Annotated in this window: 200 protein-coding genes, 1 tRNA gene and 1 riboswitch (1 of these 202 running past the window's edge); of the genes, 99 read left to right on the top strand and 102 right to left on the bottom strand. The window is 57.1% G+C overall.

Annotation, left to right across the window (positions count from 1 at the left end; genetic code table 11):
- The first annotated feature begins 215 nt into the window (after window positions 1-215).
- The 10 genes from ACXJGX_RS13310 to ACXJGX_RS13265 all read left to right on the top strand — a co-directional run bounded on the left by ACXJGX_RS13310 (window position 216) and on the right by ACXJGX_RS13265 (window position 8,454).
- The gene (locus ACXJGX_RS13310) at window positions 216-1,583 is read left to right on the top strand and encodes a hypothetical protein (protein ID WP_474782467.1); all 1,368 of its coding nucleotides are present in this window, start codon (window positions 216-218) and stop codon (window positions 1,581-1,583) included.
- A 117-nt stretch (window positions 1,584-1,700) separates the two neighbouring features.
- Entirely contained in the window at window positions 1,701-1,874 is a 174-nt protein-coding gene (locus tag ACXJGX_RS13305; protein WP_474782465.1) for a hypothetical protein, read from the top strand.
- Window positions 1,875-2,221: 347 nt separating this feature from the next.
- Window positions 2,222-3,271: a quinolinate synthase NadA gene (gene nadA, locus ACXJGX_RS13300; RefSeq protein ID WP_474782463.1), complete on the top strand. Its 1,050-nt coding sequence runs from the start codon at window positions 2,222-2,224 to the stop codon at window positions 3,269-3,271.
- A 5-nt stretch (window positions 3,272-3,276) separates the two neighbouring features.
- Window positions 3,277-4,842 (top strand): L-aspartate oxidase, encoded by a 1,566-nt coding sequence (locus tag ACXJGX_RS13295; RefSeq protein WP_474782461.1) that lies wholly within the window; start codon window positions 3,277-3,279, stop codon window positions 4,840-4,842.
- Window positions 4,839-5,687: a carboxylating nicotinate-nucleotide diphosphorylase gene (gene nadC / locus ACXJGX_RS13290; protein ID WP_474782459.1), complete on the top strand. Its 849-nt coding sequence runs from the start codon at window positions 4,839-4,841 to the stop codon at window positions 5,685-5,687. Before ACXJGX_RS13295 ends, nadC begins: the two co-directional genes overlap by 4 nt.
- An 8-nt stretch (window positions 5,688-5,695) precedes the next feature.
- Entirely contained in the window at window positions 5,696-5,857 is a 162-nt protein-coding gene (locus ACXJGX_RS13285; RefSeq protein WP_474782457.1) for a hypothetical protein, read from the top strand.
- Between the two features lie 73 nt (window positions 5,858-5,930).
- Window positions 5,931-6,635, top strand: a complete 705-nt coding sequence (locus tag ACXJGX_RS13280) for an energy-coupling factor ABC transporter ATP-binding protein (protein ID WP_474782455.1) — start codon at window positions 5,931-5,933, stop codon at window positions 6,633-6,635.
- Window positions 6,610-7,206: an energy-coupling factor transporter transmembrane component T family protein gene (locus ACXJGX_RS13275; RefSeq protein ID WP_474782453.1), complete on the top strand. Its 597-nt coding sequence runs from the start codon at window positions 6,610-6,612 to the stop codon at window positions 7,204-7,206. Before ACXJGX_RS13280 ends, ACXJGX_RS13275 begins: the two co-directional genes overlap by 26 nt.
- Before the next feature lie 22 nt (window positions 7,207-7,228).
- Window positions 7,229-7,774 (top strand): biotin transporter BioY, encoded by a 546-nt coding sequence (locus ACXJGX_RS13270; protein ID WP_474782451.1) that lies wholly within the window; start codon window positions 7,229-7,231, stop codon window positions 7,772-7,774.
- Window positions 7,771-8,454 carry a nitroreductase gene (locus ACXJGX_RS13265; RefSeq protein ID WP_474782449.1) on the top strand — a complete coding sequence of 228 codons (684 nt, stop codon included), beginning with the start codon at window positions 7,771-7,773 and terminating at the stop codon, window positions 8,452-8,454. Before ACXJGX_RS13270 ends, ACXJGX_RS13265 begins: the two co-directional genes overlap by 4 nt.
- On the opposite strand, the gene ACXJGX_RS13260 is transcribed toward ACXJGX_RS13265, so the two are convergent.
- Together ACXJGX_RS13260 and ACXJGX_RS13255 are read right to left on the bottom strand one after the other, a co-directional pair.
- The gene (locus ACXJGX_RS13260) at window positions 8,451-9,557 is read right to left on the bottom strand and encodes a thiolase family protein (protein WP_474782447.1); all 1,107 of its coding nucleotides are present in this window, start codon (window positions 9,555-9,557) and stop codon (window positions 8,451-8,453) included. The two genes, ACXJGX_RS13265 and ACXJGX_RS13260, sit on opposite strands and share 4 nt — an antisense overlap.
- Window positions 9,554-10,801, bottom strand: a complete 1,248-nt coding sequence (locus ACXJGX_RS13255) for an AMP-binding protein (RefSeq protein WP_474782445.1) — start codon at window positions 10,799-10,801, stop codon at window positions 9,554-9,556. The genes ACXJGX_RS13260 and ACXJGX_RS13255 overlap by 4 nt, the downstream gene beginning before the upstream one ends.
- 396 nt (window positions 10,802-11,197) lie before the next feature.
- Here ACXJGX_RS13255 and ACXJGX_RS13250 point away from each other — a divergent pair, with 396 nt between their 5' ends.
- On the top strand, window positions 11,198-11,374 hold the full coding sequence (locus ACXJGX_RS13250) for a hypothetical protein (protein WP_474782443.1): 177 nt from the start codon (window positions 11,198-11,200) through the stop codon (window positions 11,372-11,374).
- A gap of 49 nt (window positions 11,375-11,423) precedes the next feature.
- Here ACXJGX_RS13250 and ACXJGX_RS13245 read toward each other — a convergent pair whose 3' ends face one another.
- From ACXJGX_RS13245 to ACXJGX_RS13235, 3 genes are all read right to left on the bottom strand, one after another.
- Window positions 11,424-12,191 (bottom strand): anti-sigma factor family protein, encoded by a 768-nt coding sequence (locus ACXJGX_RS13245; protein WP_474782441.1) that lies wholly within the window; start codon window positions 12,189-12,191, stop codon window positions 11,424-11,426.
- Window positions 12,192-12,198: 7 nt separating this feature from the next.
- The gene (locus ACXJGX_RS13240; protein WP_474782439.1) at window positions 12,199-12,693 is read right to left on the bottom strand and encodes an RNA polymerase sigma factor; all 495 of its coding nucleotides are present in this window, start codon (window positions 12,691-12,693) and stop codon (window positions 12,199-12,201) included.
- A gap of 132 nt (window positions 12,694-12,825) precedes the next feature.
- On the bottom strand, window positions 12,826-13,881 hold the full coding sequence (locus ACXJGX_RS13235) for a glycosyltransferase family 2 protein (protein WP_474782437.1): 1,056 nt from the start codon (window positions 13,879-13,881) through the stop codon (window positions 12,826-12,828).
- A gap of 169 nt (window positions 13,882-14,050) precedes the next feature.
- On the opposite strand from ACXJGX_RS13235, the gene ACXJGX_RS13230 reads away from it, so the two are divergent.
- Window positions 14,051-14,911: a hypothetical protein gene (locus tag ACXJGX_RS13230; RefSeq protein WP_474782435.1), complete on the top strand. Its 861-nt coding sequence runs from the start codon at window positions 14,051-14,053 to the stop codon at window positions 14,909-14,911.
- 67 nt (window positions 14,912-14,978) lie between these two features.
- Here the strand turns inward: ACXJGX_RS13230 and ACXJGX_RS13225 are convergent, their stop codons facing one another.
- The gene (locus ACXJGX_RS13225) at window positions 14,979-15,851 is read right to left on the bottom strand and encodes a MurR/RpiR family transcriptional regulator (RefSeq protein ID WP_474782433.1); all 873 of its coding nucleotides are present in this window, start codon (window positions 15,849-15,851) and stop codon (window positions 14,979-14,981) included.
- 99 nt (window positions 15,852-15,950) lie between these two features.
- Between ACXJGX_RS13225 and ACXJGX_RS13220 the strand changes: the two genes are divergently transcribed.
- From ACXJGX_RS13220 to ACXJGX_RS13170, 11 genes are all read left to right on the top strand, one after another.
- Window positions 15,951-16,736, top strand: a complete 786-nt coding sequence (locus ACXJGX_RS13220; RefSeq protein ID WP_474782431.1) for an N-formylglutamate amidohydrolase — start codon at window positions 15,951-15,953, stop codon at window positions 16,734-16,736.
- Window positions 16,724-17,293, top strand: coding sequence for a TRAP transporter small permease subunit (locus ACXJGX_RS13215; RefSeq protein ID WP_474782429.1), 570 nt, complete (start codon window positions 16,724-16,726; stop codon window positions 17,291-17,293). The genes ACXJGX_RS13220 and ACXJGX_RS13215 overlap by 13 nt, the downstream gene beginning before the upstream one ends.
- Window positions 17,293-18,618, top strand: coding sequence for a TRAP transporter large permease (locus ACXJGX_RS13210; protein ID WP_474782427.1), 1,326 nt, complete (start codon window positions 17,293-17,295; stop codon window positions 18,616-18,618). Before ACXJGX_RS13215 ends, ACXJGX_RS13210 begins: the two co-directional genes overlap by 1 nt.
- 51 nt (window positions 18,619-18,669) lie before the next feature.
- Entirely contained in the window at window positions 18,670-19,707 is a 1,038-nt protein-coding gene (locus ACXJGX_RS13205; RefSeq protein WP_474782425.1) for a TRAP transporter substrate-binding protein, read from the top strand.
- A 64-nt stretch (window positions 19,708-19,771) separates the two neighbouring features.
- A complete protein-coding gene (locus ACXJGX_RS13200; protein ID WP_474782423.1) occupies window positions 19,772-21,136 on the top strand; it encodes a glutamine synthetase family protein in 1,365 nt (454 codons plus the stop codon).
- Between the two features lie 3 nt (window positions 21,137-21,139).
- Entirely contained in the window at window positions 21,140-22,519 is a 1,380-nt protein-coding gene (locus ACXJGX_RS13195; RefSeq protein ID WP_474782421.1) for an aldehyde dehydrogenase family protein, read from the top strand.
- Window positions 22,519-23,664 (top strand): iron-containing alcohol dehydrogenase, encoded by a 1,146-nt coding sequence (locus ACXJGX_RS13190; protein ID WP_474782419.1) that lies wholly within the window; start codon window positions 22,519-22,521, stop codon window positions 23,662-23,664. The genes ACXJGX_RS13195 and ACXJGX_RS13190 overlap by 1 nt, the downstream gene beginning before the upstream one ends.
- Window positions 23,665-23,978: 314 nt before the next feature.
- On the top strand, window positions 23,979-25,391 hold the full coding sequence (locus tag ACXJGX_RS13185) for a circularly permuted type 2 ATP-grasp protein (protein ID WP_474782417.1): 1,413 nt from the start codon (window positions 23,979-23,981) through the stop codon (window positions 25,389-25,391).
- A 3-nt stretch (window positions 25,392-25,394) separates the two neighbouring features.
- On the top strand, window positions 25,395-26,336 hold the full coding sequence (locus tag ACXJGX_RS13180) for an alpha-E domain-containing protein (RefSeq protein ID WP_474782415.1): 942 nt from the start codon (window positions 25,395-25,397) through the stop codon (window positions 26,334-26,336).
- A gap of 4 nt (window positions 26,337-26,340) precedes the next feature.
- The gene (locus tag ACXJGX_RS13175; protein ID WP_474782413.1) at window positions 26,341-27,138 is read left to right on the top strand and encodes a transglutaminase family protein; all 798 of its coding nucleotides are present in this window, start codon (window positions 26,341-26,343) and stop codon (window positions 27,136-27,138) included.
- A gap of 9 nt (window positions 27,139-27,147) precedes the next feature.
- A complete protein-coding gene (locus ACXJGX_RS13170) occupies window positions 27,148-27,885 on the top strand; it encodes a proteasome-type protease (RefSeq protein WP_474782411.1) in 738 nt (245 codons plus the stop codon).
- A 109-nt stretch (window positions 27,886-27,994) separates the two neighbouring features.
- Here the strand turns inward: ACXJGX_RS13170 and ACXJGX_RS13165 are convergent, their stop codons facing one another.
- The 3 genes from ACXJGX_RS13165 to xylF form a co-directional block, all read right to left on the bottom strand.
- Window positions 27,995-28,747: an ATP-binding cassette domain-containing protein gene (locus ACXJGX_RS13165; RefSeq protein ID WP_474782409.1), complete on the bottom strand. Its 753-nt coding sequence runs from the start codon at window positions 28,745-28,747 to the stop codon at window positions 27,995-27,997.
- Complete coding sequence (locus ACXJGX_RS13160) at window positions 28,747-30,051, bottom strand: sugar ABC transporter permease (RefSeq protein ID WP_474782407.1); 1,305 nt, start codon at window positions 30,049-30,051, stop codon at window positions 28,747-28,749. The genes ACXJGX_RS13165 and ACXJGX_RS13160 overlap by 1 nt, the downstream gene beginning before the upstream one ends.
- A 98-nt stretch (window positions 30,052-30,149) precedes the next feature.
- Entirely contained in the window at window positions 30,150-31,184 is a 1,035-nt protein-coding gene (xylF, locus tag ACXJGX_RS13155) for a D-xylose ABC transporter substrate-binding protein (RefSeq protein WP_474782405.1), read from the bottom strand.
- A gap of 185 nt (window positions 31,185-31,369) precedes the next feature.
- On the opposite strand from xylF, the gene ACXJGX_RS13150 reads away from it, so the two are divergent.
- Window positions 31,370-32,938, top strand: a complete 1,569-nt coding sequence (locus tag ACXJGX_RS13150; RefSeq protein WP_474782403.1) for a CRTAC1 family protein — start codon at window positions 31,370-31,372, stop codon at window positions 32,936-32,938.
- On the opposite strand, the gene ACXJGX_RS13145 is transcribed toward ACXJGX_RS13150, so the two are convergent.
- Window positions 32,935-34,080 carry an alpha-D-ribose 1-methylphosphonate 5-triphosphate diphosphatase gene (locus ACXJGX_RS13145; protein ID WP_474782401.1) on the bottom strand — a complete coding sequence of 382 codons (1,146 nt, stop codon included), beginning with the start codon at window positions 34,078-34,080 and terminating at the stop codon, window positions 32,935-32,937. The two genes, ACXJGX_RS13150 and ACXJGX_RS13145, sit on opposite strands and share 4 nt — an antisense overlap.
- Here ACXJGX_RS13145 and ACXJGX_RS13140 point away from each other — a divergent pair.
- Window positions 34,079-34,792 carry a DUF1045 domain-containing protein gene (locus tag ACXJGX_RS13140; protein ID WP_474782399.1) on the top strand — a complete coding sequence of 238 codons (714 nt, stop codon included), beginning with the start codon at window positions 34,079-34,081 and terminating at the stop codon, window positions 34,790-34,792. The two genes, ACXJGX_RS13145 and ACXJGX_RS13140, sit on opposite strands and share 2 nt — an antisense overlap.
- On the opposite strand, the gene phnN is transcribed toward ACXJGX_RS13140, so the two are convergent.
- The 7 genes from phnN to phnG form a co-directional block, all read right to left on the bottom strand.
- Window positions 34,768-35,316 (bottom strand): phosphonate metabolism protein/1,5-bisphosphokinase (PRPP-forming) PhnN, encoded by a 549-nt coding sequence (gene phnN / locus ACXJGX_RS13135; RefSeq protein ID WP_474782397.1) that lies wholly within the window; start codon window positions 35,314-35,316, stop codon window positions 34,768-34,770. The two genes, ACXJGX_RS13140 and phnN, sit on opposite strands and share 25 nt — an antisense overlap.
- A complete protein-coding gene (gene phnL / locus ACXJGX_RS13130) occupies window positions 35,313-35,996 on the bottom strand; it encodes a phosphonate C-P lyase system protein PhnL (RefSeq protein WP_474782395.1) in 684 nt (227 codons plus the stop codon). Before phnL ends, phnN begins: the two co-directional genes overlap by 4 nt.
- A 35-nt stretch (window positions 35,997-36,031) precedes the next feature.
- Window positions 36,032-36,802 carry a phosphonate C-P lyase system protein PhnK gene (gene phnK / locus ACXJGX_RS13125; protein ID WP_474782393.1) on the bottom strand — a complete coding sequence of 257 codons (771 nt, stop codon included), beginning with the start codon at window positions 36,800-36,802 and terminating at the stop codon, window positions 36,032-36,034.
- Window positions 36,799-37,668, bottom strand: a complete 870-nt coding sequence (locus tag ACXJGX_RS13120) for an alpha-D-ribose 1-methylphosphonate 5-phosphate C-P-lyase PhnJ (RefSeq protein WP_474782391.1) — start codon at window positions 37,666-37,668, stop codon at window positions 36,799-36,801. The genes phnK and ACXJGX_RS13120 overlap by 4 nt, the downstream gene beginning before the upstream one ends.
- 72 nt (window positions 37,669-37,740) lie before the next feature.
- Complete coding sequence (locus ACXJGX_RS13115) at window positions 37,741-38,823, bottom strand: carbon-phosphorus lyase complex subunit (RefSeq protein WP_474782389.1); 1,083 nt, start codon at window positions 38,821-38,823, stop codon at window positions 37,741-37,743.
- Window positions 38,823-39,383 (bottom strand): phosphonate C-P lyase system protein PhnH, encoded by a 561-nt coding sequence (phnH, locus tag ACXJGX_RS13110; RefSeq protein ID WP_474782387.1) that lies wholly within the window; start codon window positions 39,381-39,383, stop codon window positions 38,823-38,825. The genes ACXJGX_RS13115 and phnH overlap by 1 nt, the downstream gene beginning before the upstream one ends.
- Window positions 39,383-39,838 carry a phosphonate C-P lyase system protein PhnG gene (phnG, locus tag ACXJGX_RS13105; RefSeq protein ID WP_474782385.1) on the bottom strand — a complete coding sequence of 152 codons (456 nt, stop codon included), beginning with the start codon at window positions 39,836-39,838 and terminating at the stop codon, window positions 39,383-39,385. The genes phnH and phnG overlap by 1 nt, the downstream gene beginning before the upstream one ends.
- Window positions 39,839-39,943: 105 nt before the next feature.
- Between phnG and phnF the strand changes: the two genes are divergently transcribed.
- The 5 genes from phnF to ACXJGX_RS13080 all read left to right on the top strand — a co-directional run bounded on the left by phnF (window position 39,944) and on the right by ACXJGX_RS13080 (window position 45,419).
- Window positions 39,944-40,654 (top strand): phosphonate metabolism transcriptional regulator PhnF, encoded by a 711-nt coding sequence (gene phnF, locus ACXJGX_RS13100; RefSeq protein WP_474782383.1) that lies wholly within the window; start codon window positions 39,944-39,946, stop codon window positions 40,652-40,654.
- Between the two features lie 70 nt (window positions 40,655-40,724).
- Window positions 40,725-41,915: an alpha-D-ribose 1-methylphosphonate 5-triphosphate diphosphatase gene (locus ACXJGX_RS13095; protein WP_474782381.1), complete on the top strand. Its 1,191-nt coding sequence runs from the start codon at window positions 40,725-40,727 to the stop codon at window positions 41,913-41,915.
- A 230-nt stretch (window positions 41,916-42,145) separates the two neighbouring features.
- Window positions 42,146-43,681, top strand: coding sequence for a cryptochrome/photolyase family protein (locus ACXJGX_RS13090; protein WP_474782379.1), 1,536 nt, complete (start codon window positions 42,146-42,148; stop codon window positions 43,679-43,681).
- Window positions 43,605-43,838: a DUF2256 domain-containing protein gene (locus ACXJGX_RS13085; protein WP_474782377.1), complete on the top strand. Its 234-nt coding sequence runs from the start codon at window positions 43,605-43,607 to the stop codon at window positions 43,836-43,838. The genes ACXJGX_RS13090 and ACXJGX_RS13085 overlap by 77 nt, the downstream gene beginning before the upstream one ends.
- A gap of 45 nt (window positions 43,839-43,883) precedes the next feature.
- Entirely contained in the window at window positions 43,884-45,419 is a 1,536-nt protein-coding gene (locus tag ACXJGX_RS13080) for an FAD-binding domain-containing protein (protein WP_474782375.1), read from the top strand.
- A gap of 193 nt (window positions 45,420-45,612) precedes the next feature.
- Here the strand turns inward: ACXJGX_RS13080 and ACXJGX_RS13075 are convergent, their stop codons facing one another.
- The 9 genes from ACXJGX_RS13075 to ACXJGX_RS13035 all read right to left on the bottom strand — a co-directional run bounded on the left by ACXJGX_RS13075 (window position 45,613) and on the right by ACXJGX_RS13035 (window position 54,703).
- Window positions 45,613-46,227, bottom strand: a complete 615-nt coding sequence (locus tag ACXJGX_RS13075) for an LbetaH domain-containing protein (protein ID WP_474782373.1) — start codon at window positions 46,225-46,227, stop codon at window positions 45,613-45,615.
- Window positions 46,227-47,531, bottom strand: coding sequence for a phosphonate ABC transporter, permease protein PhnE (gene phnE / locus ACXJGX_RS13070; RefSeq protein ID WP_474782371.1), 1,305 nt, complete (start codon window positions 47,529-47,531; stop codon window positions 46,227-46,229). The genes ACXJGX_RS13075 and phnE (ACXJGX_RS13070) overlap by 1 nt, the downstream gene beginning before the upstream one ends.
- Window positions 47,528-48,397 carry a phosphonate ABC transporter, permease protein PhnE gene (gene phnE, locus ACXJGX_RS13065; RefSeq protein ID WP_474782369.1) on the bottom strand — a complete coding sequence of 290 codons (870 nt, stop codon included), beginning with the start codon at window positions 48,395-48,397 and terminating at the stop codon, window positions 47,528-47,530. The genes phnE (ACXJGX_RS13070) and phnE (ACXJGX_RS13065) overlap by 4 nt, the downstream gene beginning before the upstream one ends.
- A gap of 70 nt (window positions 48,398-48,467) precedes the next feature.
- Window positions 48,468-49,376, bottom strand: coding sequence for a phosphonate ABC transporter substrate-binding protein (gene phnD / locus ACXJGX_RS13060; RefSeq protein WP_474782367.1), 909 nt, complete (start codon window positions 49,374-49,376; stop codon window positions 48,468-48,470).
- Between the two features lie 57 nt (window positions 49,377-49,433).
- Window positions 49,434-50,255, bottom strand: coding sequence for a phosphonate ABC transporter ATP-binding protein (gene phnC / locus ACXJGX_RS13055; RefSeq protein ID WP_474782365.1), 822 nt, complete (start codon window positions 50,253-50,255; stop codon window positions 49,434-49,436).
- 141 nt (window positions 50,256-50,396) lie between these two features.
- Window positions 50,397-51,806, bottom strand: a complete 1,410-nt coding sequence (locus tag ACXJGX_RS13050; protein ID WP_474782363.1) for a uracil-xanthine permease family protein — start codon at window positions 51,804-51,806, stop codon at window positions 50,397-50,399.
- A 45-nt stretch (window positions 51,807-51,851) separates the two neighbouring features.
- Complete coding sequence (locus ACXJGX_RS13045) at window positions 51,852-52,325, bottom strand: ureidoglycolate lyase (RefSeq protein WP_474782361.1); 474 nt, start codon at window positions 52,323-52,325, stop codon at window positions 51,852-51,854.
- The gene (puuE, locus tag ACXJGX_RS13040) at window positions 52,322-53,722 is read right to left on the bottom strand and encodes an allantoinase PuuE (protein WP_474782359.1); all 1,401 of its coding nucleotides are present in this window, start codon (window positions 53,720-53,722) and stop codon (window positions 52,322-52,324) included. The genes ACXJGX_RS13045 and puuE overlap by 4 nt, the downstream gene beginning before the upstream one ends.
- A gap of 51 nt (window positions 53,723-53,773) precedes the next feature.
- Complete coding sequence (locus ACXJGX_RS13035) at window positions 53,774-54,703, bottom strand: LysR family transcriptional regulator (protein WP_474782357.1); 930 nt, start codon at window positions 54,701-54,703, stop codon at window positions 53,774-53,776.
- Window positions 54,704-54,792: 89 nt separating this feature from the next.
- Here ACXJGX_RS13035 and ACXJGX_RS13030 point away from each other — a divergent pair, with 89 nt between their 5' ends.
- Window positions 54,793-56,013 (top strand): urate hydroxylase PuuD, encoded by a 1,221-nt coding sequence (locus ACXJGX_RS13030; protein ID WP_474782355.1) that lies wholly within the window; start codon window positions 54,793-54,795, stop codon window positions 56,011-56,013.
- A 3-nt stretch (window positions 56,014-56,016) separates the two neighbouring features.
- Here ACXJGX_RS13030 and ACXJGX_RS13025 read toward each other — a convergent pair whose 3' ends face one another.
- The 3 genes from ACXJGX_RS13025 to rpe form a co-directional block, all read right to left on the bottom strand.
- A complete protein-coding gene (locus ACXJGX_RS13025) occupies window positions 56,017-56,943 on the bottom strand; it encodes an ATP-binding protein (protein WP_474782353.1) in 927 nt (308 codons plus the stop codon).
- A complete protein-coding gene (locus ACXJGX_RS13020; RefSeq protein ID WP_474782351.1) occupies window positions 56,928-57,608 on the bottom strand; it encodes a response regulator transcription factor in 681 nt (226 codons plus the stop codon). Before ACXJGX_RS13020 ends, ACXJGX_RS13025 begins: the two co-directional genes overlap by 16 nt.
- Before the next feature lie 241 nt (window positions 57,609-57,849).
- Complete coding sequence (gene rpe / locus ACXJGX_RS13015) at window positions 57,850-58,533, bottom strand: ribulose-phosphate 3-epimerase (protein WP_474782349.1); 684 nt, start codon at window positions 58,531-58,533, stop codon at window positions 57,850-57,852.
- 114 nt (window positions 58,534-58,647) lie between these two features.
- Here rpe and ACXJGX_RS13010 point away from each other — a divergent pair, with 114 nt between their 5' ends.
- The 3 genes from ACXJGX_RS13010 to ACXJGX_RS13000 all read left to right on the top strand — a co-directional run bounded on the left by ACXJGX_RS13010 (window position 58,648) and on the right by ACXJGX_RS13000 (window position 62,951).
- Complete coding sequence (locus ACXJGX_RS13010; protein WP_474782347.1) at window positions 58,648-59,478, top strand: helix-turn-helix transcriptional regulator; 831 nt, start codon at window positions 58,648-58,650, stop codon at window positions 59,476-59,478.
- Between the two features lie 105 nt (window positions 59,479-59,583).
- A complete protein-coding gene (gene deoC, locus ACXJGX_RS13005) occupies window positions 59,584-60,588 on the top strand; it encodes a deoxyribose-phosphate aldolase (protein WP_474782345.1) in 1,005 nt (334 codons plus the stop codon).
- Between the two features lie 47 nt (window positions 60,589-60,635).
- Window positions 60,636-62,951 carry an aldehyde dehydrogenase family protein gene (locus ACXJGX_RS13000; RefSeq protein WP_474782343.1) on the top strand — a complete coding sequence of 772 codons (2,316 nt, stop codon included), beginning with the start codon at window positions 60,636-60,638 and terminating at the stop codon, window positions 62,949-62,951.
- 77 nt (window positions 62,952-63,028) lie between these two features.
- Here ACXJGX_RS13000 and ACXJGX_RS12995 read toward each other — a convergent pair whose 3' ends face one another.
- The 10 genes from ACXJGX_RS12995 to ACXJGX_RS12950 form a co-directional block, all read right to left on the bottom strand.
- The gene (locus ACXJGX_RS12995) at window positions 63,029-63,709 is read right to left on the bottom strand and encodes a DUF1523 family protein (protein WP_474782341.1); all 681 of its coding nucleotides are present in this window, start codon (window positions 63,707-63,709) and stop codon (window positions 63,029-63,031) included.
- A 10-nt stretch (window positions 63,710-63,719) separates the two neighbouring features.
- The gene (locus ACXJGX_RS12990; protein ID WP_474782339.1) at window positions 63,720-63,995 is read right to left on the bottom strand and encodes a hypothetical protein; all 276 of its coding nucleotides are present in this window, start codon (window positions 63,993-63,995) and stop codon (window positions 63,720-63,722) included.
- Entirely contained in the window at window positions 63,995-65,347 is a 1,353-nt protein-coding gene (locus tag ACXJGX_RS12985; RefSeq protein WP_474782337.1) for a DUF6638 family protein, read from the bottom strand. Before ACXJGX_RS12985 ends, ACXJGX_RS12990 begins: the two co-directional genes overlap by 1 nt.
- A gap of 58 nt (window positions 65,348-65,405) precedes the next feature.
- Window positions 65,406-65,750 (bottom strand): hypothetical protein, encoded by a 345-nt coding sequence (locus tag ACXJGX_RS12980; protein WP_474782335.1) that lies wholly within the window; start codon window positions 65,748-65,750, stop codon window positions 65,406-65,408.
- 21 nt (window positions 65,751-65,771) lie between these two features.
- Complete coding sequence (locus ACXJGX_RS12975) at window positions 65,772-67,712, bottom strand: AAA family ATPase (RefSeq protein WP_474782333.1); 1,941 nt, start codon at window positions 67,710-67,712, stop codon at window positions 65,772-65,774.
- Between the two features lie 55 nt (window positions 67,713-67,767).
- Complete coding sequence (locus tag ACXJGX_RS12970; protein WP_474782331.1) at window positions 67,768-68,916, bottom strand: hypothetical protein; 1,149 nt, start codon at window positions 68,914-68,916, stop codon at window positions 67,768-67,770.
- Window positions 68,917-69,085: 169 nt separating this feature from the next.
- A complete protein-coding gene (locus ACXJGX_RS12965) occupies window positions 69,086-70,165 on the bottom strand; it encodes a hypothetical protein (protein ID WP_474782329.1) in 1,080 nt (359 codons plus the stop codon).
- A gap of 129 nt (window positions 70,166-70,294) precedes the next feature.
- Window positions 70,295-71,086 carry a L,D-transpeptidase gene (locus ACXJGX_RS12960; RefSeq protein ID WP_474782327.1) on the bottom strand — a complete coding sequence of 264 codons (792 nt, stop codon included), beginning with the start codon at window positions 71,084-71,086 and terminating at the stop codon, window positions 70,295-70,297.
- A gap of 154 nt (window positions 71,087-71,240) precedes the next feature.
- Window positions 71,241-73,343 (bottom strand): Hint domain-containing protein, encoded by a 2,103-nt coding sequence (locus ACXJGX_RS12955; RefSeq protein ID WP_474782325.1) that lies wholly within the window; start codon window positions 73,341-73,343, stop codon window positions 71,241-71,243.
- 178 nt (window positions 73,344-73,521) lie between these two features.
- Window positions 73,522-74,727 (bottom strand): aminopeptidase P family protein, encoded by a 1,206-nt coding sequence (locus tag ACXJGX_RS12950; RefSeq protein ID WP_474782323.1) that lies wholly within the window; start codon window positions 74,725-74,727, stop codon window positions 73,522-73,524.
- Between the two features lie 307 nt (window positions 74,728-75,034).
- On the opposite strand from ACXJGX_RS12950, the gene ACXJGX_RS12945 reads away from it, so the two are divergent.
- On the top strand, window positions 75,035-76,234 hold the full coding sequence (locus ACXJGX_RS12945; RefSeq protein ID WP_474782321.1) for a C4-dicarboxylate TRAP transporter substrate-binding protein: 1,200 nt from the start codon (window positions 75,035-75,037) through the stop codon (window positions 76,232-76,234).
- Window positions 76,235-76,429: 195 nt separating this feature from the next.
- On the opposite strand, the gene ACXJGX_RS12940 is transcribed toward ACXJGX_RS12945, so the two are convergent.
- From ACXJGX_RS12940 to ACXJGX_RS12905, 8 genes are all read right to left on the bottom strand, one after another.
- Window positions 76,430-76,795, bottom strand: coding sequence for a hypothetical protein (locus ACXJGX_RS12940; protein WP_474782319.1), 366 nt, complete (start codon window positions 76,793-76,795; stop codon window positions 76,430-76,432).
- Between the two features lie 50 nt (window positions 76,796-76,845).
- Window positions 76,846-77,619, bottom strand: a complete 774-nt coding sequence (gene cobM / locus ACXJGX_RS12935; RefSeq protein WP_474782317.1) for a precorrin-4 C(11)-methyltransferase — start codon at window positions 77,617-77,619, stop codon at window positions 76,846-76,848.
- 39 nt (window positions 77,620-77,658) lie between these two features.
- Window positions 77,659-79,479, bottom strand: coding sequence for a precorrin-3B C(17)-methyltransferase (gene cobJ, locus ACXJGX_RS12930; protein WP_474782315.1), 1,821 nt, complete (start codon window positions 79,477-79,479; stop codon window positions 77,659-77,661).
- Complete coding sequence (gene cobI, locus ACXJGX_RS12925) at window positions 79,470-80,171, bottom strand: precorrin-2 C(20)-methyltransferase (RefSeq protein ID WP_474782313.1); 702 nt, start codon at window positions 80,169-80,171, stop codon at window positions 79,470-79,472. The genes cobJ and cobI overlap by 10 nt, the downstream gene beginning before the upstream one ends.
- Before the next feature lie 46 nt (window positions 80,172-80,217).
- On the bottom strand, window positions 80,218-81,420 hold the full coding sequence (gene cbiE, locus ACXJGX_RS12920; protein WP_474782311.1) for a precorrin-6y C5,15-methyltransferase (decarboxylating) subunit CbiE: 1,203 nt from the start codon (window positions 81,418-81,420) through the stop codon (window positions 80,218-80,220).
- Window positions 81,413-82,048 carry a precorrin-8X methylmutase gene (locus tag ACXJGX_RS12915; RefSeq protein ID WP_474782309.1) on the bottom strand — a complete coding sequence of 212 codons (636 nt, stop codon included), beginning with the start codon at window positions 82,046-82,048 and terminating at the stop codon, window positions 81,413-81,415. The genes cbiE and ACXJGX_RS12915 overlap by 8 nt, the downstream gene beginning before the upstream one ends.
- Before the next feature lie 68 nt (window positions 82,049-82,116).
- Window positions 82,117-83,349: a sirohydrochlorin chelatase gene (locus ACXJGX_RS12910; protein WP_474782307.1), complete on the bottom strand. Its 1,233-nt coding sequence runs from the start codon at window positions 83,347-83,349 to the stop codon at window positions 82,117-82,119.
- Window positions 83,346-83,558 (bottom strand): DUF6732 family protein, encoded by a 213-nt coding sequence (locus ACXJGX_RS12905; protein ID WP_474782305.1) that lies wholly within the window; start codon window positions 83,556-83,558, stop codon window positions 83,346-83,348. The genes ACXJGX_RS12910 and ACXJGX_RS12905 overlap by 4 nt, the downstream gene beginning before the upstream one ends.
- Window positions 83,559-84,054: 496 nt before the next feature.
- Between ACXJGX_RS12905 and ACXJGX_RS12900 the strand changes: the two genes are divergently transcribed.
- Window positions 84,055-85,029 carry a glutathione S-transferase family protein gene (locus tag ACXJGX_RS12900; protein WP_474782303.1) on the top strand — a complete coding sequence of 325 codons (975 nt, stop codon included), beginning with the start codon at window positions 84,055-84,057 and terminating at the stop codon, window positions 85,027-85,029.
- Here ACXJGX_RS12900 and ACXJGX_RS12895 read toward each other — a convergent pair.
- Window positions 85,004-85,384, bottom strand: a complete 381-nt coding sequence (locus tag ACXJGX_RS12895) for a hypothetical protein (protein WP_474782302.1) — start codon at window positions 85,382-85,384, stop codon at window positions 85,004-85,006. The two genes, ACXJGX_RS12900 and ACXJGX_RS12895, sit on opposite strands and share 26 nt — an antisense overlap.
- Window positions 85,385-85,587: 203 nt before the next feature.
- Here ACXJGX_RS12895 and ACXJGX_RS12890 point away from each other — a divergent pair, with 203 nt between their 5' ends.
- The 7 genes from ACXJGX_RS12890 to ACXJGX_RS12860 all read left to right on the top strand — a co-directional run bounded on the left by ACXJGX_RS12890 (window position 85,588) and on the right by ACXJGX_RS12860 (window position 91,229).
- Complete coding sequence (locus tag ACXJGX_RS12890; RefSeq protein ID WP_474782300.1) at window positions 85,588-85,962, top strand: DUF1636 family protein; 375 nt, start codon at window positions 85,588-85,590, stop codon at window positions 85,960-85,962.
- On the top strand, window positions 85,959-86,894 hold the full coding sequence (locus ACXJGX_RS12885; RefSeq protein WP_474782298.1) for an aminotransferase class I/II-fold pyridoxal phosphate-dependent enzyme: 936 nt from the start codon (window positions 85,959-85,961) through the stop codon (window positions 86,892-86,894). The genes ACXJGX_RS12890 and ACXJGX_RS12885 overlap by 4 nt, the downstream gene beginning before the upstream one ends.
- A 14-nt stretch (window positions 86,895-86,908) precedes the next feature.
- On the top strand, window positions 86,909-87,796 hold the full coding sequence (cbiB, locus tag ACXJGX_RS12880; protein WP_474782296.1) for an adenosylcobinamide-phosphate synthase CbiB: 888 nt from the start codon (window positions 86,909-86,911) through the stop codon (window positions 87,794-87,796).
- A 92-nt stretch (window positions 87,797-87,888) separates the two neighbouring features.
- Window positions 87,889-88,254, top strand: a complete 366-nt coding sequence (locus ACXJGX_RS12875) for a hypothetical protein (RefSeq protein ID WP_474782294.1) — start codon at window positions 87,889-87,891, stop codon at window positions 88,252-88,254.
- Entirely contained in the window at window positions 88,247-88,834 is a 588-nt protein-coding gene (locus tag ACXJGX_RS12870; protein WP_474782292.1) for a DedA family protein, read from the top strand. Before ACXJGX_RS12875 ends, ACXJGX_RS12870 begins: the two co-directional genes overlap by 8 nt.
- A gap of 58 nt (window positions 88,835-88,892) precedes the next feature.
- The gene (locus ACXJGX_RS12865) at window positions 88,893-90,056 is read left to right on the top strand and encodes a lytic murein transglycosylase (protein WP_474782290.1); all 1,164 of its coding nucleotides are present in this window, start codon (window positions 88,893-88,895) and stop codon (window positions 90,054-90,056) included.
- 9 nt (window positions 90,057-90,065) lie between these two features.
- A complete protein-coding gene (locus tag ACXJGX_RS12860; RefSeq protein WP_474782288.1) occupies window positions 90,066-91,229 on the top strand; it encodes a dipeptidase in 1,164 nt (387 codons plus the stop codon).
- Between the two features lie 91 nt (window positions 91,230-91,320).
- On the opposite strand, the gene smc is transcribed toward ACXJGX_RS12860, so the two are convergent.
- The gene (gene smc / locus ACXJGX_RS12855) at window positions 91,321-94,776 is read right to left on the bottom strand and encodes a chromosome segregation protein SMC (RefSeq protein WP_474782286.1); all 3,456 of its coding nucleotides are present in this window, start codon (window positions 94,774-94,776) and stop codon (window positions 91,321-91,323) included.
- Between the two features lie 257 nt (window positions 94,777-95,033).
- A riboswitch (cobalamin riboswitch) is annotated at window positions 95,034-95,250 on the top strand.
- Window positions 95,251-95,283: 33 nt separating this feature from the next.
- Here smc and ACXJGX_RS12850 point away from each other — a divergent pair.
- From ACXJGX_RS12850 to ACXJGX_RS12840, 3 genes are read left to right on the top strand one after another with little or no spacing between them, the layout of a single operon-like run.
- Entirely contained in the window at window positions 95,284-95,448 is a 165-nt protein-coding gene (locus tag ACXJGX_RS12850) for a CbtB domain-containing protein (protein ID WP_474782284.1), read from the top strand.
- 3 nt (window positions 95,449-95,451) lie between these two features.
- The gene (locus ACXJGX_RS12845; protein ID WP_474782282.1) at window positions 95,452-96,138 is read left to right on the top strand and encodes a CbtA family protein; all 687 of its coding nucleotides are present in this window, start codon (window positions 95,452-95,454) and stop codon (window positions 96,136-96,138) included.
- Between the two features lies 1 nt (window position 96,139).
- Window positions 96,140-96,589: a hypothetical protein gene (locus ACXJGX_RS12840; RefSeq protein WP_474782280.1), complete on the top strand. Its 450-nt coding sequence runs from the start codon at window positions 96,140-96,142 to the stop codon at window positions 96,587-96,589.
- A gap of 4 nt (window positions 96,590-96,593) precedes the next feature.
- On the opposite strand, the gene ACXJGX_RS12835 is transcribed toward ACXJGX_RS12840, so the two are convergent.
- Complete coding sequence (locus ACXJGX_RS12835; protein WP_474782278.1) at window positions 96,594-96,905, bottom strand: DUF1636 family protein; 312 nt, start codon at window positions 96,903-96,905, stop codon at window positions 96,594-96,596.
- A gap of 41 nt (window positions 96,906-96,946) precedes the next feature.
- Between ACXJGX_RS12835 and cobW the strand changes: the two genes are divergently transcribed.
- Window positions 96,947-98,011 carry a cobalamin biosynthesis protein CobW gene (cobW, locus tag ACXJGX_RS12830; protein WP_474782276.1) on the top strand — a complete coding sequence of 355 codons (1,065 nt, stop codon included), beginning with the start codon at window positions 96,947-96,949 and terminating at the stop codon, window positions 98,009-98,011.
- A complete protein-coding gene (locus ACXJGX_RS12825; RefSeq protein WP_474782274.1) occupies window positions 98,008-98,457 on the top strand; it encodes a GNAT family N-acetyltransferase in 450 nt (149 codons plus the stop codon). The genes cobW and ACXJGX_RS12825 overlap by 4 nt, the downstream gene beginning before the upstream one ends.
- Before the next feature lie 2 nt (window positions 98,458-98,459).
- Here ACXJGX_RS12825 and ACXJGX_RS12820 read toward each other — a convergent pair whose 3' ends face one another.
- Complete coding sequence (locus ACXJGX_RS12820) at window positions 98,460-98,624, bottom strand: hypothetical protein (protein ID WP_474782272.1); 165 nt, start codon at window positions 98,622-98,624, stop codon at window positions 98,460-98,462.
- A 47-nt stretch (window positions 98,625-98,671) separates the two neighbouring features.
- Here ACXJGX_RS12820 and cobN point away from each other — a divergent pair, with 47 nt between their 5' ends.
- From cobN to ACXJGX_RS12805, 3 genes are all read left to right on the top strand, one after another.
- The gene (cobN, locus tag ACXJGX_RS12815; RefSeq protein ID WP_474782270.1) at window positions 98,672-102,373 is read left to right on the top strand and encodes a cobaltochelatase subunit CobN; all 3,702 of its coding nucleotides are present in this window, start codon (window positions 98,672-98,674) and stop codon (window positions 102,371-102,373) included.
- A gap of 179 nt (window positions 102,374-102,552) precedes the next feature.
- Entirely contained in the window at window positions 102,553-103,038 is a 486-nt protein-coding gene (locus ACXJGX_RS12810) for a GNAT family N-acetyltransferase (protein WP_474782268.1), read from the top strand.
- A gap of 142 nt (window positions 103,039-103,180) precedes the next feature.
- Window positions 103,181-103,717, top strand: a complete 537-nt coding sequence (locus ACXJGX_RS12805) for a hypothetical protein (RefSeq protein ID WP_474782266.1) — start codon at window positions 103,181-103,183, stop codon at window positions 103,715-103,717.
- Here ACXJGX_RS12805 and ACXJGX_RS12800 read toward each other — a convergent pair.
- On the bottom strand, window positions 103,698-104,018 hold the full coding sequence (locus tag ACXJGX_RS12800) for a hypothetical protein (RefSeq protein WP_474782264.1): 321 nt from the start codon (window positions 104,016-104,018) through the stop codon (window positions 103,698-103,700). The two genes, ACXJGX_RS12805 and ACXJGX_RS12800, sit on opposite strands and share 20 nt — an antisense overlap.
- Before the next feature lie 112 nt (window positions 104,019-104,130).
- On the opposite strand from ACXJGX_RS12800, the gene cobO reads away from it, so the two are divergent.
- The 6 genes from cobO (at window position 104,131) to ACXJGX_RS12770 (ending at window position 107,449) form a co-directional block, all read left to right on the top strand.
- A complete protein-coding gene (gene cobO, locus ACXJGX_RS12795) occupies window positions 104,131-104,748 on the top strand; it encodes a cob(I)yrinic acid a,c-diamide adenosyltransferase (RefSeq protein WP_474782262.1) in 618 nt (205 codons plus the stop codon).
- Between the two features lie 86 nt (window positions 104,749-104,834).
- Window positions 104,835-105,503, top strand: a complete 669-nt coding sequence (locus tag ACXJGX_RS12790; protein WP_474782260.1) for a YrbL family protein — start codon at window positions 104,835-104,837, stop codon at window positions 105,501-105,503.
- 51 nt (window positions 105,504-105,554) lie between these two features.
- Complete coding sequence (locus ACXJGX_RS12785; RefSeq protein ID WP_474782258.1) at window positions 105,555-105,800, top strand: Lin0512 family protein; 246 nt, start codon at window positions 105,555-105,557, stop codon at window positions 105,798-105,800.
- Window positions 105,801-106,424 carry a 5,6-dimethylbenzimidazole synthase gene (gene bluB / locus ACXJGX_RS12780; protein ID WP_474782256.1) on the top strand — a complete coding sequence of 208 codons (624 nt, stop codon included), beginning with the start codon at window positions 105,801-105,803 and terminating at the stop codon, window positions 106,422-106,424.
- Window positions 106,425-106,462: 38 nt separating this feature from the next.
- Window positions 106,463-106,999 carry an NADPH-dependent FMN reductase gene (locus ACXJGX_RS12775; RefSeq protein ID WP_474782254.1) on the top strand — a complete coding sequence of 179 codons (537 nt, stop codon included), beginning with the start codon at window positions 106,463-106,465 and terminating at the stop codon, window positions 106,997-106,999.
- A gap of 54 nt (window positions 107,000-107,053) precedes the next feature.
- A complete protein-coding gene (locus tag ACXJGX_RS12770) occupies window positions 107,054-107,449 on the top strand; it encodes a hypothetical protein (RefSeq protein WP_474782252.1) in 396 nt (131 codons plus the stop codon).
- 14 nt (window positions 107,450-107,463) lie between these two features.
- Here the strand turns inward: ACXJGX_RS12770 and ACXJGX_RS12765 are convergent, their stop codons facing one another.
- Both ACXJGX_RS12765 and ACXJGX_RS12760 read right to left on the bottom strand, forming a co-directional pair.
- Window positions 107,464-109,038 (bottom strand): gamma-glutamyltransferase family protein, encoded by a 1,575-nt coding sequence (locus tag ACXJGX_RS12765; RefSeq protein ID WP_474782250.1) that lies wholly within the window; start codon window positions 109,036-109,038, stop codon window positions 107,464-107,466.
- 66 nt (window positions 109,039-109,104) lie between these two features.
- Complete coding sequence (locus ACXJGX_RS12760; RefSeq protein WP_474782248.1) at window positions 109,105-109,401, bottom strand: SH3 domain-containing protein; 297 nt, start codon at window positions 109,399-109,401, stop codon at window positions 109,105-109,107.
- A 253-nt stretch (window positions 109,402-109,654) separates the two neighbouring features.
- Between ACXJGX_RS12760 and ACXJGX_RS12755 the strand changes: the two genes are divergently transcribed.
- The 6 genes from ACXJGX_RS12755 to ACXJGX_RS12730 all read left to right on the top strand — a co-directional run bounded on the left by ACXJGX_RS12755 (window position 109,655) and on the right by ACXJGX_RS12730 (window position 113,777).
- Complete coding sequence (locus ACXJGX_RS12755) at window positions 109,655-110,347, top strand: phosphatidylserine decarboxylase (protein ID WP_474782246.1); 693 nt, start codon at window positions 109,655-109,657, stop codon at window positions 110,345-110,347.
- 3 nt (window positions 110,348-110,350) lie between these two features.
- Window positions 110,351-111,106 carry a CDP-diacylglycerol--serine O-phosphatidyltransferase gene (gene pssA / locus ACXJGX_RS12750; RefSeq protein WP_474782244.1) on the top strand — a complete coding sequence of 252 codons (756 nt, stop codon included), beginning with the start codon at window positions 110,351-110,353 and terminating at the stop codon, window positions 111,104-111,106.
- A 4-nt stretch (window positions 111,107-111,110) separates the two neighbouring features.
- Window positions 111,111-111,734, top strand: coding sequence for a class I SAM-dependent methyltransferase (locus ACXJGX_RS12745; RefSeq protein ID WP_474782242.1), 624 nt, complete (start codon window positions 111,111-111,113; stop codon window positions 111,732-111,734).
- A 24-nt stretch (window positions 111,735-111,758) separates the two neighbouring features.
- Window positions 111,759-112,211, top strand: coding sequence for a GAF domain-containing protein (locus tag ACXJGX_RS12740; RefSeq protein ID WP_474782240.1), 453 nt, complete (start codon window positions 111,759-111,761; stop codon window positions 112,209-112,211).
- Between the two features lie 86 nt (window positions 112,212-112,297).
- Window positions 112,298-112,864, top strand: a complete 567-nt coding sequence (locus ACXJGX_RS12735; RefSeq protein WP_474782238.1) for a helix-turn-helix domain-containing protein — start codon at window positions 112,298-112,300, stop codon at window positions 112,862-112,864.
- A 28-nt stretch (window positions 112,865-112,892) separates the two neighbouring features.
- Complete coding sequence (locus ACXJGX_RS12730) at window positions 112,893-113,777, top strand: homocysteine S-methyltransferase family protein (protein ID WP_474782236.1); 885 nt, start codon at window positions 112,893-112,895, stop codon at window positions 113,775-113,777.
- A 168-nt stretch (window positions 113,778-113,945) separates the two neighbouring features.
- Here ACXJGX_RS12730 and ACXJGX_RS12725 read toward each other — a convergent pair whose 3' ends face one another.
- The 8 genes from ACXJGX_RS12725 to ACXJGX_RS12690 all read right to left on the bottom strand — a co-directional run bounded on the left by ACXJGX_RS12725 (window position 113,946) and on the right by ACXJGX_RS12690 (window position 122,358).
- Entirely contained in the window at window positions 113,946-115,148 is a 1,203-nt protein-coding gene (locus ACXJGX_RS12725) for an aminotransferase-like domain-containing protein (protein WP_474782234.1), read from the bottom strand.
- 114 nt (window positions 115,149-115,262) lie between these two features.
- Complete coding sequence (locus ACXJGX_RS12720) at window positions 115,263-116,612, bottom strand: S41 family peptidase (protein WP_474782232.1); 1,350 nt, start codon at window positions 116,610-116,612, stop codon at window positions 115,263-115,265.
- Between the two features lie 14 nt (window positions 116,613-116,626).
- Window positions 116,627-117,703: a murein hydrolase activator EnvC family protein gene (locus ACXJGX_RS12715; protein WP_474782230.1), complete on the bottom strand. Its 1,077-nt coding sequence runs from the start codon at window positions 117,701-117,703 to the stop codon at window positions 116,627-116,629.
- Window positions 117,700-119,214 carry a 2,3-bisphosphoglycerate-independent phosphoglycerate mutase gene (gpmI, locus tag ACXJGX_RS12710; RefSeq protein WP_474782228.1) on the bottom strand — a complete coding sequence of 505 codons (1,515 nt, stop codon included), beginning with the start codon at window positions 119,212-119,214 and terminating at the stop codon, window positions 117,700-117,702. Before gpmI ends, ACXJGX_RS12715 begins: the two co-directional genes overlap by 4 nt.
- A gap of 106 nt (window positions 119,215-119,320) precedes the next feature.
- Window positions 119,321-119,791, bottom strand: coding sequence for a 23S rRNA (pseudouridine(1915)-N(3))-methyltransferase RlmH (gene rlmH, locus ACXJGX_RS12705; protein ID WP_474782226.1), 471 nt, complete (start codon window positions 119,789-119,791; stop codon window positions 119,321-119,323).
- Between the two features lie 7 nt (window positions 119,792-119,798).
- The gene (gene rsfS / locus ACXJGX_RS12700; RefSeq protein WP_474782224.1) at window positions 119,799-120,146 is read right to left on the bottom strand and encodes a ribosome silencing factor; all 348 of its coding nucleotides are present in this window, start codon (window positions 120,144-120,146) and stop codon (window positions 119,799-119,801) included.
- 253 nt (window positions 120,147-120,399) lie between these two features.
- The gene (locus ACXJGX_RS12695) at window positions 120,400-121,188 is read right to left on the bottom strand and encodes an exodeoxyribonuclease III (RefSeq protein WP_474782223.1); all 789 of its coding nucleotides are present in this window, start codon (window positions 121,186-121,188) and stop codon (window positions 120,400-120,402) included.
- A gap of 180 nt (window positions 121,189-121,368) precedes the next feature.
- Window positions 121,369-122,358, bottom strand: coding sequence for an asparaginase (locus ACXJGX_RS12690; RefSeq protein ID WP_474782221.1), 990 nt, complete (start codon window positions 122,356-122,358; stop codon window positions 121,369-121,371).
- A gap of 197 nt (window positions 122,359-122,555) precedes the next feature.
- Here ACXJGX_RS12690 and ACXJGX_RS12685 point away from each other — a divergent pair, with 197 nt between their 5' ends.
- The 3 genes from ACXJGX_RS12685 (at window position 122,556) to ACXJGX_RS12675 (ending at window position 124,851) form a co-directional block, all read left to right on the top strand.
- On the top strand, window positions 122,556-123,086 hold the full coding sequence (locus ACXJGX_RS12685) for an invasion associated locus B family protein (protein WP_474782219.1): 531 nt from the start codon (window positions 122,556-122,558) through the stop codon (window positions 123,084-123,086).
- 351 nt (window positions 123,087-123,437) lie between these two features.
- Window positions 123,438-124,616 carry a dual-specificity RNA methyltransferase RlmN gene (gene rlmN, locus ACXJGX_RS12680; RefSeq protein ID WP_474782217.1) on the top strand — a complete coding sequence of 393 codons (1,179 nt, stop codon included), beginning with the start codon at window positions 123,438-123,440 and terminating at the stop codon, window positions 124,614-124,616.
- Between the two features lie 34 nt (window positions 124,617-124,650).
- The gene (locus tag ACXJGX_RS12675) at window positions 124,651-124,851 is read left to right on the top strand and encodes a hypothetical protein (RefSeq protein WP_474782215.1); all 201 of its coding nucleotides are present in this window, start codon (window positions 124,651-124,653) and stop codon (window positions 124,849-124,851) included.
- A 50-nt stretch (window positions 124,852-124,901) separates the two neighbouring features.
- Here the strand turns inward: ACXJGX_RS12675 and ACXJGX_RS12670 are convergent, their stop codons facing one another.
- The 7 genes from ACXJGX_RS12670 to ACXJGX_RS12640 form a co-directional block, all read right to left on the bottom strand.
- Window positions 124,902-126,020 (bottom strand): Gfo/Idh/MocA family protein, encoded by a 1,119-nt coding sequence (locus ACXJGX_RS12670; protein ID WP_474782213.1) that lies wholly within the window; start codon window positions 126,018-126,020, stop codon window positions 124,902-124,904.
- A gap of 10 nt (window positions 126,021-126,030) precedes the next feature.
- Complete coding sequence (locus ACXJGX_RS12665; RefSeq protein WP_474782211.1) at window positions 126,031-126,777, bottom strand: sugar phosphate isomerase/epimerase family protein; 747 nt, start codon at window positions 126,775-126,777, stop codon at window positions 126,031-126,033.
- A gap of 11 nt (window positions 126,778-126,788) precedes the next feature.
- Window positions 126,789-129,161, bottom strand: coding sequence for a beta-mannosidase (locus tag ACXJGX_RS12660; protein WP_474782209.1), 2,373 nt, complete (start codon window positions 129,159-129,161; stop codon window positions 126,789-126,791).
- Window positions 129,158-130,237 carry an ABC transporter ATP-binding protein gene (locus ACXJGX_RS12655; RefSeq protein WP_474782207.1) on the bottom strand — a complete coding sequence of 360 codons (1,080 nt, stop codon included), beginning with the start codon at window positions 130,235-130,237 and terminating at the stop codon, window positions 129,158-129,160. Before ACXJGX_RS12655 ends, ACXJGX_RS12660 begins: the two co-directional genes overlap by 4 nt.
- A gap of 5 nt (window positions 130,238-130,242) precedes the next feature.
- Entirely contained in the window at window positions 130,243-131,148 is a 906-nt protein-coding gene (locus ACXJGX_RS12650; RefSeq protein ID WP_474782472.1) for a carbohydrate ABC transporter permease, read from the bottom strand.
- A gap of 10 nt (window positions 131,149-131,158) precedes the next feature.
- Window positions 131,159-132,097: a carbohydrate ABC transporter permease gene (locus ACXJGX_RS12645; protein WP_474782205.1), complete on the bottom strand. Its 939-nt coding sequence runs from the start codon at window positions 132,095-132,097 to the stop codon at window positions 131,159-131,161.
- Between the two features lie 83 nt (window positions 132,098-132,180).
- Window positions 132,181-133,410, bottom strand: coding sequence for an ABC transporter substrate-binding protein (locus ACXJGX_RS12640; RefSeq protein WP_474782203.1), 1,230 nt, complete (start codon window positions 133,408-133,410; stop codon window positions 132,181-132,183).
- A gap of 204 nt (window positions 133,411-133,614) precedes the next feature.
- On the opposite strand from ACXJGX_RS12640, the gene ACXJGX_RS12635 reads away from it, so the two are divergent.
- Window positions 133,615-134,658 carry a LacI family transcriptional regulator gene (locus tag ACXJGX_RS12635; protein WP_474782201.1) on the top strand — a complete coding sequence of 348 codons (1,044 nt, stop codon included), beginning with the start codon at window positions 133,615-133,617 and terminating at the stop codon, window positions 134,656-134,658.
- On the opposite strand, the gene ACXJGX_RS12630 is transcribed toward ACXJGX_RS12635, so the two are convergent.
- Together ACXJGX_RS12630 and ACXJGX_RS12625 are read right to left on the bottom strand one after the other, a co-directional pair.
- Window positions 134,641-135,126, bottom strand: a complete 486-nt coding sequence (locus ACXJGX_RS12630) for a gluconokinase (protein ID WP_474782199.1) — start codon at window positions 135,124-135,126, stop codon at window positions 134,641-134,643. The genes ACXJGX_RS12635 and ACXJGX_RS12630 overlap by 18 nt on opposite strands.
- A gap of 2 nt (window positions 135,127-135,128) precedes the next feature.
- Window positions 135,129-135,974 carry an LOG family protein gene (locus ACXJGX_RS12625; protein ID WP_474782197.1) on the bottom strand — a complete coding sequence of 282 codons (846 nt, stop codon included), beginning with the start codon at window positions 135,972-135,974 and terminating at the stop codon, window positions 135,129-135,131.
- An 84-nt stretch (window positions 135,975-136,058) separates the two neighbouring features.
- Here ACXJGX_RS12625 and dapD point away from each other — a divergent pair, with 84 nt between their 5' ends.
- From dapD to ACXJGX_RS12610, 3 genes are read left to right on the top strand one after another with little or no spacing between them, the layout of a single operon-like run.
- Window positions 136,059-136,886 (top strand): 2,3,4,5-tetrahydropyridine-2,6-dicarboxylate N-succinyltransferase, encoded by an 828-nt coding sequence (gene dapD / locus ACXJGX_RS12620; protein ID WP_474782195.1) that lies wholly within the window; start codon window positions 136,059-136,061, stop codon window positions 136,884-136,886.
- Entirely contained in the window at window positions 136,887-137,168 is a 282-nt protein-coding gene (locus ACXJGX_RS12615; RefSeq protein WP_474782193.1) for a hypothetical protein, read from the top strand.
- The gene (locus ACXJGX_RS12610) at window positions 137,165-137,509 is read left to right on the top strand and encodes a hypothetical protein (protein WP_474782191.1); all 345 of its coding nucleotides are present in this window, start codon (window positions 137,165-137,167) and stop codon (window positions 137,507-137,509) included. Before ACXJGX_RS12615 ends, ACXJGX_RS12610 begins: the two co-directional genes overlap by 4 nt.
- Here the strand turns inward: ACXJGX_RS12610 and ACXJGX_RS12605 are convergent.
- The 3 genes from ACXJGX_RS12605 to ACXJGX_RS12595 form a co-directional block, all read right to left on the bottom strand.
- Window positions 137,506-138,558 carry a transporter substrate-binding domain-containing protein gene (locus ACXJGX_RS12605; RefSeq protein ID WP_474782189.1) on the bottom strand — a complete coding sequence of 351 codons (1,053 nt, stop codon included), beginning with the start codon at window positions 138,556-138,558 and terminating at the stop codon, window positions 137,506-137,508. The genes ACXJGX_RS12610 and ACXJGX_RS12605 overlap by 4 nt on opposite strands.
- 144 nt (window positions 138,559-138,702) lie before the next feature.
- Entirely contained in the window at window positions 138,703-139,167 is a 465-nt protein-coding gene (locus ACXJGX_RS12600; protein WP_474782187.1) for an SRPBCC family protein, read from the bottom strand.
- Window positions 139,157-139,504 (bottom strand): ArsR/SmtB family transcription factor, encoded by a 348-nt coding sequence (locus ACXJGX_RS12595; protein ID WP_474782185.1) that lies wholly within the window; start codon window positions 139,502-139,504, stop codon window positions 139,157-139,159. Before ACXJGX_RS12595 ends, ACXJGX_RS12600 begins: the two co-directional genes overlap by 11 nt.
- Before the next feature lie 127 nt (window positions 139,505-139,631).
- Between ACXJGX_RS12595 and dapE the strand changes: the two genes are divergently transcribed.
- Window positions 139,632-140,774 (top strand): succinyl-diaminopimelate desuccinylase, encoded by a 1,143-nt coding sequence (dapE, locus tag ACXJGX_RS12590; protein WP_474782183.1) that lies wholly within the window; start codon window positions 139,632-139,634, stop codon window positions 140,772-140,774.
- Window positions 140,771-141,184, top strand: a complete 414-nt coding sequence (locus ACXJGX_RS12585) for a GNAT family N-acetyltransferase (RefSeq protein ID WP_474782181.1) — start codon at window positions 140,771-140,773, stop codon at window positions 141,182-141,184. The genes dapE and ACXJGX_RS12585 overlap by 4 nt, the downstream gene beginning before the upstream one ends.
- A gap of 40 nt (window positions 141,185-141,224) precedes the next feature.
- On the opposite strand, the gene ACXJGX_RS12580 is transcribed toward ACXJGX_RS12585, so the two are convergent.
- Window positions 141,225-141,809, bottom strand: coding sequence for a hypothetical protein (locus ACXJGX_RS12580; protein ID WP_474782179.1), 585 nt, complete (start codon window positions 141,807-141,809; stop codon window positions 141,225-141,227).
- A 192-nt stretch (window positions 141,810-142,001) separates the two neighbouring features.
- Between ACXJGX_RS12580 and rnr the strand changes: the two genes are divergently transcribed.
- Both rnr and ACXJGX_RS12570 read left to right on the top strand, forming a co-directional pair.
- On the top strand, window positions 142,002-144,257 hold the full coding sequence (gene rnr, locus ACXJGX_RS12575; protein ID WP_474782177.1) for a ribonuclease R: 2,256 nt from the start codon (window positions 142,002-142,004) through the stop codon (window positions 144,255-144,257).
- Between the two features lie 292 nt (window positions 144,258-144,549).
- Entirely contained in the window at window positions 144,550-145,737 is a 1,188-nt protein-coding gene (locus ACXJGX_RS12570; protein ID WP_474782175.1) for a lytic murein transglycosylase, read from the top strand.
- Here the strand turns inward: ACXJGX_RS12570 and ACXJGX_RS12565 are convergent.
- From ACXJGX_RS12565 to ribA, 4 genes are all read right to left on the bottom strand, one after another.
- Complete coding sequence (locus ACXJGX_RS12565; protein WP_474782173.1) at window positions 145,717-146,202, bottom strand: hypothetical protein; 486 nt, start codon at window positions 146,200-146,202, stop codon at window positions 145,717-145,719. The genes ACXJGX_RS12570 and ACXJGX_RS12565 overlap by 21 nt on opposite strands.
- Before the next feature lie 77 nt (window positions 146,203-146,279).
- Entirely contained in the window at window positions 146,280-146,762 is a 483-nt protein-coding gene (locus ACXJGX_RS12560) for an RNA pyrophosphohydrolase (RefSeq protein ID WP_474782470.1), read from the bottom strand.
- 62 nt (window positions 146,763-146,824) lie between these two features.
- Window positions 146,825-147,319 (bottom strand): L,D-transpeptidase family protein, encoded by a 495-nt coding sequence (locus ACXJGX_RS12555; RefSeq protein WP_474782171.1) that lies wholly within the window; start codon window positions 147,317-147,319, stop codon window positions 146,825-146,827.
- Between the two features lie 118 nt (window positions 147,320-147,437).
- Entirely contained in the window at window positions 147,438-148,514 is a 1,077-nt protein-coding gene (gene ribA / locus ACXJGX_RS12550) for a GTP cyclohydrolase II (protein ID WP_474782169.1), read from the bottom strand.
- A gap of 156 nt (window positions 148,515-148,670) precedes the next feature.
- Between ribA and ACXJGX_RS12545 the strand changes: the two genes are divergently transcribed.
- The gene (locus tag ACXJGX_RS12545; protein ID WP_474782167.1) at window positions 148,671-149,357 is read left to right on the top strand and encodes a response regulator transcription factor; all 687 of its coding nucleotides are present in this window, start codon (window positions 148,671-148,673) and stop codon (window positions 149,355-149,357) included.
- A gap of 410 nt (window positions 149,358-149,767) precedes the next feature.
- On the opposite strand, the gene ACXJGX_RS12540 is transcribed toward ACXJGX_RS12545, so the two are convergent.
- The gene (locus tag ACXJGX_RS12540; protein WP_474782165.1) at window positions 149,768-150,889 is read right to left on the bottom strand and encodes a trans-sulfuration enzyme family protein; all 1,122 of its coding nucleotides are present in this window, start codon (window positions 150,887-150,889) and stop codon (window positions 149,768-149,770) included.
- Between the two features lie 151 nt (window positions 150,890-151,040).
- Window positions 151,041-151,916: a phosphoserine phosphatase SerB gene (gene serB, locus ACXJGX_RS12535; protein WP_474782163.1), complete on the bottom strand. Its 876-nt coding sequence runs from the start codon at window positions 151,914-151,916 to the stop codon at window positions 151,041-151,043.
- 154 nt (window positions 151,917-152,070) lie between these two features.
- On the opposite strand from serB, the gene ACXJGX_RS12530 reads away from it, so the two are divergent.
- The 4 genes from ACXJGX_RS12530 (at window position 152,071) to mnmH (ending at window position 156,882) form a co-directional block, all read left to right on the top strand.
- Window positions 152,071-153,213 carry a phosphoserine transaminase gene (locus ACXJGX_RS12530; protein WP_474782161.1) on the top strand — a complete coding sequence of 381 codons (1,143 nt, stop codon included), beginning with the start codon at window positions 152,071-152,073 and terminating at the stop codon, window positions 153,211-153,213.
- 92 nt (window positions 153,214-153,305) lie between these two features.
- Window positions 153,306-154,898, top strand: coding sequence for a phosphoglycerate dehydrogenase (gene serA / locus ACXJGX_RS12525; RefSeq protein WP_474782159.1), 1,593 nt, complete (start codon window positions 153,306-153,308; stop codon window positions 154,896-154,898).
- A gap of 52 nt (window positions 154,899-154,950) precedes the next feature.
- On the top strand, window positions 154,951-155,739 hold the full coding sequence (locus tag ACXJGX_RS12520) for a metallophosphoesterase family protein (RefSeq protein ID WP_474782157.1): 789 nt from the start codon (window positions 154,951-154,953) through the stop codon (window positions 155,737-155,739).
- 90 nt (window positions 155,740-155,829) lie between these two features.
- A complete protein-coding gene (gene mnmH / locus ACXJGX_RS12515; RefSeq protein ID WP_474782468.1) occupies window positions 155,830-156,882 on the top strand; it encodes a tRNA 2-selenouridine(34) synthase MnmH in 1,053 nt (350 codons plus the stop codon).
- Here the strand turns inward: mnmH and selD are convergent.
- From selD to ACXJGX_RS12485, 6 genes are read right to left on the bottom strand one after another with little or no spacing between them, the layout of a single operon-like run.
- Window positions 156,869-158,965, bottom strand: a complete 2,097-nt coding sequence (gene selD / locus ACXJGX_RS12510; RefSeq protein ID WP_474782155.1) for a selenide, water dikinase SelD — start codon at window positions 158,963-158,965, stop codon at window positions 156,869-156,871. The two genes, mnmH and selD, sit on opposite strands and share 14 nt — an antisense overlap.
- Entirely contained in the window at window positions 158,962-159,519 is a 558-nt protein-coding gene (locus ACXJGX_RS12505) for a pyridoxamine 5'-phosphate oxidase family protein (RefSeq protein ID WP_474782153.1), read from the bottom strand. Before ACXJGX_RS12505 ends, selD begins: the two co-directional genes overlap by 4 nt.
- On the bottom strand, window positions 159,512-160,537 hold the full coding sequence (locus ACXJGX_RS12500) for a lipocalin-like domain-containing protein (RefSeq protein ID WP_474782150.1): 1,026 nt from the start codon (window positions 160,535-160,537) through the stop codon (window positions 159,512-159,514). Before ACXJGX_RS12500 ends, ACXJGX_RS12505 begins: the two co-directional genes overlap by 8 nt.
- On the bottom strand, window positions 160,527-162,911 hold the full coding sequence (locus ACXJGX_RS12495; RefSeq protein ID WP_474782149.1) for an FtsX-like permease family protein: 2,385 nt from the start codon (window positions 162,909-162,911) through the stop codon (window positions 160,527-160,529). The genes ACXJGX_RS12500 and ACXJGX_RS12495 overlap by 11 nt, the downstream gene beginning before the upstream one ends.
- The gene (locus ACXJGX_RS12490) at window positions 162,908-163,564 is read right to left on the bottom strand and encodes an ABC transporter ATP-binding protein (protein WP_474782147.1); all 657 of its coding nucleotides are present in this window, start codon (window positions 163,562-163,564) and stop codon (window positions 162,908-162,910) included. The genes ACXJGX_RS12495 and ACXJGX_RS12490 overlap by 4 nt, the downstream gene beginning before the upstream one ends.
- Before the next feature lie 54 nt (window positions 163,565-163,618).
- Window positions 163,619-163,984 (bottom strand): VOC family protein, encoded by a 366-nt coding sequence (locus ACXJGX_RS12485; protein WP_474782145.1) that lies wholly within the window; start codon window positions 163,982-163,984, stop codon window positions 163,619-163,621.
- A gap of 136 nt (window positions 163,985-164,120) precedes the next feature.
- On the opposite strand from ACXJGX_RS12485, the gene ACXJGX_RS12480 reads away from it, so the two are divergent.
- On the top strand, window positions 164,121-165,296 hold the full coding sequence (locus ACXJGX_RS12480) for an acetyl-CoA C-acyltransferase family protein (RefSeq protein WP_474782143.1): 1,176 nt from the start codon (window positions 164,121-164,123) through the stop codon (window positions 165,294-165,296).
- Window positions 165,297-165,327: 31 nt separating this feature from the next.
- On the opposite strand, the gene yaaA is transcribed toward ACXJGX_RS12480, so the two are convergent.
- Together yaaA and hspQ are read right to left on the bottom strand one after the other, a co-directional pair.
- Window positions 165,328-166,101, bottom strand: a complete 774-nt coding sequence (yaaA, locus tag ACXJGX_RS12475; RefSeq protein ID WP_474782141.1) for a peroxide stress protein YaaA — start codon at window positions 166,099-166,101, stop codon at window positions 165,328-165,330.
- Window positions 166,102-166,158: 57 nt separating this feature from the next.
- A complete protein-coding gene (hspQ, locus tag ACXJGX_RS12470; protein ID WP_474782139.1) occupies window positions 166,159-166,485 on the bottom strand; it encodes a heat shock protein HspQ in 327 nt (108 codons plus the stop codon).
- A gap of 80 nt (window positions 166,486-166,565) precedes the next feature.
- On the opposite strand from hspQ, the gene ACXJGX_RS12465 reads away from it, so the two are divergent.
- Window positions 166,566-167,447, top strand: coding sequence for an AEC family transporter (locus ACXJGX_RS12465; protein WP_474782137.1), 882 nt, complete (start codon window positions 166,566-166,568; stop codon window positions 167,445-167,447).
- A 75-nt stretch (window positions 167,448-167,522) separates the two neighbouring features.
- A complete protein-coding gene (locus ACXJGX_RS12460; protein WP_474782133.1) occupies window positions 167,523-168,110 on the top strand; it encodes a transglycosylase SLT domain-containing protein in 588 nt (195 codons plus the stop codon).
- A gap of 46 nt (window positions 168,111-168,156) precedes the next feature.
- On the opposite strand, the gene ACXJGX_RS12455 is transcribed toward ACXJGX_RS12460, so the two are convergent.
- The 4 genes from ACXJGX_RS12455 to ACXJGX_RS12440 all read right to left on the bottom strand — a co-directional run bounded on the left by ACXJGX_RS12455 (window position 168,157) and on the right by ACXJGX_RS12440 (window position 172,261).
- Window positions 168,157-168,762, bottom strand: a complete 606-nt coding sequence (locus ACXJGX_RS12455) for a LolA family protein (protein ID WP_474782131.1) — start codon at window positions 168,760-168,762, stop codon at window positions 168,157-168,159.
- A gap of 172 nt (window positions 168,763-168,934) precedes the next feature.
- Window positions 168,935-170,539: a PstS family phosphate ABC transporter substrate-binding protein gene (locus ACXJGX_RS12450; protein WP_474782129.1), complete on the bottom strand. Its 1,605-nt coding sequence runs from the start codon at window positions 170,537-170,539 to the stop codon at window positions 168,935-168,937.
- Window positions 170,540-170,900: 361 nt separating this feature from the next.
- Window positions 170,901-171,740 (bottom strand): tRNA 2-thiocytidine(32) synthetase TtcA, encoded by an 840-nt coding sequence (gene ttcA / locus ACXJGX_RS12445; protein ID WP_474782127.1) that lies wholly within the window; start codon window positions 171,738-171,740, stop codon window positions 170,901-170,903.
- 125 nt (window positions 171,741-171,865) lie between these two features.
- Complete coding sequence (locus ACXJGX_RS12440; RefSeq protein ID WP_474782125.1) at window positions 171,866-172,261, bottom strand: MAPEG family protein; 396 nt, start codon at window positions 172,259-172,261, stop codon at window positions 171,866-171,868.
- Between the two features lie 103 nt (window positions 172,262-172,364).
- Between ACXJGX_RS12440 and ACXJGX_RS12435 the strand changes: the two genes are divergently transcribed.
- Complete coding sequence (locus tag ACXJGX_RS12435; RefSeq protein ID WP_474782123.1) at window positions 172,365-172,736, top strand: winged helix-turn-helix transcriptional regulator; 372 nt, start codon at window positions 172,365-172,367, stop codon at window positions 172,734-172,736.
- Here ACXJGX_RS12435 and yidD read toward each other — a convergent pair.
- The 4 genes from yidD to ACXJGX_RS12415 form a co-directional block, all read right to left on the bottom strand.
- Window positions 172,733-172,954 (bottom strand): membrane protein insertion efficiency factor YidD, encoded by a 222-nt coding sequence (gene yidD, locus ACXJGX_RS12430; protein ID WP_474782121.1) that lies wholly within the window; start codon window positions 172,952-172,954, stop codon window positions 172,733-172,735. The genes ACXJGX_RS12435 and yidD overlap by 4 nt on opposite strands.
- Entirely contained in the window at window positions 172,951-173,283 is a 333-nt protein-coding gene (rnpA, locus tag ACXJGX_RS12425) for a ribonuclease P protein component (RefSeq protein ID WP_474782119.1), read from the bottom strand. Before rnpA ends, yidD begins: the two co-directional genes overlap by 4 nt.
- Window positions 173,284-173,357: 74 nt before the next feature.
- Window positions 173,358-173,492, bottom strand: a complete 135-nt coding sequence (gene rpmH, locus ACXJGX_RS12420; RefSeq protein WP_296431992.1) for a 50S ribosomal protein L34 — start codon at window positions 173,490-173,492, stop codon at window positions 173,358-173,360.
- A gap of 69 nt (window positions 173,493-173,561) precedes the next feature.
- Entirely contained in the window at window positions 173,562-173,693 is a 132-nt protein-coding gene (locus ACXJGX_RS12415) for a hypothetical protein (RefSeq protein ID WP_474782117.1), read from the bottom strand.
- A gap of 81 nt (window positions 173,694-173,774) precedes the next feature.
- Here ACXJGX_RS12415 and ACXJGX_RS12410 point away from each other — a divergent pair, with 81 nt between their 5' ends.
- The 7 genes from ACXJGX_RS12410 to ACXJGX_RS12380 all read left to right on the top strand — a co-directional run bounded on the left by ACXJGX_RS12410 (window position 173,775) and on the right by ACXJGX_RS12380 (window position 181,585).
- Complete coding sequence (locus tag ACXJGX_RS12410) at window positions 173,775-174,497, top strand: TVP38/TMEM64 family protein (protein ID WP_474782115.1); 723 nt, start codon at window positions 173,775-173,777, stop codon at window positions 174,495-174,497.
- A gap of 3 nt (window positions 174,498-174,500) precedes the next feature.
- On the top strand, window positions 174,501-175,919 hold the full coding sequence (locus ACXJGX_RS12405) for a dihydrolipoyl dehydrogenase family protein (protein WP_474782113.1): 1,419 nt from the start codon (window positions 174,501-174,503) through the stop codon (window positions 175,917-175,919).
- A 9-nt stretch (window positions 175,920-175,928) separates the two neighbouring features.
- Complete coding sequence (locus ACXJGX_RS12400; RefSeq protein WP_474782111.1) at window positions 175,929-177,329, top strand: sensor histidine kinase; 1,401 nt, start codon at window positions 175,929-175,931, stop codon at window positions 177,327-177,329.
- A 59-nt stretch (window positions 177,330-177,388) separates the two neighbouring features.
- Window positions 177,389-177,465: transfer RNA gene (locus ACXJGX_RS12395), tRNA-Arg, on the top strand.
- A gap of 349 nt (window positions 177,466-177,814) precedes the next feature.
- Complete coding sequence (locus ACXJGX_RS12390) at window positions 177,815-179,332, top strand: catalase (protein ID WP_474782109.1); 1,518 nt, start codon at window positions 177,815-177,817, stop codon at window positions 179,330-179,332.
- Window positions 179,333-179,532: 200 nt separating this feature from the next.
- The gene (locus ACXJGX_RS12385; protein ID WP_474782107.1) at window positions 179,533-179,847 is read left to right on the top strand and encodes an antifreeze protein; all 315 of its coding nucleotides are present in this window, start codon (window positions 179,533-179,535) and stop codon (window positions 179,845-179,847) included.
- Window positions 179,848-179,905: 58 nt separating this feature from the next.
- Complete coding sequence (locus tag ACXJGX_RS12380; protein WP_474782105.1) at window positions 179,906-181,585, top strand: FAD/NAD(P)-binding protein; 1,680 nt, start codon at window positions 179,906-179,908, stop codon at window positions 181,583-181,585.
- Window positions 181,586-181,924: 339 nt separating this feature from the next.
- Here the strand turns inward: ACXJGX_RS12380 and ACXJGX_RS12375 are convergent, their stop codons facing one another.
- Entirely contained in the window at window positions 181,925-182,683 is a 759-nt protein-coding gene (locus ACXJGX_RS12375; protein ID WP_474782102.1) for an ABC transporter permease, read from the bottom strand.
- A gap of 103 nt (window positions 182,684-182,786) precedes the next feature.
- On the opposite strand from ACXJGX_RS12375, the gene ACXJGX_RS12370 reads away from it, so the two are divergent.
- Both ACXJGX_RS12370 and ACXJGX_RS12365 read left to right on the top strand, forming a co-directional pair.
- Window positions 182,787-184,889 carry a 4Fe-4S binding protein gene (locus tag ACXJGX_RS12370; RefSeq protein ID WP_474782100.1) on the top strand — a complete coding sequence of 701 codons (2,103 nt, stop codon included), beginning with the start codon at window positions 182,787-182,789 and terminating at the stop codon, window positions 184,887-184,889.
- On the top strand, window positions 184,886-185,761 hold the full coding sequence (locus ACXJGX_RS12365; RefSeq protein WP_474782098.1) for an FAD:protein FMN transferase: 876 nt from the start codon (window positions 184,886-184,888) through the stop codon (window positions 185,759-185,761). The genes ACXJGX_RS12370 and ACXJGX_RS12365 overlap by 4 nt, the downstream gene beginning before the upstream one ends.
- Before the next feature lie 495 nt (window positions 185,762-186,256).
- Here ACXJGX_RS12365 and ACXJGX_RS12360 read toward each other — a convergent pair whose 3' ends face one another.
- A complete protein-coding gene (locus ACXJGX_RS12360) occupies window positions 186,257-187,150 on the bottom strand; it encodes a substrate-binding periplasmic protein (protein ID WP_474782096.1) in 894 nt (297 codons plus the stop codon).
- Window positions 187,151-187,162: 12 nt separating this feature from the next.
- Window positions 187,163-187,864 (bottom strand): cytochrome c-550 PedF, encoded by a 702-nt coding sequence (pedF, locus tag ACXJGX_RS12355; protein WP_474782094.1) that lies wholly within the window; start codon window positions 187,862-187,864, stop codon window positions 187,163-187,165.
- A 147-nt stretch (window positions 187,865-188,011) separates the two neighbouring features.
- Between pedF and ACXJGX_RS12350 the strand changes: the two genes are divergently transcribed.
- The 6 genes from ACXJGX_RS12350 to ACXJGX_RS12325 are packed head-to-tail and all read left to right on the top strand — an operon-like array spanning window position 188,012 to window position 192,670.
- A complete protein-coding gene (locus ACXJGX_RS12350) occupies window positions 188,012-189,178 on the top strand; it encodes an ABC transporter substrate-binding protein (RefSeq protein ID WP_474782092.1) in 1,167 nt (388 codons plus the stop codon).
- Window positions 189,175-190,131 carry a YVTN family beta-propeller repeat protein gene (locus tag ACXJGX_RS12345; protein WP_474782090.1) on the top strand — a complete coding sequence of 319 codons (957 nt, stop codon included), beginning with the start codon at window positions 189,175-189,177 and terminating at the stop codon, window positions 190,129-190,131. The genes ACXJGX_RS12350 and ACXJGX_RS12345 overlap by 4 nt, the downstream gene beginning before the upstream one ends.
- A 13-nt stretch (window positions 190,132-190,144) precedes the next feature.
- On the top strand, window positions 190,145-190,573 hold the full coding sequence (locus tag ACXJGX_RS12340; RefSeq protein ID WP_474782088.1) for a hypothetical protein: 429 nt from the start codon (window positions 190,145-190,147) through the stop codon (window positions 190,571-190,573).
- Entirely contained in the window at window positions 190,570-191,286 is a 717-nt protein-coding gene (locus tag ACXJGX_RS12335; protein WP_474782086.1) for an ABC transporter ATP-binding protein, read from the top strand. Before ACXJGX_RS12340 ends, ACXJGX_RS12335 begins: the two co-directional genes overlap by 4 nt.
- On the top strand, window positions 191,283-192,074 hold the full coding sequence (locus ACXJGX_RS12330; RefSeq protein WP_474782084.1) for an ABC transporter permease: 792 nt from the start codon (window positions 191,283-191,285) through the stop codon (window positions 192,072-192,074). Before ACXJGX_RS12335 ends, ACXJGX_RS12330 begins: the two co-directional genes overlap by 4 nt.
- A 59-nt stretch (window positions 192,075-192,133) precedes the next feature.
- On the top strand, window positions 192,134-192,670 hold the full coding sequence (locus tag ACXJGX_RS12325; protein ID WP_474782082.1) for a tetratricopeptide repeat protein: 537 nt from the start codon (window positions 192,134-192,136) through the stop codon (window positions 192,668-192,670).
- On the opposite strand, the gene ACXJGX_RS12320 is transcribed toward ACXJGX_RS12325, so the two are convergent.
- Entirely contained in the window at window positions 192,667-193,320 is a 654-nt protein-coding gene (locus ACXJGX_RS12320; protein ID WP_474782080.1) for an ABC transporter ATP-binding protein, read from the bottom strand. The genes ACXJGX_RS12325 and ACXJGX_RS12320 overlap by 4 nt on opposite strands.
- A 4-nt stretch (window positions 193,321-193,324) precedes the next feature.
- On the bottom strand, window positions 193,325-194,296 hold the full coding sequence (locus ACXJGX_RS12315; protein ID WP_474782078.1) for an ABC transporter substrate-binding protein: 972 nt from the start codon (window positions 194,294-194,296) through the stop codon (window positions 193,325-193,327).
- 237 nt (window positions 194,297-194,533) lie between these two features.
- On the opposite strand from ACXJGX_RS12315, the gene ACXJGX_RS12310 reads away from it, so the two are divergent.
- Window positions 194,534-195,591 carry the 5' portion of a PQQ-dependent methanol/ethanol family dehydrogenase gene (locus tag ACXJGX_RS12310; protein ID WP_474782076.1) on the top strand. The gene runs 706 nt beyond the window's last position, so 1,058 of the gene's 1,764 nt are visible here — the first part of the coding sequence; it begins with the start codon at window positions 194,534-194,536; the stop codon falls past the right edge of the window.

Genomic DNA, 195,591 nt, shown 5'->3' with positions numbered 1-195,591 from the left:
AAATGTTCTATAACCCGAAACGCAAACATGCCAGAAACGGTATGCTGTCGCCCGTCGACTTTGAAAATAGACAGCATAATGCGAACCAAGAAGGTGTCTAGGAAACTAGGGGCTATTCAGACAGTCTATATGGACCATACCAGCGATCCAATTGGCTGCTAACCTCCGTACGCACCTGCCATATCCATCATTGCGTTCTGAGTGAGATCGACAGCTTGGTACATTCGAATGACTGTGAAGACACCCATTCGAGGTTTCGGGTCCATTTCGCTGGCAAGAACCAACTTACGACGGAAACCATTCGTCACGACGACCTTGTGCTTGAAAATTATCTATTCGGCCGAATTCGCGGTGGCGAAGGTCCAGATTGGTTGAATTCGCTTCAATTTCATGTCGCAGCACAGCTCTGCGAAAACTTCGGGCTTCTTCTGATCAAAGGTGCCGATGCAGTTCGACACGAGACGACTCCGAAAGAGTGGGTTGTGGCGGGCGCAGCCGGTTTTCGGGTGCTTCGCGCAGGCAAGGATGCACTGACCAGAAAGCTGAAACAGATCCAGAATAGGAATCCGATCGAGTACCAGCTCTATCGCAGCAAGTATCGCGTGTTCTACCAATGGCTTCGCGATCGTGATGACGGGCCCGAATTCGACGAAATTCGCGATCACGTCCGCCAGTTCGTATTTGACAATTTCCCCGTCAAACCAGGCGCTCTTGTGCTTGGCGTGCCCTGTTCCGAACAGAAGTTACACACGATTTGCACTGCAAGTCGGCGATATGGAATTTCAAACAAGATGCTCGGAAGATGCCTCGTCGATCGCGGGCTGGCCAGACAGGTGCCAGGATCGCAAACTCCAAGGATCGGCGCTTACATCCCAAATGCTGTGATTGAGGAGATCGTCTTCGAAACGGTCGGCACCATGGATATTGGGCAAGCCGCGCGATACCTCGACATGGACCGAAACATTGTCTCACGTTTGGTCGGACAGGGATGGATCTCTCATCTGGTTAAACCCGGCACCGATTGGCCACGCTTTTCTGAGATTCATCTTAAGCGCTTCGTTTCGAGCTTGTGCGGCAAGCGCGTCGATAGATTGCCGCTCGAAAAACTGATCGACATTCCCACTGCGGCACACAGAACTCGCAGCAGTATCGAGCATATTGTCGAGATGGTTCTAACAGGACGCCTCGCTTCAGGAAAACGCTGCGGCGTCCACGTTGGGTTCAAATGCGCTGGCATCGATTTATGCAGCCTGCGCAAGTTGCTTGATCCACCGCGTGATCTCGGCTTGTCGATCGGCAACGCCGCCATGGCGCTAAACGTTTCAACAAACACAGTCACGAAACTAATTGATGCCGATGTACTGAAGGTCGAAAAGATCAGTTGGCCCGTCAAAGACCGAGAGATCGCAATTGTAACAGCGCAGTCTGTTGCGGAATTTCGTTCGCAGTACGTCTCACTTGCGGAGTTGGCCGCGACACAAAAGCGAACACCGGGTCCCCTCGCACAGCATTTGGCGGCAAGGAACGTTTTACCAACGCCCGTCGTAAATGGCGGCAGCCGAATATATTTCCGAGAAGTATGAACACCCTCTAAAACACTGAAGATGACATAAGGGGTCAGCGGTTGCTGGCCCTTTTTGCTGTTCACTGTCAAATTCTCGGTTCCCGAGTCAATCTATGTGGCAAAAAGGGTCACTTAGATGCTTCGTTTGCAGTTCGACCTACCAAAAATCAATGGCTTAGCTGCCGCTCAAGGATCAAATCACGTGGCTCGCTACACCGCATTGTTAAACACCCATAATCGATCCTTTATGGCGGTATCGTTTTCTTTTTTTGTAGGGAAATCGGCGGCTTCGAAAAATCCAGTTATTTGAGTAGCTTATGTTGGCGACCTGCATACTGTGACAGAAGCGGACACTGTGGGAATTATCGGAAGCCGGACGACTTAACGGAAAGGATGCGGTGTGAGGCAGCCTTTCGACGCTAATGATCAGCAGCGGATAAGAAATCACGGCAGTTCAACGCTGCCCGGTACGATCTATCGCGACCCCCATGACAACAATATGCGCGATGTTTGAATTCAAATTTTATGCGTGCTGCGTGCGCAGCGGCCGTTAGCGCAGCGCGGATCCGCGTCGAAAATATAAACCCTGACCAGCAGATGTTGGCCTGCCGTTATTTAGCATGTATTAGATACCAAAATTAGTTGGAAAGATGCGACATGCTAGACTTGCCACACGTTCGTTCCGTTCTGTCAGACCACTATGATCTGACCCCTTCATCCGACGTCGCGGAGGCGATGGCAGACACGTATGCCCGCATGGCGCGCGTTGTGACACCGCCGGACTGGGCAATTTATGCACCTTACGTGAAAGCGATTAACGCGCTGAAAAAAGAACGCAATGCCGTTATTTTAGGGCACAACTACATGACGCCCGAGATTTTTCATGGCGTATCGGATTACGTGGGCGACAGTTTGCAGATCGCGATGAAGGCACAAGAGGTCGACGCCGCGGTGATCGTTCAGGCCGGTGTGCATTTCATGGCCGAGACCACCAAGATTTTATGCCCGGAAAAGACCGTGTTGATGCCTGATATGGAAGCCGGGTGTTCGCTCGCAGAAAGCATTACTGCGGAAGGCATCGCGGAAATGCGCGCCAAATATCCTGGCGCGCCGGTTGTGACCTATGTGAACACAACCGCTGAGGTAAAGGCGGCGTCCGACATTTGCTGTACGTCCTCAAATGCGCTGCAGATCGTCAATGCGATGAATAGCGACACGGTCATCATGACACCGGATAGGTATCTGGCACAGAACGTGGCCAACAAAAGCCATAAGAACGTGGTCTATTGGCCCGGCTCCTGCATCGTGCACGAACAATACACCGCCAAAGATTTGCGTGACTTCCGCGCGTGGAACCCCGGCACGCGATTGATCGCGCACCCCGAATGTCCGCCAGACGTCGTGGCAGAAGCAGACTTTTCAGGTTCGACCAGCGGGATCATCAAATATGTTACCGACGAAAAACCCGAAAAGGCGATGCTGATTACTGAATGTTCCATGGCATCCAATATTTCTGATCAGTTGCCAGAGGTAGATTTTGTCGGTCCCTGCAACATGTGCCCTTACATGAAAAAAATCTCACTCGAAAAGATCCTATGGGTGCTTCACACTGGCGAAAACGAAGTTTTCGTCGATCCGCTCGTTGGCGAAAAGGCCCGCGCATCGGTGCAGGCGATGATCGATATGTCGCGCAAGCTGGGTCTATAAACCACATGAAAACCATTCAAACTGACCGGATCGTCATTGTCGGCGCAGGCCTTGGGGCCCTTTACACTGCGCTCCGGCTCGCACCGCGACCGGTTGTGATGATCTCGCCTGAAAGTCTGGGCGCCGGGGCAAGCTCGGCTTGGGCACAAGGCGGGGTCGCGGCTGCAATGGACGCGGCCGATAGCGCGCAAAGCCATGCGGCAGACACTGTCGAAGCGGGTGATGGAACGGTTGATGTGGAGGTTGCCACCCTTGTCACACAAGAAGCACGCGCGCACATCCTTCATTTGACCGCGCTCGGAACACCCTTTGATCGCACGGAGAACGGCGATTACGTCATGTCGCGCGAAGCCGCCCATAGCTTTGCACGGGTGGTGCGCGTCAAGGGCGACCAAGCGGGTGCTGAAATCATGGCCGCCCTGATCGAACGTGTGCGCGACACACCATCCATCCAGGTCCTGGAAGGTACGATGGCGCTCGAACTTGAGGTTTCAGACGGACGCGTCACTGGCGTTGCCGTTCAATCGTCCGATGACCATTGCTCTGCACCTGTGATGCTGCGCGGCAGCGCTGTTTTGCTGGCCGGGGGTGGCTCTGGTGGGCTTTTTGCATTGACGACAAATCCACCGCGTATCCGTGGTCAAGTCATCGGATTGGCGGCGCGTGCCGGTGCGATCATTGCAGATGCTGAATTTGTGCAGTTTCATCCAACCGCCATCGACGTTGGTGAAGACCCTGCGCCTCTCGCCACAGAGGCCCTAAGGGGCGAAGGCGCAATCCTGACCAATAATCGCGGCGAACGGTTCATGCAGGCTTTGCATCCTGATGCGGAACTGGCGCCACGTGACATCGTGGCCCGTGCGATCTTTGCGCAAACAAAAGCCGGGCTGCGTCCTGTTCTTGATACGCGTGACGTGCTGGGCGAGGCGATCAAGACAAAATATCCGGCTGTGGCAGACGCCTGCGCGCGCAACGGGATCGACCCCGCAATCGACCCTATTCCCGTGGCAGCGGCTGCGCACTATCACATGGGCGGGATCGCAACCGACACCGAAGGGCGCGCGTCCTTGGGCAATCTTTGGGTTTGTGGCGAAGCATCGTCAACCGGTCTTCATGGCGCCAATCGGCTGGCGTCAAACGGGCTTCTTGAAGCGTTGGTTTTTGCCCGCATCTGCGCTGATGGCATCGCGGCAGCGGTACCTGAAACAACGGCCCCACCGATTGCTATCGCCTTCGAACAAGGCGGAACGCCGCCAGATCCAGCCTCGGTGGCCGAGCTGCGCCATACAATGACCGACCATGTCGGCGTCGTGCGCAATGCAGACGGCCTAAAGTCCGCCCTGCGCAAGATCGCGGCGCTCGAAGGGGCGAACAACACCAGTGTGTCGTTTCTGAATATGACCGCGACAGCCACGCTGATCACGGTATCTGCATTGCGCCGCGAAGAAAGCCGCGGGGCACATTCCCGGTCCGACTTTCCCGAAAGCCTGCCCGGCGCTGGCCAACGGTCGCGGCTTACGCTGAAAGACGCATTGGCGATACGATCCAAAATTTGCGAGGAAGCATCATGAGCTTTTCAAACGTTCCTGACTTGATCCTAGAGCCGATGATCCGCAATGCGTTGATGGAAGATCTGGGCAGCTATGGTGATGTGACGACGCGCGCTGTCATCCCAGCCGACACCAGATATGCGGCATGCCTGAACGCCCGTGCTGATGCCATTGTGTCAGGCATGCAAGTGGCGCGGATCGCGTTCCACCTTGTGGATGCGACGCTGGAAATCAAGACACATATCGCTGACGGTCAACCCTGCAACGCGGGTGACACTCTCATGACGATCGAAGGCAGTGCCGCGTCGATCTTGTCAGCAGAGCGGGTCGCACTGAATTTCGCAGGGCGTTTGACAGGCATCGCGACCAAGACGGCCTCATTCGTTGCCGAGGCCGCTGGCACCAAGGCGCGCGTGACATGTACCCGCAAAACCACGCCGGGCCTGCGGTTAGTCGAAAAGCTGGCCGTGCTGCATGGTGGCGGATTTAACCATCGATATTCTTTGTCCGATGCGATCTTGATCAAGGATAACCACATCGCGGCGGCCGGTGGCGTGCGGCAGGTTCTTGAAGCCTCGATGGCCTATGCGAGCCATATGATGGCCGTTGAAATAGAAGTAGACCGGCTGGATCAGCTGGCTGAAGTCCTGGAGGTCGGCGGGGCGTCGGTTGTGCTGCTGGACAATATGAGCAACGATATGCTGCGCGCGGCAGTCACCCTTGTAAACGGGAGGTTGAAAACCGAAGCCAGCGGCAACGTCACCAAAAATCGCATTGCGTCGATCGCGGCAACTGGCGTCGATTACATCTCGTCCGGTGCATTGACGCATTCCGCGCCTACCGTCGATCTTGGTTTAGATTTTTGACGCCAGTGTTGTCAGGATCCGCAACTGGCGGAAAGCTGTCGTTGCTGCGCACCGCATCACACATCGACGATGGCGGCAGGCCAAAACTGTCCGACGCGGCGACGCGCACGACGGTCGGCGTTGCGTTTTCTTTTGTCGACGGGTATGTGTCGCGTGCATCAGCCTGCTGACGTTCAAAGCGAGACAAATATGAACGGGAACCCGTTGATTTCAGAGTCCGATGGCCTTTCAGCAACATTTGAAATGACGCGTGTTTCCCTATCGCGAGATGGAAACACGCTGTTGCACGGTGTTGGGTTGTCCGTTTTCGAAAAACGGATCGGCATCGTTGGCCGGAATGGGTCTGGAAAGACCACTTTTGCGCGGGTCCTGTCCGGCCTTGTCGCGCCGGATCAGGGTGAAGTTCGCGTCTGCGGTATCGATGTTGCCAATGACCGCAAAGCCGCGCTTCGGACGGTTGGTATTTTGTTTCAGAATCCGGATCATCAAATCATCTTTCCAACCGTCGAAGAAGAGCTTGGTTTTGGGCTGCTTCAGATGGGCCTTTCAAAAGCCGATACAGAGCATGAGGTTTCCGTTGTTCTTAGCGCGTTCGACAAGCGGCACTGGGCGAAGGCCGCAACCCATCAACTGTCACAAGGCCAAAAGCAACTGGTTTGCTTGATGGCGATCATCGCGATGCAGCCCAAAGTCGTCATTCTCGATGAACCTTTCTCGGGCTTGGATATGCCAACGCGTTTGCAGCTGACGCGTTATTTTGATCGTATTGATGCCGCGTTGGTCCACATTTCGCATAGCCCAGAGAGCCTGCAGGACTACGATCGGGTCATTTGGCTGGACAATGGGAAAATCAAGCAAGATGGCGCTGCAACCGCAACGCTGTCTGCTTTCACGAAACACATGAATGACCTCGGAGGCCAGGATGATATCTCTCACCTCGCCGGTTGAAACATGGGCGCATCGCTGGCCTGCGGGACTGAAACTTGGTTCATTGTGCCTTGCGACGGTTGTCCTGTTCTCGCAAGAATCGCTTAGCTTTCATGCGCTGGTATTTGCGGCATGTCTCGTGCTGTATTGTTTGCCCGGGGCACGGTTCTTTACGTCCGGAATGAAACGGCTTGTCGCGCTGTGGCCTTTCGTTGGTCTGGTCTTGATTTGGCACGTTGTGATCGGCGCACAGGTTGAAGGCCTGATTGTGACACTTAGGCTTTTGTCGGCCGTGGCGATGGCAAATCTGGTCACAATGACCACAAAGCTATCGCAGATGATTGACGTGATACGGTGGCTGTCGGCGCCGCTGCGGGCGTTCGGGCTGAACACCCGCGCGCTGGAAATAGGTATTGCGCTGGTTGTCAGGTTCACGCCTGCGCTGATCGACAAAGGCGGACAGCTTGCGCAGTCATGGTCCGCCAGATCACACAAGAAACCCAGTTGGCGAATAGTCATGCCGTTCACGGTATTAGCAATTGATGATGCAGAACATGTGGCCGACGCGTTAAAGGCGCGCGGCGGCCTCTAGACCCCCAAAAAGGAAAACGAACATGGAACGAAACTTAGCCCTTATTGCCCTTTTTGCTGCTCTTATTGCCGCATTAGGGTTGATCCCCAAATTCACTTTGGCGTTTGGCATTCCCATCACAGCGCAAAGTCTTGGTGTTATGCTTTGCGGCACCGTTTTAGGATCTAAACGTGGTGCTTTGGCGGTGCTTCTGTTTCTACTTCTCGTCGCATTGGGCCTTCCGTTGCTGGCCGGCGGACGGGGCGGGCTTGGCCTTTTCGTGTCGCCAACAGCGGGCTTCTTGATCGGATTTCCCGTGGCCGCATTTGTGACAGGTCTGATCGTCGAGAAATGGCGCACGGCACCTTTGCCACTTGTCGCCGGGGTCGCTTCGGTCGTTGGCGGGATCATCGTACTTTACGTTTTCGGCATCATCGGCTTCGCGATCGTGATGGAAAAATCCATCGTCGAATCCACGCTTGTCATGGGGGCCTTTTTGCCTGGTGATGGTATCAAAGCGGTTCTCGCGGGCTTCATAACCGCAGCGCTTGCCAAAGCCCGACCCAAGAGCGTTCTATCGCGCGCATGATGACGTCTGACGTTGAACATCTGCTGAAAAAACGGCGGTCCGTTCGAAAATTCAAAGCGACATCTTTGTTACAAGAAGATGTCGCGCAAATACTGACACTTGCACGCCTCGCACCGAGCGGCGCAAACCTGCAACCGGGCAAATTTCATGTGTTGTCAGGCAATGCGCTTGATAACCTGAAATCGGTGTTGCGAGAGGCAGTGACCGCAGGGCGACCGCCCGTGTCACAATATTCATACTTCCCAGACCCGATGCCAGCCGACCTGAAAGCCAAACAGCGCGCGGCTGGGTATGCTCTCTATTCTGCGCTTGGCATCGATCGTCGGGACATCACCGGCCGCAAAGATCAGTTTCATCAGAACTACAGGTTTTTTGATGCGCCTGTCGGTATCGTCGTCACGATCCACAAAGACATGGGCAAGGGCTGCTTTATGGACCTTGGCATGGCGTTGATGGCGCTTTTCTTGTCGGCCGAGGCAAAGGGCTATGCCACAAGTGGCATCGGCGCATTGGCAAATTATGGCGATCTGGTGCATACCACGTTAGGTTTGCCGGATGACGAAATTGTCGTCTGCGGGATCGCATTGGGTATCGCGGACGAATCTGAACCGGTCAACCAGTTCCGGACAGATCGCGATGCGCTAGACAGCTTTTCAAGTTTCGCAGGCTTCGACGATTAAGCACGCAACAGCAGTGCGGTCCCCAAGCCTCCGGCAGAGGCAATTGCGGCGATGCCATTCCCGCCAGCGCGGATCAATTCGTGATAAAGACGTACCGCGTTGATTGCACCAGAAGCCCCAATGGGGTGACCGCGTGCAAGCGACCCACCGCCGAGGTTGGTGCGATCTATGTCCAGACCCGCTTGAGAAACGCATGCAATGGCTTGGGCGGCGTATGCTTCCATTATCTCGCTTACATTAATATCGCGCGGCAAAAGATTTCCGTCGCTTAGCACCTTTTGGATTGCCGCAACCGGGGCGATGCCCGGACGATCCGGCTGGCCACCAATGGTCCGCCCCGATACGATTTCGACGCCGCGCCCTTGCAACGACCGCGCAACATCTTGGCAGACCACGATACAGAAAGCCGCCGCATCCGCCGCGACACTGGAATTTGCTGGTGTGATACTGCCCACGATCGGTGTCGCGCGCGCGCATGTCTTTTTAGACAAGTTTCGGGTGAATGCGTCATTTGCGATGTTTTTGATTGCGACGATTTCTGCCGTCAGCCTGTCGTGCGCAGACACTGCCTTTTGATGACTGGCAACGGCCCATGCGTCCTGTTCTTCGCGTGAAATACCAAAATCTATTGCTAGCTGATCTGCTGCAGACGCCATATCCGGGTCGCGATCTGGCCAAGGCGTAAATGGCGGCCGATCGTAGGCGACAGGCGGGCGGGCATCGGGAAAAGTCTGCGCCCGCAACGGGCGGCGGGAATAGCTTTCAACGCCCCCCGCGATTACGACACGCGCCTGCCCCGATCTAATCATTACATCGGCCAAAGCGATGGCATCCAGTCCGCTGCAGCATTGCCGATCAATCGTCAGGCCCGCGATTTGCTCTTTAAACCCTGCGGCAAGTGAAATCAGTCGTGCCGGGTTGCCGCCTGCCCCAAGCGCATTTCCAACGATAATTTCACCAATACTTTCAGCATCCACTCCGCTTCTGTTCAGACATTCCAGAATAACTGGTTTGGCCAAGTCCTGAATGGACAAGTCTGCAAAACCACCCCCGCGTGGCACGACTGCGCTTCTGACTGCCGATAGGATGAATGATTTGGTCACAGCTGGTCTTCGATCCAAGAACTAATCTGGGCATAGTCAGGTTTCCCTGATGCCAGTTGCGGAAGGGATTTTGCAAAGAATATGTACTTTGGTGTGCGATGCACCCCCAGAGTTTTGCGGCAAAGCTCTATGACGCCCTCAAGCTCCGCCCTGCCCGCCTGATCGGTCGCCACGACGGCCAACCTGTGACCGCGTTTGTCGTCGGGCACGGGCACAACGGCAAGCGGGCCTGTTTTGTAGTGCGCGGATAGGAACTGCTCGATCTCATCGGGGAAAACGTTCTGATCTGAAACCGTCACCATCCGGCTTTTCCGTCCTTTGATGAAAAGGTTCCCGCGCTGGTCCAAAAAGCCATATTCCCCGACAGTCACAAATCCATCCTGATGCCGCGTATCACTTGCAACGGGTTCGGCATAGCTGGTGAACAGATAAGGGCTGCGCACCCATATTTCGCCAATCCCGTTTGTGAATTGCCCTGTTTCCGCGCGAATTGATATGTCGACCCCGGGATATGCGGTGCCAACGGACCCTTCCGGGCTTTCGGCGGTAGCCATCGCAATAAAGCTTGTTTCAGACGCCCCGTAGAACGGGCTCAAATTGGCGTGGGGGAAAATAACGCGGCACTTTTCAGCCAATGCCGGGCTGAAGGCACCCCCGCCAATAAAAATTTGCCTCATCCGCGTTAACTGACGATCGACGCCAGCCAACGCCACTAGGTTGTCAAGTTGCGTCGGTGTTGCATATAGCGTCGTGACGCAATTTTTCTCTAGCATAATCAGCTGCTTATCAGCGCGAAGACCAGCCAGCATAGACAGATTAGCACCAATATGAACGGCTTCCAAACACCCATAAAGCGATAATGAATGCTCCAGCGACCCAAGGACAGCATAGGTGTCACCGGGCGCCAAACCAAAAAGCCCCGCGTTCACTTCAAAACTGGCAATCCAAGAACGATGCGACCTGCGTATTATTTTGGGCGCGCCGCTGCTTCCCGATGTCGCGCATTCAAGGATGCCACCACATGCTGCGTCGTCGGACGCGATTGCCTTCGGGCCGTCGGGCTGCATCCGAAAAGATGATCCGCCTTGCACCAACGCACGAATTTCTTCCAGCATCTTTAAACTGCGGAGGTGGTTGGTATTTGATGACGACAGACGCGCAGATTTCAATCGATCCCCGGCGTTTTCGCCCGGTTCGATGTTTGAATGGTTCGACCAGATGAAACGGTCAGTTTGCTTGGTCATAGATTTTCTGCGCTTGCACCGTCGAACGCGGTGACAGGGTAAGATGATACTGTTTGGAAAGATTGGTACGCATGTAAGCAGTGTTGGGCAACGGGACATCTCCGTTTGATGGGTTTTCTCAGAGCTAACGAGATTTCTTAGGAAATCCCACCTCTACAAATAAAAAACAGTCACGGCCTTACGAAAATAAGTCCCCAATCAAAGTAGCGCAAATCTGGTGGTGACTGGCCGGACAAATATACCAAAGATCAGCGCGCGTGTCAGACCACGCGTGTAATTGTACATTTCATATCACTTTCGGCAGCCCCGAAACGGCGCGTGCTCGGTTCGCGAATGCAAGGGTGCGCGCCAGATGGGACGTGACAAGCAGGCGCGCATGCGGGTAGGTGTGTATTTATGAAACATGTTCCAAAAGAGACCACCGATGATGCACTTATTCAGGAGTTTTTGAATAAAGGCGGCAAAATCAGTGTCGGCAAAACCAAACCACTGCCAAGCGAATTAGGCCTGAGCAATAATGCGTGGAACAACAAGCTGACAAAAGAAGAAAAAGCCGCCCGTGATAAGAAATGACGGCGCTGGTCGCGCACGGGCCGGCCATTTCCACAGTATAAGCTGGTGATCAGATATCCACTGCGGCCTGTGCTGCGATTGCGGTTAGGTCGGGTCGGCCTTCGGGGCCGATGACCACGTAGTCTGCGCCATCTGCGCTCCACGACACAAAATCGAATCCGTCGATCATCCGTTCATCGAACGTCGGGGCGCCATCTATCAGACCGGTGTTGCGTTGCAGGCAAAGCGCGATCACTGCGCCGTCTGGCGTTCGATACATCAGTTGCGCGACAGGTTTGCCGTTCGCCACCAACAGGCGCGCCCCCTCGAACGTAAGGTCAAAACCCGACAGGTCCGGGATCGAAAAACGGGTTCCCACCGTGGTGCCAAGCCAAGTTTCTATGTGGTCAGATTCGTCCGCGCTGACCTCGACCAAATGGCGTCCCTGACCCGCATAAACAGCATGATATTCTGCGATGGCGTCCAACCACCCCGCGGTTTGGACGGGTATGGCTTGCCCCTTAACCAGATAACCACCAAGGCCACCCAAAGCAAAAATCACCAAACCTGCGGCCAGTGTGCCCCAGATCGGGCGGGCGGCGATTACAGGACGTTCAGGCGGCTGGGTCGCCGTAATTTTTTGGGCCAAGGCAAACCACACCGGGTCCGCCAATTGCGCGTCAAACTGGGTTTGGGCACTTTGATCCGCCTCCAATAACGCATCCATCTCGGCGCGGGCGGCCGGGTCTGTTTCTAGACGTGCTTCGACAAGCGCGGCTTCGCCGCTATCCAGCTCGCCATCCAGATAGGCGCTTAGTTTTTGCGAAAAGTCGATCATGGCGTCACTAACTCCCCTCCGAAAGGCTCGACATAAGCAACTTGCGCGCACGGTGAATGCGGCTCATCACAGTGCCAATCGGGATACTCAGCAAATCTGACACTTCACGGTAACTATAGCCTTCCGCGCAAACCAGCAGCAATGGCTGTGATAAGTCAGGATCAAGGTCGGTCACCTTGCACCGCACTTGCTGTGCGATCATCGCGTCTTCGGTGCTGCCGGGCGCATGCAACCCTGACGCAGATTCAGCATCAACCTGTCCTTCGCCTTGGCGCACCTTGCGTTTGCGGATTTCACTGACCCAAAGATTGCGGACAACTCTGAACATCCAGCGATCCAGCGGGTACGACGGATCATATTGTTCCCACTTTTGCAGTGCAGTAGCGCATGCCTCTTGCAAAAGATCGTCAGCATCCGGGCGCGAGCGGGTCAGGCTGATCGCAAACCGCTGCAAACGCGGCAGCAGGCTAATCATCTCGGTTTTGAACTGATCGAAAGTCATGGTCCGGGGCTATAAATCTTTGTAATGGCGCGACTTAATCCGCCGGATCATCCGCTACTTTTGATGCAGTTTCAACGCGCCAATCGCAAAACCGGGTAATCATGCCGATTCACATCAGGATATGCGTTTTGATCATGCGTCCGGTGCGCCTGCAGCCTTACGTGCAGGTTTTCCGGCGCGTCCCGGATGGTCGTAAACCATCCCAATGAAGGCATCCCAATCGCCCCGCGCCTTGATGTCTGCGATTTTTGCACGGTGCCAGTCGACCGCAGCGGCATGCAGATCCATCAGCACCTTGTCAGTCCGCAGCTTCGCCAACGCATCCAGCATCCCCGGCACGTGATTCAGAATGGTATAGTCGCGCTCGTAGTTGGTGTTCATCGCGTCAAAATATTCTTGGCCCTGATCCATATTGATATGGTTCGTCCGCCCACGGTCGCGTTTCACCAAAAAGCTATCGGAGCTGCGAATTGCATAGTGGTGCAACCGCGCAAAGTCGTGCTGAAACCCGCTCCATGTGCGCCATGTCACGCTGCTGGCATCAACCGCATTCCCGCCAGCATCACGCCAGCTGATCCCCGAATAATCAGGCCGCTTTTCCGGATCGCTCGATTTGTGATTTTTGATATAGGGGCGATGAACCCCCATGCGTTCAAAGGTTCCGTTGTTCCGGAACAACGTCTTTAGGCCCGCACCGCGGAAATTCGTAAACCGATCCTCGGGGGCGCAGCCAAAAAACTGTTCTGTAATGGGCATGTCTTCATAGTGGCGCCGGCTGCCATTCCCGAACAGCTTCCAACATAATGAAATCGCATCCGACGGCCCGCTTTTTGCGACCAAATCGGTCAGCGACATGCCGCAACGGATATTCAGAAACTCGTCCGCGTCCGCGCAGATTACCCAATCGGCAGCAGCATAGTGTTCGGTTTTGGGGGCCAGACGCAATGCAGCGCGCTGTGGTGACATTTCGCGGCCTTTATGGCCAATGTTACGGTCGTTGTTGTCCACATGCGTTGCGATACCCAAGTCTTGTAACCGGGTCGCGATGGCGTCGGTGCCATCCGCGCAATCATTGGTGTAAATCAAAAAATCGTCGAATCCGATCGCAAGGTTAAATGCGATCCATTCGAGCATAAACGGCCCCTCGTTCTTCATTGTCGTCACAATGAGAAAGCGTTCTTTAGTCACCAGTCACCTACCAATCTTTGCGGTTGCACGGTTTTCCCACACTACCCCCTGCTGTATCAAGCCACATTCGCCCTGTCTTTAAGAGCAGAGCAGGCAAACATTGTTGCGGCAAAAACAACTATACGGTAGAGGTGCCTCCCAATGAAAACCTCCCTGATAAGGCAGAGCTATGGCTGATCTTCCCCCTGTTGGCGCACTTTGGATCGGCGGATCGCTTACTTGGCTTGAACAGCTTTGCCTGAAATCTTTTGTTGATCAGGGGCATCATACAATCCTTTATACTTACGGCGAAGTCCTTGGCATTCCAGACGGGGTTGAAGTGCGTGACGGGAATACCGTCCTATCAACTGACAACTTCATCACCCACGGTCGCAGCGGCAGCGTGGCGCTCTTCTCTGATTTGTTCCGGTTCCATATGCTTCTTAAGGATCCGGACATCATCTATGTCGACACAGATGTCTATTCAGTGCGCCCGTTTCCAGGGGATGAAAGCCATGTCTTTGGATATGAGTTTTTCTCCGAGAAATTCAATTGGGGACAAATCAACGGTGCAGTGCTGCGGCTCCCTCAGGATTCACCCGCACTGCATGGCCTGCTGGAGTTCACAAAAGAAGAATATCCCATTCCGACATGGTTGCCACCCCGGCTATTGAACCCAATCCTTGAACGCGCAGAGCAAGGAAAGCCCATGCATGTTTCAGAGATGAAGTGGGGGATATGGGGCCCACTTGGCGTCACCGCGTATTTAAACCAATCTGGCGAAAAGAAATATGCCCGAACCACGGATGTTTACTATCCGTTGAAGTTCGAAGATCGGCGTAAAATGCTGCGCCACACCAAGCGTGTGAATGAATATCTGACGGACGATACCGTCGCGATCCATCTTTGGGCTCCGATCAAGCGCTACTGTGCAAAGCGGTTTAATGGGTTACCAAAGGAACGCAGTTTCCTTGCTGCTCGGTTGGCACATCACAAAATTGACCCGCATGATTTCCCGGTGCCTTTAGCACAGTACAGTGACGCAGACTAAGGCCGGGTTTTCTTTTGCCCGCTATGCGACACCTACAAATTGAACCATAGACTTTTGCTTGGCTGTTTTAGGTAAACTTGCGAAACAGCTTGGTCTGATCGAACATGTCTTCCAGACGCTCCATCCGTTTTTTGGTGCCGTCCCAACCGATGTTCTGGACTGCCGCGATCATTGTCTCGACCAATAGCATCAGTGTTGCGACCGAATCCCATGCAGATGGCACCACGATGCGCCCACTGAAACTAATCTGGGCGAATTGATGAATGGGTGACCGCCACTGATCGGTGAACAGGATAATTTTGGCGCCCTGCGCATGAGCCATCTCGGCCAGCTTAAGCGTATTGTTTTCATAGCGGCGCAGGTCAAACACCACAAAAACATCACCTTCTTTTACATCCAGCAAATAATGCGGCCACGCGTTCGACGTGGATTGAATATGCGTCACAGCAGGCCGCACCACTTGCATGTGCAAGAACATGTATTCCGCCAACGTATGCGTAATGCGCCCGCCCACAATATAAAGCGGCCGCGATGTGTCAGCGACCATTGCACAGGCTTGGTCAAATTCGTCGGGCGCAATCTGCCCCAATGTGTGGCGGATATTATCGATCACAGCATCGGTAAAGCGGTTCAGCACATGGCCCGATGGCGCGCTTTCGGACCATGTGTCATGCTTGGCGATCGGGTTTTTGACCTTGGCCCGTAGTTCTTCGCGCAATTCTGCCTGAAATTCGGGGTATCCGTTGAACCCTAGCTTTTGCACCATCCGCGCCACGGTCGGTACCGACACGTTGGCATCCTTTGCCAAGGCGGACAGCGGTCCCAGCCCCGACGCAGGGTAGTTTTCCAAAATTGAATGGGCCAACTGCCGTTCGGCACGGGTCAGATCGTCCAGTTTGCGCTGGATTCGATCCGCAATTGTAAAATCCCCGTCTGACATGGCCGCCTCATTTGATTAAATAAATAACAAAGCACATCGCCCTGTTATAAATATATCAGAATTGTGTTGACATAATGCGTCGCTGGCAAGCAGTTTATCATGAACGGAGCCGTTATGACCCAAAGCCTGCCCATCAGCCCGGTCGAAATCACCAACCCCGCAGGGGGGTCTGCCGCTGTGCTTGTCTGCGAACACGCGTCACACTTTATTCCCGCTGACTTGCACCACTTGGGGCTGACAATCGACGCGCGTCAAAGCCACGCGGCTTGGGACCCGGGCGCGCTGGCTGTGGCGCAACGCCTTTCACTGCGGCTTGACGCGCCACTGGTGGCAAGCACTGTGTCGCGGCTTGTCTATGACTGCAACCGTCCGCCCAGCGCAGATGATGCGATGCCGATACGCAGCGAAGTCATCGACATTCCGGGCAATCGCGACCTTAGCGATGTTGATCGCGCCGCCCGGGCTGCCAACTATTACACCCCGTTCCGGCAGGCCCTTGCGGCCCAAATAGCGGTCCATCCTGCGCCGGTTCTGATCACCATCCATAGCTTTACGCCCGTCTATTTTGGCGAACCGCGCGCGGTTGAAATCGGGGTTCTGCACGATAGCGACGGTCGGTTGGCCGACGCGATGCTGGCGACTGCGGCACAGCACACTGATGCGCTGGTTCTGCGCAACGCGCCATATGGCCCCGAACATGGCGTGACCCATACATTGCGCGAACACGCTTTGCCGGGCGGGCATCTGAATGTGATGCTCGAAATTCGTAACGATCTGATTCAAACGCAAGACCAGCAAACGGCGATGGGCGACATGATTGCCGCATGGCTGGCCGATGCCGCTGATCGCACCACCGCAAAAGGGGCTATTCAATGCGTGGCATGATGTATGGCTATATCCGCAGCGTGGACGCGGTGAATTACCGGCTGGGCCGGGTGATGATGTACGGCATCTTTGCGCTGATGGGTGTTTTGCTGTGGTCGACGATCAGCAAGGCATTCTTTCTGCCATCTGCATGGACGCTGGAAATGGCCCAATTTGTGATGGTCGGCTATTATATTTTGGGCGGACCCTATTCGATCCAGCTTGGATCGAATGTGCGCATGGATTTGCTTTATGGTGACTGGTCGCCCCGCAAAAAAGCATGGTGGGATTTGTTCACCGTGTTGTTCCTGATCTTTTATCTTGGTGTGCTGATCTACGGCGCGGTCAGTTCGACCGCCTATTCACTAGGCTATTGGGGTACAGAGCCATTTTCGTTTTTTGCGGGTCTGGCGACAGGGTCGGAACAGGTGGGCCACCTTGAACAATCCTCGAGCCCGTGGCGCCCCTATCTTTGGCCGATCAAAGTGGTGATGATCGTCGGCCTGTTTTTGATGCTGCTGCAATGCGTGTCTGAATTGTTGAAAGACGTGCTGCGGCTGCAAGGGGAAGAAATCTGATGTCCTATGAAATGATCGCCACGTTGATGTTTTCATCAATGATGCTGATGTTGCTGACCGGGCAACGGGTGTTTGGCGCGATCGGTTTTGTCGCCGTCGTCGCATCCTTGCTGCTGTGGGGCGACAAGGGCGGGTTTGACATCGGGTTTTCCGCCGCAATGAAGCTGATGAAATGGTATCCGCTGCTCACCCTGCCGATGTTCATTTTCATGGGCTATGTATTGTCGGAAAGCAAAATCGCCGACGACCTGTATAAGATGTTCCATGTTTGGATGGGCGGCCTGCGGGGCGGGCTGGCGATTGGGACCATCGGGTTGATGGTGCTGATTTCCGCGATGAACGGGTTGTCGGTTGCGGGCATGGCCATCGGGTCCACCATTGCGCTGCCGGAACTTCTCAAGCGTGGATATGACAAACGCATGGTGACGGGGGTCATCCAAGCCGGGTCAAGTTTGGGCATTCTTGTGCCGCCGTCCGTCGTGCTGGTGCTGTATGCCATGATCGCGCGGCAACCGGTGGGACAATTGTGGCTGGCGGGGATTTTTCCGGGCTTGATGATGGCCGGACTTTTCGTCGCCTATATCGTGATCCGCTGCCATCTACACCCGTCGCTTGGTCCTGTCCTACCCGCCGAAGACCGCGACATGCCGCGCGCCGAAAAGATGCGATTGCTGCGGGCGGGGCTTTTGCCGCTGATCATCTTTGCGGTCATGATGGTCCCGTTTGTGCGCGGCTGGACATCACTTGTCGAAAGCTCGGCCATTGGTGCGATTGCTGCCTTTATGGCCGCGGTGCTGAAGGGGCGGATGACACGCCAGGTATTCGAGAATTCGGTCCGCAACACGCTTGCCATCACTTGCATGTTTATGTGGATCATTCTGGCGGCTTTGGCCTTTGGCGCGGTGTTTGACGGATTAGGCGCGGTGAAGGCCATTGAAAACCTGTTCACCGACAAACTCGGCCTCAGCCCTTGGGTCATCCTGATCCTGATGCAGTTGTCTTTCATCTTGATGGGGACGTTTTTGGACGACACCGCGATGCTTGTAATTGTCGCGCCGCTATATGTGCCGCTTGTCGGGGCGCTTGGTTTTGATCTGGTGTGGTACGGTATCCTTTATACGATCACCTGCCAAATCGCTTATATGACACCGCCGTTTGGCTATAACCTGTTCTTGATGCGCGCCATGGCCCCGCCAGAAATCAGCATCCAAGATATCTACCGCTCCATTGTGCCTTTTGTGATGGTGATGGTGCTAGCGCTGGTTGTCGTGATGGTCTTTCCACAGATCGCCTTGTGGCTGCCGAACTACGTCTACGGAAATTAAATCTAAGAACGCCGAAAACGGCGCATCAACCCACCAACAAGGAGTAACGACATGACAACGAGACGCAAATTTATCCGCACGGCGGCGCTTGGCGGCGCTGCCAGCCTTGCGGCACCGTCGATTGCACGCGCCCAAGAGGCGATCAAATGGCGGTTTCAAACCTATGCGGGTGCCGCATTGGGTGAACATGTGACAAAGCCCGTCATCGACTACATCAACACGGCCGCCAACGGCGAGCTGGAGATCGAACTGTTCTACGCCGACCAGATCGTCCCAACAGGCGAGCTGTTCCAAGCGCTTCAGCGCGGCACCATTGACGCCGTGCATTCCGACGACGACAGCATGGCGTCCCCGACCCCATTGCAGCAGTTTGGCGGCTACTTCCCGCTGGCAACCAAACACGCGCTGGACGTGCCCGTCCTGTTCAACCAATACGGCCTTGCTGATATCTGGCGCGAAGAATACGCCAAGGTCGGCGTCACATGGTTGTCCGCTGCGGGCCAAGACCCCTGTAACTTTAACACCAAAAAAGAGGTCACATCGCTGGCCGACCTTGAGGGGCTCAAGCTTTACACCTTCCCGACGGCGGGTCGTTTCCTGTCGCAGTTTGGCGTTGTGCCAATTTCCATCCCATACGAAGACGCCGAAGTTGCTGTGCAAACTGGCGAACTTGACGGTATGGCGTGGTCGGGGATCACCGAAGACTACACCGTAGGCTGGGCCAATGTGACCGACTACTTCCTGACCAACAACATCTCGGGTGCGTGGATCGGGTCGTTCTTTGTCAACGAAGGCCGCTGGGCTGATCTGCCAGAACACCTCAAGGCCATCGTGATGGCGGGCATCGAAGCAGGCCACACCTATCGCAACCAATGGTATTGGGGCGGCGAAGCATCGCTGCGCGCAAAAGGCGACAAGCTGCAACTACGCTCCATTCCGCAAGAAGAATGGGTCGTCGTCGAAGACGCTGCCAAAGTATTCTGGGAAGAAATCGCACAAGAAGGCGAAGTGAATGCCAAGATCGTGCAAATTTTCCGCGACTACAACGACGTGATTGGCAAAGCTGGTCCGCCCTATACTTTCGGCTAAGCTGACACAAACGGGCTGTCCCTAACCCGGGGGCAGCCGCATCGACATTTCATCGGAGACACCCATGCCAGCCCCGCTAACATTCGACGCACTCACACAACAGGTCTTAGCCGGGACCATCGACACCGTGCTGGTATGTTTTGTTGATATGCAGGGCCGCTTGATGGGCAAGCGGTTTCATGCGGTGAACTTTGTCGAAACATCTTACAACGAAACCCATTGCTGCAACTATTTGCTGGCGACCGATCTGGAAATGGCGACGCCCAGCGGCTATGCGTCAACCAGTTGGGAAAAGGGTTATGGCGATTACGTCATGCGCCCGGACCTGACAACGCTGCGCCCTGTTCCGTGGCTTGAAGGGACTGCGATGGTGCTTTGCGATGTGCTGGATCACCACACGCACCAAGAGGTCCCCCATTCCCCGCGCGCTATGCTGAAAAAGCAAGTGAACCGGCTTAAGGCGCTCGGCTTTGACGCGATGATGGCGACCGAGTTAGAGTTTTTTCTATTCGCCAAAAGCTATGACGAGATTCGCAAGTCGGGCTTTCGTGATCTGGACCCGGTCAGCGGCTATAACGAAGACTATCACATCCTACAAACCACGAAGGAAGAAGGCGTGATGCGCCCAATCCGCAATCATCTCTATGCGGCGGGCCTGCCGATCGAGAATACAAAAGGCGAAGCCGAAAGCGGTCAAGAAGAGCTGAACATCCGCTACGCCGCGGCGCTGGATTGCGCCGACCACCACACGATTGCGAAACACGCGATCAAGGAAATCGCTTGGCAAAAAGGGCACGCCGCCAGCTTCCTTCCGAAGTGGCACCACACCCGCGTCGGATCCTCGTCGCATGTGCATCAGTCGCTATGGGTTGACGGCGAACCTGCGTTTTATGACGCGGATTCACCGCTGGGGATGTCCAAATTGATGGAACATTACATGGCCGGGCTGATCGCCTACGCGCCAGACTACACCTATTTTCTTGCGCCCTATGTGAATAGCTACAAGCGGTTTTCCAAAGGCACCTTTGCACCCACAAAAACGGTCTGGTCGGTCGACAACCGCACCGCCGGATTCCGCCTTTGTGGCGATGGAACCAAAGGTGTGCGCGTCGAATGTCGCATAGGCGGGTCGGACCTGAACCCCTACCTTGCGCAGGCCGCAATGCTCGCAGCCGGGATCAAAGGGATCGAAGACAAAATGACCCTTGCGCCCGCTACCACAGGTGATGTCTATGAAGATGCCAAAGCGGGCGACATTCCCCAGACTTTGCGCAAAGCAACCGAGACACTCCGCAATTCGAAATTCCTGCGTGCGGTGATGGGCGACGATGTGATCGACCACTACACCCGCGCAGCCGAATGGGAACAAGAAGAATTTGACCGCGTTGTCACCGATTGGGAAATCGCACGTGGTTTTGAAAGGGCTTAAACCATGACTATCAAATGTATCTCTCCGATTGACGGGTCGGTTTATGCCGAACGCCCCACACTGACCCGTGCCGAGGCAGACGCAGCCGTCGCACGCGCGAAGGTCGCGCAAACCGCATGGGCCGCGCGCCCGCTGGATGAACGCATCGCGTTGGTGCTGGCAGGCGTCGCCAAGGTCGGCGAAATGAACGACCAGATCGTGCCGGAACTGGCGTGGCAAATGGGGCGCCCCGTGCGCTACGGCGGCGAATTTGGTGGTTTTAACGAGCGGTCGCAATATATGGCGTCCATCGCCCACGAAGCACTGGCCCCGATGGTCGTGGAAGAAAGCGACACGTTCCGCCGCATGATCAAATACGTGCCACACGGTGTCGTGCTGGTCGTCGCCCCGTGGAACTATCCGTTCATGACCGCGATCAACACCATCGCGCCCGCACTGATTGCCGGGAACGTCGTCGTTTTGAAACACGCGTCGCAAACCCCGGTTGTCGGTGAACGGATGGCCGAGGCGTTCCATGCCGCAGGCATCCCTGCGGACGTGTTCCAAAACGTATTCCTTGACCACGCCACCACATCGGACCTGATCGCAGCACGCGCTTTTGGCTTTGTGAACTTTACCGGGTCTGTTGCAGGTGGTGCCGCGATGGAAAAAGCGGCGGCAGGCACATTCATCGGTGTCGGTCTTGAACTGGGCGGCAAAGATCCGGGCTACGTCATGGAAAATGCCGATCTGGATGCCGCTGTTGACACACTGATGGACGGCGCCATGTTCAACTCGGGCCAGTGCTGCTGCGGGATTGAACGGATTTACGTCCATGAAAGCCTGTTTGACGCGTTTGTTGAAAAAGCGGTCGCGCTGGTCAGCACGTATAAACTGGGCAACCCGCTTGATCCTGAAACGACCATCGGGCCAATGGCACAGGTGCGTTTTGCGGATGGCGTGCGCGCCCAAATCGCCGAAGCTGTGGCAGCGGGCGCAAAAACCCACATCGACCCTGCGCTGTTCCCCCAAGATGGCGGTGCCTACCTGATGCCGCAGATCCTGACCAATGTGACCCACGATATGCGTGTCATGCGCGAAGAAAGCTTTGGTCCGGTTGTGGGTATTATGCCCGTCAAATCCGATGCTGAAGCCATCGCGCTGATGAACGACTGTGACTATGGCCTGACCGCATCGCTTTGGACGACAGACACCGACCGCGCCGAAGCCATCGCTGACCAGCTTGAAACTGGCACCGTGTTCATGAACCGCGCCGATTATCTGGACCCGGCGCTGTGCTGGACCGGCTGCAAAGACACAGGTCGCGGCGGCGGCCTGTCCATCATCGGCTTCCATAACCTGACCCGCCCGAAATCCTACCACATGAAGAAAGTCACAAAGTAATGTCGATCAAAGCCAACTGGTCCTATCCCACCGCTATCCGGTTTGGCGCAGGACGTATTGCAGAAATCGCAGAGGCCTGCGCAGCTGCGGGCATCAAAAAGCCCCTGCTGGTCACAGACCGCGGTCTTGCCGATATGGCAATCACGCAAAAGACGCTTGATCTGCTGGAATCGGCGGGTCTGGGCCGCGCAATCTTTGCTGATGTGGACCCAAACCCAAACGAAAAAAACGCCGAAGCCGGGGTCATGGCCTACCGCGATGGTGGCCACGATGGCGTTGTGGCGTTTGGGGGCGGTTCGGGTCTTGATCTGGGGAAACTGGTCGCATTCTACGCGGGTCAAAGCCGTCCCCTGTGGGACTTTGAGGATATCGGTGACTGGTGGACCCGCGCGGACGCAAGTGCGATTGCGCCGATCGTCGCCGTGCCCACCACCGCAGGCACCGGGTCCGAAGTGGGTCGCGCGTCCGTGATCACCAATTCGGTCAGTGCCGAGAAAAAGATCATCTTCCACCCTAAAATGCTGCCCGCCGTGGTGATTTGCGATCCGGAACTGACGGTAGGGATGCCAAAATTCATCACAGCAGGTACCGGGCTAGATGCCTTTGCCCACTGCGTCGAGGCATTTTGTTCACCGCACTATCACCCGATGTCTCAGGGGATTGCGCTGGAAGGGATGCGGTTGGTCAAAGATTACCTGCCACGCGCTTACGCCGACGGCAGCGATATCGAAGCACGGGCAAACATGATGTCTGCTGCCGCGATGGGTGCGACGGCCTTTCAAAAGGGTTTGGGCGCAATCCATGCGTTGTCGCACCCCATCGGCGCAATCTATCACACCCACCACGGTACCACGAACGCCGTGTGCATGCCTGCGGTGCTTCAGTTTAACAAACCCGCAATTGCGGACCGGATGACGATGGCCGCGAATTACCTTGGCATAGCTGGCGGATTTGACGGGTTTTGCGCCTATGTCGATGATCTGAATGCATCGATGAATATTCCCAAAACGCTGTCGGCGATGGGGATCGAAAACCCCGATATCGACAGGATTGTTGCAGGGGCCATGATCGACCCGAGCACGGGCGGCAACCCTGTTGCGATGACTGCGGAAAACACGCGCGCCCTGTTGCTGCAAATCGTCTAAATCCCACATAACAGGCCGGACAGTGTCCGGCCTGTATTGCCGGGGCACTTTGAAAGCTGGACGATCATCTGGTGCCCTATCCAGCCAAAACCCATCAGGCAACTCGCGTTCGCAGCCAGCGTTGAACAGGCGTACGGGTCTTTGCACAAAGCGGCGCGTCGCGATACTTTTCCATGCCTAGTTTTTATACTTACCGCAAAATAATTACGCGGACCCTTTGTCACTCGTGCTAGGAAGGGTCAACAATCGAATGGGGCATGGCGTGTCTTGAATAATCTCCGATACTTGGAGATGTCGTATACTGAGGCAAAAATATGCATTTTGATGAGATGTGGGGCGCAGACGAACAATTGCGCGGACCTTACGAAAACTACCAGAACTGGTTTGAAGGCGAAGATCCGGCACGATTAAGGGCAAAACAACGCGAGGCAGAAGACGTGTTTCGCCTGATGGGCATCACGTTCAACGTCTATGGCCGCGCCGAAGCCGAAGAGAGGCTGATCCCGTTCGACATCATCCCGCGCATCATTTCCGGTCGTGAATGGCAGAAACTATCCCGCGGGATCGAACAGCGCGTCCGCGCCATCAATGCGTTTCTGCACGATATCTATAACCGCCAGGAAATTATCAAAGCCGGGCGCATCCCGATCGAGATGATCGCGAAAAACGCGGCCTTTCTGCCGCAGATGATTGGTATGACCCCACCCGGTGGTGTTTACACACATATCGTCGGGATTGACTTGGTCCGCACAGGGCCAGACCAGTTTTATGTGCTCGAAGACAATGCGCGCACCCCAAGCGGCGTCAGCTACATGCTTGAAAACCGCGAAACGATGTTGCAAATGTTCCCGGAACTGTTTGCGAAAAATCGCGTCCAGCCGGTACAGAACTATCCCACCAACTTGCGCCGTTCCTTGGCCGCATGCGCACCGCCCGCCTGCGATGGCGACCCAACTGTCGCGGTGTTGACGCCCGGTATCTTTAACTCTGCATATTACGAACACACGTTCCTTGCCGACCAGATGGGTGTTGAACTGGTGGAAGGTCACGATCTGCGCGTGAAAGACGGGCGCGTGATGATGCGCACCACACGTGGGTACCAGCCAATTGACGTGTTGTACCGTCGGGTGGATGACGATTTCCTTGACCCGCTTAATTTTAACCCGGAAAGCGCGCTGGGTATCCCCGGCATTATGGATGTTTACCGCGCAGGCGGTATCACCATTGCAAACGCGCCGGGCACTGGCATCGCCGATGACAAGGCCATCTATAGCTACATGCCGGACATCGTCGAATTCTACACCGGCGAAAAGGCCATCCTTGAAAATGTGCCGACGTGGCGCTGTTCGGAACCTGACAGCCTGGGCTACGTGCTGGATAACCTCGAAGAATTGGTGGTCAAAGAGGTCCACGGATCGGGCGGCTATGGCATGCTGATCGGGCCAACCGCATCGAAAAAGGAAATCGCCAGTTTCCGCACCAAACTGAAGGCGCGGCCAGACAACTATATCGCGCAGCCGACGCTGGCGCTGTCCACCGTACCCATTTTCACCAAATCCGGGCTTGCGCCACGTCACGTCGACTTGCGGCCATATGTTCTTTTCTCGCCCAATGGGGTCGAGATAACGCCCGGCGGTTTGACCCGTGTGGCGTTGAAAAAAGGATCGCTTGTGGTGAATTCGTCCCAAGGTGGCGGCACCAAGGACACTTGGGTGCTAGAGGACTAGAATATGCTGGGAAAAACCGCAAACGGACTATTTTGGATGTATCGCTCGCTTGAGCGCGCTGAAAACACATCACGCCTGATCGAGACCGGGCAACGCATCGGTCTGACACGTCTGGGCACATCCGAAGACGAATGGCGTTCTGTGATGCAAACAGCCGGCGTTCTAAATGGCTACCTGGAACAAGAAGAGACGGTGAACAAAGACGCCGCCATCGATTGGATGCTGCGTGCCAAGGAAAACACATCATCTGTGATGTCCACGCTGCATACAGCACGAGAAAACGCACGAATGGTGCGCACAGCGTTAACCACAGAAGTCTGGGAGGCGGTCAACGGCTGCTATATGGCGGCGCGCAAAGATCTGGCGCGCAAGGTGAGCGAACGCGATTTGACCGCAGTGCAGGGTATGATCCGGCAGCGCACAGCGCTCGTTCGTGGTGCAACCCATGGCACCATGCTGCGCAACGATATCTACGACTTTGCGCGCATCGGGACATTCCTTGAACGTGCCGATGCGACCGCGCGGATTTTGGATGTCAAATACTATGTCCTTCTCCCGTCAACGTTTTCGGTTGGGTCGTCGATGGACAACGTCCAGTGGGAAACCATCCTTCGGTCGGTATCGGCACGCGGCGGATTTCGTATGGCCTACGGCAATCAGATCAACGCGCGCGACATCGCCCAGTTCCTGATCATGGACAAACGCATGCCCCGGTCGTTGAACTTCTGCGTCAGCAAAATCCGCGATAACCTTGCATATCTTGCTGCTGACTACGACACAAAGTCGCAAGCACTGGATATGGCGCAGGCCCTTGTTGACCGGTTTGCCGAACACGATATCGACAAGGTCTTTGACTACGGTCTGCATCAATATATTCAATCGGTCCTTGGCGCTCTTGCGTCGCTTGGGCGACAAATTGAACAAGATTATAGGTTTTACGCGTGACATCATGCTTTTGAACATCGTCCACACCACGCGGTATAACTTCGACACGCCGGTCAGTTATGGGCTGCAACAAATCCGCCAGACACCGCAATCTGGGCATGGGCAAACCGTGCTTAACTGGAAAACGATGATCACCGGGGGTCATAAAGAACTGCAATACAGCGACCACTTCGACAACCTCGTTGAGTTGATCCAATTCGAGGGCAACGTTGAAGCACTGGAAATCCAAAGCAAAGGCACCGTTGAGGTAACGCAAAAGAACGGCGTCATCGGCGCCCATACAGGCCGCACGCCACTTTGGTACTTTAAAACAGCAACAGCCCTGACAAAGCCGGGCGGCGGGATCAAGGCACTGGTACAAAAAAGCAAAGGCGACAGCCAGCTTGGGCAATTGCACAAATTATCCGACTTGATCGGGGATGCCGTGGCCTATGAAACAGGGTCATCGACATCAGAATCAACCGCCGAGACCGCAATCCGCGAAGGAAAAGGCGTCTGTCAGGACCACGCCCATATCTTTGTCGCCGCCGCGCGCGAATTGGGTCATCCCGCACGCTATGTGTCGGGCTACCTGATGATGGACGACCGCATCGACCAGGACGCAACCCACGCGTGGGCAGAAGCCCATGTTGACGGGCTTGGCTGGGTTGGGTTCGACGTTTCTAACGCGATATGCCCCGACGAACGTTACGTGCGTGTTGCAACAGGTCTGGACTATACTGGTGCCGCCCCTGTAACTGGCACGACATTCGGCGGAAGCGGTGAGTCCCTTTCAGTCGATATAGCGGTATCGCAACAGTAGGATTTTGAAATGACGTATTGTGTGGGTTTGATGCTGGATGCCGGCATCATGTTTATGTCTGACACACGCACAAATGCTGGGCTTGATAACATCTCGTCTTTTGGCAAAACCGCGATCTGGGATGAACCCCGCGACCGCTGCCTGACCCTGATGGCCGCAGGCAACCTTGCCACCACGCAAGCTGTGGTCAGCCTGATAAACGAACGCAGCAAATCGCATGATGACCGCAAGCCCGAGATTTTCAAAGTACCGTCAATGTTTCAGGCCGCCACGCTTATTGCGGATACGTTGCGCGAAGTGATCGCCAATCAACGTGGTTCGGGTCAATCAGGATCTGACAGCGCATTTCGCGCGACGCTGATCCTGGGCGGTCAGATCGCGGGCGGCCCACCGCGTATGTTTATGATCTACCCCGAAGGTAATTTTATCGAAGCCGGCGCAGACACGCCGTATTTCCAAATCGGCGAGACAAAATATGGCCGTCCCATTCTGGTGCGTGCCTATGACCGCACAATGGGTTTCGAAGAAGCCATGAAGCTTCTGTTGGTCAGCTTTGACTCGACGCTTAAGGCCAATCTTTCGGTTGGGATGCCGCTCGACTACCACTTTTACGAAACCGATAGCCTTTCCAAAGGCCGGGTTGGACGCATCGAAGCAGACAACGCGTACTTTGATACCATATCGACCGGTTGGGGTGACGCGCTTAAGACTGCGCTGGATTCCCTGCCCGCGTACAAAGACGCCTGATCCGCGCAGTTTCCCAAAGCGGATTTGCAAAGACACCGCGACAATCGACTTTTGATAAAAAAAGGGGGCGGCAAATATGCCACCCCCTTTTTTGATGTGTTTACCGCTGTTAAGCTGCGTCTCGCTTTGGGTTTTTGCCCATGATGATCATCGACAAAATATCGTCTTCCGTCACGTCTTCGACACGTTCGGTACCGATCATCTGACCGTTTTTCATGACGGACACCCGATCACACAGTTCCATCATTTCGCGGGTATCGTGGCTGATCAGGAAGATACCCAAACCTTGGGCCTTGAGTTCCTTGATCAGGTCCGCAACCATTGCCGTCTCGTGGACACCCAACGCCGCCGTTGGTTCGTCCATGATCAGGATACGCGCGTTGAAATACACCGCCCGCGCAATCGCAACCGACTGGCGCTGCCCGCCCGAAAGCGACCGGACCGGTTCGGAAAACCGTTTAAAGTTCGGGTTTAGCCGCGCCATGATCTTGCGCGATTCCGATTCCATTTTGGCGTCATCAACCAAACCCAAAGGCGTGGTCAATTCACGGCCCAAAAACAGGTTTGACGCCGCATCAAGGTTATCGGCCAACGCAAGCGTCTGATAGATCGTCTCGATGTTGTATTTGCGTGCATCACGGGGGTTGTTGATTTCAACCTTTTTGCCTTCGACAAAAATCTCGCCCTCGTCAGCCTTGTAAGCACCGGCAAGGATTTTGATCAATGTCGATTTACCCGCACCGTTGTGGCCCAACAGGCCCACAACTTCGCCCGGCATCAGGCTGATCGATACATTATCAACGGCCTTGATCCCGCCAAAGTGGATCGAGATGTTTTTCATTTCAAGAAGTGGCGTAGCCATTACACGTCTCCCGTTTTACGACGATACACGATGTCGACCCAAACGGCGAACACCAGCACAGCACCGACGACGATGTTTTGCAGCGGGCTGTCAACGCCCACCATGCCCATACCCGATGTCAGCGACTGCATGATCATCGCGCCAAGGATCGCACCATAGATCGTACCCGCACCACCGGCGAGCGCAGTACCACCGATAACGGCAGCCGCGATCACGCGCAGTTCGTCCAGCGTCCCGATGTCGGTCGTGTGGGCCTGCAGGCGCGCCTGCGCGATGATAGCCGATAGACCACACAAGAAACCCATGATCGCGAACACCTTCACGGTCAGCATACGGGTGTTGATCCCTGACAATTCCGCCGCATCAGGGTTGCCGCCCGTTGCAAAGATATAGCGCCCCAAACGGGTTTTGCGCGCAACAATCGACATCACAATTGCCACAGCGATCAAGACCAGAACTGAAATCGGCAAACCATGGCCTTCGGTGTATCCGGCAGGCAGCACCTCGCCGCGCGCCTCGAACATGCGGCGCAGTTTCCCCTTGGGGATGTCGTAAGCATTTAGCGTGGCGACAAAGCCCATAATCGCCGCGACATAGGCACCACCCGTGGCAAGTTCGGCCCACAGCGGTTTCGTCGGAAAGTCGTGCGAAATGCGGTTCCGGCGCGCGTTGTAAACCGTCCAAATCGCACCCAATGACGCGACAATACCGACGACCCAGCTCCAGAATTCACCCAGCGTTCCCTCGGCACCACCCAGCAAAATGAAGGTGCCATCCAACGGCGCGATTGTCTGGCCTTCGGTCAGGAACCAACCGGCATAACGCCAAATCAGGAAGCCACCCAAGGTCACGATAAAGGCGGGGATCATCTGGTAGCCGATCAACATGCCGTTGAAGGCACCAATCAACGTTCCGACCACAAGCCCAGACAAGACAGCCAGCGGCGCGATCCAGACGGACCCGAATTCAAGGCCAAAATAGCCGGGCAGCCAGCGGGTTTGCACCATTGCAATCACGGCAGAACAGATCGCCAGCAATGCGCCGACCGACAGGTCGATATTGCGGGTGACGATCACAAACACCATGCCCGTTGCCATGATAGCGACCGACACCGTTTGCACAGTCAGGTTAAAGATGTTGCGCGGCGTCAGGAAATTTCCGTCGGTCGCGATGCTAAAGCCGATGGCGATCAGGATAAAGGCCCCGATCATCCCCAAAAGACGCGTGTCCAGTTCAAGGCTTTGGATAAAGGTTCGTTTTTGCTGGCCTGTCGCTGGCCCGGTCGTTTGACTGCTGTCTGTCATTGTGTGTCCCGCAAGTTCAGATTTCAAAGTGTCCAGAGTGAATGCGCCGCCCCGATGATCCATCGGGGCGGCGCAAACATGTCACAGACGATCTGTGATTAGTTACAAGGTGCCGGGCCGTTTTCAACGCCTTGGCACAGTGCTTCTTGTGTGATCCAGCCTGCATCAACAACATCGGACAGGTTCGCTGCAGTCACAGGCACAGGTGCCAGGAACACAGCATTCATGTCGTTGCCGCCAGGTGTTGTGAATGTCACAGCGTTTGCAACATCCGCTGGGGCCGTGCCGCCAGCCAATGCAACAGCGATTTCAGCTGCTGCTTTGCCCAGTTCACGTGCGTCTTTCCAGACAGAAACGGTCTGTGTGCCAGCCGCAACGCGGTTCAGCGCAGCGTGGTCGCCGTCTTGGCCAGACACAGGGATACCCTGCATGCCTTGGGCTGTCAGCGCAGCAACAACACCACCCGCAGTACCGTCGTTCGATGCAACAACAGCGTCAACACCGTTGTTTTGCTCGGTCAGGATCTGCTCCATGTTGCGCTGTGCGTTCGCAGGCTGCCAGCCATCTGTATAGGCTTCGCCAACGATGGTGATTGCACCGGAATCAATTGCCGCTTGCAGCACTTCTTGCTGACCGCCACGCAGGAAGTCTGCGTTTGGATCGGTCGGCGACCCTTTGATCATCACATAGTTGCCAGTTGGCTGTGCCTCAAGAACAGCACGTGCCTGCATGCGACCCACTTCGACGTTGTCGAATGTCAGGTAGAAAGCGCGCGGATCTTCGATCAGACGGTCATAAGCAACAACAGGGATGTCTTCATCCACAGCAGCCTGAACCGCAGGAATAACAGCCTGTGTATCTTGGCCCAGAACGATCAGCGCATCAACGCCTTGTGCGATCAGGTTTTCGATGTCTGTCAGTTGCTTGGCGGCCGACGACTGTGCGTCTGCAGAAACATATTCTGCGCCAGCAGCTTCAAGTGCAGCTTTGATCGCGGCTTCGTCTGTCTTCCAGCGCTCTTCTTGGAAGTTGGACCAGCTGACGCCAACCGTCATTGCGTGGCCTTCAGCAAAAGTCATGGTTGCGGGCATGGCAGCAGCCATTGCAGCCGCGATGATTACGTATTTGTTCATTGAGTATCCTCCCAGAAAACGGTCGTATTGCACCGTTACGTAATTTATAGGTAGCGCTAACATTATTGTCAAACTTATTTAGGTCATTGATATAATTGTAAAATTACATCCTGACATCAGAAAGTCGCGTCTTCAATCTTGCCTAAGATCATGACGCAGTGTGCAAAAAAATGAGAGAAAAGTACATGCCAATTCGTCCTCAGGATCACCTGACGCTGTCGTCGCCGCCGGTGCATCGATTTCAAAGATTCTCAAAGCTGATCATAGCATTAACACTTTTCGTGAGCACAAATCCGGCATCCGCGACCCCACATTTTATCGACCGCGCGGGTGGTATGCCCGTCGCGCAAATCTATTCAGGTGGGTGGTCCCATTTCGTTGGCGGGGGCGTCGCGATCTTTGATTGCAACACCGATTCGCGGCCCGATATGTTCGTCGCCGGCGGTGAAGGCGCAGCACGGCTGTATGTAAATCAGGCGATGGATTCCATCGCATTCGCAGCCGGGGCGTTCCCCGCGATCACCGATGTCACGGGCGCCTATCCGGTGGATGTGAACAACGACGCCCTGATCGACCTGATGGTGCTGCGCAACGGGCCAAACATGTTGCTGTTGGGTGACGGCGATTGCCAGTTTCACGATGCAACCAGTGAACTGGGCCTGCCCGCGGATGACCGCTGGACCACCGCGTTTTCGGCGACGTGGGAAACGGGTGAAACCCTGCCCACGCTGGCATTCGGCAACTATGTCGACGCCACTGATCCGGATGGGCCATTTGGCACCTGCGACATCAATTTCCTGTTGCGCCCGGATGACACAACCTATGGCGCACCCGTCCCGCTGAACCCCAGTTATTGCCCGCTGTCGATGCTGTTTTCCGATTGGCAGCGGAGTGGCACCGCCATGCTGCGCATCTCGAACGATCGGCAATATTACGTCCGGAACGGGACCGAACAGATGTGGCAGTTGAACCCGCTGCGCGATTTTGGTCCTGACGACGGATGGCCAAGCCAAAGCATCTGGGGCATGGGGATCGCCAGCCGCGACATCACGGGCGATGGCCTTCCCGAGGTGATGCTCACCTCAATGGGTGATCAGGTTTTGATGCGCAACACCGGGATCGGATTTACGGCGGTGCCCTATGACACCGGCACCTATGCGCAACGCCCCTTTACCGGCGATGATGGCCGCCCGTCGACAGGCTGGCACGCTGAATTCGGCGATATCGACAATGACGGACGCGCCGATTTGTTTATCGCCAAAGGCAACGTCGATCAGATGCCCGGCCTTGCCATGCAAGACCCCAACAATCTGTTGATGCAAAACCCCGATGGGACATTTTCGGAAAAAGCGGCCGATGCAGGGATCGGTACAGTGGAAAGGTCACGCGGCGCAGGGCTTGTGGACCTGAACGGTGACGGCCTGCTGGATATCGTGGTGGTGAACCGCCGCGCGCCAGTAGAAATTTGGCAAAACGCCAGCGCTGACACGGGCAACTGGCTGGCAGTGGACCCCCGCCAACCCGACATCAACCGTTATGCCATTGGCGCTGTGATCGAAGTCCGCACAGCCGACGGCCTGCAAACCAATGAACGCACGATCGGCGGCGGCCACGCCAGTGGCAGCCTCGTACCGCTTCACTTTGGGATCGGGACAAACGACCACGCCGACGTCAGGATCATCTGGCCCGACCAAACCGCATCCGACTGGCAGACCGTCAGCGCGGGTCAAACCCTGCTGGTCACGCGCCCTTAGGCCACCTGCCGCCCTGCGGCCCAAACAGCCTGCACCACAGGCACGTCGTTCATCACGGCAAAGCGCAAAACATCGGCGCGCTTGCCAATCGCCAGCACACCCCGATCCGCCAGATGCACATGGCGGGCCGGTTGCGCGGTGACAGTCGCCATGCCCTTTGCCCAATTCCCCCAGATTTGCGCAACCCGTACGGCACCCAGCAACAGCGCGGCCGGGACATAGTCAGATGACAAGATATCAAGCCGATCCAGCTGCGCCAGTTCATGCGCCGCCACATTGCCCGAATGGGATCCGCCACGCACCAGATTGGGCGCGCCCATAATGGTAGCAATGCCTGTGTCATGGCACGCATGGGCCGCTTCGACGGTTGTCGGGAATTCGGCCAAGGTTATGCCGTGGGCATGGCTGGCGGCGACCTGTGCTGCCGTGGTGTCATCATGGCTGGCCAAAGTCGCGCCATAGCGTTTGGCCGCCGCGACCGCCGCCGCCTCGTGCTTTGCGCCCAATCGCGCTTGCAATCCATACAGAAAATCAACGTAGGCCGGGAAATCAGCGCGCGCCATGCCGTGTTTCCCACAGACATAATCGGCATATTTTGTCAGGTCACTGAACTGGCGCTGTCCCGGCGTATGATCCATCAAAGACACGATGCCAATGCGGTCAGCTGCACCAAATTCATCCAACTCCTCGGCAAGCGTTTCTGAACAGATTTCCGCACGCAGGTGAATGTGGTGACTGATCTTCAGCGCCCCCGCATCCCGCATTTGCAAAATCTCATTTGCCATGTTGCGGGCATACTTTCCGTACCGCCTTCCAGTGTCGGAAACGATAGATCCCACCCGGATCGCATCGAACACCGTCGTAATACCCGTTCCCGCCAATTCGCGGTCGTGGGCGACAATCGCCGCGCGATGGGGCCAATCCACCTTGGGGCGCGGGCTAATGTGACGCTCTAGGTTATCGGTGTGTAGTTCAATCATGCCGGGGCTGATAAAATCACCGCCGCAGTCAACTGCACCTTTGGCGGCACTGGACCCGGATGTGATATCGGTAATGATACCGCCGTTCATCTTCAGGCATCCGGTGATTACCTCGTCGGCAAGAATAATCTGGGCATTGGCGAGAATGGTTTCTTGTGTCATGGATCTGTCACGCGGCCTTGGCAAAGAGGGTTTCATGTTTGAACGTTACGCAATCTTCTACACCCCGCCACCCGGCGACTTCGCCGACTTCTGCGCATCCTGGCTGGGCTGGGATAATCGGCAGGGGCGCAAATGTGCCCATCCGCAAATCGCGGATATTGATATCGAAAAGCTGACACAGACTCCGCGCAAATACGGCTTTCACGGCACGCTGAAAGCGCCTTTCCGGCTTGCCGCTGGCACGACACAGGACGCGCTGGCCACGGCGACAGAGGCACTGGCAAAAACCCTGCCCGCCTTCAAGCTGGACGGCTTGGTTCTTAAACATCAGCGCGGATTTTTGGCGTTGCGTCCGCGTGGCAATCTGGGCACGCTGAACCAAACCGCGGCCCAAATCGTCGAAGCGTTGGACCGTTTTCGCGCCCCTGCATCGGCCAGCGAACTTGCGCGCCGCAGGCAGGCGATGCTGTCCGAACGCCAAGAACACAACCTGATAACCTGGGGCTACCCTTATGTCGGCGAAGATTTCCACTTCCATCTCACGCTCTCCGGAACGATTGATCCCGGGCTTGGCGCGATCGTGACCGACCAACTCGCGCCGCATATATTGCCGCTGATCCCGCGCCCGTTTCCGATCGACCGTATTGCGCTTGTGGGCGAGGCAAAGACAGGGATGTTCCACGAAATTCATACCTTTGCGCTTTCGGGATAAAGCAGGGCAATCACTGCGGTGACAGCTTGTTCCAACGGGCCGCTGTTGTCGATCTCGTGCGCAAAAATCCCGTTGGGCACCGCATATGTGGCGCGTTCCAACCGCCGTATGACCTCTGATGCATCCTCGCGGCCACGCGCCGTCAATCGCCGCGCCAGAACCGCGTTCGTCGCGGTCAATGAAATAAACACACACCGGTCGAACCGATCCTGCGCCGCATGCAACTGCGTCCGCGACAGATTGGCAAGCACGTCACGGCCAGCGGCAAGATGGTCGTCAACCTGCACCGGAACACCATAATGCAAGCCATGCGCCGGCCAAGATAGCGCAAATTGCCCGCGCGACTGCATCGCCAAAAACCGCTCCTCGCTCACCCCGTCAAAATCCTCTCCCCCGGCATCGCCGGGGCGCGTAATCACACGCCTTGCGACGGCGATCTGCGGCATGCCCGCTGCCAGCGCGCGCATCACACTGTCCTTGCCGACGCCCGACGGTCCGACAACTGCGATAAAACGCCCGCTCATGCGGCGGCTTGCGGCGTAAAGCCAGTCACGTCGATAACCCGGTCACAGACCCGGTCACGGACCGCCTCATCGTGAAAGATCCCGATGATCGCCGCGCCGCGGGCCTTGGCCTGTTCGATCATCACCATCACAACCTCACGGTTCTTGCCGTCCAAACTTGCGGTCGGCTCATCCAACAACAGCGCCGGGTAAGTATAGGCAAATCCACGGGCAATGTTGACCCGCTGCTGTTCGCCGCCCGAAAATGTCGTGGGGCTAAGCGTCCACAGCCTCTCTGGTATATTCAAAGTCGCCAATAACACCTCAGCCCGCGAAATAGCTGCCGCGCGCGCCATCCCGGTCGCCAGCAGTGGCTCGGCGACGACCTCGACCGTCGGGACCCGCGGGACAACCCGTAAAAACTGGCTAACGTAGCCCAGTGTATAGCGGCGAAGCTGCAAGATCTCGCGCGGTGCGGCGTTGGCTACATCGACATCGCCAATTTGAATACGTCCTGACGCCGTCAGGTAATTTCCATAAATCATCCGCATCAGGGTCGACTTCCCCGCCCCCGACTGCCCGACTAGCGCGACACACTCACCGGGCTGCACCCGCAAGCACGCACCTGCCATCACCGGAATCACCGCCGCCCCCTGATTATGCAGCGTAAATGACTTTGCCACATTCTCGATCTGGATCATCGTCCATCCCTCGCTTTGTTCGAAATACTCAAAACTCACACCTGCAAGACAGAAGACACCAGCAGTTGGGTATAACCATGCTGCGGATCATCCAAAACCTGATCGGTCAGGCCGCTTTCAACGACACAACCATCCTTCATGACCATCAAACGGTCGGCCAACAGGCGTACAACGGCAAGGTCGTGGGTCACAATTATCGCGCTCAGGTTCATTTCGCGCACCAACCCGCGCAACAGATCCAACAGCCGCGCCTGCACCGATACATCCAAACCGCCCGTCGGTTCATCCATGAACACCAACCGCGGCCCGGTCACCAGATTACGCGCAATCTGCAACCTTTGCTGCATGCCTCCCGAAAATGCGCTGGGGCGGTCGTCGATCCGGTCGGCGCTAATTTCAACGCGCCCCAACCAATCGGTGGCCTGATCGCGAATTTCACCGTAATGACGCGCCCCCACCGCCATCAATCGCTCGCCCACATTACCGCCCGCGCTGACATTCATCCGTAACCCGTCATGCGCATGCTGATGCACAAACGCCCAGTCGGTGCGCGACAGCATGCGCCGCTCCGGCTCGGACATCGTCACTGTATCGCGCATCCCGTCGGCGCGGGTGTCAAAGCGCACGGCCCCGGCATCCGGTACCAAATGCCCGGCAAGGCAGTTCAGCAGCGTGGATTTTCCCGACCCGCTTTCGCCGACAATCCCCATGACCTCACCGGGGTACAGGTCGAACGACACGGACTTGCAACCGATCCGCGCGCCATAAAACTTGGACACGTTATCCACTTGCAACAGGGGGGTCATGCCGCGTCCTCCACATAAGGCGCGCCTTGTGCGCCAACATGGCCGTCCTTGCGGCGCGCGCCACAGTAATCGGTGTCCGAACACATAAACATGCGCCCGCCGTGATCATCGACGATCAACTCGTCCAGATAACTATCCGCTGCGCCGCACAGATCACAGGCGTGATCGGCCTTGCTGGCCTCGAACGGGTAATCCTCGAAATCAAGACTGACAACTTGGGTATAGGGCGGCAGCGCGTAAATCCGCTGTTCGCGCCCCGCACCAAATAGTTGAATACCAGCCATATTCAACTTGGGGTTATCAAACTTCGGGATCGGAGAAGGGTCCATCACATAGCGGCCCTCGACCTTCACGGGATACGCATAGGCGGTCGCAATGGCGCCATGCTGGGAAATATCCTCGTATAATTTCACATGCATCAACCCGTATTCCTCAAGCGCGTGCATCTTGCGGGTCTCGACCTCGGACGGCTCTAAAAACCGCAAAGGCTCTGGAATCGGCACCTGATAAACAAGGATCTGCCCCTCCCGTAGATCCTGTTCGGGGATGCGATGACGGGTTTGAATCACACTAGCCGCAGCGGTGCTTTCGGTTACCGCCACACCCGCCGTTTTTTCAAAAAACCGACGGATCGACACAGCATTGGTGGTGTCATCCGCGCCTTGGTCGATCACCTTGAACGTATCGTCGGGGGTCAGCACCGCCGCACTGACCTGCACGCCGCCGGTGCCCCAGCCATATGGCATCGGCATTTCGCGGCTGGCAAAGGGCACCTGATAGCCGGGGATAGCCAAACCTTTCAGGATCGCGCGGCGGATCATCCGTTTGGTCTGTTCGTCCAAATAGGCAAAGTTGTAGTCAGACATGGAACACCCCGTTCATCATCTTGCCAAAAATACTCTCGCCAAAGGCGTTGGCGCCTGCGCCGAATGGCATGGTCATTCTGCCGCCTCTTGCACCGCTGATGCCTCGCGGCGGAGCTTGCGGATCAACTCCAGCTCGGATTGGAAATCGACGTAGTGCGGTAGCTTGATATGCTCTAAGAACCCCGTCGCCTGAATATTGTCGCTATGGTACAAAACGAATTCCTCGTCCTGCGCAGGCGCGCCAAGGTTATCTTCGCCCAACTCTTTCCAGCGCAGCGCCCGATCCACCAAAGCCATCGAAATCGCCTTGCGTTCCGTCATGCCAAAGACCAGCCCGTAGCCACGGGTAAATTGCGGCGGCTCGGTCTTTGATCCTTGAAACTGGTTGACGGTCTCGCACTCGGTCAGCACCACCTCGCCAATCTCAATCGCAAAGCCCAGTTCCGGAATTTCCATTTCGACTGCAACAGTGCCGATCCGCAGTTCCGCGACAAAGGCATGGTTGCGCGCATAGCCACGCTGCGTGGAATAGGCCATGCCAAGGATAAACCCTTCGTCTGCCCGCGTCAGCGATTGCAACCGCAACGCGCGGGTCGCCGGCAATTCCAGCGGCGCGCGGGTCAGATCGGGTGGCGTCTGCGGTCCCTTCGGTTCTGTTTGCACCAACCCTTCGCGATCCAGAAATGACATGATGTGCGGGGGCGCGGTCGCTGGCGCTGGCACTTGCGCCGCCGCCAAGACTTCGCCGTCCGCAGCAAGTTTGAAATCCAGCAGCCGGTGCGTATAATCGAACGTCGGGCCCAACACCTGCCCGCCGGGCGCATCCTTGAACGTCGCCGACACCCGGCGGTCACAGGCCATCTTGTCTGTATCCACGGGTTCAGATCCGCCAAAACGCGGCAGCGTGGTGCGGTAGGCGCGGATCAAAAAGACCGCCTCGATCAGATCCCCGCGCGCTTGTTTAATCGCGAGCGCCGCAAGATCCGGATCAAACAGAGACCCTTCGGCCATCACACGGTTCACCGCCAATGCAAGCTGTTCCCGAATTTGCGCCACCGACAGTTCGACCACCGTCGTATCGCCACGGCGTTCTTCAGCCAACCACGCATGGGCGTTATCAATCGCCTTTTCACCACCCTTTACCGCGACATACATCAGGACACCCGCGTCGTTCGCGGCAAAGCCGCAAGGCGGTTCTGACAGGTGAACATGAAATCAAGCCCTTGTGGAAATAGCCGCGCATTGCGTTGGAACGCCGACACATCTGGCACGGACAAACGCGCCGTATCCTTGATCCCCGGTCCGCGCAGCGTCGCGCCTGTTGCGGACAGGTCCGACAGTTCAACAATCAGTGTCGTCGATCGATCCGGGTAGTCCGCGGTGCCAACCGGAAAGACCGCCAAAGGCATCTCGTCCCAGATGCCAACAGCAAATGTGGCCTGCGCGGCCTGCGTAAACGGCGCGCCGGTATGAAACGTGATCCACGTCCGCACCGCCAGCGTATCGACGCTTGGCGCCAGAAACACGGGCGTTTCGGGATCACAAAGTGTCAAAATCACAACGCCCGCAGCCTGTGACAATGGCGCAGGTGGCTGTGCGCCCGTCACATCGCAAATCGTGCCCGGCTGCGCCATTGCGGTCATAATCTGGCGAAACGATTGCGCGGATTGGACCGGGACATCGGTAAACCCACCTTCGAGTGCGGCACCTTGCATCAGTCTTCTCCTCGAACCATCGTAAAGAAATCAACCTTTGTCGCGGCGGCTTTGGCGGCGCGACTGGCCTTGTGGGTCGTGGCCCCATCGCGCAGCGGCGCGATCACGCGCGCCGCAACATCCTCTGCCTGATCGGTCTGCATCAACGCGTCGACCAACGCGGCAACCCGCGCCTTTTCTTTGTCGCGGCCCTGAACGTAGGCGTGGCCCACCGTGCCGTCCGCCAATTTCAGCGAACAGCGGGTGACGGTCATTTCACCAAGGTTAAACGCCGCGCCAGTCGCACCGGCACGCCCCCGCACCATCACGCCACCAATTTCAGGCGCGCGCAACAGCGTATGGGCGGGCGCGATATTCATCGTGGCCCACACCTGTGCCACCGCAGCGGCATCGGCTTTGCTCAAGACGCCCATCCATGCTTTGCGGGCGGCATTCGGATCGTTCATTTCTGCCATCTAGACACCTTGTGTGTTTGTCTAAATTAATATACAACTAGACAAATACTAGGCTAGGTCGCTTGCGGCTGGCAATCCCTGATGATGTGAAACTTTCGTGACAACATGGCCCGTACAGCAATTTGGACTTCAATCAGCACCGCCCTTACCACCGACATCGTCGAAGGCCGCTATGCCCCCGGTGATAAACTGCCAACCGAGGCAGCGCTTGCCGCGCGGTTTGGCGTCAACCGGCACACTGTGCGCCGCGCATTGGCAGCCATGGCCGAAGCGGGATTGGTACATGCCCGCCGGGGCGCGGGGGTGTTTGTCGCGCAAACGCCAACGGACTACCCTATCGGGCGGCGCGTGAGGTTTCACCAAAACCTGACAGCGGCCGGGCGCGCGCCGGGCAAACACATCCTTGCCTTGGAAACCCGCACAGCCGACACGCGCGAGGCAGAGGCGCTCGCGTTGCCCCACGGGGCATCTGTGCATGTGTATGACGGGCTATCGCTCGCGGATCATCAACCGATCGCATTATTCCGCAGCGTATTTCCAGCCGATCGTTTTCCCAACCTTCTGACCGATGTCGATGAAACCAAGTCGGTGACAGCCGCATTGGCCCGCCACAAGATTGCCGATTATACCCGTGCGTCAACCCGACTGACGGCCAAACTGGCGAACGCGACCCAAGCCCTGCACCTGCGGATCAAAGAAGGCGCACCGATCCTGCGGTCCGTCGGGATCAACATTGATGCCGACGGAACCCCGATTGAATACGGGCATACATGGTTCGCGGGCGACCGCGTCACGCTAACGGTTAACAATTCCTAAACATAAATGTCACACGCGCGATACATCGCTGGATCATACAACCTGCAATCGAAAAGCAGCGGACGAGCCAATGACGCATCCAATCGCATATCTTTCGTTCCATGGCGCACAGGTTTTGCGAGAGGGCGAGATCACTCACGGCACGATCACCGTGCGCGAAGGTTTCTTGCGCGATGAGACGTCTCGCAGTGGGCCGTCAATCAATCTCGGGGGGTATTATCTGCTGCCCGGCATCATTGATCTGCATGGCGACGCGTTTGAACATCACCTTTCCCCCCGCCCGTCGGCACCGTTCCCGATTCCGATGGGTTTGGCGGGCACTGACCGCGACGCCGCAGCCAACGGGGTGACAACGGCATGGATGGCGCAAAGCTGGTCCTGGGAGGGCGGCGGACGCGGCCCCGATTTCGCGGAAACCTTTTTGAAAGAATACACCAACTTTCGCCCACATCTTCTGACTGATCTACGCGTGCAGATCCGCTGCGAAACCTACACTGTCGACACCCAATACCGACTGATCGACGCCGTTGAAACCTATGGCATCGACTACGTGATCTTTAATAATCACCTCGACGAAGCAATCGACATCGCGAAAACCGACCCGGCCCGCATCGCCATGTGGGCAGCGCGGGCGGGCCGCACGCCGGACGAACATATGGCCTTGGTACATGCGACACGCGACTTTGCGCCGCAGGTTCCGCGGTACTTGTGCAACCTTTCGGCGGCATTCGACCGACTTGCCGTGCGCTATGGCAGCCACGACGATCCAGACGGTCGCACCCGCGAATACTACGCGATGATCGGCGCGAAAATCTGCGAATTCCCCACACAACGTGGCGCTGCCGCCTTGGCCAAAGCGTGGGCCGACCCGGTGATCATGGGCGCGCCCAATGTGGTGCGTGGCGGGTCACAATCAGGCAATGTTGCCGCCGTCGCCCTGATCCGCGAAGGGCTGTGTGATGCGCTCGTCTCGGACTACCACTACCCCACATTGGCGCAGGCGGCGTTTCGCCTTGCCGACGCGGGGTTGATGGATTTCGCCAAGGCATGGGCGATGATTTCAACCCGACCCGCGCGGATCATGGGGTTGGGTGACAGGGGCGTCATCGCCGAAGGGAAACGCGCCGACCTGACCATCATCAACGCGACCACCCGCCAGATCGAAGGCACGATGGCCGGCGGACGCTGGTCATACCTTTCTGCCGGCCTCGCGCACCGCCTGACCCAAGCCGCCCCCAAACTACGGATCGCTGCAGAATAACGCGCATTGCGCGCAAGCTACACCGCGCCTGACAGGTCCAACCCCTGATCGGCGGTATGCAGCGGCCCGCACGAATGGCTGCCTGCGAGGTTGGGCAGGATAAACCGCCGCGGCACTCTTGATTTCATGCTTTTCCGGATCATTTGGTACCAGCGAAACACACGCGCCGGACATCACAACGGGCTTGACCAGACAAGCATCCGCACCAAGCCGATAGATTGGAACCGCACATGAAGTTGTGCCTGATACTGGGGGATCAATTAAGCCGGACCCTATCCAGCCTGACCGGTCTTGACCCAAAAAACGACATCGTTTTGATGTGCGAAGTTCGCAGTGAAGCGACATATGTGAAGCATCATAAGAAAAAGATCGCTTTTGTGTTTTCCGCGATGCGTCATTTTGCGCAGGAGCTTTCGGGCGATGGATATACCGTTCGCTACGTCAAATATGACGACCCAGACAACGCCGAATCTTTGATCGGCGAAGTGACCCGCACCATCGCAGAAAATCCCGTTACTGAAGTCGTTGTTACTGCACCCGGTGAGCACAGGTTAAAAGCAGAAATCGAAAGTTGGTCATCAACCCTGAAACTGCCGGTCACAATCAAGGAAGATGATCGTTTTCTTTGCGCACCTGATGAATTTGCCGCTTGGGCTGAAGGGCGGCGACAGTTGCGAATGGAATATTTTTACCGTGAAATGCGACGCAAATACGCGGTCTTGATGGATCAGGATGGCCCGATCGGGGGGCAGTGGAATTACGATACCGACAATCGCAACCCACCCAGTTCAGGATTGGATGTACCCGATACCTTTCGTGCGCAGCCTGACAAAATCACGCAAGATGTCCTTGCTGTTGTAGAAAAACACTTTCCGGATCATTTCGGCGATCTGCTGCCCTTTCACTTTGCCGTAACGCGCGATCAGGCGGTTGCCGCCTTGGAGCAGTTCATCGCCAAACGTTTACATCTGTTCGGCGACTATCAAGATGCAATGATCCAGAATGAACCGTGGATGTATCACAGCCATATCGGGTTCTATCTTAATTGCGGACTTCTCGGCCCGCTCGAGTGTATCGAACGCGCCGAAGCCGCATATCACCAAAGCAAAGCCCCCTTAAACGCGGTCGAAGGATTCATCAGGCAAATCTTAGGGTGGCGCGAATATGTCCGAGGCCTTTATTGGCTCAAAATGCCCGAATATAAGTCCGCGAACTTTTTTGAGGCAAAGCGGCCCCTGCCTGAATTTTATTGGACGGCCGATACCCAGATGAACTGTCTGCGGCAGTGCATCACAGAGACAAAACAAAATGCCTATGCCCATCACATCCAACGATTGATGGTTCTGGGCAACTTTGCATTGATTGCGGGTCTTGATCCTGACGAGGTCAACAACTGGTATCTGTTGGTGTACGCAGACGCCTATGAATGGGTGGAGCTGCCCAATGTCACAGGGATGGTTCTGTTTGCAGATGGCGGGCAGATGGCATCAAAGCCCTACGCAGCCAGTGGGGCCTACATCAATAAAATGTCCAACTACTGCGGTTCCTGCAAATACAAAGTATCCGTCAAAAACGGCCCAAATGCCTGTCCGTTCAATTACCTGTATTGGGATTTCATAAGCCGCAATGATGCCAAATTAAGGGGCAACCCGCGCATGGGGTTCATGTACAAAAGCCTTGATCGCATGGATGACGACAAGCGCAAAGCAATCCAAGACGATAGCCGTCGTTTTTTTAACGCGCTGGATGCCAATGAAAAAGTCTGAACTCCCCGTTAAGATATGTGCGACATGCGAGAGACCTTTTTCGTCACGTAAAAAATGGGCCAAGGTTTGGGACGAAGTCCGATATTGTTCCGAGCGTTGCCGAAGGTCGCGTCATTCGAAGCGACCAGACGCGAAAAAGGTCAGGTCTGTCTCATGACGCTGACCACATATTTCCCACGCAACATCAAAGAAGCCGCACAGAATGACACGGGCACCCCGGATAGTATGGTTTAAACGCGATCTACGGATAAATGATCACGCCCCGCTGTTCGCGGCGTCGCAATCAGGCGCGCCGATCATACCGCTTTACATCGTTGAGCCTGAATGTTGGAAACAGCCCTTTGCGTCACGCCGTCATTGGCATTTTATTCACGACAGCCTTTGTGATTTACAAAACGATTTGGCCGCATTGGGGCAACCCCTGATTATAAAGGTTGGCGATGCCTGCGACGTGATCAAAAAGCTGCATTTTGAACATCAGGTCAGCGACCTGTACGCACATGAGGAAACAGGAAACCAATGGACGTTCCAAAGGGATATCGCCGTTCGAAAGTTGTGTTTGGACAATAATGTCGCGCTGCACGAGTCGCCTTCAAACGGCGTTGTAAGACGGCTGGGCAGTCGTGATAACTGGTCCAAAATCCGAAATACGCGCATGGCCGAAAAGATAACGCCCAAGCCAAAGGCCCTTACTTCATTCCCCTTATGCAAGTCAGATACTCTTCCTGAAAAAACTGACCCGATGTTTGGCAATGCGCGGATTGGCAAGGTACAGAAAGGCGGGCGAAGGCAAGCCGTTACTGATCTGCGCAGCTTCTTAAATCATCGATCTCGGGCGTATCTTTACCATATTTCAGCACCAGATCTGTCAGAGTTTCATTGCTCGCGTCTGTCCGCCCACCTTGCATGGGGAACGCTGTCGGTGCGCGAGGTGGCGCAATCAATCACGAAACGCCGATCCCAATTATCCCCTGAAGAGAGCAAAATCTTTGGACGTCATTTGACAGCTTTTGGTTCTCGATTAGCTTGGCGCTGCCACTTTATCCAAAAGCTCGAAGACCAGCCGGAAATAGAAACCCATTGCATGCACCCCGCCTTTGAACGGTTGCGGGTTGGCGCGTACAATGACGCACATTTCCAAGCATGGGCGAACGGTCAGACAGGTTACCCGTTCATTGACGCTTGTATGCGCAATCTGACCGAAGCGGGCTGGATCACATTCCGCATGAGGGCGATGCTGGTTAGCTTTGCCAGCTATCAACTGTGGCTTGATTGGCGCGTTACCGGATCGCATCTCGCGGGTCTGTTCACAGACTATGAACCCGGAATTCACTATAGCCAGTTGCAAATGCAATCCGGTGTCACGGGTATCAACGCAATGCGCGTTTATAATCCGATAAAACAATCCATTGAACACGATCCCAAAGGCGTCTTCATCCGCAAATGGGTGCCCGAGCTAAAGAACGTTCCCGATGATTTCATTCACGAGCCGTGGAAGTATGAAAAGGCACCGATCCATGATCATGATTTTACCTTAGGACGGGATTACCCCGCGCCGATTGTCGATCAGGCCGCATCAGCAAAAGCTGCGAAACAGAAGGTCACAGACGTAAGAAACGGGCCGGATTTTCAGGTCGCCGCAAACGCCGTTTTTCTGAAACTGGGAAGCCGAAAATCGGCCCCTAAACGCAAGAAAAAACCTAAATCCAACGACGGTAGCCAGCTGTCGTTATTTTGAAATACGTCGCCGCATCCCGATAGTGACCATTGGCGCAAGCGCAGCAAAAACCCGTTCCATGCCACATAAAAGACCTTGGTAAAATGACGGCGAAGGCCATGTTGACGCGCGCAATGTAGATCATTCACGACAAGTTTACCACGTAAAACCCCAGAACACTCAGGGCATAAAAACCGGAATACGCCTTCGCAAACTATGCGTATTTTTCCAAAAAGGCCTCGGCTTTCAACATCCGAAAATCGTCCAGCGCAAGCCGCAACTTGTCGTGCTGCCAATCCCACCATGCCAGCGCCAGCATCCGGTCAGCAATATCACCCGGAAACCGCGCCCGCAGGGGCGCCGCAGGGATACCCGCGACGATCATATAAGGCGCGACATCTTTGGTCACGATCGCACCACCCGCCACAACGCAGCCATCGCCCAGCGTCACGTCCGGCCGGATCTGCGCGCCGTGGCCGATCCACGTATCATGGCCAATCACCGCCCGCCTTGTGCGGCGATGTGCAAACCAATCCGCATCGTCACCGGCGTCGTCAAAATAGTCCGCAGACCGATAGTGAAAATGATGCAGGCTTGCCTTGTCCATTGGATGATCCGTCGCACCAATCCGCACATAGCTTGCAATATTCGCAAACTTGGCAATCTGCGCATTGGCAATATCGGCGAACCGGTCGCAATACGAATAATCGCCCAGATGGCTATGGGCGATCCGGGTGCCGCGCCCGATTTCGGTATAGCGGCCAAACGTCGTGTCAGTCACATCGCAATCTGGATGTAGAAACGGGGCTTCTTGCGTCAGACGCGCCATCAATGACCTTCCTCGTTGCTGCCCTTGATCAGTTTGCGCCGCAACCATCCTGAAAAAGTGTCCATCATCATGACCATGATGATAATCAAGATGATGTAATAGGTCACCTCTTCCCAGTCTTTCTGGGTGATGATGGCTTGGGTCAGCAGCAGACCGATACCGCCGCCCGTAATCGCGCCAATAATCGTGGCCGACCGCGTATTGGATTCAAGGTAATACAAAACCTGACTTAACAGAACCGGTGTGATCTGCGGAAGCACCCCGAACCGATACCGCTGCAATGGTTTTGCCCCGGTTGATGCGATGCCCTCGATCTGTTTGCCGTCGACATTTTCCAGCGCTTCGGAAAACATTTTGCCAAAAGACCCGGTGTCGGTCAGCATAATCGCCAGTGATCCGGTCAACGGACCCGGCCCGAACGCACGTGACAGCACGATCGTCCAAATCAACCCATCCACACCGCGCAGAAAATCAAACACCCTGCGGGCCGCAAACCGCAAACTGCCCAGAGGTGTGAAATTCTTGGCGGCCAAAAACCCCAGCGGCAGCGCGATCATCGCGGCACCAAACGTGCCAAGGAACGCCATCAGGATCGTTTCAAACAGCGCCCAGACAACATCACCATGCCGCCACATTTTATTCGACCAGATGTCCGACCAAATCGCGCCCGCTTCGCCATGCAGGGCGCGATTGGCGATCTCGGTCAAACCCATGCCATGATAGGGACTGTCGAGCGTGAAGAAGAACAGCTCCCAGCCCATGGAATAGCGAAACACTTCGGACCGGTTGCGGGTCACGGTCAAACGCCCCGCATCCGTCGCAATCATCACGCGATTTTTTGATGCGCTAATCCACGCGGGCAGGTCACCCTCAGGAAACACAGCATTCACACCAGTGCTGCCTGGTTCCATTGTAATGCGCCCATATCCCGGCACATCAAAACTGACCGTTGCCGCACCAAAGGTGACAAGACTGCCCCCGCCCAAGTCGATCAGTGTCTCATCGCCAAGGGTGACCCAGTCCGGGCCTGTTCCATCCGGATAGCTGCCTTTGCGCTCACCTTCGATCGATATATCCACCGCGCCGTTGCGGTTATCGCGGGTGACGTGGGTTTTATAGCTGTACGCGTCGGACACCAACGTGCGGGCGTTTTCAACATTCACCCGCTCGGGCAGTCCAGCCATATCAAAGGCCACAAAAATATAAGCGAAATAGGCCAAAATCACCGCCGGTACGGCGAACGCAATCAGGCGTTTGCGGGCAAAACGGGACGTGGTCTGTGTGTGCAATGGCAGCGCGGTCATGCGTGGGCCTCTTGGTTGCGGGCCCCATGGGTCAGACGGTGGCGCAAAGTGCTGGATACCTGGTCGACGATCACAATCGTTCCAAACAACAGCAGAAATATTGCTGCGGCTTCGTCGAATTTGCCCTGCCCCCAGCTCATGGTGTTGCGCAGGTCATATCCAATGCCGCCTGCCCCCACGAACCCAAGGATCGCCGAAGCGCGAATGTTAATTTCAAACCGCAGCAACCCATAGCTCAGGTAATTCGGCGCGACCTGCGGGATCACACCCAACCACATGCGTTGGATCCATCCCGCCCCGACCGATGCCAATCCTTCGGTCGGCTTGAGCGATGCGTTTTCATTTACTTCCGAAAACAGCTTGCCCAACGCGCCGACAGTATGCAGCGCAATGGCGATCATCGCAGGCACCGGACCACCGCCCAGCAAAAAGATCAGCACCAGCGCAATCACAATTTCAGGCACGGCGCGCAGCACATCCAAAACGCGGCGCAGCGGGCCAACCAGCCATGGAAACGGGGCCAAACCGCGTGTCACCAGCAATGACATGGCCAACCCGACGATGCCACCCAGCAGCGTCGATGCCGCGGCGATATTGATTGTCTCGACCAGCGACGGAAAGTATTTCAGAAAATAGCCGGGCAGCAGGTGGGCGCGGGAATATGCCTCGGTGATCACGTCACCGGGAAAATCCAGCAGCATGGGCAGCCCGTTCACAAACCCGCCAGCGTTGCGGTCATTGGCCGTACCGAACCCCGCAACCATCAGCGCAATAAAGACAACCAAAATGATCGTATTCATGATCCGCTTCGTGCGGAGCTGCGCGAGATAAGACGTCTCTATATCGGCCGTCGTGACGTGTGTCATGGGGAACCTATGCTAAAAATACGCAGGCCCCAGTCAGAAACCGGGACCTGCGGGTCGTCATAAAATACGCTTAGTTCGACTGCGACAGGCGGGCTGCAACGATCGACGTGTAGGCGTCGTGGGTGATCGGATCAAAGCCAAGGCTGTCACCTGCGGCAACGCCATAAGCACATTCAGGATCAGCCTCGTAAAGACCATCAACCAGCGCGGTCATCTTCTCTTTGACGTCCTGTGGCAGCGCGGTGCGCAGCACAACCGGACCTTCCGGGATCGGATTGGAACGCCAGATTTCAACCAGATCGTTCATGTCGACCAGACCCGCATCAACCGCCTTGCGCAGCGCACCAGAGTTGAAACCGTCTTCCCAGTTGCCCTGACCATCTGCCCAAGTCACGCCACCATCAACGTCACCATTGTTCACAGCAACAATCGTCTGCTCGTGACCGCCGGTGAATTTCACTTCTCCAAAGTAATCGCCAGATTCCATCGAATGCCCGGTCGCCTGTGGGATTTCGATAGCAGGGATCAAATAGCCAGAGGTGGAGTTCGGATCACCAAAAGCGAATGTCTTACCCTGCATATCTTCCAGCGATGTGATGCCGCTATCGGCGCGGGCAAACCCGATCGAGTGATAGCCATATGACCCATCAAGGTTGATTTTGACCAGAACTGGCGCAACAGCGGTTTCGTCCTGGATATAGATGGCGGCGTAGGATGACGCACCCATCCATGCCATATCCAAAGTACCGCCCAACAGGCCCTGAATAACACCGTTATAATCCGCAGGCGCAAACAGTTTGGTTTCAACGCCCAGCTCTGCTTCGGTATAGGCGCGCAAGCATTCATAGGAATTCATCCGGTCCTGCGCGTTTTCGCCGCCCAGAATACCAATGCGGAATTCAGTGATCGCGTGACCTTCGGCAAAGGCAGCGCCAGTCAGCGATGTTGTCGCCAATGCGGCAGCAATCAATTTTTTCATCAGTCTTCTCTCTTGGTTATGCGCCCCGCAGCGGGGCCTTGGGTTTAAACAAAACGCTCAGACGCTTTCCGCAATTTTAGCGAGCTCGGCGACATGGGCATTGAGGGTTTCGATCTCGGTTGATGTCGCGGCCTCGGAAAAGGTCGCGTCGGCGCCGTAAATGTCGCGCGCCGTGCCGGTGGTCAGCTGCTCCGGGGTGCCATCAAACACGATCCGCCCGGCGCGCATCCCGATGACACGGTCACAATAGCGGCGCGCCGTATCCAGTGTGTGCAAATTGGCGATCACAGTACGACTGTCCTCTTCGTGGATACGGCGCAAAGACTGCATTACGACCTGCGCGTTCATCGGGTCCAGCGACGCAATCGGTTCATCCGCAAGAATGATCTTGGGGTCCTGCATCAAGGCACGCGCAATCGCGACCCGCTGCTGCTGCCCGCCCGACAGGGCCTCGGCGCGTTTGGGCGCATGTTCGGCAATGCCTAACCGGTCCAGAATTTCGATAGCACGGTGGATGTCTGCGTTCGGATACAGGTTGAACATCGTCGCAAAGGTTGATCGCTGGTTCAGCGTGCCATGCAGTACGTTCGATACCACATCCATCCGCGGCACCAGATTGAACTGCTGAAAGATCATCGCGCATTGCGATTGCCAATTGCGTTTTGCCGACCCGCGCAATTTGGTCACATCGTGACCTTCAAACATAATCGCGCCGGATGTGGAATCGGTCAACCTGTTCAGCATGCGTAGCAGTGTCGATTTGCCTGCGCCCGACCGCCCGATGATCCCGATCATCACGGGTTTATCCACGGTGATATTGGCCGCATCCACAGCCGTATTCGCCCCAAAGGACTTGGTCAGGTTTTCAATATGCAGCATCAAGGTTCTCCAAAGTCTTGTGCTGTTTGACCTACCCGGCTGTCAGTTTTGTTAAGGAAGCGTGAATGTTTTGTGACGGCGGTATCACCCGCCTTGTGTCGCGCAAAAAGGCCCCTGCAGTCGCAGGGGCCGCTGAAACTGTTATTGATCGCCCGACAGGCCGCCCGCGATATCAGGCGCGCCGTCGATATCGGTCGGCAGCAACAAATTCAGGATAATCGCGATAAATGCCGATGGCAGCAGCCCGGATGTCATCAACACCTTCAACCAGTCCGGCAAATACTGCACGGCTTGCGGTTCCAGTTGCAGGCCCAGACCAATCGACAATGAAATCGCAAATATCACCATGTTACGGCGGTTCCAGTCAACTTCGGACAACATCGACACGCCCGCCGCAACCACCATGCCGAACATGACGATAACACCACCGCCCAGCACCTCGATCGGGATGGTGTTGATCAATGCGCCAACCTTGGGGACCAGACCACAGATGATCAGGAACACGGCGCCAATCGTCACCACGTGGCGGCTCATCAACCGTGTCATCGCGATCAGGCCCACGTTCTGGCTGAACGACGTATTGGGCAACGCGCCAAAGACCCCAGCGACCGCCGTGCCAAGACCATCGGCGAATGTCGCCCCTTGGATTTCCACATCAGTGGCTTCGCGTCCGGCACCACCTTTGGTAATCCCCGACACATCGCCCACGGTTTCAATCGCGGACACAAATGCCATCAAACAAAAGCCGATCACAGCGGCAAGGCTGAAGTCAAACCCGTATTTAAACGGCATCGGCACCGAAAACGCCGCCGCGCGGCCAAAGCTGGTCGCGATACCGTCAAAGGTCACCATGCCAAACAGCAGCGCATAGATGTATCCAGCGCCCAAACCGATCACGACCGCCGAAATCGACAGCATCCCCTTGGCAAAGAACTTCAGGCCAAGCGTCACGATAATCACCGTCAACGCCGCACCCCAATTCAGCAGGCTGCCATATTCTGGCGTGCTGATCGCAGGCACACCCCCAGCTGCATATTGGATACCGACCTTGACCAAAGCCAGCCCGATCATCACGACCACAAGGCCCGTGACCAATGGCGGCAATGCAAAGCGGATTTTTCCGATCACAGTCCCCAAAAGCGCGTGGAACAGGCCGCCGATCATGACACCTGTAAACAACGCAGGCAGCGCATCAACGCCTTTGCCCGCCACCAGCGGGATCATGATGGGGATAAACGCAAATGATGTGCCCTGCACAATCGGCAGGCGCGCGCCAACCGGCCCCATGCCGATGGTTTGAAACAGTGTCGCGATGCCAGCGAACAGCATCGACATCTGGATCATATAGGTCATATCCGGGAAACCCTGCGCCCCGGCATCCGACCCGAAACCAAAACCGGCGGCCCCGGCAATAATAATCGCGGGCGTTATATTGGCGACAAACATCGCCAAAACGTGCTGGATGCCCAAGGGGATCGCTTTTGCGAACCCCGGAAAATAGTCAGGGTCGCGCATTTGCGCGGCTGTCCCGATGGATGAAGTATCTGTCATGAGTGCGTCCCTGTTTGTTTGCCGGTCTTCGCGCCGGTCAATCCATTAAAATTTAATCTGGTATGGCGTGTCGAAAACATGCTCCTCTAGGTTTGGGCCTGCGCCGATCCGGTCGATGACCGCAAACAGGCCCGGACCGGACAACGGGGTCAAAACCCCATGCCAAGTGCCGCGATGGAAATTGATCCCCTCTCCCGGGGCGGTCACAAAGGCGCGTGGTTGCAAATTTGCATCCGCAACCACCACCAGAAACGGGTCCATGCTCATCGGAATAAAAGCCTGCGACCCGTCCGGATGCCGCTCGATCAGATCAAGCTGATAGGGCAGTTGCCGCAATTGCGACCGAAACAGGCTGATCCCTGCCCGCCCGTCGCCGACGTCAACCTGCGCGCGGTCATGAAACCGCCCGCACAGACCGGCATTAATCAACCGATCAGGGGCGCCGTTGCAATTCAGCACATCCCCATATGGCGCAAACGCCTGCGCGGTCAGCGGGGATATGATGATGTCCCGGCTCACCTTGGTAACATATCCCGCAACCGGTGCAGGGCGATACGCTCTACCTGATGGCAGGCTTCGGTAAACTCGGCGGCACGGTCGTTATTCAACCGCGCGTGCATCGCCGCCTCGATCGACGCCTTATCATGGTCGCGCACGGCAATGATGAATGGGAACCCGAATTTTTCCGTATAGGCCGCATTGCCCGCGGCAAATGCGGCGCGTTCATGATCCGTCAGCGCATCCAAACCCGCGCTCGCCTGTTCTGACGTGCTTTCTGCCGTCAGTCGCTTGGCCGCCGCCAATTTCCCCGCCAGATCAGGGTGCGCGGTCAACACGCCAAGCCGCTCTGCATCGGTCGCTGACCGGAACATCCGCGCCAGTGCATTATGCAGCCCCACAGCCGTGTCATGCGCAGGCCCCAGTTCCAGATCAAAGGCGCGGTCTGCGATCCATGCCGAATGTTCGAACACCCCGCCATAGGTCTGCACAAATTGGTCACGTGCCATCTGCGATGGGCGGGAAAACCGCTGATGCGGATGCGTGGCCGACCAATGATCGGCAATCTGTGCACGGGTCGCAATCCAGACATCGCCATGGCTTTGCACATAGTCGATAAACTGGCGCAACGCCTCGACCCGACCGGGGCGACCGATCAGGCGGCAGTGCAACCCAATCGACAACATCCGTCCACCTTCGCGGTACAGCGCATCAAAGCTGGCTTTGAGATAGTCATAAAACTGCGTCCCCGCATTAAACCCCTGCGGCGTGGCAAAGCGCATGTCGTTGGCGTCCAGCGTATAAGGTACGATCAACTGATCGGTTTTTCCGAACTCTGCCCAATATGGAACATCATCGGCATAGGTATCCGCGACATAGGCAAATTGTCCGGTTTCGGCCGCCAGTCTGACGGTGTTCACCGAACAGCGGCCCGTGTACCACCCCCGCGGCGGGGTGCCGACGACTTCGGTATGAAGGCGTATCGCCTCGGCCATATCAGCGCTTTCGACGTCTTCGGGGGCGTCTTTATATTCGATCCATTTCAACCCGTGACTGGCGATTTCCCAGCCCGCGTCTTTCATTGCGGCAACCTGTTCAGGGCTGCGGGCAAGCGCGGTGGCCACGCCGTAGACAGTGACAGGCAGATCGCGCATCAACCTGTGCAGCCGCCAGAACCCGGCACGCGCGCCATATTCATAGATGCTTTCCATGTTCCAATGACGCTGGCCCGGCCAAGGCGCGGCACCGACGATTTCAGACAAAAACGCCTCTGACGCGGCATCACCGTGCAGCACGTTGTTTTCGCCCCCCTCTTCGTAGTTCAGCACGAATTGCACGGCGATACGGGCACCATTTGGCCAATGCGCCGCCGGTGGGGTCGCGCCATAGCCGATCATGTCACGTGGATATCTGTGCACCAAGGCTCTCCTGTTCATTATGATGGTAAACCGAAGTAATGCGGTATTTTTTCAAATTTTTCGCGAAGCACCTTCGGCAGTTCGAATAGCAAGCGCGATGCGGTCGATCATAAAGTCCATGAAAAGCCGGGTTTTCGGGTCTTGGTGGCGTTTATGCGTGTAAAGGCAGGCCATTTGCACGCGGGTCGGCGGCGTCTGCTGCGCGACCACAACCAAGGCACCCGACGCCAAATGCTCTGCCACCTCGAACCGTGGTTTCATTGCAACGCCTTGTCCCGTTAACGCCCAATCGGTCAGCACATCGCCATCATCGCTTTCAAGGCGTCCCGTTACGCGAAACCGCTCTGGTCCTGCTTTTGTTTCAAGAAGCCATTGGAATTCCTGCGCACCGGGAAACCGCAAGTTCAGACATTCGTGTTTGTCGCGGACCAGCGCCGCGCCATCCGCCGGACTGCCCCGGCGGGCGATATAAGCAGGCGATGCAACAAGCACGCGACTGACATCCGCGATCTTTCGGATGCGCAGGTTGCTATCGACGGGCTGGCCCAGATGAAACGCAAGATCGAGCCCCTCTGCCGTCATATCAACGTTGCGGTCGGTCATCCGCAGCCGCACATCAATCAACGGGTATTGCGCAGTGAACGCAGGCACATGAGGTGCGATCAGGCGCCGCCCGACACCCAAAGGCGCGGCCACATGCAGCAACCCTTTGGGGTTTTCGGTCAATTCCACCACCTGCGCCTCGGCATAGCTGACCGCATCCAACACACTACATGCGCCACCATAAAACGCTTTGCCTTGCGCCGTGGGGGTCAGGCTGCGGGTCGTGCGTTGAAACAGCCGGACAGACAAGTGATCCTCGAGCTGGGAAATGCGGGCCGAGGTCACAGCAGGCGAAATACGCAAATCCCGCCCGGCGGCCGACATCGACCCCAATTCATAGACACGCACAAAGGTCCGGATATTTTCGAGGTACGACATTATTCCGCTATTTTTGATAGAGCTTGATAGTATCAGCTAATACAAGAAAGCCAAGCCGCTGGATACACTGCATCAGAAAGGGGATCACCATGTATGACATCGCTATTCTTTGGGACTGGCTGGCCTTTGCCGTGCGGTGGCTGCATGTGATCACCGCCATCGCATGGATCGGATCCAGCTTTTATTTCATCGCGCTGGATTTATCGCTGAACCGCAACATCGCGGGACCGGCAGATGGCGAAGAATGGCAGGTCCATGGCGGCGGCTTCTATCATATCCAGAAATATCTGGTCGCGCCGGCAGAAATGCCCGAACACCTGACGTGGTTCAAATGGGAAAGCTACAGCACCTGGCTGTCGGGCTTTGCGATGCTGGCTGTGGTTTATTGGGCGGGGGCGGAACTGTTCCTGATCGACCCGGCCAAAGCAGATCTGGGAATATGGCAGGCCATCGTGATCTCGGCGGGGTCACTGGCGGTGGGCTGGGTCATCTATGACGCGCTGTGCAAATCCCCGCTTGGACAAACGCCGACCGTGCTGATGGTGCTGTTGTTTGCCCTGCTGGTCGCAATGTCGTGGGGGTATAACCAGATTTTCACCGGGCGGGCGGCGCTGCTGCATTTGGGGGCGTTTACGGCGACAATCATGACAGCCAACGTCTTTGTCATCATCATGCCCAACCAGCGGATCGTGGTGGCCGACCTTAAAGCCGGGCGAACACCTGACCCGAAATACGGCAAAATTGCCAAACTGCGGTCGACCCATAACAACTATCTGACGCTGCCGGTCATTTTTCTGATGCTGTCCAACCACTATCCACTGGCGTTCGGCACCCACTACGCATGGATCATTGCAGCATTGGTGTTCCTGATGGGCGTGACGATCCGGCATTACTTCAACTCCATGCATGCCCGCAAAGGTAAACCCAGCTGGACGTGGGCAGCCACGGTTCTGCTGTTCCTGATCATCGCGTGGTTATCGACGCAACCCGGCCACGACAGTTACGAAGACGCCGAAGCCCGCACGCTTAGCCCCTATGAACAACGGTTTGCCGATGCGGCGGGCTATGAAGCCGTGCAAGACATCGTCATCGGCCGCTGTTCCATGTGCCACGCCCGTGAACCCGTGTGGGGGAACATGCAATTTGCCCCCAAAGGCGTGTTCTTGGAAACCACCGCCGATATCACCCAACACGCTCGGCAAATCTATCTACAGGCCGGGGTCAGTCACGCGATGCCGCCCGCAAACATAACGATGCTGCCAAACGCCGACCGGGCCGCGTTGGTCGCATGGTATCAGGCGGGGTCGTAGGGGTCAGAACCTGATCTGGAACACGGCACCGGAACCGCTGAGCAGGTCAATTTCGGCGCCATGCGCATGCAGCAGACGCCGCACAATAGCAAGGCCCATCCCCGTGCCGCCCCCATCACGGTTGGTGGTAAAAAAGGGATCAAAAATACGGTCGCGATTTCCATCGGAAACACCCGGCCCGTTGTCCGCCAGGATCAGACATCCGTCACGTACGCTGACCTCAATTACCGTCGCGCCATGTTGTAGCGCATTGCCGATCAGGTGCGTCAGCACAACATCGGCCACCTGCGGTTTCAACGGGATTGACCCGTCTTGCAAAACATGGACGCACGCCCTGTTTTCAACGATATCGGACAGGCGGCAGACCCCGTCCCCTGTCGGTTCATGCGCGCGGGCAAACGCTTGCTGATCATCCAGCAAATCCTGAATGCGCCCCGCCGCCAGTGCGATATTTTCAACCAGCCTCGCACGGTCCGCAGGTGATATGTCATCCGACGCAAGCAGTTCAGCCGCACCACAGATTGCGCTTAACGGCGACTTCAATTCATGGGTTACATGATCGGCATAAGACCGCAGCACCGCCTCGCGTCCTTGCAAGGTTTCTGTCATCGCAATCACGGCTTGGCCCAGCTTTGAAAACTCTGGCGTGCCAAAATGCACCGGCACCTCTGCGGAGCCTTCCGCCTGTGCGTAGCCGGTGATCGCGTGGACGGGGCGCAACACCAAACGCCACAATAAATACCCCAACACGATCGTCGCCACAAACGCCATGCCGGCAATCATCCACGCTGTTTCGGCCCAACCCAAGACGCCGCCCGCCACGCGAAAATACCCGATCCCGATCACCGGCAGGAAAAACACTGCCGCCAGCGTGCCCCCCAGCACAAAGGCCAAAGGCGGGCGCCACTTGGCGATCACACGCCGCGGCATGCACCCATCCGAATGCCAACGCCATGCACCGTATCAATCGCATCAGCGCAACCCGCCGCCGTCAGTTTGGCACGCAAATTGCGCAAATGACTGTCCATCGTGCGGTCACTGACATGCACATTGGTGCCGTAAATCTGATCAACCAACTGCGGGCGCGAAAGAACATTATCGGGCCTGCGCATCAGATGCAGCGCCAGTTCCATTTCGCGGGCCGTCAACGTCACAGGCGCACCGTCGACATGGCAAAGGTGTCTCTCTGGATCAAGGCTCAGGATACCGCGCCGCAACACGGCGCCCTCGGCAACAACAGGGGCGCTGCGTTTCAAAATCGCCTTGACCCGCGCCACCAGTTCACGCGGCGAAAACGGTTTGGCCATATAGTCGTCCCCGCCAATCTCAAGGCCGACAACACGGTCGACCTCGTCCGCTTGGGCCGTGAGAAACAGCACCGGCACCTGCGACGTCATCCGCAAGGCGCGACATACCGCAAGCCCGTCCATTTCCGGCATACCAATGTCCAGCACCACCAGATCAGGGCGCAGCGTTTGCGCCGCCTCAAGCGCCACACGGCCATCCGCCGCCTCGGCCACCGCAAATCCCGCCTGCGTCAAGGCAATGCGTACCACATCGCGAATTTGCGCATCATCATCCGCAATCAAGATCATCGCCATCCCTCCGTCGCGGCCAAACTACGGCGCAAACGCGCCTTGCGGTAGCCCCATTTGCGCCCGCCGACCGGTGCAAGCCAATCACGTCGTCATCCATCCACCACGCATCTTCCGCCAACCTCTTTGGTACGCCGCGCACAACCATATACTGCCCCCTCTCTGCTGTTTTGCAGCGAAGCTAACGACCGGTTGTGCAAGACCACCCCGACAAATGTGCAGATTTAGTGCAGACCGCGCCTTAGGTCGGACAGGCCGCGCGGATCGCCCGGATATTGTCGCCATAAGGCGCAGGGTTGCTGACACTGCCCCCCCTGAACACGGCCGAACCAGCCACCAGAACATCAGCCCCCGCCGCCACAACCAAGGGGGCCGTCGTCGGGTCAACACCGCCGTCGATTTCGATGTGAACGGGGCGATCACCAATCATCTGGCGCAATTCGCGCACCTTATCGACCTGCGCGTGAAGAAATTTTTGCCCGCCAAAACCGGGGTTCACGGTCATAACACAAACCAAATCCACCATATCAAGCAGGGACGCGACCGCGCTGGCAGGGGTGCCGGGGTTGAGTGCGACACCCGCCTTTGCACCGGCTGCGCGAATCGCCTGCAACGTGCGGTGAATATGCGGCCCCGCCTCAACATGGGCCGTGATCACATCAGCCCCGGCTTGCGCAAAGGCATCGATATAGGGATCGACAGGGGCGATCATCAAATGCACATCCATCACGCCCTTGAAATGCGGGCGGATTGCCGCACAAGTGGCAGGACCAAAGGTGATATTGGGCACAAAATGCCCATCCATGACGTCGACATGCACCCAATCCGCACCTTGCGCCTCGATCGCGGCACATTCCGCACCGAAATTGGCGAAATCGGCGGATAAAATCGAAGGGGCAATTTTCAGGCTACGATCAAAGGTCATTGGTGGTCCTCGGCGTTTTGTTAAAAACCGACATACAAGGGGACACACCAAATGTCACGCATGGCAGACGCAGATAAATGCTGCAATGCAGCAAATCCTGTGCTAATTTAAGATATGAGCCAAACGCTGCACCACAAAGATATCCTGCTGAACGGCGCACAGATTCACCTGACGCGCGCGACGTTGACGTCTGCGCGACCAAAGGCATTACATAATCACGATTTCTTTGAACTTTTCTGGGTGCAAAACGGCCAGGTGAGGCATCATTTACCGAACGGCACCGAAACCCTGACCGAAGGCAGCATTTGCTTTTTGCGCCCCGGTCAAACCCACGCGCTGCAAGGCAAGGGCGAGCAGGCGCTTGTCGTTTCGCTTTGTATTCACCCCGACAGCATCGACGCCCTTGTCCACCGGCATCAACGCTTGCGCGGGCATCTGTTTTGGGCGCAAGGCCCGCACACACAGCATCAGCGTGACATCCGCCAGATGGCGACATTGAACCATTCTGCGGTCATTCTGGAACGCAGCCGCCGCGACGCGCTTGCCGCAGAAGCCTTTCTGCTGCCGCTTTGCGCCGAGCTGACCAACGACACCAGACCAGAGGGCGCGCCGATTTGGCTCGCAAACGCCTGCGCCGCCGCAGTCGACCCCGCAGTTTTCCGGCAAGGGGCGGCCGGGCTTGCCGCTGCCACCGGCAAGGCGCACGCCCATGTCAGCCGCAGCATGCGCAAATATTACGGCAAGACCCCATCTGACTATATCAACGACCTACGCATGACCCATGCAGCACGGGTGCTGATCACTGACAGTGATCCGATCAGCGCCATCGCCCAAGATTGCGGCATCCCCAACATGTCGCACTTTCACAAACTGTTCCGTCACACCCATGGCGTCACGCCGCTGCAATACCGGCAAAAATATCAGCAGCAGCTCGTTCAGCCATAACGCCCCCTCACTTTGTTCCAAATACTCGAAAATTCAACATTTGATCATTTGATCATTTGATCAAAACTTGCCAAGAACATCGCAAAATGGCAACGTGCTCTGGCAATGCAGGAGGTCCCCTTGCAAACAACGCTTTCCCCCACCGCGCAGCACTTGCCGCAGGTACATGAACCGCGCAACGACGGCATGCCGCTTGATCTTGATTGGGTCATGGCGGTGCAGGCAAACACGTCCGCAATTGAACGGCGCGCGGCCACCCTGCCCGGTCGGCGCAGTGTCAAAAAAGAGTATCAAGCCGCATGGCTGTGCAAGGCGATTTCCCTGATCGATCTTACCACGCTGGCCGGCGACGACAGTGAAGGACGCGTGCGCCGTCTGTGCGCGAAGGCCCGCCAGCCCGTGCGCGCCGATATCCTTGAAAAACTGGGCATGACCGGCCTAACCACCGGGGCTGTCTGCGTTTATCACGATATGGTCGCAACCGCCGTCGACGCGCTGCGCGGCACCAATATCCCCGTCGCCGCCGTTTCCACCGGCTTCCCGGCAGGCCTGTCACCGTTCCACCTGCGCATCGCCGAAATCGGTGAAAGCGTAAACGCCGGGGCCGCCGAAATCGACATCGTCATTAGCCGCCGCCATGTGCTTACGGGCAACTGGCAGGCGCTTTATGACGAAATGGTTGAAATGCGCGCGGCATGTGGGGATGCCCACGTCAAGGCGATCCTAGCCACCGGCGAACTTGGCACCCTGCGCAATGTCGCGCGCGCCAGCCTTGTGTGTATGATGGCAGGCGCCGACTTCATCAAAACATCCACAGGCAAGGAACCCGTCAATGCCACTTTGCCCGTCACGCTGACCATGATCCGTGCGATCCGCGACTATCAAGACCGCACCGGTATCAAAGTCGGCTACAAGCCCGCAGGCGGCATTTCCAAAGCCAAAGACGCGCTGGTGTACCTGTCGATGATCAAAGACGAATTGGGCGACCACTGGCTGCAACCCGACCTTTTCCGTTTCGGTGCATCATCCCTGCTTGGCGATATCGAGCGGCAACTCGAACATCACATCACAGGCGCCTATAGCGCCCAGTGGCGACACGCAATTGGGTAGGGCAGAATTTTGAGTATTTTTGGCAAGATGATGAGAAAGTCCGGGCAATGACCATCAAAGAAATCTTCGACTCTATGGATTACGGCCCGGCCCCCGAAAGCGCATCCGAGGCCCTGCAATGGCTGTCTGACCGCGGCGGCATCGCGGGCCATTACATTAATGGCAAATGGGGTGCGCTGCGCGACGACTTTGCGACCAATAACCCGGCCACTGGCGAAAAACTGGCAGGCGTCACCAAAGGCACCGACGCAGAGATCGCCGAAGCCGTCAAAGCTGCGCGCAAAGCCCAGCCCGCTTGGGCCAAATCCGGCCACAAACGTGCCCGCGTCCTGTATGCCATCGCCCGGCTGATGCAAAAACACAGTCGGCTGTTGGCGGTTATGGAAACTCTCGACAATGGCAAACCCATCCGCGAATCCCGCGACATCGACGTGCCGCTGGCTATTCGGCATTTTTATCACCACGCCGGCTTTGCCCAGTTGATGAAAGACGAACTGCCCGACCGCGACGCCTTGGGTGTCTGCGGCCAGATCATCCCGTGGAACTTTCCGCTGCTTATGTTGGCATGGAAAATCGCGCCCGCGCTGGCGATGGGCAACACCGTTGTTTTGAAACCCGCGGAATATACGCCCCTGACCGCGATGGTCTTTGCCGACATCTGCACCCAAGCCGGCGTGCCGCCCGGTGTCGTCAACATCGTGACTGGCGACGGCGAAACCGGCGCGGCACTGGTCAACGCCGACGTCGATAAAATCGCGTTCACCGGATCGACCGAAGTCGGGCGCAAAATTCGCGAGGCAACCGCCGGATCGGGCAAGGCTCTTTCGCTCGAACTGGGTGGTAAATCGCCCTATATCGTGTTCGAAGACGCCGATATTGATTCAGCCGTTGAAGGGCTTGTGGATGCGATCTGGTTTAATCAGGGTCAAGTCTGCTGTGCCGGGTCCCGCCTGCTGGTCCAGGAAGGCATCGCAGACCGTTTCTACACCAAACTCAAATCCCGCATGGACGGTCTGCGCATCGGCAACCCGCTTGATAAATGTATCGACGTTGGCGCGATCGTAGACCCGATCCAACTGGCCCAGATCACCCAAATGGTCAGCGCCAATACCGAGGGCGACATGTACCAAACAACCGCCCCCGATGGTTGTTTTTACCCGCCGACCCTGATCACCGGACTTTCGGCCGCGTCCACCCTGATGCAAGAGGAAATCTTTGGCCCAGTGTTGGTTGCGACAACCTTCCGCACCCCATCCGAGGCCGTGGAAATTGCCAACAACACCCGCTATGGCTTGGCCGCGTCGGTCTGGTCCGAAAACATCAACCTCGCGCTGGATATTGCGCCCAAACTGGTCGCGGGGATCGTCTGGATCAACGGCACCAACATGATGGACGCCGCAGCCGGGTTCGGTGGGGTCCGCGAAAGCGGGTTCGGGCGCGAAGGGGGCTGGGAGGGGTTGGCAGGGTACACTAAACCCAAAGCTACCTCGAAACCGGTCAAACCCGTCGCCCCCTTTACCGCAACCGATGGCACCCCTGCCGATCCGCTTGACCGAACGGCAAAGCTATATATTGGCGGCAAGCAGGCGCGCCCCGATGGCGGCTATTCCAACCCGGTCTTCAGCCCAAAGGGCAAATTACTGGGGCATACGTCCATCGCCAGCCGCAAAGACATCCGCAATGCGGTCGAAGCCTGCAACGCGGCCAAAGGCTGGTCCAAGACCACTGGCCACCTGCGCGCACAGATCCTTTATTACATCGCTGAAAACCTTTCGGCCCGGACGGACGAATTCGTCAACCGGATCAACACCATGACCGGTGGCAAAACCGGCGCGGACGAGGTCGAAACCAGTATCCACACCCTGTTCACCTACGCCGCATGGGCCGACAAATACGACGGTCAGGCGCATGGCGTGCCGATCAGGGGCGTCGCCTTGGCGATGAAAGAGCCCGTTGGCACCATCGGCATCCTGTGCGATGACACACCGCTGTCGGGCCTGATCAGCGCCATGGCCCCCGCCATTGCGATGGGCAACCGCACAATCTTGATCCCCAGCGCGGCGTTCCCCTTGGCGGCCACCGATTTCTATCAGGTACTGGAAACCTCTGACCTGCCCGGCGGCGTGGTGAACATTGTCACTGGCGACCATGGCGAACTGTCAGCGACGCTAGCCAGTCACATGGATGTGGATGCGGTCTGGTCTTTTTCGACCGCGGATGTTTCCGGCACCATCGAAAAGGCCAGCGCCAGTAACCTCAAACGCACGTGGGTGAACAACGCCAAAGCCATCACACCCACCGCGCGCGACTATCTTGCCGCCGCGACCGAAGTGAAAAACATCTGGATTCCCTACGGCGAATAATGTTTTGCCAAAAAATATCCCGTAGGGTCAAAACCCTACGGGATATGCGCCGTCATGCAGGGCGCCGTCGCACCCGTTCATTTCTTATTGCGCCACGTGTCCATCCAGCGGGTCATACGACCACGCCGTTCTGCAACGCCGGCCTGCACCTCGTCGACGCGGTGTCCCGCGCTGTCAATCAACGGATCCACCGTGCGTTCGCGGAACTGCTGCCACAAGGCGCGCACAAACACGATTGCCCCCATCAGCACGACAAAGAAAAAGATATTGAACCACGGGATAATTGTTACGTCAGGGCCAGCGACCGGACGGATCGCGATCGCGTTTGGAAACGCAGAAATATATTCGTTGCGCCAGCCGTAATGCGTGATCACCGCCCATTTGGGGGACTCTGGCGTTGACCGCAGGTCATCCGCTTCGGTCTGCAAGGACGCGGTATCAAACTTGAAGTAGAAGGGCCATGACCACCCTGTATCCTCGTTGCGGTAAACCATCACCTCGGTCACGTCGCGCTGAACAAAGCCCAGTAGAAATGTCTTTTTCTTCACGGTTTGGATAAACTGCACATCGCGGTTGATGATCGTTGCCGACTGGTCATCAGGGCGCGCCCAGAAAATTCTTGTCCAGTCGTTCAAATCCTGGCGTTCCTGATAGGTGTTCACCACGCGCACAATATCGTGCTGTGGCAGCGCGTAATGCAGGACAACCCACATGAACAGGAACACGATAACCCGAAAAGCGATTTTGATACGGTGCATTGGAATTCCTTCAGGTCTCGTTGATCATATAAATAATCGCGGCGATGACGATCGTTGGCACAACATAGACCAGCGCAATCAGCTTTCGCCTGATCGAACTGTTATAGGCGACGATCCCCTGTTCGACATAGGCGTCACGCGCGTCAGGATCAACATGACCCGGATGATCGGCGTCGAATTCTTTTTCCAGCTTTTCGCGGCGTAGTGATCGTGAATAGATCGAAATCACCAGATACAGGATACTTAGGCCGACAAAGCCGAATACGATCAGTCGCACAAAACCCATCAGTTCCTCCTGGTGACTGCGCCCCACGGGCCGACGCGGGTAATTAAATCTGGTTGCGCCCGCTTGGGCTGCGGCTCTTCCATCGTGGCCTCGTGGCCAAACAGCGCTTCTCGGGTACCAGCCTTATCGACTTGGTATTCACGATCAAGGAAATCAGCGACATAGGCGCGCTTTTCATCCGGCCATGTGGCATAGGCGCGATAAAACGCCTCCTTATGGCAAATGAACAGCTGCCGGATATCGAGCGGGGTCAATTCCGCCAACAGCATGTTTACCAAATCCGCATCTACATGCGGCTTGGCACGCAGTGTATAAAAATAGGCTGGATGCTCGGATGTGATCTCTGGCCAGGGGCCGTCTTCTTCGGCCCAGCGCAACAGTGCCGCCAATCCCTGCCACGCCAACGGCAGTTGCGCTGCATATTTGCGTCCCAAACGGCGCAGGTCACGGCGCGTCGCCCCAGAGAGGTCTTCGCCCATCGACGCGGCCACCTCCATGACCACAAAATCCATCTTTTGATGCAAGATCGCCGCCGCATCGACGCCACGCGCATGCATGATCGGTTCAACAAGGTCATTCAGGCTTAGAAATTTCGCAATTGCGGAACGATCCCGCAGGTCGAACACATGCGCAATCGGCATCGGCCCGATGTCGCCCTTGTCCGTCGCGACAATTGCCGCCGGATGATCGACACCACGGAAAATATAGATCCCGCCAAAATGATCAGTCCAGAAATTATCCTGTTCAAATGTCATCTGTCGCAGCGCAATCGGGTTGCGGACCACATCGCCTGTTTGCTTGGCCATTCCAATCATCTGCCCGATCAAGACATCATCAAACCATGCATCCTGTTCGGTTTTGAACCTGTCAATATATTCGCCCAGCTTGGCGGCGGTCGCGACTGTGCCGCTGGTTGTGTCAGCCTCGACCGTGATCTTGCGTAAATCGAACAATCGCGCAGGCGTATCGGCCAGATAGACCGAATTCACCAGTTCGCCCGCGACCGCGTCACGCGCGGTCAGGGCAAACAGTTCGGCCCGGTTTTCGTCGATGAACTGTCGCAAAATCCCGCGCGCGTTGGAAAATTTCGCATGCAGCAAAGGTGCGCGCGCTTGCTCTGTGGTCAGCAGAATGAACTGCCGGTTCACGCCTGCGTGGTTTAGGTACAGGTCATCACCAAACTCGTCCCCTACTTCAGGCGAGTAACCGGAAATATCAATATGGAACACATCTTGGGTGGTTTCCCGTCTAATTAGATGCTTTAGCGCACGATTATACCGCTCAACCAGAACCGGGCTATCCACACGGATCAGATTGCCAAACATCAGGCCTTTTTCAATCAATCGGTGCATCAGCGTCTTTCATTGCGTAGGGTGGGTTGATACCCATCATCCTCGTACCGGTTACAGCCTACCATCTTTTCGTCACCCATTTGCGCGGCAGGCTGGCCAGCGACAACAGCATAATCGGCGCCCAAAGAATGCTGGCCATCAGCCCCAATCGGCCAAAGTATAGGACGCTGCCGATGAGCCCCGGTTCTAAAATCTGCGCCACGCTCAGCCCCTGCACAAGATAGAGCACAAAGAAAAACCCGCCCGACACGACAAACAACACAAGCGTCGACATAAATGCATTCAACATCAACGGTGCCACGCCCTCGGGCAGCGTCCGCGCCAACAGTTGCGGGATCGCCAATGCCAACAGCGCCAAGACGAACGCAGGCACCAACAGACTGTCAGCAAAGAAATCACCCACCGGATCGTGCCCCCGTCATGCTCATGCTTTGGCGCCCAAATACCGTTTTTTCGCCTCTTCTTGACGGCCAAAGTCGCGGACCATGTTTTCAATCGCCACCTCATCCGACTTATCCGCATAGCGGAATTCACTGTCGGCATAGCGGTTGATTTCTTGGATCACCATATCAACCGTGATCGGCACCCGCAGGTCGGTGATCATCGCTTTTTTGGTGTCATAATCCTTGAACATAAACAGGTCAGGGTTTTCCATCCATTCATCAGGCAGCTCAAAGTCCATCGCGCGGACCTTTACCGCATCGGTGATGTTCTTAATCGCACGGCCGGTAAATCGCGGGTCGGCCTCTTGGATGGCCTTCAAGTAATGGCCCATCTTGGCGATCGTATCAAGACGACCAACCTCGGAGGACACCCGATCGTAAACGTTCAGCAACCCCACCTCATGCGGGCGGGCGTGGCCTTCGAAACTGGCGGCGACGGCCTTTTTGATCTCCTGCGCTGAAAACACCTCATGCGCGCCGACCGGGATGTCATGGTTCTTGCCCATCAACAGATACAGAATATCAATGTAATCCTCGCGGGTCTGCGGGCCATCCACCAGGAACCGTGCCCCCGCCCGCTGCCGCAATGCGTCATCGACGTTTTCGGGGTAATTCGAAAACATCCCAAAGGTGCAGTTGCCGCGCACAACCGTATTCGCGCCCGCAAAGCTCTCCATCAAAACGGCAGTGATTTCCAACTGCCCAGCGCTGGATTGCCGGTCGCCCCGCTTGCCCGCCAATTGGTCAATATCATCAATCGTGCCAAAGCCTATCACATGTGGGTCCAGCACATTGTTGATAAACGCCTTGGCGTTTTGGCCCGATTTCCCCTGATAGCTATCGATATTATCCGTGCTCAGGTTTTGATAGCGAAACGGATAACCCGCAACATGGCAATACTCATTGATCAATCCGGCCATCATCTGGATCAACGTGGTCTTGCCCGTACCCGGCTTGCCGTCCCCCATGAAGGTAAAGATAAACCCACCCAGTTCCGCAAACGGGTTCAGCTTGCGGTCAAAATCATATGCCATCACCATTTTGGCTAGCTTCATCGCCTGATATTTGGCGATGTGGTTGCCCACCACCTCGTTCGGCTTCTTGAACTGCATGGTCAGGGTGCTGCCCTTGGCCTTGCGGGCGGGGGTAAAGCCCTGCACGACAAAGTCGTCCGCCGCGACACGCCAAGATGACGCATGAAACGCGTCCAACCGGCCCGCCGACGCCGCACGCAACGCGACCTTGTCCATCAACTGTTCCGCATAGGCCAACATGGTCGCGATCAATGTCGGCTCATCCTTGGCAAACTGACCCAGCTTTTGGTCCAACTCCCAAATCGCACCGTGCAGCGCCAGCGGTGCGTTATCGGTCAACACTTCATCCACTGCGCCCACCTCGACGCTGGCTTCGGTGGCATGACTGGCCAACAGAAACGACGTGGCATTGGCAAAGGTATAGAGAGCAATCAGGCTTTCTGCGGCCAGATACTCTGTAAACTCCAATGACCGCTCAGACGGCATCCGTCCTTCCAGGTTGATGCGTTTCAATTCCGTCAAAGAGGTCTGGTCCGAATAGACATCCGCCATCGCGAACGCGATCGACAAGGCGCGGCGCAAAGCATGGGAAACGGACGCCTGCGCGGGTGACGTCAGCGGGTCATCGTCATCGGTCTCCGCAAGCCTGTCCAACAACCGCACCCCACCCGCAGGGGCCGTTGTGCGCGACAATAATCCGGGGGTGGTCGACCGAAACCGGCGGCGGGTCGCAACCACATCCGGCGATTTCTCGGGCGTCTCTAATGACAACCGCGCGCGTGCCAGTCGCGGACTATGATCCAGTTGCATCAGCATCTCGGCCGCAGGAATGTAATGTTTGCGGATATCATCCTCGCGCAATTCCATCTGGTCACTTGTCTGGCTCATCACCCACCCTCGCTTTGTTCAAAATACTCCCGCCGGAGGCGAAAAATCATCTTACCTATCGGTAACTCAAGACACGTCCGCCATCGCTGACCACAAACTTGCGGACATCGCGAAACCCCGGCGGGTTGCGTTCAGCCAATGCCTGATAAGGGCGTTCTGGCATAATCAACGACCGTTCCATCCTGGTCGCGCCCAACGTATCACCGCCCGGTTCGAAAATATCGCGGGCAAAAATCTGGCGTTCCACCGACCCAAACCAGCCGGATTTGACCTGTTCCACCCGCTCGGCAACCAAATCTTCCTCGGTCCAGACCAGCGCCCAATCTTCACCCACGGGCGCATTGGCCGCCTCAAGCACCTCGCGCAACGGGCCAGACTGACTGGTAAACGCATGGCTATACATCGGGCCAATGTGAAACCGGCGCAGCCGCGCCGGGTGCAGATCGTCGAAATCCTCGTCAAACCCCTTGGCGATCGTCAAAAGCTTTAGCCCCGCCACCGATTGCGCCATCAAATGCGCTTGGGCTTCGGGCCAGCGACGCTCGTCTTTGGGCAGGCCCGTGCGGCCCGTATCCTCGACATCCATGATATAGATGGTCGGCAGGTTGATCTGGCTATCATACACCGCCCAATGCAGTTGAAATACCCGGCGATCAGCCTTGTTCCCCACCCAAACGGCTTGCGGGTCATTGCGCGCCCAAAACTGATCACCGCGGACCAGTTCTTCGTAATAGAGCCGCTGTGACAGCGCATACTGCAATTTTGTCGGGATGACCTGCTCGGCCAAAATCACGCGAACCATCTGGTCTTTCAGGTCTTCACTGCTGGGCATCGTCGCTAAATGGCGGGCGGCCTGCTGCGCGTCATTGGCCATTTCAAGCAATTCTTGATAGACGGGAAATCCGCTTTCCACCCGGTCAAATGTCAGCTTGCCGGCATGGGCGAACCGACCTGAAAAATGATATTTATGCGCCAGCGCCGTGAAGGTCCAATTCAGCCCTGCCAGATACTGCGCCAAGGCCTCGATATCGCGCCGTGAAAACCGGCCTTCGGTCTCCATCGTCGCTGCCACCTTGGTCAGATAGCCGGTGATCTTGGAAAATTTGCCAAAATACCGCCGTGTGACACGGGTGTCTTCCAGCTTCATATGGTCGGCTTGGAGATCAGGCACGGTGCATCCTTTGAATAAGCCGCTTTCGGGCATCGCGCACCGTTTCCCAGAAAACCTGCAAAACCGTGAAGCTAAGCAAGCACATCCCTGCCAGCCCTATAAAGCCAATCGCCGTGAAATATCGTAAGCCATCGAACACAGAGACAACGCATGCGCCGGCCGTAAACGCCAAGCATATCGATCGTTGCTGACGGTTCACGCTTTACTCGGCCCCATACTGATTGCTGTCGTGCTTTTCCACGATCTTGGCGAACCGGCGCATAAACCGCTCGTCGGCTTTCGCCTTTTGCTCCAGCACCTCGCGCGCGAAGACCATGTGGTCTTCGTGGGCTTCCAGCATGTCGGCCATGCGGGCGTTGGTGGCGGCGCCAATGGCGGCCATCGCGGTCTGCGCCTCTTGATCAGTTTTTACGCCGATTTCGTTGATCTTATGCGCCACGTCCTGCTGCTGCGCGGTTTTCAGCGACTTTGACAGGGCATCATACAGCACGACACGCTGCTTGGTGTCTGTTTGCAGCTTATTGATCAGCACCATCTGCGTCGCAGCTTGGTTTTGCAAACTATCGACCCAGGTTTTACCCTTTTCGATATAACGCTCCAGCGTCTGCGACTTGGCCAATTTGACCTGCTCTTGCTGAACCATCTCGTTATAGCCAGCATTCAACCCGGCCAATTCTGTTTCCAGCTTGGTACGGGCGGCGGCATCTTGTTCGACGGAAATCTTGCCTTCCAGCATAATGATCTTGGGGTCCACGGCCAGAATATCGGCGCGCACGGCCTCTAGCTCTCCGACGACCTCCTCGCGCTCCTGCAAGGTCGCGCCAAGGTTCTTCTCTACGCTGGCTTTCTGCTCGTTCAACACCGCCAGCTGGCCTTCGAGCAGCTTCATGATGATGTCCGACTTTGAAATCAAATCCTGCAATTTGTCATCGATCGACGCGGTACGCATCCGTTCCTGCCGCATGCTCTCGGATTTGCCTTTGCTGAAAATCCCAATAAAGGATTCCATGCCCGTCTTACCGCGCATCTCGTCGAAATCTTTCGAGAACGCCGATGTGACATCATCCAGACCCATGATCAGCTCTGCGATATTGGCGTTCATCAGGTCCGTATGTGCGTGCACATCTTCGAGACTGGCGTTTTCAATGTCCACCGCCACATCCGTGCCTGCGGCCATTTTTGACCGCGCCACTTCGATCCGGCTGGTCAGCTCTGCAATCTTGCCTTGTGCTTCTGCAACCTGAGCTTTTGAATTCTCAATCTGTGTTTCAAAATTCGCCATCGCACTATCCCTCATCTAAAGCATCTTAACATTCAGTTAAGCACTGACTTTGTTGTTTTAAATACACGTCGCGCCGAATTGCGCCGCATTTGGCGCAATTCTTACAAGACCAGAGAACAAAAGAAAGGCTTATGCGTCGTCGAATTGCGGCGGGTGGTCCAATGCTTCGGCTTCGGGACTCAGTAACTCGTCCGCATCAATGATTTTGGGGGGTAATTCGATACCGCGTTCATAGTTCTCGGGATCCACACGCAGCGATTCCTCCGGGGACCGGATATGCACCTTCATCGGCACATCCACCTGATCGAACAGATGGATGACATCTTGGTTAAACATCCGGATACAGCCCGCAGACCCCGAATTCCCGATCGATTCAAGGTCGTTGGTGCCGTGAATGCGGTAATACGTGTCGCGCGATCCGCGGTACAGATACAGCGCACGTGCGCCCAGCGGGCTGCGTAACCCCCCCGGCAATCCGGCGGCCAAATCGCCGTAAACTTCAGGTTCGGTGCGCAGCATATTCTGCGTGGGCGTCCAGCCCGGCCACATCCGTTTAAGCCGGATGGTCGCGTTACCCCGGATCGACTTGCCTGCGCGGCCAACGCCGACAGGATAGCGCGTCGTCGTGCCGTCGCGGCGGACGTGGTACAAAAACTTGGCGTAGGGATCGACATCCAAGGTGTTGGGCCCCTGTTCACCGTTATAGATGCCCGACATCCGGCGATTAACGCCGCCGAGGTAACGTGTTGGAATGCCTGGCAGATTGTACCCGGCATCTGCGATAGGCCCGTAGCCGTCCAAAAATTCTTCGATCGGTGGCGCAATAACCTCTTCTTCGACGCGCGGCGTGCAAGCAGCAGCAGTGGTGGCAAGCATCATCGCCCCAAAGGAACGACGGCTTAAAAGAGTGAGAGGGCGCATAGAGATAACCTTTTTCTGATCGATTCTCTTCCTACACGCTGCGCACGGGCAACAAAACACTACACACCGTTTTTTGAGAATTTGCGCGACATAACGTGACAATCACGCACTGAAATAAAGACTTCAGTGCAATCAGGCGGCTGATTGCGGGGTTTTAGGCAGCCCGCAATAACTGCGCCTCGTGTTGCTTCAGTTGGCGCCGCGCAGATTTACCATAACGCTCGGGTGACATCGCAAGTTCTGGGAACAGCAAAAGAATTTCTTCGGCGGTCGCTTCATCTTGGGCGCGGACAGTGTCGACTGACACAAGGAAACTTTCGCTTGGGCAACCTTCAGCAAAGATAATCTCATGGCGGTCGAAAATTAGGTGAAAATAGGTCACTTCATCCCCCGGCTTGGCGAAAATCGTATCGCCATTCACCAAATGCTGGGCGGCGACCAAAACCTGCGGTTCGCCAAAAAGCACCTCGGAACGCCAATCCGATACCAACATGCGGTGCTGTGGCGATACCAATAAATCGCGCGCGTTCCCCAGCGCTCCCGCCTTGAATACAATCGGGGCCAGCCGTCCAACGGCAGGCACGGTACGCGAGACCACTTTAAGCACAGGCCGCAGCCCGTTATCCATCGTCTGCACCAGCGCGCCGGGTTGCAGATCCTCGACAGCGACTTCACCGCCCGGTGTTGCGATCCGTGTGCCGCGCACAAAGCAGGTCAGATTGACGTTATCAAATGTCAGCGCAGTTCCCGACACGCCCGTCAACGTGATCGAGCCGCCCGCCAATAACGTGTTGTCGGAAAAATCGCCGACCGATTGGTCCAAGATCCCGTTGTCGGCAAGGTCAGCGCGCGCTTCGGCCAAATTGGTATAGAATGGCGCGAGGTTCAGAAAGTCGTTGTTGGCTTGGTTGTCATCATCAATGTTCTGACCAGCACCGGTGTTGAAATCAGTAATGACGTCAATGCCATCACCCGCATTATAGGTGAAAGTATCAAAGCCATCGCCGCCCGTCAGTGTGTCGTTGTCGGCCCCGCCTGCGATCGTGTCGTTCCCGGTGCCACCAGAAATCGTGTCGTTGCCAGACCCGCCCAGCAGACTGTCATTACCGGCACCGCCAGTGATTATGTCCGCGTCGGCATCGCCGCTGATTGTGTCGTTGCCGTCGCCACCCGACAGGGTATCTGTGCCCGTGCCGCCGAAAATCGTGTCGTCGCCCACGTCACCGGAGATGTTGTCAGAACCATCACCGCCGGACAAAATATCGTTGCCGATACCGCCCGTGATGGTGTCATTCCCGCCCTCGCCGGAAATGTTGTCAGCACCATCACCGCCAGACAAAATATCATTGCCGATACCGCCGGTGATCGTGTCGTCACCCGCCTCGCCGTAGATCGTGTCGATCCCGTCACCACCCGACAAATTGTCGTTTCCTGTGCCGCCATAGATCGTATCGTCGCCTGTACCACCTGTGACCGTGTCATTGCCACCGTCACCATAGATCGTATCGTTCCCCGCACCGCCATTCAAAATGTCGTTGCCTTCGACACCCGCTGGAACACCCGTGGTGGAATATGTCGGCGCGGGTGCGCCGCTCAGCAGGGTTGATGTCAAAAGGTTTTGGGTCACGCCGCCTGTGCTTGGGCCGCTCACGGTCGCGCTGAAAAGGTTATCCCCGACGTTTTCCCAATAGCGAATTTGAACCGTATAGGTTTGACCCGCCGTCAGCGTAACGGTCCCGGTCCGCGTGGTAGCGGGCTGGTGGAAATCGTTGTTCAGATAGGTGTTGTTCGTGCCGGGTGATGTCTGGGTGTTCCACGTGACCGCATTTCCGGCGGCGTCAAAAATCTGTATCGTCGAACCATCATCGGATCTGGTCGAAAACGTGTATGTGCCACCCGCACCGACGGTCATTGTATTCGTGTACACAATGCCGAAATCGCTCGGGTCGCCGGTTGTAGCACGGACTGTGTTCGTGACGGTCGCGACGTTAAAATCGGTCACATAACCAGAGGCCACACGCTCTGAAGCGTTGCTGCCGAATGTGAAAGCCTGATTGTTGCTGGTCCCAAAGTCATGGTTGAACAGCTCATAATGCCAAGCACCCGGAACAGCCGCATCCCCGCGGATAATGTCGTTTCCGTCGCCACCATTGATGGTGTCGCTACCCAGCCCCCCGGTCAGCTGATCAGCAACGGTGGTTCCGTTGATCGTCTGATCCGCTTGCGTTGCAGGGGTACTACTGCTGTTCGTCGCCATAACTTAACCTGTGACCATATAACCAACGATTAAATATAGATCACAGGAATTGTTTTCCACCTTTCTTTTTTTACCCCGAACAAGAACGGCGAATAATAAAGCTAGGCATTGAAACGCTTGCAAGGGCCGCAACCCCAGATAGATTTTTCTGCAAATAAGGTTCGAACATCGGCGAATTTCAGCCGATGATGTTAAAATCCGGCCCGTACGGATACCGCGTCACGTCTTCGTTCCCCGATTCTGTAACAAACAAAATATCATGCTCGCGGTAACCGCCCGCCCCCGGATCACCCTTGGCGATCGTCAGCATCGGCTCCATCGAAATCACCATGCCCGGTTCCAGCACTGTGTCGATGTCTTCGCGCAGCTCTAGCCCCGCCTCGCGGCCATAATAATGCGACAGTACGCCAAACGAATGGCCATAGCCAAACGTGCGGTATTGCAACAGATCACGCTCTTCGAAGAACGCGTTGATCTTGGCGGTCACGTCCGCACAGCTTGCCCCCGGCACCAGCAACGACATGCCATATGCGTGGGCTGCGATGTTTGCCTCCCAAATTTTCAAGCTTGCCGCGTCCACTTCGCCCAAAAACAACGTCCGCTCAAGCGCGGTGTAATACCCGCTGATCATCGGAAACGTATTCAACGACAAAATATCGCCATGTTTTAATACACGACCCGTCACGGGGTTATGGGCGCCATCAGTGTTGATCCCGGACTGAAACCAGACCCATGTATCGCGGTATTCCGCATCTGGATAGCGTTTCGCGATTTCCAGCTCCATCGCGTCACGGCCCGCCATGGCGACGTCAATCTCGCGGACACCGGGTTTAATCGCATCGCGAATGGCATAGCCACCCACATCCGCCACAGCGGCACCCGCGCGGATCAGATCCAGTTCAGCCGGGGATTTATGCATCCGCTGGCGCATGGTCTGGGGCGCAATGTCTGTCGTCTGTGCAGGCGACAGGAATGATTTCAACTTCTCATATTGCACTAGCGTTAGATGGTCCGCCTCATAACCAAGGTGTTTGGCTGTCCCCGTGACCGACAGAATTGCGCGCCAGTAATTGTCCCGCTCCCAGTCGGTATAGGTGATGTTATCGCCATGACACCTGCGCCACGGCTGCCCGGCATCAATCCCCGCACTGATCGTCACGCTATCAGTCTGCGTGACAACCAACCCGTATGGGCGACCAAAGCTGCAATACAAAAACCCCGAATAATACGCGATATTGTGCATCGACGTGAAAACGGCGGCGTGGATACCGCGCTGCGCCATAATCAGGCGCAATCCGGCAAGGCGCGCCTCATACTCTGACGGCGCGAAGGGAAGTATTTCAGCCCCCTGATGAAAACGGTAAAATTGCGGACGTGCAGTCATGATAGACCCTCGTGAAAAGGTCCCGGCGTTCAGGACAAATGATGGGAATCACAACGACGCCATCGTTGCCTAGAAAATGCTAGGGCCAGCCGCAGCACAAATCAATCACCAGTCGTCGACCATCCTTCCTGTGTGAGATAACGAAAAGTTTTTAAACTGATTGAATTTTAATCACCGTTCCGTCACGTTTTAGTCTAAATTGGCCCCTAAATCCTTTAATTTAAGTAGGGATGGAGTATTGTCGTTTATTTCGAAACATTCGCCCACCTCGGGCGCGAAAAAACGGCAAAAAATTATAGGTAGTTTGATGGGTATACCAACCAAGACATTTAAACGTTTTCTGACATGCGCGATCCTTTCGGGTTCAACGCTGTTAACGCCAACGCTAGCAAACGCGCAGGAAATTACCCTGCGATCGACTGACGGAGCGGTCGACATTACCGGCAAGCTGATCGCGTTTGAAAACAACAGCTATGTGATCGAATCAGTTTTTGGTCCGCTTCGCGTCACCGCCGATCAGGTTGAATGCATCGGCGATGGCTGTCCCAGCTTGGAAACAGGCCCGGTCGCATGGGATGTTTCGCTTTGGGGAAACCGCCGTGCATTCACCGAACACGTCGAAAAGCTCGCAGAGCTGGTTTCTGAGAAGACGGACGGTGATTTCACCCTGAACCTGTCTTACGGCGGGCTGTCGGACAGCAACGAAAACCTCGACGGACTGCAGGCCGGCAGTTTTGAAATGGCGCAGTTCTGCGCGGGCTATCACCCCGAAAAAAACCCGTCACTGACGGTGCTTGAACTGCCGTTCCTGGGTGTCGGTTCTCTCGAACAAGAAGTTGCCGTTTCCATGGCGGTCTATCAGCATCCTGCGGTGCAAGGTGACATGGCGCGGTGGAATGCGACATTGTTGATGCCTTCCCCTTTGCCCCAGTACAATCTGATCGGGACAGGTTTTCCGCCGACATCCTTGGCGGATTTCCAAGGGATGAATGTGCGTGCAACCGGCGGGATCGGTGACGCGATCGCGTCTTTGGGTGGCGTCATTTCCAACGTTGGCGCGACCGACGTACGGCGCGCGATGGAAACCGGATTCGTCGATGCGGTCAGCTTTGCACCGCATGCGCATATGTCTTTCGGCACCATCGAAGGCGGGACATGGTGGACAACAAACCTGAACCCCGGCACGGTAAACTGTCCAGTGGCGGTCAATACTGATGCGCTTGACTCCCTAAGCCCTGAAAACCGCGAGGCCCTGCTTTCCTCTGTCGACGAGGCGCTTGATTATTACATCGCCTTTTACAACGGCGAAACAATGGACGCATGGCTTCCCGCGCTTCGTGACAAGGGGATCATGGAATTGACAATCAACCAGCAAATCATCGACTCGATCAAAGAAACCGTTGCTGGCCCCGCCGTTGCGAAATGGGTGGAAGAAAACAACGCGCTCGGGCTTCCCGCACAAGAACTGTATGATCTGGTCGAAGACACAGTCGCCCAGACGCGATAAAACCGACGGCACGGCATACGGAAACGCCCGGCATGGTACACTACGCCGGGCGTCGCCCAATCGACACGCGGTGCCGACGGGTTACTTTTGATCAAACTTATCCGTCAACGACGTTTCGGACGGCCACAAATAGCGGACAATGCAATGATGCCTTGTCCGCCAATTTCTATAATTTGCGCGGTTATCCTGTCGAACCTACTGTTCGATCAGCGCTGCCGGGGTGAACTCCGGCTCTGCGTAATCCGCCGCCGGACGGTCGGTGACAGGGCGCAGCCATTTGAATTCAAATACCCGTTCATTATCTTCAACCACCGACGACACGACCAGACATTGATACAAATGCTTTGGTCCATCATAGATGTTCACGTGTCCGCGCAGCCGATCCGATCCCTCTAAATCAAGGGCGAAACCACCATCCCAAAACCGGCGGATCCGGTGGGTGTCATCGCCGTCATGCACCGACAGACGGTCCTTGCGCTTGAGCGCAGATTTACGCGCCTCCTCAAGCCCAAGTCGCACAGCTTCTGGCAAAAATTCGTACATATCGACCCCTCCAGTCATACACCTAGCATGACGGATGATTGGTAAACATCAAGTAACGAATTCAGCGATTAGCTTTCAGATTTCACACGAGGCCGCAAAACATGGGGTTTGGTGGCGTCATAAAGTGCGGAATCGGGAAACCCATGCGAATCGGACAAGGCAGGACCGACCAAAATCAAAGCCGTCCGCGTAATCTTTGCCGCCCGCACTTTTTCGCGCACATCCATCAACGTCCCACGAATGATCATCTGGTCCGGCCAGCCAACGCGGTACACAACCGCGACAGGGCAATCCTCGCCATAATAGGGGGCAAGTTGCCGTTCGATCTCGCGTAGGGCGCGAATACCCAGATGAATCGCCAGTGTCGCGCCTGTTCGGGCAAAATTCTCTAGCGTCTCACCTGCGGGCATTCCGGTAGATTTCATCGACATGCGCGTCAGGATGATCGATTGCGCCACCTCGGGCACCGTGAGTTCGGTACCCAATGCGGCGGCAGCGGCGGCGTAGGCAGGGACACCCGGAATGATCTGGTAATCAATTCCATCTGCCTTCAGCCGCCTGATTTGTTCGGCAATCGCGCCATAAAGTGAGGGATCACCAGAATGCACCCTTGCAACGTCTTGGCCAGCGCGATGCGCCGCCAGAATAATCGCGTGGGTTTCATCAAGGTTCATCGGCGCGGTATCCATCACCTGCGCGCCTGCGGGCGCACAGGCAACAACCGCCTCGGGCACCAGCGAACCTGCGTATAAACACACCGGACACGCCCCAATGAGGCGCGCCGCTTTCAGCGTCAACAACTCGGGGTCGCCGGGGCCTGCCCCAATAAAGTAAACTGTCATTTCCGATGTCCCCAATTTGTCCTGCTTGCGGCGCAAAAATCAACCACCTGCCAAGTCTCCGTCAATCTTGCGCGCATAGCCGCGCGGCGTATACATCCGTGGGCCGGTGCCCAACTGCGCCAAACGCGAATGCGAAGACCCGATTAAAACCACGGTCAGCATGTCGACTTCATCCACCTGCAATTCGTCAAGCCGGCGATAACGCACATATTCTTCCGGCCGACCAAGCGAGGATGCCAACATCACAGGCGTATCGGCAGGACGGTGCTGCAACAGGATCTCGCGCGCCTCGGCCAACAGCGTGCGCCGGCGCATCGAGACGGGATTATAGAAAGCAATCACAAAGTCGCCTTCTGCGGCGGCTTTAAGCCGCTTGATGATATCGTCGCGAGGCGTCAACAAATCTGACAAAGATATCGCACAAAAGTCATGGCCAAGCGGTGCGCCGGCACGTGCGGCGGCCCCTTGCAGCGCACTGACCCCCGGCGAACAAACCACGTCGATCCGACGGGCAGCGTCAGACACGCCCATCGCGTCAGGGCCGCGATCCAACAGTTCGAACACCAGCGCCCCCATGGCGTAGATACCGGCATCGCCCGAACAGACCAGCGCGACGTTCTTGCCCTTGCCCGCCTGTTCCAGTGCATAGCGACAGCGGTCTTCTTCGCCGCCCAACGGGAAATCAGACCGGTCCTTGCCGATGGCCAATGGACCCAGCAAATCGATATACAGCCCGTAACCGACAAGTTCTTCAGCCTCGGACACCAGCCGCGACACCTCTGGTGTGCGCCACGCCGCCTGTCCCGGCCCGATCCCGACAATCGACAGCCGACCACGGGAACGGCCACCCAAAACCGTGATCGGTGCGTCCGCAAGCGCCAAGGCACATGTCGCATTCGCCGACTTTCGCTTGGGCAAACGCAATTGCGCTGCACCCGCCTGCGCCAAAGCAGCTGCCTCGCAAACACCGTGGGTGCCAACCTCGGCAAAAACGATATCGGACGGATTCATCAAGCGCGGCGTCTCTGCCTCCAGCGCCGATGCTTCGAAGACACGCAAAGGCACACCAAAATTTTCAGCCAAGGCGATGATCGCGGGTTCGTCGGCTTTCAAGGTCAGTGTGTTTACCGAATGTAACGCCTCTGCAATGATGCCGGCCTCGGCCAAACCGTCAGCCACAAGCGCTGCCATTTCATCGGTCGGACAGTTGCGCGCGCACCCAACCCCCAACGTGTAACGCTGTGGCGCAAACTGGATATGATCCGGGCCCAGATTCCCCACGCGGCCAACGGAACATGTAATGCGTAAACCATCGCCGTGCGGCAGCGTATGAAGCCATGCAGCGTCGCCCGCCATCGGACCTTCCAGCCGCGCACCGGCACCCGACAACATGATCGCCATTGCCTCTTTCGCATGCCACGGATTTACCAGACGCCAGCCTGCAGGCGGGGCATCCAGCGCCACGCCCAACGCCACATCGCCTGCGGTCGTCACGGCAGCAACTGCGCCCAATGCATCCGCAATTTGGGCGGCCAAACGGTTTGCCCCCCGATGCCCCCCCAACAAAGGCACAACAACCGCGCCATCGTCCGACACCGATATCACAGGCGGTTCGGTCGTTTTATCTGCCAGCAATGGCGCCACTGCACGGATCAATATCCCCGAGGCGCAGACTCCGATCACCGGGATACCCGCCGCAAATAAATCCCGCGCATGATCCAAGGCGTTTGGAAAAAATGCATCAGCTCGGTCGACACGCCCTTCGCGACCATGCACCTGCGCACCAATTACGCCGGCAACGCGGTGCGCGGTCGCTTCGCCTGACCGTGACAGGGCCATTACAACGGGGTTCAAAGCCATGGATCGGCCCCTTTCGTTAACAAAATCATCGAAAAATACGGCGCCTTCTCGGGGGCCTGCGCAAGCGGCAACACGACCTCGTCTGGCAAGGTCGCGCGCTCCACATAGACCGCGTTGGCCGTCAGGCCCAGCGCGTCAATCACCGCGCGAATTTTGGGAAGGTGGCGCCCCACTTTCATGATTGCCACGCTCTCGGCGCCCGCAATCCGTTCACGCAGTGCAGCTTCGGACAACGGCCCGGGAAGCACTGTCAGCCGCTCATTGCGCGCGGCCAGCGGCATACCCGCCCGCGCAGCACAGGCCGTGATCGACGTCACGCCGGGGACAACCTCGACCTGATATCGTCCCGACAAGCGGGCAAACAAATACATGAACGACCCATAGAAAAACGGGTCGCCTTCGCACAAGCAAACAACATCATGCCCTGCATCCAAGGCGGCCCCAATCTGGGCAGCCCCCGCATCATAGGCCGCTTGCGCCGGGGCACGCTCCACCGACATCGGAACGTCCATGACGATCTCTTGCGCACCGGGCGCAATCAAATCGGCGGCAATCGACCGGGCAAAGCTCGCGGCACCTGCCAGTGTCGGATAGGCCACGACCTGCGCGCCTTCAATCAAACGGGCTGCCCGCAGCGTGATCAGATCCGGCGCACCTGGGCCAAGGCCCACACCGTATAAAACACCAGTCAAAACCGACCCTCGCTTTGGTCAAAATACTCCCGCCGGAGGCAAAAAATCATCTTTTCACAAGGCTCCACTGGGTCACCGGCATCGACGGACGCCAAGCGGTCAGGCGACCCACAGGTTCGGCACGATGCACCGATAGCTTCACCAGATCCCCGCCATACACCTGATGAAGGGCAATCAGCTCTGCTTCGCTTTCCAGCGTCACCGCATTTGCCACCAAACGGCCAAGCGGGCGCAAAGCGGCCCATGCCGCCTCGAACGTCGCGCGGCTCAGGCCACCGCCAATAAAGATCGCATCGGGCGCGTCCAGACCGTCCAGCGCAGCTGGCACTGTCCCATCAATCAATTCCAGCTTCGGCGCACCAAGCGCCAGGGCATTTGCCGCGGCCATCGCGCGACGATCCGCGCGCGGCTCAATCCCGACGGCGCGCGCATAACGGGCGGCGCGCATCCATTCGATGGCAACAGAGCCGGACCCGCACCCGATATCCCACAGCAGCGCGCCACGCATCGGCATCAGTTTGGCCAACGTCGCAGCGCGGACTTCTTGCTTGGTCATTGTTCCGTCCGACTGGAACAGGTGATCCGCCAGCCCTGGCACACGCGGTAACAGCGCGGCATCGGGCGCGGCAATACAATCAACTGCCAGCGTATTGAATGCAGGCACAACATGATCCCAGGTCTCGGCAGTGCCATCAAAGCGCGCCTCGTCCTTCCCACCCATCGCGGCAAGCACCGTCATCTTGGATTGACCAAAACCGCGGTCTGCTAGGAAACGCGCAATCTGTGCCGGCGTGTCAGCACCCGTCGTCAATACCAATAACCGCGCGTCGGGCTGGATAAACGCGATCATCTGTTCCACCGGGCGGCCATGCACCGTGAGCGTTTCAACATCGGGCAGCGACCAACCCATCCGGGCGGCAGCCAATTGAAACGCCGACAGTTGCGGGTGATAGACAATCTCTGCGGGGTCAATCGCCCGTCCGATCCGCGCACCGACCGAAAACCACAGCGGGTCGCCCGTGACCAGTACAACGGCCCGTCGCCCGCGCAAACCGCGGATGGTTGTGATCATCGCGTCAAACGGTGATGGCCACGCGATCCGCTCTGCCTCTGGGTTAGACGCCAGCGCATGGTGGCGGTCACCGCCCAAAATCACCTCTGCCGCTTCGACCACGGCGCGGGTCGCCGGCACCAAGCCGTCCAGCCCGTCTTCGCCGATACCAACAATATGGAGCCAAGGATCAGACATCTTCAGGCAACCCCGCTGCCAATGCATTTACCGCAGCCGACGCCATCGCCGACCCGCCACGTCGCCCACGCAGGGCCACAAAATCACATCCGCGCGGATTGCTGGCAAGCTCGGCCTTGCTTTCAGCCGCGCCAACAAATCCAACAGGAAACCCAAGGATCACCGCAGGCTTGGGTGCGCCCGCATCCAGCAGTTCCAAAAGATGGAACAGCGCTGTTGGCGCATTGCCGATGGCAACCACGGCACCATCTAATCTGTCTTGCCACAGGTCTACCGCCGCGGCCGACCGCGTGTTCGCGATCTTGTGCGCCAAGTCCGGCACCGCAGGGTCATTCAAGGTCACGATCACCTCGTTCCCGGCAGGAAGATAGCGGCGGATTATTCCGGCCCCCACCATTTCGCAATCACACAACACAGGAGCCCCCGCGCGCAAAGCCGCACGGCCCGCTGCAAAAGCGTCCGCCGAATACGCCAGGCGATCCGCAACTTCGACCATGCCGCAAGCGTGGATCAGCCGCGTGATCAGCGGCCTCATATCCGCAGCGAAACGGTCTAATCGCGCTTCTGCCCGCACGGTGGCAAAGCTTTGCGCATAGATCGCTTTTGGGTCTTTTTCGTAGGGACGCAACGGCGGGCCTTTCGGATGGGATGCATAGGTCGGAGCCTCCGGCGGGAGTATTTCGACCAAAGCGAGCGTTAGGGTTTGGCGGACTTACGTGCACTTTCCGGCCCATGCGGGTGTTTTGCATGAGGATAGACTGCGTGATGGTGATCATGGTCGTGGGTATGATCATCATGGTGGTGATGATGCACTTGGTGGTCATGGTCGTGGTGGTGATGATGGTGGTGCGCATGATCAACCGCCTTCAAGCGGCAAAGCCCGGTGCAAAAGGTATCACAAAGCGCACAGTCCGCCACGTTTGACCCCGGCGCATTCGCGCCTTGGCCTTCAACGTGGTGGTGGTGGCTTTCCTGGATCGCGCCAACTTCGCCTTCGAACCCGATCACTTGGACGCGGTATTTACACAGCACACACGTGGGTGGTGGCACGGCCCCAAAGGCCGGATGATTGCGATCGTCGGCGCTGATCTGACGGGTTTCGCCATGATCAAGTGCCAGCACCTGACTGCGATAGCCGCAAACGCCACAGTTTGGCGGTGGTGTTGCGCTGTCTTGTTCCATGATCCGTTCGGCAAAGGTTTCAAGCACCTTTGGGTGATCGCCAAGATAGCCAGCTTTGACGAATTGGATGCTTGGGTGTTGCGCCGCGACCTGATCGGTAAAGCCGTAGATCCGGTCAATCAGGATTCCCGAGAACAGAAAATACGGAAACACAATGACACGGTTGTACGGCAAAAGCGCCACGTGCTGCAGGCATGGTTCAACCAGTGGGAAGGTAACGCCGGAATAGCCGACCTCGCACCAGCCAAACCCCATCCCCTCTTGGAGCATGCGGGCGACTTTGGACACGTTGCCGTTCGCATCCGGGTCAGACGCGCCGCGCCCGATAACAACCAGACATGTTTCGGTCAACGGCAGGTGGCCCAGCTCTGCGTTCGCTTTATCGACGGCTTCTTGCACACGACCGGCAGCGGCAGCGATCATTTTCGGGTCAACGCCCAGTTCACGACCATAATTCACAGAAATCCCATGCCGTGCCGCGTAGGTGTTCAGAACAGTCGGAATGTCATTTTTGGCGTGCATCGCTGCAAACAGCATACCCGGCACGGCAAAAATGCGGTCGCAACCTGCGTCCCGTAAACGGTCCAACCCGTCCCGGATCACCGGGTTGGCGAATTCCAGATAGCCGTAATCAGTCATCCAATCCGCGGGCAGATATGCGGGTAATTTTTCAGCCAAGGTCGCAAACTCGTCCACTGCGGATTGGCTGCGCGACCCGTGGCCACAGATCATGACGCCGGTTTTCATGCGGGCTCTTCTTCCAGGTCTTCGTCGGCGGCCACGTCTTCTTCGGCCTTCTTGCCTTTTAGCGCGCCCCAGATTGCCGCAAGCCCGGCCAAACCAATCGCCACCCCGGCGATCCAATGATCGTGTCCGGCAGCGTCGGCCCAATGGCCGGGGTGTGCAGCGGCAACTGATCCCGTGAGCATCAAAATGAGGGTAAGAAGGTAGCGCATCTTTCATCTCCGTTTCGGTTCACGACCAGAGACCCCACAGCTGCGGGATGCGACGACGCGGTGCTTTGGTCCCCTTTTTGGGTCAACCGCAGCGCCTCCAACCGTTCTGGCCCTGAATGGGCTTCGTCTGCCGAGTCGTATAAGGGCCTGTGCGCCGGGGAGCAAACAGTTATCCGACACCACCGCCAAAGGTCGTATTGGCCACAGCGACATTGGCATCCCCCAAAATGATGCACACGGATCAAAATTAACAAAATTCGCGTGTTGGACTGCCCAGTGCTGCCAACCGCTGTATCCACCCCGAATCTAGCCCAAAAGCCGGCCACCTTTGACCGTTTGACATGGAAAATGACCGCGTCGCGGTCCGGCGTCCGTCGCAGCCGCAGCGGCATATTTGCGCTATGTGCGTAATCGCACGCTGACTGCGCCCGCAAGCCGGTTTGTTCGCAAGCAATCATGCGCTACCTACAACATAAGCAAACAAAAGGAGGCTATCATGGGCCAACTAATCGATGGTGTCTGGGATGACGCATGGTACGACACGAAAAAATCTGGCGGTAAATTTGTCCGGACAACGACAGCCTTTCGCAACTGGGTCACTCCTGACGGCAGTGCCGGGCCATCTGGAACAGACGGCTTTGCCGCCGAAAGCGGGCGTTACCACCTATATGTTTCGTATGCATGTCCGTGGGCACACCGGACGCTGATCTTTCGGGCAATTAAAGGTCTTACCGACCATATCAGTGTATCTGTCGTGCACCCTGATATGCTGTCTGACGGTTGGACGTTTGATACGGACTTTGAAGGGACAACCGGCGACACGCTGTTTGGGCTACCTTTCGCGCGCGATATCTATCTGAAAGCAGACTCAAAAATTTCGGGCCGTGTGACCGTCCCTATCTTGTGGGACAAACAGCGCGGGACCATCGTGTCGAATGAATCGGCTGAGATTATCCGCATGCTGAACAGTGCGTTCAACGATATCACCGGCAATACAGATGATTATTGGCCGGAAAACCTGCACGACGAGATCGCGCAGGTCAATCAGCGGGTCTACGACACTGTCAACAACGGCGTCTACAAAGCGGGCTTTGCAACATCGCAAGACGCCTATAACGATGCGATATATCCGCTTTTCGACAGCCTTGACTGGCTTGAAGATCTGTTGGGTAAAAATCGCTACCTCACAGGCGACACAATCACCGAGGCCGACTGGCGCCTGTGGACTACCCTGATACGGTTCGACAACGTCTACCACCTGCACTTCAAATGTAACCGCAAGCGGATCCTGGATTATCCAAACCTGATGGGGTTCACCCGTGAACTATATCAGTGGCCGGGCGTGTCAGAGACTGTGAATTTGGACCATATCGTGCGGCATTATCACTATAGCCACGATATGATTAACCCGAATCGCATCCTGCCAATCAATCCGCAGATCGATTTTAACGCCCCACACGGCCGGAGCTAGGCTGCCCGTAATGTTCGACGATTGCGGCAAGGTCTGATGGCGGGGTCGCAGTCTCGATAAATGCACGGGCGTTGGGGCTGTGGCTGAAAATGGACCCGTCGGAAAAAAATGTCGTGTCGGTGACAAACACGACATTCGCTTCGGGCTGGCGGTACTGCGCCACGTCAGCCACGGCCAAGGCACTGCCTTCACGTAAAACCAGATCAAGAACGATAACGTCAAAAGACGCAGTTTCGAGTTGCAGCACAGCTTCGTCGCCGGTCTGAACGACTGTGACCTGCGCGTTCAACCGTTCAAGGTGACGCTTCCACAGGTCCCCCAAGTAACTATTGCTCTGTGCGATCAAGACGTGCATGTCGGCTCCGGCGTTTCAAATATGTGCAGTTTGGTTCGGTATGTTTGGTTAAGGTTAACCGCGCTTCAACACAACTCTGCCCAAAATCCTAACGAAACGTTAACACGGGATCACACCTATCCCAAAAGATAGTTAACGGTGCTAAACCTTGTGTAACCGGCAAGAATCCGCTTGAAAGGCGGTCGGAAACACGGGGCAAAAACATGACAACTTGGATTACCATCTGCGACACCTGTAAACGCGACGGCTGGGAGGCCGGCGATATGGCGCAAACTGATGGTGAGTCGCTTGCCACATTGATCGAGGCCGCGGCCACAGGATTGTCGCATGTCAAAACGCGTCGGGTGTCGTGCCTGATGGGGTGCAAACAGGGGTGCAACATTGCAATTCAGGGCAAAGGTAAATTGAACTATACGCTGGGTGCGTTCGAGCCGTCGATGGATGCGGCGGCTGGGATCGTCACATATGCGCTGGCCCATAGCGAAAGCCCGTCTGGCCAAGTGCCCTATCGTGACTGGCCAGCGGCCATCAAAGGGCATTTTGTGACGCGTCATCCCCCATTACCGGAAACAGAATGACACAGAAACGCGATCATGGCGGCGGCATTGATGCCGCAATCGGAACATATGGCGGCACGCGCGCTGACTGGCTTGATCTGTCCACCGGTATCAACCCGCTACCTTATCCAATGCCACGCCTTGCAGATGACGCATGGGCGGCGCTGCCTGATCACGCTGCATTTTCGCGCCTTTATGATCTGGCACGCAGTTTCTGGAACGTCCCGCAAGGTGCCGCCATCATTGGCGCAGCGGGCGCATCTGCAATTATCGCGGCGCTGCCACACACGCAGTACCGGGGCACTGTGCATATCCCCGGCCCCACTTACAACGAACATGGCGCAGCATTTCAGGCCGCAGGCTGGACCCGCGACGACAGCACGCCGGATGCGATGGTCGCTGTGCATCCCAATAACCCGGACGGGTTGCTGTGGGATGCGTCCGACCTGACTGCGCCGTTGACAATCATCGACGAAAGCTTTGGCGATGTCGCGCCGGATCAATCGCTGATCCATCTTGCGAGCCGCCCCGGCACTGTGATTCTCAAAAGCTTTGGGAAATTCTGGGGCCTCGCCGGGCTGCGGCTTGGTTTTGCCATCGGGGATCCCGCGATCATAAACAAACTCGCCGATTTGCTGGGACCATGGCAAATCTCTGGCCCCGCTTTGGCGATCGGGGCAGAGGCACTTTCAGACCCGCTGTGGGCAGATCAGACACGCGCGAGGCTGCAAAAAGATGCAGCAAGACTTGATGCATTGCTGACCGCGCAAGGCGCCGAGGTGATCGGAGGCACTACTCTCTTTCGACTATATAAAGTCAAAGACGCGGCCGCTGCCCAAGCCCATCTGGCGCAAAGCCACGTTTGGTCCCGCACCTTTCCGTATGCGCCCGACTGGCTCCGCCTTGGCCTGCCCGCCCCTGCCCGCTGGGCACAGTTAGAAGCCGCATTTTGACGCTTGTGTTGGGCATGCTTTTAGACGCGGTGTTCGGCGAACCGCGCTGGCTCTGGTCGCGTCTGCCGCACCCGGCGGTGCTGATGGGGCGGTTGATCGGGTGGTGTGACGCAACATTCAACACCGGCGATCATCTGGGGCGCAATGGCATTGCCGTCCTGCTCGTTCTTGTGATCTGGGCGGGGGTGCTGGGCCTTGCTTTGCAGTCGCTTCCCACAACGATCGTTGACACAGTGGTTCTTGCCGTCCTTTTGGCGCAAAAATCCTTGGTGCAACATGTTCAGGCCGTGGGTGACGGGCTGCGGCTGTCGCTGGGCGATGGCAAACGCGCGGTGCGGATGATCGTCAGCCGCGACACCAAAGACATGGACGCCAGCGCCGTCGCAAGGTCAGCAATCGAAAGCGCGGCCGAGAACCTGTCGGACGGCGTCATAGCACCGATCTTTTGGTTTGCGATCGGGGGGCTTCCGGGTCTGCTGATCTATAAAATCACCAATACGGCGGATAGCATGATCGGCTACCTCACGCCAAAGCACGCACAATTCGGGTGGGCGGCCGCACGGTTTGACGATCTGCTCAACCTGATCCCGGCCCGGCTGACGGCGTTGCTGATTTGGGCGGTCAGCAGTTGCCCCAACCCGCAGCCGATCTTGCGCGATGCCCCCCTGCACAGATCCCCGAACGCCGGCTGGCCCGAGGCGGCAATGGCTTATGGCTGCGATATCGCCCTGAGCGGGCCGCGCAGCTATGACGGGGTCATGCGCGACTTTCCTTATGTCAACGCGCAGGGCATGCACGACCTGACACCCGACCACATCGATCAGGCCATCACAACATTGTGGAAAACATGGGCCGCTGCGCTGGGCCTTGCGACGATCCTACTGATCCTGCGCGCGCTTTAAACGCGGTTTCAAATTGCTCATGGATCCGCTTGTTGGTGGCTTTCAACCCGCGCCCCCCTTAAGGTTCCCGCAGGCACCAAGGAGGTCGCGCTATGCCCAAACACCGCCACGCGTTATCCGCAAGTCAGATCCGCACCCTGCGCCGCATCTTGATAGCGGTCGTGGCAATCGCGCTGCTCGGTGCGGCGATTTTCGGAATGCGGCTGGCCCACGCGTCGCGCAATTGGCAGGATCACCCGCCCGAGCCAATCGCCGGATGGATGTCGCCCCGCTATGTCAGCATGTCGCAGCATGTTCCGCCAGAAATTATCGGCCAACTTCTTCATCTTGACCCCAACGCACCCCACCGCAAAGTCAGTATTGCCGATCTGGCTGCAGAACAAAACATTACCACTCAGGCGCTCATCACCGACCTTGAAACCGCAATCGCCGACTTTAAGGACCACCAAAGTGACTGAGATTTTCTTTGGGCTTGTGGCCACGTGGGGGCTGTTGGTCATTGGCGCATCTGCCTATTTTTCCTGCCTCGCCATCCCGATCCCGACGTTTGCTGTCATGCTTGCAGGCGGGGCCTTTGCGGCGGCGGGCGATCTGGTGCTTTGGCAGGTGCTCAGCGTGGCCTACCTTGCGGCAATCGCGGGTGATCAAACGGGGTTTCAGCTGGGGCGTTTGGGCGGAAGGTGGCTGGATCGCGCACTGGCAAGCCGGCCCAACCGCGCCGCGCTATTCGCACGCGCGCAACATGTTGTGGACCGCTGGGGAAGCATCGGTGTTTTCTTTAGCACATGGGCCGCCGCCCCGCTGGGGCCATGGGTCAATTTTGCAGCAGGCGCTGCCCGGCTGAACGTCTGGCGGTTCTTGCTCTGGGACGCGCTCGGCGAAGCAATCTGGGTGATAGGCTACGTGATGCTTGGTTACATTTTCGCCACCCGTCTTGACGCGCTCACACTCTGGGTCAGCGACTGGGGCTGGCTGTTGACGACAACCTGTCTGGCCATCGCAGCCGGGTATTTTTTGATCCGACACCCAAAACACTAACAAGCCTTGCGCCACGCGCCACCGCTGTTAACCTGCGCGCAACCCATAGGAGATCACGATGCGCGCAGCCCTTGCCCTGATGTTTTTTGCCAGCACCGCCACCGCCCAAACCTGTGGTGGCCCCGTCAACAGCTTTATCGACGGCGTCAAAGCCGAAGCGCGGGCAAATGGCATTTCTGCCACCAACGCCGATCGTTTCTTTCAAGGCGCACAAATTGAACAATCGGTGTTGAACGCCGACAGATCCCAAGGTGTCTTTCAGAAAGATTTCCTTGAATTTTCGCGCGCTTTAATCAGCCAAAACCGCGTCAGCAACGGCGCCACCTACAGTCAACGCTACGACAGCACCTTCCGCACGATCGAATCCCGCTTTGGCATTCCGCGCGGCGTGCTGCTTGCGTTTTGGGCCTTCGAGACCGATTTCGGACAGGTCCAAGGCAACTTTAATACCCGGAACGCGCTGTTGACGCTGGCGCATGATTGCCGCCGCCCCGACCTTTTCCGCCCGCAACTGCTGGCCGCGATGGAATTGTTTCAACGCGGCGATATGGACCCGGTGAATACGACCGGCGCATGGGCCGGTGAAATCGGGCAAGTTCAGATGCTGCCGCGCGACATCATCGAACGCGGGATGGACGGTGACGGCGACGGTCACGTGACACTGAAAACCTCAGCGCCTGATGCACTGATGTCCGGGGCAAATGTGCTCTCCTCACTTGGCTGGCGCCCGAATGAACCATGGCTGCAAGAGGTCATTTTGCCCGCCAATCTGGACTGGGCGCAAACAGGTTTGAACCACAAGGCAAGCGTGCGCGACTGGGCAAATGCAGGTGTCACCCCGCGCTCTGGCGCGCTTGGCCCAGCAAACCTGAAGGCATCGGTCCTGTTACCGATGGGACGTAACGGGCCAGCCTTCCTCGCCTACCCCAACTTCGACGTCTATTTCGAATGGAACAAAAGCTTTGTTTACGTGACAACCGCCGCCTATTTCGCCACCCGGCTCGACGGGGCGCCTGCTTATAACGCCGGCAACCCCAGTCCGTCACTGTCAGGTCAGCAAATGCAGCAACTGCAACAGAAACTCACTGCGCGCGGTTATGACGTTGGCGGCATCGACGGCATTTTGGGGGCAAAAACCCGCGAGGCCGTACAGGCAGAACAGCAGCGTTTGGGTCTGCCAGCCGATGCATGGCCGACCGTCGATCTGCTGAACCAGATTTAGGAACGCGTTATGCGGCGCTTTGTTAAAATCCTTCTCGGCGTTGCGGTCCTGGCCGTCGTCGCAATTTTGACCGTCGGCCCCGGCTATGTCGAAAAAGGACGCAATGCCGTGGCCGACCATGCGCCCTACACCATCAGCCCGCAAGCACAGGCGCTGCACAACCGGCTGATTATCGGCGACTGGCATGCCGACAGCCTGCTTTGGAACCGCAATCTGCTGGATCGCGGGACACGCGGGCAGGTTGACGTACCACGCCTTCTGTCCGGTAATGTCACCGTTCAGGTTTTCACTGCTGTCACCAAAAGCCCGGCTGGGCAAAACTATGATGAAAACAGCGATGACGCTTTTGATAATATCACACCCCTTGTGATCGGGCAGTTATGGCCACCGCGGACATGGTCCAGCCTGCGCGAACGCGCCCTTTATCAGGCGGAACGCCTACACGCGTTTGCCGCTAAATCTGACGGACAGTTACGTGTTATCCTGTCTCGCGCCGATCTTGACCAACTTCTGACAGACAAGGCGAACGGGCAGCAGGTTGTCGGCGGCATCCTCGGCATCGAAGGCGCGCACCCCCTTGAAGGCGACCTCGCCAACCTCGACACAATCGAGGCCGCAGGGTATCGGCTGATCGCGCTGCAACACTTTTTTGACAATGAACTGGGCGGATCACTGCACGGCACTGGCAACCACGGGCTGACCGATTTCGGGCGCAGCGTCGTAACTGCAGTCGCGCAGCGGTCGCTGGTTCTCGACCTTGCGCACTCTTCAGAGCAGGTCGTGCGCGATGTAATCGCCATGACAGACATGCCCCTTGTCGTTAGCCACACCGGCATCCACGGCGTCTGCCCGGTCAAACGCAACTTTCCGGATGACCTGATGCAGGCCATTGCCGCCACGGGCGGCGTCATCGGTATCGGCTACTGGGCGGATGTGACCTGCGACGACAGCCCCGCCGGGATTGCCGCAACGATCAAAGGCGCGATTGCGCTGGTCGGGGAAGACCACGTTTCACTGGGATCAGATTTTGACGGATCGGTGGTCACAACGTTTGACACATCAGAACTGGCGGCGGTGACGCAAGCCCTGCTTGATACCGGACTATCGGACGACCAAATCGGTAAAATCATGGGCGGCAACATGGTGCGGGTGCTGCGCGCGCGTTTGCCTTAAGCCCTCGGTTCATTATCGCCCAAATATCCCGGCATCGCTGCCTTCGGGATGGCGGGCGGGGCGCATTGCGTAGCAACAGCGCCGCACGACATCACGCCACCATCGCCGCCGCTTTTTTCAAATCGACCGACACCAACTGCGACACCCCTTGCTCTCCCATCGTCACGCCAAATAGACGATCCATCCGGCTCATCGTCACAGCATGGTGGGTGATGATCAGAAAACGGGTGTCCGTACGGCGGCACATCTCGTCCAGCAGGTCACAAAACCGGGTGACGTTGGCATCATCCAGCGGCGCATCAACCTCGTCCAACACACAAATCGGGGCAGGGTTCGCAAGGAACACCGCGAAAATCAACGCCAGCGCGGTCAGGGTCTGCTCACCACCCGATAACAACGACAGCGTACTCAACTTCTTGCCGGGTGGCTGACACATGATCTCTAGCCCGGCCTCCAGCGGGTCATCTGATTCAACCAGCACCAGCTTGGCTTCGCCACCGCCAAATAGATGGGTAAACAGCAGACCAAAGTTTTCGTTCACCTGCTCAAAGGCCGTAAGCAATCGCTCGCGACCTTCCTTGTTCAGGCTGGCAATACCAGACCGCAATGCCGCAATCGCCGCCTCAAGATCGGTTTTTTCAGACACCAGATTATCATGCTCAACTTGCACCTCTTTGGCGTCCTCTTCCGCGCGCAAATTGACGGCACCCAAGGCGTCACGCTGCCGTTTCAGCGCATTAACATCCGCCTCAACGGTGTCCGAAGGCGGCATATCCTCGACCGACATCTCTAGCGTTTCCAACAGCTTTGCGGGCGTGACCTCCTGTGCCTCCATTATTCGCGCAGCGGCGTAGGCGACGGTTTCACGCGCCGCATCTGCGCGCGCTTCGGATCTTGCGCGGGCTTCACGGGCTTCGGATGCCAATCGTTCAGCTTCGCGTTCGTGATGACCGACCTCGCGCAGCGCCGCGTCCCCTTCCGCCAATTTATCCGACGCCGCATTGCGTCGCTCCTCGGCCTCGGCAATCGCATCGGCCAGCTCGGCCCGTTTTGCGGCAATCTCTTCTGGGGCCTCGCTCGCCTCGCGCAGCGCGTCCTCGGACTGTACCTTGCGCTCCGCAAGTTCGGCCGTGCGCTTGTTCGCCGTTTCCAACCGGTGCTTCCAGCCGCTCACTTCTTTGGTGATCTGCTGCGACCGTTTCAGGCGGGCCTCGCCTTCACGGCGGACCTCGTCACTTGCGGACCTGTGCGACATCATCGTAATCCGCGCCGCCTCTACGGTCATTTTCACGTCTTCAACAGCGGCCCGCGCATCCCCAAGATCACCCAGCTCGCGGGCTGCTGCCTCGGCTGCGGCCAACGCGTTACGGGCGTGCATTGCTTCTTCTTCATGACGGCGCAACGCAAGCCCCTGGCTTTCCAACTTGCCCTCCGACAGGTTGCGCTCTGCTTCGGCGCGGCTGGCCGCACGGTTCGCCTCGGCGACCATACGGTCAGCATCACGGCGGGTCGCCCGCGCCGCTTGGTCGGCATCGGTTTGCCGCTGCAACAAAAGGGTCAGCGTTTCATGCGCCTCGACAGCCGTTTCTGCGACGGCGTTCGCATCTTCGAGTTCGCTCTTTAACGCCGTCAGACGGTTCAACTGTTGCAAACGCAAGGCTGCTGCGGATGGCGTGTCCTCTCCCCCTGCGCGAAAACCGTCCCAACGCCACAGATCACCTTCGGCTGATACCAACCGTTGGCCCGGCTTCAGGTCGGTCTGCAACCGCGGTCCATCAACCACAGCAACCAACCCAACCTGGCTCATCCGGCGGGCCAACACATCCGGCACGGTCACAAACTGCGTCAAAGGGTCAGCACCCGCGGGCAGCGGCTGCGCGGCAGAATACGCAGGCAACATCGCCCAGCCAGATTTTCCCGCGTCATCCACTTGCGGCGCCCGCAGGTCATCCGCCAATGCAGCGCCCAATGCCTTTTCATACCCCGCCTGCACCCGCAGAAGGTCAAGCACCTGACCACCGGCTGCGGTATCGCGTTCCACCATTTTGGCAAGCGCACCAACTTCGGCACGCAAGGCATTCGCCTCTCCCTCGGCAGCGGACCGCAAGGCGCGCGCATCGCTTTCGCGGGATTGGGTATCGGCACGGGCGGCTTCGGCTTCGGCCAATGCCGTGTCTGCGGCCTCTGCCGCAGCAACCGCCGCCTGTTCTGCTGCGCCCGCCGCCGTAAAATCAGCCTCGGCCCGCGCAAGCGCACTTGCGGCCTCTTGCATCGCGGCCTTCGCGCGCAGGGCCTCGCCCTCGCTTTTTTCCATCGTCGTACGGTTGTCCGCAACAAGACGCTGCGCCGATTGGTGACGGGCCGCCAACCTTGCCACGTCCTCTGTCAACGCGGTCAAATCCGCCTCTCGGTGCTCCAGCACATGCGCCGCTTCACGCGCCGCCTCTTGGGCCTCTTCAAGGCGGGCATCGTGGCCCTCTCCGGCCTTGGCGATCTCGCGGGCCTCCCATTCAAGACGCGCGATGGTTTCATCGGCATCTTTGTTCAAACCGGCTTCGCGCTCCATGTCGCGCGACAATTGATCGATGCGACTGCGCAGCGTTCCGATCATCTCGATGGCGCGGTCCTCTTGGTCTTGCAACGTGTCGCGCTGCACCTGCAACCGTTGAACCACCGCCGATGCAATTGCTTCTTCCTCGCGTAGCGGCGGCAGGGCATCCTCGGCGACGACACGGGCCTTGGCTGCATCGCGCGCCGCACGTTCTGCTTGGGACGCCGCGGTGGTCAGTTCGCGCAACTGCGCACCCGCAGCCGCCAGCGCCTCATCTGCTTCCTTCCAGCGGCGAAACAGCAACATACCCTCGGCACGGCGCAGCTTTTCGCCAATTTCACGGTAACGGGCCGCCTGACGGGCTTGGCGGGCCAATTGACCCAGTTGCGCCGCCAATTGTTCGATCACGTCATCCACGCGGGTCAGATTGGTTTCCGCACCTTTTAGTTTCAGTTCGGCCTCGTGACGGCGCTGATACAGCCCCGAAATGCCCGCCGCTTCTTCCAGAATGCGGCGGCGCGATTTGGGTTTGGCATTGATCAGTTCAGAAATCATGCCCTGTCGCACCAGCGCCGGAGAATGCGCACCGGTCGAGGCATCGGCGAACAACATCTGCACGTCACGGGCACGCACGTCTTTCGCGCCGACCTTATAGGCCGATCCGGCATCACGGGTAATCCGGCGGATCACCTCAAGCTGGTCATTGTTGTTAAACGCCGCGGGTGCCAGCCGGTCACCATTGTCGATGATCAACGATACCTCGGCAAAGTTGCGGGCCGGGCGTGTGGACGCCCCCGCAAAAATCACATCTTCCATACCGCCGCCACGCATTGCCTTGGCGCGATTCTCGCCCATGACCCAGCGCAGCGCCTCGAGCAAATTGGATTTCCCACAGCCATTTGGCCCCACAACGCCGGTCAGACCATCCGCAATGATCAAATCGGTGGGGTCCACGAAGCTCTTAAAGCCATTCAGACGCAATTTGCTAAAGCGCAAGGCGGCAGGTCCTCATGATTCCTTTTGGACTCGAACCATGTCCTGCGATCCGGCAACCTGTCAACGGCGCCCCCCCTGCATCTGCCATGTTCCGCGCAGTTATCCCCAAGATATTGCGCTAACCCGTCTTCCAAGGCGCCCAGATACACGCGCCACAGACATCAAATTTTTCAGAATCTGATCAAACAGCACGATCCACACCGCTGCAAACACCTTAGTTGTCGTATTCGCGCTTGACGCAGCCCCGCGCAACAGCGCACAACGGCTGGGCACGGTTCCCCCGTTGACGCCAAGCGTCGGGGGATGAAATGGGAATGTGGACGGGCAGATCCGAATAGGAGGCCCCCACCACAGCCGCCCCCGCGACTGTAAGCGGAGAGTGCCTTGTTCACGACGCCACTGGGGAAACCTGGGAAGGCAAGCAAGGTGCATCGACCCGCAAGCCAGGAGACCAGCCTTGCAACCGGAAATCAAACCCGTCGGGTGTGACGGGACTAGGAGCAAGATATGACGACTTTGGTAAAATCACGCGTTTCCACAAACGTTCTTTCGATCATCGCGACTGCGTTCATTGGCATCGGGATCGTCACGTTGGCTGGTCACGTACAGGCAGCGACCCTGCATGACGCGGCACATGACGTGCGTCACACAACCGGCTTTCCCTGCCACTAAGCCATGTTTCAGAAAATTGTGACCAGCGCGTTGATCGCTGGCTTTGGTGCGGGGCTGATTGCCGCCCTGCTTCAATTTGCATTTGTGCAGCCTATTTTGCTGCACGCAGAACTTTTTGAATCCGGTGTTTTAACACACTTTGACGGCACAGTGACTGCGGCGCGGGCCCCGGCGTCCGCGGGCATGGACCTGACCCGTGATGGGCTTAGCGTGATTTTTTCGGCGCTCACCTACTGTGGGTACGCACTGATCTTGCTGTCATTTATTGCGCTCGCCGAAGAACGCGGGCATCCGATCAGCCCGCGCGTCGGGTTGCTCTGGGGCATCGCAGGTTTCATCGCCGCCCAATTGGCGCCAGCCTTCGGGCTCCCGCCGGAATTGCCGGGTATGAACGCAGGTGATTTGGGTGAACGCCAGCTTTGGTGGTATGCCACTGTTGCGGCCACCGCAGGCGGGCTTTGGCTGGTCGCGTTCGGGCGCAACTGGACCATGTGGGGCATCGCGATTGTCCTGCTGGCCGCGCCGCATATCATCGGCGCGCCGTCCCCTGATACTCTAACAGGCCCGGCCCCGCCTGAATTGGGTGCAGAATTTGCGTCCCGCGCCCTTGGTGTCGGTCTGGTCGCCTGGACCGTGCTGGGTCTGCTTCTGGGTGCCCTCTGGACACCCCAACAAGGCGAGGGCGTATAACATGCGCCCCCTTCTTCTTTTCGTCATCGGATTGGTCTTTGGGGTCGGTGGGGGCTTTTTAGCCGCAGGCGGCGTGACACCGGCACCACATGACCACGCAAACCACACAAACGGTGAACACAACCACAGCGCCTTGCAGGCTTGGGAGGGGGCGTCGCCTGATCTTCGCCTTGCCTTTACCCGTGCCCCTGATGATGCGGGTGTGAACCTGCAAATTCTCACCACGGGCTTTGTATGGGCGCCTGATCGTGTCGACACACCATCAATGCCCGGAACCGGACACGCGCATATCTATGTGAACGGCGAAAAAATCATGCGTGCCTATGGCCCTTGGACACATGTACCAATAGTCCCGCACGGTGCGGTGATTCAGGTTATCCTTAGCACAAATGACCATGAAACATGGGCGATCAACGACGCAGCCATCACAGCAGATGTCGTGATACCATGACCTATTATGCTGGCACCCGACCTTTCAGGCAGAACCTGACACGGCCCGCCGGGCGTGCATCATCAATCCAGCCATCGGGTGCCGCATCATACAAGGCCGCAAATGCAACCAGATCATCCACATCCGCGCGCGTCAGGCCTGCAAACAAATACGTCGCCTTGCCATCGGCCTGCACTGACAGACCCAAGGGCTGCGAACACACGGAAAAACACGCGTGCATTTTCACATCCCAGTCGGGTAGGACTGCACGCAAATCATTCGCCAAGGCCTTTCCCGGCCCTTCACATGTCGCGCAAATTGTCAGCCGCTTGTTCATCTTGAATGCTTAGCAAGCGCCAATAGAAACGGAAACACCCCATGCCCGCAAAAATCCCCGCCACTGTTGTCACCGGCTTTCTTGGTGCCGGAAAAACCACACTGATCCGTCACATGCTGCAAACCGCCCAAGGCAAGCGGATCGCCCTGATCATCAATGAATTTGGCGACCTTGGGGTCGATGGCGATATCCTCAAGGGTTGCGGCGATGAGGTCTGTTCGAAAGATGATATCGTCGAACTGTCGAACGGTTGCATCTGCTGTACCGTCGCCGACGATTTCATCCCCACGATGGAGGCCTTGCTGGCCCGAGACGTCAAACCCGATCACATCGTGATCGAAACCTCAGGATTGGCGCTGCCGCAGCCGTTGGTCCGGGCGTTCAACTGGCCCGGAATCTCGACAAAAGTCACCGTTGATGGGGTTGTCACCGTTGTTGACGGGCGCGCCGTCACCGACGGGCAATTCGCGCATAACGTGGCTGCTGTCGATGCCCAACGCGCGCTGGACGAAAATCTTGACCACGAAACGCCGCTGTCGGAACTGTTCGAAGACCAGATTGCCTGCGCCGATATGATCGTGGTCAACAAATCCGACCTTCTGACAGCCGCCGAAACCGACAGGCTGATCGCGCGCCTGAAATCCGAAAGCCGCGCAGGCGTGCAAGTCGTGCGCGCCGCGATGGGCGCCCTGCCCGTCGATATTTTGCTCGGCCAAGGGATCGGCGCTGAATCCGATCTGTCTGCGCGGCACGAAATCCACCACCATCACCACCACGATGATGAAGACGACCATGATCATGATCACGCGCATGACCATGGCCACGATGAATTCGAATCCTTCATCGTCAGCCGGGGCGAAGTGACCGATGCCAAAGCCTTTGCCGATCAAGTCGCGCAAACCATCCGGGCCAACAACATTCTGCGGCTCAAGGGGTTTGTCGCCGTGGCAGACAAACCGATGCGCATGACGCTGCAAGCCGTCGGTCCGCGTGTCGATACGTATTTTGATCAACCTTTCGGCGACGCACCACGCGAAACCCGTTTGGTCGTCATCGGCGAAACAGGCCTTGATCAGGCCGCAATTATCACCGCCCTGCAAGCATGATCATTATCGCGCGCACAGACCCACACGACCCACAGGCCAGCGCCTTGCTCCGGCAAAGTCATGCGCTCATGCAATCGCTGTTCCCACCAGAGGAAAACTATTTCCTGTCAATCGACGAACTGGTCGCCCCGCATATCCATTTCTTCACGGCACGCGTCGGTGACCCGATCGTCGGAACTGGCGCGCTTGCGATCAAAAATGGCTATGGGGAAGTAAAGTCGATGTTCGTCGACGAATCGGCGCGCGGTACCGGTGTTGCCGACGCGTTGATGCGGCAAATCGAAGATCAGGCGCGCGATGAAAATCTGGCACAGCTAAAGCTCGAAACCGGCAATCTGCTTTATGCCGCGCATAAACTTTATGCGCGACACGGGTTCAGCATCTGCGGACCATTCGGTGACTACCCCGAGGCTCAAAGCTCCATTTTCATGGAGAAAAACCTGTGAGCTTACTTGGCTTTCTTCGCCTCAGCCGCGGCCTTCATCCGGGCCAGCAGCTCTTCTTTGCTGGGGCGCTGGCCGAACGGCTTCTTTGCAGAACCGGGCGCGTTATGCTCGTTATGTTTCGGTGCGTTCTTGCCCATTTTTGGTGCTCCTGCAGCGTTATAGTCCATCGTCTCTACCTTTTGTTTGGGCTGCCATTAACACGGAGCAAAACCTAATGCACCTGCTTGCTGCAACCCCCGGCGCAATCTCTGACGGGACAGAACCCGTCGATCTTGGGCAAACCCCCGCCGATGTGGTGATCATTTCCGCCGCCGATACCGAACTGGCTGCCCTGTCCGAGGCGCGCAGCGAAATGGCCGACCCGCCAACCCTGCGGTTGGCCAACATGATGCACCTGCAACACCCGATGTCGGTAGACCTGCATCTGGACGACTGCGCCACAAAATCGCGGCTGGTGATCGCGCGTATCCTTGGTGGCGCGGGGTATTGGAAATACGGGTTGGTGCAATACGCGGCCCGCCTTCACGAGGCCGGCGTGCCCTTCGTCGCCCTCCCCGGCGACGATAAACCAGACCCCGAACTGCGCGCCCTCTCGACCGTCAGCGGTCAGGATTACGACGCGCTGTGGTCCTATTTTGTGGAAGGCGGGCCGCATAACTCCATCAATCTGCTAACCTATGCCAAGGCGATGCGCGACGGCAGTGAAAAACCTACCGCCGCAAGCCCGCTGTTGCGCTGCGGGGTCTATTGGCCGGGGGCTGGTATTGCTGATCTCGAAACAGCCCGCTCCCAATGGACCGCAGATGCACCCATTATTCCGATCGTCTTTTACCGCGCACTGGTGCAAGGCGGTGGTCTGAACCCGATAAACCGGCTGACCCGCAGCCTGTCGCGCGCGGGCCTGAACCCGCTGCCAATCTTTGTCGCATCGCTCAAAGATCCGGTCAGCAGGGCGACGCTTGACCAACTGTTCGCGGCAGCGCCCCCTGCGGTGATCCTTAATTGCACGGCCTTCGCCGTCGGCAGCCCGCACGACGGCGACGACAGCCCCACAAATCCGCTGCTGGCCAATGACGCGCCGATCTTTCAGGTCATTCTGTCGGGCGCGTCCGAGACGTCCTGGCGCGACGGCAAACACGGGCTCACGGCCCGCGACATCGCCATGAACGTGGCCCTGCCAGAGGTCGACGGCCGCATCCTTTCGCGTGCCATCTCGTTCAAAGGCGAAGCCTTCTTTGATGACGCCACCGAATGTCCCATCGCAACCTATCAGGCCGTAGGCGACCGGATCGACTGGGTGACGCAACTGACCAAAAACTGGGCCAACCTGCGTCAGACCCCACCCGCCGCCAAAAAAGTCGCACTGATCCTCGCCAACTACCCTAACAAAGACGGGCGGCTCGCAAATGGGGTCGGCCTTGATACCCCCGCAGCGACAGTTCACACACTCAACCTACTCAAATCCGAAGGCTACGCCGTCACGCCACCTGCCGACAGCGCAGCACTGATGTCGCAAATCATGTCCGGCCCCACGAACTGGCTCACCGACCGCGCCGACAAAGAGGGCGGTGAATTCCTTCCCCTCGGCATCTACAAACACCATTTCGACGCCCTGCCGTGGGAGGTCAAAGAGCAAATCAACAACCTCTGGGGCCCCCCCGAAAGCGACCCGTTCATCGCTTTGTCCGAAATACTCCCGCCGGAGGCGAACAAGGGCTTCGCCCTGTCAATCCACAGCTTCGGTAACGCGGTGGTCGGGCTGCAACCGGCACGCGGCTATAACATCGACCCGACAGAGACCTACCATTCGCCCGACCTCGTGCCGCCGCATAACTACCTCGCTTTCTATTTCTGGCTGCGGCACCATTGGGGCGCACATGCGATCGTACACATGGGCAAACATGGCAATCTCGAATGGCTGCCGGGCAAGGCCGTGGCCCTGTCCGAAACATGTTGGCCCGAAGCAGTTTTCGGCCCCACACCCCACATCTATCCGTTCATCGTTAACGACCCCGGCGAAGGCACCCAAGCCAAACGGCGGACCAGCGCCGTGATCATCGACCACCTGACCCCGCCGCTGACCCGCGCCGAAAGCTATGGCCCACTGCGCGACCTTGAAGCACTGGTAGACGAATACTACGAGGCCGCCGGCGTCGATCCACGCCGCATCGACCACCTGCGCCGCGAAATTCTGTCATTATCAGAGGTCACAGGCCTCTCTCTGGACGCAGGATTCACCGGTGACAGTGACGGCGATCTAGGAAAACTCGATGCCTATCTATGCGAGTTGAAAGAGGCGCAGATCCGTGACGGGCTGCATGTCTTTGGGCAATCCCCAACCGGCCAACAAGAACGCGACCTTGCTATCGCGCTCGCCCGCGTCCCGCGCGGGGACGGCAAAGGAAAAAACGCCTCGCTTTTGCGGGCCGTCGCCAAAGACCTCGCGATCAGCATCGATCCACTTGATTGCGACATGGGTGCACTTGCCCCGGAACAACCGGGTCACCTCAAAAACGACACGCCGTGGCGCACAAACGGCGATACGATTGAACGGCTTGAACACCTTTGCCAAACGCTCCTGCGGGATGGGGGGTGGGGCGTCGTGGGTGATAACCCACGCGCGTCACAACCCGTCCTTGACGAGATCACGCACACAATCCTGCCCACTATCCAAGCCTGCGGCGCAGCCGAAGGGGCGGGCCTCCTCACCGCCCTCAAGGGGCACTTCGTCAGCCCGGGCCCGTCCGGTGCGCCCACACGCGGGCGGATGGATGTGTTGCCAACAGGGCGCAATTTCTACTCTGTCGATAGCCGGGCCGTTCCCACCCCGACGGCGTGGAAGCTAGGCTGGAAATCCGCGAACCTGCTGATCGAAAAACACTTGCAAGACCAAGGCGACTGGCCGCGCACCATGCTGATCACAGCCTGGGGCACCGCCAATATGCGTACCGGTGGCGATGACATCGCGCAAGCGCTCGCGCTGATGGGCGTCAAGCCTACATGGGACAGCGCGAACCGCCGGGTAACTGGCTTTGAAGTCATGCCACAATCTATCCTCGGTCGCCCCCGCGTCGACGTCACCCTGCGCATCTCCGGCTTCTTTCGCGACGCCTTCCCGCAATTGATCGCGCTGGTCGATTCCGCAGCGCGCGCCGTACAGGCCTTGGACGAACCCGCCGACCTTAACCCGGCAGCCGCGCGCGCCAAATCAGGCGAAGACCAAGCCCGCGTGTTTGGCGCCAAACCCGGGGCTTATGGGGCGGGCTTGCAAGCGTTGATCGACGAACGCATTTGGAATGATAAATCGGACTTTGCCGAAGCCTATCTTGAATGGGGCAGTTACGCCTATGGCTCTGGCGCCGAAGGCACCCGCGCCCGCAGCGCATTCGAGGCGCGGCTGTCACAAACCGAAGCGATTGTGCAGAATCAGGACAATCGTGAACATGATATCTTGGACAGCGACGATTACTACCAGTTCGAAGGCGGCGCCGCAGCCGCAATCAGCACATTGCAAGGCCGTGACCGGCCGATCTACCACAACGACCATTCCCGCCCCGAACGCCCATTGATCCGGACGCTCGAGGATGAAATCGGCCGGGTTGTGCGGTCGCGCGTGGTGAACCCCAAATGGATCGACGGGGTGAAACGGCACGGTTACAAAGGTGCGTTTGAGATTGCAGCGACTGTCGATTACCTATTCGCATTCGCCGCGACGACTGGTGCGGTGCGCAATCACCACTTTGATCTGGTCGAAGAGGCTTTTATCAAAGACGATGCCACCCGTGACTTTATCGCGGATGCGAATGCTCCGGCACTGCGCGAAATCGCGGAACGCCTGCAAGAGGCGATTGACCGCAACCTGTGGCAACCCAAATCGAACTCGGCGCGCGCCCGCATTGCTGGACTGCTGGCGTAGGGTGGGTTTAAATCCACGTGACAGGTCGACACTTTGGGGGTGCATGTGGATCATCTGCATTATGCCGGGCAATCGGCAGACCAACAACGCGCAGCATTGATCACCATCGTGGCAGGCTGCGCGCCGCTGCTTTCGATCCTGCGCAAACGTGCAATTTGGCGTGAAGCGACGGAGCGACCATGATCCGGCTAACACCGCACCGCATTACCGCCATCGACCCCGATCTGCCCGCCGTGCACGCGTTGATCCGCCGCGCCTTTGCATACATGGATGGCGTGGTCGATCCGCCGTCATCCATGCATTTGCTGACCCTTCAAAGCCTGAAACACCAAACCAAAACCAGCGAGATTTGGGCCCTGGGGAAGCCACCGCGCGCCTGTGTTATCCTGACGCCCCAGTCAGATACGCTCTATCTTGGAAAACTTGCTTGCGACGCCCGCGCCCAAGGCCGCGGATATGCCCGGTGTCTAGTGGATTTCGCCTGCGAAAGGGCGCGCGCGCTGCATCTGCCCAGCGTCACCTTACAAACGCGCATCGAGCTGACAACAAACCACGCCATCTTCAGAACGCTCGGTTTTTCGGAAATAGCGCGCACCCGCCACGCAGGCTATGATCGCGATACCTCCATCACGTTTCGGCGCGATGTCACGGCAGCGCCCACATAGCGACAAAATTAGCACTTTTAGCGCACAGTGGCGTGCGGCAGGGACTTTTCCCGGATTTCAACTTTCCGTGATATCCGCTGCTGGTATACCCGGAGTGCGATCACACAGCCTGTGATGGATATTAACTGAATGAGTGAGATTTATGAAAAAATTCGTTTCTATGGTTTGCGTCGCCGCGTTGGCGGCTGGGTGTACGGTGATGGATATCACGCAGCCTCCTATTCCAGTCACCGCGAAAGATACGCGCGGGGCGGTTGGGCTTGATGTTTACGGGCGCGCACGTGCTGCTGGCAATCCGGTTCCCCGGTTCCGTGGTCAAGAAATCCTGACTGTACGCACCTCGGGCCCCCGCGAAGGCCAAGGGCACGGTGAAATTCCGGGATCAACCTGTAATTTGGATGCCGGGCTGTATACTGCGTCGTTCCAAACACCCGCAAACATCATCGTTCCGGATTACGGGCCGGATTCGCCCGCAATCTACATCGCCTGTGCCGCCCCCGATGGTCGCACCAAGTCCGCCACGATCAATGCAGTTAATCTGACCAACCAGCAACGCAGTGCCACGGCTGCCGGTACCGGGCTGTTGGGTGCGCTTGTGATCGGCGCCGTGAACGAAGCCCGTCGCAACAACGAAACAGATGATTTTGGCTACAACCCCATCACTCTGATGTTCCAGTAGGCCCACCACAGGTCAGACGGGCGGTCACAACTGACGCATCGCCCGTCATGCTGCCCGGCACGATATCACAGCCGCTGACCTGCATCATCGCCTGACCAGCACGCGGGGCTACCGCCGCAAGATTGGGCGCAAATTCACGGTTCAACCGGATCGCGTTGGCGCGATCATCCTTGATCCGCACGTCAAATGTGCTTTGTTCGACCGTGACCCGCGTCGCTGCGACACCTGTAAACCCCAACGGTGGCGTGTTGCATCCAGCCAACATCAACAGCGCCGCGGCACAACTAAAATATCGCATCATATTTCCCCCTCGTTTTCCGCTAGGGTGACGGGTCTTTGGTTAAATTTTTCTTAAGATGCATTGCAACATGCGGCCACAAACGTCACCTTGTCCGCAACGAGAAGGCATCAAAATGACAGACAGCACCGAAGACACCGACCGCCACGCGATGAAAATGGCCAAGAAAAAGGCCGCCCGCGATAAAATCATGGCCACCAAGACCGATAAAAAGGGTCTGATCATCGTGCATACCGGCAAAGGCAAAGGGAAATCCTCTGCCGCGTTTGGCATGATCTTTCGTTGCATTGCCCATGACATGAAATGTGCCGTCGTGCAGTTCATCAAAGGCGGCATGTCGACAGGTGAACGTGATCTGATCCTTGCCAAATTCACCGACACCTGTGCGTTCCACACGATGGGTGAAGGGTTCACCTGGGAAACCCAAGACAAATCGCGCGACATCGAAATGGCACAGGCCGCATGGGCCAAAGCCAAAGAGCTGATCCTTGATGAAACCAACACAATGGTGCTTTTGGACGAAATCAACATCGCGATCCGGTACGACTATGTCGATATCAACGAAGTCGTCGAATTCCTTGCCACCCAAAAACCCGACATGACACATGTGGTTCTGACGGGCCGCAACGCCCACGCAGACCTGATCGAGATTGCAGACCTCGTGACGGAAATGGAGCTGGTCAAACACCCGTTCCGGTCAGGGATCAAGGCGCAAATCGGCGTGGAATTTTAGGAAATAGCGCGGGACGCCTTACAATTTGACCAGTCACACGGCAAATTGATTTGAACTCATTCGTTTAGTTCTTATGTAACTGAATTATGACAACTGCGCTGCATATCCTTCCCATCCACCTCGTCGCGAGCGGCGTGCAGCGTGCTGTCTACTTGCACCCGAATGACAAAACCAAACTGATCAAGGTGATGAAGCGTGCGGCAGATATGCCGTTGCGGCGCAATTTTAATGGCGTCATCGACCGCTGGTTTCCCAGCACGCGCCTGCGGCAAATCCGCAAGGAATACAGCGAATACCTGCGCATTATGTTGCAGCACCCCGAACCTGATTTTCACGCCCCCATGTCGCATATGTATGGGTTTGTCTCGACGGACCTTGGGCTGGGGTGTTTGACGGAACGGGTGATGAACCCTGATGGGTCGCTTGGTCCAACGCTTGACGCGCTGGTGAAGGGCGACAAACTGAACGACACGCACATCGCGTTGCTGAATGACACGATGACGCGTCTCTATAAAAATAATATCCGGGCCAGCGACATGAATCCAAAAAACTTTGTGTTCGGCCATCGCGACAGCGGCAGCGGATTAGAGCCATTGGAATGCGTGTTGGTCGACGGATTTGGCGACATCCATGCCATTCCTGTCAGGTCGATGGCCAGCTGGTCGAACCGGCTGGGGCTGGATGACAGCTGCAAGCGGTTGGCAAATAACACCGGGCTAACGTGGGATCCAAAAACACGACAGTTCTCGCGCTAGACGTCGTCATGGACTAGGGTAGGGTACGAACCACCTTTAGGGCCTGATCCAATGGCGATCCAACGCGTTTTGACCGATTTTGGCATGGGCACCCGCCTGCGCCGCCAAGATGACACCCAAGCCGCTCTGCGCGCGAAGCAGCGTGCGCCTTTGCAGCATTCAATGCATACCGCCGAATTCTTTGGGTTTCAGAAAGAGGCCATGCTGATCCTTGAAACCGGCGAAACTGCCGTGGTCGCCACCGCAGGGGTCGCGGCATTTTGTCCAATCCAGCAAGGCAAAAGGACACGCTGCTGAATGCATCTGACCGCTGACCACAGAAACGCGCTTTATGATGTTATGCGCTGGCGCCGCGATGTGCGGCACTTTTTGCCCGATCCGATCGCCGATACCACCATGGCGCGCCTACGCAAGGCGATGGACCTTGCCCCTTCCGTTGGTAACGCGCGGCCCTGGCGCGTGCTACAGGTCAAAACACCCGCACTGCGCACTGCCATTATCGCCAATTTTGAAGCGGCCAATCAAGCCGCAGGCGCGATCTATGATGCTGATACGCGCACCCAATACGCCAACCTCAAACTCGCCGGGCTGTACGAAGCCCCGGTGCATTTGGCGGTCTTCACCGAAGGAAACCCCAGCGCGGGGCGCGGATTGGGGCGCCAAACAATGCCCGAAATGCTGTGCTATTCCACCGTGACCGCGATCTATACGCTGTGGCTTGCGGCACGGGCGGAAAACATCGGGCTTGGTTGGGTTTCCATCCTTGACCCGAACGCTGTCGCGCAGACGCTTGGCGTGCCGGATCACTGGCAGCTCACGGGGTATCTTTGCCTTGGCAAAGCGGCGTTTGATGACGATACGCCGCTGCTGCACCAGAAGAAGTGGCAAGAGAATGCGCCGACACACTGGCAAGAGGTGTAGTCTGGCCTAGCTTTGTGTCAAACATGAAAGGACACGCCATGACCACACTTCTTGGACTATCAGGTTCGCTGCGCAAGGCATCGACAAACACCAAGCTGATGCGCTGCGCTGCCGACATCTTTGCGCCCGACACATTTATCGAAGGCGACTTGCGGCTGCCGCTTTATGACGGTGATCTCGAAGCCGCGGAAGGTATCCCCGCCAGCGTGCAAAAGCTGGCCGACCAGATCGCAGCGGCGGATGCGGTGATCATCTCCACCACGGAATATAACAAAGCCCTGTCCGGCGTGCTGAAAAATGCGCTTGATTGGGTCAGCCGCACGAAAGGCGGGCCATGGAAAGACAAACCCGTCGCGATCATGTCCGCCGCCGATGGGCGAGCCGGCGGCGATCGGGCGCAGTTTTCATTGCGCCTTGCCATGGTCATGTTCCAACCCCGCATTTTGCAGGGACCAGAGGTGATGATTGCCGACAGCAGTAATCAGTTCGACGCCAACGACAAACTGACTGACGAACGCTCGGTCAAGATGCTGACCGCACTGATGGATAACTTGCGGGCATCGACCAGACCCTAGCATTACCCCCCGTGCTACCTTAAACACTGATCAACACGAGTAAGGACAAGCACGATGACACAACGCGGCGCGGGCGGAACAGACGGCGGAACGGGCAGTTTTCTGATCGGGGTGATCATGATGATCGGCGGTGGCTATCTGCTGCTGGATGGGATCGTGGTACGGCCCAATTTCGGGATCGGATCGCGGGTCTTTGGAATCGGCGGCGTTTCGATTACGTCCGGCATGGTGCTGATCCCGTTTATGTTCGGGGTTGGCATGATTTTTTATAATTCCCGCAACTGGCTAGGCTGGGGTATCGCAGGCGCGGCGATGGTCGCGCTGGTCTTCGGGGTCATCGCCAACATGACCCTGCAACTGGAACGCATGAGCGCCTTTGACCTGATCGTCATCCTCGTGCTGCTCGTCGGCGGCGTCGGATTGTTTTTGCGGTCGCTGCGGGCGGCGTAGCACCCGCGCGCCGATCAATACCCGATCGCACAGCCGTCCTTGCGCGGGTCGCTGCCACCTTCCAGTACACCGTCTGCATGGATCATAATTGCTTGTGATCCACCAATAGCCGTATCAGGCGTTTGCGCATTATGGCCCATCTCGCGCAGGGTGGCTTTGACGGCATCGCTATAGCCGTTTTCAACGTTCAGCTTGTCCCCATCCGCAAAACAGCGGGGCGCGTCCATCGCGTCCTGGGGGGACAGGCCAAAGTCGGTGATATTGCTGACAAACCGGGCATGGCCCGTCGATTGATACGCACCGCCCATCACGCCAAACGGCATATAAGGTTTGCCATCTTTCTTGAGCAACCCGGGAATGATCGTGTGCATCGGGCGCTTGTTGCCGCCTGCCTCGTTCGGGTGACCATGGTCTAACGTAAACCCGGCGCCACGGTTCTGGAACAGCACGCCATATTTGTCCGATGCAATTCCCGATCCAAACGAATGGAACACCGAATAAATCAGCGACACGCACATCCGGTCCTTGTCGACGACGGTGATATAGATCGTGTCCTTGTGCACAGATTCAGTCAGCGGGGCCGCCGCAGGCATTGCCTTGGTTGGATCAATCAGCGCGGCAAGTTGGGCTGCGGTTTCAGGCGCCATCATATGGTCAACCCGCGTGGTATGATCCGGGTCCGCGATGAAACGGTTGCGGGCGTCATACGCCAGCTTGGTCGCTTCGGCCTCGATATGGGCGCGTTCGGCACCCCACGGGTCCATCCCCGCGATGTCGAAATGTTTCAGTATATTCAGCAGCAAAATCGCCGTGGCGCCCTGCCCGTTTGGCGGATGTTCATACAGATCAAGGCCGCCATAACCGCCGGAAATCGGATCGGTGTAATCGCAGGCTGTCGCGGCAAAATCATCCAGCGTATGGGTACCACCAAGCGCGTTCAGGCTGATCACCATGTCTTCTGCGACGTCGCCCTCGTAAAACCCGGCGCGGCCGTCCATCGCGATTGCGCGTAACACCCTGGCCTGTCCGGGTGCGCGGAACATCTGGCCCGGCTGCGGCACCTGTCCGTTCAGCAAAAACAGATCACGCGCACGACCTGACAGGTTGGCGGCGCCAAGCACCCAATCCGACGCCACGCGCGGCGCGACGGGTACCCCGGCTTCGGCGTAATGGATCGCAGGGGCAAGCGCAGCCTTCAGGCCCAATTTTCCCCAGTCTTTTGACAGGCGGCAAAAGGCATCAACCGCTCCGGGGACGGTCACCGCGTCGACACTGTAGGGGGCGACCACGGCACCCTTGGCCCGCAGCGCATCCGGATCCAAACCCGCAGGCGCACGGCCCGATCCATTCAGCGCAACAACGCGGTCTTCGCCCGGCGGGGTCAACAAGACAAAACAGTCACCGCCAATACCGGTCATCTGTGGTTCGCAAATACCTAACAAAACTGCACCGGCCAACGCCGCATCAACGGCATTCCCGCCTGCTTCCAACATCTGCACAGCAACCTTTGCGGCCAGCGGATGCGACGTGGCACACATGCCGTTGCTTGCGTAAACGGCCGATCGACCGGGCTTGTGAAAATCGCGCATACTGTCCCCCCAATGTTTTGCGCTACGGTAAGAGATTATTCCGCAAGCGCAATGGGGCCGCGTTGGTTATTGGTCCCAACGCCCCGACAGATAATCCGCCGAAACATAGCCCGTGACACCGGGCGCATCCGCAAGCGAGACCCGGCACCACAACTGGCCCAGTTCTGTCACACAGTCGCGGCGGTTCAGCGCGGTGCCATCCGGCAAGCCTAGCACAACACGGTAACCAAGCCCGGGACCTGCCCTCAGCTTCAGCAGTTCATCCGGCCCCGTGTTTTGAACAACGGTACGATCCCCCGCCAATTCACCACAACTGGCGGCAAATAAGACTGCAAAAATAACCCCAAAAGCACGACTGCCCATGATCCGACCTCATTCGTTTTCTTTTTCAATAGCCCGCTCGCCATACAAATCCTAGCCCGCAGTTCACCCCTGCGCTGTAATCCGCACGGATGGGCGCAGTTGGCAATATTCATTCCTGAATAGCGACGGCTACCGTTCCCGGTATCTGCTGATGTCCGACTCTGGCGTTCATGCGCTGGTATCATATCTTGTTGCGAGCATGGCACCGATCGGGATAGGTAGTGGTTGTTGATAGCAAAAAAGCGATATCTCGATGAAAATGCGCGACACATTCTTAAAGCCTATGCACCCCGAGGGGCGTAAGTTTGTCGCTATCTTCGCCGCCATCACGGTCATTCTCTTTCTCATAGCCTCCTTTTTAGGGTGGATTGGCGTGGGCTTGACGATCTGGTGTTATTACTTTTTCCGCGACCCTGTGCGCGTCACCCCGACACGCGCCGGCCTTATCGTAAGCCCGGCTGATGGCATCGTTTCGCTGATTGAAAAGGCGGTTCCACCTGCCGAACTTGGCATGCCCGATATGGCCCTGACCCGTGTCAGCGTGTTCATGAGCGTCTTTAATTGCCACGTAAACCGTGCCCCTATCGCCGGTAAAATCGCGGCGATCGCCTATCGGCCCGGGAAATTTTTCAATGCGTCGCTGGACAAAGCCAGCGCCGATAACGAACGCAACAGCGTGTGCATTGACATGGCCGATGGCCGGCAGATTGCCGTGGTGCAGATTGCAGGCCTCGTCGCGCGCCGGATTGTGTGTTTTTCAGATCAGGGCGACACATTGCGCACAGGCGAGCGGTTTGGCCTGATCCGCTTTGGCTCGCGTTTAGATGTTTATTTGCCCGATGGCGTGGAACCGATGGTTAATCTTGGTCAGACCATGGTTGCAGGCGAAACCGTCCTTGCCGACCTGACCGCGACCGAAGCCGCACGCCTGACCCGGGCGGACTAACCGATGCCTGAGCCATCAGACACCACCAAACAACACAACATTCGTCTTATCCACCTGCTGCCCAACCTGCTGACAATTTCAGCAATCTGCGCAGGACTGACCGCAATCAGATTTGGTTACGAACACAACTTTGAAATGGCGGTTCGTCTTGTGCTGGCGGCCTGTGTGCTTGATGGTCTGGACGGACGGCTTGCACGTTTAATGAACAGTTCCACCCCTGTCGGTGCCGAACTCGATTCATTGGCTGACTTTGTAAATTTCGGTGTGGCGCCGGTGCTGATTTTGCACAGTTGGGCACTGCAAGATTTACGCAGCACGGGTTGGATCGCAGTCCTGTTTTATGCCATTTGCTGCGTGTTACGCCTTGCACGTTTTAACGTCAGCAGTCGTGCAGACAATGACAAGGCGTCCGGCGAATTTTTTGTCGGCGTTCCGTCACCCGCAGGCGCGATCCTGGTCATGTTGCCGATGGTTTTTTCGTTTGCGGTTGCGGATTTTCCGTTGATGCCACCGATAGTTGTTGCATGTCATATCTGCCTGATCGGTTTACTGATGATCAGTCGAATCCCGACGTATTCATTCAAAAATATGGTAATCGACCGCGCCGACGCCAAGTATTTCCTGCTGGGTGCGTCCGTTTTGGCAGCCGCTTTGCTGACCTATATCTGGGCGACGCTCACCTTGCTGACGCTAGCATATATCAGTTGCCTTGCATGGGCATACCGCACATCCCGCAACGCAAAGAACACCAAAGGATAGTACAGTGGAAATTGATGCCGTCAAAACGTCGTACGCACGGTGGGCGCCTGTCTATGATAAAACATTTGGGGCAATCACAAATGTGGGGCGCCGCGCTGCGGTCGAATTCATCAACGGGCAAAACACCACAAATGTACTAGAGGTCGGTGTTGGCACTGGGCTGGCCTTGCCAATGTACCGCCACGATCTGGCTGTCACGGGCATTGATTTTAGCGACAACATGTTAGCCAAGGCACAATCCAAAGTGCAACAACTTCGCTTAAATCACGTACAAAGTCTGCGGCAGATGGATGCACGCCAGCTTGATTTTTCGGATGCATCATTTTATATCATCGCGGCGATGCACATCATATCGGTTGTGCCCGAACCCGAACGCGTCATGGCCGAAATGGCGCGGGTCTGCAAACCGGGCGGCCTGATCGTCATCACCAATCATTTCGCAAGAGAAACAGGTTTTCTGGCCCGGATCGAACGATTGACTGCACCGTTTGCCAATCTTCTGGGCTGGCATTCGGACTTTGAAATCGGCACCGTTCTCAAGCAGCCCGACCTGACTGTTATTGAACAAAAGTCGCTTCCTCCACTGGGCATGATGACTTTTCTCGTGTTGCAGAAAAAAGAAGCCTGATACCGCCAAAAGGATCCCTGACCAATGCGCGTCGACTACGATACCCTTGCCCAAACTATCGCCGCCCTTACCCACGGCGAAACCGACACCGTTGCGCTGATGGCGACCGTCGCATGCGAAGTTCATCACAGCGACGACCGTTTTGACTGGACTGGATTTTACCGGGTCACGGAACCAGACTTATTAAAAATCGGCCCCTACCAAGGCGGGCATGGCTGCCTGACAATCCCGTTTACACGTGGTGTTTGCGGGGCGGCCGCACGGACCGGTCAGGTCCAGCTTGTTCCCGACGTCGACGCGTTCCCGGGCCATATCGCCTGCGCCACCAGCACCCGGTCCGAATTGGTGTTACCCGTATTTGATCGATCTGGCGCCGTGATAGGTGTGTTCGACATCGACAGCGACCTGCCCGACGCCTTTACGCAAAAGGACGCGGACATGCTAAGCGCGATTCTAAGGGCGACCTTCGGCACCTGAAGCCGCAGATTGATTTGCCCGGCAATTTGCAAGACAGTCGCCCGCGATGCATTCCTTCAATAACCGTAATCTGATGGGGCGACTTTATGCCTGATACCCAAAAAACACTTAAGACGTTGGGCGCCGATATTCGGGCGCTGCGTAAATCGCGTGGCATGACGCTGGCGGACCTCGCGGACCGGATGGGGCGTTCGGTTGGCTGGCTCAGCCAGGTGGAACGGGACATTTCCAGCGCGACAATGTCAGATCTTGCGCTCATGGCTGACCTAATGGATGTCGCGATATCAAGCCTGCTGCAATCCACGACGAACCCGGCCGAAGAAGGCGTGGTTGTGCGCGCCAATGCACGCCGTCCGATCGGCAGCCGCGCTCATGGTCTGACCGAAGGCCTGCTGTCACCAGACCTGACTGACGACTTTGAAGTCATTCACAGTCGGTTCGAACCCCGCTCTGAAATCACAACGCCGATAGCCCGTCCTACCCAAGAAATCGGTTACATCATCACCGGAACCTTCGATATCTGGATCGCGGACCAGCATTTCCGCCTGACCACCGGTGACAGTTTTCGGCTGCGCGGCGACCCCTTTCGCTGGCGCAACCCCGGCGATATACCCTGCGAAATTATCTGGGTCATTTCGCCGCCCGTCTACTGAATCCCGCACCTCATCTAAGGACACGCTCATGACAGATATCACCTTGCTGGATGGCGGTATGGGCCAAGAGCTGGTCCGCCGCTCGGGCGACCGCGCGACGCCGCTTTGGGCGACCCAAGTCATGTTGGACCACCCCGGCATGGTCGCCGACGTCCACCGCGCCTATCGTGACGCGGGCGCGACTGTTGCGACAACCAACACATACGCGATTCATCGGGATCGGTTGGCCGGGACACCATATGCCGACCAATTCCAATCGCTTTATGATCGCGCTCTGACAGAAGCAGAAACAGGCTGCGATGGTGTCGGGCGTATCGCTGGTGCGATTGGTCCGCTTATCGCGTCTTACCGCCCCGATATTCACCCTACGCCCGATGTGGCAATCCCGCTTTATGCCGAAGCCGCAGCACTGATGGCCCCCCGCGTTGATCTGATCCTTTGCGAAACCGTGGCATCCGTGGACCACGCCCGCGCTGTTCTTGCGGGGGCGCTTACAGCGGGCAAACCTGTCTGGCTGGCAGTGACCGTGGACGACACCGATGGCACGCGCCTGCGATCCGGCGAACCTGTCGCCAAGGTGCTTGATGTGGTGCAAGGCGCTGCCGCCTTGCTGGTCAACTGCACCGCCCCCGAAGCCATCCGCGCCACGCTTGATCTATTCGCGCAAGGCGACCTGCCGTTCGGCGCCTACGCCAACGGGTTCACGCAAATCACGAACGACTTTCTGAAGGACAAGCCAACCGTCGACAGCTTGTCCGCACGACAAGACCTGACACCTGCGGCCTATGCCGAACACGCCATGGGGTGGATCGCGCAAGGGGCAACAATTGTCGGCGGGTGTTGCGAAGTGGGTCCATCCCATATCGCCGCATTGGCGGCCGCCATCACCGATGCAGGCCACCGCATCGTTTAAGGCAAATGACGCATTCAGATTTTGGCGACCCGAATTTCACCAATGATGCCCGTCCGCGCAGCCCGCGTGCAGCGTCATCACTGGTGGCATCAGAGGCGGCTTTGTGACGTATCGCCTGGCGAAAAGACGCTGCTATTGCGGACCGCTGGTGTGATTGCGCAGGTGCGGCTAGGCGCGCAGCAACACACCTAACCGTCTGATGCCTTCTTCGATCGTCGCCTCATTCGGCAGCGAATAGTTCAGCCGGATGGTGTTCGCCCCTGACCCGTCCGCATGAAACGCCCGGCCCGGCACAAAGGCCACGCGCTGCGTCTCTAGCGATTTCGCCAGTAATGCCGCGCCGTCCATTCCGTCGGGCAAGGTCAACCAAACAAACATCCCGCCTTCAGGCTTTGTCCATCTGACAGTGCTTGGCATATGGCGCGCAAGCGCGTCCAACATATAATCGCGGCGCTTTTGATAGGTGTCGCGCAATTTTTCCACATGTTCATCAAAAATCGTGGTCGCGACTTTGGCAATCGCGATCTGATTGATTGACGATGAATGCAGATCTGCTGCCTGTTTCATCAACACCAACCGCGATATCACAGGCTTTGCCGCGCAGACCCAACCGACCCGTAAACCGGGGGCCAATGTCTTGGAAAAACTTCCGCAATAGACGGTGCGGCAATCTTCGATGCTGCCCTTGCGGGCGATTTCTAGCGCCAAGATCGGCGGCACCGCCTCTCCGTCAAATCTCAACGACTGATAGGCCGCGTCTTCGATCACGGCGATGTTCAGGTCATCGGCAAGCGCCAAGATGTCTTCGCGCCCGGCGCGATCAATTGTTTCACCCGTCGGGTTCGCAAAATCGACTGAAGCATAGGCGAATTTGACCCGCCCACCATTTTCACCCGCCACCTGCGCATAATCGTCCGGCGCGCGGTTCCCATGCGGTGTAAGACGGTCATAGCGCGGTTCATAGGCGTTAAATGCGCCCAGCGCGCCCATATATGTGGGCCACGTCACCAGCGCGGTATCACCCGGCGATAAAAACAATTTACCAAGATAGTCCAACGCCTGCTGCGACCCGGACGTGATCAGGATGTTGTCACGGGTACAGGGGATACCCAGCTTGGCCATTTGCGCCGCGATCCAGTCACGCAGTGGCGGATACCCTTCGCTCGCGGAATATTGCAGCGCCTCGTTTTGGGTCACCGGGCCAAGCGTTTCGGCAAACGCGTCCTGAAACGCAGCGACCGGAAACAGTTTCGGGTCGGGAATACCACCCGCAAACGAAATGATATCCGGCTGGTCCAGCAGCTTTAAAAGTTCGCGGATTTCAGAAGCCGTCATCCGCGACATCCGCGACGAAAATATTTGATCCCACATGCGCTGATTCTCCACCCGCAACCATGTCGTGGATCATGACAGCGGCGCGAGCTAAGTCAATCTTGCTGACCTAAAATAAAGCCCACCCCAGATGTTCAGGGGTGGGCCAAATACTTAGTTCCCGGACGCCAATGTCGGGCCAAAGGCGTTCAACCCCTTGAGAATATCAATCGCATAAGCAAGCTGATAATCGTCTTCGCGCAGGGCGGCGGCGGCTTCGGCGCGGGCGCGATCCTCTTCGATCTGCTTGACCTCGTCTTCGGTCAGGCTGTCATTGTCCAACGCACCCCGCAACGATGCCTCTGTGCGCGGGTTCATCGCACTTGCCGCGTCTTCGTCTTCCGCGTCAGGTGCACGGCGTGGCTGTTCGACAATGATATCGGGGGAAATGCCGAGCGACTGAATAGAGCGGCCAGACGGCGTATAATACCGCGCTGTCGTCAACCGCATCGCGCCATCCCCGCTGAGCGGAATGATCGTCTGCACAGAGCCTTTGCCAAATGAATTGGTGCCAACGACAATCGCACGACGGTGATCTTGCAATGCCCCCGCGACAATTTCAGACGCTGACGCAGAACCACCGTTAATCAGCAACACAATCGGCTTGCCCTGCGCCAAATCACCGGGGGTGGCGTTAAAACGGTCACCATCGGCGGCCTCGCGACCACGGGTCGACACGATTTCACCGGCATCCAGAAACGCGTCGGATACAAACACTGCTTGGTTCAACAAACCACCGGGGTTGTTGCGCAGATCCAGCACAAAACCGTCGATGTTGTCGATCCCACCTGCCTCGGCGACCTGTTCGTCGATCCCGGCTTGCAGGTTCGGAAATGTTTGTTCGTTAAATGTCGTGATGCGCAACACCACGGCCTTGCCCTCGGTCCGGCTGCGCACGGCGGTCAGTTTGATGGTGTCGCGGATAATCGACACATCAAATGGTTCAACTTCGCCTTCGCGCACGATCGTGATAATGATTTCCGACCCGACAGGGCCGCGCATCAGGTCGACGGCCTCGTCCAAATTCAGGCCCATCACGCTTTCGCCGTCGACGCCGGTGATATAATCACCCGCCAGAATGCCGGCTGCATCCGCAGGCGTGCCGTCCATCGGCGACACGACTTTCACCCAACCTTCTTCTTGGGTGACTTCAATCCCAAGACCGCCAAATTCGCCTGATGTGCTCACACGCATCGCGTTGGCATCGTCGGCAGACAGATAGCTGGAATGTGGGTCAAGCGATGTCAGCATCCCGTTGATCGCGGCTTCGATCAGGTCTTTGTCGTTGACGTCCTGCACGTAATCCGTGCGGATGCGTTCAAAAATATCTCCGAAAAGATCAAGCTGCTCGTAAACGCTGCTTTCAGTCAGCGCCTCTTGCGCAAACAGTGGACCCGCGATTTGGCTGGTCACCAAAAGCCCGAGCGTCGCGCCGCCAACAGCGGCTGTCATCAACTTTTTCATTCCACGTCCTATGTCTATTCCAGCGCAAACCACGCGTCCGGGCTGACCGAACTCTGCCCGTCTCTGACCTCAAGATAAAGGGTCTGCATCGCCACTTCATCAGGATTGGCGCCGATTTCAGTCAAAATACCGTTAACGGTTGTCGCATCTCCACCCATTAACCCCAACGGCGTGCCCGCAGGCACGATTTGCCCCACCTGCCCGAAACTGGTCTCCATGCCGGACAGAATAAACAGTACATCGGCTGTCGGCTCAAGGATCACAACGTTGCCGTCTTCGCGATATGGTCCGGCATAAAGGATCGTGGCCGCGACCGGGGCGGTGACCAAAGCATGCGGTTGCGCCGCAATAAAAAACCCATCGCGCCCCGTTTGGGTCGGCTGAACGATCCCCGCGACCGGCAACGGCAAATTGCCGCTGGGCGTCAGGGTCGCGTCCGCCGCTGGCAAGTTTTCCGACAATCCATCTGCAAACCGCGCCAAGGTTTCGGTGCTGGCCAGCAACAGCGCCGTTTGGGTCGGGTCATCCGCGAATGGCTGCGGCAGATCGCTGCGCGTTGATACCGCCTGCCCCAAAGCGGCGCGCGCATCTTGGACGCCGGTCAACCCGTCCATCAACGACTGCTCTGCCTCGTCACGCAGCGCGCGCAAACCCTGTACCTGCGCCAACTGAAGCCGCAACGCCTCTGCCTGCGCATGAAGCCCCGTACTGACATCCGCCACCAACATTCCAGCCCGCGCAGCATCAATCTGACCGCGCGGTTGACCGTGCAGCGCAGGCTGCGGCGTGGTCGAAATGGTTGAAAGCACGCCCAACAACTGACCCAGCTCGGCGCGGCGCGCCGTCAAATCCCCTGTCAAATCCTGCTCTTCGGCTGTCAGCTGACGCAGCCCCTCACGCAGCGCGCCTAGCCCTGCCTCGTAGGCTTGGACAGTTTCGGTCAGCGCCGCAATCTGGTCACGCGATGCATCCGCCGATCGCAACGCAACCTGTGCGTTCTGCAACTGCGTAATCGCCGCACGCGCCGCCTGATCGGGCGACTGCGCCCAAACAGGCAACGCAAGGCACATGAAAACGACAGTAAGCTTCATTTTTGGATCAGACTGCGCCCGGTCATTTCAGGCGGCAAATCCAAGCCCATCAAATCAAGAACAGTGGGCGCTAAATCCGCCAATCGCCCATCGCGCAACGTGACACCAGCGGGACCACCAACCAACGCCACAGGCACCGGATTCAACGTGTGCGCCGTATGTGGCCCGCCGGTTTCAGGGTCAATCATCGTTTCACAATTGCCGTGGTCCGCCGTGACAATCATCGCACCACCCGCGTCTTTCAGCGCCGCGATAACTTGCCCCAGCCCACGGTCCACTGCTTCACAGGCTTTGATGCCTGCGGCCAGATCGCCGGTGTGGCCGACCATATCAGGGTTGGCATAGTTGGTGACAATCAGATCATACCCCGCACCAATGGCCGCGACAAAAGCATCGGTGACTTCGCCTGACGACATTTCCGGCTGCAAATCATACGTCGCAACCTTGGGGGATTTGGGCATAAAGCGGTCTTCGCCCGGCGCGGGATCCTCGATACCGCCATTCAAAAAGAACGTGACGTGCGGGTATTTCTCGGTCTCGGCAAGCCGGAACTGACGCAAGCCATGCTTGGCCACCCAAGCCCCCAACGTATTCTGAATATCGCGCTTGGGGAACACTGCGTCAAACCACGCGTCATGGCGGTCGGAATAACTGACCATGCCCAAAAGCGCAGCCAACGCAGGCTGCGGACGGACGAAACCATCAAACTCCGGGTCAGCAATCGCCGCCAGAATCTCGCGGGCGCGGTCGGACCTGAAATTCAAACAGAAATACCCGTCATCGTTCCTAAATCCGGTATAATCGCCAATGACAGTCGCCGGAATAAATTCGTCGGTTTTGCCGTCCGCATAGGCTGCATCAATAGCGGCCTGCGGCGTGTCGGCCTTGGCGCCTTGCCCATCGGCCATCGCGTCATAGGCAGTTTTCACGCGATCCCAGCGATTGTCGCGGTCCATCGCGTAATAGCGGCCAATGACCGTGACAATCTGCGCACCGTCGGGCAGACCATCTTGCAAGACCTGCATAAAGTCCTTCGCCGACGAAGGTGCAACATCGCGGCCGTCGGTGATCGCATGGATCACCACGGGGATGCCGGCATCCGCCAATACCTGCGCTGCGGTGACGATATGGTGCACATGGCCATGCACACCACCATCAGAAACCACCCCCATCAAATGGGCGCGGCCACCGCTGGCTTTCATCTTTGCGATAAATGTTTGCAGGTGTTCGGCATCAGGGAATGTGCCATCCTCGATCGCCAGTTCGATCTGTCCCAGATCCATCGCCACCACGCGGCCAGCACCGATATTCGTATGGCCCACCTCGGAATTACCCATCTGCCCACCCGGCAACCCGGCATCGCGCCCATGGGTCAGCAACTGGGCATGGGGCCCTCGCATCACAGCATCAAAATTGGGGGTATTGGCGAGCTTGGGCGCATTGCCCGTCGGATCGTCGCGCAACCCCCAACCATCAAGAATACACAGGACAACAGGTTTTGGGACAGACATCAGATCATCTCCATTTCGGGTGTTGCGCATGGTCTAGCGCAGACGCGCGACAAACAAAACACACTGCACCCTCGCTTTGTATAAAATACTCCCGCCGGAGGCGGCGCTACGCCCGATGATAAGGACCACCCGACAAAATGGACGCGGCACGGTACAATTGCTCGGCCAGCATGACGCGGACCAACATATGCGGCCAGACCATCTTGCCAAAACTCAACGACGCATCGGCCTGGGCGCGCAGATCAGGGTCGATGCCGTCAGCGCCCCCGATGACAAACGCCACATCTTGGCGGCCCTGATCACGCCAGCCACCCAGCATCCGGGCGAAGTCCGGCGATGTCATCAGCTTGCCGCGCTCGTCCATTGTGCAAATCAATGATCCGGGCGGAATGGCGCGCTGCAACAGCGTCGCCTCGGCGGGCATCCCGCCGCCTTTCTTATCCTCTACCTCGATCAATTGCGCCGGACCCAGCGCAAGCGCCCGGCCCGTGCGGTCAAACCGGGTCAGATAATCGTCGTAAAGATCGCGCTCGGGGCCTTGCCGTAACCGGCCCACTGCGCAAATATGGACACGCATCAGACCCCTATACGGTTCCGGGCTGCCACATCTTTTCAAGCTGATAGAATTCACGCACTTCCGGACGGAAGAGATGCACGATAATATCGCCTGTGTCGATCAGAACCCAATCGCCGACATCCTTGCCTTCGATCTTTGACATAACGCCAAACTCTTGCTTCAGACGCTCGGTCAGCTTTTCCGCCATAGCGCTTACCTGACGGGTCGACCGACCTGACGCGATGACCATATAGTCACCCATCTGCGATTTGCCGCGCAGATTGATCTGCACGATATCTTCGCCTTTGTCGTCATCAAGGGATTTCAGAACAGCCGCCAAAAGCGTGTCACTGTTCGCAGATTTAAGAGCACTCATCGCGTGGGCTCCGGCGTGGACCGCATCAGCGGTCGAAGGTGTAAGAGACAGTTCATTGTCCTCCTGAAATGTGCGCCGACATACCCTCGGCGCGAGGGCTACCCTAAAGGTAGCAACACCCCGCACGTTTTTCAACAAATCAGACAAGGCAAGCCGCTCATGTCGCGGATTTACGCAACAGTTGCAAGCGTTGAAAGCGTTCTTGGGCTGATGGGCCGCACGAAATACCCGCGATCAACGATGGTGCATGGGTCTAAATGTCAAATGTCGCAAATACCGGCGCGTGGTCGCTGGGTTGCTCCCATCCTCGCGCAACACGTAACACGCGGCTGCTGTGGCCGGCGTTTTTGATGTCATCGGTGGCCCATATATGGTCCAGGCGGCGACCCTTATCGGCCCCGTCCCAATCTTTGGCGCGGTACGACCACCAGCTATACAATTTTCCTTCGGGGACATCATTGCGGGTCACATCTGCCCACCCGCCCGACGCCATCACATCGGCAAAGTGTTCCACCTCGATCGGTGTGTGGCTAACGACCTTCAGTAGTTTCTTGTGATCCCAGACATCATCTTCTCGCGGCGCGATATTCAAATCACCCACAAGGATCGACTTTTGCGGTCTATCCGCGTGAAATGCATCGCGCATTTCAGTCAGGTAATCCAATTTCTGACCAAACTTCTCATTGACCGTGCGATCAGCCACATCCCCGCCAGCGGGCACATAAAAGTTGTGGATGATCACGCCATTGTCCAACTGCCCCGCAATATGGCGGGCATGACCCAGGCTGGCATAATCATATGCGCCCACCTCTTTGATCGGCAGCTTTGACAAAATCGCGACGCCATTATACCCCTTTTGGCCGCGGGCGACCATGTGGGTGTAGCCAAGGGCCTGAAACTGTTCCAACGGGATATTTTCGACCGGGCTTTTGCATTCCTGCAAGCATAACACATCCGGCGCTTCTTCGCGCATCAGCTTGGCAACGATGCCTTCGCGCAATCGCACCGAATTGATATTCCAAGTCGCAAGGGTAAAGGACATGGCCGCTCCATTTTCGTCTGTCAGTTCCAAAAAGACGCCACACAGGTGCCCACTGCCCCATGTGTGACGCGCAACGCCGACGTGTTCAAGCGCGCGGATCGGTTTCTGCGAAAAAGGCGACCGATGCCTCCGTCAGACCCAGACGAAGGGCATGTCAGACCGGTGTGACCGTATACGCCGTTATCGCAGCGCCGCCGCAGGCCGGATAAACCCGGTCTGCGTACCGCGCCAGTTTTTCTGAATAGGGGTCATCCGCTTGATCGCATCCGGGTGATTTGGGTCCAGCACGCCCAATTTCACCAAAATAGCAGTAATTGCACATTCGCTGGCGCGGGTGGCACCGTCGCGCACCTTTAACGCAATCCCCAACCGTTTTTCCGGCAGGATCGCGACAAACACACCTTCTGCTCCGGTTTTGATCGCAACTTTGCCGCCCATCGCACGCATCAATTCGGTACAGGCACGGGTTTCCCCAGCCACCAGTTCTGGAAAGGCCATCATCGCCTCGCGCAGTTTTACGGCGGCCGTGCTGCGCAAATCAGACCGATCATGGGCGCTGGCGAAAAACGCCATCGACCGGGCCAAACCGTGCAACGTGGAGGCGTGGTTTGGGGCCGAACAGCCATCGATACCATAGCCAGGGCTGGTTTCTTGGGTGGTTTCCTCGAAGGCCGCCTTACCCGCCAATTGCACCGGATGATCCGGCTTTTCGTAATCCGGTCCGCCGCGCAGGTGTTTGTTCAGCGTCAAAAAACCAGCATGCTTGCCCGAACAGTTGTTATGAATCTGGCAAGGTGTTTCATGGGCGCGGATCAATGCATCGCGGGCATCCGTATCACCGGGCACCTGTGACCCACAGCGCAGATCATCATCTGTCAAATCCAGATCACGCAGCCATGCGGCCACCCGGTCGGTATGAATGGCGGCACCATTATGGGACGCACACGACAGCGCCAACTGTTCCTGGGTCAGATGCGCACCCGCACCCGATTCCAAAAGCGGCAGGGCTTGGATCATTTTACACGACGACCGTGGGAAAATGACGGCCTCTGGATTGCCCCAAGCTTTCACAATCTCGCCAGATCCATCACAGATCACCGCATGGCCCTGATGCACACATTCCAGCAGATCGCCCCGCCAAACTTCAACCAAATCAACCGGGTTCGTCATTCTTTTGCCTTTTTGGATCGTTTATGTGATTGCATTAGCGCGCCGAACAGCGTTTTGGGGGCTTTCCCCGCACTGTGCTTTTTTGTTAGACATAAGGGTATCGGGTTAATACAGGTCATGCCACCACAAAAACGCGCAATAAGTCGCGGGAATATGGCACGGATCGCACGAGGCAAAGACAGCTTGGAGGCTGCGACATGATTTTTAAAATGGCACGCACATTTGGCGGGATAGCGCTCGCGCTGATGGCAACCGGCGCAACATCACAAAGCGCGAGCGACAACCGTGTCGCGGCAAACACTGATTGGGCCGTCTACGTCGAAAGTGACCCCAAAGAATGCTGGGCAGTTTCAGCCCCCGTCGAAACCGTGAACAGCCGTGACGGCAACGTCGTCACCGTGCGGCGCGGTGAAATCCAACTGATCATCTTCTACCGCCCGTCTGAAAGCGTGGCAGGTCAGGTGATGTTTGCAGGCGGCTACCCGTTCGCCAGCGGATCAACCGTCAACGTGAAAATCGGCGACACCAACTATGACATGTTCACCGAAGGTGAATTTGCTTGGCCCGCGAGCGCCGAAGACGACGCAAAATTTGTCGCAGCAATGAAACGCGGGGCCGATGCGGTTGTCACGGCGCGCTCTGGCCGGGGCACCCAGACCCAAGACACCTTCAGCCTGCTCGGCTTTACCGCCGCAGTAGATGAAGCCGCCGCGCAATGCGCTGGCTGATACGAACGATCAAACCCCAGAATTTCAACGGATCGCTGGAGACAGCGGTCCGTTTTTTTGCATAGCGGACCCATCGCCGTGTAAATCTGCGGGGGTTAGCTGAATTGTGCATCATCTGACCACAATTCTTTCGGCTGACAAAGTGTGTTTCACCCCCTGCCTGCCCCCTTGTCCGACACTTTTTCGACGTCACGCCGACTGTGCAGTTATCCGGAAAATACGGGTTGAATCCGCGATTCACCGACGGGCGCCACGCCGTCGCGCGACCTGACGTCTGACCGCAATCGCTTTTCTTGTGAAACTGCCGCGTTTCTCTTATATGCGGTGTCTAACCCTGATCTGGAGCACCCAATGGATTCCAAGGCCCCCATCACACAGGACGTCCTGACGATCCCGCGCAAACTGCCCGACGGGCCGGTGAACCTTGTCGGGTTGACCCGTCCTGCCCTGCGCGACGCGCTGATCGCAGCTGGCACCACGGAAAAGCAGGCCAAAATGCGCGCTGGCCAGATCTGGCAATGGTTGTATCATTGGGGCGTGCGCGACTTTGAACAAATGACCAATTTGTCCAAAGAATACCGTGCGCTACTGGCCGATAACTTTGTGATATCCCTGCCCGAAGTCGTGACGCGGCAGGTTTCCGAAGACGGCACCCGCAAATATCTGGTCCGCATCGCCGGCGGTCACGAGGTCGAGGTGGTTTATATCCCCGAAACCGACCGCGGCACCCTGTGCATTTCCAGTCAGGTCGGCTGTACGCTGACCTGTTCGTTCTGCCACACGGGCACTCAGAAACTGGTCCGCAACCTGACGTCTGGCGAAATCATCGGCCAAGTCATGGTCGCCCGCGACGATCTGGGCGAATGGCCCGTGCAAGGCGTGCGCAACACCGCCGCACCGCGCCTGCTGTCAAACATCGTGCTGATGGGCATGGGCGAACCGCTTTATAACTTTGAAAACGTGCGCGACGCGATGAAAATTGCGCTCGACCCCGAAGGCATCGCCCTCTCGCGCCGCCGCATCACGCTGTCCACATCCGGTGTCGTCCCCGAGATCGCCCGCACCGCGGATGAGATCGGTTGCCAGCTTGCCGTATCCTTCCATGCGACCACCGACGCCGTGCGCGATACGCTGGTCCCGATCAATAAACGTTGGCCGATCGCCGATCTTCTTGACGCTTTGCGCGCATACCCAAAGGCATCGAATTCCGAACGCATTACCTTTGAATACGTGATGTTGGACGGCGTGAACGACAGCGACGATGATGCCCGCCGTCTGGTGAAACTGATCGAAGGCATCCCCGCCAAGATCAACCTGATCCCGTTCAACGAATGGCCCGGCGCGCCCTACAAACGGTCGTCGAATAACCGCATTCGCGCGTTTTCCGATATCGTTTACAAGGCGGGATATTCGTCGCCTGTGCGCAAACCACGTGGCGAAGACATCATGGCCGCCTGCGGTCAGCTGAAATCCGCGACCGAACGTGAACGCAAAAGCCGTGCGCAAATCGCGCAGGAGACAGGTCTTTAACCATAAATTTATCATGCCTCGGTAGCACTGGGGCATGAAACATATTTTGATCAATTTACCCCCCGAACTTCACGACGCCCTAGAACATTTGGCAGGGCGCAACGAAATTCTTATTGGCGAAATTGTGCGCGATGCCGTGCGCAATGACTTGCGACGTCGGGCAACCGCTCTGTCCAGTCGGATGCCACGCGCATCTGCTGCAAAAGGCCAAACAACATTGGAACAGACAGCCTGAAAAATAATGCACCGCAATCCTTCAGACTGCGGTGCATAAAACACGCAACGTTACGCTAACAGGGCGCGTGCCTCGTCGGGTGACAATGCGGCGGGGCGTTCGCACGTGGTTGTCATGTCAACAAAACGACGCTCGGAACCCGCTTTCAAAATGCTCGTCATCACATCGACAGCGTGCAACGCGACGTCGATGTTGCAGCGATGTGGTCGTCCTTCGGCAATCGCAGTGGCCATATCGGCCAGACCTGCGCAGCGATAATTCGCTTTTTCCTCTTGGTTGGCGATGCTGAACGGGTGATCCCACGGTGCGACGGTCGTAATCTCTTTGTTTTCGCCACTGATTTCGACATCACCACCAAAAAAGTTAGGATCTGGCAAAAAGATCGATCCGTTTTCACCATACAATTCCATATGCCCATGGCGATGCGCCCAAACATCCCAGCTTGCGCCCAATGTCACCGTCGCGCCATTTTCAAACTCAAGCAACGCTTGAATGTTGGTGGGCGTTTCGACTGGAACGGTTTCACCAATGCGGTCACCATTCCCGATGGTCCGCGTCGCAAAAGTGGCGGTTGTCAGTGCCGTGACTGATTTCACTGGACCCATCAGTTGGATCAAGTTGGTGATATAGTACGGGCCCATATCCAAAACCGGGCCGCCTCCGGGTTGGAAAAAGAAATCAGGGTTGGGGTGCCATGCTTCCATGCCATGCCCCATCACGTGACAGGTCCCACCGATGATCTTGCCGACTTTGCCTGCGTCAATCTGGGCGCGCGCCAACTGATGTGACCCGCCCAGGAATGTGTCGGGTGCTGACCCGATGCGCAGCCCCTTGGACGCAGCCAGATCACGTAGTTCTTTGCCTTCTTCAAGGCTCAGAACCAGTGGCTTTTCCGAATAGGCGTGTTTGCCCGCCTCAAGGATCTGTTTGGTCACGGCAAAGTGTACACCCGGGATCGTCAGGTTGACGATCACATCAATGTCGTCTGCGGTCAGCAGGTCAGCGACCGTTTCAGCACGGACGCCGAATTCAGCCGCGCGCGCGCGTGCCGTGTCCATATTAATATCGGCCACTGCCTTTACATCCAGCGACTTGAACAGCGGTGCCAGCTTCAGGTACGAGGTCGAAATATTGCCGCATCCAATGATGCCGACGCCAAGTTGTGTCATGGTAAACCTCTTAGAATTGTTGGATGGCGGCCAAGCTACGGCGTGCAAACCGTGCATGGTCTTTGGGGTTATCGTGTTCGATGACATAGTGGTTCACGCCTGTCGCTTGCAAAGCCGCGTGAATAGCCGGCCAATCTTGGACACCGTGACCGACGTCGGCCCAACCGTCTTCGTCAGCGTTTTCACCGGCGGGCGCGATATCTTTGATGTGCGCGGCGGTGATCCGGCCTGCATATTTCTGAATCCAGTCAACCGGGCTTAGTCCCGCGCGCAGCACCCACCCCAGATCAAGCTCTAGCATCAGATCGTCGGACGCGGCCGCAATCAAATCCAACGGCAGCTCGCCAGTCTCTGTTGCGACAAATTCGAAATCGTGGTTGTGCCAGCCAAAGACCAATCCGGCGTCCTGGAACGGCTTTGCAGCCTCTGACAGCCGTGTGCCAAACGCCGCCCAGCCAGCCGCATCCTTTGGCCGTGCATCGGGCATCACAAATGGGACGATCATTTTTTGCGTGCCCAGATCTTTGGCCATCGCAATCATGTTGGCGGCATCATCTTCGGCCATATCAAGCCCGATATGCGAACTGGTCATTTTCAGACCAGTCGCGTCAAGGCCAGCCTTGAGCGCGTCAAGATCGCCAAAAAGCCCGCCGTAGCCTTCGACCTCCTTGAAGCCTGTGTCGGCCAGCATCTTTAGCGTGGCACCCAAAGGCGGAAAGTTCCGCGAGCAGTAAAGTTGGTAAGAAATCTGAGGCATCGTGCCCTCCTTTAAGCATAAGTCGCGCTGTGCAGGTCGCGCAGCGTAAATGTGGGGGTATCGTCAGGGTTGGTGGGCGTGAACCGCACCGTTTTGGTTTCGCCTGGCAAAATCGTGAACGCATTGTCATCGTATCGACCAGGCACGTCAGCTTCCACCGCGACGAACAGCGCAAGCGCATCCGAGGTGATGGAAATGTCATTCCCGTTCACACGGTATAGCAGGTTCGCGGCAGGCAGGTCGTAATCCTTGTAGGGTTTGGGCGCAAACGTATCACTGCCCGTTTCACCACTGGACGTTGCCCACGTGTAATGCAGCATTTCGTCCGCTTGCAGTGCAGCCGCAGGAATAGACAGAAAATAGACGGCAGTGGTCGTCACTGTTTCTTCGCCGTGGCTTATCTCTCGCATGGATCCCGCCATATTCACCGCAAAGACGGTCACCGTCACATCACACCCTTCCGGGGTGTCATTCACGGCGCGCAGCACGAAATCGCCGTCCATCGGCACTGCCGTTACGATCACAGGCGCATAGAAATCCCGTGCCATATGGTGCATCAATTTCCAGTCCCCGCCGTGATCCAGCGATGACCAAGAACAAACAGGCCACGTGTCGTTCAACTGCCAGATCAACGTGCCCATGCACCGCGGCTTTAGGCTGCGCCAATGTGTGACCGCTGTCTTGATCGCAAGCCCCTGCTGGACTTGTGACAAATAGACAAAATCGTCAAAGTGCTTTGGCCAGCGAAAGTAGCGAAACATGGTTTCCGCAATCCGCGCATTTCCACCGGTATTCTTTTGGTGGCTTTCCAGAACGGGCGCCGCGATATTCTGATCCGCCGCGTCTGCAAATTTGCGTACCGCATTCATCGAAGGATAGCTTTGGAACCCGAATTCCGAACAAAAGCGAGGGCTGACATCCCGATAGTGATCAAAGTCGCGGCCTTCGTGCCACACTGACCAGAAATGCATGTCGCCCGATCCGTCGTCATGCCAAGCATCGCCAAAGTTCATTGGTCCCGGCGATGGTGACGACGGCCACCAGATGGCGGCGGGATCGGTTTCCAGCAACTGTGTTTCAATCGTACGATTTAGCCGGTCGTAATTCACCAGATACCGGTCACGGTCGTTGATGCTGCAGTCATACCAGCCCAGCGCCCCGATCAGTTCATTGTCGCCGCACCAGATTGCAATACAGGCATGATGATGCATCCGCGAAACATTATCCGCGACCTCGGCGCGGACCTCGGCCAAAAAGGCGTTGTCAGACGGGTACAGATTGCAGGCAAACATGAAGTCCTGCCAGATCAACAGCCCCAGTTCATCGCATGCATCATAGAACGATGTTGGCTCATAGCGGCCACCGCCCCAGACACGGATCATGTTCATATTGGCATCGACAGCCGATTGCAGCAGGTCACGCGTTTTGGCCTGCGTAATTTTCCCCGGCAAGGCGTCGGCGGGAATCCAGTTCGCCCCTTTGCAAAAGACGTCACGCCCATTGATCCGAAACTTGAAACCAAGCCCGGCCTCGTCGGTGTCAGTCACCAATTCCATGTGGCGCAGACCAATGCGGCGCACGCTTGTCGCTGTTCCCGCAGTCACTGACAGGTCATAAAGCGGCTGTTCGCCTTGACCAACAGGCCACCACAGATCCGGGTTGTCGATCTGAACATCGAGCGTGCAGATCCCGTTCTTTGCTGTCCCGGTCACCGTCTGCCCGGCGATTGACGCACAGACCTCGCCGGTATGGTTGGCTGTGAATGCAGTGATACCCAGCAGCACAGTGCCTTTGTTATGGGTTTGCGTCACCGCCAACCGATCTATGCGCGCCGCTGCCGACGGTTCAACCGCCATTGTGCCATATACGCCAAACGGCGCGAGCGCGATATTCCAGTCCCAGCCAAAATCACAAGCCGGTTTGCGCAACATATTCCCGTCCGGGATTGGACAATTCTTGCTGATCGGCAAGGGGAACGGATGCGCCGCCTGCTTTTTCCCACCGGCAACAACGGGCGAATGGAAGGTGATGCTGACTGTATTCGTGCCAACCTTTGCCACAGCAGACAGATTGACGCGGAATGACCGAAACGCGTTTTCAGCGGTCAGTACAATCTGATCGTTGACCCGTACAGTGACCACGGTATCAACCTCGGACAGCACCAGATCAACGTCGATGTCCGTCAGGTCAAAATCGCGTGTCGCTGTCCAGTCGCGTTCGCAAATCCAGCGCAGGTCATATTCGTTGCGCCCCCAGTAAGGGTCAGGGATCAGGCCCGCATCATGCAGGGCCGTAATCCCATCAGTAGGCATCATCATCGGGCAAGCATAGGCGCCGCTGTCATCGACCAGCGCCCAAGCCCCCGACAAATTCACATGACTCACAGGCGGTCCTCTGTTGTTTTATCAAACAATGAAGCACGCGATGGGTCGATACCAATTTGCAATATTTCACCGGCCCGCACGCGGGCCTGACCATCCATTCGGACACGGAAAATGTGTTGGCCCAGTTTAGCATAAACCAACGTGTCAGACCCCATTGGCTCAACCAGATCGATGGTCACATCGTACCGCAATGGCGCGTTTTTCACCAATTCACCAGTGACGATATGTTCTGGACGGATACCGATGACGGCAGGACGGTCTGCAGTCTGCGGTGCCGCAAATTCATAGCCTGTCATTGGCATCACCATATCATCGACTTTGAACTGACCAGCCGTCAGGTGGCCTTGCAAAAAGTTCATTGACGGGCTGCCGATAAAGTCAGCGACATAGAGGTTACGAGGTTGGTTATAAATCTCGTCCGGGCTGCCAAGCTGCATGATCTTGCCGCCCTTCATCACGGCGATGCGATCCGCCAAAGTCATGGCTTCGACCTGATCGTGGGTCACATAAACCATCGTGTTCCGCAACTGGTTGTGCAGCCGCTTCAGTTCGACACGCAGATCGACACGCAGCTTTGCATCAAGGTTGGACAAAGGTTCATCAAACAAGAACACGTCCACATCACGCACCAGCGCACGGCCAATCGCGACCCGCTGACGCTGACCGCCAGACAAGGCGCCCGGTTTGCGATCAAGAAGCGGCGCGATCTGCAAAATTTCTGCCGCACGCGCGACGCGCTTTTCGATTTCGTCTTTGGGCACTTTGGCGTTTTTCAAACCGAACGACAGATTCCCTTTGACCGTCATCTGCGGATAAAGCGCGTAAGACTGGAATACCATCCCGATGCCGCGCTCTGATGGTTCGGCCCATGTTACGTTCTTGCCCTTGATGTGGATCTGGCCATCTGTCACCTCAAGCAGGCCGGCGATGCAGTTCAACAACGTGGACTTGCCGCAACCGGACGATCCCAGCAGCACAAGGAATTCGCCCTCACCGATGTTCAGGTTCAGGTCTTTCAACACTTTCACAGCGCCAAACGACAGGTCGAGGTTTTTGATTTCGATAGAGTAAGTCATATGTATCAGCCTTTGACAGCGCCGGCAGCAATGCCGCGTACGAAGAGTTTGCCAGAGGCAAAATAAATCACGAGAGGAACCAGACCGGTCAGCAACGTGGCGGCCATGTTGACGTTGTATTCCTTAACGCCCTGGACCGAATTCACGATGTTATTAAGCTGGACGGTCATCGGATACCGATCAGGCGACGAAATGTAGGTCACACCAAACAAGAAGTCGTTCCAGATGCCGGTCACCTGAATGATCAAGGACACAACAAAAATCGGAAGCGACATCGGCAGCATGATCCGAAAGAAGATTGCCCAGAACCCTGCGCCATCAACGCGGGCGGCTTTGAACAGTTCTTCGGGTATCGACGCAAAGTAGTTGCGGAACAGCAATGTGTTGATCGGCATACCAAAGGCAACGTGCACCAGCACCAGACCTGTCAAAGATCCATAAAGCCCGGCCTCACGTAACAGGATCACGATCGGGTAAAGCATGATCTGATAGGGAATAAACGCCCCGATCATCAGAATGCCAAAGAATACTTCCGATCCTTTGAATTTCCACATCGACAGTGCATAGCCGTTCACACTGGCCACAATGACCGAGATGACGACCGATGGGATCAGAATACGCACAGAATTCCAGAACCCGCGCGACAACCCGTCACAGTTAATTCCGGTGCAGGCATGTGCCCAGGCTTTGACCCACGGTTCAAAGGTGATTTCCATCGGCGGCGCAAAGATGTTGCCCATCCGAATTTCAGGCAGCCCCTTAAGCGAGGTCACGATCATCACGTAAAGTGGCAGCGCATAGTACAGCGCCATAACGATTAGCGTACCGTAGACCATGATATTGCCACGGGTGAAGCGGCGTTTCGGTTTTGGCCCACGCGGACCGGCGGCAAGGGCGGCAGGTGCTGCCATAGTTTGAGAATCAGACACGCTTCTTCCCTCCGAATTCAAGAATAGCCCAAGGGACAAGAATGATCACAACACTGACAAGCATCATGGTCGATGCAGCAAAACCTTGGCCCAAGTTTTGGCCGCCAAACATCGAGGTCATCACGTACATCGCTGGCACCTGCGAACTCAGCCCCGGTCCGCCAGATGTTTGGGCGACAACAAGGTCATACAGCTTAACGATACCCGACCCGATCAGCACCAGAGAGGTCACAAAAACAGGGCGCATCATCGGGATAATCACGCGGATGTAGGTCTTGACCGTTCCGATCCCGTCCACACGTGCAGCTTTCCAGATGTCTTCGTCGATGCCACGCAAACCAGCCAGCATAATGCACATGATCAAACCAGTGCCCTGCCACAGCCCGGCAATCAGCAAACCGAACATCACGAGTGACGAATTATGCAGCGGGTCAAACGTGAACGATTCCCACCCCATGTCCCGCACAACGTTTTGCAAGCCCAGTTCGGGGTTCAGTATCCACTGCCAAATAAGGCCTGTTACAATGAACGACAGCGCAAAGGGATAAAGGAAAATGGTGCGCAAAACGCCTTCGCCACGCACTTTGCGATCTAGCAAGGCAGCGAGCGTAAATCCGATCACAAGCGTCAGGATCAAAGAGCAGATGCCATAGATGGCAAGGTTTTCAATCGACACCAGCCATTTACGGCTATTCCATAGACGCTCGTATTGATCCAAGCCGACCCATTTAAGGCGCGGCAAAAGCCCGGAGCTGGTAAAAGAATAAACGATGGTCCACACCGTGCCACCGACGAAGATGACCAGTGCGGTAAACATCATCGGCAAAGACGCAATCTTTGATGACATGTTCTTGAAAATGCGTGTCGGTTTTCGGGCTGGGGTGCCCTGCTGTGCATGTGCAGCAGCATCTGTGGCATCGGAAAGCGCCATTTATTCCTCCCTAGGTAGTAAAGCTATTCCGTGACACAGGCCCCCCAAGAAGGAGGGCCCGTGCACGTTAGCGGGTGACGCGATTAGTCTGCGTCAGCGATGATGGCAGCGTACTGCTCCTGCACTTCTGCAGGTGTCATGGACGGTGTGTTCCAGAACTCGGTCATCAGGTCGTTCAGCTGTGTGGTTGTGTCAGGCGACAGCAACGCAGCCCCATCAGGAACGATGTCGCCAGCGGCAAGAAGGTCGAGACCTTTTTGCGTACACTCGTTCACCGTTGTCAGGTCAACATCGCCGCGAATAGGGAGTGAACCTTTGGCAGAGTTGAAAGACACCTGAACAGGTGGTGAAAGCAACAGGGCAGCCAGTTCTTTTTGACCAGCTGTGATTTCTGCATCATCCACAACAGGGAAGTAGAATGCGTCGCCACCCGTAGACAACAGCGCAACTTCACCCAAGCCAGGCAAACAGGAATAGTCTGTGCCGGCAACTTCGCCTGCGACAGCGAATTCGCCTTGCGCCCAGTCACCCATGATCTGCGCACCAGCGGTGTCGTTGATTACCGCAGCAGTTGCTTGGTTCCAGTCTTGAACGTTCAGGCCAGCAGACAATTCACGCGCAGCACCGAATGCTTCGAAGACGCGTTGGTATTCTGGACCGCGCGCCACATCGGCGTTCTTGTCTGCGTTTACGGCTGTCCAGGCTTCTTGGCCTGCAAGCGCAAGCGCCATCACGCCAAACGCGCCGTTTTGCTGCCAGGACTGACCGCCCATCGCAAGTGGTGTGATGCCAGCGGCTTCTAGGGCAGACGCCGTCTCGGTAAATTCGCTCCAGTTGGTTGGAACAGGCACACCTGCTTTTTCGTAGGCCCCGTTCGACAACCACATCCACTGCCAAGAGTGAATGTTGACAGGTGCGCAATAAATGCGGCCATCCACTGTACACGCATCAAGCAATGTTGGCGGGTTTACGATATCGGCCCAGCCTTCGGCTTCGGCAACATCAGTCAGGTCAAGCAGCAGGCCAGCTTCGATCAGTTCTTCAGCCTGACGACCGTGGTTGAACTGGAACGCTGCGGGTGGATCGCCACCGATGATGCGGCTCACCATGATGGGGCGCGCTGTGTCGCCACCGCCAGCAATGGCACCGTCAACCCAAGTATTTCCTGAGGCATCCCAAGCTTCGGCAAATTTAGCAACAGCCGCTGCTTCCCCGCCTGAAGTCCACCAATGCATCACCTCTAGTTCGACTGCCGAAGCCGACGACGCACTGACAATAGCGGTAAACGCCATCAGTTTTGTTGTGAGTTTCACGATTCTCTCCTCCCTGGTTCTAAATCGTTGTAGGAAGGCTATATCGATTTAGATTGACCTAGCAAGTAAAATTAAGCCAGAGTTGAGATAGGGCGTCTATACAGGTTATAAGCGATTGATACTTATATAGATTTAGAATTATGACTGCGACTTCGAGGAGGGAGTCATGGTGGCATTCTGTCCTGATTTGGGAGGAAAACCGCAATGTCGGAAAAAAATAAACGCCCTGATAGCACAACAGCTGTCAGCGCAAGAGAAGCCAAGCCAACGCTCAAAACGATTGCACGGATAAGTGGTCTTGCGGTGCCCACAGTGTCGCGCGCACTGAATGACGCACCGGACATTGGCAGCGAAACGAAAAAGCTGATTCGGAAAATCGCCAAAGAGGTCGGCTATGTCCCGAACCGCGCGGGCGTACGTCTGCGGACAGGCCGCACCAACGTCATCAGCCTTGTGATGTCCACTGAACATGATTTGATGAGCCACACCGCGCGGCTGATTTCTTCGGTGGCGAGCGGCCTGCGGGATACGCCATTTCATTTGAACGTCACCCCGTTTTTTCCGGATCAGGATCCGCTTGAACCCGTCAGGTATATCGTCGAAACACGGTCTGCTGATGCGGTGATCATCAATCAGGTGCGCCCACAAGATCCGCGCGTTGCCTACCTGATGGAACGCAATTTTCCATTTGCGACACATGGCCGATCGGACTGGTCAGACCGTCACCCCTATTACGATTTTGATAATAGTGCATTCGGCAACATAGCTGTGCACAAACTTGCCGGGCGTGGGCGCAAAAATGTGCTTGTCATCGCCCCACCTGCCGCGCAAAGCTATGCCCAACATATGATTTCGGGCGCCCGTCAGGCGGCTGTCGATTTGGGCATCACAGTGTCCATCGCAGACCCGATCACCAGCGATAGCCGAAGCGCCGATATCGTTGAATTTGTAAAATCCATCCTCGTTGCACAGCCAGAGATTGACGCGGTCATTACGGGGTCTACCTCGTCTGCGATGGCCGCGGTTGCCGCAATTGAACAAAGCGAGCTTCAGGTCGGCAACCAAATCGACGTCTTTAGCAAAGAAGCGCTGCCCTTTCTGAAACTCTTCCGGGCTGATATCTTGACGATCTCAGAGCAGGTCGGCGTCGCAGGTAATTTCCTCGCGCAGGCAGCGATGCAGGCGATCCGACACCCCGAAGTTCCGCCCATGCAGTTCTTGGAGATTCCGTCAGACGATCTGGGCTAAAGCCGCAATAATGTCCTCGATCGGTTGCGCGATGGACACAACTGCCTCGGCTGACGCTGGCACCTCAAGCGCGGCGTACTGACTGTCAAGTAGACTGGACGGCATATAGTGATTTTTGCGTTGCGCTAGTCGCGCGGCCACAACTGCTTGTGGTGCATCGAGATAGGCAATCTGAAGCCCGGGGACCGCCGCCCGTAAATAATTCCGATAGCGCGACTTCAGCGCCGAACACGCGAAAACAGTTATGTGGTTCTGGCGCTCTGCGTTAACAGCGGATGCCAACACATCCAGCCAAGGCCAGCGCATCTCGTCGGTCAGTGGATGCCCCGCAGCCATGTGGTCGACGTTCGATTGGGGATGGTAATCATCGCCGTCCAAAAACACGCCACCCAGCGCATTTGCCAATCCAGCTGCAATTGTCGATTTTCCCGCGCCTGAAACGCCCATCACCATGATTGCTTTTTGCATGTTTAGCGCCCCGGAATCGCACCGCGTTTCTCGCCTTTGCCTTCCCAGGACTCCATTGCGGCAATGGCTTCTTCGGCGGTATCGACAAAGCGGAATAGCTTTAGGTCATCTTCGGAAATCGTACCCGCATCTGCCAAAGCATCCCAATTGATAATCTTTTCCCAAAACGACTTGCCGAACAGCAAAAACGGTACCCGCGCCATGCGGCCCGTCTGGATCAGTGTCAGCGCCTCGAACATTTCATCCAGCGTCCCAAACCCGCCCGGAAACACGCAGACGGCAGAAGCCCGCATCAGGAAATGCATTTTGCGGATCGCGAAATAGTGGAAGTTAAAGCAAAGCTCGGGGGTCACGTATTCGTTCGGGGCCTGCTCGTGCGGCAGCACGATATTCAGCCCGATTGATTTCCCCCCCGCATCAGCGGCGCCGCGGCTGCCCGCCTCCATCACTCCGGGCCCGCCGCCTGTGACGATGACATTATCGGTGCCACCAGCCTTGACCGATTGCTCTGTCACTAAGCGCGCAAATGTACGCGCCTCGGTGTAATAGTCCGAAAGATCGGCCAAAGTCTGTGTGCGCGCCGTTGATTTATTTTCGGGCGCAGGTATGCGCGCACCGCCGAACAGAACGACGGTGGTATTGATCCCGGCCTCGTTCATCAACATCTCTGGTTTCAGAAGCTCCAACTGCAAACGCACAGGACGCAATTCTTCACGCAACAAGAAGTCATTGTCTGCAAACGCCAGCGCATATGACGGTGCACGGGTCTGCGGCGTGTCAGGTATATGGCGCGCGGCTTCGCGGTCTTGCGTACTGTCGCGAAGCGGATGGCGGCGATCGTCTTGCATATGTGTTTTCCTCGGATTGCGCTTTTGGGCTTTTCCGGTCTATAGCCCATAGCAACAAGTGACCAGAACAAACCGGAGATCCCGATGTCTAACGCCGCCCTTGAGACCGCCATCGAAGCCGCGTGGGAAGCCCGCGACACAATCACCCCCGCCACATCGGGCGAGACCCGCGAAGCAATCGAAGACACGCTGGACGCGCTCGATAGCGGCACATTGCGCGTCGCCGAAAAGCAGGACGACGGGTCGTGGCACGTCAACCAGTGGGCCAAAAAGGCCGTGCTGCTGGGGTTCCGCATCAAGGACATGGATTTTCAATCCGGCGGCCCGCAGGGGTCGGGCTGGTGGGATAAGGTCGACAGCAAATTCGCAGGCTGGGGCGACGAAGAATTCGGCGCCGCCGGTTTCCGCGCTGTGCCGAACGCCATTGTGCGCAAATCGGCCTTTATCGCGCCCGGCGTTGTTTTGATGCCGTCTTTCGTCAACCTTGGCGCCTATGTCGGCGAAGGCACGATGGTTGACACATGGGCAACCGTCGGATCCTGCGCCCAAATCGGTAAAAACGTGCACCTGTCGGGTGGCGTTGGTATCGGCGGCGTCTTGGAACCCATGCAGGCTGGCCCGACCATCATCGAAGACAACTGCTTTATTGGCGCACGCTCCGAAGTCGTCGAGGGCTGCATCGTCCGCGAAGGGTCTGTCTTGGGCATGGGTGTATTCATCGGCCAATCGACCAAGATCGTCGATCGCGAAACCGGCAACGTCACCTACGGTGAAGTACCGCCCTATTCGGTCGTCGTCGCAGGATCATTGCCATCGAAAAATGGCGTGAACCTTTATTGCGCAGTCATCGTTAAGCGCGTGGACGAACGCACCCGGTCAAAAACCGGGATCAACGAACTGCTGCGTGACTAAATGCTGTTCAGCAGAACACTAGCACGCAAACGTATCGCGGCGGGGGAACGCCCCTCGCGGCGGGCGGCATGGCTGCTTGTGTTGGCTGACGCGGTCATCGTTGGGCTATTTTTGGCGGCAATCTGGATGCCCGCTGTGACCATGACCTATGTCATGCAAATGTCGCTGATATGGACCATTTTATTTCTGATGCTGGTGATCTATCTGCCCGCGCAGATTGTGATTATCATCTCTTCTCTTTGGGCGGCGAAATCGCGCTGGGAAGAAAAGGATTCTGAATGACTAAAAAAGAAAGCCGCCAAAAGGTTTTCACCTTATTGGTCGAAGTGGGGCGCAACGCAAACGACGGCCTGCCCAAAGGTGCGACCGGCGCCGCGCTGATGTGCTATGCCAGCGGCGTCGACGAAGCCGAAGCCGTGCGCGAAACCGTCGCAATCCTTAAGCAGGCAGACCTATCACCGCTTGATGTTTCCGGGTATGGCACGCTCGAAGAAAGGCTCGAAGAGGGCCACGATATTTCCGACGAAGAAAAAGAACTGATGCAGCGCGCACTGGAGGAAAACAGTGTCATCGTCGCACAGATGACGCCGTTTTTTGAAGGCGACGACGGAACTCGCCACTAGTTGGTGCCAAACCACTTGGTATAGATCGCATCGTAGGTGCCATCTTCGCGTAACCTCAGAAGGCTTTGACTGATTGGCTCGGTCAGCGCAGAGCCGGACTGAAGCGCGATGCCATAGTTTTCCGGGTCAAATATGCTCCCTACCATGCGCGCGACACCCCGCCCTTCGTGCGCGACATAATAGTTCAGGATCGGGGCATCAAAAACGACGGCATCGACTTGCCGTTCCTCAAACGCGGCAATCATGTCTTGTGGGCTTGTGTAGCTGACATAGGCAAGTTCACGGCGATCAAGAAATGCAGCCGCGGTGGACGATTCCACCGTGCCGACTGTCTTGCCATACAGGTCGTTGATTCCGGACACATTCGATTGAATGGCATCAACTGTTAAAACAGCGGTGATCCGGGCGACAAACAAAGACACCGCAAACAAAGAAAAAATAACAAGAAAAACGCCAAAAACGCGGCCCAGAGGCGATCGTGGCTGTCGTTCTTCAAATCCGCCGTTGACCACGAGGTTCAACGCCCACCAGAACGCCGGAAACATCGCTTTGGTCGCGGGAAGGTCAAAGTAGTCCTGATGCTGTCGCTCTAGTCGCCACATCAGCATTCCCCCGCAAAACAGGATCGCAAACGCCAGCATAATCGCAATCAACAAGTCCCAAGACAAAAGTAATTGCCAAATGGAAACCGTGCCACCATCAGCAGAGGTCATAATCTGCAACCCCGCATCAAAGATGGGCTGCGTGAAATCCATCTCGGCTTCGCGACTGGCTGTGATCGAAATATTGGCGATGGCTGCATCGGCCTGCCCGTCTTTGACCGACGCCAACATATCGGCGAAACGGTCAAACCGGGTGATCTGATAACTCCAGCCCAGATCTTGGGAAATTGCCGACCAAAGGTCTAACGAAAATCCGGTTTCCACACCATCCTGCGCGAACGAGAACGGCGGCCTCGTCACTGTTGATATGCGCATATCCTGCCCCCATGCCAACACAGGCAAGGTTAGCAGAAATACGATGGCAATGGCGCGTACAGTCCCGATCATGTGTCCCCCCGAGGTCGTTTGCGTATGGCACACCACACACCAAAGTTTCAATCGTACGGCCCGGCGGCGCATCATTTTTTTTCGGCGGAATCGTCGCACAAAAAATGAGCTTTGCGCGACGAAAGAACCAGAGGTGATAATCTCCTAAAGACCCTTTGCATATGCCTCGAGCTGGCTAACAACCGTGCCCCATCCATCAAAGAAACCCATGTCTTCGTGGTTTTTGCAGGCCTCGGCAGATCGATGGCGCGCGATCGCAGTGTACGCCGTGCCCCCGTTCGCCGCATCCTCCAACAAGATGATCGCCGTCATGAATGGGTCCGGCGCGGGCTTCCAGCCTTCACTATATGTATCGGTAAACACCAGCTTACGTCCCTCTTGAATTTCAAGGTAGACGCCGTTGTTTACCATCTCGTTGCCCTCAACGTTGAACGTGGTGTTAAATCTGCCGCCAACCTGCAAATCAATGTCGCTGGATGTGACGCTATGGGGCTTTGGCACGAAGAAATGTTTGATATGCGCCGGCGTGGTCCAGCATTCCCACAACAGCATCCGGGGCGCATCAATCGTACGTTTCAGGCAAAGATCGGTTGTCGGGTCAAGGTCCACTGTTTTTCTCCTTCATGAGCGTGGCAATATAATCGTCAAGGCGGTCAAGGCGGCCGTTCCAAGCCGCCTTTTGTGTGGTCAGCCAGTCTTGGGCAGGGCTAAAAGCATCCGCAGACAGGGTGCAGACCCGCACCCGTCCCGTTTTGGTCGACACCATCAGACCCGCATCCTCAAGCTTTTTCAAATGTCCCAGAAAGGACGAAAGCGCCATGTCGTGCGGCGCGGCAAGTTCGCTGACGCTGGCCGGGCCGCGCGCAAGGCGGGCCAGTACCATCCGCCGTGTCGGGTCCCCCAATGCGGTAAAATGCAGATCAAGTTGCGCGTCATACTTAGCCATGCGCCTATCTTTTCGATACCCGTGTCTTCCGTCAATAAAAAGATAGGTAATGCCCTACCTTTTTTTTTGCTGGCGCCGTTTGCATCCCCACGCAACAGCCGCTAGCCATAGCGCAAAGGAGTTTCATATGCCTATCGATCCGATTGCTCTGACCGCCGACCTGATCCGCTGTCCGTCCGTCACCCCAGCCGAAGGTGGCGCGTTGGTGCTGCTGGAAAAGCTTTTGACCGACGGCGGTTTTGTTTGCACCCGCGTGGACCGCGGTGGCATTGCCAACCTCTATGCCCGCTGGGGGCGTCAGGGTGCGAACCGCACGTTTGGTTTTAACGGCCACACCGATGTGGTGCCGGTTGGCAACCGGGATGATTGGACGGTCGACCCTTTTGGCGCCGAAATCAAAGACGGGTTTATGTATGGGCGCGGCGCGACTGACATGAAGTCAGGCGTCGCCGCCTTTGCAGCCGCTGCGATTGATTTTGTCGCAACCACGCCACCCGACGGGGCGATTGTGCTCGCCATTACCGGCGATGAAGAGGCGGATGCCCTGGACGGGACCACCGCCCTTCTTGACTGGATGCAGGCCAATAACGAGGCGATGTCGGTCTGCCTTGTCGGCGAACCCACATGCCCCAACGAAATGGGCGAGGCGATGAAGATCGGGCGGCGCGGGTCGCTTACCGCGTGGTTCACTGTGCGCGGCACGCAAGGGCACTCGGCCTATCCGCACCGCGCCAACAACCCGCTGCCGGCGATGGCGCGACTGGTCGACCGGCTGTCATCCTATCAGCTAGACGCAGGGACCGACCACTTTGATCCGTCAACACTGGCCGTTGTGACGATCGATACCGGCAACCCTGCAACCAACGTGATCCCCGCCAGCTGTACAGCAGCCGTCAACGTGCGTTTCAACGACGCGCACTCCAGTCAATCCATCCTTGATTGGTTCGCCGAAGAAACCGCGCAGATCACCACCACCTTCGGTGTCACCGTGGATACCAAGGTCAAAGTTTCGGGCGAAAGCTTTGTCACCCCGCCGGGCGATCTGTCCGATCTCGTGTCCAAGGCGGTCTTGGCAGAAACCGGGCGCGCACCCGAACTGTCCACATCGGGCGGTACTTCAGACGCACGTTTTGTCAAAGACCACTGCCCTGTCGTCGAATTTGGTCTGGTCGGGAAAACCATGCACCAAGTCGACGAACGGGTCGAGGTCGTGCAGATCAGCCAGCTCAAGGCGATCTACACCCGCATCCTCAGGGACTACTTCGCATGATTTCCGTCGTCACCGATTACGCCCCCTGCATCGCGCTGCGCCGCGTGGTGTTTATGGATGAACAGGGCATTTCGGAAGCGGACGAAATGGACGATTTGGATGATGTTGCGGTTCACCTGCTTGCGACGATAGGCGCGCAACCTGTCGGAACCGCGCGGATATTAATCCACGACGACACCGGCAAAATCGGACGGATTTGTGTGCTGAAAGATCAGCGCGGCACCGGGCTTGGCGCCCGGATTGTGACCGCAGCGATGGACCATCTGCGCACACTGCCAGGCATCACCCGCGCGAAACTTAGCGCCCAGGACCACGCCATCGGGTTCTACGAAAAGCTGGGGTTTGTGGCCCAAGGGCCGTTTTATGATGATGCAGGCATTCCGCATCAGGACATGGTTTGCCCGCTTTAGTATCGGGGGGTCAGGCGTTCGCCACTATCTGACTGCCCTCTTAAAATTCGACACTCTCGCCGGGGGTCAATTTGCACTGTACCTCATATTTGCTCAACTCGAACCCTGATGTCGTCACACGGACGTCCTTGGGGCGTGGCCTTAGGAAATACATATCACTGTCATGAATTTGCATCGCATGGGTTTCGCCCATCGGAATGACGTACCCGTCCAAATTCGGACGACGGCGTGCTGGCGCACCCTCATGCGTATAAATCGCCTCGGTGATGATCAAATAACGGTCCGATTGATTTGAGATGGCCGTCAATCCTGCATAATACCCGATGGTTCGTGCTGAACGATCAATCTCATTGTCAAACTTCACCTGAATGCCATCGCCAAACGGCAAGTGATAGCGCACGTCGCTTTCGCCACAGGTTTTTGCCGTATACACGGTCAACGCCTCATGCTTTACGGTCAAATCGAACCAAAAATAATATATGCTGGCTGCGACGAAGCCTGCGATAATCAGCACCCCTTTTGCCTTTTTGTGCGACAGCCTGACCGCAATCATCGTGCCGATCAGCACGATCAGCACAGGGACGCCCCAATACAACGCATAAAATCCGATGTATGATACCTGCATTCACAATTCCCTCATGCAAAAGTGTGCGATTTACACTTTGTTCTGAGCGCCGAATTTACAGACTATTTTTACCGCTGCATGCGCCGATCTCGACGCCGGCACTTTCCCGCTTACATTTTGGCAATAGCGCAGGCGCAGGCCCGATATACCATTTATAATGACGCCCCTTGCAACGCATGCTAGGGCTGGCGCATGACACGTATTCCTTCAAAATCCGAGATCCTTGAATGGATCGCCCAAAATCCCACCAAAGCCGCCAAACGCGATATCGCGAAGGCCTTTGGTATCAAAGGGGCCGCCCGTATCGACCTCAAGCGTCTGCTCAAGGAACTTGAGGAAGCGGGCAAACTGACCAAGCGGCGGTCATCTTACCGCGATGCCGAAGATTTGCCGCCGGTATCAGTTCTGGAAATCACTGGCCCTGGCGCCGATGGCGACCTGTTTGCGCGGCCATTGGAATGGAAGGGCGAAGGCCCCGAACCCGTCATCCTGATGTTGCAGCGTGACAGCGACCCAGCGCTTGGCAAAGGCGACCGCATTCTGGGCCGCCTGACGGTCGACAAAACCGAACACCATTCGCACACCGCCCGGATGATCCGCCGGATCGGAACCAACCCTTTGCGCATCCTCGGGGTGTTCCGCGCAGGCTCTGAAGGTGGTCGGGTGCTGCCCATCGACAAAGGGTCCGACAAAGAATGGAACGTGGCCGCGGGCGCAACAGGTGGTGCGAAAGACGGTGAATTGGTCGAGGCAGAACAAGCCGGACCAAAAGGCCGGATGGGCCTGCCGAACGCACGCATTGTCGCCCGGCTGGGTGATCCCAGCGCACCCCGCGCAGTATCGCTGATCGCGATCCATCAGCACGGCATACCCGACCACTTTCCGGACGCGGTTGTGGCTGAAGCCGACGCCGCCAAACCTGCAGACCTGAACGGTCGCAAAGATTTGCGCGACCTGCCGCTGATCACAATCGACCCGTGGGACGCCCGCGACCATGATGATGCCTGCTATGTCGAACCGGACACAGACCCCGCCAATGCGGGCGGATTCATCATCTGGGTCGCCATTGCCGATGTCGCGCATTACGTCACGCCGAATTCAGACCTTGACCGCGAAGCCCGCAAACGCGGCAATTCCACCTACTTCCCCGACCGCGTCGTGCCGATGTTACCCGACCGCCTGTCCGGCGATCTGTGTTCGCTGCACGAAGGCGTAGAGCGCGCCTGTCTGGCGGTCGCAATGCGCATTGACGCCGCAGGCAAAAAGATCGGCCACACATTCCACCGCGGGCTGATGAAATCAGTTGCATCCTTGAACTATGAAGAAGTTCAGGATGCGATCGACGGCAGCGCAAACGACAAAGTCGCCCCGCTGCTTGATGACATCATCCGCCCGCTTTATGCGGCCTACAGCGCGCTAACGATGGCCCGCGCGGATCGCCAACCGCTAGAGCTGGACCTGCCCGAACGCCAAATCGTGCTGACCGATGACGGCAAGGTCAGTTCGGTGAACTTCAAAGAGCGTTTGGACGCCCACCGTTTAATCGAAGAATTCATGGTGCTGGCGAACGTCGCAGCCGCCGAAACCCTTGTTGCCAAGAAGTCCCCATTGTTGTTCCGCGTCCACGAAGAGCCGAGCGCCGATAAAATGGACGCACTCCGCGAGGTCGCAAATGCGTCCGGGCTGGTGCTTGCCAAGGGGCAGGTTTTGAAAACTGCACACCTCAACAGTCTGTTGGCGCAAGCCAAAGGTACCGACAACGCCGAACTGGTCAATATGGCGACGCTGCGGTCGATGACGCAGGCCTATTATAACCCGGAAAACTTTGGCCACTTTGGCTTGGCATTGATCGCCTATGCGCATTTTACGTCGCCTATTCGCCGCTATTCCGACCTGATCGTGCATCGCGCGCTGATTGCCTGTCACGGCTGGGGTGACGATGGCCTTTCGGCATGGGATGTGGAACATTTGCCTGACACCGCAAAGTTGATCAGCGACACCGAACGCCGGTCTATGATGGCCGAACGCGACACGACAGACCGGTATTTGGCAGCGTTCCTATCGGACCGTATCGGGCTCGAAATGCCTGGCCGGATCAGCGGGATCGCTAAATTTGGTGTGTTCGTCAAACTGGATGAAACAGGCGCTGACGGCATGATCCCGATCCGCACACTGGGCCGCGAGTATTTCCATTATGACGCCGACAGCCAAACGCTGATGGGTGCGGACACAGGGCTGATCATCGCGCTCGGGCAGCGGGTCACCGTCAAGCTGGTCGAAGCCGCACCCGTGACGGGTGGGCTGATCGTTGAACTTTTAACCATCGACGACCGGAACGTGCCGCGCGGCCCGGTCCGTGGGCGCGGAAAACCGGCGCGCCGCAAGGTCGGATCTGCCAAGAAAAAATCGGCCAAAGTGGCCCGCAAGGTCAAACGCAGCCGCAGCTAGCGACGATACGACAGCGCGTGCCGGATCAGCAAAGACAGCCGATCCGGCACAATGCCCGTAAATCGCACACCCGCCACCCATATGCGACGTGAAACCTGCGTTACATACGCCGTTTGACCCCGTTTCAGCCTTGCTGCCAGTCGCCCACCAGCAGGCGTATATCCAGCAACCTTGAAGATAACCCCGCGTATCACTGATGATACCAGCGGAAATATGCGGTCCGACGCAGAGTTGATTTCAAAAACAGTTAAATTTGCGCTAGACATACACAAAATAAAAATCAGAGGCAAAGATGGATCGCAGACAGTTTATCGCAACAACAGTTTCCGCAGTGGCACTGGGCAGCGCAGCCCATGCCGATGCGCGCGGCTTAGGTACATGGATCGCAAACTTTCGGTCACGCGCCAATGCAGCAGGCATTTCGGACCGCACATTCGATGCGGCTTTTGCCGGGGCGCAATACCTTCAGGACAGCATTGACCGGGACCGCAACCAATCCGAGTTCGTGAAACCGCTGGCCGATTACATGGCCACAGCCGCCTCTGACGACCGGGTACGCAATGGGCGCGCAATGCTGCGCGAGCATGCCAACCTGATGGCCCGTATTGACGCCACCTATGGCGTCGAACCGCATGTGGTGCTGGCGGTCTGGGGCATGGAAAGCAACTATGGCCAAAGGCGTGGAAGCACGCCGTTGATCTCGACACTCGCTACACTTGCCTACGAGGGGCGGCGCGGCCAGTTCTTTGAATCCCAGCTTATCGCCGCGCTGAAAATCCTGCAGCATGGGGACGTTGCCCCGCGCAACATGACCGGGTCATGGGCCGGCGCAATGGGCCACACCCAATTCATCCCCACATCATACGAAGCCTATGCCGTGGATTTCACCGGCGATGGCCGCCGCGACATTTGGGCTGACGATCCCAGTGACGCACTTGCCTCCACCGCCGCCTATCTCGGGCGGTTCGGCTGGCAGCCGGGACAACCATGGGGGGTCGAGGTGATATTGCCGCGCGGATTCGACTATCGCCAAACTGGCCGAACAGTCACACGCAGCCCGGCAGATTGGGCGCAACAGGGCGTGGGTGACGTGAACGGCCGGGCTGTGGCGAATTATGGTAATGCCTCGCTGATCACACCCACGGGGGCTGGTGGGCCTGCCTTTCTCGTCTTTCGCAACTTTGATGTGATTTCGCGATATAACAATGCCGAAGCCTACATCATCGGCGTCGGCCACTTGGCCGACCGCATCCGCGGAATGGACGGTCTGCGCGCACAGTGGCCAGCGGGTGAACGTCAGTTGCGCCGCGCAGAACGCAGCGAATTACAGCAGCGATTGACAAATGCCGGGTATTCCACCGGCGGCGTAGATGGGCAAATCGGCCCCAACACCCGCGCCGCCATTCAGGCCTATCAAGGGCGCCAGGGTTTAATTCCCGACGGGCATGCGTCCGTCGCGTTACTCGAACGTCTGCGCTGAGCAATCAGCGCCCTGCATGCAGGCGGTCAACTGATCCAAGACCGCCTGCGACGGTTCCTCAAAAATGCGCCCGCCGCACGGGCTGGCTTGCATGTGCACTGGCGTATTGTCTGCACGGACAAAATAAAGTGCGGGCGCGCCGCTGCTTGCCGCGCCACAGTAATTCGCAACGCAGCCCACCTGCAAAACTGCGGGACTAATGTAGTCCGACGTAAACCCGTTGCGGGTCAAACCCTTGCCGGTAAATTGCGCAGGAATGGGGTCAGGGTCTGCGCCGGGTGCGTCCCGAAAACCCGGCGGGAGCGCTTTTTCGTCAAAGGTCAGCGTGCCATACAGGACAAAGTAATCTTCCTCTGCCGCAGCAAGTTCGGAAAACGTCCGAAACGGGTCGGGGCGCATGCAGCTTAACGCATGTGCCTGACCGGCGATCACGGTACAAAGGGCAGCTATAACGATCGATTTCATCTGCGTCTCCTGTCGGGCTAAAGCAGCCGTCGCTATATGACGGATCTGCACGTCGGTTTCCTGGTGGCCAAAATTCTTTACAGCTTGTCGCGAAACTCTTCCAAGACCCGCGCATAAACTGCACGTTTGAACGGGACAATTGCGTCCACCAACGTCTCTGCCGGGGTCCATTTCCATGCGGAAAACTCGGGGTGTGCGGTGACAATATTGATCTGGTTATCCGCCCCATGAAACCGGAACAAATACCACTTCTGCTCTTGCCCGCGAAAACGTCCCTTCCAGATGCGGGGGACCATCTCATGCGGTAAATCATAGGGGATTAATCCGGCGCTCTCGGCCTCAAGGCTAACCAGATTCGCGGTGACACCGGTTTCCTCCTCCAACTCACGCAAGGCCGCGTCATAGGTTTTCTCGCCCGCATCAACCCCGCCTTGGGGCATTTGCCAAGCCTCTCCGTCGTTATCGATCCGCTGGCCCACAAAAATATGGCCGCGGGTGTTGGCCAACATCACCCCTACACAGGGACGATAAGGAAGTTGCGCGATCTCTTCGGGTGTCATGACGGTGTCTTTCATTGAATCTTGGGCCTGTTTGACCCTGATCATGGTCCAAGGTCCAGCCGTTATGCGATAACAAGCCGCGATTGCACTGTGATCCGTGCAGCAATCCAGCGCAGATGGTCCCGGCGAAACGCAAGACACCCCGCCGTCGGGCGGCCCGGCCCCCGCCACTGATGGATGAAAATCGCGGACCCGCGCCCTTTGACAGGATAAGGCCAGTTCCAATCGGTGATGATGATCAAATCATACATCGGATCAGCGCGGCGCAAACGCTCGTGACTGTGCGGATAGGGCGCACGCACCATCATGTTATAATCCGCATCACCCTGATCATCCGACCACAGGTCCGACGGTCCAATCGGCAGCGCCCAATCCGCAGGCTTTGCCATCCGGTCCGCCCGGTACAACATCCCGACAATGCAATGCACTCCGCGCGGCGTCGCACCGTCACCTTCGGTCTTGCGGCGCGTCAGCCCGCCGCGACCAATAGTGCAAGGAAATCGGCGGCCCATAAACCGGACATGGGTGGGGGTTACGACAAGGTCGGCAGGCTTCATCAGATCCTCATACGTGGGTGGCAACAGGTTACCAACCTGCACCTCGCTTTGTTTCAAATACTCCGGGGTGCGGGGCAGCGCCCCGCGGATCAGCGCGCGCCAGCGCGGCGATCAAACTCTATAACAAGTGCCCCGATTTGGCGGCCTTTGTCGCGAGGTAGGCGTGGTTATGCACATTTCCGCCCACCTTCAGGGGTACACGCTCGGTCACACGAATACCGCAGCTTTCCATACGGGCAACTTTTGCCGGGTTATTGGTCAACAGACGCGTGGCGCTGAACCCCATCCGCTTCAAAATCTCTGCCCCGATGCGAAAATCACGTTCATCGTCCTCGAAACCCAACCGATGGTTGGCTTCGACCGTATCAAACCCCTGATCCTGCAGCGAATACGCGCGCATTTTATTGGCAAGCCCAATGCCGCGCCCCTCCTGGTTCAGGTACAGCAAGACCCCTGCCCCCTCGGTCCCCATTTGCGCCAAGGCTCCGCGCAATTGCGGACCACAGTCACATTTCAACGATCCCAGCAGATCACCGGTAAAACAGGCCGAATGCAAGCGCGACAGCACCGGCTTGCTACGGTCCGGCTTGCCGATCTCCACGGCGTAATGCTCCTCTGCACCATCGTCGGGGCGGAAAATATGTAACCGACCGGCCTCTGACACCGTCAATGGCAAACGGGCACTGATGATCGGGTGAAGCGGGCTCAATCCGGTATCAAGCGCGGCATCGACCGGGACAACCGTCAGGTTATGCGCTGCCGCAAACCCCAGCGGATCCGCAAGCGGCAGCACGATCGCAGCAGGCAGCAGGCGTGCAGCTTTGGTCAGGGCAATCGCCGCGCGGTGCAGATCGACAGATCCTTCGCGCAGTGTCTGCAGCGGGCCCTTCATCGGGGACCGCAAATCATCCGCCGGATCGGCAATGGCACGCACCCACGATAGCGCCACATCGTCGGGCACCACAATGCGCGCTAAATCGCCATCATACGCGCGCGCTTTCAGTGTCTCAGCACGCCAACTTGTCACCGCAAGCACAGGCGCGCCCCCCAAGCTGCGCAAATCGGCAAGACGCGCGGCATCCAACGTCTCTGCCGCGCATATCAACGCACCACCGTCCAGCACCACAGGCACCCCCATGCGCAGGTCGGCCCGCGCGCGCGCCAGCCGTTCTGTAGTATCTGGACCAAACCCCATGCCGAAGACCCCCAATGTGTTACAACGAGATACCCCGTTCTGACGCAAAGTGAAACATTTGCGCCATTCATCACACGAGCGTGTGAATTTGTGACGGGAAACCTTGTCTGCGCCGTATCAAAGACACATTTCATAAGCGTAACCAAGGAGGCTGTCATGGGACAACTCAAGAAAATTCTGCTGGTCGACGACGACGACGATCTGCGCGAAGCGCTGGGCGAGCAACTGTTGATGACCGAGGACTTTGATGTCTTTGAAGCTGACGATGGTGCCAGTGCAATGGTCAAAGCCAAAGAAGGTCTTTACGATCTGATGATCCTTGACGTGGGCCTGCCCGACACAGACGGGCGCGAACTGTGCCGTTTGATGCGCAAGCAAGGTGTCAAATGCCCGATTATCATGCTGACAGCACAAGATAGCGATGCTGACACCATCTACGGGCTGGACGCCGGTGCCAATGATTACGTCAGCAAACCTTTCAAATTTCCTGTCCTTTTGGCGCGTATTCGCAGCCAATTGCGGGCGCATGAACAGTCCGAAGATGCCGTTTTCCAGCTTGGGCCATACACGTTCAAGCCGGCCCAAAAGATGCTGATCACCGAAGACGACAAGAAGGTTCGCCTGACGGAAAAGGAAACAAACATCCTCAAATACCTCTATCGTTCGACCGATGGTGTGGTCGCCCGCGATGTGCTTTTGCACGAGGTTTGGGGCTATAATGCCGGTGTCACGACACACACGCTCGAGACACATATTTATCGGCTTCGCCAAAAAATTGAACCAGATCCGTCCAATGCGCGCCTTCTTGTGACCGAATCTGGGGGCTATCGATTAGTGGCGTAGGGTACTCCACCCGACGATTTGGTGCCCTCCCTTGCCAGATCGTCGGGACCCAAGTTCCCGCCGGTGATCGGGTTATATCACCACCTCCCTGTTGAACTTGCCGGGCCACGTGCCCGGCAATTTTTTGGGGGCGTTATGGCGCGTGCTTATCCACACGCCTTATCCGCCAAACCCCAAGGGATGTTTATGCGCAGCGGCCTGTTCACCTAGCCAGTTGTATTCAGGACAGGTTCATCCCAGCTGGAATTATGCGTACAACGCAGTTGCGATGTGACAGGTGACCCGCAGTGCGACCCTGATTTTAGCCGCGATCATTACCCACGCTTCACCCGTCGGGTCGTTCTTTGCCGCATAGGATCGTCAATCCGGTTAACTGCCGACCCCAAGTACAATTCCGTCGATGCGCCGCTTTATCCCAAGGCTTGATCCCAATCGGCGATCAAATCCCCGATGTCTTCGATCCCCACCGATACTCGGATCAGGTTTTCGGGGATGCCTGTATGCGGCTCGATTGTGTGGCGGTGCTCGACAAGGCTTTCGACTCCGCCCAGTGACGTAGCCCGCAAAAACAGCTCTAGCTTCCCAACGACACGCAATGCATCTTCGCGGCCGCCCTTGACCAGAACTGACAACAACCCGCCGTATCCGCCGGTCATTTGCCGTTTGGCGATCGCATGGCCGGGGTGGTGCGGCAGGCCGGGGTAGAAGACATCCGCCACGTTCGGGTGCTGTAACAGATGTTCTGCCAGAACTTGGGCGTTCTGCGTCATCCGTTCCACCCGCAGCGGCAGTGTGCGCATCGCACGGGTCAGCAACCATGCCTCGAACGGGCCAAGGATCGCGCCCGCACCTTTGCGGTCCGCACGGATATCGCCCCAGATCCGTGTGTGCGCGTCATTGGTCGACAAAACCCCCGCCAGCACATCGGAATGCCCGTTGATCCCCTTGGTCGCCGAATGCATCACAATGTCCGCGCCATGTGCCAAAGGCTGCATCAGCACCGGTGTGGCCGCAGTGGCATCAACCACAAGGGTGGCGTTGGTCGCGTCAGCCAATGCACGCACATCAACGGTTTTCAGCCACGGGTTCGAAGGTGTTTCGATAAACACCAACGCGGGTTCATGGGTGGCACAGGTTTCGGCCAGATCAGGCACATCAGCTTCGATCAGGTGAATATCCCGCCGCGTGCAGAAATCCCTGATCCACGCCGTGGTCCCCCAATATATGCCGGATTGAACGACCGCCGTTGCGCCATTCGGCAATGTGCGAAACACAGCCGCAATCGCCGCCATCCCTGACGGAAACAGCAGTGTTTCCGCCGCACCTTCGAGGCGCTGCAACACGGCTTCGGCCTGTCGCAAATTATCCGAATTATCACGCGAATAAATGTTGTCAGGGCGAATCAGATCGTAATTCTCGTCGCGCAGAAACGTCGTCGACGGCTGCAACGCAGGGACAACGCCCCCGGACTGTGGGTCAAGCGCGCCCGCGGCATGGGCGGCAATAGTGGCGGGTTTGAGATTGTTTTTCATCCCCACATCTGGCGTAGATTCTGTGGGAATTGCAAGGGACTACCCTGTGCAATTCCACCCACAATGACAGAACCTATTTCCGATGTTTGTTCGCTTGCGCTATGGCGCTTATCCTTGCGATCGCTCACGTGACCGGTGCCGGCACAGCGGATCAGGTCACGAACTGATCGCGTGAATACCCTTGGATAAACAGCAAAGCGGTCAGGTCACCGTGGTTCACACGCACATCGCATTCTGCTTGCACCGACGGTTTCGCGTGTAATGCAACGCCTGTGCCCGCGCGGGTCAACATGCCCAAATCATTTGCGCCGTCCCCCACCGCCAAAACATCAGTCTCGCCGATTCCCAACCGGGCAGTAATCTCTTCCAGCGCCGTCACTTTGGCGGCTTTGCCCAAGATCGGTAGGCCGGGCGCCCCGGTCAGTTTGCCATCCGCCACCAACAACGTGTTCGCGCGGTGTTCGTCGAACCCCAAAATCGCTGCGATTCGCGTGGTGAAGGCGGTAAAACCACCTGAAACAAGTGCGGCATATCCGCCGTTCGCTTTCATTGTACTGACCAATTCATAGCCGCCAGGCATCAGCGTAATGCGTTCATCCAGCACCTTTTCGATCACCGATTCCGGCAGGCCGCGCAACAGCCCGACCCGCTCTGTCAGGGCTTCGTTAAAATCCAGTTCGCCGTTCATTGCGCGGGCCGTAATATCCGCGACACGTGGACCTACGCCCGCCTCTGCTGCCAGTTCATCAATGCATTCCTGTTGGATCATGGTGCTGTCCATGTCGGCTAACAGCATTTTTTTACGCCTGTTTTCCGTAACTTGCGCGACCAGATCGACACCGCTGCGCTGCAAATCCCCCCAGATGTCCCAAAAATTACTTGGCATCACAGGGACCGTAAATTCGGCGGCTTCCCCCACCGACAACCAAACCGCATTGCCACCGCCCCAAGCGTTGCGCAAATTTTCAACAAGCGCCTGATCAAGAGGCTGCACAGCAGGGTTCGTCAAAAGCGTTACAGTGAACATGGGTTTCCTATCGGCGTCAAAGGGTGTCGCAAAAAGTATCTCAAGCGGCGGTCTAGCGTCATTTTACCGCTTGTGAAAGGTCACCGGGACCTCTATCTGCGGCATCGGGACACCCTTCCCCAACGAAGGGCGATTATCTGTGAGGATACCAGCAATGGTTATGACTAAACCGACCGCGCGGCCAATGAATCCGCGTTTTTCTTCCGGCCCATGTGCCAAACCCCCCGTCTGGAAATTAGAATCGCTGCGTGACGCCCCATTGGGTCGGTCACACCGTGCGGGTGTTGGCAAAGCCAAGCTTGCCGAAGCCATCGACCTGACCCGCGACATTTTGGGCATCCCGGCGGATTACCGCATCGGCATCGTGCCCGCGTCCGACACCGGCGCATTTGAAATGGCGATGTGGTCTCTTTTGGGTGAACGTCCGGCAGAAATGGTCGCATGGGAATCCTTCGGCGCGGGCTGGGTCACAGATGTGGTCAAGCAGCTAAAAATCGACGCCACAGTCCACGAGGCCGCCTATGGCGAAATCGTCGATATGGCTGCACTGAATTACGACAACGACGTTTGCTTTACATGGAACGGCACGACATCTGGCGTCCGCGTCCCCACTGGCGACGTGATCCCCGGTGACCGCGCGGGTCTGACACTGTGTGATGCGACATCGGCCGCCTTTGCCCAGGACCTGCCCTGGGACAAACTTGATGTGACAACCTTTAGCTGGCAAAAAGTAATGGGTGGCGAAGCAGCCCATGGGATGCTGGTACTGTCGCCACGCGCCGTGGAGCGGCTGGAAAGCTATACACCCGCATGGCCGCTGCCGAAAATCTTCCGCCTGACGTCCAAGGGGAAACTGATCGAAGGCATCTTTAAGGGTGAAACCATCAACACCCCGTCGATGCTCGCAGTCGAAGATTACCTTGTCGCACTGAAATGGGGCCGCTCTATCGGTGGTTTGGATGCGCTGATGCACCGGGCCAACGCCAACGCCCAAGCGATCTGGAGCTTCTGCGCCGCCAACAACTGGATCGCCAACCTCGCGGTTGATCCTGCGACGCGGTCGAACACATCAGTCTGCCTGAAGTTCACCGATGACCGGATCAAGGACGGTGCCGCATTTGCAAAAGCAGTGGCCAAACGTCTTGAAGCGGAAAACATCGCGCTTGATATCGGTGCCTATCGTGACGCCCCTGCCGGTCTGCGGATCTGGTGTGGTGCCACAGTCGAAACATCCGATATCGAAGCTATGTTGCCTTGGCTGACATGGGCGTTCGAGACCGAAATCGAAGCGCAATAATTTTGCGTCCCGGGCCTGTCCCGGGACCGTTGACCAAAGGTCTCGGCTGATACCCGAGACGCGGATCATCCATTTTCAAAGGAGCGCCTGACATGGCACCTAAAGTACTCATCTCTGACAGCCTTTCCGACGCCGCCGTCCAGATTTTCAAGGACCGTGGCATTGACGTGGACTTCATGCCTGACCTTGGCAAAGACAAGGACAAGTTGCTGGAAGTTATCGGCAAATACGATGGTCTGGCTATCCGTTCGGCCACCAAGGCCACCGAAAAACTGATCGCCGCCGCGACCAACCTTAAGGTGATTGGCCGCGCCGGGATCGGTGTGGACAACGTCGACCGCGAGGCCGCATCCCGCAAAGGGATCATCGTCATGAACACGCCTTTCGGCAACATGATCACGACCGCCGAACACGCGATTGCGATGATGTTCGCCGTGGCACGCCAGATCCCCGAGGCAAGCGCATCGACCCACGCAGGCAAATGGGAAAAGTCGAAATTCATGGGTGTCGAGCTAACAGGCAAGACCCTTGGCGTGATCGGCGCAGGCAACATCGGGTCGATCGTTTGCGACCGCGCACGCGGCCTGAAGATGAAGGTGATCGCGATGGACCCGTTCCTGTCCGAGGAACGCGCCACCGAAATCGGCGTGGAAAAGGTAGAACTGGACGAACTGCTGAAACGCGCTGACTTCATCACGCTGCACGTGCCTTTGACCGCTGACACCAAAAACATTCTGAGCGCGGAGAACCTTGCCAAAACCAAAAAAGGCGTGCGGATCATCAACTGCGCCCGTGGTGGTCTGGTGGACGAAGCCGCACTGGCAGAGCTGATCAAATCGGGCCATGTTGCTGGCGCCGCTTTTGACGTGTTCGCAGAAGAACCCGCGACCGAGAACCCATTGTTCAACCTGCCTAATGTTGTCTGCACACCGCATTTGGGCGCCGCAACATCCGAAGCCCAGGAAAACGTGGCACTGCAAGTGGCCGAACAAATGTCCGACTATCTGCTGACAGGTGCGGTTCAAAACGCGCTGAACATGCCATCGGTCACCGCCGAAGAAGCCAAGATCATGGGCCCGTGGATCAAACTGTCCGGTCACCTTGGCAACTACATCGGTCAGATGACCGACGAACCGATCAAAGCTGTGAACATTCTGTTCGACGGCGAGGTCAGCAGCATGAACCTGAAGGCACTGACCGCGGCCACCATCGCCGGGATCATGAAAACCGCCAACCCTGACGTGAACATGGTTTCGGCGCCTGTCATTGCCAAAGAACGCGGGATCAAGATCTCGACCACAAAGCAGGACCAGTCCGGCGCGTTTGAAGGTTACGTCAAGGTCACCATCGTCACCGACACGCGCGAACGGTCGATCGCAGGTACCGTATTCAACGACGGCAAGCCACGTTTCATCCAGATCAAAGGGATCAACCTTGACGCGGAAGTCGGCGAGCACATGCTTTACACCACTAACAAAGACGTGCCGGGGATTATCGGGACGTTGGGGACAATCTTGGGCAAGAATGACGTGAACATCGCGAACTTCACCTTGGGCCGCTCTGAATCCAAAGGCGAGGCAATCGCGATGCTGTACCTTGACGCGCCACTGCCACAAAAGGCGGCCGATGATTTGAATGCCACCGGGTTGTTCCGGCAAGTCAAACCGCTGCATTTCGACGTCTAAATCACCAAAGGCGCGGGTCACCCCCCGCGCCTTTTTCTTTAAGGTCATGCACATGCAACCCATCTACGCCATCGGCGATATTCACGGGCAAAAAGACATGCTTGATTCCGCGCTGTCGCTGATCGCTGCAGATGGCGGGGTGGACGCGCATATCGTGTTTTTGGGTGACTACGTGGACCGCGGGCCGGACAGCCGCGGCGTTATCGACACGCTGATCGCGGGGAAAGACGCCGGGCGGCCGTGGACATTTCTGGTGGGCAACCATGACCGCATGTTCACCCGCTTTATTCGCGATGGCCGGCAGCACGACCCGCGTGTCAAATCCGGGCTGAACTGGTTGAACCCCCGGCTTGGCGGGGCGCAAACGTTGCAGTCCTATGGCATTCGTGGCGACATGCATTTTGCCGACCACACAGAGGGCGATTTGGAAAAACTGGTGCATTGCGAGGCAGAGGCAGGCTGGATCACCCCCGCCGCGCTGATTGCCGCCGCACAGTCGAGTATTCCCGAATCCCACCTTACCTTTCTTGAAAATCTCCCTTTGTGGCATAGCGTCGAAGACCTGCTTTGTGTGCATGCCGGACTGCGCCCGGGCATCCCGTTGCAAGCCCAAGACCCCGAGGATCTTATTTGGATTCGCGAAGGGTTTCTTGACGCCGATCATGACTTTGGCCCGCTGGTTGTGCATGGGCATACCGCGCTTGACCATCCGCTACATTTTGGCACCCGCGTTGATCTGGACGGCGGGGCTGGTTATGGGCGTCCCCTCGTGCCCGCCGTGTTCGAAGGCCGCGACTGCTGGACGCTGACAGACGCAGGCCGCGTGCCACTGCGTGCGTGATACGGCCTGCGTGGCGTGCGTCACCAGAAATAAGGCGCGCGATGCATGCGCCGGCTTTTGCTTGCAGGTTGCCTAGGCTACACGCATTACATGTCAATTGAATTTGCGTCCCTTTCTGCTCTGCTCGCGCACGGATTTGACACCGTGATTGACGTGCGTTCGCCTGCAGAATTTGCCGAAGACCACGTGCCGGGCGCGATAAATCTGCCAGCGCTGTCCAATGACCAGCGCGCAGAAATCGGCACACTTTACAAACAGGTAAGCCCCTTTGACGCCCGCAAAAAAGGCGCCGCAATGGTCGCCCGCAACGTGGCCGATCATATCAATGGGCCGCTCGCTGACAAAGACGGCAGCTGGCGTCCGCTGGTTTATTGTTGGCGCGGCGGCCAAAGGTCTGGGTCGGTCGCGTCGATCCTGACACAGATCGGCTGGCGGGCGGATACCGTCCAGGGCGGCTATCAAAGCTTTCGTCGTTTGGTGAACCGTGCGGTTTACGATGACGTACTGCCGCACCGTTTCGTGTTACTCGATGGGAATACCGGCACCGCAAAGACCGCGCTGTTGGGCCACCTGTCCGATCGTGGCGTGCAGGTGCTGGATCTTGAGGGGCTTGCGTCACATCGTGGGTCGTTGCTGGGTGCAATACCGGGAGGGCAGCCCGCGCAAAAAGCATTTGAAACAGCCATTGCTTTGGCCTTGCACCACCTAGACCCGTCGCGCCCCGTCGTGGTCGAGGCCGAAAGCAGTAAGATCGGGCGGCTGATCGTTCCACCTTCGGTATGGGCCGCCATGCTGTCGGCACCACGCATTGTCATTGATGCCCCGCTTGCGGCGCGTGCCGCGTTCCTGACGCATGCCTATGCGGATGTGATTTCTGACCCCGACAGCGTTGCAGAACGCCTTGCACATCTGCGTCGCGTGCGCGGCCATGCGGTGGTGGATCGCTGGATCACCTTGCTGCGTGCCGAAGATTTTTCAGGGTTGGCGACCGCATTGATGGTGGATCACTATGATCCGGCCTATTCTAAATCCCGCCGGATGGATGACCCGACCGTTTTAGGTGTGATCGAAGCAGCCGCGCTTGACGCAGCCGGTCAAGCGACAGCAGCAGACACGATCGCACGTATACTTAAAGCGTTTTAATGGCCGTTCCATCGGTGATTTCCCCGATGATTGCGGCAGAATACCCCGCATTTTTCAATGCTGCCAGCAGCCCAGGGGCAGATCGCACATCAACCGCTGCAAGCAAGCCACCCGCAGTCTGCGGATCAAACAACAGGCTTGGGACGGGTCCATCAATTGTCCCTGCCCCAGCAACGTTATCGTCAAATAATGTCGACTGAATGCCGGCATCAGACAGCGCCTGCGCGCCATCCATCAGCGGAATTTCATCCAACCTTAATACCGCGCCTGCCGCTGAGGCGTCGCACATTCCCCGTAAATGACCGGCCAGTCCAAACCCCGTGACATCGGTCATCGCGTGGGCGCTGGCAAGAATATCTGCGGCGCGGGCCTGCCCCTGCATCATCTGGTCCAAACACGCGATCACATCTGCCCCACGCGCACGTCCCGCCATTTCGGCAGCCATAATCGTCCCGCTGCCAATGGGTTTCGTCAGGATCAACGCATCACCCGGTTTGGCGCCCGCCAGTCTGATTGGTGCGTCGGTCAACCCGGTCAGCGTAAAGCCAATTGTCAATTCATCGCCAAGCGACGAATGCCCGCCAGCAACCGTGGCGCCAGCGCCGGCCAAGACCTCGGTTGCTGTCGTCATGATTTCAACCATGGTGCGCTGTTGCAACGTCGCGGACATGCGCGGCAGAATTAGACTGATCGTCGCAGCCTGGGGGGTTGCCCCCATCGCCCAAATATCGCCCAGCGCGTGGGTCGCCGCGATCCGCGTCATCACCACCGGATCAAGCGTCAGGGCACGCAAATGATCGGTTGAAATCACCTGCCCTTTTTGGATCTCTGCCGCGTCATCGCCAAACTCCGCACCTAAGACAGTTTGCAGTGCGGCCCGCCCGACCTTGGCCCCGCAACCACCACACATCGGTTTGTCGCCCAATGCGTCGCGCATACCATTTGCCACAACGCGCGGTACGTCGGGCGCGGGCATCACTGGTAACTGCGCGAACTGACGCATGAATTTTCGGTCGATATAATCCTTTAGCCACCATAATGCGGGCCCGGACCAAACGCGGCCATACCGCTCTGCCAGCGCAGACTGGCGCCCAAGCGAAATAAGCTTCAGATAATCCTTTTGCGGTTTATAGGCCCGCATCTTTCCGCCGGATAATACCGCACGCAGATTATCAAACAGAACGGGGGCTTCGCGCACCGCATAAACGCCCGCCTTTGGACGCGGATCAAAGCCCAGATGCGCACAATCACCAACAGCGAAAATATGCGGATCGCTGGACTGCAATTGCGCATCGACCGTGATAAATCCTGTGTGCAAGGACACATCAGTTTGCGCAATCCAGTCATGCGGTTTTGCCCCGGCGGCCCCGGTGGTAAAGTCGCTCGCGATCTGGCGGCCATCTGACAACACCACACTGTGCTGGGTGATTTCTACAATTTCTGCGTTTTCGATGACATCAACACCGCAATCATCCAAAGCCACGCGCATTTTATCCTGCGCTTTGTGTCCCAGCGCTGACAGCGCCCGCCCTCTGTCGATCAAGCTTACATCGGGTGTTCGTGCGCGCAACGCGTGCGCCATTGCCATTGCCAGTTCGGCCCCTGCAACGCCCCCACCGATCACAACAACCTTGGGCAAGGTTGCGTCCTTGCTGTATCTCTCCCAGTGGCTCGCAAAGGCGCCAAGCGGTTTCGCCGGGATCGCATGTTCGGCGAAACCCGGTAGGGCCGGCATTTCAGACGTGATCCCCACATCCACCGACAGCACATCGTATGCTATTGGCGCGCGTCCGGGGACGGTCACGGTTTTTGCAGCCACGTCGATCCCATCTACCGCCCCGTTGATCAGCCGCGCCCCCGCGAACCGGGCCAGTTTGACCAGATCAATATCAAGCGCATCGCGCCCGTAATGCCCGGCAACAAAGCCCGGCAGCATCCCGGAATAGGGCGCCGTTGGACCGGGGTTGATCACGGTCACCCGCACACCGGGCAGCGGGTTCATCCCCCACATCCGCAGGACAAGCGCGTGCGTATGCCCGCCACCAATCAACACAAGGTCACGGGTGAACGGGAACTGCATCATGGCGACAACCACTGCCCTGCCCAATGACTGGACCGTGCAAAACACGCACGCCGATGATCCAGGCCCAAATGCACCACATCAATCGTCATGATCCGGCAGGTCAAAACTGCAAATGTCGCCGGGTCCGGCTGTTTGACGTAATCCAGCGCGCGATCAATCTGGGTGCCGGGCGACGGCGTGACGCCATAGGCCTGCTGCGCGTGGTCGGGGATGTTGTCCCATAGCCCCTGAGTATCCGAGCCAGAAGAAATCGAAACCTCGGCCTGCAACCGCAGTTGCAACGCCTGTGCCGCATCCCAGATATGGAGCGCAGCGCGCGGGTTGGCGCGCAGGCTGCGGATTTTGTCCGAATAAAGATCGGTATGTACTGTCACCTGCGCATCTTGCCGGTCCGCTGACCGCAGAACCACCGTACGCACTTGGGGCCACCCCTGTGGCGACACGGTCGCAAAACTGGGCAAACGGGCGGGGTGATCGGCCCGCGCAACGCCCTTGTCCAGCGTCGCCCAAACGTGGTCTTGCAGACCTGCCAGCGTCTCGAACCATTCACTCATAACCTGTCATCTCCAGATAGCCGCGGCCTTGATGACTGCCGGTGACGATCACCGGACCTTCCCAGTAGGGTACGCTGGTTGTCATCCATGCGTTGTCGTTGATCGCAGAAACCGTGACATCGACCCCCTTCGCAGGCAATGCAACCTGCCAGCGGACCGGGACGTCATCGTCATTCATCGCCAGCGGGATCGCGTCAAACGCACCCTCCGGATACGGTGTGGTTGTCCCATCGCGTTCTATCCACGTGGCCGATGTGTAGTGCGCGCCATCCGTTTGCTGCAACCGAAACCCCATCAATTTATCGCCGCTGTCAAAAGACAATGAAAACCAATCCCAGCCGGTTTGCGTGGCACCCAAAGGCTGGCTTGACCATTCGCGATCCAGCCACGCCGTCCCAGTGACCGCAACCGGGCCATCCGGCAGGTTCAGCCAACCCGATATGTCAAAAAACGGTTGCGAATAATAATAGGACGCCTGCCCCTGCGCCGATTTGACCGAATACCCGTCCTGCCCGTGCAGAACGATCGGTCCCTTGGCAGTCAGGTCCATATCATAGCTGAAATCAGGGCCGCTTGCAGACATCTGCAACTGATCCCAATTGCCTGTCATCTGCCAATCATCAATCCACGCACTGAACGGATCAGCGGTCACACCTGCCTGGCCGATCCCACCGCGCCCCAACCGTTCGCTCACGTAGTGCTGGGTCGGTGTCGTCACGGCCGCATGGCCCATCCACAATTGCGGCGTGTTCCAACCGGTACCATTGCCCGGTGCAAGAGCCGAGCGAAACAGCGTCCATTGCAGGCCGTAATCTGTCCCGTCCGCAGCCTTCAAGTTTGCGGTCACATACCACCATTCAATCCGGTAATCGTTGTGCGCGCCATGGTCTGTGGGGAAATCGAACACCGGGTTTGGTTGCGGCACCGCAAACCCATCGACCGCGGTACCAAGTCCGGCAAAACCTTGGGCGCTGCCCATGACCGGCCACAGGCACAATATCAGCGCTTTAACGTTCATTGGAAAACACCTTTAGCAAATCCGCAGGCGGTGTGCGGGCCAGCCTGCGCGCGGGCCAAAGCGCGGCAAGCGCCGCAGCCAGCAATGCGAAGATTCCCAACCGCGCATACTCGAGCGGGAAAAAATACATTGGCAGTTTCCACCCGAAGGCCGCGACATTGACAACAGCCAACAACGCCCACGCCAGCGCAAGCCCCAGCGGCAGCGCGATCACCGCCGTCAGCATCGCCAGCAAAACCGCGCGCAGCAATTCAAGACGCCCCAATTGTGCGCGCGTCATTCCCATCGCCCATGCGGGCGCCAGTTGCGGCACACGCATCGCCGCCAGCGTGAGCAGGCTCATTAAAATCGCAAAACCGGCGATAGCGAGGGTAAGAATATTAAGGGCGGTGGTGACGGTGAATGTGCGCTCAAAAATTTCAAGCGAAACAGCCTTGATCCCTGCTTGATTGATCACTTGAGACGGCGAAATCCCCGTGGAATCGACAAGACCGGTGACAAAATCCGGCGCGGATGCCGGTGCAATCCGTATGCCAAACCGCTGTGGCGTGACATCGGGGAACAAGGCGGAAAAAAGCGGTTCCGATATCACCGCCTGACCAATCGGGTTGCCATAATCACCGTAAATCCCTGCAACCGGCAGGGTCTGACCCTGCACAGTCACGTGATCCCCGACATCCAGCCCGCCGCGCCGCGCCAACTGTTCGTTCACCAAAATCGATCGTCCGGCAAACGTCGTGTCCCATAGACCAACAGCCCCCTCAAGCATCTGCCAGTTGTCGCGATAGGTGGCATGGTCACGCGTGCCGTATACTTCGGTCGGCTGACCGGCGATGCTGATTTGTACGAACTGGATTGGTAAAACCGCATCGACCCGTGTGGTCGCATAGGCCGCGATCGCGCCAGCTTCGGCCGGGCTTTCAGCACTAATATAGAGTTCGGACGCCAGTCGCTGCTCTAGAAAGCCGGTAAAGGTCATTCGAAAGCTCGACACCATCGTCGATACCCCCACATTCGCTGCCATCGCCAACAAAAGCGCCATCAATGCCAGTGACAACCCCGGCAATTGCTGGCGGGTGTCGGCCCAGAACCATTGTGCTGTGATCGATTTGGCACCCGTGCTTGCCACCGCTAGAACCCGGTCCAACAGGAACGGCAAAGCCAGCGCCGCACCAATCAAAAGACACCCCAGCAAGGCAAACCCCGCCACCAACCCGTCTGCGGTCAGCACAAGCACCACGGCACCGATCAGCAGCATGCCAGCCACGATCGCTTGCTGTTGTGCCGCGCGCGTGGCGGCCATCGACAGCGCACGCCGCTGCGCCCCTGCTAACAACGGCATCCGCGATATTTTCCACAGGGCACCGCTTGCTGCAATTGCCGTGCCGCCCAGCGCAATGCCCATCCCCGACAGCCACCAGACAGGACGCAGTTGCAGCGTGCCTGACACGTCAGCCCCGTAAAGCCCGCGAAGTGTTGCCGCCACGTCCGGCAGCAAAAACGCTGCAATACCATAGCCCAACGCCACACCGATGGTGCCAGCGACCAGCGCAAAGATCATCAACTCGGCCGCCATCAGGACAATCAGCTTACGCAACGGAACGCCCAGCGCGCGCAAAGTGCGCACCACAGGCCGCCGCTGTTCAAACGCCAATCCAATAGCACCATTCACGATAAAAATGCCAACGGCAAAGGACAGCAAGCCAAAGGCGGTCAGGTTCAGGTGAAAGCTGTCAGTAAGTTGACCGACATCGGTGCCGCCCTGCGCGCGTTGCCAGATCAGATCAGGCGCGACGCCCGCCAGGTCGCCTTGACGTGCAGGTTGCCGGGGAACGACCACCAGACTGTCGATCTGCCCGGGCCTGTTCAACAGCCGTTGCGCCACAGAAATATCCGTGATCGCAGTATTCGGAGCAGTGTCCGGCACGACGATCACGTCTTGATCCGGCAGCAAGGCCGCAACATCTGCATTTGCGAACAGCAGTCCCTTGGTGCCAAAAAACCGGTCGATATCAACGTCGCTGATCACATCTACCGGAACAATCGCCCCCGGCGCGGTCAGTGGATCGATCCCCACAATCCGTATTCCGTTCATCCGGCCTGTGATGACCGGGCTGACCAACCAACCGGCACGGCGCAGCGCGACATATGTGGTCTGGTCAATCGGTTGCCCGTCGCGGCGCAACAGCCTGTCATAGCTGCCTTCGCCCAACGTCGCCGACGCGGCAGCATAGCTGGCGCGCGCTTCGGCGTTCACCGCCTGCACCCCCGACCACAGCGCGGTGGCCAGCGCGAGCCCCGCAAGCAAGGTGAATAGTTGCATCGGGCTGCGCCACCAATGTGACAGCAGCGCTTGCAGCGTGACGCGCGTCATGCGACCTGACCCGCCCGCAAATGCAAACGGCGCTGCATCCGTCCGGCCAACGCATCCGAATGGGTCACCATAAGCAATCCAGCGCCCGTTTGCGAAACCAATTCAAGCATCAGGTCCATGACCGTGGCCGCTGTTGTCTCGTCCAAATTGCCTGTAGGTTCGTCCGCCAACACCAAATGCGGTTTTGGCGCCAGGGTACGCGCAATCGCAACGCGCTGTTGTTGCCCACCCGACAATTGCTCGGGGTATTTGGTTAGTTGTGGCGTCAACCCCATACGATCCGCTAATGCCTTCGCCCAATCGGGGTCGTATTTATTGGCAAGCCGCGCCTGAAACGCGATATTGTCGCGCACGTTCAGGCTGGGGATCAGATTGAACTGTTGAAACACCACCCCGACAGTGCCACGGCGCAAAGCCGCACGTCCGTTATCGTCCAGCCCCGCCATCTCTTGACCGTCAAGAACGATGCGCCCCTGATCAGGGGTATCAAGCCCGCCAATCAGGTGCAAAAGCGTACTTTTTCCGCTGCCTGACTCGCCCGTCAGCGCAAGCGTCTGCCCGTGATCAAGCTGCAAGGCGACACCGCGCAAGACAGCAAAAGGGCCATCCGCAGTTTGATAGATCTTATGAATATTCTCAACGTTAAGTAACATGATCCCTCGCGGCTCTGATTTGACATAGCACAAGCCACTGCAAAGGAAACGGCGCTAGCGTGTTTGGGCCGCGATCAATTCGACGCGGTTGCCGACGGGATCAGATGTGAAAAACCGCCTGATGCCCGGCAGCCCGGTGGCCCAGCGCACGTCGTGCTGTGCATCGTTCAATCGGGTCGCCAACACGTCTAAATCGCAAACCGAAAATGCCGGATGTGCCTTCGTAGCCGGAGCAAACTGCGGATCGACGCCAAAATGCACGTCAATTGTCCCGGACCGCGCCCAGAACCCACCGCGCCCTTGCAACGCAATCGGCTTTGGGACCTCTACCATGCCCAGCAGGTCGAGGTAAAAGGCCCTCATGCGGGGTTCGGCACCTTTAGGCAGCGCAAGCTGAATATGCTCGAGTGATAGGATCATAAGACACTGACTGTATACATATGCATACCAAATACAGGCCATGTCCGCAGTTTTCAGTCAGTTTGTGACCTGACGTCTTGCTAGCCGCAGGGATCTGGCGGGGTAAACTACGTTCAAATCATTCTGGGAGGTATCTATGACCGACATCGTAATCTTGGGTGGCGCACGCACCGCCATTGGCACATTTGGCGGGTCGCTCGCGGGCACCTCGCCCATAGATCTGGGCGCGCTGGTTACCAAAGCGGCGCTTGACCGTGCGGGCGTTACAGGCGACCAGATCGGCCATGTTGCATTTGGCCACGTGATCAACACCGAACCACGTGACATGTATGTCAGCCGGGTCGCTGCAATGAACGCGGGCATCCCCGAAACAACACCCGCGATGAACGTCAACCGTCTGTGCGGGTCCGGGGCGCAAGCCATCGTATCCATTGTGCAGTCGCTGATCCTTGGCGATGCGGAATTTGGCGTGGCGGGCGGCACCGAGAACATGAGCCGCGCGCCATACATCCTGACGGACGCTCGCTGGGGCGCAAAAATGGGCGACATCAAATCGCAAGATATGATGTTGGGCGCGCTCAACTGTCCGTTCGGGACAGGGCACATGGGCGTGACGGCAGAAAACGTCGCGGCACAATATGGCATCAGCCGCGCTGACCAAGACGCCTTTGCGCTGCAAAGTCAGGACCGCGCAGCGGTAGCGATTGCAGCGGGGCATTTTGACAGCCAAATCGTGCCGGTCCAGGTGCGCGTCAAACGCGAAATGGTCGATTTCGCCCGCGACGAACACCCCAAAGCCAGCACGATGGACACCTTGGGCACACTGCGCCCAGCCTTCCAAAAAGACGGCACCGTCACCGCAGGCAATGCATCCGGCCTGAACGACGGGGCGGCAGCCATTGTTTTGGCAACAGCCGACGCAGCCGCCAAAGCAGGGCTAACCCCCAAATTCCGCGTGCTCGGGTATGCGCATGCGGGCGTGCGCCCTGACATCATGGGAATCGGGCCAGTACCGGCCGTACAGAGCCTGTTTGCAAAAACTGGACTGACCGCCCGCGACTTTGACGTGATCGAATCAAACGAAGCTTTCGCGTCGCAGGCTTTGGCCGTGAGCCAAGAGCTTGGCTTTGATCCCGCCCGCGTCAATCCGAATGGCGGTGCCATCGCGCTTGGGCATCCGGTCGGGGCGACGGGGGCAATCATTACCGTCAAAGCAATGTACGAACTGGAACGGACCGGCGGCAAACGCGGATTGATCACCATGTGCATCGGCGGCGGCCAAGGGATTGCGCTGGCCATTGAACGGCTCTGACCCATCTTGCGGCAACGGCAGTCGGGGCGCCCTATTTCTTGGGGTAGTCCCGCACAAAAACCCATTTGTCACCTTCTGACAGCCCGGAATCAAAGGCATAGCCGTCCGCGGAAAACCCCTTGATATCCTCTGGATCGGTCAGGCGGTTTTCCACGACATAGCGGGCCATTGCGCCGCGTGCGCGTTTGGCGAAAAAGCTGACGATGCGGGGTTTGCTGTCTTTGACTTCCATAAACTGTGGCGTGACGACCCGGAGTTTTAGCGCTTTGCGGTCGGCCGCGCCAAAATATTCCTGACTGGCGCAATTGATCAACGTATCAGCCCCGACAGCCTGCGCATGATCGTTCAGCGTCGTCGCAATCTTATCGCCCCAATAGTCATAAAGCGACGTTCCACGGCGGGTTTTCAAACGGCTGCCCATTTCCAAGCGGTATGGCTGGATTGCGTCTTTGGGGCGCAGCAGGCCATACAGCCCGGATAAAATGCGCAAATGATCCTGCGCCCAATCCATATCTGCATCACGCAGCGCTGCTGCCTCAAGGCCCTGATAGGTGTCGCCATTAAATGCCCATGCTGCAGGTTTTACCGCCTCTGCGCCGGGCGCATCCGAAAACGCCGCGAAACGATCACGGTTTAGTCGCGCCAAATCATCAGAGAGATTCATCAGCGCCTTTAACTTGCCCAAGGTCAAGTTTCGCGCCGTCTTGGCCAAACGCACAGCGTCTTCTTGGAACAGTGGCGCAGTTGGCGCGATCTGCACCGGATCCATGTTCAAGGCCTTGGCGGGGGAAATAACAACAAGCATAGCAACCTTCCTGTGACGTTCCACAGGATGTAACACGCAGACCGGTCAAAACCAGACCTAGTTCAGCTGAACCTGCAACGGATAGTGGCCATTTTCAAACGGCCCAAAGAAATCATCCACATCTGGGTGATCGACGGGTTCGCCGGAATAGTCCGCAACCAGATTTTGTTCTGACACATATGCCACGTAAAAACTTTGGTCGTTCTCAGCCAGAAGGTGGTAGAACGGCTGGTCCTTTTTCGGGCGGCTATCTTCGGGAATCGCATTGTACCATGCGTCGGTATTCGAAAACGTGGCATCCACATCAAATACAACACCCCTGAAAGGATGTTTACGGTGCCGAACAATCTGGCCCAAATGATATTTCGCGCGTGTTTTGAACATCTATACTTTACCCCCTTGCAATATATGCCGCCGAGGGCTTCAAAGTCTACGGGTCCCGACAAAAATTAAGGAAACAATCTGTGACAATGGTTTTAACAGTGCTGAATATTACAGCACCGGTTTTCTTGCTAGCGGCCATCGGTTTTGCGTGGGTTAAACTTGGATTTGAATATCGGGTGGAATTCGTGACCAGACTGACGATGACCCTGTCAGTCCCCTGTCTGATCTTTGTCGCCTTGATGAAAACGCAAATTGCCCCAGAGGCCCTTGCCGCCCTGTCGCTCGCGGCGTTTGTGGCTTACCTTATCGTGATGCTGGCGTGCTACGCTGTTGTAAAGTTTGCGAAACTTAATGTCCGCACGTATTTGGCACCGCTTGTATTCGGGAACACGGGCAACCTTGGATTACCTTTGGCTTTGTTCGCATTTGGCGATGTCGGATTTGACTATGCAGTTGTTGTTTTTGCCGTCATGGCGATCTTGTCGTTCACCATCGGGGTTTGGGTTGTGTCGGGCGGCGGGTCTTTGAAACGGGTCATTCAAGAGCCGCTTGTTGGTGCCACTCTTTTAGGCGCTTTGTTTCTTTGGCACGGCTGGCAAACGCCACCGGTTATCACCAACACACTGCAACTGATTGGACAGATGGCGATTCCCATCATGCTGATCACCCTTGGCGTGGCCGTTGCGCGGCTTGAAACAAAGGCGATGACCCAAGCGATCTGGCTGTCAGTGGTCAAGGTGGTGATTTGTGTCGCGGCTGCATGGGCTGCCGCCACGTGGTTCGGCCTTGATCCGGTCGCTGCGGCAGTGCTGATCGTGCAGGTCGCGACCCCTGTCGCAGTCACATCCTATCTCTTGGCTGAAAAATACGGGGCTGATGCACAACCGGTCGCGGGATTAGTCGTCGCATCAACCGTGCTGTCGGTGGCCTATTTACCGCTCATCTTGGCTTTTGTGATCTGATCCATGCCCGTTAGGGATTTTCAGATCGGCCGCGACACGCTATCGTGTAAAAAAGCAAAGAAAAGCGAGAGGCAAATGAGCAGTTTCCTTCGCGCGATGACATTGATGCTGGTTTTAGGCAGCTGCGGTGGACCGAGCCATACCACGGCCCCCCGCAACCTTGATGACGCCTGTAGCATCGTGTCCGAGCGCCCAGAGTATTTACGTGCGTTCCGCGCCGTTGAACGCAAATACGGTGTCCCCGTGCCGTCGCTGATGGCAATTATCTATCAAGAAAGCAAATTCATCAGCAACAACCGCCCACCGCATCAATATGCCTTGGGTGTGATTCCCGTGGGGCGTCAGTCGTCAGCAGTCGGGTACAGTCAGGCGCTGGACGGGACGTGGCGCGAATATCAAAACAGTGTCGGCGGGGCGCGCGCGCGCCGCGAAGACATTGGTGACGCCACCGACTTTATGGGGTGGTACATGGTGCAAACGGTCGACGAGACCGGCGTTGCGATCCACGACACCCGCAACCAATATCTGGCCTACCATGATGGGCGCAGCGGCTATCTACGCGGTACGTGGCGTTCCAAAAGCTGGCTCGTGCGCATCGCCGGAGAGGTCGAAGCACGCGCAGCCATGTACGACGCGCAACTGCGATCCTGCCGGAAACGATAAAAAAAGGCGGCCCAAAAGGCCGCCTTTTTCAATTCTATCTGTGGGATCAATTCCCGCGATTAGCCGTCTCTGCCTGAATGTTGAACAAAATGTCACGCACCTGTCCGCCCAAGGCAAGATCGTTCAAGACGACCGTGGTTTGGGTGCCGGTCTCGTCTGTGACAATCCATTGACGCAGTTCAACCGGGTTCGCTGTAAACACCAGTTGGATATTGCCGTACTGCGGGTTTTGCGGGTCTTGCGCTGTCACCGTGGTTGCGGTGCCGTCCGACGTCACACCCGTCACCATGTCCGCCTGATCCAAATTCACGTTTTGCTGCAAAATGATCCCCAGCGGCGTCTGGTTCAGCGGATACCGTTCCGGTCCCGCGTTTGACCGTGGGTCAAAGATCGCGAGCGATCCACCGCCACCGATAACCAATGTGTCGTCCGGCGCGTTATATTCGAACCGGATCCGCCCGGGCCGTTTGATATAGATGGTACCCGTCGACAGCGTCCCGTCTTGGTTGATCTGGGTAAAGCCACCCTGCGCGGTTTGAAGCTGGTTCAGATATTGCGATATCTGCGCCAGACTGAGCTGCTGCGCCGTCGCCGCGCCTGCAGACAGGGCGACGCCAATGGCCAGAGCGAATGTGAGTATGCGTTTTTTCATGTGCCTTACCTATGTGATTGGGCGTAAATTTCTAGTCCTGACATAGGTCCACACAACCATTTTCCCAGCTGTTAGGCGATATCATGCGCGTTGACTTCGGATAACGGCCTTAAAAACGCAATGATGCCGCAAGCGGCTTGCGGCATCACGGCGTGTGTGAGGAGTGGACGATTTACTGCACCCAAATTTCCACGCGGGTATGATCGGCACCGTCCACTTGCCCTTCAGCGCAGGTCGCGGGGGAAATGCCGCCGTATCCATGCGACGAAAGCGTAAGATTAGCGGCCGTTGCGACCGACGGGGCATATCGCGAGAATGCGTCCATCATATCCGCCGCTGCTGCTGCTGAAACTGCCGTTGGATCGCTGGGAGGGTTTGCAGTATCGCTAAAACCGACAAACATCACTTCGCGCCCAGACATGGCCGGATCAGCCAGTGCTGCGGCAAGGGTCGCAAACATGGCGCGGTTCCACGCCCCTTCATTCGCGCTGACCGCGCCACCAATCATCGTCGGTGACAGGCGTTCAGCTGCGAACAGGTGCTGGAACATTTGCGCGGCATCCACCCGTTGGGCTTCATCGAAGTCCCCGGACAGCAATTGATTCAAGCGACCGTTTTTTGCGGATTCATCAAGCGCAATGGCGGTCAGGTCGCTAAACCCCTCTGCAGCGATCGATGCTTGCACGATATCGTTGGTGGCGTAGTCAAACACACGCGTCAAAAGTGATGTTTGCGGCGTTTGATCAAATCGGACGATCAGCGGACGCACCAAAGGGTAATCGCCCGAATTCATATTAAAATCCGTTGGTAACACGGCCACACCACACGTCCCCGAAACAGCAAGCACGGTATTGTCAGCCGCATCTTCGGTGCCGATGATGCTGATGCTTCCTGGGAACTGCGGAATCGACTGCGCGATGCTAATTTCATCGCTCATTGTCAGGACGTTAGCTGCCATTGTCTTGCCGACAGGCGCCATCACAAGATCGACGATTTCCGCATTGATCGGCGATGACGGTGGCAGCTTAAGTGGCAAAATCTTCAAGTCCGCGCCACCCAAAGCCGACCAATTCGTCACTTCACCCGCGTAAATATCCGCAAGTTGCTGCATGGAAATGGCATCCAAACCCACGTCTGCGGCGACAACGACCGCAAAGCCGCGCAAGCCCAGCATCTGCGCCGGCATTGCCGTGGCCGTCGCCCATTGCGTCGCATTTGCGTAGGATTCAGCTGCCGTTCCCCGCAATGAAGCTGTCCCCAGAACCGCGTCCGATGCGTTGCCTGCATCGGCTACGCGCAACTTTGCAACTTCGGACGTTGCCGCATTTGCGAGGCCGATTTCGCCTGTGGCCCCGACACTGATGGTCGCATCTGCCGTCGCGGTCATCATATAGGCACCCACGATGCTGCGGTAAATTGTATCAAACACTGGCGCGCCAAAGCTGATAAAAAAGTCGTCAGATCCGCCTGTCTCTTGTGCGATCACCGGCTCTGGCGCTGCGATTGGGGTATCAGTCGATTCGAATGCGCTGGCGGTCAGGCCAAAGTCATTTGATGTCAGCAACGACACACAACCAGCGCCAAAGCACACAACCGCGGCTGCGGGTACGCTCACGCGCCCGACCGATGTATCGACCGATATCATCGTTCCGTTGAAACCAACGACTTCGCCTTCGACGCTAATAAACCCATCCGTTGATCGAAGCTCTACAGGCTCTGCGAATAACGCGACTGGCGCAGCGGTGCAAAGCAACGCGGCAGCAAGTTTTCTAAGCATAATGTTTTGGTGCTCCACTGATCAGTTTATAAGAGCGAGGAAATGCTCGCGCCTTGATGTTTCCAGCCACCTATAATGGCGGCACATGCGTGTTAATCTTGTCTGTACTTGAACGCCCGGCACTCGTTTAAAAATCACACCCGCTATCATTACGATATTGATAGCGATGCATATCCTTTGACACAACCGCGCGTCGCACAGAGTTTGTGCATGCGCTCGCAAATGAGCTAAAGACACCACATGTTTTTCCGGTCTGCGCAGACCGCGAAGAGCATTTTTTGTGCAAACTTCAAACGTTTAGCACTGTTCAAAGCAGAATACGAAAAGGCGGTTCGCACCAGAAGGCGATCCGGAACCGGCTTTACTTCGCGTCGGTTGTACCGCGAGTCAGCGCAGCAAAATCGAACAGCTTTGGGTCCAGCAAATGCGATGGGCGCGCGTTCATCAATGACCGGAACATGACCTGCCGCCGACCCGGGCTATTGCTTTCCCAGCCATCAAGAATTTGCTTCACCTGCTGGCGCTGTAGCCCGTCTTGCGATCCACATAGATCGCAAGGAATAATCGGATAGTTCATCGCCTGTGCGAATTTTTCGCAGTCGTCTTCGGCCACATGAGCAAGCGGACGGTAGAGAAACAAATCACCTTCTTCGTTCACCAGTTTGGGCGGCATCGTCGCCAACCGCCCACCGTGGAAAAGGTTCATAAAGAATGTTTCCAGAATATCATCGCGGTGATGACCCAACACGACAGCGGAACAGCCTTCTTCGCGGGCGACACGATACAGGTTCCCGCGCCGCAAACGCGAACATAGCGCGCAGAAAGTGCGTCCTGCAGGCACCTTATCCATGACGATAGAATAGGTATCTTGATATTCGATCCGGTGCGGCACACCCATCTTTTCCAAAAACTCTGGCAAAACAGTGGCCGGAAACCCGGGCTGTCCCTGATCCAAATTGCACGCCAGCAATTCGACAGGCAGCAGACCGCGCCATTTCAGCTCGTACAGGACGGCCAACAGCGTATAACTATCCTTGCCACCTGACAGACACACCAGCCATTTTGCGTCGCGTTCGATCATGCCATATTGATCAATCGCCTCGCGCACATTTTGCACGATGCGTTTGCGCAGCTTTTTGAACGCCGTGGTTTTCGGCGCACCAAAAAAGAGCGGGTGAATATCGTCTGCGTCATCTAACATAAACGTCCTATGCCAGAACCCGTGCGCCCTTCCAATATGGTTGTTTCACAAATACTGCCGAAAGTGGTGTTGCCCCGGCAGTTTTGAGCAGCGCCGGACGTAAAATTGAACCCTGCAAAGCTGCCCTAGGGAATAAGGGCCGCGATCGCACCGATATAGGTCACAACAATTGCGGCCATGCCAGCCGCCCAAAATGCAGACCGTAAACGGTTGATTCTCGCCCAATAGGCCAACAGGAACCCAGCGCGCGCAACAATGTAAACGCTTGCAGCCATAGCCGTCAGCAACGTTTGTCCGGCGACCAGAACCAAAACGACAACGGCAGGTCCATACATCGCGGCGGATTCAACAGTATTTCGCAGGGCGCGCGCCGATCGGCCTGCGAAGCCATCGTCGGGTAACGGTTGTGACCGATCCGTCATCACAAAGCGCACGCCTTTGCTCCGAACGGTATAAAGATGTTGCACCGCGGCCGCTGCAAATACGAACGCACCAATTGCCAAAAGAGCGACAAGTTCCATGTCTTTATCCCTATAGTAACTTTCGAATCGATAGTTACTATAAGTCGACTGACTTTCAAATCAAAAGTTTGAAATCCTGCGGCCCTTTTGCTAGTCTCGCACCATGACAACACAACACCGAAGCCCCTGCCCCATCTCGAGTTTTCTTGACCTTCTTGGGGACAAGTGGACACTGCTGGTCGTGCGTGATCTGCTAGTCGGAAAAACACGGTTCGGGGAAATAGAGGCGGGACACGAACATATCCCCACCAGCATATTGGCGAATCGCATGAAAGCATTGGTCGCACATGGGATCGTGACGCGCGTGCAGTATTCGGAACGGCCACCGCGCTTTGAATATCACCTAACCGAAAAAGGCGCGGCTTTGCGTCCTGTTCTGATCGCAATGAGCAATTGGTCAGAGCAAAATTTAGCAGACCGCTGGCACACACCCGATTGGTTTCACCAAGGGCGGCCGGCACCGGGGCGCGTTTAGTCGGGAACGTTGTCGATCCCTGACCCACCCCATGGATGACAGCGCCCAATGCGCCGAATCGTCAGCAAGCTGCCTTTGATCGCGCCATGCTTTTCCAGCGCCTCAAGCGAATAGGCCGAACACGTCGGATGAAACCGGCATCCCAGCCCGATCCATGGGCTTAATACCAAACGGTAGGCCCGAACGGGCAGCGATACGATATAGGCGGCTGGGGTCATGTGTGCACCTTGATCACCGCCCGCTGCATATCTGAAATCAACTGATCAAACGCCAAATCGGCGGTGACGTCCTTGCGTCCAACCAGCACGTAATCCCACCCATCACGGCCCATTTCGGGCAGCACAATGCGGGCAACCTCGCGCAACCGACGCTTGGCACGGTTACGAGCAACGGCATTGCCAACTTTTTTAGAGCAGGTAAATCCAACGCGAATCCCCTCTGCTTCGCCGTCAGCGCGCTTACGGGCTTGCAGGTGAATACCAGGGGTGCCTTGTCTGCGGGCATGCGACGCGCGCAGGAAATCAGCGCGCTTCGTCAATACCGTCAAACAAACGGAAACCGCCGGAGTACCATTTTCTGGCGCAACCGGCGGTTCTAATCCGTTCAAAACGTACTTCGCGCCTACGCGCTAAGCTTCGCACGGCCTTTGGCACGGCGATTGTTCAAAATACGACGACCGGCCTTTGTGGCCATCCGTGCGCGGAATCCGTGGCGGTTCTTACGAACCCGGTTAGATGGTTGGAACGTGCGCTTCATCGCGTTCTCTCCGGTTCTAGGCCAAATCCAAAAAGGATTCTAAGCCGATCAACATTTCAGACCCGTCCTTTAGAGCGGGTAGCCCAGCATGTCAACGCGGTTGCCGCCGACAATCTGCAACATTTCCAAGAAAGTCACAGGTGCGTATGTTTCAATGCCAACCAACAAACGGGTTAAATCTGAAACAAGCAGGGCATTCACATCAATGCAGCGTGATATGGCTATCGCAGGGGCGATGTTATGTCCATCTATGGGTCAAATCGCTGTTCACGAAAGATAATTATGACTGCTCCTTCAACCCGATCATTTGTTCGCAAATTGCCGCTGATCACAATTATTATGGTCGCCGTGATCGGCACGTATCTGCTGCGCGATCACCTGACCTTTGACGCGTTGTCACAGAATCGCGAATCCCTGCTCGCATTCCGCGACAACAATTACCTTCTTACCGTTTTGCTGTTTCTGGGGGCCTACGTGGCAATCGTAGCATTTTCGCTTCCTGGTGCCACAATCGCGTCGCTCACCGGGGGCTTTCTGTTCGGGATCTTCCCCGGTACGCTGTTCAACATGGTCGCGGCAACGCTGGGCGCGACCGGAATTTTTTTAGCAGCGCGTTGGGGCTTTGGCGAAAGCCTGGGCCAACGCATTGACGCATCGCAAGGCGTTGTCAAAAAAATCAAAGCAGGGATCAATGAAAACGAATGGTCGATGCTGTTTTTAATGCGGCTCCTGCCGATCGTTCCATTCTTCATGGCAAACCTGATCCCCTCTTTCTTGGGCGTACCCCTGTATCGGTTTGTGGTTTCGACTTTCTTGGGAATTATCCCCGGCGCCTTTATCTACACCTCTGTCGGCGCAGGTCTGGGCGAAGTGTTTGCATCAGGCAAAATGCCAAACCTTGGAATCATCTTCGAACCCGCTATCCTTTTTCCCATTTTGGGGCTGGCGGCATTGGCCGCGCTGCCAATCCTCATCAACATGTTGCGTAGCAAGAAAGGTCGGTAACCCATGAACCGGATCAAAACAGATATCTGTATCATTGGCGGCGGGTCGGCCGGGCTGTCTATCGCAGCAGGCGCAGTTCAAATGGGCGCAAAGGTTGTCCTGCTTGAAGGTCACAAGATGGGTGGCGACTGCCTGAACTATGGTTGCGTACCCTCAAAGGCCCTGATCGCATCCGCAAAGCAGGCCTATGCCATGTCGCACGGCGCGAAATACGGCGTGGCCGACGTGGGCGCGACCGTCGACTACGCCGCCGCAAAGGACCACGTTCAAGACGTCATCGCCACCATCGCCCCCGTTGACAGTGTCGAACGCTTCACCGGGCTTGGGGTGCAGGTAATCCAAGAATTCGGGCGCTTTATTTCCGGAACCGAGGTACAGGCCGGTGATACCGTCATCACAGCCCGCCGGTTCGTCATCGCAACGGGGTCTGGCCCGCTGGTGCCCCCGATTCCGGGGTTGGACACAACCACCTTCTACACCAACGAAAACATCTTTGACCTGCGCGAAAAGCCCAAGCACCTGATCATCATCGGCGGCGGCCCCATCGGCATCGAAATGGCACAAGCCCACCGCAGACTGGGCTGCAATGTCACCGTAATCGAAGGCGCCAAGGCCATGGGCAAAGACGACCCCGAACTGGCCGCCATCGTATTGGACAGCCTGCGCGAAGAAGGGGTAAATATCGTCGAACACGCAACCGCCGAAAAGATTTCCAGCATTGACGACACGATCACCGTTCATACGGCCAAAGGTGACTTTACCGGGTCTCATCTGCTTGTTGCGGTTGGACGCAAGGTCAACATCGAAAAACTGGACCTCGACAAGGCTGGCGTCAAACATGACCGGCGCGGCGTGACCGTGGGCGATGACCTACGTTCCGTCAGCAACAAAAAAGTCTACGCTGCAGGCGACGTTGCGGGCGGGCTGCAATTCACTCATGTCGCCGGATATCATGGCGGCATTCTGGTGCGGACACTCCTGTTCGGCTGGCCATTCAAGACCCGCACAGACCACATCCCATGGGCAACATACACCGACCCCGAATTGGCACAGGTCGGCCTGACCGAAGCCCAAGCCACTGAAAAATACGGCGACAAAGTCGAAGTCGTGCGGGCCGAAATGCACCACAACGATCGTCTGATCGCGGAACGGAAAACCAAGGGATTGATCAAGGTGATGGTGGTCAAAGGCCGCCCTGTCGGTACGTCAATTGTCGGGCATCAAGCGGGTGAACTCATCGGGATGTGGTCGATGGCCATTGCGAACAACCTGAAGATGTCCGCCATCTCGAACACCGTTTTGCCATATCCCACCGTGAACGAGGTTAACAAACGGGCTGCGGGTGCCTATTTTACACCAAGACTTTTTGACAACCCAATGGTAAAGCGCATCGTAGGCCTTGTGCAGCGTTGGTTGCCATAGCGAGGAACGATGATCAACACACTCTCTGGCCGTTTCCTGATCCTGACGGTCATCTTTGTGATGCTGGCCGAGGTGTTTATTTTCGTGCCCTCTATCGCACGGTTTCGTCAAGATTACCTGCTCGCCCGGCTTGAACGTGCGCAAATCGCCTCGCTCGCGCTTGAGGCGGACAATATGATCACGCCCGAGCTCGAGGCGGAGCTTTTGAAAAACGCCGAGGTCTACAACGTCGTCCTGCGCCGCAACGAGATGCGGCAGCTTGTGCTATCGTCACCCATTCCCACGCCCATCACAGCGACATACGACATGCGCGCACCCACAAGCATTACGCTGATACGTGATGCACTCGGCACGCTGATGGACACAAATGAACGGGTGATCCGCGTGATCGGCAACCCGGTGCGCGACGGCGGCTTGCTGATCGAGATTACTGTCGATGACATGCCACTGCGGACGGCGATGCTGCAATACGGCTGGAATATTTTCCTGCTGTCCGCCTTTATTTCCGTTGTGGTCGCAGGGCTGCTGTTCTTCGCGGTCCGCATCTTGCTGGTCAAACCAATCAAGGGCGTCGTGGACCATATGCAGGCCTATGCGAAATCCCCCGAAGACGCGCGCCAGATCATTACACCATCATCCGGGATCAAAGAATTGCGGGACGCTGAAAACGCCCTGCAAATGATGCAGACCCAGCTTACGACAGCGCTCAAGCAAAAAGAACGGCTCGCGCAGCTTGGCAGCGGTGTCGCCAAAGTAAGCCACGATTTGCGCAACATCCTGACATCCGCACAACTTTTTACCGACCGCATCGAAGGATCGGTCGATCCACTGGTGCAACGGATGGCCCCCAAACTGGTGGGGTCAATCACACGCGCCGTGAATCTTTGCGAAACGACGCTGGCATTTGGACGTGTTGAAGAACCGGCGCCCGCGCTGACCCGCGTGAACCTCGCGCAAATCGTCGGCGATGTGATTGACGCCGAACGACTTGCCGCAGGGGACTATCCGCTTTCCTTTGCCGAAGACGTCGCGGCGTCACTGACCCTGCGCGCAGACGGCGAACAGCTTTACCGCGTCATCCAAAACCTTGTGCGCAACGCCCGTCAAGCGATCATGGCCACAGGAAAACCGGGTGAAATCGGCATCCACGCGCATGAGGACGACGAGCGATGGCACCTGACGGTGTCGGACACCGGACCCGGCCTGCCCGTCAAGGCGCGCGACCATCTTTTTCAACCGTTCCAAGGTGGGGTGCGTAAAGGTGGCTCTGGCTTGGGGCTGGTTATTGCGGGTGACCTGGTCCGCGGCCATGGCGGCAGGCTTGACCTCGCCCGCACCGATGAAACCGGCACCACATTCGTGATTCAACTGCCCAAGGCCGACCTCGCGCTGGCCGAAGAAGATGAGTGAAAAGAATCGAAATAGGGCCTTGCGTCCCACCGCAACCCCGTCTAAATCCCCCCATACGCGGATTGGTAGCTCAGTTGGATAGAGCACTTGACTACGAATCAAGGGGTCGGGGGTTCGAATCCTCCCCAGTCCGCCATTTAATGCTCATAAGTGTTTATTTTATACGAAAAATGTAAATTGCGCATTTTTAGTTCCGACATACGTTCCCACACATGGCGTTTGTTTGAAATGGGCGTTCAGACCAAATCAGTCGTATTTCCGGTAATCAGCTTGCTTGTTCGTTGCGGCTGATTTGCGCGTAGGCGCCGACAGTCTGCGGGGCCAAGCCCAATTTGCTGCGATTGCGCCTAGGTGTGTTGCGTCACATCGGTTGGCCCAGGTTACGGTTCTGGTCGATGACAGATCATCTTTAAGTGGAACTTTTTGGCGTGTCGTCACGTTTGGTAACATTGAAGCTCCTGAAAGCCAGCACGGAAAGTCAGATCATGACCAGCAAGAAAGCCACACCGCCAACGACCAATGATGCCGGTATACGTGTTCAAAGCGATGAGCACTCACTTACTGTGGGGCCGGACGGCCCAATCGTATTGAACGACCATTATCTTCTTGAACAAATGGCCAATTTCAACCGTGAACGCATCCCTGAACGTCAGCCACATGCGAAAGGGTCCGGCGCCTTTGGTACATTTGAGACCACGCAAGATGTCTCGCGCTATACCAAAGCCAAGATTTTCCAGCCCGGCGCGAAGTGTGACGTTGTGATGCGGTTTTCGACCGTTGCCGGCGAACGCGGCAGCCCTGATACTTGGCGCGATCCGCGCGGTTTCTCGGTCAAAATGTATACCGAAGACGGTAACTTTGACATGGTTGGGAACAATACGCCAATATTCTTCATTCGTGACCCATTGAAATTCCAACATTTTATCCGCAGTCAGAAACGTCGTGCAGACAACGATTTGCGCGATCATGACATGCAGTGGGATTTCTGGACTTTGTCCCCCGAAAGCGCACATCAGGTGACCTATCTTATGGGTGACCGTGGTATTCCAAAGACATGGCGCGAGATGAATGGATATTCGAGCCACACATATTCCCTGATCAATGCCGAGGGAGAGAAATTCTGGGTCAAGTTCCACTTTCATAGCAATCAAGGTGACGGGAACGCTTACCTGAGCCAAGATGAAGCGGACAAACTTGCCGGGACTGACGGTGACTTTCACCGTCGTGATTTATTTGACTCAATCGCCAAAGGTGACCACCCAAGCTGGACCTTAAAATGGCAGGTGATGCCATTTGAGGATGCCAAGACCTATCGCATAAACCCGTTTGACCTCACTAAAGTATGGCCGCATGCGGATTATCCGTTAATCGAAGTCGGCACGCTGACATTGAACCGCAACCCAACTGACTTTCATACCGAGATCGAACAGGCAGCATTTGAGCCGAACAACATGGTGCCCGGAATTGGCTTGTCGCCGGACAAGATGCTTTTGGCGCGCGGTTTTTCATATGCTGACGCCCACCGGGCACGGCTGGGTGTGAACTATAAACACATACCGGTGAACAGTGCCAAGTCGCCGGTCCACAGCTATTCAAAGGATGGTCAGGGGCGCACCGTGAATGTCGCAGATCCTGTCTATGCACCGAATTCCTACGGCGGCCCATCTGCCCAACCCGAACCGGGTGAAGAAGCGGGTTTATGGTATTCTGACGGCGAAATGGTGCGTCAGGCTTATACCCTTCGTGAAGATGATGATGACTGGACCCAAGCTGGAACACTTGTGCGAAAAGTCATGGACGACGACGCGCGCAAACGTCTGGTCGACAATGTTGTTGGACATTTGACCGCGGGCGTGAGTGAAAAGGTGCTTCAGCGTGCGTTTGAATACTGGCGCAACATCGACCGCGACACTGGTGACAAAATCGAATCCGGCGTTCGCGAAAAACTGGGCGGCGCATCGGATGCTCCCGGCCTTGCGTCTGCCAAGAGCATTGGCGGTTAATCCGCATCGCCGATGCGTTATTTCGTTGCGTAACACCCCACGGTTAAGCCCTTTAACTGAACGCTACCACTGTACTTGCTGAAAAAATGGCTTGGTGTTTTCCGTCGCAAAAATAGGCGGCGGAAAACAATTTAGCCCAGACCGTGCAAGGGTTGGGAACCTCCCGACTTGTCGTACAACAACGAGATAGGACGCCGACTATGATACATCCCAATAATATCGTCGCCATGTGGTCGCTTGGGTTGGCGACCTGCAAAATGACGGCAGAAGCCCAAGCTGTCATCGGGTTCAGGGTCCTTGGCATGGCCGGAATCTGGTCAGTATCGCCAAACGAAAACGCGCGAATGATCACGGAAAAGACGAAGGCCCTGCGCCAAAGCGCATCTGCTGCGTCGCGATCTGCAATGCAGGGAAATCCCCTTGAAAAAGTGTTTTCAAGCGCGCTTATTCCAATCGGGAACAAAACTTCGGCGAACTATAAGCGACTGAGCAAACGTGGTTTCGCAAAACGCTGATCACAAAGTAGCCGCGTATTGGCCACAAATGCGAGGCCGCAGTAAAAGGACGGCATCAATGCCAACAGATAATCAACGCCCAAGCATTGCCATCGTCGGCATGGGACCACGCGGTTTGGGTGCGCTTGAAGCGCTAGCAACACAGCTTGGCAACACAGATTTAGTCTTTGACGTTGATATCTTCGACCCGATTAAACACCTTGGGGCGGGCCCTAACTTTTCCCCGGACGAAACCGAACTGTGTCTTCTGAACATTCCAATCCGTGAGATTTCCGTTGAGCCGCCAGCGTTCCCCGGCGCGCAAGTCGGTCAGTTCTCGGATTGGCCGTCGCTGTCAGGCGACCCCGATACATTTCCACCGCGCGCAATACTTGGCGAATATTTCGAGGCGCGGTATCGTGACCTGGACCGGAATGCCAAGGCGCTGTGTTTGTCGCAGCGCCCCGAAAAGGTAACTGACATTCAAAACGAAAACGACGGGTGGTGGATCGAAACGGGCAACCAGCGCTTTGGCCCCTACCACGAAGTACTTTTGACCCAAGGACAACCCGCCACGAAACCGGACGAACAGCTTGGCCGATGGACGGACCATGTTCAAAACAATGCTGGTGAACTGTCTGCGGCCTATCCGGGAACGACCTTATTGAAGTCCGCGAAAAACTGGGCAGGAAAGAATGTGGCCATCCGTGGACTAGGACTGTCGACGCTGGATGTTCTGCGTATTCTGACCTGCGGATTGGGTGGCCGGTTTGAAAACGAACGCTACATCCGTTCAGGCAATGAACCTACGCGAATTCTACCTTTCTCACTGGACGGTCATGCCCCGGTTCCGAAACCTGCGAACGCAAAACTTGACGCAATGTTTGACCCAACCAAGGACGAGACGAAAGCGTTTGGTGCGGCATTGAAGAATGCGACAACCCAAACTCAGGAAACCGCAATCATAACCGTGTCTGAAGCTTTGGTTGCCCCAGCAGCGCGTATTCTGAAAGAGATGGGAAACCCGCTTAAGGAAGACGACGTGCGCAATTGGCTTACAATGGAACGCGATGCGCCGGGTTCGCAAGAAACGCAATCGCCCACCGAGGCACTGCGCACCGGCATTGGCATGGCGGACGGCGACCTTTCCCCATCAATTGGGTTCGTCATTGGGCAACTTTGGCGAAAATGGCAAAATGCCCTAAGATCAGGTTTCAACTCTGCGCAGATCAGCCCTGAAACAGCGAAGGCGTTGATCACCTTTGATGAAGGGTTGAAGCGTTATTCATACGGCCCGCCCGTGCGATCAGCAAAAGAACTGCTCATGCTCATTGACGCCGAATTCGTTGACCTACGTGCGGCAGATGACCCGAATATCAGGTTAATCGCGGAAGGTTGGCAGCTTGTCGACGAAAATAAAGAAATCGCGGTATCGGTGATGATTGATGCGGTAATGCCTTCGCCTGCGCTTGACACGACTGCAGACCCGCTAATCGAAAAATTGATGGCGAAGGGGTATATTAGTGCAGTTTCCGACGGACTGGGCGCGAGCGCCAAAGCAGACGGTCAGCTAATCGGACAGAACGACACCACACCCTTATGTATGCTGGGGCGTATGTCACTCGGCAGCGTCATCGCCGTGGATTCAATTCATGATTGCTTTGGAGCAGCCACCAAACGTTGGGCCGACGGGGTTATTTCCCGGCTTGATAGAACGCAGCGGCAAAGTTGCGATATTTTGGATGAAACAGCACTGTAGACCAAAAGTCTCGTTCACCTCTCGCAAGAGCGTTTCAGCATTCAAAAGCTTTTTGACAATAGGCGCTGGCGGATACGACCTAACGATTGCATCCGTATTGCCGTAACCCGCGGCCAGCACAAAGGGATGCTTTTCTCTGCGATTGGGACCGACGTTTGCGGCCCTAGATTTACGTCAAGAATAGCAAAGGTAATGCTGTTTTTCCGATATGGGCTAGGGCATCGTCGACAGAACCCGCCATATGCGTTTCTGATGCGCCATGGTCGTTTAGGATGTCACATGCATCAATAACCGATCACGGGACATGCCACGGATGGGTCAGCTGAACCGGCCCAAACATCAGCGCCAGCGCGTCGCCCGCCGTTCCAGCAATTTTATCACCGTTCCTTCCAATATCAGTATCACACCCACAAAGCTCAGCGCATACGCCAAAACATAGCCAATTTCGAACAGCTGGAAATAAAGGTGAATCTGGAAACCGACGCCATCGCTGCGCCCTAGAAACTCTACGACCAGCACGATCTTCCAAATAATTGCCAGACCGTTGCGGATGCTGGACGCAATGAATGGCCAAAGCTGTGGTAGCACGACGTGCTGAAACCTTTGGACGACGCCCATACGAAATGAACGTGCCATCTCGTCAAGTTTGGGATCAAGCGCACGCGTGCCTTCGCGGATGGTCACGGCGACCATTGCGGTTTTGTTCAGCGCGACCGCGGTAATCGCGGCAACCTCATTCAAACCAATCCACAGATAACAAAGCACGATGACGACCAGCGCCGGAATATTCAAAAATACGACCAGCCATGCCCCAAACCATCGGTCAAGGGTCTGGCTGGCCCCCATAGACACCCCGATGATCATGCCAAGCACCATCGCCAGCCCGAATGCCGCTGCCACCCGCCAAAGCGTTGCGGATATGTGCATCAAAAGCTTTCCCGATGCGGCTTCGGTCTGCACGATCTGCCACACGGCCAACGGGCTGGGCAAAACAGTCGGGTCCGCCTTGAACCAGGCCAGAACCCACCACAACAGCACCAGACCTATCAGCGACACGACCGCGATCAGACCGTTCATATGGGGAGGGACTGTTTTCATAACGGCAGCTTGCCATGAATCGAAAGCGCATCCCAATGGCAAATACCCTTTCGATACCTAAGTCGTATTTGAGCGTTCCCACTGGTCGCCTATCCTTTGCCACATGCACTGCGCCCGCCGATTATTTTCAGCATTCTGGTTGTTCGCGGTTGTCATCGTGAGTGCAGGATCATCTGTTGCCGCCCCGTTGCAACGCGAAGCCATCGAACCGCTGATCGTCCCGCCAATGTCACTGGGCGAAAAGATGAACGATGAAGGTGTCTGGGAGCTACTCAATTCCGGAGGCGCCGCCGCCGGATATGTGTTCGAGACGGAGCCGATGGCGCCTTTGCCGGGCTTTTCAGGTGCGCCAATCAACATGCTTGTCATTCTGGATCTTGATGGTCGGTTCCTTGACGTCAAGCTGATCTCGCACAACGAACCAATTTTCGTCTCGGGGCTGGGTCAGGCAGCATTTCACAAGTTCTTTGAACAATATCGGGGCCATTCCATTTCCGACACGCTTGTCGTCGGCACCCCGTATGGCAATGGTGGTGACGGATCGGCACTGGTGTATCTGGACGGGGTGACCAAGGCCACTGCATCGGTCCGGATCGCGCATGAAAGTATCCTTGCCGCGACCCTGAAGGTCGCCCGCGAGAAGATGAATGGGATCGCCACCGGCCCGCCCGCTTATCCCGATCCGTCCTACAGCGAAGATCTGCAATGGGCCGATCTGGTGGCACAGGGTCTGGTAACCCACACAACCTTTAGCAATGCGCAGATTGATGCAGAATACAGTGGCACGATCTGGGCGTATGACGATCCTGCCGCCCGCGCGGAGCCGGATGGCGCCTATCTGGACCTGTGGGTCGTTGATCTGGGTCCACCGGCGATTGCGCGCGCCGTGCTGTCAGACTCCAGTTATGCGGAATTGCAGCGGTTCATGGCCATCGCGACGACAGATGAACCTGTGCTTGTGATTGAAACCGCGCGCCACGGGCTGGTGACCGATGATTTCGTGCGCAACACGTCGCCCGATCTGATCAGCGCAGAACAGGGCGGCTTTCCCATCGCATTCCGCGACGCCGATATCTATGTCCAACTGCATCCCGATCTGCCCGATGCACTGCATGATGGGGCGAAGCTGCTCTTGCGCACTGATCGCAGACTGGGTTTCGACCCGACGGCGGAATGGACACTCAAGGTACAGGCATTGCGCGCCCATGGTATGTTCAAGCCAGAGATCGGATCAGTCACCATCGACACGAATTTGTCCACCGACGCGCGGTTCTTTCTGCGCCCTGACGTTGTGCGGCCCAGCCCGCCATGGCTGGACGCGTTGCGTAACCGCGCGTGGGATTTGATCGGGCTAGGGGTATTTTTGGTCGGGCTCTTCGCTGTACTGGGTCTGCGGTTAAGCCGACTGGCGGCGCATCGGCATTATATGCCGATCCGGCTGGTGATCCTTGGGTTTATGACTGTCTTTGTCGGTTGGTGGGGACAGGGCCAGCTGTCCATTGCCACACCGCTTGCCGTGATCCGCACAGTGGCAGAGGGCGGTAGTTTTGCATTTCTGCTTTATGATCCGTTCTCGCTCATGATTTGGGGCGTGTCGATCGTTGGTTTTGTGGCTTGGGGCCGGGGTCTATTTTGCGGCTGGCTGTGTCCGTTTGGCGCAATGCAGGAATTCGCCCATCACATCGGACGCGTCCTACACGTGCCGCAGATCGTACCGAACCCCGCGTGGGATGACCGCCTGAAATGGATAAAATATGCAGTCCTTGGGGGGCTGGTGCTGCTGATCTTTACGGCGCCGGCGCGTCTGGATAAAGCGATCGAGGTTGAACCCTTCAAGACCGCGATCACCACGTTTTTTATGCGCGAATGGTATTACGTCGCGTATGCTGCGGCGCTTTTGCTATTGTCGATGGTGCTGTTCAAAGGGTTCTGCCGCTATATCTGCCCGCTGGGCGCGGTTATGGCCATCGGCGGACTGATCCGCGGGCGCGACTGGATTGCACGCCGGCCTGAATGCGGATCACCTTGCCAGTTATGCCGCGTAAAATGCAACTATGGCGCGATAAAAGCGACTGGCGAAATCCAGTACTCAGAATGCTTCCAGTGTTTGGACTGTGTGACGATCCACGAAAGATCTGATCTTTGCGTTCCATTGATCCTTGCGGCAAAACGGGGCCGAAGCCTGCAAAAGGTGGCCGCCGAATGACCCTGACCCGTCGCCGCTTCCTGACAATTACTGCCGCCCTTGCAGCGAACCCTGCCAGCGCGGGAACCGAACATTGGCGGGGTCAGGCGCTGGGCGCGGACGTCAGCGTGACGGTCCGTGGCCCCCGCGAAGCTGCCCGCCACGCAATCGCCGAAACCCGTACGCTTCTGGCACAGATCGACGCTTTGTTCAGCCTGTACGACCCGTCATCCACCCTGTCACAGCTAAACCGTACGGGCGTATTGAACGCGCCAGACCCCCGTTTCGTAACACTGATGCAGGCGGCGGATTGGGGCTTTCGCGTGACCGGCGGGTTGTTCGACCCCACGGTGCAACCGTTATGGCTGGCCAGTGCAGCAGGGCATGACCCAGCGGCAGGGTGCGCCGCCGTGGGCTGGAATAGGGTACGTTTCAATGCGGGCTTGGTGCAGCTGGATACCGGTCAGGCGCTGACCTTTAACGGGATCGCACAAGGGTTTGCGACCGATCTGGTCAGTGACCGGCTTACTGCTCTGGGCCTGCGCGATGTGCTGGTCAATATTGGTGAATACCGCGCGCTTGGCGGGCCATGGCGGTTGGCAATCAGCGATCCTATGCATGGGATGCTGGGGATGCGTACCTTGACGGACAGCGCAATCGCGACATCAAGCCCTACGGCGATGCAACTTGGCGCGCAAACGCATATCTTGCATCCAACCGCCCGACCAAATTGGTCAACCGTATCGGTCGAGGCGACCACCGCGACACTGGCAGATTGTTTGTCGACCGCACTTTGCCTTGCGCCACGCGATCAGATCGCTGCGCTTCGGGATGTCCCAGAGGTGATGCGGATCACGCTGGTGGATTTCGACGGGAACCTGTTCACGGTTTGAAACCCACAAAAGCTCACCGCCAGATGGCTGGGGTTTCGCAACCAGCGCGTGGTATCGCCCAACAGCGCACCTGACAGTAATTCAGAAACTTAGTTTGATGCGTTCATCGTTTCCGCAAGCACTTTGGCCAAGACAGAAACCGCGAGTGTTCCAGCGTCGCGGGTGGACGGGACCAGCCCCAGTCGAAATACTGGTTGGTGCCGATTTTATCATGCTGATGATGTGATCCCAAAACGTCTACTGGATCACGTTCAGCACGCCATCCGTTTTGCACGACCGTAGCTTCGAACCCATCGTCAGAAGGTCCGGACATTTCGGTGCAGCGCGGCACACAAACCTGAAGGACTGCGGGATCAAGAAGTCAGGCCCAGACGATTGCACCGTCGGCATTGATCGCGGGGCTCTCTGATCGTTTCAGGGCAAATTGCAATTCTTGGCGGTGAGGCTTTGGCAATGGTGCACCATGGAACTCGAGACACAGGACCAATGCACCCCTTATCGGACGGGGGGTTGAAAGCTCAGGCCATAGCTGGCGTGGATCGCGGCGATACGCCCGTCCTGCAATGCCGCGCTAATGGCATCGTCAACGGCATAAGATAGCGGTCGGTAGCGAAAATTCACAGCCACACCCAGCGTCCATTTGCTAACAGCAAAGCCCGCCAGTGGCGGCTGATGCACGTCGGAGCTGTCGGACAATCCATATTCCAACTGGCCCAGCGGACCCATCGCGGCCATCACCTCGCCAGCATTCAGCGCGGCCATTGCGTCGGCCATGCGGGGATAATGCTGCATTTTCCCCGCCAGTTGCCCGCCCGCAAAGGATGCCAGATAGAAATCCGCAATCGAATCGTTTTCAACCGCGACACTGTCGAACCGGAAATAGGCCGGAATTGGTTTTTCATCCGGATAGCTGGCCTTGTCATAGGCGATGGCGATGGATTCGGCGGCGTATTGACCGGTAAAAACCACCTGCTCCACCCGGCAGGTAAATGCGCTGTCGTAGGGCACCCGCATCATCACGTTGGATACCGTCCCACCGATCACGGGGCCGATCCAGATGTTATTGCGCAAATCGGCCTCAAGGTTTTCGCCGGCAGATACGAAGTTGAACCGCGCTGCCACGCCCAAATCTTCGGCAATCAGTCGGGCGATATCGACATCAACGCCGCGCGGTGTGCTGCCATCCTGCCAGCTATAGGGCGCAAAGGCGTCGTAGACGGCGAAGGTCATGAACCCTTGATCAATAATCTGGTCCAACTCTTGACCAACGATATCGCGGCTGGCGTTTTGTGGCCGCTGCTGCGGGACGTAGTCGGCACACGGATCTGATGCATGGGCCTGCCCCCCGAGGGACAGGCCGATTACGAGATATGCGGACCGCAGGAACATCGCCCTTTGATCCTATTGTGCCGCCGACAGACCGATGGTCAGCGTTTCGGCTGCGGCTCTATAGGCGTCGGGAGTACCGTCGATTTGCTTGGCGGCGCGGTAGGCCACGCTATCGGCGACAGGGGCGCCAGAAATCGTGGGGATTTCGTCCGCAATGTTGTTCAGGCGGGCAATAATCACGTCCGGTTCGGCGCCGGATGCATCATCCGCAAACGCTAACAACTGGTCACGCATTTCTTTAAGTTCATCCGTAAAGTCGGCCATGACAAGATCGTCGGGACGCGTTTCGACATAGGTGCGGATCGCCCATGCGGCGTCCTGTCCCAGCAATTCGCCAAAGGCGGGCATCTTGGTCGTTCCGTTCTGGCTGGCGCCGGTGCGGAACCGTTCAACATACCATTCATCGCCGTATTCTTCGGCTTCCAGCAGGCGCAGATCAGGGGCCAGTCCGCCCGAAATCACCTCGAGGCCGTGGCAACGTGCGCAGTTCTGGTTGTAACCGGACGCGCCAACTTCGATGGCGCGCAACCAGACCTCTTCACCCGCCGCATCGGCGCGATAGGGGTTTTCGGTCAACCATTCTTCGCCGTTCTCAGGCAGGCCGGACGTATCGACAGTAGAAATACCCAGCGGCAATCCGGCGGCAAATGCAGCACTGAACAGGCTCGCGTATAGTACGCCCCCCAATGTAAATTTGGCTTTGATAGGTTTCATTTGTCGCTCCTGGTTCATGCTTTAGAAATTCGTCTAGAGCTAACATGCTATTCTGGCCGAGGCATATTGGACCTTCGTTACAGGTCAACTGCCACCCAGACCAAGGTCGTATTCTGGGGGCACCGTAAGGCTGATAGATTCTTCAGTATGAGATGGAATATCCTAACCACCGTTATGGCCGGATTTGTTTTGTGCACTGCGGCCCAGGCCGAGGTGGTGTTGCAGGTCGGGTATCTTTCCGTTTTCGAAACATTACCGCCGACGCTGTCGAACCTTGACCCCGAACCTGCCGATATCGGCCTTGCGGGCGCCCAAACCGGATTGGACGACAACGCCACCACCGGCAGTTTTCTAGGGCACAGTTATGACATGACAGTGCGCCAGCTAAAAGAAGGCGAAGACCCGCTTTCTGCGGCAACCGATCTGTTGGCGCAGAGCCCGTTTCTGATTGTCGACGCCACTGCCGATGTTCTGCTGACCATCGCAGACCTGCCACAAGCGCAAGGCGCAATCATTTTCAACGCCGCTGCGGGTGATGTGACCCTGCGCAGCGCCGACTGCCGCGTCAATCTGCTGCACAGCGTTCCGTCGGATGCGATGCGCACCGATGCCCTGGCGCAATTTTTTGTGTCCCGACGATGGGACGATCTGGTGATGATCAGCGGCACACATGCGCAGGATTTGACCTATGCCGATGCGATGCGCCGCAGCCTTACCAAATTCGGCCTGCGCCTTTCGGGTGAAAAGACGTGGGCCTTTGACGCAGACATGCGCCGCGCCGCGTCGCAAGAGGTGCCGCTGTTTACCCAAGACCTTGGGGATTACGATGTCTTGATCCTGGCCGATGAAGGACATGATTTCGGTCGTTACGTTCTTTACAACACGTGGTATCCACGACCGGTTGCCGGCTCCGAAGGCCTGTCCGCCCTGACTTGGTCGCCGGTGATCGAACAATGGGGCGCGGCGCAGCTGCAAAGCCGGTTTACCGCAGCCCACGGGCGCAACATGACCGGCCAAGATTACGCCGCATGGGCCGCGATCCGCACATTAGGCGAAGCCGTAACGCGTACCAACAGTGCCGATGCTGAGACACTGCGCGCCTACATCTTGTCGGATGATTTCGCGCTGGCAGGTTTCAAGGGGCGGCCGCTGACCTACCGCGCATGGAACGGACAATTGCGCCAGCCAATCGCACTGGTACATCCGCGTGCGCTGGTCGCAGATGCCCCTCTCGAAGGATTTTTACACCAGACCAATGAACTTGATACTCTCGGGCTCGATCGGCCGGAAAGTAAATGCGAGGCTTTTGAATGATACGTACCATCGTGTTTGCTGCGACATGTCTGGCGTCTCCGGCGCTTGGCGGCGAAATCTGGGTCACCAACGAAAAGGACAATACGGTGTCCGTGATATCGACCGAAACGCTTGAGGTGATCCATACCTACGCCACCGGCGAACGCCCGCGCGGCATCACCTTTTCGCGCGATTACAGCCGTGTTTATATCTGCGCGTCCGACAGTGACGCGGTGCAGGTAATGGACCCCGCCACCGGTGAAATCCTGCACGATCTTCCGTCGGGCGAAGACCCAGAGCAATTCGTCCTGCACCCCGACGATCGACACCTATATATCGCCAACGAAGACGACGCGGTTACGACCGTGGTCGATGTCGAAAGCCGCAAGGTGGTGGCACAGATTGACGTGGGCGTCGAACCCGAAGGTATGGCCGTATCCCCAGATGGCCGGATCGTGATCACCACGTCGGAAACGACCAATATGGCCCATTGGATCGACGCTGAAACACAGAGAATTTTCGCCAATACTCTGGTGGACAGTCGCCCGCGACATGCTGAATTCATTCATGACGGCGCACAGCTTTGGGTCAGTTCCGAAATCGGCGGATCGATCACGGTTTTCAATGTGGCAGACCAGACGGAAATGGCCAAGTTCAGCTTTGAAATTCCAGGCGTTCATCCTGACCGGGTGCAGCCTGTCGGCTTTGAATTCACTGCCGACGAAAAGACAGCATTCGTGGCGTTGGGCCCGTCTAACCATGTGGCTGTGGTCAACGCCGAAACCTTCGAGGTCGAAGAATATATTCTCGTGGGTCGCCGTGTCTGGCATATGGCGTTCAACGACGACAAAAGCCTGCTGTTCACAACCAACGGCGTATCAGGTGACGTCACGGTCATTGACGTGGCATCGCGGCGTGCCGTCAAATCCATCAAGGTGGGGCGCTACCCATGGGGGGCGGCTTACCGCCCATAACAAGGACAACAGGATGAAACACCTTGCGATGATCCTCGCTTTTCTTGCCGTGACCGGTCCCGCTTTCGCGCATGAATTGGGCATGGCCGGCGTCCTGTCAGCAAGCAACAAGGTCGACCTGCCACCGATTACCCTGTCAGCGGGTGCGCCAATCGCAACCGAACCTTGGGTGCTGCAATCAGGCATGTACTATGAATTTGAAATTCAGGGTGACGGCAGTCAGGAACTGGGGCTTGTTGGCCCTGAATTCTTTCGCGCGATCTGGATAGACGAGATTGTGGTCGCCGGGCTTGAAATCCGCCCTCTCGGCCTTGATAGCATCGAATTCGACCAAGCGGGCGAGATGGAGATCGGCTTTGTCGCGATCAAACCCGGCCGCTACTTTATGAAGCTCCCCGGTACCACCGGCGAGACGCAGCGCATCGAGATCACGATCCAATGAACGGGATCCGTGTCGCAGGTCTGTCGTATTCATATGGCACGAAAGTTGCGCTGGATGATGTCAGTTTTTTCGTTGAACAGGGTAAATTCTGCGCCTTGCTTGGCCCGAACGGGGCGGGCAAATCAACCTTGTTCAATCTGCTGACCCGACTGTTTGTCGCCCCGCAGGGCACGATCGAAATCGCTACCCATGACCTTGGTCGGAACCCGCGCGCGGCGCTTGCGTGTCTGGGGATTGTGTTTCAGCAAACGACACTGGACCTTGATCTGACGGTGCGTCAAAACCTGCGCTATTTCGCGGCATTGCACGGGTTGTCAGGGCGCGACCGGGCGCGCCGCATCGACATCGTGCTGGACCGGCTCGATATTGCGGACCGGGCAGATGACAAGGTCCGGTCGCTGAATGGCGGACACCGGCGGCGCACGGAAATTGCCCGCGCGCTGCTGCACGATCCGGCTGTTCTGCTGCTGGACGAACCCACAGCGGGGCTGGACGCGGCGGCGCGTGTGGCCATCACCGATCATGCGCACAGGCTGGCAGATGCTGGGACGACAGTCCTGTGGGCCACCCATCTGGCGGATGAGGTCAGGCTGGACGACAGGCTGGTCCTGCTGCACCGCGCCCGGATTTTGGCCGACGGACTTGCAGGCGACATCAGCGCGGGCCAGCCGTTGCAACAGGCGTTTTTGGACCTGACGGCGGACAAGGCATGAACGCCTATTTGACCTCCATGACCGCCATTGTGGCGCGCGAGGCACTGCGCTTTGTCCATCAGCGTGAACGGTTTGTTGCCGCGCTGGTGCGCCCGCTGGTGTGGCTTTTGGTCTTTGCGGCCGGATTTCGTGCGGCGCTGGGTCTGTCGATCATCCCGCCCTACCAAACCTATATCACCTATGAAACCTACATCATTCCCGGCCTGTGCGGCATGATTTTGCTGTTCAACGGGATGCAATCGTCGCTTTCGCTGATCTATGACCGCGAAATGGGGTCGATGAAGCTGCTCCTGACCAGCCCGCTGCCGCGTTGGTGGCTGCTGCTTTGTAAATTGCTGGGTGCGACCACGATTTCGGTCTTGCAGGTATATGCGTTTCTGGCGATCGCTGCCGCCTTCGGTATAACCATGCCTATGCTTGGCTACGTGGCCGTGCTGCCTGCCCTGATCGTAGCCGGCGTGATGCTGGGTGCGCTGGGGCTGCTTTTGTCAAGCTTCATCAAACAGTTAGAGAATTTCGCGGGCGTGATGAACTTTGTCATCTTTCCCATGTTCTTCTTGTCCTCGGCGCTTTATCCATTATGGAAAATGGCGGAATCGTCGGCGTTGCTGTATAAAATCTGTGCTGTGAACCCGTTTACCCATGCAGTCGAATTGGTCCGGTTCGCGCTTTACCTCAACTTCAACGGGCCCGCATTGGGCTGGACCCTGTTGGCGGCGGCGGTGTTCACGACTGCCGCTCTTTGGGGTTACAGCCCCGAAGGGACAGGAATACGGCGCAGGGGCTGACCTTTTCTACGACCATAGCGCGGCTGATTTGTTGGGCGATCCGTGGTAGTATGATAATTATGAAACATATATCCCTTCTGATTGCCCTGATCGCAACACCAGTCCATGCCGAAGAAGCTGCCGAATTCGGCACGCTCAACCCGGACGAATTGTCATGGCAATCAGTCATTGCGCGCGCCGAACAAGGCGAGACGAGCATGACAGTCTGCGCCAGTGGCTATATGCTGACAAAGTCGGGCGATCATAAAGCCGCCCGCGCGATATTCGAGGCCTGCGCCGCTGATGGCTACACCGGTGCCATGACGTGGATGAGCCAGCTCGACAACAACGGGTTAGGCGCGCCATACGATCCGGACGCCGCAGCGCACTGGGACCAACGTGCTGCCGAACTGGGTGATCCGGTTGGAAAATTCAACTATGGGATCAATCTGATGCGCGGCCACGGTGTGGCGCAAAACGAAGATCTAGGGCGGCAGTTGGTGGCCGAAGCCGCAGACGCGGGTCTGCCGATCGCGCAGCGGCTGGCGGCTGGCGATTACGATCTGGACGAAGTCACGCCAGACGCCGACAACTGGAAATACGCGCCGCTGTTCTAAATTGCGCCCGCGACATCACTGGAGATTCGCGCAGGGCTGCCTGCCAGCGTCACAACCCGGTCGGCCAGCCTGCGGGCCTCCTCCTCAACATGGGTGACAAGCACCGTCGTGACCTGATGGGTCGCACGCAAGGTGGTGAACAATGTCATCATTTCCTCGACCAGCGCCGGATCCAGCGATACAAAGGGTTCGTCCAGCAACAAAATCGCTGGCTTGACGGCCAAGGCGCGCGCCAGTGACAGTCGCCTTTGCTGGCCCAGTGACAGTCGGTTGGGGTATTCTTCAGCGCGGTGGGCAAGTCCGACATCGGCAAGGACCGCGTCAGCTTCGGCCGGTGATGCGCCAGACGCGATGGTGATGTTGTCGCGCAAGTTCCGCCAGGGCAACAGCGTGGGTTCCTGAAATACCATCGCCGTTTTGCCCGTCACGCTGCAGTTGCCGGTAAACCGGCGCTCCAACCCTGCAAAAATCCGCAGCAGTGATGATTTGCCAATCCCCGATGGTCCGACCAGCGCCAGCGTCTGCCCCCGCGTGACGGTCAGCGCGATGTCTTTCAGGATGGTTTGACCGTTATAGGACAGATCATCCAGTCGCAAATCAAGGACGGGCTCGCCCGTCCTTGATCCTGGCGTAGCGATGTCTGCCAACATACGTTTAGGTTCCGTCCTGCATGAACGTACCCTCGGGCAAGGCGCTTGCGCTTCCCAGCAATTCGGCGCCGCCAAGTTGGTACATCAGCGCCAGCATCCGGCCTGCTGCGCCTTCGTCGATCGGTCCCGGCGCGGGGATACCGGCGCGAAAACCCGCGACAAGGGCGCTGAATTGCGCGTCGGTCTTGGCATTCATGTCAGGGCGCAACCGGTCCCATTCGGCATCATCGCTGGCCAGAATTTCCTTGGCACCACGTGATGCGGCGGCCAGACCGTTGACCAGATCGGGGTTGTCGCGCAGCAATTCGCCCTTGACGACATAGCCCAGCAGCGGCGTTTCGGGATCCAGACCCAGATCGGCAGAGGCTGTGGCCACATCGATCAATGTGCGCATCCCGTCTGCTTCCATCATGGCCATAAAGTGCCAGAAATTAATCCCGGCGTCGATTTCACCTGACATGGCAGCGCCAAAAATCAGAGGCGGCGCACCAAATACCTGCTCTGTCTCGGCAACGAGGTCCATGCCGTAATTTTTCTCCGCATAGGCGCGCAGAATCAGCCAGCTTTTGTCAAGCGGCCCACCCGCGATGCCAATCTTTTGACCCGCCAGATCGGACAGGTCGCGCGAAGGGCTGTCTGCAGGGACCATCACGCCACCCACCGCTTTGGAATAAGGGATAAAGACAAAATCATTTCCCGCGGCCCGCTGTCGCGCAACCCACAGCCAATCCGATACGATCACATCCGCCTCGCCACCTTGAAACGCGACCTGCGCGGCTGATCCGCCAGCGACCCCCTGCACCTCTAGGGTGAAACCGTTTGCGGCGTCCAGCCCGTGATGCTTGATCGTATTCAATTCCCAATTGACCGTGCCAAACTGCAATACGGCGATCCGCAAAACCGGATTTTCGGCTAACGCGGCGGTTGCCATGCAGATGGCCAGCGCCGCTCCGCCAAGCGATTTCATGAATGTCATAGTTGCCTCCCCTGTTGGCGACAGATTACCAGCATTGGCAATCCGCGAAATACGACCAAAGGGGGGGGTGTGCGGGTTTGGCGATATCAAAACAACGCGGCAGTCAAGCTGCCTAGGGTCATATGACCAAGGTTCAATAGCCCTAGAGCGCGGTTTTCGCGAATACTGCGACCGGGTCGGTCCATCAATGTGTGTGGGCTGCATTCAGTTTTGAATGACATAGGGAGGAGCCGAAAAATGAAAAGGTTCATGTTAACCGTAGTCGCCGCGATGACCGCCGCGACACTTGCGCATGCGCAGGTCACCGAAGAAATGCTGTTGAACGACACCGAGTCCACGGGCGATGTCTTGACCAACGGAATGGGGCGGCATTTGCAGCGGCATTCCCCGCTAACAACCCTTAACCGCGACAACGTTGAAAATCTGGTTCCAGCTTGGGCGTTTTCCTTGGGAGGCGAAAAGCAGCGCGGTCAGGAAACCCAGCCGATCGTTCATGACGGTGTGATGTATATCACCGGATCCTACAGCCGGCTTTACGCCATCGACATCAAAACCGGCCGTGAAATCTGGCAATATGATGCACGTCTGCCAGAAGGAATCCTGCCTTGCTGTGACGTCGTTAACCGTGGCGCCGCAATCTATGGTGACAATGTCTATTTCGGGACGCTCGATGCACGTATCGTCGCGCTGAACGCCAAGACCGGCGACGTGGTCTGGAACAAGAAGATCGCCGATTATAAGGCGGGCTACAGCTACACTGCCGCGCCTTTGATTGTGAACGGTCTTGTGATCACCGGCAATTCCGGTGGCGAGTTCGGGATTGTCGGCGAAGTGCAGGCCCGCGACGCTGAAACGGGTGACTTGGTCTGGACACGTCCCGTCATTGAAGGTCACGTCGGCACGCTGAACGGTGAGCCAAGCACGATGACCGGAACACTGAACGCCACATGGCCGGGCGACATGTGGAAGACGGGTGGCGGGGCGACTTGGATGGGCGGTTCTTATGATGCCGACACCGACACCTTGATCTTTGGTACAGGCAACCCTGCGCCATGGAACAGCCACCTGCGCAACGCGGGTACACCTGTCGAAGGCAATGTCGGTGACAACCTTTATGCTGCGTCGCGTCTGGGGATCGATCCGGCGACTGGCGAAATCAAGTGGCACTTCCAGACCACCCCGCGCGAAGGCTGGGACTATGATGGTGTAAACGAAGTGGTCTCTTATACCGACCGCGCCGGGAACGATCGTTTCGCGACCGCTGACCGAAACGGGTATTTCTACGTTCTGAACCG

The organism is Yoonia sp. SWMV100 (genome assembly GCF_056108365.1).
Note: the sequence above shows the minus strand (reverse complement) of the source record. Positions and strands in the feature narration are given on the sequence as shown.

Excerpts from the sequence above, each read along its gene's own strand:
- dapD (WP_474782195.1), top strand. The coding sequence starts at position 136,059 with ATGTCTAACGCCGCCCTTGAGACCGCCATCGAAGCCGCGTGGGAAGCC.
- ACXJGX_RS13295 (WP_474782461.1), top strand. The coding sequence starts at position 3,277 with ATGAAAACCATTCAAACTGACCGGATCGTCATTGTCGGCGCAGGCCTT.
- phnN (WP_474782397.1), bottom strand. The coding sequence starts at position 35,316 with ATGAGCGGGCGTTTTATCGCAGTTGTCGGACCGTCGGGCGTCGGCAAG.
- ACXJGX_RS12480 (WP_474782143.1), top strand. The coding sequence starts at position 164,121 with ATGACCGACATCGTAATCTTGGGTGGCGCACGCACCGCCATTGGCACA.
- ACXJGX_RS12315 (WP_474782078.1), bottom strand. The coding sequence starts at position 194,296 with ATGACATTCATGAAATCGCTTGGCGGAGCGGCGCTGGCCATCTGCATG.
- pssA (WP_474782244.1), top strand. The coding sequence starts at position 110,351 with ATGCCTGAGCCATCAGACACCACCAAACAACACAACATTCGTCTTATC.
- ACXJGX_RS12635 (WP_474782201.1), top strand. The coding sequence starts at position 133,615 with ATGTCGGAAAAAAATAAACGCCCTGATAGCACAACAGCTGTCAGCGCA.
- ACXJGX_RS12625 (WP_474782197.1), bottom strand. The coding sequence starts at position 135,974 with ATGCAAGACGATCGCCGCCATCCGCTTCGCGACAGTACGCAAGACCGC.
- ACXJGX_RS12720 (WP_474782232.1), bottom strand. The coding sequence starts at position 116,612 with ATGAAAAAGTTGATGACAGCCGCTGTTGGCGGCGCGACGCTCGGGCTT.
- ACXJGX_RS12785 (WP_474782258.1), top strand. The coding sequence starts at position 105,555 with ATGGCGATCCAACGCGTTTTGACCGATTTTGGCATGGGCACCCGCCTG.
- ACXJGX_RS12580 (WP_474782179.1), bottom strand. The coding sequence starts at position 141,809 with ATGCAGGTATCATACATCGGATTTTATGCGTTGTATTGGGGCGTCCCT.
- rlmH (WP_474782226.1), bottom strand. The coding sequence starts at position 119,791 with ATGCGTGTCCATATTTGCGCAGTGGGCCGGTTACGGCAAGGCCCCGAG.
- ACXJGX_RS13195 (WP_474782421.1), top strand. The coding sequence starts at position 21,140 with ATGACTATCAAATGTATCTCTCCGATTGACGGGTCGGTTTATGCCGAA.
- ACXJGX_RS12450 (WP_474782129.1), bottom strand. The coding sequence starts at position 170,539 with ATGCTTAGAAAACTTGCTGCCGCGTTGCTTTGCACCGCTGCGCCAGTC.
- ACXJGX_RS13085 (WP_474782377.1), top strand. The coding sequence starts at position 43,605 with ATGACGACAAGCGCAAAGCAATCCAAGACGATAGCCGTCGTTTTTTTA.
- deoC (WP_474782345.1), top strand. The coding sequence starts at position 59,584 with ATGCAGGAGGTCCCCTTGCAAACAACGCTTTCCCCCACCGCGCAGCAC.
- ACXJGX_RS12670 (WP_474782213.1), bottom strand. The coding sequence starts at position 126,020 with ATGACACAACTTGGCGTCGGCATCATTGGATGCGGCAATATTTCGACC.
- ACXJGX_RS12615 (WP_474782193.1), top strand. The coding sequence starts at position 136,887 with ATGCTGTTCAGCAGAACACTAGCACGCAAACGTATCGCGGCGGGGGAA.
- ACXJGX_RS12890 (WP_474782300.1), top strand. The coding sequence starts at position 85,588 with ATGACAACTTGGATTACCATCTGCGACACCTGTAAACGCGACGGCTGG.
- ACXJGX_RS13080 (WP_474782375.1), top strand. The coding sequence starts at position 43,884 with ATGACACGGGCACCCCGGATAGTATGGTTTAAACGCGATCTACGGATA.
- ACXJGX_RS12350 (WP_474782092.1), top strand. The coding sequence starts at position 188,012 with ATGAGATGGAATATCCTAACCACCGTTATGGCCGGATTTGTTTTGTGC.
- ACXJGX_RS13030 (WP_474782355.1), top strand. The coding sequence starts at position 54,793 with ATGTATGACATCGCTATTCTTTGGGACTGGCTGGCCTTTGCCGTGCGG.
- ACXJGX_RS13220 (WP_474782431.1), top strand. The coding sequence starts at position 15,951 with ATGAACGGAGCCGTTATGACCCAAAGCCTGCCCATCAGCCCGGTCGAA.
- ACXJGX_RS13090 (WP_474782379.1), top strand. The coding sequence starts at position 42,146 with ATGAAGTTGTGCCTGATACTGGGGGATCAATTAAGCCGGACCCTATCC.
- ACXJGX_RS12820 (WP_474782272.1), bottom strand. The coding sequence starts at position 98,624 with ATGGACTATAACGCTGCAGGAGCACCAAAAATGGGCAAGAACGCACCG.
- ACXJGX_RS13265 (WP_474782449.1), top strand. The coding sequence starts at position 7,771 with ATGATGACGTCTGACGTTGAACATCTGCTGAAAAAACGGCGGTCCGTT.
- rsfS (WP_474782224.1), bottom strand. The coding sequence starts at position 120,146 with ATGAGTGCTCTTAAATCTGCGAACAGTGACACGCTTTTGGCGGCTGTT.
- xylF (WP_474782405.1), bottom strand. The coding sequence starts at position 31,184 with ATGAACAAATACGTAATCATCGCGGCTGCAATGGCTGCTGCCATGCCC.
- ACXJGX_RS12810 (WP_474782268.1), top strand. The coding sequence starts at position 102,553 with ATGATCCGGCTAACACCGCACCGCATTACCGCCATCGACCCCGATCTG.
- ACXJGX_RS12540 (WP_474782165.1), bottom strand. The coding sequence starts at position 150,889 with ATGAAAAACAATCTCAAACCCGCCACTATTGCCGCCCATGCCGCGGGC.
- ACXJGX_RS12905 (WP_474782305.1), bottom strand. The coding sequence starts at position 83,558 with ATGCGCTACCTTCTTACCCTCATTTTGATGCTCACGGGATCAGTTGCC.
- ACXJGX_RS13255 (WP_474782445.1), bottom strand. The coding sequence starts at position 10,801 with ATGACCAAGCAAACTGACCGTTTCATCTGGTCGAACCATTCAAACATC.
- rlmN (WP_474782217.1), top strand. The coding sequence starts at position 123,438 with ATGGATTCCAAGGCCCCCATCACACAGGACGTCCTGACGATCCCGCGC.
- ACXJGX_RS12765 (WP_474782250.1), bottom strand. The coding sequence starts at position 109,038 with ATGCGCGATTTTCACAAGCCCGGTCGATCGGCCGTTTACGCAAGCAAC.
- cobJ (WP_474782315.1), bottom strand. The coding sequence starts at position 79,479 with ATGGCTTTGAACCCCGTTGTAATGGCCCTGTCACGGTCAGGCGAAGCG.
- ACXJGX_RS13280 (WP_474782455.1), top strand. The coding sequence starts at position 5,931 with ATGACGCGTGTTTCCCTATCGCGAGATGGAAACACGCTGTTGCACGGT.
- ACXJGX_RS12405 (WP_474782113.1), top strand. The coding sequence starts at position 174,501 with ATGAACCGGATCAAAACAGATATCTGTATCATTGGCGGCGGGTCGGCC.
- ACXJGX_RS12610 (WP_474782191.1), top strand. The coding sequence starts at position 137,165 with ATGACTAAAAAAGAAAGCCGCCAAAAGGTTTTCACCTTATTGGTCGAA.
- ACXJGX_RS12495 (WP_474782149.1), bottom strand. The coding sequence starts at position 162,911 with ATGACGCGCGTCACGCTGCAAGCGCTGCTGTCACATTGGTGGCGCAGC.
- ACXJGX_RS13000 (WP_474782343.1), top strand. The coding sequence starts at position 60,636 with ATGACCATCAAAGAAATCTTCGACTCTATGGATTACGGCCCGGCCCCC.
- ttcA (WP_474782127.1), bottom strand. The coding sequence starts at position 171,740 with ATGTTAGATGACGCAGACGATATTCACCCGCTCTTTTTTGGTGCGCCG.
- ACXJGX_RS13200 (WP_474782423.1), top strand. The coding sequence starts at position 19,772 with ATGCCAGCCCCGCTAACATTCGACGCACTCACACAACAGGTCTTAGCC.
- ACXJGX_RS12665 (WP_474782211.1), bottom strand. The coding sequence starts at position 126,777 with ATGCCTCAGATTTCTTACCAACTTTACTGCTCGCGGAACTTTCCGCCT.
- ACXJGX_RS12985 (WP_474782337.1), bottom strand. The coding sequence starts at position 65,347 with ATGCACCGATTGATTGAAAAAGGCCTGATGTTTGGCAATCTGATCCGT.
- ACXJGX_RS13140 (WP_474782399.1), top strand. The coding sequence starts at position 34,079 with ATGGATCTGTCACGCGGCCTTGGCAAAGAGGGTTTCATGTTTGAACGT.
- ACXJGX_RS13160 (WP_474782407.1), bottom strand. The coding sequence starts at position 30,051 with ATGACAGACAGCAGTCAAACGACCGGGCCAGCGACAGGCCAGCAAAAA.
- ribA (WP_474782169.1), bottom strand. The coding sequence starts at position 148,514 with ATGGGGTTTGGTCCAGATACTACAGAACGGCTGGCGCGCGCGCGGGCC.
- ACXJGX_RS12860 (WP_474782288.1), top strand. The coding sequence starts at position 90,066 with ATGCGGCGCTTTGTTAAAATCCTTCTCGGCGTTGCGGTCCTGGCCGTC.
- ACXJGX_RS12885 (WP_474782298.1), top strand. The coding sequence starts at position 85,959 with ATGACACAGAAACGCGATCATGGCGGCGGCATTGATGCCGCAATCGGA.
- ACXJGX_RS12685 (WP_474782219.1), top strand. The coding sequence starts at position 122,556 with ATGATTTTTAAAATGGCACGCACATTTGGCGGGATAGCGCTCGCGCTG.
- ACXJGX_RS12690 (WP_474782221.1), bottom strand. The coding sequence starts at position 122,358 with ATGACGAACCCGGTTGATTTGGTTGAAGTTTGGCGGGGCGATCTGCTG.
- gpmI (WP_474782228.1), bottom strand. The coding sequence starts at position 119,214 with ATGTCTGTCCCAAAACCTGTTGTCCTGTGTATTCTTGATGGTTGGGGG.
- ACXJGX_RS13215 (WP_474782429.1), top strand. The coding sequence starts at position 16,724 with ATGCGTGGCATGATGTATGGCTATATCCGCAGCGTGGACGCGGTGAAT.
- ACXJGX_RS13275 (WP_474782453.1), top strand. The coding sequence starts at position 6,610 with ATGATATCTCTCACCTCGCCGGTTGAAACATGGGCGCATCGCTGGCCT.
- ACXJGX_RS12460 (WP_474782133.1), top strand. The coding sequence starts at position 167,523 with ATGAGCAGTTTCCTTCGCGCGATGACATTGATGCTGGTTTTAGGCAGC.
- ACXJGX_RS12760 (WP_474782248.1), bottom strand. The coding sequence starts at position 109,401 with ATGGGCAGTCGTGCTTTTGGGGTTATTTTTGCAGTCTTATTTGCCGCC.
- ACXJGX_RS13175 (WP_474782413.1), top strand. The coding sequence starts at position 26,341 with ATGCTTTTGAACATCGTCCACACCACGCGGTATAACTTCGACACGCCG.
- ACXJGX_RS12695 (WP_474782223.1), bottom strand. The coding sequence starts at position 121,188 with ATGTCCTTTACCCTTGCGACTTGGAATATCAATTCGGTGCGATTGCGC.
- phnE (WP_474782369.1), bottom strand. The coding sequence starts at position 48,397 with ATGACACACGTCACGACGGCCGATATAGAGACGTCTTATCTCGCGCAG.
- ACXJGX_RS12740 (WP_474782240.1), top strand. The coding sequence starts at position 111,759 with ATGCGCGTCGACTACGATACCCTTGCCCAAACTATCGCCGCCCTTACC.
- ACXJGX_RS13230 (WP_474782435.1), top strand. The coding sequence starts at position 14,051 with ATGGCTGATCTTCCCCCTGTTGGCGCACTTTGGATCGGCGGATCGCTT.
- ACXJGX_RS12975 (WP_474782333.1), bottom strand. The coding sequence starts at position 67,712 with ATGAGCCAGACAAGTGACCAGATGGAATTGCGCGAGGATGATATCCGC.
- ACXJGX_RS13180 (WP_474782415.1), top strand. The coding sequence starts at position 25,395 with ATGCTGGGAAAAACCGCAAACGGACTATTTTGGATGTATCGCTCGCTT.
- hspQ (WP_474782139.1), bottom strand. The coding sequence starts at position 166,485 with ATGTTCAAAACACGCGCGAAATATCATTTGGGCCAGATTGTTCGGCAC.
- ACXJGX_RS13305 (WP_474782465.1), top strand. The coding sequence starts at position 1,701 with ATGCTTCGTTTGCAGTTCGACCTACCAAAAATCAATGGCTTAGCTGCC.
- ACXJGX_RS13035 (WP_474782357.1), bottom strand. The coding sequence starts at position 54,703 with ATGTCGTACCTCGAAAATATCCGGACCTTTGTGCGTGTCTATGAATTG.
- ACXJGX_RS13050 (WP_474782363.1), bottom strand. The coding sequence starts at position 51,806 with ATGACAGATACTTCATCCATCGGGACAGCCGCGCAAATGCGCGACCCT.
- ACXJGX_RS12410 (WP_474782115.1), top strand. The coding sequence starts at position 173,775 with ATGACTGCTCCTTCAACCCGATCATTTGTTCGCAAATTGCCGCTGATC.
- ACXJGX_RS12900 (WP_474782303.1), top strand. The coding sequence starts at position 84,055 with ATGGGCCAACTAATCGATGGTGTCTGGGATGACGCATGGTACGACACG.
- ACXJGX_RS13270 (WP_474782451.1), top strand. The coding sequence starts at position 7,229 with ATGGAACGAAACTTAGCCCTTATTGCCCTTTTTGCTGCTCTTATTGCC.
- ACXJGX_RS12325 (WP_474782082.1), top strand. The coding sequence starts at position 192,134 with ATGAAACATATATCCCTTCTGATTGCCCTGATCGCAACACCAGTCCAT.
- ACXJGX_RS12565 (WP_474782173.1), bottom strand. The coding sequence starts at position 146,202 with ATGAAATCGATCGTTATAGCTGCCCTTTGTACCGTGATCGCCGGTCAG.
- ACXJGX_RS12500 (WP_474782150.1), bottom strand. The coding sequence starts at position 160,537 with ATGAACGTTAAAGCGCTGATATTGTGCCTGTGGCCGGTCATGGGCAGC.
- ACXJGX_RS12770 (WP_474782252.1), top strand. The coding sequence starts at position 107,054 with ATGACACAACGCGGCGCGGGCGGAACAGACGGCGGAACGGGCAGTTTT.
- mnmH (WP_474782468.1), top strand. The coding sequence starts at position 155,830 with ATGTCAATTGAATTTGCGTCCCTTTCTGCTCTGCTCGCGCACGGATTT.
- yaaA (WP_474782141.1), bottom strand. The coding sequence starts at position 166,101 with ATGCTTGTTGTTATTTCCCCCGCCAAGGCCTTGAACATGGATCCGGTG.
- ACXJGX_RS12715 (WP_474782230.1), bottom strand. The coding sequence starts at position 117,703 with ATGAAGCTTACTGTCGTTTTCATGTGCCTTGCGTTGCCTGTTTGGGCG.
- ACXJGX_RS12865 (WP_474782290.1), top strand. The coding sequence starts at position 88,893 with ATGCGCGCAGCCCTTGCCCTGATGTTTTTTGCCAGCACCGCCACCGCC.
- phnD (WP_474782367.1), bottom strand. The coding sequence starts at position 49,376 with ATGAAAAAATTGATTGCTGCCGCATTGGCGACAACATCGCTGACTGGC.
- pedF (WP_474782094.1), bottom strand. The coding sequence starts at position 187,864 with ATGAAACCTATCAAAGCCAAATTTACATTGGGGGGCGTACTATACGCG.
- ACXJGX_RS12655 (WP_474782207.1), bottom strand. The coding sequence starts at position 130,237 with ATGACTTACTCTATCGAAATCAAAAACCTCGACCTGTCGTTTGGCGCT.
- ACXJGX_RS12505 (WP_474782153.1), bottom strand. The coding sequence starts at position 159,519 with ATGAGTGAATGGTTCGAGACGCTGGCAGGTCTGCAAGACCACGTTTGG.
- ACXJGX_RS12945 (WP_474782321.1), top strand. The coding sequence starts at position 75,035 with ATGGGTATACCAACCAAGACATTTAAACGTTTTCTGACATGCGCGATC.
- nadC (WP_474782459.1), top strand. The coding sequence starts at position 4,839 with ATGAGCTTTTCAAACGTTCCTGACTTGATCCTAGAGCCGATGATCCGC.
- rnr (WP_474782177.1), top strand. The coding sequence starts at position 142,002 with ATGACACGTATTCCTTCAAAATCCGAGATCCTTGAATGGATCGCCCAA.
- ACXJGX_RS12530 (WP_474782161.1), top strand. The coding sequence starts at position 152,071 with ATGGTTATGACTAAACCGACCGCGCGGCCAATGAATCCGCGTTTTTCT.
- ACXJGX_RS13075 (WP_474782373.1), bottom strand. The coding sequence starts at position 46,227 with ATGGCGCGTCTGACGCAAGAAGCCCCGTTTCTACATCCAGATTGCGAT.
- ACXJGX_RS12910 (WP_474782307.1), bottom strand. The coding sequence starts at position 83,349 with ATGAAAACCGGCGTCATGATCTGTGGCCACGGGTCGCGCAGCCAATCC.
- ACXJGX_RS12520 (WP_474782157.1), top strand. The coding sequence starts at position 154,951 with ATGCAACCCATCTACGCCATCGGCGATATTCACGGGCAAAAAGACATG.
- ACXJGX_RS12790 (WP_474782260.1), top strand. The coding sequence starts at position 104,835 with ATGACAACTGCGCTGCATATCCTTCCCATCCACCTCGTCGCGAGCGGC.
- ACXJGX_RS12335 (WP_474782086.1), top strand. The coding sequence starts at position 190,570 with ATGAACGGGATCCGTGTCGCAGGTCTGTCGTATTCATATGGCACGAAA.
- ACXJGX_RS12990 (WP_474782339.1), bottom strand. The coding sequence starts at position 63,995 with ATGGGTTTTGTGCGACTGATCGTATTCGGCTTTGTCGGCCTAAGTATC.
- ACXJGX_RS13010 (WP_474782347.1), top strand. The coding sequence starts at position 58,648 with ATGAGCCAAACGCTGCACCACAAAGATATCCTGCTGAACGGCGCACAG.
- cobM (WP_474782317.1), bottom strand. The coding sequence starts at position 77,619 with ATGACAGTTTACTTTATTGGGGCAGGCCCCGGCGACCCCGAGTTGTTG.
- dapE (WP_474782183.1), top strand. The coding sequence starts at position 139,632 with ATGCCTATCGATCCGATTGCTCTGACCGCCGACCTGATCCGCTGTCCG.
- rpmH (WP_296431992.1), bottom strand. The coding sequence starts at position 173,492 with ATGAAGCGCACGTTCCAACCATCTAACCGGGTTCGTAAGAACCGCCAC.
- ACXJGX_RS12370 (WP_474782100.1), top strand. The coding sequence starts at position 182,787 with ATGCACTGCGCCCGCCGATTATTTTCAGCATTCTGGTTGTTCGCGGTT.
- ACXJGX_RS12440 (WP_474782125.1), bottom strand. The coding sequence starts at position 172,261 with ATGGAACTTGTCGCTCTTTTGGCAATTGGTGCGTTCGTATTTGCAGCG.
- ACXJGX_RS12365 (WP_474782098.1), top strand. The coding sequence starts at position 184,886 with ATGACCCTGACCCGTCGCCGCTTCCTGACAATTACTGCCGCCCTTGCA.
- ACXJGX_RS12485 (WP_474782145.1), bottom strand. The coding sequence starts at position 163,984 with ATGATCCTATCACTCGAGCATATTCAGCTTGCGCTGCCTAAAGGTGCC.
- nadA (WP_474782463.1), top strand. The coding sequence starts at position 2,222 with ATGCTAGACTTGCCACACGTTCGTTCCGTTCTGTCAGACCACTATGAT.
- ACXJGX_RS12585 (WP_474782181.1), top strand. The coding sequence starts at position 140,771 with ATGATTTCCGTCGTCACCGATTACGCCCCCTGCATCGCGCTGCGCCGC.
- phnF (WP_474782383.1), top strand. The coding sequence starts at position 39,944 with ATGGCCCGTACAGCAATTTGGACTTCAATCAGCACCGCCCTTACCACC.
- ACXJGX_RS12650 (WP_474782472.1), bottom strand. The coding sequence starts at position 131,148 with ATGGCAGCACCTGCCGCCCTTGCCGCCGGTCCGCGTGGGCCAAAACCG.
- ACXJGX_RS12605 (WP_474782189.1), bottom strand. The coding sequence starts at position 138,558 with ATGATCGGGACTGTACGCGCCATTGCCATCGTATTTCTGCTAACCTTG.
- ACXJGX_RS12895 (WP_474782302.1), bottom strand. The coding sequence starts at position 85,384 with ATGCACGTCTTGATCGCACAGAGCAATAGTTACTTGGGGGACCTGTGG.
- ACXJGX_RS12400 (WP_474782111.1), top strand. The coding sequence starts at position 175,929 with ATGATCAACACACTCTCTGGCCGTTTCCTGATCCTGACGGTCATCTTT.
- ACXJGX_RS12630 (WP_474782199.1), bottom strand. The coding sequence starts at position 135,126 with ATGCAAAAAGCAATCATGGTGATGGGCGTTTCAGGCGCGGGAAAATCG.
- ACXJGX_RS12800 (WP_474782264.1), bottom strand. The coding sequence starts at position 104,018 with ATGATGCGATATTTTAGTTGTGCCGCGGCGCTGTTGATGTTGGCTGGA.
- ACXJGX_RS12560 (WP_474782470.1), bottom strand. The coding sequence starts at position 146,762 with ATGACACCCGAAGAGATCGCGCAACTTCCTTATCGTCCCTGTGTAGGG.
- phnC (WP_474782365.1), bottom strand. The coding sequence starts at position 50,255 with ATGCTGCATATTGAAAACCTGACCAAGTCCTTTGGGGCGAATACGGCT.
- ACXJGX_RS12595 (WP_474782185.1), bottom strand. The coding sequence starts at position 139,504 with ATGGCTAAGTATGACGCGCAACTTGATCTGCATTTTACCGCATTGGGG.
- ACXJGX_RS13150 (WP_474782403.1), top strand. The coding sequence starts at position 31,370 with ATGCCAATTCGTCCTCAGGATCACCTGACGCTGTCGTCGCCGCCGGTG.
- rpe (WP_474782349.1), bottom strand. The coding sequence starts at position 58,533 with ATGACCTTTGATCGTAGCCTGAAAATTGCCCCTTCGATTTTATCCGCC.
- ACXJGX_RS13165 (WP_474782409.1), bottom strand. The coding sequence starts at position 28,747 with ATGGCTACGCCACTTCTTGAAATGAAAAACATCTCGATCCACTTTGGC.
- ACXJGX_RS12675 (WP_474782215.1), top strand. The coding sequence starts at position 124,651 with ATGAAACATATTTTGATCAATTTACCCCCCGAACTTCACGACGCCCTA.
- ACXJGX_RS13115 (WP_474782389.1), bottom strand. The coding sequence starts at position 38,823 with ATGTATGTCGCGGTAAAGGGTGGTGAAAAGGCGATTGATAACGCCCAT.
- ACXJGX_RS12330 (WP_474782084.1), top strand. The coding sequence starts at position 191,283 with ATGAACGCCTATTTGACCTCCATGACCGCCATTGTGGCGCGCGAGGCA.
- cbiE (WP_474782311.1), bottom strand. The coding sequence starts at position 81,420 with ATGTCTGATCCTTGGCTCCATATTGTTGGTATCGGCGAAGACGGGCTG.
- ACXJGX_RS12965 (WP_474782329.1), bottom strand. The coding sequence starts at position 70,165 with ATGGCGAATTTTGAAACACAGATTGAGAATTCAAAAGCTCAGGTTGCA.
- cbiB (WP_474782296.1), top strand. The coding sequence starts at position 86,909 with ATGCTTTTAGACGCGGTGTTCGGCGAACCGCGCTGGCTCTGGTCGCGT.
- ACXJGX_RS12490 (WP_474782147.1), bottom strand. The coding sequence starts at position 163,564 with ATGTTACTTAACGTTGAGAATATTCATAAGATCTATCAAACTGCGGAT.
- cobO (WP_474782262.1), top strand. The coding sequence starts at position 104,131 with ATGACAGACAGCACCGAAGACACCGACCGCCACGCGATGAAAATGGCC.
- ACXJGX_RS13145 (WP_474782401.1), bottom strand. The coding sequence starts at position 34,080 with ATGACACAAGAAACCATTCTCGCCAATGCCCAGATTATTCTTGCCGAC.
- ACXJGX_RS13170 (WP_474782411.1), top strand. The coding sequence starts at position 27,148 with ATGACGTATTGTGTGGGTTTGATGCTGGATGCCGGCATCATGTTTATG.
- ACXJGX_RS13245 (WP_474782441.1), bottom strand. The coding sequence starts at position 12,191 with ATGATCGACTTTTCGCAAAAACTAAGCGCCTATCTGGATGGCGAGCTG.
- ACXJGX_RS12825 (WP_474782274.1), top strand. The coding sequence starts at position 98,008 with ATGATCATTATCGCGCGCACAGACCCACACGACCCACAGGCCAGCGCC.
- ACXJGX_RS13210 (WP_474782427.1), top strand. The coding sequence starts at position 17,293 with ATGTCCTATGAAATGATCGCCACGTTGATGTTTTCATCAATGATGCTG.
- ACXJGX_RS12385 (WP_474782107.1), top strand. The coding sequence starts at position 179,533 with ATGATACATCCCAATAATATCGTCGCCATGTGGTCGCTTGGGTTGGCG.
- ACXJGX_RS12840 (WP_474782280.1), top strand. The coding sequence starts at position 96,140 with ATGCGCCCCCTTCTTCTTTTCGTCATCGGATTGGTCTTTGGGGTCGGT.
- ACXJGX_RS12950 (WP_474782323.1), bottom strand. The coding sequence starts at position 74,727 with ATGACTGCACGTCCGCAATTTTACCGTTTTCATCAGGGGGCTGAAATA.
- phnK (WP_474782393.1), bottom strand. The coding sequence starts at position 36,802 with ATGACCCCCCTGTTGCAAGTGGATAACGTGTCCAAGTTTTATGGCGCG.
- phnG (WP_474782385.1), bottom strand. The coding sequence starts at position 39,838 with ATGGCAGAAATGAACGATCCGAATGCCGCCCGCAAAGCATGGATGGGC.
- ACXJGX_RS13190 (WP_474782419.1), top strand. The coding sequence starts at position 22,519 with ATGTCGATCAAAGCCAACTGGTCCTATCCCACCGCTATCCGGTTTGGC.
- ACXJGX_RS12380 (WP_474782105.1), top strand. The coding sequence starts at position 179,906 with ATGCCAACAGATAATCAACGCCCAAGCATTGCCATCGTCGGCATGGGA.
- ACXJGX_RS12850 (WP_474782284.1), top strand. The coding sequence starts at position 95,284 with ATGACGACTTTGGTAAAATCACGCGTTTCCACAAACGTTCTTTCGATC.
- ACXJGX_RS13095 (WP_474782381.1), top strand. The coding sequence starts at position 40,725 with ATGACGCATCCAATCGCATATCTTTCGTTCCATGGCGCACAGGTTTTG.
- ACXJGX_RS12555 (WP_474782171.1), bottom strand. The coding sequence starts at position 147,319 with ATGAAGCCTGCCGACCTTGTCGTAACCCCCACCCATGTCCGGTTTATG.
- ACXJGX_RS12775 (WP_474782254.1), top strand. The coding sequence starts at position 106,463 with ATGACCACACTTCTTGGACTATCAGGTTCGCTGCGCAAGGCATCGACA.
- ACXJGX_RS13205 (WP_474782425.1), top strand. The coding sequence starts at position 18,670 with ATGACAACGAGACGCAAATTTATCCGCACGGCGGCGCTTGGCGGCGCT.
- ACXJGX_RS12545 (WP_474782167.1), top strand. The coding sequence starts at position 148,671 with ATGGGACAACTCAAGAAAATTCTGCTGGTCGACGACGACGACGATCTG.
- ACXJGX_RS12940 (WP_474782319.1), bottom strand. The coding sequence starts at position 76,795 with ATGACTGGAGGGGTCGATATGTACGAATTTTTGCCAGAAGCTGTGCGA.
- ACXJGX_RS12960 (WP_474782327.1), bottom strand. The coding sequence starts at position 71,086 with ATGCGCCCTCTCACTCTTTTAAGCCGTCGTTCCTTTGGGGCGATGATG.
- ACXJGX_RS12845 (WP_474782282.1), top strand. The coding sequence starts at position 95,452 with ATGTTTCAGAAAATTGTGACCAGCGCGTTGATCGCTGGCTTTGGTGCG.
- ACXJGX_RS12835 (WP_474782278.1), bottom strand. The coding sequence starts at position 96,905 with ATGAACAAGCGGCTGACAATTTGCGCGACATGTGAAGGGCCGGGAAAG.
- ACXJGX_RS12435 (WP_474782123.1), top strand. The coding sequence starts at position 172,365 with ATGACAACACAACACCGAAGCCCCTGCCCCATCTCGAGTTTTCTTGAC.
- ACXJGX_RS12805 (WP_474782266.1), top strand. The coding sequence starts at position 103,181 with ATGAAAAAATTCGTTTCTATGGTTTGCGTCGCCGCGTTGGCGGCTGGG.
- ACXJGX_RS12375 (WP_474782102.1), bottom strand. The coding sequence starts at position 182,683 with ATGAAAACAGTCCCTCCCCATATGAACGGTCTGATCGCGGTCGTGTCG.
- serB (WP_474782163.1), bottom strand. The coding sequence starts at position 151,916 with ATGTTCACTGTAACGCTTTTGACGAACCCTGCTGTGCAGCCTCTTGAT.
- cobW (WP_474782276.1), top strand. The coding sequence starts at position 96,947 with ATGCCCGCAAAAATCCCCGCCACTGTTGTCACCGGCTTTCTTGGTGCC.
- ACXJGX_RS13120 (WP_474782391.1), bottom strand. The coding sequence starts at position 37,668 with ATGTCTGACTACAACTTTGCCTATTTGGACGAACAGACCAAACGGATG.
- ACXJGX_RS13225 (WP_474782433.1), bottom strand. The coding sequence starts at position 15,851 with ATGTCAGACGGGGATTTTACAATTGCGGATCGAATCCAGCGCAAACTG.
- ACXJGX_RS12970 (WP_474782331.1), bottom strand. The coding sequence starts at position 68,916 with ATGCCCGAAAGCGGCTTATTCAAAGGATGCACCGTGCCTGATCTCCAA.
- phnE (WP_474782371.1), bottom strand. The coding sequence starts at position 47,531 with ATGACCGCGCTGCCATTGCACACACAGACCACGTCCCGTTTTGCCCGC.
- bluB (WP_474782256.1), top strand. The coding sequence starts at position 105,801 with ATGCATCTGACCGCTGACCACAGAAACGCGCTTTATGATGTTATGCGC.
- ACXJGX_RS12725 (WP_474782234.1), bottom strand. The coding sequence starts at position 115,148 with ATGTGGGATCAAATATTTTCGTCGCGGATGTCGCGGATGACGGCTTCT.
- ACXJGX_RS12455 (WP_474782131.1), bottom strand. The coding sequence starts at position 168,762 with ATGAAAAAACGCATACTCACATTCGCTCTGGCCATTGGCGTCGCCCTG.
- ACXJGX_RS12340 (WP_474782088.1), top strand. The coding sequence starts at position 190,145 with ATGAAACACCTTGCGATGATCCTCGCTTTTCTTGCCGTGACCGGTCCC.
- ACXJGX_RS12755 (WP_474782246.1), top strand. The coding sequence starts at position 109,655 with ATGAAAATGCGCGACACATTCTTAAAGCCTATGCACCCCGAGGGGCGT.
- yidD (WP_474782121.1), bottom strand. The coding sequence starts at position 172,954 with ATGACCCCAGCCGCCTATATCGTATCGCTGCCCGTTCGGGCCTACCGT.
- serA (WP_474782159.1), top strand. The coding sequence starts at position 153,306 with ATGGCACCTAAAGTACTCATCTCTGACAGCCTTTCCGACGCCGCCGTC.
- phnH (WP_474782387.1), bottom strand. The coding sequence starts at position 39,383 with ATGCAAGGTGCCGCACTCGAAGGTGGGTTTACCGATGTCCCGGTCCAA.
- ACXJGX_RS13240 (WP_474782439.1), bottom strand. The coding sequence starts at position 12,693 with ATGACTTTCGATCAGTTCAAAACCGAGATGATTAGCCTGCTGCCGCGT.
- ACXJGX_RS12320 (WP_474782080.1), bottom strand. The coding sequence starts at position 193,320 with ATGTTGGCAGACATCGCTACGCCAGGATCAAGGACGGGCGAGCCCGTC.
- ACXJGX_RS12875 (WP_474782294.1), top strand. The coding sequence starts at position 87,889 with ATGCCCAAACACCGCCACGCGTTATCCGCAAGTCAGATCCGCACCCTG.
- ACXJGX_RS13250 (WP_474782443.1), top strand. The coding sequence starts at position 11,198 with ATGAAACATGTTCCAAAAGAGACCACCGATGATGCACTTATTCAGGAG.
- ACXJGX_RS12995 (WP_474782341.1), bottom strand. The coding sequence starts at position 63,709 with ATGCACCGTATCAAAATCGCTTTTCGGGTTATCGTGTTCCTGTTCATG.
- ACXJGX_RS12735 (WP_474782238.1), top strand. The coding sequence starts at position 112,298 with ATGCCTGATACCCAAAAAACACTTAAGACGTTGGGCGCCGATATTCGG.
- ACXJGX_RS12955 (WP_474782325.1), bottom strand. The coding sequence starts at position 73,343 with ATGGCGACGAACAGCAGTAGTACCCCTGCAACGCAAGCGGATCAGACG.
- ACXJGX_RS12570 (WP_474782175.1), top strand. The coding sequence starts at position 144,550 with ATGGATCGCAGACAGTTTATCGCAACAACAGTTTCCGCAGTGGCACTG.
- phnL (WP_474782395.1), bottom strand. The coding sequence starts at position 35,996 with ATGATCCAGATCGAGAATGTGGCAAAGTCATTTACGCTGCATAATCAG.
- ACXJGX_RS13025 (WP_474782353.1), bottom strand. The coding sequence starts at position 56,943 with ATGCCGCGGCGTGTGATCGCCAAGTGGCGCCCGCCTTTGGCCTTTGTG.
- ACXJGX_RS12360 (WP_474782096.1), bottom strand. The coding sequence starts at position 187,150 with ATGTTCCTGCGGTCCGCATATCTCGTAATCGGCCTGTCCCTCGGGGGG.
- ACXJGX_RS12645 (WP_474782205.1), bottom strand. The coding sequence starts at position 132,097 with ATGGCGCTTTCCGATGCCACAGATGCTGCTGCACATGCACAGCAGGGC.
- selD (WP_474782155.1), bottom strand. The coding sequence starts at position 158,965 with ATGATGCAGTTCCCGTTCACCCGTGACCTTGTGTTGATTGGTGGCGGG.
- ACXJGX_RS12345 (WP_474782090.1), top strand. The coding sequence starts at position 189,175 with ATGATACGTACCATCGTGTTTGCTGCGACATGTCTGGCGTCTCCGGCG.
- cobN (WP_474782270.1), top strand. The coding sequence starts at position 98,672 with ATGCACCTGCTTGCTGCAACCCCCGGCGCAATCTCTGACGGGACAGAA.
- ACXJGX_RS13020 (WP_474782351.1), bottom strand. The coding sequence starts at position 57,608 with ATGATCTTGATTGCGGATGATGATGCGCAAATTCGCGATGTGGTACGC.
- ACXJGX_RS13185 (WP_474782417.1), top strand. The coding sequence starts at position 23,979 with ATGCATTTTGATGAGATGTGGGGCGCAGACGAACAATTGCGCGGACCT.
- ACXJGX_RS12730 (WP_474782236.1), top strand. The coding sequence starts at position 112,893 with ATGACAGATATCACCTTGCTGGATGGCGGTATGGGCCAAGAGCTGGTC.
- ACXJGX_RS12390 (WP_474782109.1), top strand. The coding sequence starts at position 177,815 with ATGACCAGCAAGAAAGCCACACCGCCAACGACCAATGATGCCGGTATA.